Below are 230,686 nucleotides of genomic sequence, written 5' to 3'. Positions count from 1 at the left end.
ACACGTACTTTAATATCCTGTGCAATATTGGAAATTTTATCATTCGGAATATCGATCTTATGCGCAGCAGCAGGCACAATGAATGTTGAAGAGAGATTCACACCTGTGGCCGTAACAGTTAGTGTGCCGGCAATTGTACGATCAATGGTAACACCATGTATGGTTAGCGCGCCCTTTACAGAAACCGGATATACACCGGATACTTTATAATTGATTGAATCCGTTATAACACCTTTAAATTGTGCTGTTGGATATTTTTCACTTTCCATATACGTTTCATTAAAATGTTCCTGCATAAGGCCATTCTTAAATACAAACGTGGAGATCAATACTTTGAAATAAATTTCTTTTGTGCTTGTATTAACTACAACTCCAGTACTTTTAGATGTAGCTTCAATATCTTCCATTCTGGCCGTCGAATAAAAAGAAATGACGCCTTTTTGTGTTGTAAACACCTGTGCTTTTACCTGTGTGGTGTAAACAAGAAGGAAAACAAGCAGTATACTGATCTGTATTTTTTTCATGACTACATTTTAATTTTCCGGTGCTCCAATTAATATCCAATCCTGGATTACCTGAATCAAAGAATCTGAAAGTGGTGTCTGTTTATACGGCATACCCGGAGATTCAATGTATTTCAAACGGGCAACAAGTATGGTGTAAGCTGTATTTGCCGTACTGGGTTTTAATTCTTTTTTCAATTCATTAAAATCATTGAAGAATGCATAACCCGACCTATCGGGATGAGTAGATGTGTCTGTGTGGCAGGAATAACAGTGCTTAATTAATATGGGTTTTACATCTACGCTGTAGCGTACATCCCGGTTTGAAGGTACGGGCTCTTCCCCGGAATGATACGCGCAATTGTTAAAAAGCGCACCGGCAGCACACAAAATAATAACCGAATAAACGTGCATAGACGTGCGCATGTTCTTTTTGTTTAAAAGTAAACAACTTACTTCGAAAAATAAAATTGCCTGTATGTTTAAATCAATAACATTTCAGCTATGCCTATAAAACAATACAGGCATATATCCCCGGGAGATATATACCTGTATTGTTTTATGGAAAATATTTACGTTGTGGTCTATACCACCCTTTATATTGTGCCTAAAATATGGATCATTTCGAGTGTTGGTGTTGGGCTGCCGCCTGCTTTTTCCAGGGTTACAGCAAAAGCCTGTGCGCTTTGGATGGTTTTTAATTTCTGCAAACTTCCTGCATCTGCCAGGTTAAATACACCCGCATCAATAGGTATGCCCTTATCCAATGCCCATAATTGGTATTGCATGCCCGCCGGTGGTACCGGAAGACTCTTAACATCAATGAATACTTCTTTTGTTTGCTTGTTCCAGAATACAAGCGCTGTTGAGGAAGGTGAGATTGGCAAACCTTTCAATGTAACCCGTGTAGTGGCAGTATCGGTAACAAAAGCAAAATAATGTGTCTTTTCTGCAATGACCTGTTTGTTTGAATCAATCATAAAATTTGCGTTTTGAGCAAATATTTGATTTTCTTCACGCAAAGAAATAAGCTGCCCCTCGGTATTTTTCCATTGACTCCAGAAATAAAATGAAGTTGCTGTAGAAAATATGGCTACCGTTACAGAAGCTGCTACCAGCCAATTAAACGAAGAGGCGGGCTTGTTTAGCGGAATGGTTTTTGGTTGTTGCTTTTCTGGAGCAGCCATTGTTTCTGCAGCTGCTCTTTTTTCAATTTCAGCGAATAAATTTTTCTTGAAATTTTCTGATGGTTTTACAGCATGTGCCTGCGCATAGCCTTCCATCGTTTGCTGTAACTGTTCTAGCTCTGCTGCAATTTCCGGATATGCAGCAACATTATACGCTACTTCGTCTGCTTCTTTTTGGTCTAAAGCACCTAGTATGTATAATTCTAAAACTCCTGACGATATGTATTCTTGTGTATTCAATGTGATTTAGAATAATTGTCTTAATGAGATCATGGCTGCACGTACGCGCGTTTTTACTGTACCCAGCGGCATTTGTAATTCTTCAGAAATTTCCGATTGGGAATATCCCTGAAAATACATCAGGTCGATTAACTTTTTCTGTTCAGCAGGAAGTTTTTCAACCATTTCTTTAATGCCGATAAATTCAGGCTTATTTGCACTTGCATAACGTTCATCTGATATAAATACGTTCTCCGATACATCATCGGTTTTCATCTTTGCTTTATATTCTTTTGAACGAAGCTTATCTAACGCAAGATTACGGGCAATATTCAACATCCACGTAAACAACCTCCCCTTGGCTGCATCGTAATCATTGATTTTATCCCAAACCTTCAAAAAACAATCGTTTAATAACTCTTCAGCAAAATCTTCTGAACGTACTATTTTTAGAATAATACCATTTATTGCACCTGAATAGTTATCATATAAATACTCAAACGCTTTAACATCTTTAGCGCACAGGCGCTCGACAAGTTCCTGTTCCGATATGTTTTTAGTTTTTCCTATAGCTGTATGTATTTTATACAGACAAGTTAATTCAAAATAGTTATTGTTTACCTGTTTTGCTGAAAAAATATTTTTTGAGTTTTAAATCCAAAGAGTTACCTGTTTCGTAAATAACAGCCCTTTCAATGTAATTCTTTATTAAAAAATGTTTCCCTAAAGGAAGATTAAAGACGTCATTCAAAACGCAATAAATTGCGTCTCTACGATACGGTCAGCGTACAATTTCTATCCAGCCTTTTTTACTGCAAGCGTTGTTGTACCTGGCTTCGTAATAATAAACGCCATTACTTAATTCATTACCGGGGCACCAGTTGTTATGATAGTTATTTTCAGAGAAAACACAGCTGCCCCAGGAATTATAAATGCTAAGCTGTATGGTTTCATGCTTATTGTTTGAGGTGGCAATCATACAATCATTCAGGTTGTCATTATTTGCCGTAATTAAATTAGTCATTTCAAGTAGGCTGTTTTTAAGATACAAACTATCCTTACCTGTACCGCAACTGTTCTGTACAACTATGTTGTATTTACCAGTTGCAGAAATCTGATTGGAAACGGTTTCTCCATTTTCGTTGTACCAATAATAGCTGTAGGTATCAGTGGAAGGAAGTTCAACAGGCTTTGATTCGCAGGTGTACAGCGTATCGTCTGCTAAACGTACCGCTGGATAATCCTCAATGGTAAATTGCTGCGTAGCGCTGTCCGGCAAACAGTATTTGTACGAAACCAGACTGGCGGTGTATGTACCGGGACTAAGCGTTATGTCAAATGTATCTGAATTAACACGCTGCCAGTTAGTATCTGATGTTTTTTTAATAAGCCAATACATGCTGTCTGCCGGAATGTTTGTATTTCCTTTTAATGTAACGGCTTGATTAAAACACGCAGGTGATGTGATTGTATTTGAAACGGAATGTGCAACAGGAAAAGCATCCGGCTTTTTATAATCGGGGTGATAGAAATTGTAGATGTAGTTATTGCGGGCAATGTACGTGTATTGAGGTTTATAATCCGGTTGTTCTGCTGCAGGAATTGGTAATGAATCTATTAAGTTGCCCGGCAAGAAAGGCTGATCAATATGGAGGATTTCACCCAAATAGCTTACATATTTAGCTCTTCCACTTTGTATCCGTGCTTTATATTTATAAATAAGGATGTTATTGTCTTTGCCGTAATCAGTGCCAGATAAGCTATTATCAAAAGGGATATTACTATAATATAGAGGCGTAGATATGCCCGTACTAAGTTCATATTGGTATATCCATACAAACGACAATAAATGACTATCATTACAATATAAATATTTTGAATCATGCGAAAACAAATGCGCATGTACCCCGCTGCGCACATTTATTGTCTGCATCAAACTGAAATTGAACTTTCCTGTCTGGTTATCAAAGGGAGCAACAAACAAATAATATGGAATAAAAGAAGGGTCTGGATTATCCGAAATTTTATTGCCGGGAAATGCACCAAAATCTCCTTTCGTAGCATATACAAGCTGATAACCCGTATATGCTGAAGGAGAGTACGGAATATACAAAGGGTTTTCTTTGTATTCAAAATCCGGAATGGTATTTACTACAGGTGCTTTAATTTCGCAAGAATTCACGCTGTAGTTTAAAATGTTATTGCTGCGGTATCCCAATACAGAAACCCAGGTATCAATATTATTTTGATGTTTAATTCCACTGATGGAAGGGGCTACCGAGTCTTTCAGAAAAATATTCTTACTTATTACGTTACCCCTACCCCCATTCCCATGCATATCAATGATATGATATTCCAGTTTACACAAATCCCAAAATTTAAAACATTTATTTGGATAATAGCAACTTGTTATATCATTAATTGGCCTATTGGTAACATAATCCCACATTTCTTCATGTGGCAATGTTTCAAACAGATAATAGTATCTACGATTACTTTCTTCAATCGGAACAATCAGGCTTGTTGCATACAGTGAACTGAAATTATATTGGTGTAATGTCCCATTTCTCATTACCTGCCCATTTGGTTCATAAATATTGGCACCGTCATAATAAAAAAGCACATTACCTAATGTATCACAAATAGAATTTGCATATGGTGTTTGTAAATTTCCTCTATAGTTTGGATTATATGGATCATACAAATTTGAATTTTCTGTAACAATCAGTGGTGTATTATTAGTAAATTTCAATTTGTATTTAAAGCCTAATATACGCTCATCGGTTTCGTGCTGGGCGAAAAGATTAGCGCTAACGATAAAGAATGATATAATGATTGATATAATTTTCATAATGCATAAAGGCAGTATGTGTACTTATACAAGATAAGCATACATACTGCCTTATAGTTAGTTTAATACTTAATATTTAACTACTTTTTTACTTATACGCTTATCGTTATATGTGATTTTTACGATATATATACCAGCTGACCAGTCCGCACTTGTAATAGAAGCTAATTCTGATGGCAACGTAGATTTATATATGCTTTTCCCTGTTGCATCTATTATTTCAACTGATACAGATGTTGTATTGCCTTGTTCAGAATAAGAAGACAGATCAATTGCCAGTTCCGTATTAAACGGATTTGGATACATCAGTACATCTACGCTTTCGGCTGTAGCATCTGTATCCAAACCTTCACGTTGTAAAACCGGTGCACAATCATTTTCATAATACAGGTTCCATACTTCCAGTTCACGTATTGTACCTCCCGTTGCCGTGTTATGTCCGGCACCTACGTAATACAGGTGGTTTCCGCTGTATACCGGGCTGTGAATAAGCATATCCAGGCCTTCGTAATTTACTACTGTTGTTGCTTTATTAAGCACCCAGGCTGTACCGGATAAATGTGCCTGATACACATCGCCGGCTTTGTATAAACCCGATGTTTGTGTAGTAATGTTGTTTGCAACACCCAGATTCAGTATACCATAATAAATCACACCTGATACCGGATTGATATTGAATACACCCGATAGATTAGAACTAGTTGTTATCTGCTGCGCCGCGGATGGATTGGTTAGCTGCATGCGGTATAAATTGGCATTTCCTTTTTGTCCGCGGGCATAATATAGCCAGCCATTATAATAAACCACATCTGAGCTTGTATATATATCTGCTGTAGAAGTTAATTGTCCAAATGCAGTTGAATACAAATTATTATTTTGCACATATGTTATACCATACCCAGGAATAATCGTTTTTAAAATAGCTATGCCTAAATTATTATTAATTGAACCTAAATTAGATACTAATTCATTTGTTTCTTTTTTAATTGCATACACCTCATTTCCTTCAGCGATAAAGTCAGATGCATTTACACTAGGAAAAAGACCATCACTAACAACATTTGTTGCTAAATCAATTTTCCATAATTTATTTGCGGCATTTTCAGTATAGAATAAATATGAAACACCATTCAGAGCTGCAAAACCAATCTTTGTAAACGCGCCACCAACCGGCTTCAGCGCATTTGTAATTCCGGGAATTTCATTGATGATCCATTTTTGAGAAGCCGTGCTGAAGCTGTAATAATAGATTTTACCGTCTCTGCCTGAAAAGTAAATATTACCGCCGTACGCAACAATGTTACTGCCTACTGCTTTGCGGTTATCACTTAACACACCAGACTGCCAGCCTGCGGTATTTGCTGTTGGATTATAACCGGCAGTTCCTGTACGCACTGTACTCTGCAATTCAGTATAACACCCGCCAGCACCGTTCACCCCAATGGCAATGTAATACGTTCCGGGACTTGCTGAAGTAAATAAGGCTGATGTTGGCGTTTGATTTGTTATTGTTGACTGCAGACCTAAGGGTGTGGAATATCTTACCCACGTATTGATATTGCTGGTTCCTGTAGGATTATTTACCTTAATTTCCACACTGTTTGAACAGGAATAAATTTCAGGATCTACGGTTGGCCGTAATGCCGGGCGAATAATAAATGTTTTTACTACGGGCGCTCCGCACACACCTGTGATTGTTACCTTACCTACAAAGTCTGTTAAACCTTGTACCGGTAACTGGCCCTGTACGCTTTGTTTGTTAACACCGCTTACGATTGTTTTTGTATAGGTATTGGTTTGAGCATCGTAAGATGTCCCGGGCAGTTCCCAGGTATACACGGCAGAATTGCTTACATAAACGGGCATACTTACGCTGAATTTACCATCGCAATCAAGTGTTACAAGACTGCCAGGTACGTCTACATTAACATTGTTCTGAGTAACGTGACCGAAATCAGGCTGGGCGATGTTCAGCGTTACGGTTTTGGTTACACTGTAACATTCGTTACTCGCCGTCAATGTTATAGGCACGATACCATCGTTTGTAAAACGGCTGATGGAAATTCCTCCATTCCAGCTGTTTTGTATAACTCCGCCATTTGTATTCCAATTGTAATTTACACCATTTGCAGGCCCACCGGAAATGGTCACACCTTGATTGCAAAATGCATTTGTTGCCGATGCAGTCAGTACAAAATTAGTTGGGATCGAAGCCGGGAAGTTGATGTATTTAGTCGTATTTCCTACTTCATTTCCCAAAAAGCCCAGACTTCTGCCAATGCAGGTTATTTTCCTTTGTCCGGTGTATCCAGGATACCATCTTACAGTAATTTTTTTAAGTGGATTGTTAAAATCTGGGGTGCCGTTATTTGACAAATTTTGTGCATTCATTTGCTGATTGGTATAGGGATTTAAAAATGTAGCCTCTACATTACTCAATCCAGAAAATTTATACCGTGTATAGTTTAATGTATTTAACCAATAAATATTATTACTACTATATGGACTTGGGTAATATTGTGTGCCCATATAACTTTGACTCAATCCCTGGGGGGTGTTATCATTTGCAAATTTTATAATTTCCCCGCCTTCAATAATCCATTCCAGATTACCCGCATTATCATAATTGATTTCATACTCTTGTTCTGTACTATTACAGGGTTGCGAGGTTGTAAAATCCAAATCCTTGGCCATTAGTGCCGGCCCGCTCATTAAACATAAAACCACCATAAGCAGCTCTATGTTAAAATAAAATCTCATTTTTAACATAATTAAAATATTTAAAATAATAATGAAAAGGTATAAAATTATACACTATTGTATAAATTATGTGTAAACATAAATAATTTTATACAATTAATTTCATTATCTTGAAAAAAAATTACTAATTCGTCATGAAAATTCTTTTAACACTTCAGCTTTTCCTTTTACTAACTGCAACATCTTTTAGCCAGTCGGCAGACACATTAAAGAGTCCTGTAAAAAATTATAAAAACAATATCCAAACCAATATGCTTGGCACACTGGGATACTTTGGCTTGCAATATGAACGGGCGCTGAATAAAGATTGGAGTATAAGTGTAATAGGAAGGTATTCGTTTCCATTTAAACAGTTAAACCAACCTCAGCCAATATATACAAGCAGGATTTATTCTGAAACATATTCCATTCAAGCTGAACTGAGATATTATCTGGATAAAAATGAAATCAACAATAATGGCCTATATATATCAGGTGATGCCGGCTATACACACATATTAGGATATGTACCAGAAAATAAAAATGCATATCATATTGAAAAATATCCATGGTTCGGCACAACTATAGGGTATCAGCTGCTGATCAAAAGACGCCTTGTTGCAGATGCCGGAATCGGGATTCAATATGGTATAAAAGGGGAAAGGTATAGCTCTGGAAATAATATCGGGTGGGAGAAGATGCCTTACCGGAAAATTTACTGGCCAATTACATTGAATATTGGGTACGCATTTTAATTAATCGCAACATAAAACAAACAGTTCTCAAGCCTTTAAATACAGGCCTGACAACTGTACTTTTCAACTTCCGTTATGAATTTTATTTATTAAATTTCTAATTCGTCATGAAAATTATTTTAACACTTCAGCTTTTCCTTTTACTAACTGTAACATCTTTTAGCCAGTCGGCGGATTCATTAAAAATACCCGCCAGGAATTACAAGAATACGATCCAAACAAGCCTGCTTGGCTTTGGCGGTTATTTTGGGCTTCAATATGAACGTGCTTTAAATAAAGATTGGAGCATCAGCCTGATTGGAAGTTATGATTTCCCATTCAGCCAATTAAACCAAACTTCCTCACCTGGTATCTCTAAAGTGTATTATGAAAAATATATTATACAGGCAGAAGTAAGATATTATCTTGATAAAAATAAAATCAACAATAACGGGTTCTATGCAGCGGCGGACATTGGCTATTCATACATATTGCAATATGTACCCACAGATAAAAGTAATGCGCATAATATTAAAAAGTATTCATTTTTCGGTGCAACTATAGGATACCAGCTCTTGATTAAAAGGCGTCTGGTTGTAGATGCCGGGATAGGAATCCAATACGGCACAAAAGGAGAAATGTATACCTCAGGAGTCAATAATAAAGGATGGGAGAAAATGCGTTACCGTGAAATTCATTTACCAATTACACTGAATATTGGTTATGCTTTTTAGTTTTATATTAAAACACATCAGCCGCCGGACCGGAGAAACCGGTCTGACGGCTGACTTGCTACCCATCATCTTCCTTAGCTCATGCCTTACACATCCATAGGTACATCCATAATCAACACATAAGCATGATCGGCTGCCGTTAATTCAATGCTATCTGTCTCTGTAATTCCAATGGCGTCTCTACGCGAAAGAACCTCTTCTCCAACAGTAACTTCTCCTTCAATTACAAAAACATATAATCCGTTGCCTGCACGCTTTTTTGAATAGGAAACTGTTTTTCCTTTTTGAAATTTTCCCAATGAAAACCAGGCATCCTGATTGATCTGCAACGCATCAGATTTATCTCCCAAAGGTGCTACTACATTCAGCCATTCACCTTCCATTTTTGTTACATCAAAGGTGGTTTCTCCGTAACGGGGCTCTATGTTTCTGCTTTTCGGAAACAACCAGATCTGTAACAGATTTAAGGAATCCGTTTCAGATGCATTATACTCTGAATGTGTTAAACCTTTGCCTGCAGACATAACCTGCACATCCCCTGCTTTAATAACTGAGGTATGCCCCATACTATCTTTATGCCGTAATGCGCCTTCCAACGGAATGGTTATAATTTCCATGTTGTTATGCGGATGCATTCCAAAGCCATAACCCGCCCCAATAATGTCATCATTCAATACACGCAACGCACCGAACTGCTCCCGGTCTTCATCATAATAACCGGCAAAACTGAATGTGTGTCTGGCTTTTAACCACCCGTGATCTGCAGCTCCTCTGCTGTCTGCTTTATGTATTCGTGTATGTGCTTCTTTGTTCATAGTTGTAATATTTAGCTATTTGATGTTACAACATCTATTTTAGAGAAAAAGTGCCCGCCGTATGGGCGTATGGGCGTATGGCATACGCCCGGGGACGTATGCAATACGTTAAGGACCTATGCACTACGCCCGGGGACGTATGCAATACGCTCAGGACGTATGCAATACGTCCCTACAGGCCTATGAAACTGGGTTGGTCGGTACCACGCAGGTTAATACGGAAACGTGGACTTGTTGTGGTTACAATCTTGAATGTGGTAACATCTTCAGGACTGTTTGGGAACCAATACACTACACATTCGAATTCATCGAAAACAAGGTTTTCATTTTTAGTTCTGAAACCTCCGCCAAAGCCGGTGTATATTTTATTGTCAAATAAGAATTCTGTCTCGGTACCAAGCTGAGCAAATTGTGTAAGCAGTATAAAGGCAAACCGAAAACCCATAAACCTGAATCTGGGAAATAAATTGGTCATCAATGAAACGCTTGAAGACTGATAACCCGATATCAGCATTGAATTGAATTGCTGTATACCATTTGTATTATTGACGTTTAAGGCACCACTTAACTGCGGATTTATAATTTTAGCGTAATTGAGCGTTAAATAAAACCTTGCTTTCCAGCGTCCGAATTCTCCCACTTGTGAAATATAGGTACCTTCTCCTTTCATGAAAAAATCCTGCACATTGTGCACATGGTTGTAAAAAGCGGATGCACGCAAATCAAGCAGGTAAAAACATCCTCTTGGTCTGACGATGCTGTTAAAGCTGGCGATACCAAGATAATAGCGTTGCTGATCGAGCCGGGTATCCACGCCTGAATTTACCCAATACGAATACCCCGACGGAATATCTTCCGTTCGCCCGAAGCCATACAAGTAGCGGGTTTTAAAGAATTCATACCGGAAATACGTTGCCTGTCCGATCACAAAGGTTTGATTGTTATACGATGCGATGAACCTTGAAATAGGCTGATCAGGTTGCTGGAGAAATGTCCGGTTGTAATACCTGGCAGATAAAAATATACGCGACCTGTTTTGCCGGGTAATAATATCGTAATCATCTCCTGTCTGCTTGAAACCGGAAAAGGTAATGCCGCCCCAAAGGTCATTTACATTATAGCGGTAGTTATAATAACTGGTATCAATTTCCATTTTGGTATTGACCGATTTATTGTTTGAAAAAACATATCCTCCGGCCAATCGTGCGGTAGGCATATATATTCCTCTTTTGGCACCAATAGAAAAACTTGTTTCATCCTGTTTGCCCACCTTGGCACCGCCGTTTAATTCTGAATACATAATAAACGGGTTGATAAAGGTGCCCATCAGATTATCTTTCTCATAATAAATTTCACTGGAAAATGCCTGAGAGCGCGGTGTACGATACTGTCCTTTATAGGAAAGGGTTTGTCCGTATCCTAAAAAATTGCGGTCATACAATTTCCACTGATGATAGGTTACATCATTAGGCGTAAAATATCCACCGATCGACCATAAATCCTGAACAAGCACTTCAACATCCACCCAGTTTTTTTGTCCGGGAAGTTCAACTACAAAAATTCTGGCATCGTGCATATATGGCAGCGAACGCAAGAGCCTTTCATTATCTGCCAACCGGTTTTTATCCACTATGGAGTCATCGTCAATAAACAAGTTCTGTTCGATTACAAAGGTCTTTGTTTTTTCATGCAAAAACTCAGACACCTTTTCAATCAGGTATTCCCGCTTTTTTACATACACCGTGTCATAAATGTTATTGCTGAATACATTTTGCTTTTTAATATAAATATTACGGATGCGTTTACCTTCATACATCTCGTATGGATTTTTACTTTCAATGGTAAATGACGTATCGTAATCGACCAGCGGCGGATTGTCCAGATAGATTTGATCCCACACTTGCCGTACCAGACGGTTATTCATATAGTGTTCGTAATCGCGGCGTTTTTTATACTCAACGTTTGCGGGTATATAAATTATGGTATCATCCTGTGGCCGGATGATCGTATCCTGTAAAACTAAAAACTGATGTTTTTTTACTTTGACTCCTTTTTGTGTATGTCCATTGAAAAAAAAGCCGCATACAAACAATACAGGCAATAGTATTCTGATAAGACGGTGATATTTAATGCTCGTTTTCAAATTTTATTGGCAACCAGATGTATGAAGCACTTTTTATCAGATTATACAGGCCTTAAAAATAAGGCTAATGTAAGACAACATTGTTATTTCTACTTACACGAATATAAATAGTATTTACATGATTCAGCTATTTAAGCAAACAAATAAGGCCTACCTGACCACACGTAATTACAATTTTAAAATATAACCATTAAGTAACGACTTAAAGCGTATCAATACAGATTTCATTCAGTATTTTTCTTTAAGTTTGCGTTACTATGTCATTCTTCGAAAAATTAAAAGAACGCTGGGGTATTACAAGCAACTGGCGCTTATTCAAAATCCTACTTATCTTTTCCTTAACGGGGCTTTCTGCTGTTCAAATCCGGAAACTGGTATTTCCATTGCTTGGCATTGACCATTCTACAGAAACGTGGTTGTATATTCTGCTTTGGTTAATATTGATAACACCAGCCTATTATCTGTTCATGGTTTTTTATTCCATCTTATTAGGTGAAAAGGAATTCTTTTTCGGCATGATGAAAAAATCGTTTAGCCGGTTTAATAAAAAGCAATAAAAAAGTCCCGTTAATAAATTATTAACGGGACTTTTTATCTAATGAATGTTTGTTTTAGAGAATAGCTTCAGCCAGCACGATAACTTTATCGTGCAATACTTCCACTACACCGCCATCTATTTTAAATACTTTTTCTTCTTTAGCCAGACGGATAGTTACATCGCCCTTTTCTAAGGTTGAAATTATAGCTGCGTGATTTGTTAACACCTCGAAGCGGCCAGATGTGCCTGGTACTTGTACAGATGTAATATCTCCACTAAAAACTTTTTGATCGGGTGTTAGTATTTCTAAATACATGTATCAGATTGGTTAAAACCGGTTACAAAGAAAACTTTGTAACCGGAATTTTATGAGGGATACGTATTATTATTTTTTAGAATCAGCAACAAGCTTCTCGCCTTTAGCAATTGCCTGCTCAATGCTACCTACAAGGTTAAACGCTGCTTCAGGCAAGTGGTCTAATGCACCGTCCATGATCATGTTAAATCCTTTGATAGTATCTTTAATATTTACTAACTCACCTTTTAGACCTGTAAACTGTTCCGCTACGTGGAAAGGCTGAGATAAGAAACGTTGCACACGACGCGCGCGGTGAACCGCCTGCTTATCTTCTTCAGAAAGTTCATCCATACCAAGAATGGCGATGATATCCTGAAGTTCTTTGTAACGCTGTAAAATTTCTTTTACACGTTGTGCGCAATCGTAATGTTCGCTACCTAAAATTTCAGGGCTAAGGATACGTGATGTAGAATCCAATGGATCCACAGCAGGATAGATACCTAATTCAGAAATTTTACGGTTCAATACCGTTGTAGCATCCAAGTGCGCAAATGTAGTTGCCGGAGCCGGATCGGTTAAATCATCAGCTGGTACATAAACGGCTTGTACAGATGTAATAGAACCTCTTTTTGTTGAAGTAATACGTTCCTGCATCGCACCCATTTCTGTTGCCAATGTCGGTTGGTAACCTACGGCAGATGGCATACGACCTAACAAGGCAGATACTTCTGAACCTGCTTGTGTAAATCTGAATATGTTATCAATAAAGAATAAGATATCACGGCCCTGGCCCTGGCCATCTCCATCACGGAAATATTCCGCAACTGTAAGACCAGCCAACGCAACTCTTGCTCTTGCTCCAGGAGGTTCGTTCATCTGACCGAACACCAATGTTGCCTGAGACTTTAATAATTCAGTAGCATCTACTTTAGATAAATCCCACTCTCCTTTTTCCATAGAATGTTTGAATTCATCCCCGTAACGGATTACGTTTGATTCAATCATTTCACGAAGCAAATCGTTTCCTTCACGTGTACGCTCACCAACACCGGCAAATACAGAAAGACCTGCATATGCTTTTGCAATGTTGTTGATCAATTCCATGATCAACACTGTTTTACCTACACCGGCACCACCGAAAAGACCGATTTTACCACCTTTTACATATGGCTCAAGCAAATCAATTACTTTGATACCCGTAAACAATACTTCTGTATTTGTAGATAAATCTTCAAATTTAGGAGCCTGACGGTGAATTGACATACGGTTAGCAGCTACTCCCGATGGAATACCATCGATTGCATCGCCAACCACATTATATAAACGGCCACGGATATCTTCGCCTACAGGCATAGAAATCGGCATACCGTATGTTTTAACTTCCATTCCTCTTGTCAAACCATCTGTAGAGTCCATCGCGATTGTACGTACACGATCTTCTCCTAAATGCTGCTGACATTCAAGGATTACTTTTTGTCCATCCGGACGAGTTACTTCCAATGCATCTAAAATTTGCGGAAGAGCGTACTCTCCTTCAAATCCAACGTCTACAACCGGACCAATAATCTGAGTGATTTTACCAATATTTGCCATGAATTGCGTATTATAGAAACGATAGTATTTCAAAATTTGCGACTGCAAAAATAGGTTATTATTATTTCAAACCCAAGAAGCAAAAGATATTATTCTGAATTGGGGAAAAACTTTATCCCGAACTACTCTAAAATGAATATGCTTTAGAACTTTAACAAGATTGAAAGGAATTTATCCGGCATATTCCTTTTTCAAAATAACTTATTAAAACGTACGTAAAAATACGTATAGCAAAAATATAATTTCGATATCTTTTCTAAATGCATTACTTTTAAACCATCAAGTAAGATATACGTATCTTATTTCAAAACTTTTAATTTATCACTTTATTAATATTTTAAACATTATGAAAAAATCGTTACTCGCTTTTTTATTGATGACTCTTTTTGCGGTACAACTGCAGGTAAATGGTCAGCAATTAGCAGCAGAAAAAACTGTTGACATTTCAGGTAAAGCAAACCGTGGATACATTGGCCATGTTGAGCGCAACGACCAGACACGTGAAGTGGCCGTTACCTATGTTACAAAAAGTACCAATGCGAAAGTAAAATTTGAAACCTACACATTCGATTATGAGTTGAATTTAAAATCAACCGTTGCAGATGAAATCGAATTAACAAAGGCAAAATCAAAATATTCCTGGTTTAAATATAAAGGCGATGCCTATGTTGTGGAAGGACTTACAGCATCTCCTAACCTTACCGGAACATTTGTAATCAAAAAGAAACAGGTAACATATGCCTGGAACTGGTTTTTATTGAAATATAAAAAGTCAACCAAGACACTTGATAAGCTGAAATTTGAAGGTGAAAACGGTAAAAACATGTACTACATCAGCCATTATGAAAATGATTCAAACGGTGAAATTGTAGCACTTGCCGGAGAAAAAGGAAATATGTCTAAGACACCTTATCAGCATTTTCAAAAGCACCACGTCTTCAGAGTAACTCCAAGTCTTGAGATTTTATCTGATGTAACGGTAGACTTAGGAAGCCCTCATAAATTGCTTTATTCAGCAGCTGTAGCGGATGAAAAAAATCCGGATGCTGAACAGAACGACTGGGTTGTAGTGCTTGCTCCTATGGGCGGACAAGGCATGGGTAAGTATGAAGCGGCTGACCCTACGAAGTATACTGTATTGCGCATTTCACCGGATGGTAAACTCGTGAGCCAATCTACATTCACTACAAAAGCACATACCTGGACAATTACAGGATCTGTGATTGATGGTTCAAAAATTTATTTATACGGACCAGGCTTTTCAAAAGGTCTTGAGAAGAAATATTATGAAATGGCGTACATTCCAAATGAAGCTGATAAATTCACTGACTTCCAGTTGGTACGCGTAAATACTACTGGTGCTGATTTTGTAAGTGTTACTTCAATGGAAGAATTTGCTGCTAAAACACGTAAGCCGGATGATCAGAAAAAATTATCTGTTTATAACGGCAAACGCGTTGATATCCGTGATCTGACAATCGGTTCCGAAGGACAGATCTACATTATTGCGCAAGACTTTAAAGTAGATGGCCAGGGTGATATAACAGGTCTTATCTATACGGATCTGTATTTATTTCAGTTTGATCAGAAAGGTACACTGCTGAATTCATTCGGTATTGATGATAACTCACGCAAAGGCGCTATTATTGGCGGCGGCGTAGCAGATGCCCGCTTCTACCCTTCAAGCAGTACCTTATTCGAAGGCAAAGATCCGAATTATATTTACTGGATGCAGTTTGTACCACATTCTACAAAATGTGTTACTGAAACAACAACTGGTATAATGACTACCACTAAAACAACAGAATGCCGACCGTTAAAATACCCACGTGTTATTAAACTTGATGTAACAAAAGGCTCATTTGTTAAAATTGCACAATACGGAAACGGTGAATATTTCCTGAATGAAGATTTCCCGTTGGTATACATTGAAAATGGCACAAAGATCATTTTCATTGGTGAAACAAAAGGCGAAAAAGGCTTATGGGTCGGGAAGTTTGATCCGAGCACGCTGTAAGTACAGAGTATAGAGTACAAAGTACTGAGTATAAAAAAGGCTCCGATTTTTTCGGAGCCTTTTTATTTATCTCAACCTATTTCAGGACGATTCATATATTTTAATTTTTGCAGGCTTAGCACTTGTTACTATACTTTGTACTCTATACTAAGTACTCTGTACTCCTTTCAATTCAATCCTGAACGTTGTTCCTTTATCTATGCCGCTTTGGAGCACGTATACTTTCCCTCCGTGATATTCTTCTACAATACGTTTCACCAGTGTTAAACCCAGGCCCCAGCCGCGTTTCTTAGTAGTAAAACCAGGTTTAAAAATTGTTTTAATTTTATTATTCGGAATACCTTTCCCCGAATCTTTTATATCAATGCAGATGGTATTTTTAACAGTTAAAATCGAAATATGAATGGAACCGCGGCCATCCATCGCATCGATGGCGTTTTTACAGATGTTCTCAATCACCCAGCCCATCAGCGAAATGTTCATCACAGCTGTAGCCCCGTCTGTAAAATCTTCCATCGAATACGATACATACGACGATGTTCTTGATTTCAGATAATCGATATTTTCTTCAATCACATTGGCAACATTTTCCGGTGTCAGCTTTCCTTCCAGACCAATCTGAGAGAAACGTGCGGTGATCACATTCAAGCGGTCTACATCCTTTGCCAGTTCTTCTGTCATGGGATCGCTTTTGAAAGGCTCTATTTCCTTGAAATAGTCACGGATGGCGAACAGCGAAGACAGCGGAGTACCCAACTGGTGCGCGGTTTCTTTTGCAAGCCCTACCCAAACTTTACTTTGTTCGGCTTTTTTACTGTAATTGAATGCTACATAGCCCGCCAGGCTTAAAAAAACAATAGCCGTGAGCTGAATATACGGGTAGTAGCGCAGCATGGTAAGAATCTCTGAATCTTTGTAGTACACATAATTTTTCATGCCGTAAAACTCAATGCTGATGGGCTCATGTTGTGCTGCCATAAGAAGGATCTGCTGTTTCAAAAAAAGATCTTCCTTTTCTTTCGAAACATTACCCGGCAAAACAATATTTTTTGAACTCAGCGGTTCGCCGGTTTCATCCGTTAGAATAACCGGAACGGATGTATTGGCATTAATAATCTTCTCGGAGAGAAAAGCCATGTTTGCATCGGGCTCTTGTGTAGCAGCGGTCTCTAATGCTTTGGCATACAAATCAATAAGTTTCCGTTCGCGTTCTACCAGGCGTTTTGCCAGATAATCGGTATAGACCAGAGAACCAGCAATAACAATTATTCCCAATAAAACAATGATCCATTTAATCCGAAAGTTTAATTTATATATGTCCATAGGAACGAAAATAGTACTTTATTTGTAACGATTATAAATTACAGATTTTATTACAAGATTAATCAAAGAATCGGTGTTTAGACGTAAATTTACAGTCCTTTGAGGAAGCAGTCCGTATGATTTCGAATTTCAAATCCATCAGTTTAACATATAGAAAAGCACCGCTTGAAATCCGTGAGCGTGTTGCATTAAACGAAGCAGAATGTAAAAGTTTGATGTTACGAATCAAAGATTTTACAGATACTGCTGAATTACTGATCCTTTCTACGTGCAACCGCACCGAAATATACTATACTTCCAACGAAGATTACAGCAACGATATTATTAAGTTGCTTGGTGTTGAAAAAAACATCACCGGACTGATTCAGCAAAAAGAATATTTTGAAATATACAACGAACAGGCAGATGCTGTACTGCATTTGTTTGAAGTAGGCATTGGTCTTGACTCACAGGTAGTAGGTGATATGCAGATCGTAAACCAGGTGAAATATGCATACCAATGGAGTGCAGATCTGAACCTTGCCGGTCCGTTTTTGCACCGATTGATGCACACGATCTTCTTCACCAATAAACGTGTGGTTCAGGAAACAGCGTTCCGCGACGGAGCTGCATCTGTATCGTACGCTACTGTTGAGCTTTCAGAAGAATTGCTGAGTGCCACACCGAATGCAAACATTTTAATTGTTGGCCTTGGTGAAATCGGTGCCGATGTATGCCGTAACTTCAAGGCAAATACGTCTTTCAAAAATATTACCTTAACAAACCGCTCTCCGCTTAAATCAGAAGCCCTGGCTGCTGAATGCGGCATTGAACACGTTCCTTTTGAAACACTTTGGGAAGCCGTTGCCAAAGCTGATCTGGTGATCAGTTCGGTTGCAAAAGAAGAGCCTTTATTCACAAAAGAAGAGATACAGAAATTATCGATTCTTTCTCATAAATACTTTATTGACCTGTCTGTTCCGAGAAGTGTAGACGCACGCGCGGAAGAATTGCCGGGTATTATTGTGTACGACATCGATCATATCCAGAACCGTTCAAACGAAGCGCTGGAGAACCGATTGAATGCGATTCCGCATGTTCGCAAGATTATTCTTGATTCTATTGTTGAATTCAATGAGTGGTCTAAAGAGATGGAAGTTTCTCCAACAATCAACAAACTGAAAAATGCCCTGGAGCAGATCCGCAAAGAAGAATTATCGCGCTTTGTGAAACAGTTAAGTGATGAAGAAGCTAAAAAGGTAGATGAAATCACGAAGAGCATCATGCAAAAAATTATTAAGCTTCCTGTACTGCAATTAAAAGCTGCCTGCAAACGGGGCGAAGCTGAAACATTGATTGATGTATTGAATGACCTGTTTAATCTGGATAAACAACCGGAACAAATTCGTGATTAAAGGCCTGCGACCCATACTCGCTTTTTTTTTAAGTATTGTATCATTTTTTACCGTACAAGCTCAGGCCGATACAAGCAACAAGATTACCGGTGCAAAAGCTGCTGCTATTCAGAAAACAGCTACTGTATCAAAACCTCCTGTTGAATACAAACACTTTCCCAGTACATCCGCATTCAGTCTTGCCCTGAAAAATAAATCATTTTTAAGTACGTATGCTGTCGTATCTGTTGTTGATACCGTTGCAGGAATTCTCCGTAAAAAGACAGGTATTGTTTCGAACAATAAACTTATTGTTCCTTTTGAATACGATTCGGTATTATTTATAAACCAACATGAATTTATTGTACAGGCGCACATTGTTACTAAAAGAACATATGCCTGTAATTACCTGATCCTGGATGCACAGAAAAATAGCGTTATTGATTTTAAAGCTATACGTATTACATTTTTAGGAAATCATTTATATGATATCCATACGGCAACAAACCGTTTCCTATACAACAGCCTTACCAAACGTTCCAGTGCAACCTTCGATCGGTTTGCTATACTGGACAGTGCTTTTATTCTGCTCACTACGGCTTCCGAATATCAGCTGTGTGATCATTCACTGAATGATTTTATTTCTTCTCCGTTTAAAGTTTTATTGCAGGCAAACGATTCAACCTATAACGCGGTGCTGTATACGGAATGGGATATATATAAACACACGGGCGAAAAATTATTCTCTGCTGTGCGCTGTGATTCCATAAAAGCATCAGCTGAGCCCGCCACCTGGGATGTATACCGCAACGGCAATGTTTACCACCGCCGGTATATCAGCCGTGCTGAAACACCGTTGATTGTTCATACGGATTCCATCACGTATTCAAAAACGCTTAATATCAGTAAATTGAAATACGATACCATTAAAACCATGCTGCGCTTTGATACGGTTTATTACCAGAGCGATAATTTATTGATGTATAAAAAGGCCGGCAAGTATGGTTATTCAGATACCATCGGCAATGTAAAGATCTCGCATCAATACGATACTATAACGGCATGGCATGAAAATATGGCGGCTTTTATGTTCAAAAAAAAATGGGGCTACCTGACGCGCCGCGAAGAGCTTACCGTACAGCCGTATTACATGATTGCACTTCCGTTTAGTAATGGAGCAGCTCCCGTATATGACGGCAAAAAATGGATGTTCATTACCAAAAACGGAAAGAACATAAATTCTGTTATGTATGACAGTATTCAAAAAACAATCAGCGGTAAATGGTATGTATTCAGCAAAGGTCTTGCCGGTCTGTGTGATGTTACAGGCAGAGAATTGATACCTCCTGTATATGAATATTTATTGGATGCAGGTTCTGATGTATACGTATTTAAAAAAGAATATCTGTATGGTTTGATCGGCCGTGACAGAACGATTATCTGTAAACCGATGTACGATGCATTTCAATATGACAAAGGTAATAATTGTCTGCTGTTGAAACAGCTCTATCAAACGCCGCTTTTATTTGTCATTCATAAATAATTTCTGATGTTACGCTTTCTTTCGATCATTATACTTCTTCATTTTTTTTTCTCCGGACAAACGCAAACGGTTCAGTACAATGAAGGCTTAACTGTTTTTAAAGAAACAAAAAATGGAAAACAACAAGCCGGCTTCAAAGATAAATCAGGCAAGGTTATTATACCCGCACGTTTCGATAGTATTGCAGCGCCTTTCAGCAACGGACAGGCAATTGTTGTTATAAATAATTTATATGGCACTATTGATCTTAAAGGAAAACCGATCATACCTGCCATCTATAAAAAAATATTACCGCAATCGTTTGGCTTAACACCTGTACAAAACAAAGCCGGCTTATGGGGTTTTTATAATACGGCGCCTAAGCTTGTAATTCCATGCCTGTACAACAATTTTAAATTTACAAACAAAGGCAAACAGCTCTTTGCACAACAGGATGGAAAGTGGGGAATGCTCTCTCTTGCCAATGAAGTTCTGGTTCCGTTTAATTTCAAATCCATTGAATTACTTTCTCCCAAACAGGTCCGCGGCACCTTGTTTGATTCCTGGGAACGCATGTCACAAACGGGTATCGTACTGGCAACGTATGAATATGATTCGGTATTGTTTACCACATCCAGGGAATTGAGTTATTATCAGAATGGGTGGCAGGGCCTGTTAAATCCGGATGGCAGCATTGCGTTAAAAAATAATTTCGAAGCGCTCGGAGATCTTGTCGGAGATTATGTAGCGATCAAACAAAATAATAAATGGGGCGTTAAAAAAACAAACGCTGAAGGGTGGATTCTTGAGCCCGCGTATGATATTATCCACCTGGATTCATTGATGATCTACGCAGGTCTTACTGTTGGCCGGAATGCTGTTCACTGGAAATTATATGCGTATTCAGGTTCGTTGTTATATCCAAACGTATTAAGCGATTATCAGCCATTTTCAAATGGGCTGTTTGCTGCAAAATCACTTACGAACAAATGGGGTTTCCTGAATGAAAAAGGAGAAGAAGTAATTCCTTTTCAGTATTCAGGCGTAGGTGCCTTTTATTATGGGTTGTGTGATGTTAAAAAAGATGGGCAGAATTTAGTGATCAACAAATCCGGAGAAGTGGTATTGAACCAGCGGGATATTTATTTACACTCAATCGGTCTGTTAAAAGTAAATGCTTTGCAGGATAAAACGTATAACACGTCAGGCATAGAAGCAGGCATAGAGATCATTCCCTTTAACGCAAGTTTCATCAAGCTGAAAAAGGGGGATAAATACGGCTTGATTAATACCAAAGGCGAACAAATTCTTCCGATCATTTATTCAAACATTTCAACCGGCAGCAGCACTAAAACATTCAGTGTTACAAAAGACAGACAAATCAAGGTATTGCAGCCAGGCGGAAGCACGTATCCCGTAGATAAAAAAATTATTTCCTTAGATGGTTTCTACAATGAATATGCCTGCATGAAATACAACAATGGCAAATACGGGTATGTAGATCATCAGGGGAAAATACGCATTGCCCCGCAGTATGACCAGGCACGGCCGTTTGATCATGAAGTTGCAATCATTAAACTGAACGGAAAATGGGGCATCATCAATAAATATGAAAATTTTGTAGCACAGCCGTATTACGATTCAATCAGCAACTTTAAAAACAATGTTGCCATTGCACTGGAAAAAGGTATTTACTATTTGATTGATCCGTCCGGGAAAATATTAACGCCGGATGGATATACATCTATTACGTTAACGGCTGGCGGCAATTATTTATTGATTAAAAATAATTTCCGAGGAATAGCCAATGCACGCGGCAAAGAAATCATTGCAGCGCGATACCAAAGTATTACTGAACTCTCTCCTACGCTTTTTAAAGTGTCTGAAAATGATTTAAAAGGTGTGATTGATGCGGACCGGAAAATCATTCTGCACATTAAATATCTTGAAATATTTTATAACAGCCGGACCAAAGAATTTTTAGCAGCGGAAGAGGGCGCGCAGAAATATATTACGGTGAAGTAGTTTGTAACGTGTTTTTTACTCTTCACTTGAATATGTATATAAATCACCTGTGTCTAAATTGCTGCAAGGTATAAAAATGGATTCCGGAAGTCCTTGTTCGAAGGATATTTTTGTACCTTTTTTTGCTTTACAGTTATCATCATTTTTCAAATAAATCAAATTGTTATTTATTAATGTATCAGGAAGATTACCTGGCATGCCTACATGATAATTCCCGACATATTTGTTATTCATGTCATATACTACAATCCTGCTTATGCCACGGCAAGACTGTCCAAGTACAAAGAATGAATTTACTAACTTAAATTTTTTGTTCTTGATTGTAGTTACTGTACCTAAATATTTTATTCTGGAATTATTGCAGTCCGTTCTCTCTACAAAGTTGTATTGATATTCCTTTCCGATTACATTGTCTACTAATGCTTTCACTCGGGCTTGTTTCAGTTTTTCAAATGATTTTTCGTTATCATCCTGCTTTTGTTATGCCACGGCAAGACTGTCCAAGTACAAAGAATGAATTTACTAACTTAAATTTTTTGTTCTTGATTGTAGTTACTGTACCTAAATATTTTATTCTGGAATTATTGCAGTCCGTTCTCTCTACAAAGTTGTATTGATATTCCTTTCCGATTACATTGTCTACTAATGCTTTCACTCGGGCTTGTTTCAGTTTTTCAAATGATTTTTCGTCATCATCCTGCTTTTGAAATGAAAAGAACGCTATAACTAGCAGTAAGCATCCTGTTTCGATAATTCGTTTCATAAATTTGTCAACTAGTATATGCCTATCATTGCATATTTTTTAAATCAAATTCATTTTTTATTTTAAGTGTCTATAAAAACAATAAAGACTATCATACAATACTCGGTGTCTGCCACAACGGAGGTCAAAAAGAAACAACACGGCAACGTTTGATGTTAGTAAGCATGATATAATAAGTTACCAATAATGTAAAAACCGGTTACTTAGTGTTTATAATAGTTAGAAGAAATGTCTCCTTTCAGTTTTGATATTTCACCTGTTTGCTTAAGTTTTTCTAATTCGTTTTGGATTTTTTCTTGTGTCCATAATTTTTTTTTATCAGGTCTTGATTGTGCAAATTGATTTAATCTCCAAGAGTCAAATCCGTCAATCCTATCACCTAGTCCAAAATCGAAATCCACTTCACAGTTTTTGAGTCGGGCATAAAGCCCTATGCCATGAAAAGCGTAGTGTTTAAGTCCGTCAATTTTACCCGTCCTTGCTATTGTTCCATCAATCACAGCCCTAAGTAAATCCTTTCGATTATACTTTTTATAAAAACAATTGGCAGTATATTCTGCTTCTTTCAAAAAGTTATCGATGAGTTGATCAATTAGTTCTTCGTTCATTTTGCAAATTGAGACTAACTACTTTATACATCCGGAGTGCATGTATATACCATATGTTCTAATTGAATTTATTTACAACACATGTACAGATTCATTGAATATTTCCTTGTGTGGAAACTTATACCAGGAACCAACAACTATATCCGTACACCGCCATCGATCACCAGCTCTGTACCGGTAATATAAGATGCGTCATCGGTTATTAAAAATGAATAGGCATTAACAACATCAAGCGCTTTAGCAAAACGGCGTACCGGAATTTTCAAGCGGAACTGTGTCAGTTCTGCGGAATCAGCCAAAGGCAAATTATCTTCTTCTATGTAACCCGGAATAATTGTATTGACTGTAATGCCGCTTTGCCCAAGTTCTCTTGCCCAAAGTTGTGTGATGCCTTTAACGCCCTCGCGGATGCCGTCATAATGCCTGTCTGTTAAGCTATCGTGTATGCGCAAAGGTAAACAGCAATTGATGATGCTGCCTATTTTCTGTTGCTGCATAAAGGGTGCTATCACACTTATTGAATTCAGGAATACAGAGAGATTTGCATCAATGGTTTCGTGCCAGGCTTCTGTAGACAGATTCGGCACTTTTGATACCGGAGCAAGTTTGGGATTGTTTACGAGTACATCAATACGTCCGTATTTTTTAATAACATGCACGGCTGCTTTTTCAAAATTATCCTGTATGCTGAAATCAAAACTTTCCACGACACACGATCCTTTTCTCAAATTGCAGGATGCGATGATGCTTTCATCTACTTTCGTTTTATTATCTTCCCACAAAACAACACGAAAACCCTGATCACAAAATTTTTCTGCGGCTGCTTTTGCAATTGAATGCGTAGTGCGGACCAATACAACGACCTTAGATTCTATCATAATCTTTAAAAATACGAAATTCCAATACCGTAAGTTATAACAAAAAGCAAGGTACTCAAAGCCAATTGCTTTAAATATGGGTCTAATAAGCGGGGTTCTTTTGTTTTGAATACCAACACCAGATGCCATATAAATAAGGGCAATGTGGCAAGATACAGCACATTAAAGACGGATGTAAAATGATTGAATACGTATATGCTTGCACAAACCCAGGCTGCTGCTATTAAAAACAGGTGGTAAAACCGGCCTTTAACCGGTCCGATACGTACGGGAATGGATCGTTTGCCCGCCAGTGCGTCGGATTCAATGTCGCGCAGGTTGTTTACGTTAAGCACGGCAGTAGAAAGTAATCCGCAGCTGATGGCCGGCAGAAAAACATCGCTGTTGATTTCACCTGCCTGTAAGAAATATGTTCCGCAAACGGCTACCAATCCAAAAAAGATAAACACCGATATATCTCCCAAGCCAGCATATCCATATGGTTTTTTTCCTGATGTGTAGGTTACTGCTGCTGCAATAGACAGAATTCCTACCAGCAGAAATGCACTCAGCATATTTACACTGAGCAAATCTTTTACCTGATACAGCAATGAAACACCTGCGATAAAGCTGCACGCCGCAAACAGTACAATAGCAATTTTCATTTCCTTTATGCTAATAGCACCGCTTTGTACAGCACGTGCGGGACCAACGCGGTGTTCGCCGTCCGCGCCATTCATAAAATCGCCGTAATCGTTTGCAAGGTTAGATAATATTTGCAGAAACAATGTTGTAAGCACACACAATACAAATACCGGTGTGTTGAAATGTTTGTGATCGAATGCAAGAAAGCCTGCCATGCCGATACTTGAGAGCGCAAGCGGCAAAGTACGTAACCTGAATGCTTTTATCCAATGTGTAACAGCTGCCATGAGATTAAGAAACTTCTTTAATACGAACAGAAAGCAGAATGCTTATTACGGTAGCAACACATGCCACAATACCCACCCAGCCAAAATTGTGTAATTCGCCTTTCGGACCATTCACAATAATGGCGGATGCAATCAGCACTGCAACACCTGAACCCAGCTGTTGTATTGCAGAGCTTACACTTAAAAAACTTCCCCGGCGTTTGGGCTGAACACAGGAAGTCATTAGTGTCATAGCCGGAACAAATCTTGCACCAAAGCACATAAAGAATAACACGTTAAACAATAAAACATGTTTTAGTGGCATAACCGGCAATACCGTTACAATAGCGATTGGTGCAACGGATACCAATGCGGCAATGATAAATGTTTTTACTTTACCCAGCTTATCTGATAAGCGACCGATAAATATACTACTTGCAACAGTAGCTAATCCTCCGCACAAATACACGTATTTCAATTCCTTCAAATCCAGGCCAACATTATTTACCAGATAATCGCTTATAAATGGTACAACGGAAAAGCCTGCAATCATTAGTAAAAAGATAAACAACAAGGCTCTGCGTACATTTGAATTCTGCATGTATTCTTTAATAATTTCCATTGGAGGTGTTTTAGCACCTTCAAACTCCATATGGCTTTTAATGGAAGGGAATTTAAATACCAGTACAAACCCGACAAGCGCGCTTAATATAGAAAGCAGCCAGAACGGTGCGTGATAGTCTTTAAATATATCAGCCAGGATCAAGCCGCTCGGGATACCAATTACGGATGCCGCTGAAAAAGCAGCCATCACCATACCGGTTGCTTTACCTCTGCGTTCTAACGGAATAACATCTCCGATGACCGACATGATCAACACGTTTAACACACCACCGAATAAACCTGCGAACAGACGCGCCAGCATAAAGAATTTATATTGCGGTGCCAATGCACATAATATATTTGCAACTATAAATCCTGTATACACAAAGATGATTGCTGTTCTTCTGTCATACTTATCAATCTTAAAGAATGCGATAATAGCACCTACGGCAGCAGCAAATGTGTAAATGGATACCAGATACCCAAACTCCTTTGTTGTAATTGACATGGCTATTTTTAACGTAGCACTTAAGGGAGCCATAATTACAAAATCCATGATGTGTGTAAAATTGATTGCTGCCAGCATGGCTATTAACAAGCCTTCGTTGATGGCGCTTTTTTGAGTGGGTTGCATATTATTTATTACGGAATCTATTTACACTGTTTCTGGATCACTACAAATCCATGTCCTTTACATTGCGGACAATCTCCATCCTGAAAGGTTGTTCCTTTACATACACTGCATAGTGTAATACCGGTCCCTTCACATTTATAACATTTCTGATAACTATCTCCCATGCTGCTTCTGGAAATCACAACACCTGAGCCGGAACACACGCTGCAATATTCTTTTCCAACACCTTTGCATTTAGTGCATTTCACTTTCGAATTTCCGACGCCATGGCAAAGGCTGCATTCTTCCTTCACTTCCACATAACCTTTTTCCAGGCATTGCGACTTGGCAATGTAATACACTGCGCTATCAAAGCTCACGCCCTTATCGCCGCGCAGCTTAATGTATTTTTCAAAACCCTGTAACGCTTGTTTGTAATTATTGCGGTAATACTGATTCAATCCATAATAATAGGCGGCTTCATCCGGTATGGTACTTTTCAATTTGAATAAGGCTTTAAACTGAACATGTGCGGAATCGTATTTTTTTGCCTGCATGTATTTTTTAGCTGATGCAAAATATGTTTCAACCAATGAATCATATTGTACCTGATGATTATGAGCAAAGGTGCTGCAGGAAATGACAAGAAAAAGAAATAAAATCAGCTGCTTCATGAGTTATACATTCAAGTAAATATAAGAAGTTTAATGGGTAAAATGTAACGCTTCTATCACGCCGGACAGTATAAATACTGAAATTTTAAAAATAAAGTTCCTGGGCCAAACGGAAGGTATTGCAATGTGCTTCAACGATATCGATAATCTTTTCTGAATAACCACCACCCAATGAGATGGTTACTGGAATCTTATATTTTTTACATCGATCCAGTACCATCCGGTCGCGGTTTTTGCAGCCCTCCCTGCTTAACGAAAGCTTCCCCAGCTTGTCTGTTTCCAGTACATCCACACCCGATTGAAAAAAGATGTGATCGGGTTGCAGGGTATCAATCAATCTGCTGAGATTTTCTTCCAGCAGATTTAAATAGGCCTTATCGCCTGTCTTATCTGGCAATCCAATATCCAGATCGGATTGTTCTTTATGAGCAGGATAATTGGACGCACCATGCATACTAAACGTAAAAATCTGTGTATTTCCTTCAGCCATTTTAGCGGTACCATTTCCCTGATGTACATCCAGATCTACTACCAGAACCTGATGCGCTAATTTGTTTGCCAGCAGGTAATCTGCGGCAAGTATGATGTCGTTATACAAACAAAAGCCTTCGCCATGTTCTTTATAGGCGTGATGTGTGCCGCCGGCAATATTCATTCCGATACCGTGTTTCAAGGCGTGTAACGCTGAATCAATTGTGCCCTGCATAATTACCTCTTCCCGGTACACCAGCTCAGCTGTAAGTTCAAAGCCGGTCTTGCGGATTTCCGATGGCGAAAGACTTAAGGTATTCAGCTTATGTACATATGTTGCATCCTGTGAACGCAGGAGATCCTCGGATGCAATGCGTACAGGTGTAGTTAAATTGGATTCGGTTATCGTGCCTTCATATACTAATTGCTCTGCAATCAGGTCATATTTCAGCATCGGAAAACGATGCCCCTCCGGAACCGGATGATTGTAGACAGGATGGTAGGCGATTTGAAGCATTCGTAACCGAGTAGGATTCGTTTAGCGGGAGAACTCTAAGATCAAGTGTAAAGTTAAAAGTGTATAGTGTACCCCTCTCTATATTATTACATTTATTATTGGTTAGTGTTTACACTTTAAACTCTTAACTACTTATATATTTTCTTTTTATCCAATCCGTTCCGGTATTTCTTCGCATTCGCCATGTGTTCGTTGTAATTGGTGGCGAAATTGTGGCAGCCGGATTTATCTCCTTTCGCACAGAAATAATAATACTTGTGCGAATCATATTTCAAGACTTCATCAATCACAAAGGTTGGTACAATACATATAGGGCCAGGCGGCAATCCTTTTTTCAGATAGGTATTGTAATCCGATTCAATAGCTAAATGTTTGTTTGAAACCCTGCGGGAATCCATACTTGTATGCGCAAACAATACAGTCGGATCGGATTGCAGTTTCATATTATCATGCAGGCGATTGATGTATACGCCAGCGATGGTAGACATTTCGCTGCGTTGTTTTGTTTCTGAATAAACGATTGATGACAGAATTACAACTTCATCTTCTGTCAGATCCAGGCGGTTACAGGCATCCCGGCGTTCTTCATTCCAAAGCTGTGTATATTGACAGGCCAGATACTCCAGTACTTCTTTGGGGGTTGTGTTTTTATAAATGCGGTACCTGCCCGGCCTGAAAATGCAATATACCGACTCTGTAGTGAACCCGCCCAGATCATCTACTTCATCTTCATCTTTGAGCAGTTCAAGAAACTCCTTTTCATCAATGCCTGTAAGCTTACACAATTCTTTAATGGTACGTTTCCTGGATCGGTATTCTGCCAGATCAATGAGTTGGGAGGAACGCAGATCCGTATTTTCTACAACCGATAATATCTGATAATTGCCCCATCCTTTTTCAACGCGGTACATACCCGGACGCAGCGTTTCCAGGTGCATCACCGATGCCATCCATTTGAATGTAATACCGGTTTTGATTACGTTACGTTTTACAAGCGTATCAGTCAGTTCTTCAATTTCTGTACCCCGGCTGATATAAATATAATAGGCAGAAGAACGAAAAGCGGTATTGGAAGCAAAGGTTATATACCAGCTGGCAAATAATACAACAAAACCTGCTAAAAATAGCCACGACTGTGCCGAAATCGAAAACCGTGTGCTTTTTTTAGCAATCGGTTTCCGGGGAGTTTTCGGTTTGGGTATGACTCTTTTTTTTGCCATTTAGTATATAAACGAATTCAAATGATGATTGTTATCAGGCTTTGGCTAAAGGCTAAAAGCCTACTGTTTAATGCTTATGCTGGAGGCATCAGTTCTTAACTAGATGCATCTCTTTTAACCAAAAGACTCAGGATAAATACGAATAGCATATCTAACGGCTATTTTAATTCTATTGTAAACCCTACTCCTACGATCATTTTCCGTCCGGAAGTTTTAAATTCTATCTGTTACGGCTTTGGGCTTTAAGCTTTAGGCATTAGGCATTAAGCCCTTACTCTATAAACGCTACACCTAATTTCTCTGCCACTTCTTTCAGATCTTTCACTACCGGCTCTAATAATGGTACGCCTTCGTTTAAACGTGAAAACTGTATTTCTCTTTCCGGGTCTCCCGGAATCAATACTTTTTCACCTTCAACAGCAGGTGCGTTACGGAATGTTGTGATCCAGTTATCCATATGCGTTTTGAAATCATCTGCCGGTCTGAATGCATCAACACGCATTGCACCAAAAAAATGTCCGATTCCCTCACCTACCGGATCGGAAGGTACGGGGAGGAAGCTAACGAATGGCGGTACCCACGGACCATAATTGGCACCGGAAAGCACAGCGGAAAATATATCTACAATAGAACCTAAACAATATCCTTTGTGGCTGCCGTGTTCACGGTCGCCACCCAATGGAAGCAAAGCGCCGCCATCTTTTAATTCATGTGCATTCGGCGTGGTTACCCCATTTTTATCCTGTATCCAGCCCAGCGGGGCATCTAAATTTTTACGCTGTAAAATTTCCAGTTTACCATTTGCAGCTGTCGTTGTTGCAAAATCGGCCACCATCGGCGGTTCATTTTTTGCCGGAATCGCTACCGCAATCGGGTTGGTACCTAACAATCGTTTTAACGAATTTGTTGGTGCTACCAGCGGACTTGCATTGGTCATGGAAATGCCGATCATATCATGCTCGAGCGCCATCATAGCGTGGTAGCCTGCAATTCCGTAATGGTTGGAATTTTTCACACTGACCCAGCCCGAACCTACTTGTTTTGCTTTATCAATGGCTATCTGCATCGCTATCGGAGCAACCACCAGACCAAGGCCGCCGTCACCGTCAACGGTAGCTGTACTTGGTGTCTCATGTACGATCCGTACATTTGGTTTGGCATTGATCCTGCCCGCTTCCCACAAACGCACATATCCCGTTAAACGGGCAACTCCGTGCGAATCAACGCCGCGTAAATCTGCCGATAATAAAACAGTCGTTGCTACCTGAGCGTCCTCTTGCGGACAACCCATGGCTAAAAACACATTTTTGGTGAAAGCAAACAGGTCTTTATATGGATACATAAGTAATGTTAAATTTGTCTGCAAAAGTATGGCTTTCTGTGCGGAAAGCCTAAGGCTTATGGTCAAAAGCTGCATGCTAAATGCCTGAGGCTAAAAAATGATTCAATAATCTGAACCTGAAATATAAAAGCAGAACTATGAAGCTTTTAGCGTTAAGCCTTAAGCTTTCAGCATGAAGCTTCCCGCTTCAATATTTTTTGTTTACTTTCGTTACCGGGATACGAAGGCTTAGAATTGAAAAAAATAGTGCAGCCGTATCTATGTTCAAATTAAAACGTATGAAAAATTACTTATCCTATTTGGCTGTATTACTTTGCTGCAGCTTTTCCTCATTTGGTCAGGAAAACACCCTTACAGCAACGCCATCCATTAAACAGGTTACTGTGTTTTTAAACCGCGCCCAGGTTGAAACGCTTACGCCTATAGCAATTGAATCCGGCAAAACAACCATCCGTTTACAAAATCAGACAACCTTTCTTGACCCGCAGAGCATACAGGTTAGCGGCAAAGGCGACTTCACCATTCTTTCAGTAGAACATGAAACCGATTACCTGCAAAAAGAAACAAAACCGGTAAAGATCCAGAACATAGAAGATTCGATTTCTAAATATACCATGCTGATTGATTTCAATACACAGATCAATGACATCCTGGCTAAAGAAGAACAATTGATCTTAGCGAATCAGAACATTAAAGGACAAAACACCAATCTTACCGCAAAAGAACTGGAAGACATGGCTAATTTTTTCCGCGAACGGTTAGAGGAAATCAGAGAAGAAATTATCGACAACAAACTGCTGATGCGCAAGCAGCAAATAAAACTTACCAGCTTTAGCAATCAGTTAGCTGAATACAACCAGGTAGTTAATCAGCCGAGCAGTACTGTTATTGTAACGGTTTCTTCAAAAGCACCGGTGTCAGGTTCATTAACAACAACCTACATTACACGTAATGCCGGCTGGTACCCGCTGTACGATATCCGTGCAAAAGATTCAAAATCTCCGGTGCAATTAGCTTATAAAGCACAGGTATATCAAAACACCGGCTACGACTGGAAGAATATAAAAATCACGTTGTCTACTACCAACCCGGCTGTTGGCGGCAATAAACCGGAACTGAACAACTGGTATCTGGATATTTATGATCCGTCTGCAGTAAAATATAAAAAAGGTTCTGTATCCAGAAGCTATGCACCCCAAGCAGAAATGGAATCCTATGCTAAAGATTACAGAGCAGATTCAGTGGATGAACTGCAGTGGAGCCAAAAGGCTTCAACGGCGGCTGATTATACAGCAGAAGCTGAAACGACCTTATCTGTTGAGTTTGCAATTGGTTTGCCTTACAGCATTTTATCAGGCGGTAAAGGACAGCAGGTTGATATTAAAAACATCGACCTGCCGGCGCAATATGAATATGCTGTGGTTCCGAAATTAGATCTTTCTGCATTCTTATTGGCGCGCATTACAAAATGGGATACGTATAACATCCTTTCAGGAAATGCCAATATTTACTTTGAAGGAACGTTTGTTGGCAAGACCTACATTGATGCAAGCAACACATCAGACACGCTTGACATTTCATTGGGCCGCGACCCGCGCATTGTTGTTGAGCGTAATTTAATTACAGACTACACGTCTAAAAAAATGATCGGTACCAACCGTAAAGAAGAATATGGATATGAACTTGTTATCCGCAATACGAAAAAAGATCCCATCACTATTATCATAGAAGATCAATACCCGATCTCAAAAAACAGTTCGTTAGAAGTGGAGATGGTTGATGCATCGGGTGCTGCGGTAGACCCTGTAACGAAAAAACTTACGTGGAAACTTACTGTAGCTGCTGGCGAAACCAAAAAGCTGATTCTCAAATATTCCATCAAATATCCGAAGGATAAAAAAGTAAGCGGAATCTAAAACATACAAAGAGCGTTGGAAATATCTAACGCTCTTTTTTTATTCTTTATACCCATGTTCAACGCAGAAATTAAACTTGGTTCTTTATATACGTGGCTGCTGATCACGTATTTTTTATTTTCACCGATTTATTTTAAACTCTCCTATCCTATTGAAATCTCCGGTGACGGCGGACTTATTTATTTCCTTCCTCTATCCGTTTCTTTTGTTACACTATTTGTATCTCTTCCCGTACTATTCGTAACGAAATACATGGCATTTAAAAAAATACTGTTGGGTTATGTATTACTTTTTTTCTTAATCTTTTCGAATCTGCTAGGAACTTATATATCATTAAATGGCGGTAACACAACAATTCTGCAAACAATATTAATTTCCAATACCATTGGGTTGTTCATTACGTTTGGCTGCATCTGGCTTTTTAGTAAAGAGCGTTAGATATTTCTAACGCTCTTAGGGTTTAAAAATAAAAAATGCTTATGCATGCATTTTCATTAATGATGATCGGACTTCAGTTATTTTAATAGGTAAAAATGCATCAAATACCATTTTGAATTGTGTGCCGATTCCCGGAATAGATGTCAGTTCAATTGTTCCTTGCATTTTTTCTACAATATTTTTTACAATATACAAGCCCAGGCCCGATCCTTTCGAGTCTGTAGAAGCCCGGTAAAACATATCAAATATCCGGGAATGATATTCGGGGCTTATTCCCTGACCGTTATCTGAAACAATAATTTCAATTTGACCTGCAGGTATTTCTCCCACTGAAATACTAATAACCGGTCTGGCCTGATCGTAGTTGTGGTAGCTGATCGCATTTGAAATCATATTACTGAAGATCATTCCCAGCCGTGCCTTATCGGAATAAAAAGCTACGCCCTCTTCAATACAAATATTAAAATCTACTTTGCCTTTATTTTCCAGATAACTTAACGATTGAATCGATTCCTGTATGATCTGATTAAAATCGACCAGTTCTCTTTCAACTTCAAGGTGTGTATTGCATGAAAAATTAATAATGTCTTTTATCACGTGAAGCAGCTTGGCAATGTTTGTTTCGATCATGTTAAAATAAAAAATAGAAATATCTTCATTGGAATCATGTTTGGCAATAGTTGTAATTCCAAGAATAGACAATAACGGAGCTTTTAAATCATGTGAAGCACTGTATACAAAACCATCCAGTTCTGCATTTACTTTTTGAAGTTCTTTGTATTGATGATCAATTTTAAATTCACTTACTTTTCTGCTTGTAATATCTCTGTAATTAGTAATGATGGCTTCTACAGACGGATCCTGAAGCATGTTGCATGAGTGACATTCCAGCCAGCGATACCCACCGTCTTTGTGCTTCTTCCTGATTTCAACATACACATTGGTTTCCGGATACAGCATTACTTCTTTCAGGTGTTCAAGCAAGTTGCTTTTGTCTTCCGGATGAATCTCTTCAAACACATACCTGCCTTCCATTTCAGCAGAAGTATAACCGATTACTTTTACAGTAGAAGAGCTGGCGTAAATAATCTTACCTTCCTTATCCATCAGTGCAATGGCATCGTTGCTGTTTTCAATCATAGAACGAAACTTGCGTGCACTTTCCTCTATGATCATTTCATTTTTCTTTATCTCACAAATGTACACACCCACCCGGTTTACCATCCAGTTTACATTATCAAACAGATCTCTGATTTCATCGTTTGAATCTGTTTTAAGATTTTTTGTAGGAACTGAAAAATTATTCTTAACGATTAGATCTATATATTCAGACATTTCTTTTATTGGCCGGGTGAAAATATGTGAAAATAAAATACTCAGTAAAATGCTTAATATAACGGAGACACAAATGGCCGTTAACAATATTGCTTTATTATTTGTACTTAATACGGCACCGCTCCGGTCAGACTCTTCGTTAATAGACTGAATCATTTCTTCAAACTGGTTATTGTGCATTTTCATTTTTGCCGTCATGCCAATACCCTGATCAATGCCAATTTCATTATCAATTACCCGCCACTTTGTAAAGAGTACGAAATAATTGTCCAGCCAATTGACATACAATTTTTTTTCAGCTATAGTCAATTGTTTATCTTGTTTTATCTGATCCCGAAACAGCATTACATTTTTATGATGCCTGTCGATATAGGTAGTATCTTTACGCAAAAAATAATCCTTTTCATTTCGCCGTATTGTTAACAGCAACGATTCATCGCCTGCATTTTTATAGGAGTTTTCGATTTTGTGAATACACTCACGCATCTCTCCTTCAATACCCAAATCACGAAAGCCCCGCTCTTTAACCTTTGCGACAAACCGCTGGTAGTCGTTATTATAATGGATCAACTGAATCTTTAACTGCCGTAAGCGTTGAGTAATCTTATCATTTGCAATGTGTTCATTTTCCAATGTTTTTATTTTAGCATGAATATCTGCAACAATCTTTTGGTGCTTTTCAACATAACTGCTGCCGGCGCCTTCAAAGAATACATTGTTCTTTGAATCGTACGCAACAAACTGCATCTCGAGTTTATTCAGCATCAATATTTCGGAAGAGATTACATGGATGAGATCTTTGATTTCCGCATTATATTCACGTGCACGGTAAATTGTATAACAATAGAACGAGGCAGATAGTGTAATGCATGTAAATAATAAATAAACCAGGAGTAGTTTAGATTTTATCGTTTTCATTTAGGGGAGGCTATACTTCTGACGCATTATACAGAATATACTGTATCCAGGTTATTACCTGTGTTTTCTGAATGTTATGAAATACTGCAGCAACAGAAAACATAAATTTGCAAACAGGTGTATAAAAAATAAACGGCTAAATATGTTATACTTATAAAACAGTAAAAATAAAGGCTGCACGTATTTGATCATACATGCAGCCTTTATTTAATATATTCATAATATCTGAATAGGATCAACTCCCAACCTTAACACCATCCAGCATGGTATACAAGACGCCTTCTTTCAGCGAATACGTAGAAACAGTAATGGCATTGGTAGATACGAGCTTCAATACATGTTCAATCAGGCAGATGGCAACAACTACCATATCGGCACGTAATTCAATCATGCCGGCAATCGCAAGCCGTTCTCTACGGGTACTTGCGACAAGCTGTTTGCGTAACCGGTTAAAATCGGGTAAAGATAACAGGTAGCTTGTTTGTTTTTCAAGCGCAATTTTTTCCCTGTGGTGCTGAATATTCATTTCAGCAAGTGTATCAAACGTACCTGAACAACCAATCAATTGTGTGGGTCTCCAGGTGTTTATAGCCTTCTCCAGTGGCACCAATACCTCATCAAAATAGTTGTGCATCATTACACGGTCGTCTTCCCGCATGGGATCGTGTACATGAAAGCGGTCGATCAGCCGCTGTCCACCGATCTCAAAACTTTGTTTCCACAAAATTTCATTTTTATTCCCAATGATAAATTCTACACTGCCACCGCCTATATCCATGGCCAGCGATATGTGATCTTCCATAGGTACTGCCTGCTGCACACCTCTGAAAATCAATTCAGCTTCGCGCGCACCATCAATCACTTCCACATCAATATTTACTTCTTTCTTTATACGATCTATCAGCACCTGTTTGTTAGAGCCGCTTCTAACGGCACTTGTACCGGTGGCAATAACATGCACGACCGCATGCTCATCTAAAATAACACGGAATTTTTTTAGCGTATCCAATGCACGGTCCATGGCTTCTTCGGTAATAAATCCTTTTGTAATACCGCCTTTCCCCAGACCTACAGCAGACTTCTCATTCACTAACGTATGTGGCCTGTCATTTACAATATCTGTGATAAGTAAATGAAACGTATTTGTACCCATATCAATGACTCCAATGCGTTGTGACATATCTAAATTGGTTAAAGTAGTAAAAGCGTTTTGCAGAATACCGTACTAGTGTACGGAATTTTATTACCCTGTATCTAAAAAAACAATCAATTATTTTTAAGCCCTTTTAAAATTCCACATAAATAATTCAAAAACAAATAGTTATAACCACCCTTATTCCATTACTCCATTCAAATTTTTAGGTTTAAATATCATTTTTAACGCAGGGCTATGTATATTCGTTGCATCAACTAAAATCATTTATTTCAGATGGGTATTATCAACGATTCAGGCGAACAGTTTTTACACAGATATTTAAATAACGCGGCCCCAACGGGCTTTGAATCCTCCGGACAGCAGATCTGGCTGGATTATATCCGCCCGTATATTCATACGTATTTTACGGACACATACGGCACTACTGTTGGTGTGATTAATCCGGATGCACCCTACAAAGTAGTCATTGAAGCACATGCCGACGAAATTTCCTGGTTTGTGAATTACATTACAAAAGAAGGTTATGTATATGTACGCAAAAACGGCGGCTCTGATACCATGATTGCGCCCTCTAAACGTGTGAATATTCATACAGATAACGGAATTGTAAAAGGTGTTTTTGGCTGGCCGGCCATTCACGTACGCGATGAAGAAAACGACAAAGCGCCGACATTAAAAAATATTTTTATAGACCTGGGATGTTCTTCTAAAGAAGAAGTCGAAGCCAAAGGTGTACACGTAGGTTCAGTGATTACATTCGAAGACGAATTTATGATTCTGAACGAGCGTTATTACTGTGGACGTGCGTTGGACAACCGCATCGGCGGTTTCATGATTGCGGAAGTAGCACGTTTATTAAAAGAGAATAACAATCAGCTTCCGTTCGGTTTATATATTGTAAATGCAGTGCAGGAAGAAATCGGTCTGCGCGGTGCAGAAATGATTGCACACCGAATTAAACCGGATATTGCTGTTATTACAGATGTATGCCACGACACACAATCACCGATGTACAACAAGATTACCAGCGGTGATCTTGCCTGTGGTAAAGGACCGGTATTGACGTACGGACCAGCTGTACAGAATAATTTATTACGTATGATCATCGATACAGCTCAGCGTAAAGAAATACCTTTCCAGCGTGCTTCTGCAAGCCGTGCTACGGGTACCGATACAGACGCATTTGCCTATTCAAACAGTGGTGTTGCGTCTGCATTGATCTCGCTGCCTTTAAAGTATATGCATACTACGGTTGAAACCGTTAGTAAAACAGATGTAGAACAAGTGATCCAGCTGATTTATGAATTTCTGGTACAGCTACCGGCTGATCATGATTTCAGATATATGAAATAATAATTGCGAGGTTCAAGTTTTAAGTTACCAGACTAAAACAATATCATATATTACAATTATTATTTTTCACCTCTTCGGAATCAGATTCTGAAGGGGTGTTTTTATTGAAATATTCGTATTGATATATCCTCCCGAGAGGCCCAGGATTCAGGATTTCTGTTTTCCTACAGATATTTTATTTATACATAGCTACAGATTCGATCTGATGCGGTTATTTCTCAATACTGGCATTTGTTTAAAATCGCATGGAATTCAGATTTTCGATAAATTCCATAAAGATATCATGCCTGCAGCAACTGTATGGCATTACAGCATATTTATTCCTGCAAGGATGGAATATCTTCAAATTTTTTATCTCTCATTTCTTTATAAGTTTTTAGTTATCTTTAACCAGTAATACGTACAGAAATTTAATTCACTGCTGTATTGTCCAGCGACTGGTACAGCAACTAAAAACTATTTATGCGTACATTCATTTTCATTGCCTTACTTATTCTTGCTCCTGTAATGGCAAGTTTTTATGGTTTTATACACGACCAGATTACCTTTTCAATTTCAGAAGAGTTTTTCACAAAATTCCGTTTTAATCATTATGACCTGCCCGACTCCTGGCACCCAAGAGCGAAAGCCGGCATGATCGGTATTATTAATGCCTGGAAAGTGGGGATACCTTTTGGTATCATTTTAACAGCTGTTGGACGTATTCATCAGAACACACATAAACTGTTGTTCTATACTATTTATGCCTATCTGTTAACATTCTTATTCTCCTTAATTTTCTCGGTAATAGCTTCGTACATGCCTGCCAGCGCTGAGATACTGGCTGTAAAACACAACCTTCCCGAAAATATTCTGGATCCGGTTGCCTTTCAGCGCGTAGAGAAAATCAACAATTTTGGCTACGTGGGCGGTATAATCGGTATGTTATCCGGAATCGGCCTGCATATACTGCTATACAAAAGAGACATAAAAATTGAAGCTAAAGGAACTTCTGCCAAATCATAATACGTTTATAAGGAAATTAACAGACTGTGCAAAAAGAGGAAAGCGGTGTCGTAAGCGGCAATTTATTTGATATACATATTTTAAGTAGATTATTTCAATTTGTAAAACCTTACAAAAATCTATTTTACACACAGGTAGCTTTAACCCTTACAGGAGCAGTACTTGCATCGGTAAAACCGTATTTAGTTAAAGTTGCCATTGACGATAAAATTGCCAGCCATGACCTGAATGGTTTGTATGTAATGATTGGCTTAATGGTTGTGGTGTTAGTTGCGCAGGCATTCATGCAGTATTTTGATACCTATCTGGCAGGCAAACTCGGACAGACAATTATTCGCGATATCCGAATCCGTTTATTCAAACATTTATTAAAATTCCGTTTGGGCTTTTTTGACAAAACACCTATCGGCCGTTTGGTAACCCGCAACATATCAGACATTGAAACACTTTCGAATTTTACATCCGACGGATTAGCAGGCATTCTGGGCGATTTCCTTCAGTTGATTTTCATCTTTGGTTTTATGCTGTATATCGATTGGCGTTTAACGCTGATCTGTTTGTGTCCGCTGCCAATCTTATTATTCAGTACCTATGTATTTAAGGAACGCATCAAACATTCGTTCAACGAAGTGCGTATTGCCGTTTCCAATCTCAACACCTTTGTTCAGGAGCATATTACCGGAATGAGTATTGTTCAGATCTTTAACAGCGAACAACGCGAATATGCGAAATTCAAAAAGATCAATATTGAACACCGCGATTCAAATTTAAAATCGGTAAACGCATACTCTGTTTATTTTCCGATTGCTGAATTTATCGGATCGCTGGGACTGGTACTTCTAATATGGTTTGGTTCTACACTGGTATTAGGCGAAACAAGTTCTTTCGGAACGCTCGTTTCATTTATCATGTACATCTCTATGTTCTTCCGCCCCATACGCATGATCGCAGACCGCTTCAATACATTGCAATTATCTGTTGTAAGTTCAGACCGTATCTTAAAATTATTAGACGACCATACGCCCATTCAGTCAACCGGAGAAAAACCGTTGCCTGAAATTAAAGGAGATGTGCAGTTCAATAATGTTTTCTTCAGCTACATCGAAGGGCAAACGGTACTAAAAGATATTAATTTCCATGTTCCGCAGGGCGGAAGTATTGCCTTTGTAGGTTCAACCGGTGCGGGCAAATCTTCGATCATCAATTTGCTGAATCGTTTTTATGATATCGAAAAAGGGCATATCCTTATTGATGGTACCGATATCCGTGATTATAATCTGCATGAACTGCGTTTACAGATTGGTTTGGTATTACAGGATGTGTTTTTATTTTCAGGGAGTATCCGTAATAATATCACGCTCTATAACCCAGACATCACAGATGAAAAAATATGGGAAGCTATCCGTATGGTTGGCGCAGAACGTTTCATAGAGCGTTTACCCGGAGGGCTGGATTATGAAGTAATGGAGCGCGGCAGCACCCTTTCTTCCGGTCAGCGCCAGATTATTTCCTTTATCCGTGTAATGGTTTATGATCCTAAAATATTAATTCTGGATGAAGCTACTTCTTCTATTGATTCTGAAACAGAAGAACTGATTCAGGAAGCAACGGCAAAAATAATGCTGGGCAGAACGTCTATTATTATTGCACACCGCTTATCAACGATACAGCACGTGGATACAATTTTTGTATTGGAAAAAGGCGAAATAGTAGAATCCGGTTCGCATGAAGTGCTGTTAGGCCAGCAGGGGCTTTACAGCCAGCTCAGCGCGCTGCAGTACGCGGCAGCAAAAGAGTAATTGAAAAAAACCCGTAGAGCCGCAATTCATTGCGGCTGGCTTATTGTAATTTGATACATTCAAATCAGCGCAGTTCATTGCGCTGATTATTATCTGGTGTATTTCAATCAGCCGCAATAAATTGCGGCTCTACTGTTAAATTTTCACCTGCAGTGTCAGATAAAATGCTCTGCCGTCTGACGGTAAAATACCCGGACCGGGATAACCTGTTGCACGGCGTGTGAAATAATACTGATTGGTGAAGTTGTTGATGTTTGCTTCCAGTTTGAATATCCTGTATTCATACGAAAAGCCCAGATCCATAATATAATACGAAGGTATAATACCTACAACACCTGATACACCTCCGTCAACCGCATTGGTGGCATCCGAAAACTGTTCGGTTAAATAGCTGTATTGAAACGACGCTTTGAATTTTTTATAGCTTGCCCGTGCTCCGCCTTTAAAATTAAATTTCGGAACAAACTCCACTTCATTTCCCTGTACTGCTGTTATACCGCTCGCTACATACTGGGAATGAATATAGGCAGAATTGGTAAACAGGATACCCGTCCAGTTTTTAGCGACAGGTACAATAGCCTTTAACACATCATACTCCAGATAACATTCTACACCCATCATTACAGCCTGTCCGATGTTTGTGCGTTCGCGAACTACACGGTTTGAAGCATCTGCCGTTAAGTATTCACCGATACGATTATTATAATTCAGAATAAAGAAACTGCCGTCATAAATAAACCGCTTTGTACCTTCGCTTCTTAAACCAATATCTGTTGTAAAACCTTTTTCATCTTTCATATCCGGATCAATAACTGAAGACGGATTTGAGATGCGCATATCACTGAATGTGATCGAACGGTAGTTCTGAGAAATATTTCCGTAGAAATTCATTTTAGGTATTGGTTTGTAACTGACACCAATACCACCTAAAATAAACTGACGTGCGCTGGAACGGAATTCATCTGTTCTTGTCTGGTTGATAATGTTTCCGGCCAGGTCATATGCAATACTTCCATAATAACCATCTGCAGAGGTATAGATATATTCATACCGCAGTCCCGGTGTTACAGAGACTTTATTTCCCAGGTAAAAAATATTTTCTGCAAACAAAGAAACATTGTGGTTTAAGAACATATAATCGTACGTCATAAAATTGGTTGGCGTATAATCAAAATCCGCGTCACTGCCTTTCGATCCCTGGCCCTGCGTGCTTACGTTGTTGCCATAATATACCCTGCCGCCTACAAGCAATACATTGTATTGTTTTGCAATGTGGTAACGTTTCATGTATCGTGCTTCCGCGCCGATATTTTTAAATGCTCCTTTGATCAGATCACGTTCGGTAGTGCCATCATCAATAGTTGCTACACGGTTAGGCCTGAAGCCTATGCTGTAACGGTTAGCCAGCAAGCCGAACACGCGGACATTCACTTCATTTGAATCATTGAATTTGTGATTGAAGTGTATAGCAGCCATTCTCCAGTTTACCTGGAACCAGTTGCGTTCGCGGTTGCTCTGGCGCGGATCTGCTTTAAACATGGCGTCTGACAAGCCTCCCGGCTGATGTGCCAGATAACTCATCAGGGTGAGATCGAAACCAATTGAAGTACGTTTGCTAATCTGATAGTTTACATTCCCGTAATAATTGTATACATCAAAATCTGAATTGGGGCGCCAGCCATTTCCGGTTTTGTATTGGAAATAGGTATAGTAACTTAGTTTTTTTTGTGTACCGCTTAAGCTTACAAACGTATTGGAGAAAGCAGGTTTACTGCCGTAACTGCCCACCGTCTGCCGTGCAACCAATTGAATACGTTTATCGGGAACAGGCTTGCGGATTATGAAATTCAGCATCCCGCCAAATTGTGTACCGTACTGTAATGAAGCAGCACCGCGGATGACCTGGATACGCTCCAAGCCTTCGACCGGCGGTGTGTAATAACTTTCCGGATAACCCAACGCATCCGCGCTGATATCATAACCGTTTTGCCTGACATTAAAATTAGAGGTTCTGTTCGGATCTAACCCACGGCCGCCGATGCTCAGCTGTATACCGGCACCTTCATTCTCCCAGATATTTAAACCCGGTACGCGGGCATATACCTGGCGTGCATTATTTGTAGCAGCATTCACAACTAAACTATCGAGTATAATCACTTCAGATTTTTTACCTGCATAGATAGCCATGTCCTCCACATCTTCCAGATGTGAATTTGATGTTGTACTTGTAATGTCTATCACATCATCTGTATGCTCCGGTTGCAGTAAAACGTTGATGTGTTTGTTTTTGCCATTCACAACAACTGTCTGCTCGTTTGCAATAAAACCGATACCATAGGTATTAACCACATAGGTGCCGTTTTCAAGATCTTTAAAATGAAATCTTCCGGAAGAATCGGTACTGGTTATAAACGCGCCGTTATTTAATGTAACCGTACAGCCCGCAACGTGTGTACTGTCATTGGCTGCAATAACTCTTCCCGTAAGCCTGTGTTGTGCAACTAATTCACTCGTACTAAAACAAATGAACAGGATAAATAGAAATAGGAACTTATTCATTATATAATAGAATCCAGTTTTTGGACGCGAACGATTCTTCTTCTTTTGCAAGGTCCACTGTGGGGTCAATCAGCATTTTTCCTAACCGTCCGTTTAATGTAACATAGGTATCTGCATATACCTGCGGATTGTGAAAGCCATGTCTGGCATAATATTCAGCCAATATGTGTGCGTATTGAAGCATCATATCGGGCTGTGTAGCCATCATTTTTTCCTGCAGTACGGTTAAAAATTCATTGTTATTGACAACAATAAATTTTCCGGTTTCATCCCTTACAGTGAATTGTGCGTAACCTGCTTTTTCCATCAGCATTACGCGCCAGGAGAAACGATAGCCCTGTTCTGTCCAGAATAACGATCCCGGATAACAAAGAAACCGCAGCGGAAGGAGCAACTGTACCACAAAAAAAGCGAAAAATATTCCCTTTACAAAGTGCTGACCGTAGCTGCTGTACACATAATCCGCTTTGGCATATAACATCTTTTCATTTGAAAAAAAGAATAGTCTTTGTAAAGATTCAATAACTTTTTGATGGAATTCTGGAGAAAAGAAAATTAACGCAGTAACAATCATTACATAGGGGAAGATCCCGATGGGGAACAGCAGCGATGTGAGTACATGAAAGGCAATGACCAATACGTAGGCTACAGGTCTTGTTTGTTTATTCCACAATAAAAAAGCGATGCTGAGATCATACAGGCAGCCGAACCAGCTGAATGCATAAGCGACCCAGGTGTAGTTAAATAAAAATCCGATGACCGGCATATCGTTGTGCGCCGGCAGCCATATTTTTAAAGGCATGGCCTGCAGCAGCCAATCCGGATTTATTTTGGCAAGCCCGGCAAACACATATAAAAACAGTACAAATAATTTCAGTGCATCAATGCACCACAGCGGTATATGCGTTGCTTCAATTTTTCTGTTCCGGTATGCATCTATTGAAAAATATACCTGCGCGGGCAGAAAGATCATCAGAAAGCAGATCATGCTTACAAAATAATAATGATTGAGATAGGTGGTTTTATCGATCAGTTCAATGTAGGTAAAACTTAAAAATAAGGTGAGGATAGAAAGGCGGTAGTAAAAACCCAGCGCGACAAACAAGGCTGAGAGTCCGCAGATAGCGAAGAGCCCGTAGGTATATGCTCCTAACGGACGCACAAACTCAAACCCGTAATACGGAAAAAAATAATCCGGGCGAATGTATAGATCTTCGATCCAGCCATTCGCCCAGAAACGGATAATGCTCACGAAGAGCATTATTCCTAAACCAATTCTGAAAACAACCAACGGAGCAACCGGTGTTGATTTTAAGAAATAGCTCTTAACATTCATCATTTATGTATACTAAAAGAAGATCAATCCCCGTCGTTATCTGTATAGGTAATGGTTACACTCAAGGCAGATGTCATATCCACTTTAAGCATACGTACAGCCTTCTGCATTTCATTATACACAGCGACCATAGCAGCCTTGTTTGTTAAAACCTCATTGCTTAAGTTATCAGACAACACGTTTAATTTACTGTCAACAACTGTAAACTGATTATTAATAATCTCCGATAAAGGTTGCTTTGTAGTTGCATCCTTTGCATCCAGTGCATTCAGATATGTTTTTAAAGATGGCCCTTCAATACCAGTTGTTACGCCCTTACCATTAAAATAATCTACGAAAGCCTGCTGCGCCGTTTGTGCTAAGATCTTGCCGATATCTTTTTTATAATAGGCTTCAACAGACGCATTCAATGGCGTTCCGGTCATGGCTCCTGACGGAATACCGAATTTGCCGGAACGGATAAAACGTTCGTAATAAAAAACAATACCGTTTACCATTACAGACGTTGATGCATTTAATCCAGTACCGGTACTTGAAACAAATGTATTTCTGTAATCACCTTTCCAGGCAGCATTTACCGCTTCAAACTTTGCATGCATCTGATTGGTAAGTCTTAATAAATATGCTTTACGTTTATCTGCATCTTCGCCCGTTACATATAAAGCAACAATATCATCATCTGTATCCGCTGAACCGTTGATCAGATAATCAATAGCGGGAAAGCCTTGTGCTGAATAAGATTCGAATACTTCAAGATTCGCATTACCAGAAAGTATATTCGCATTTATATTTGAGACATTTGCCGGATATACATTCATATATGAATTCAGCGCAACATCTGCAGCCGGACCAAAATCAAAAATCCCGATCTTTTGCCACTCAATATAAGCTTCTGCCCAGGCAATTCTGTATTCAGATAATGTAGTTACTGTAGGATTGTTTCTGAATACATCTGATTTTGCAATCATATTATCCAGCTTTATTTCAAATTTAGCGTTTGCAGGAATTACAATATTATCAGCAACATTTTTAAGCATTGCCTCTCTATCTGAAGGGTTTCCTTCCGGAACAGTTGTGCCTTTATCTTTGTTACCACAAGACCCTAATACAAGTATTATTGAAAAAAATACTATTGAATGAACTATAGAGTACTTCATACTATTAAGTTTTATAAAACAAGAATAGAAGCAAGTGAATCACTTGCTTCTATTCAGCATTAAATTAAATATATTCAATAATCAGTTGAAACTGATTATTGAATATTGAATTTTGTAACTAGTTTGTTTCTAACAGTTGTGTATTCAGTTACTGTAATATCGTAGAATGTAGTTGGCGTATTTTCAGGGAATAGATCCTCAATCAAATCAGCAGCAAATTCATCATCAGCACCTGTTAATGTACAGAAAGACGTTGCATTGATAAATCCAAAACCTTCACCGAATGAATGTGGTGCGCCAACCGACTTACCCATATAACCATGTGCCGCGGCTCCAATAGCATATTCCAAAACTTCTCTGATAATTTTTGCCTGTGCTTTTACTTCTGTCATATCGTTGTTATGAATAGCTGCACGACCTTTTAAGAAAGCACTATGTAATTTGCCAAAGTTTTTTCTATTGTATTCCCATGCATATGCACCTAAATAATATTCAGCCTTGCTATTGTCAATTTTAGGTGCGCTTTCAGCTGTTGCTCCATCATAATAAATATCATTATTACTGAAGAAACCATATGCTTCATCCCAGTTCTGCTCTAATTGTGTATATTTTTTACCTGTTACTAATTTTGTATTGTCTGCATTCAAACCTGTATTTAATAATACATTACCGATGTAATCCAAGTGGTATGCACCAATCAATGTTTTCTGAATGATTTGTGCCCACTCAATACCTGCTTCATCCACTAAGTAATTTCCTGTAGAATGTTTACCTGCAAATCCTTTTGTAGCAGCGTTTGCTCTTTCTTTGCTGATACGAGCCATTTGTCCGAAAGCATATTCTAAATAATCATGAATATCTGCCTGATCTGCTTTTGAAGATGCGGTTACTTCTTTAATGCTGATGTCTAAATTATTTAAATCTGCATAAACACCTGTGAACGGATTATTTTTATTTGCAAACATGTTGCTCATTGTTGCAGAATCCAGATCAACATTTCCAGAGATAGATGAACCAACGTAAGCGATCAATGCTCTGAACATTCTTAAACGGTTTCTTCCAAGGTCACGGTTAACCGTAGTATCACCAGCTTCATTTTTAAATGCTGTTTTGTATGAAGTTGTAGCCGTTAACGTGCTGTAATCAATTTTTGTAGTTCTAAAGCTTGTTGCTGCAGGTGCAGGCGTTTCTTCATCCTTATCTTTTTTCTTACAAGCGGTAGTAAAGCCTAAAAGCACTACTAAAAGCAGCAGAATGCGGTTTTTTAACGTAAACGTTGACATATAATGAGATTTTGTTTGGAATTATTTTTTCAAGTGAGGCAAAAGTATGTTTATTTAGATTAATTACAAATAAAAATCTGTTAATTCTGTGGCAAATCTGATGATTGTTGAAACAATAAATTTTAATCAACTGTTTTACAATATGATATATAATAAAAAAGCCTCTGCTATTGGACAGAGGCTTAAAATAGGAAGATTATTTTCAGGAATTATACAGTTTCTTATAATATTCGTCTGCCATACGGTCTGAATTAAAGAATGGAAAGATATCATCCATGCTCTTGCGGATCATCTGAGACCACTTTTTCTGGTCGGTATAATACGTCGGAATCACTTCTTCCTCTAATTTTTTATATAAGAAATAGGCATCCTGGTTGTCCTGTTCATTTACATCAGCCGCCGTGGAATGATCCATTACAAAACTGTTTTCCATGTTTTTACCAAATTCCATTACCCAGCCGTCCATGTTAGACAGATTGAGTGTAGCACTCATCGCTGCCGTCATACCACTGGTTCCGGAGGCTTCGCGGGTATAGCGCGGATTGTTCAGCCATACATCGGCCCCTTTCTTCAGCAGTGCAGACAGTCCAAGTTCATAACCAACCAATATTACCGCACGGCTTGAGATCAGTGTTGTCTGCAGAATTTTATTAAATATACCAATGGCTTCCTGATCCAGCGGATAGGGCTTTCCTGCCCAGATTACCTGTATCGGCTGATTTACGCGGTCAATCAGATCCATAAAACGGTTGTAATCGCGCATGATCAGATCCGGGCGTTTGTATCCGGCAAAACGTCTGCTCCATACAATGGTTAATATATCCGGGTCAAGAATATCTCCGGTCTGGTCGGCAATAAGTTCAAATAATTGTTTCTTCAGTTCTTTTTTCCGGATCCGGATCCAATTGTCGTTCTGCTCGTGATACGCCTGCAGCAGCGCTTTATCAGCCCAATAATCAACATTCTGTGAATTGGTTATGTGGTCAATCGGACAAATATTTTCAAATCCCTGCCACATCTTTCGTGCTACTTCACCGTGCAGCTGCGAAACGCCGTTCGCTTTTTTAGCCATTTTCAATGCAGCCAGGGTGTAGTCGAACCTGCCGTCAACATCTGCATTCAGCTTATAAATCTCTTCTATGGGTACATTGCCAAAAAACGAAGCGCGCTGAAGAAGGTCAAATGCATGTTCTTCATTTCCGGCTTTCTCGGGTGTATGTGTTGTAAATACAAAGCGTCTTTTAACATCTTCCCAATTTTTATAATGATCATAAATATGAAATGCAATCGGCAAGGCATGTCCTTCATTTATATGGTAAACATCAATATTATGGTTCAGGGCATCCAGCACTTTTCCCCCGCCAATACCCAGGATAATGCTTTGCGCGATCCGTGTTTCTTCGTTCGGATCATATAAATGATGTGAAATGGTACGGGAGAGATAATCGTTTTCAGGAATATCGGTTGTTAAAAAATACATCGGCGCGGTACCAAAGACGGTAGGTTTCAATAAATACGCCTTAACAAACACATCTTTTCCAAACACATTCACCGGAACGGTAATACCGGTTTCTTCAAAAAACGAATAATACTTAGTGGTGTAATCGACCCGCATGGTAAGGTCCTCGTTTCTTGCCTGGTCGTAATAACCAAACTTCCACAACATGCCGATACCCACAAGGTTCTGCCCCATTGCGCCGGCGCTGCGCATGTGCGAACCGGATAAAAAACCTAATCCCCCTGAGTATACTTTTAACGGCTGGTGAATGGCAAATTCCATGGAGAAATACGCAACGGAAGTATTGTATTCCGGATTGATCGGATAAAATATATGCATAACTACTGATTCTGTTACTATTGAAAGATTCCTGCAAACAAGTTATAAATATTCTCCTATAGACACCTCCCTGTTTGATTTATTAATTATATAATACTAGTAAAATACCTTAAACCGTACAACTAAACAGGATTTCATACGGTTTGTCATACAGGTACTTCAATTGAAATAAACTGACAGGTAGCTTTTTACAAAGAACCTGAACACTAAAAGGAAGGAGTCTTACGTTTTAGAAACCGGTGCGATTTTGTTATAAAGCAAAAAAGAGCGGAGCGCCATACTCAATTTTAAACCTTTAAAAGACGTTCCGTAAGCCTTTTTTTAGTAATTTCGCACCTTATCGATTTTTATCAAAAACCGAAGTGATGACTTACAATAGAATCAACAATCTTGTCGGGTGGCTCGTATTTCTGATCGCTACCTTTGTTTACGTTTCAACTATGGAACCAACCGCCAGTTTCTGGGACTGCGGAGAATTTATTTCAACCTCTTATAAATTGATGGTGCCACACCCGCCGGGCGCACCGATATTTTTATTAGTTGGCCGTTTCTTTTCATTATTTGCCAGCGATCCACAGCATGTAGCGTATTGCGTGAATTTAGTTTCTGCTTTATCAAGTGCATTCACTGTGCTGTTCCTGTTCTGGTCTATCACAATGATTGCAAAAAAACTTGCTAAAACGGACCAGGGATTCTTCTCAACCGGACAGATCATTTCTGTTATGGGCGCAGGTGTTGTAGGCAGCTTAGCGTATACCTTCTCTGACTCAGCATGGTTCTCTGCTGTAGAAGCGGAAGTGTATGCCATGTCTTCTTTCTTTACAGCAATCGTTTTCTGGGCGATCTTAAAATGGGAAGCACATTCAGACGAAGCTGCTTCTGAGCGCTGGCTCATCTTTATCGCTTACCTGGTTGGTCTTTCCATCGGGGTTCACTTACTGAACTTAACCGCTATTCCTGCGTTGGCTTTTGTATACTATTTTAAAAAGTATGACAAAATTAATATCACAGGTTCATTGGTTACCTTATTAATAAGCGTTGTATTATTAGGTGTTGTAATGGTTGGTATCATACCAGGCCTTCCATCTATTGCATCAAGCTTTGAATTGTTTTTTGTAAACTCAATGGGCTTGGGCTTTGGTTCAGGTGTTATTACGTTTATGATCCTTTTGGTAGGTGGTCTTTCTTATGCTATTTACTACTCTCAGAAAACAGGCAAACGTTTATTAAACATTTCTCTTTTATCCTTAGGCTTTATTCTGATCGGTTATTTTTCTTACGGTATCATTGTTATCCGTTCGCATTACAATCCGCCGATTGATATGAACGACCCGGAGAATGTTATGACATTCACTTCGTATTTAAAACGTGAACAGTACGGCGACCGTCCGTTGCTGAAAGGACCAAACTTTACGGCAAAAGTTCAGGAGTACAAAAAAACGAGCCCGGTATATGTACCTGTAAAAGATGCAAAAGGAAAAGATAAATACATCATCTCGGATTATAAAGTAGAACCGGTATACAAACAAAAAGACATGGGGCTGTTCCCGCGTATGTACAGCAATCAGCCTGGTCATCCGGAACAGTACAGAAGCTGGATGCACTTCAGCAAAAACCATGTGCCTACCTTCGGTGAAAATATTTCATTTATGTTTACTTACCAGATGGGCCATATGTACTGGAGATATTTCTTATGGAACTTTGCAGGCCGTATGGGCGACGAACAGGATTCGTCCTGGTTAGGACCAAACAACTGGTTTACACTGGATGCGGATACGTCTCAATTTGCAAGCAAGGCGCGTAACAATTTCTTCCTGCTTCCTTTAATTGCAGGGATGCTGGGCTTCAGTTTCCAGATCACACGTGACTGGAAAAACGGAACCATTGTTGCCATGCTCTTCTTCTTTACAGGTTTAGCAATTATTATTTATTTGAATCAGCCGCCAACAGAACCCCGCGAACGTGATTATACATTTGCGGCATCGTTTTATGCGTTCTCCATCTGGATCGGTTTATGCGTTGTTTTCCTAACCGAAACGTTTGAAAAATATGTCCTGAAAAATAAAACTGTTGCAGCATCTGTTGCAAGCCTTGGCCTTCTCGTTGTTCCGGCACTTATGGGTTCTGAAGGCTGGGACGATCACGACAGAAGCAAACGTTATTACCAGGTTGAATCTGCCCGCAATTTATTGAACAGCTGTGCACCAAACGCTGTATTATTTACCGGCGGCGATAATGATACGTATCCGTTGTGGTATGCGCAGGAAGTTGAAGGCGTTCGAACAGATGTACGCGTTTGTAATTTAAGTTTATTAAATACAGACTGGTACATCAAACAGATGCAGAGCAAAGCGTACTTGTCTGATTCATTACCGATCGGCTTAACACCTGATCAATACAGACAAGGTACTAATGACTACATTTATTTAGATGGCGAGAGCTATGAAAAAAATAAAAATGCGATCATCAACCTTCCTATTTTCCTTGACCTTGTTAAGAAAAAAGACAGACAGGTAACACGTATTTATAACGACAACGAATTGAGTGTTTATCCGACACCTAATTTCTTATTGCCGGTTGATACAGCAGCTGTAGCGAAATCAGGAATTGTTCCTGCTAAGTTTGCGCCGTTCATTACACCACAGATAGCGTTTACCGTTGAAGGCGGTGGTATGGATAAGCGTACCTATGCGATCCTGAATTTATTGGTTAATAATAACTGGAAACGTCCGGTTTATTTCTCTACTACTTTATCACCGTCTGATTACATCGGCATGCAGCGGTACCTTCAATTAGAAGGGATGGCATATCGCCTGCTTCCGGTTGAAGTGCCGGGCGGAAGCCAGGGCTGGATCAATACAGATCTTATGCTTAAGAATATGATGAAGTATGAATTCACAAACCTGGATGACCCGAACGTATTCTACGATGAAAACTATCAGCGTTTCACTATCAATACAAAAAGCCAGTACTATACGCTTGCAGGCCAGTTGATTCAGGAAGGAAGAAATAAAGAAGCAAAAGATGCCATCTTATATTGCTTTACAAAAATTCAAAGCCCTGCTATCCCGTATGATTATCTGAATGCCTATATGGTTGGCCAGTTATTTAAGATCGGTGAAAAAGAATTAGCCTTTAAATATGCTACAGATATTAAGAAGTATACACAAGGTGTGATCTCATATATTAAAGCGGATAACATTAAAGAAACAAATAAGAAACGTACAACAGCTATTACCTTACAGGTATTAGCTCAAACACTGAAAGATAATGGTTACACAAAAGAGGCTGAAGACATAGAAGCCTTCCTGGTTGAGTCGAACTTAAATAAAGAAATCAGATAAATAAAAAATCCCCCGATAGCTCGGGGGATTTTTTACGCTCTATACAAACCGGATGTGCATACAGGATGCACATTCACAGAATATAAAAATAGCGTGCTGCCTGTGCAGCATATTGAACATGGATAGAAACTACCCAAAGAAACGGTTTTCTTCGTCATACGATGAAAACAAACCTGCTAACGACAAAGATATGATTTTCGGGATCCGCCCGGTGATTGAGGCTCTGGAAGCTGGCAAAGAAATCGACAAGATCTTAATACAGCGAAATATTGAACAGGCAGTTGTTCAGGAATTGTTTGAATTAGCGAATCGTGTTAAAGTACCTGTGATAAAAGTTCCGGTTGAAAAACTGGACCGCGTAACGCGCAAAAATCACCAGGGTGTTATTTGTTATTTATCGGCTATCAATTTTGCTTCGTTAGATAACATCGTATCTGCCTGTTTTGAAAGCGGCAAAAACCCATTGCTGGTAATGCTTGACCGTGTAACAGATGTACGTAATTTTGGTGCAGTTGCACGGAGTGCAGAGTGTTTGGGAGTGGATGCCATGATCGTTCCTTCAAGAGGTGCCGCTCAATTAAACAGCGATGCGGTTAAAACATCTGCCGGTGCGTTATACCACATTCCGGTTTGCCGTGTGGATCATTTGATCGATACGGTAAAATATCTTAAACAGTGCGGCCTGCGCATTATCGCATGTTCAGAAAAAGCAAGCATCAATGTATACGACGAAGATCTCACCGACCCATGTGTTATTCTGATGGGCAGCGAAGAAGATGGAATCAGCATGGACCTGCTGCGGTATGCAGATGCACATGTTACCATACCTATGAGCGGACATATTAACTCTTTGAATGTTTCCGTTGCAACCGGCATGATCTTATCAGAAGTAACAAGACAGCGATTGAAACAACAATCAAAATAGTACGTATCAAACAACATACATGCAATACCTGCACGTATGTTGTTTGATATAATTTTTTAAATGATGAACGCTTCAAATACTCTTTCGGGGAAATGGCTAGGCAGCTTTAATTATGACCCTGAATGCATGATTCTTTATCCTGAAAACCATCCCGACACAACTTTCTGCCTGCAGCTCTCCGATAACAGTGGATCATTGACTGGTACTTGTATTGATGATGAAGTAAAAGGTATCATGAAAGGCATTATAACTGTTAGCGGGTTTGCTGATGGTGATATTATAAGCTTTACAAAACAATATCCCTGTTTTTATTTTATGAATGAAGATGGGAAAATACAAATAGACGATTCAAAAGTACATCCGCCAGTAATTTATTCAGGTGTTTATGATGCGGAATCCGACACCTATTCAGGTGAATGGGAAATGACACTCACGACCGAAAATATACAAGGCGAATGTTTTGATGAAATCATTTTTGGTTCCTGGATCATTAGAAGAGCTGCCAGCAATACATCTATGCAATAACAACTTTGTTATTGCATAGAATTTAATCTCTACTAATAAACACCTATATGAATTCCTATTTTTTAAAAGAGGAAGAAGCTTATGAAATTCATAACAAAAAATATATAAACTGGCTGATGCCCTAAAACTAAAAAACTGATTTAAAATATATTTAACTTGCAGCATCTTTTAAAAATAATTGCACTTTTTAACCCTGTTCCGTCATGGATATTGTAGAGTATTTGTTATTTATTCCATTACTGATTTATGGTATTGCGCTCAGCGATCTCTTCGGGCAATGGAAACACTTTATGGATTCCTCGTCCTGGTATACGCCTTATCTTATTACGCTGATAATGGTTACAGAAATCGGTGTACACAACGTATTCATCTTTTTTAAATTTTCCCCACAGCTTAGCCATATAACGTATTTCGCTTACTGGCTTTATCTGTTCCCGCCTTTGGTATTTTTGCTTATGGTAAACTGCCTGACGCATGTAGATGATTATTCAGATACGGAAGCTTTTTTTACCTCCAGAATAAAACCGATTTTTCTTTTATTGGCAGCTTTCATAAGCATGCATTTCACTCCGTTTGTGAATTTTGATCATCAAATCTGGCTGCCGCGTTTAATGGCCATTATCTTATGTATTATTTATGCTTTCTGGCCTAAAAACAGTGTATTCTATTCTTTAGTTGGCGTATGGCTGTTTTCAATCAGTACAAGATATTATGCTATATATATACAAACTTCTTAATATCAACGCATAAAATGCGTTGATATTAAGAAGTTTGTTCGTTTAATTAGTGTAAATTAAAACAGAATCTGGCCATTCAGGATTCTGTTTTTTAATTTTATGCTATCGATTATCGCATTTTTTTGATATATTCAAAAAATATATCTCCAACTACAGAATTACTACAGAATGTTTATTAAATAAAAAAAATAATTATGCTTGAGTACAACCAAATATTTGAAAACAACCGTAAGTGGCTGGCTGAGAAAAACAGAACAAACAGCGAATTCTTTGATCAGTTATCTGAAGGTCAAAATCCGGATTATCTTTTCATTGGCTGCAGCGATAGCCGTGTAACTGCTGAAGCTATTATGGGTGCTAAACCAGGCGAAGTATTTGTCCACAGAAATATTGCCAATCTGGTACCCAATAACGATAACAGCTCTGCTTCTGTTATTGAATATGCTGTTAAGCATTTAGGCGTAAAACATATTGTTGTGTGCGGCCATTATTTATGCGGCGGTGTAAAAGCAGCGATGCAGAGTGTTGATTTGGGAATTCTAAATCCATGGCTAAGAAACATTCGCGATGTATACCGTTTACATAAAAACGAATTGAATGCTATTGCAGATGAAACAGCAAGATACAACCGATTAGTAGAACTGAATGTTCAGGAGCAGTGTATCAATATTATCAAAATGGCCGTATGGCAGAAAAGATACTTAAACGAAGGCTTTCCGGAAGTGCACGGCTGGGTATTTGATATACATACAGGTAAATTAATTGATCTGGAAATTGATTTTAACAATGCATTAAAATCAATCCGTGAGATTTATGACCTGGGTACTTCTACCGAAAATTTGTAATACCTTGATCTGAAAAAGTGCGTTTCTTATTGCCGTAATACATTATTCCTTGTGTCTGATGTATTACGGCTTTTGTATTTTTCCTCTATTATTTTTCGATTATTAAGCATTGCTGTGTTCTGGGCAAACATAAAAATACCCGCAAATAGTATTGATTATCAAATACAAGCAATTAATTACGAATACTTTTATCACTATTTATTGCCTTTTAAAAATCCAATCGTATCTTTACGATTAGATAAGAAAACTCATTATATGCCGGTTATTAAAGAACAGAATTTATCGTCGGAAGAAGAAAAGCTGGTGCGCATTGCAAAAGCCTTGTCGCATCCCGCACGTATTTCGATCTTAAAGCTGATGCTTGATAAAAACACCTGTTTTTGCGGTGAACTAACAGAAGAAATTGGTTTATCTCAATCTACCATTTCGCAGCACATTAAAGAATTAAAGGAAGCTGGCCTGATCTACGGAAAAGACGACGGGCCAAGAACCTGTTACTGCATAGAGGTGAGCAATTGGGAAAAAGCGAAAGCTCTTTTTTCTTCTTACTTTAACTCATTAAACTAACCTTATTAATCAATACATAATAGTAGTATGAATACTGTAGAAGTTGTAAACGAAAAACTAGCGGCAATATTCCCAAAGGAATCTGATATTCCGGCTGAATATGCCTACGGAGAGCCTGTTCACCAAAAAGAATACCTGGTTAATGGAGAAATAAAAATATGGAGTGGTCCGGTACAGGACATTTTTTCACCTGTTTGCGTTCAGACAGCAAATGGTCCGGAACAAAAATTATTGGGTTCTACTCCCCTGCTTACAGAAACAGAAGCAACAGATGCGTTGAATGCTGCAATCGGTGCATATAAAAATGGTACCGGCGAATGGCCGACTATGTCTGTTGAAGGCCGTATCCGTGCCATGGAGAAGTTTGTTAAAGCCATGAAATCAAAACGCACAGAAGTGGTAAAAACATTGATGTGGGAAATTGGTAAAAACATTAAAGACTCTGAAAAAGAATTTGACCGTACGGTAGAATATATTTTAGATACCATTGAGGCATACAAAAAGTTAGACCGTACTTCTTCAAACTTTCAGTTTGAGCAAGGCATCATCGGAAAGATCAGACGGAGCCCGCTTGGTGTTGTATTGTGCATGGGACCATACAACTATCCGTTAAATGAAACATTCACAACCTTGATTCCGGCGTTAATCATGGGAAATACCGTGATCTTCAAGCCAGCTAAAATTGGTGTATTGCTGCACCGCCCGTTACTTGAGGCATTCAGAGATTCTTTCCCTAAAGGTGTAATCAATGTAGTATTCGGCCGCGGCCGTGCTACCGTTGGACCATTGATGACAACGGGAAAAATTGATGTGTTAGCTTTCATTGGTACAAGTAAGTCTGCAAACATCATGAAGATGCAGCATCCAAGACCAAATCGCTTACGTTCGGTTCTTGCCCTGGAAGCGAAGAATCCGGCTATTGTTTTAAACCACGCAGATCTTGATCTTGCTGTAAAAGAATGTGCATTAGGTTCTTTATCCTATAATGGCCAACGTTGCACGGCATTAAAAATTATTTTCGTTCAGAAAAATGTTGTCGATACATTCATCAACAAATTCCTGAAAGAAGTTGAAGGATTGAAGTGGGGTATGCCATGGGAAAACGGCGCACAGATCACACCTTTACCAGAGCCGGAAAAACCAGGCCTGTTAAAGGAATTGATTGAAGATGCGGAAGTACATGGCGCTAAAGTAATCAATGCAGGCGGCGGTACTATTGAGCATACCTTCTATGCCCCGGCAGTGGTATATCCGGTAAACAATAAAATGAAATTGTATTACGAAGAACAATTCGGACCTGTTGTTCCGATTGTTGCTTACGATAAAATTGAAGAAGTTATTCAGTACATGGTTGAATCAAATTACGGCCAGCAGGCAAGTATCTTCGGTACAGATAATGATGAAATGGCTACGTTGATTGATAATCTCGTAAATCAGGTTTGCCGTTTGAATATTAACAGTCAATGTCAGCGTGGTCCGGATGTATATCCGTTCACAGGCAGAAAAGATTCAGGAGAAGGCACGTTATCTGTTTCAGATGCGCTGCGTACATTCAGTATCCGTTCTATGGTTGCAGCAAAAGAAATTGATGTGAACAAGGAAATGTTAACAGACATTATTAAAGAACGTTCTTCTAAATTCTTATCGACAGATTTTATTTTCTAGTCAGAGAATTTAATATACACCCAATAAAAAAACCATTCCGATCGGAATGGTTTTTTTATTTTACAGAAAGAATAAACAGTCTTACACGAACCGTTTATCCTGTGTTGCTTTTACATCTGAAACAAAATCTTTCACACGTTGCTCATTCTCCTTGCGGCAGATCATCAGTACATCGTCAAACTCCGCTACAATATAGCCTTCCAGGCCTTCAACAACTACAAGTTTATTTTTAGGTGTTTTTATAATAGTATCTTTAGCATCATACGTAAGTACATTACCGTCTATTACATTTCCATCATCATTCTTAGGCATATTTTCAAACAATGATTTCCATGTACCTAAATCAGACCAACCGAAATCGGCCAGCATTACATACACATTGTCTGATTTTTCCATGATCCCATAATCAATAGAAATATTGCCGCAACGGGAATATGCCTTATTAATGAAATCATTTTCTTTATCCGTCCAGTATAATCCGCTCCCTTCCGTAAACACCTCGTCCATTTCAGGCAAGTGTTTTTTAATGGCGTCTACAATTGTCTGTGCATTGAATATGAAGATCCCTGCATTCCAGACAAACTCACCGCTTTCAATAAATTTAATAGCCAGTTCAAGCGCCGGTTTTTCAGTAAATGTTTTTACCTTTTTAATACGGAGTTTTTTCTCATCGATATACTGAATATATCCATAACCTGTATCAGGGCGTGTTGGCTTCATTCCCAATGTTATAAGAATATCAGCCTGCTCTGTAGCCTGAAGTGCTTCAACTATTACATTTTCAAACTCTTTTTCCTGCAGAATAATGTGATCAGATGGAGCAACAACAATATTTGCATTTTTATCACGCTGCAATATTTTATAAGAAGCATATGCCAGACATGGGGCTGTGTTTCTGCCAATAGGTTCAGCAAGAATCTGGTGATCCTGTAAAAAGGGTAATTGCTCTTTTACTAAGCCAACATAATCCTTATTTGTAACAATAATGATATTTTCCGGCGGACAAATATTTTTAAATCTGTTTACCGTCTGCTGAATAAGGGTAGCACCGGTACCAAGTACATCGTGAAACTGTTTCGGATATTTTGTCCGGCTAAACGGCCAGAACCTGCTTCCTATCCCCCCTGCCATTATTACGGCATAATTATTTATATCCATGTTGTAGGTAATACTTAACCAAACGTTAAGTGTTTAATTATAAAAAGATCTGATGCGTTATTTATTTTTCGAATTCTCTTCGATGTGTTTAAACAATTCAATCACGCGGGCTTTGGTTAACTCCAGATGTTCTCTTGCTTTGGCAATCTCTTTTGTTTTTGCATCACCGATATGTTGCTCATTATAAAATTTTTCAGTCATGACAATTTCTTCATCACGGTACTTAAGCCATTTTTTTTGCGCTGCAGTTAACAATTTTTTTCCTTCATCATCGTGCAAGCCTAATAATGCTTTATAATATTTATTCATTAAAATATCATATTCTATTTCAGAATCAACAATTGCTGTAACGAGCTCTGCCTGAGACGTATCAGCAGTCAGCTTTAACTGAAGCAATTTTTCAATTTTAAATGTATCTACGATAAACGTGGTTCTAAGGACCGTTTCTTTTTTGTCAATTAATTTTGCATGCAATAAAGATGCTGCGCTGTCTGTCTTATATTTCAACCGGTTAAGATCTGCGTCCGAAAGCTGAGCAAACGTTGAATAAGATATGCATACAAGTAATGCTACTAAGGTGCTTTTCATAATAATTATATTTTATCGAGACTAATGACTAATAGTAAGTTAAACAATTCCTTCTTTTAATAAATCATGTATATGAATAAATCCAGCAAAATTTTCATTTTTCATAACAATCAACTGTGTAATATTTTTAGACTGCATAAGCAGCATGGCAGAAGCTGCAAATTCATCTGCGTCAATTGTCTTGGGTGCTTTGGTCATAATATCAGCTGCACATAACTGTTTGAATGAATCATGTGCATTTAACATTCTTCTCAAATCTCCATCTGTAATAATACCTTGCAAAATTCCTGCCGAATCTACAACAGCTGCAGCACCTAAACGTTTGGATGAAATTTCAAGAATAACATCCTTAACCGTTGCATCCGGTGCTACCATTGGTTTTTCATTTGCAGTGTAGACGTCATTTACGCGTAAATACAATTGTTTTCCTAATGCGCCGCCCGGGTGCAGCTGAGCAAAATCTTCACTGCTGAAATTTCTGCATTCCAATAAAGCAACCGCCAACGCATCACCCATTACAAGCGTAGCCGTAGTACTGGTTGTAGGAGCAAGGTTATTGGGGCAAGCCTCACGCTCTACAGTAACGTTTAACACATAATCAGATTGTACTGCCAGGTATGAATCTACATTCCCTACCATTCCAATCAAAATGGTGCCTCTGTTTTTTATCAATGGTACTAAAACTTTGATTTCTGGTGTATTTCCGCTTTTGGAAATACAAATTACCACATCACCACCCTGGATCATTCCTAAATCACCGTGTATGGCATCTGCAGCATGCATGAATAAAGCAGGTGTACCGGTTGAATTCAGGGTTGCTACTATCTTATTGCCGATGATGGCACTTTTACCGATGCCAGTAATTACAACTCTTCCCTTACATGACAGGATTGCGTCAATAATATGCTGAAAATCATCATTAATATGATTGACCAGATTTTTTATTGCTTCAGATTCATTTAATATTACATCTGTTACAATGGATACGATATTTTTTGTTAACTTCAATTTAATGAATATTTTATGAGAGTTTTTTACTCATGTTAAACTCAAATATAAGAATTTCTCTTTGTAACATAGGTATTCCGTAATCATTATGTTAGTAGAAACAGACGTGGAAGTCATAAATAAGCTAAAATCTGTCTTTGGTTATGACAGGTTTAGAGGGGAACAAGAAGAAATTATCAACAATGTTTTAAGTGGTAAAGACACTTTTGTTATCATGCCTACGGGGGCGGGGAAATCATTATGCTATCAGTTGCCGGCCATCAGTTTGCCGGGTGTGGCTATCGTTATTTCACCGTTGATTGCCTTGATGAAAAATCAGGTAGACCAATTAAATGCTTTTGGTGTAAACGCACAGTTTTTAAACTCTACATTAACGAAAGCGGAAATAAACCGTGTAAAAAAAGAGACGCTTAACGGCGAAATCAAATTACTCTATGTTGCCCCTGAATCTTTAACAAAAGAAGATAATATTCTTTTCTTAAAGAAAGCTGCTATTTCTTTTGTTGCTATTGATGAAGCCCATTGTATTTCTGAATGGGGTCATGATTTCAGACCTGAATACAGAAAAATTCACAGCATCATTGAGAGCATTAATAACAATATTCCAATCATTGCTCTCACAGCAACAGCTACGCCTAAGGTACAGCTTGATATACAGAAGAACTTACAGATGGATGATGCTGTTTTGTTTAAGTCTTCGTTCAACAGAGAAAATTTATTTTATGAAGTAAGGCCTAAAGGCGATACTAAAAAGAAATTAATAAAATTCATTAAGGCACGCAAAGGACAATCCGGCATTATTTATTGCCTGAGCCGTAAAAAGGTTGAGGAAATAGCGGAACTGCTTCGTGTAAACGATGTAAAAGCATTGCCCTACCACGCTGGGCTGGAACCTGCCGTACGTATGGGAAACCAGGATGCTTTTCTAAATGAAGATGCGGATGTAATTGTTGCTACCATTGCCTTTGGTATGGGTATTGACAAACCCGATGTGCGTTTTGTTGTGCATTACGATACACCTAAATCGTTAGAAGGATATTATCAGGAAACAGGGCGTGCCGGCCGCGATGGAAACGAAGGCCACTGCCTGATGTTCTACAGCATGAATGACATCATTAAACTGGAAAAGTTTAATAAAGATAAAACGGTAACGGAGCGCGAAAATGCACGTCAGCTGTTGAACGAAATGTCTTCGTACGCAGAATCATCTGTGTGCAGAAGAAAACAGCTGTTGTTTTATTTCGGTGAAAACCTGGCAGATGATTGCGGTTTTTGCGACAACTGCAAAAACAAAAAAGAAACATTTGAAGCACAGGCACATATTAAGCTGGCGCTGGAAGCTGTAAAGCAGACACAAGCACGTTTCAGCATTAATCACCTGGGTACGATTCTTTGCGGTATAGAAAACGAATACTCACTGAGCTACAAGCATACAAGCCTTCCTGTGTATGGTAAGGGCGATTATGAAAGTTTATCTTTCTGGAATTCCATTTTCAGACAATCCTTATTGATCGGCCTTCTTTCAAAAGATATTGATAACTACAGCATCGTTTCAATTTCAGAAAAAGGAGAAGCCTTCTTAAAAAATCCAACATTGATCTCTTTTTCAAAAGATCATAATTTTGATAAAGAAGAAGTTGCAGAAGAAGATGAAATTGCAACATCGAAAAATGCGTTTGATGAAGAGCTGTTTAATATCCTAAAGGCCTTACGCAAGCAGGTTGCTAAAGAGCGCAACGTACCGCCGTATGTTGTCTTTCAGGACCCGTCACTGCAGGAGATGGCAACGGTGTACCCGGTTGATACGGAAGAACTAAGCAATATTGTAGGTGTAGGTAAAGGTAAAGCAACTAAATTCGGGAAACCATTTATTGAGCAGATTCTGAAATATGTAAACGAACACGATATTGTTTCTGCCAAAGATGTTATTGTAAAATCATCTGTAGATAAATCAAAAATAAAGATCTACGTTATTCAGCAGGTAGACCGTAAAGTTGATCTGGAAGAAATTGCCCATGCTAAGAAAATAACCATGACAGAGCTGCTTCAGGAAATGGAGCACATCTGTTATTCCGGCACAAAATTAAATCTGGATTATTATATCGATGACTGCATTGATGAAGACAAGCAGGATGAAATATATGACTATTTTATGCATGCAGAAAATGACAATGTGCATGTTGCCTTAGAAGTGCTTGGTCCGGATTTTACGGAAGAAGAGGTTCGTTTTATGCGCCTGAAATTCTTATCTGAAATTGCCAATTAATTGATTTCAATGCTTATTATAGAACGCCAAAGATAATCTCTTTGGCGTTTTTTATTGCTTGCCGAGCCTGCTTCAGCGGTATAATTTTATCCCCTGCGCAATTATACCTATATTTGCTGCCGTTAATTTACACCTACTATTCATGAATATTTTAATCATCGGTTCGGGCGGAAGAGAACATACATTTGCCTGGAAATTAAAACAATCACCAAAGTGTTCCAATCTGTACGTTGCCCCAGGCAATGCCGGCACAGAACAAATTGCAACCAACTTAGCGATAGATGTTACAGATTTTAAAGGCATAGAAAGTGCGTGTATTAAAAACAATATCAATCTGGTAATTGTTGGTCCTGAAGCCCCTTTGGTTGCAGGGATTGTAAATTACTTTCAGGCTACCGAGAGCATTAAACACATCCCCGTTATCGGGCCGGATAAAATAGGTGCACAGTTAGAAGGCAGCAAAGATTTTTCTAAAAATTTCATGCAGAAATACGGTATACCAACCGCCGCTTCGCGCACGTTTACTGAAGCACAGCTGGAAGAAGGGTTAACGTATTTAGAAACACAAGCATTGCCAATCGTATTAAAAGCAGATGGCTTAGCTGCAGGTAAAGGCGTGATCATTGCCGAAGATCTGACAACCGCTAAACGTACGCTGAAAGAAATGCTTGCTGATAAATTATTCGGTGAAGCAAGTGCTAAAGTTGTTATCGAACAATTCTTAAAAGGAATAGAAGCTTCTGTTTTTGTATTGACAGATGGAGAGCATTATGTTATTCTTCCTGAAGCAAAAGATTATAAGCGTATCGGCGAAAAAGATACCGGACCAAACACAGGCGGTATGGGTGCTGTATCTCCTGTTCCTTTCGCAGACGCCACATTCATAAAAAAAGTTGAAGACAGAGTCATCATACCAACGATCAATGGTTTGAAAAAAGAAGGTATCCGTTACAAAGGCTTTATTTTTATTGGTCTTATGAGCGATAACGGTGAGCCGTTTGTGATTGAGTACAACGCACGTATGGGTGATCCGGAAACAGAAGTTGTGTTCCCGCGTATTCAGAATGATATTGTTGATTTGTTTGTGGCTACTGCTGAAAATAAATTAAACGAAATAAAACTATCGATTGATCCGAGAACGGCAACAACTGTTATGCTTGTGGCAGGTGGTTATCCGGGAGATTATGCAAAAGGACAGGAAATTACAAAACTGGAAGATGTGCGTGATGTAACGGTTTTCCATGCCGGAACAAAAAATGCAGACGGCAAGATCGTAACAAACGGCGGACGTGTCATTGCCGTTACAGGTTTTGGTAACAGCATTCCGGAAGCGCTCGAAAAATCAAACAAAGCAGCAGCGGCTATTCAATGGGAAGGTAAAAACTACCGCAGAGATATCGGGCTGGATTTAGTAAACATTTAAGTTTCGCCACAATAAATATGTTACGTTATGAAAAGTTCTGTTCAGACAAATTGCCTTACAGAGCTTTTCATTTTTCACTCATTGGTATTTCATGTAAAACGTTTTTCTTCGTTTAAAGAACGCTATACTATTTATACCTTTTATCTGATTCATTTTAATCTCTGCTTTCATGAAAAATTTAATTTTCGTTACATTCTTTTTCTTTAGCATTGCAGCCTTTTCACAAGACTATCTGGATAAAATTGCTATACAGACATGTGATTGCTTTTCTAGCATGTCCAGTATATCGGATAGCCTATCATCCGATCAAAGAAATTTAAAATTTGGCTTATGCATGATTGATGCGGCTGAACCCTATAAAAAACAGCTTAAAAAAGAGTATAATATTGATCTGGACCAAATGGATGGCCCAACAGGCGAACGCTTGGGTCGATTAGTAGGCGTGAAAGTTGCCGGTAAATGTCCGGATGTGATATTAAATCTTCAGCAGGAAACAGTCCAAAAAAGCAAGCCGGCAAATATGGCTGCAACAAATACGTTTACCGGAGTAATCACAAGAATAGAAACGAATGGTTTTGTTACTTTCAATATAAAAGATGAAATGGGTAAAACAACTACCTTCTATTGGCTGGAATTTATTCAATGCGAGAAAGACCTGCCAGCTATATACACTTCGTTAACCGGTAAACTTGTATCTGTATCTTATAAAACCAAGGAGTATTTCGAACCTAAACTCAATGAATACAGACAATATTTCTGCCTTACAAGTCTTCAGATTATAGGTAATTAGCCTTCATGCGGGTTTTTTCGCTTTTTTAATTTATTAAAAGGAGCCTTTAAGTTATTTTTGGACACTTTTTAGTTGTAGTATTTATCAAGTATAGTTTTTCATTATAGCAACAATATATTCCCAAATTACCTATTGTTTGTGTATCTTTAGGATGAATAGTCGTACCCCACCCGAATGGGGCGGACATTATGGTATTTTAGTTTAGAATTCGGAATAACAACATATATATGTCTTGTAGTTCAGGCAGTTGCGGCACCGGTGGTGGCTGCAGCACAAAATCAGGAGGATGCAGTTCAGGCGGATGTTCTTCTGGTGGTTGCAACAAATTAAATTCTTTTGACTGGCTGGGGAATATGGAACTCGATGCCCTTCCAGCATTTGATATTATTGAAGTACGTTTTAAAAACGGGAGAAAAGAATTTTTCAGGAATACAAAATCGTTAGAGTTATATGCCGGGGACCCTATTGTTGTAGAAGTACAATCCGGGCACCATATCGGCTATGTTTCTATGCAGGGTGAAATTGTACGCCTGCAAATGAAAAAGAAGAATGTGCTGAATAACGATGATATTAAGGCCATTTACCGTAAAGCAACGCAAAAAGATCTGGAGAAATTTGAACAGGCGAAAAACCGCGAAGCAAGTTCTTTATACCGTACGCGTGAAATAATTGTTGATCAGAAATTAGGTATGAAATTATCTGATGTGGAATTTCAGGCAGACAATACAAAAGTTACTTTTTATTATTCTGCGGAAGACCGTGTTGATTTCCGGGAGCTGATTAAAATGCTGGCCGGTGAATTCAAGGTGCGTATTGAAATGAAACAGATCAGCCTGCGCCATGAAGCAGCTCGTTTAGGCGGCATCGGTTCGTGCGGACGGGAACTTTGCTGCTCAACCTGGCTGACAGATTTTAAAAACGTGAATACATCTGCTGCGCGTTATCAGAATTTATCGTTAAACCCATCCAAGCTTTCAGGCCAGTGCGGCCGCCTGAAGTGCTGTTTAAACTATGAGCTGGATACGTATCTGAATGCATTAAAAGGAATTCCTGAAGTTGAGGTTCCGCTTAAAACCGCGATGGGGAATGCAACGCTTCAGAAAACAGACATCTTCAAACGTATTATGTGGTTCGGTTTCCAGGACGAGACTACCTGGTTCCCGTTGCAGGTTGAACGTGTTATTGAAATTATAGAAATGAATAAGGCAGGCAAAACACCTGCAACGTTAGAATCGAACGAGGAGATAATCAAAGACGATCGTATTATGATCCGTGAGAAAGAAGAACTTTCACGCTTTGATGATAAATTCAAATCGAAAAATAAAAAACGTAAAAAGAAACGTTCCGGTGACGATGCTTCAGACCGTACTGAACGCGCACAGCGTCCTGCGGTGAACATTCAGCGTGTGAGCCAGAATCAGCAGGTGCCAAGAAGTGAAAAGCCGCAACAAGCTGCTGAACCACGCAACGAAAATCAAAACAATTCAAACAGACCGCAACGTATTTCTCCGAATCAGCAGGAGGTGCGGAAAGAAGCTCCGCGTAACGAAAACAAAAACAGGGAAGGCAGTAAACAGCCCAACAATAATTCTAACCGTCCGCAGCGCGTTAACCAGCAAAACACACCGCAGTCAAATCAGCAGCAGCCGAATCCAAAAAAGCAGCAGCCGAACCAGCCTGACCGTGACCGCACGCCAAGACAAGGGAACCAACAGCAGCATACAAATCCCAAACCACAGGGCCAACAACATAAAGAACCGAAGAAGCCTCAGCAGGACAATCAATCAACGGGCGGAAATAAGCACCAATTGATTAAAAAACCTTCGGGCAACTTCCCTCCAAGACAGAATAATCAAAACCCGGGAGAAGAAAGTTCACCAAACAACTCCAATAACTAATATGAAATTGTTTGTTCAAGCAGGCTTATTATTTATAGGCGCTGTGCTGTTTTCCTGCACAGATTCAGCAATCGTTACAGAGGCAAAAATTGATACGCCTGAAACCAACTGGACGCAAACCACAAAAATGGATTTTCCGTTTGAGATAACAGATGTATCGGCCTCATATAAACTTTTCTATCAGATCCGCTACAACAACGATTACCCGTATTACAATTTATGGGTTAACCGAATTCTACTGGATGAAAACGGTAATATGATTTCAAAGAAACTGCAAGGCATGGATCTGTTTCACGCTTCTACCGGAGAGCCTTACGGTGCAGGCTTCGGTAATTTCTTCGATTACAAAATTCTTTCAGACAGCATGCAGCGCTTTCCAAAAGCAGGCAAGTATACCATCCGTCTGGAGCAAACCATGCGGAAAGATACCTTGTCAGGAATCGGTTCTGTTGGTGTAGAGATTATTAAAAATATCCAGTAATGTTCAGATCGGTTATCGGCTTTATATTGCTGCTGCTAACGCTTACTGTACAGGCACAGATAGATCCTGCACACCTGCCTGAACTGCTTGCGCAAAAGGGCGGCTATGCAACACTGACCGGACGTTTCGAAACATCCGACACAACATTAAGCATTGAAGATTTTCAATTGATCTATTATGGATACCAGACTACTGCAGTCTATTATTCAAAAGACATTGAATTTAACGAGAACCTGCTTAAGCCGCTTAGCAGATCAGGGCAGTACAAACAGGTAATTGATCTTGCAGACAGTATCCTGCGTCTAAATCCGGTAAGTATTGCTGCTCATTTTGAAAAAGCATATGCCTGCGCACAGTTAGGCTTTAACGAAGGAGAATCCTTTCACCGCAAACGCTACATTGTTTTATGCAATGTAATTAAGCTTAGCGGGAACGGCAGCATAGCACAGCCCTACGCCTGCAATTCAACAAACGATGCCGTTGAATTTATTTTATTTAAAGGGTTTACCGCTATTGACGATCGCAAGACAAGCAGCGGTGTCATTGAATTCGACTTAGCCAAAAATAAACAAAAGGTTCTGCACCTGTACATCAGCATTCCGGCCCAAGCCTATACCCCACCCGATTCAACATCCGACAGTGAGTAATACCAATACGCTTACCCCACCTTTTCCCGCAGACAACAGAATTCAAGCGATTGACATACTTCGTGGTTTTCTTATTGTTCTGATGGCCTTAGACCATGTACGGGATTTCTTCTTATTAGACGCGTTTGCCTTTTCTGCTACCGATCCTGAAAAAACAACGGTTGCATTATTTGCTACCCGCTGGATCACGCATCTTTGTGCTCCTGGGTTTGTATGGTTATCGGGCGTTTCTGCCTATATGTATTTTAAGAAAAACGGTCCGCAAAAAACTTCTGCGTATCTATTCAGCCGCGGCATTATTTTAATCCTCCTTGAGCTTACTATTGTAAAAATCGGATGGCACTTCAATACCGATTTCTCTTCCTTTGGCTTATTGGTTATCTGGGCGCTTGGGCTCAGTATGATTCTGCTTGGACTCATGCTCTGGCTTCCGCAAGCGTTCGTATTTATTACCGCGCTGGTAATTCTTGCAGGCCATAATTTGCTGGATACGATACAGACATCTGACACGGGATGGACCTCTTTGATCTGGCACATCCTGCACCAGACAGGTACCGTCACACTAAACCAGCAGGTCTATATAAATGTGCTGTACCCTGTACTGCCCATGTTTGGCTTAATCTGTCTGGGTTATACGATGGGACATTTGTTCACCGACGACACCAAAGAAGAGCGAATTACCTTATTTAAACGCTTATCGCTTGTGTTATTATTAGCGTTTATCAGCATACGCCTGGTTAATATGTATGGAGACCCCGCCCCATGGATGCCTAACCAATATGTCTACCGTACCGTATTCAGCTTTTTTAATGTAACCAAATATCCCATGTCGCTGAATTATACGCTGATTACATTATCAGCACTTTTTTATATCTTAACCAAAATTGAATTGTATACGTTTAAACCTTACGGTTACCTGGCCCTTTTCGGAAAAGTATCCATGTTCTTTTACATCATACATATTTATGTGATCCATATTCTGGCTGTTTTACTGGCAATGGCAACAAACCATCAAAATTTAACGCTTGCCATGGACAACATGAATATCTATACACTTACCAATCATTTTGGCTATTCACTCCCTGTTGTATACCTTATCTGGCTTGGTATTTTACTTATACTTTACCCTGTATGTAAAAAATATCGTGTACTAAAATCAAAACACCCTGATTCTTTTCTCAAATTTATTTAGTATACGATACATCAATATTGGGATTCATTTGTTTAACAAAAACATAATCTTCGATGAAATTTTTTTTCACCTCAAAAAACATTTTAATTGCGTTCACTGTCATTCTTTGTATCAGTGTAGCCTATTATATTTTTAACAAAGAAGGGTTGTTTGAAAAAAAGAAACAAGTTAAATATGTTGCTTATGTCGGTCGTTATACCAACCAGGCCGACACGGTTCCGTGTTCGCGCCAGCCGCTGAATAAATTTGACCTCATGCACGAGGTAACATTAAAAAAATATTTAAAGGAATTAGATCTGCCTTATACCGACCTGCAATTAAAAGTATTTGACTGCAGAAAAAATGGCACAATAAGTGATTCTATTTACCAGGTCATTGCCCAAGATCCGGACATTGTTGCTGTGATTGATAATACCTGGGGGGAGCACATCAGTAAATGTGCCGCTACGATCCGTGAAAATAATATACCTGTAATAGCCATTAACGCTGATCGCAATGAATTTGATTTTGGCACCAGTGCCATCTTCACCGGCAGTCAGGATAATGTTCCACATGACATGGTTGCCTACATCACCAAAGTGCTTCATACAACTAAAGTAAATTTTATCAGTGAAGAAGATTATGGTTTACATAACACGTATCTGAAAGCATTCAAAGAAGGTAACATTACAATCAATAAATTATTTTCCGTAAAAGGTAAACCGCATACACCTGCGGATTCGATCCGCTTATATACCGAACTTGAACAGTATTTCAAACAAAATCCATCCGAAGAAAACACCTTGCTTGTATTAAGTGTACATGCAGATATCGGCAACAAACTGATCAATTACCTGAACAAACGTTTTACAAAAATTCATTTGTTGGGGCACGCCTATATTGTTAATGCCAGCAATCTTCAAAAATTTGGCGTACATAACGACAATGACCTGATCATTATCAGTAACCCGACAGATGCGTTAACTAAATCCTTGTACAACGACATTGCTGAATTAAAAACCGCACATCCGGATTACTTTCAAAATGCCAATCATCCTTTTTTTGTTGAACGTTGTTACGATGCCGTTGAAATGCTTCGTAATAAGTTTGACCACTCCGGAGATACAACAACGCTTTCTAAAAAAGATTTCAATAATTATTTTCGCACACTGCCTAATCAGATTGTTCGTGAGCAGGATGAGATCTATCAATTCGACAGTATTCTGAATCTAGTGCCTGAATTATTTTTCACCCAATATGCCGGCGGACGGTTTCACTCATGCCCGCTGCAGCTTAATGAATACCGCGAAGTGATTCCGAATTTATTTTTTGGAATGGAAATTTCAGATATCTATAATATCAACATGGATGAAAATTCATTCACCTCTGATTTTTATTATTGGATCAAACTGGATTCCAATAACCGGGATGCAGAAAAATACATCATTTTTCAAAACATGAAACAGAATGAAAGTTCGAAAGAATTGATTTTTGAAAAAACGGACGGCAGTACCATTTATAAACTCTATAAAGTATCCGGTATTTTTTATGTGAATTATGAGCTGGAAAAATATCCGTTTGATGCACAGGAAATTTTTGTTCGTGCAGAAATTTTAAGTCCGGCTACAAAATTGAAAGTATCCTTTGATCAGAAAAGTTTTGATATGGATTCTACTAAAATTGATAAGTTTAAAATTACAGAATGGAATAAACTGAAATATTATGTAACGGTTGATAATGAAATCAACTTAGGGATGTACGGGGATCCGGACATGGAAGAAGAAAAGCTCTACGAATTTAAAAATATTTATTTCCGTTTGAATGTAGAACGCAAACAAACAACACCTTTACTTGAAATTGTATTGCCGCTGGTACTTATCGGTTTAATTTCTATAAGTTTATTATTCATTAAAGATATCAGTTTTGAAAATTTAGGGGAAGTCAGCATCGGTGTATTCATGTCAATCGTTGCGTTCTCTATTTCTTTTTCCGCGTCAACACCTTCAGCAGATAATCTAACCAAGGCCGATTATCTGTTCTGGCTCACGTTTATAGTTGTACTGCTGAACTTTATGATTGTTATTCTGGTAAATGCAATCTATGAGCCGGAAGAAGTGAAAAATATTGACATCCGCAAACTCAGTACAGGCTTGGGCATTGGCTATATCGTACTGGTATCGATCGTACTGCTGAATTAAGTCTTAGGCTTTAAAACAATAACATCTGATTACCTATTAATTAAGCAATGAATGACGCAGGCATTATCTCTGTACTCTTATTCCTTATCAATCTTTTTTTCACATACAGGGGATTAAAAGATCATTCTTTTTTTGACGCTTACAAGTTTGATGTCGATAAAATTCTTATTCAAAAGCAATATAAACGGATCATCAGCTCCGGGTTTCTGCATATAGGGTGGACACACTTTATCCTGAACATGTACACGCTGTATGCCTTCAGCAGCAGCCTGGAATTGTATGTGGGGCTCCTTCCTTTTCTTATTATTTATTTCGCAAGCTTAACCGGCGGTTCATTGTTTTCGTTATTCGTACATAGAAACCACGGCGATTATACGGCCGTTGGAGCATCCGGAGCGGTAAGCGGTGTTGTGTTTGCTGCCATCGCATTATTCCCCGGCATGCAGCTTGGTTTTCCGTTCATTCCCATACATTTTCCTGCTTGGCTCTTCGGCCTGGTGTATATGCTGTATACCATCTATGGCGTACGTTCCAGCAGAGATAACATTGGGCATGAAGCGCATCTCGGAGGCGCTGTTATAGGCATGCTTACGGCATTGTTCTTCCAGCCGGCAGCATTTACAGAAAACACCTTTACTATTTTCATTATTGCACTTCCAACAGTTATTTTCATTGCGTTTGTTTTATTGAAACCACAGGCATTGCTTATTGATAATTTGTTCTTCAAAAGTCATGACACGCATGATTCAATCGATCACAGGTACAATAAACAAAAGGCGATCAGACAAAAAGAAATTGATGCGATTCTCGACAAAATAAGTCGCAAAGGCATAAACAGCCTCAGTGAAAAAGAAAAGCAAAAGCTCGACGATCTTTCTCAACGATGATCCACCCATTCATTTGGCTTTATATTTGCTTAACGTCTTATAAATTTTAATTTTAAACGGTCAACATCATTCATTTACACTCAAACCACTTAACGTTATGAAACAAGCAGTGATTGTCTTAGGTCTGTTTTGCGCACTTTTATCGGGTATATTATTTTCTTCTTTTACCTCTAAAACAACTGTTGAATATGACTTTCAACAAATAACAACCATTGAATCCGTAATTCCTGCTGGCGCAGGCCGTTCACGGATGATTGCTACCTCCCCTACAGGAACATTGGAAGAAACAGAAATGAAAAATTTCTTTTCAATCAGCGGAATAAATTTCGGGAACGTCCGTGCAAACGATAAAGCTACTACAGACAAAATAAGCCAGATGGTAAATGCAGGCTGGACATTAGAGCAGGTAACATCCGGTGTATATTCAGGAACAGACAATAACAGCAACGGTATTTTTATTACCCGTTATTTATTTAAAAAAGTAAAACAATAAAATCCTGTAAAACAAAAGGCTAAGAAATTTCTTAGCCTTTTGTTTTTTACATATGTGCTACATACAAATCAGTGTGCAACAAACTTCAAGCCTACAATCGATGCGATTAATGTAGTTAAAAAGAAAAGTCTCCAGAATTCCGCAGGTTCCTTAAAGATCAGAATTCCTACAATAACAGTACCGACTGCTCCAATACCTGTCCATACTGCGTACGACGTACCAATCGGCAATGTTTGAATGGCGCGGTACAACAGATACATACTTATGGTAGACGTTATGGCGAAACCCAATAACCATAAATAAGAAGTAGTGCCTGTTGTTTCTTTTGCTTTGCCCAGGCAAAAAGCAAAGATCACTTCAAATAAGCCGGCTACAATCAATACAATCCAGTTCATATCTGTATAGGTTTAAACAAATTAAAAGTAGGCATTTTAAACTGTCTGTGAAATATAGTAAAATACCTATTATTCACATTCACCAAAACCATCTATAAAATCAAAATCCCGAAGGCATGGATGCGTATTTACAATACGGGTTATGTAATGTGTCCGGTCAAAAATGAATTTTACCGTATAAGATGATTCTTTATCACCTCCATGCATGTATATATATAAGTATTCCTCATTCAACGTTATATATGCTTCGGTTGTCCGTTCATGCTCACATAAAACAGCATTATAAAAGTCTGTATAAAATTGTTTTGGAAACTGAAGCATTTTATTATTTCGAAGAATTACGAATGTACTTAATTCGGTTTGAGGTTTGTTTCCATGTATGCCATATGCGTATGTATCATCAATTTTATTTATGATACGTATGCTATCTGCCTTCTTTTTTCCATGTGCAGCAACATAACTGGTATCTGTTAATTTCAATTGATGTACAGACGCTACAAATGGTTTGGTTTTAATAGCAATCTGTATCAGCTCTCCCTGCTTTGTTACTGAATGATATCGGGCTTCTGTTTTTATACAGGTACTTCCGTGTAATTCCTGCAGTGCTGCTCTATCATGAATGTAAATTGAATCGCCTGGATGCTGCAGACATGTATACAGTTCTTTTTTATGAGACCACCCGGCAGCTGGCTGTGCCATGAGTAATGTTAGTGAAAACAGATGTACTATAACTGGCAATACGATGTAAAAAATATTTTTACAGTTATCTTTTCTATTCCAACTCATAAGCATCTTTGTGATTAAGATTATTTACCAATTAAAATAAATGCAGCCCAATAATAAGGACTATTAAATGTTTCTGAATTCAATAATTTAATTTTAGAAATACGCGCTGCTTCCGCAAACGTTGTAAAATTTTCTGACAGGTAGATGCTGTAAAAATATTGCATGTAGACTTGTGTTGACAGATCGGATACTTTCCATAACGATACCATAATATTATCCGCTCCTGCATAAAACAGTGCTCTGGACAACCCGATCATGCCTTCGCCCTTTTCAATTTTACCTAAACCTGTCTGACAGGCGGACAAGGATACCAACGCTGCATTTAAATGCATATTATACATATCTCCTGCATATATACGGTCATTTTCTTCGGAAGTTCCGGAAGTATAAATACAGGACAATTCCGGCTGTTCTTCATCTACCAAACCATGTGTAGCCAAATGTATAATTGAATAGCCACTAAGCGAATCGCTTACCAGAACTGCTTTTGAAGCTGCCGTATATGTGTATACATCTGCCTGTGCTGTGTTTGTACAAAGACTTGTTAATGTATCCACTTCCGCTAATGTCCCGGGTAATGCATTCAGATCGCTGGAAGCGCTGAAGTCTACGGGAGCAAATAATAATACTTTTTTTACTTTTGCTGCTTCATGCGTATTTTCGTACAATGATGCTGTATAGGTATAACTTGTTGCATATTTTTTAATCATAAAACCCATTTGCGCGTAACTACTTGTGTCGTGTTTAGGGCGTTTCTCTATCAAAGCTTCAAATGGAATAGCGGCCATTTTTCCATCGGGAATAATGATCAGATGGCTGCAGTGCTTAGGAAGAGAAGGAATTAATTGCTTGTGTAGTGCCGTTGATGTTTTTATAAATGTGGCTTTACTGTCAAACTTAATTGCATTACGCATGCCGGAAATATACTTGCTGTAGGTATCTTTCAACGGAACCATATATACACGTACGGCTTTGTTTGTAAGAACAAACGTTGTTACCGTTTTTGATTTTTCTGAAACAAAATATTCCAGCACACAATCGCCCTCACTAAGCTTTGCCTGAATGGCTTCCATTATTACAGGCTGTACATTATATTTTAAATTATAATACGCCGGATAATTTTTTTCCAGCGATGTTATAAATGCTTCATACTTCCTCTTTGTTTCGAACAGCTGTGCAGAAACAGTTTTGAATTGATCTTTATCACTGATTCCTTTTGCAAGCTTTTGTTCGAGATAAGTAATGGTTGTTTTGTACGTATCTTCTTCTTCAATTTTAGAATCCGGTATGCCGGCAAAACTTTTCGCTTTTGCCTCTGAAATAGATTCCTGCAACACCGATGCCTTACTGCGCTCAACAAAATAGAATGCAAGCTGCTGATAGTATTTCTTTTTGAATGTATTCTGTGAAAGAAACAGACTTAATTCAACCGCTTTGTCGTAGATATCATAACTGTATGCGCCCAGCGCAACTTTATCATTCTTGCTGGTACGTGTCTGCCGAAGCTGATCCAGCAAAGTGTCACAGGACTGATAGCACGACAAGGCTTGTGTCAGATCTTGCAGGCGCAATGTTTTTTCAGACGATCTTCCTGACAGTGCAATTGCTTTGTGTGTTAACGTTGACAGCAACAATTGTCCGTCGAAATATTCTTTTACATCAGGATTTGATCCCGTTTCTGTAAACGATGCGGTGTTATACATGAGTGCTAATTGAAATGCATGTATCGCTTTGGTATACTCCCGCTGACCGGTAAAAATTGAACCGATCAATGTAAAACACGCAGCAGTATTCGGATGTCTTCCATATTCCTGTTTATATATTTCCAATGCTTTTTTCGCCTGCGTTAATGCCTGGTCATACGCACCTTTGTCTTCATACACTTGTGCCATACCCGAATACACAAAAGCTTTATTTGGGTGCATACCGGGGTAACGCTGCTCCCATATTTCCAGAGCTTTTTCATATTGTGTCAGTGCAGTATTATATGCCTCCTGTTTGCGGTAGATCTGTGCGAGGTTGCTGTACGCAACAGCAAGGGCCGGATGATTTTCCGGATAGATCGATTGATAAATTTCAAGTGCATTTTCATAATAGAATACTGCTTCATCTGAATCAATACCGGAGTAGACCAGCCCCATGTTATTATAAACGGCTGCCACCTGTGCGGTATGTTCACCAAACAATTCTTTTCGTATTTCGAGTGCCTGGTTTAAATACTCCAGCGATTTTTCATCGTTACCGCGGAGCCAATCAATCAATCCTTCTGTATTATAACATTCAGATAAGGGTGATCTCCAATAAAAAGAAGTGCCGCCTTTAAGTAATTCAATGGCAGACATAATTTCTGCATGCGCCTGATCCAGTAATCCTTTCTGGTAATAGATTTTTGCCTGTGCATTTTGAAGCAACGCTTTGGAATTAACCAGTGCCGCCGGACACTGCTTCAATGCTGCTTGCACAATTGCTTGCGCTTCGTCCAGATCACTGAGGCGAATCGCACATTCTGCGCGTTGAGTCTCACAGTATAAATAATATGCTACAGGTTCGATATCTTTATGCAGATCTGCTTCTACAGCATACATTTTCATACTTTCGGCATATTCTCCCAACTCAAATAAACTATCGGCAGACAGCTGATTTTGTGTCAGTATTTGTGCCTGTATTCTAAACTGGAATATAATGAAGACAATGAAAAACAGTTGTTTTTTCATAATTCTATTTCTTGAATGACCGTAAAATTATAAACGTATTTCAACACTGAGGCTGGATACAAACTCGCGAGAGAGGCCGTCAGGGTTAGTATCTCTATTGATGATCTTTACACCGACCATTGCTTTTAAGGCAACGGCAGTTGAAAAGCGATACCCTGCCCCGCTCAGCGCGGTGATAGCCGGTCCGGTAGTATTTGGAACCTCAACACGATTTTCAGACGTACCCTTTGAAACCTGATCCGGTGTAATTCTATATATGGTTAGCAAACCCAGATAAGCATTCCATTTTGTTGAGCGGAAATTACGTTCAATCCGGAACATCACATCCGAACCACGTTTTAAATTCCAGGATGGCGGGTATTCCAACGCTTCTGTTCTTTGTGCACTGCTGTTCCATTCCGACCATCTGAAATCATTTCCAATCTGATTGAAGGCATGCTGGTAGCCTGTTGCAAGCAGCCATTTCCGTGTAATGAACGACAAACCCACAACCAGATCGTTCGTACCTAAACTTGTCTGATAATACATCGGCAAGGGACGGCCGTCGCTGCTTAATTTATCGGCATTGTTGGTTGGCAGTTTCCCACCAAGCGTACCGAGTAATTGATACGTATCTTTTACCAATACTGCATGTGTATAAGCAAGTGAAATGTCTGCTGTTCCGCTGGTGTTGGCTAGCGAGCCGGAGACACATGTATACGGCAATTTAATTTGCGCAGAACCTCTTTTACCTATGCCGATGTTGATATCCACAAGGGAAGTAAGAATCACATCATGAAATTTTGTTACCCCAGCATATTGAAGGAATTCTACAGAACGCAATTTAACAGCAGCTTTATGACTAAACGTTTGATTGGGTCGCATGGCTCCCATCGTGCAAAACCCTGCATCACTGCAGCCTTGCCCAAAAGTTGTCTGATGAATAGCGGATAAAAAAAACAGTACTGGAAAGATTCTGGAATACATAAATCGTGGCGGCATAATAAAAACTGTTACCCGTGTAAAGTACTAAAAAATAAAGGCTTCGGCAACGGTATGAAAAGGCGCTGATAAATCGGTTTTATTCCGGCCTATCAATTAATAGAAGTGAAATTACTATATTTACCCAACGAAATCTTTATTCTTTTTATTGAATGATGTTACAGCTCTCTTTTCCGATTCTCTTTATTTCAGGCCTGGGTGGCGGTGAAATCGCACTTTTATTAATGCTTTTATACCTTGTGCCTTTAGTCTTTTTTATTTTAACACTAAAGCGTTTGCTGGAACAGCTAAACGAAAACAACCGGAAAGTGAATCCTGTTTTGTTGTGGCTCATACTGATTCCTGTTGTTGGCCTTGTTTGCCAGTTCATTGTGGTTATAAAAATGGCAGAATCTCTACGTGCAGAGTTCGATCAAAGACATTTAGCTGAAGAAGAAGCGAAGCCAGGCTTTAACACAGGTTTAACCTATTGCATTTTATTTTTGTGCGGCGGAATACCTATGGTCGGAATGGTTTTATCCTGTGTTGGCATCTATTTCTGGATCAGCTACTGGATCAAAATGAACGATTACAAAAAACTACTTCAACACATGTAAGCTTTTTTTATATGACTACAGTCTGTGTATTTGCTGTTGTTTTTTTAGCCATTTTTATGCTTTCGGTTATTCCATCTGTTTTTATATTCAAGAGATATAAAATGCACGGACTTCTAACGTCTGTTTTTTTTAGCGCTGGAGCTTTTTTAGTTACTTATCTGACACTTTTCTGGGGATTCTTTCTGCTTTTTTTTGATTGGATTGCATTACTGAATTGCAAATAGCAAAGAGTTTTCAGATCCTGTCAGGCAAGAGGCGGCTTTATACGATTAAATCTGCCGAATGTTGATTTATATTCCCTCAGATACTTGGGATTTAGCACAATTGAACCAATATTTGTAGATAAATTAATTGTATTATGAGCTTATTAGTAGTTGGTTCGGTTGCTTTCGATGCAATTGAAACGCCTTTCGGCAAAACGGATAAAATTTTAGGTGGAGCTGCTACCTACATCGGTTTATCTTCTTCTTATTTCAACCCTAAAATAAATCTTGTTGGCGTTGTCGGATCTGATTTTCCTGAATCAGACATAAAAATGCTTCAGTCTCATTCCATCAATACAGAAGGCCTTCAGATCAAAGAAAACGAAAAAACGTTTTTCTGGTCTGGGCGCTACCACAACGATATGAACACGCGTGATACGCTTGTTACAGAATTGAATGTGTTAGGAACGTTTGATCCTATTATTCCTGCATCTTACCAGGATTGTGAATTCCTGATGCTGGGCAATCTTGCACCAGCTGTTCAGCGCTCGGTGATTGAACGGTTAAAAAACCGTCCGAAGCTGATTGTTATGGATACCATGAATTTCTGGATGGACATTGCAATGGATGATCTGAAGCAGACATTAGCATTGATAGATGTATTATCTATCAATGATGAAGAAGCACGTCAGTTATCCGGTGAATATTCACTGGTGAAAGCTGCACGCAAGATCATAGCAATGGGGCCAAAAGTATTGATCATCAAAAAAGGTGAGCACGGTGCGTTGCTGTTCAATCAGGATCAGGTATTCTTTGCTCCGGCCTTACCGTTGGAAGATGTATTTGACCCGACAGGCGCAGGTGATACATTTGCCGGCGGCTTCATCGGTTACATTGCAAGTACAAAAGATACTTCTTTCGAAAATATGAAACGTGCCATTATTTATGGTTCGGCAATGGCTTCTTTCTGTGTAGAAAAATTCGGCACAGAACGCCTGGTAGGCTTACAGAAAAAAGAACTGGAAGAGCGGTTACAGGAATTTGTTGACCTTGTTCAATTCGAAATCAGTCTTTAATCAATAACATTCCATCAGCCTTCTTACGAAGGCTGATTTGTTTCAGGCAATGAAGCACGACAGCACAAACTTCTACCTGTTGCTCAATAAGCCACCGGATCAGCAGGTGCAAATGTATTTACAAATAGTATATTAATGCTTTTAAATATACCGTGAATAAGATAAAAGCGTTACTAATTAAAAATATCTGTTCATTATCGATTTGCAGTATGAATAAGTCCGTTCCATTTGTATGTGTTATCCTCGCGCTTTTATTTGCCGGGTCCTGCCGTTCTGTAAAATCAAAAGCCCCTGCCGAAGCCTATCAGAACTTTGAGTACAAAGCTCCCGTTTCACATGTTGTAGTACCTGTTGAACTTTCGTTGCGTGAAATCGAAACCGAATTAAATACGCAGCTGAATGGATTGATATATGACGATGCGGATTTTGCAGATGGCGTATTGATGAAAGTGTGGAAAGTAAGCCCGATCTTACTTTCTATGCGCGGCGAAGAAATTGTATACGAAGTACCGATCAAGATCTGGTCTAAAATTAAATGGGAATTCAACCAGTTTGGTTTTAATGTATCCGATGAATTCACTGCGGACGCATCCTTGCGCATGACCTTCAATACAAAATTAAAGATTGGGGTGTTCTGGACATTGGAACCACAAACAACGCTGCAGAAATACGACTGGATTGAAAAGCCTGTCATTACTGGTGGAAGCATCTCGTTGCCTGTAACCTTCATTGCCGACCGTGTGATCAAATCACAGCAAAAAGTAATTACCGAAGCCATTGATAGTGAAATAAAAAATCAGATTGAATTGAGAAAGTATGTGGAAGAAGGATGGAACGCTTTACATCAGCCCATACAGTTATACAATAACCCAACGGCCTGGCTTCGTGTCAGTCCAACCGGTATTGTTGTAACACCGTTAACAGGCAATAAAGATTTTGCAACCGCTACCATACGTATCGACGGTGTTGCAGAAACATTTCTCGGCGCCAAGCCTGCTGTAAAGCTTACCAACCTGCCCAACGCAACATTTGCCAACAATGCCTCCGGTGATTTTGTTATTTCACTGATCAATGAAATGAGTTACGAAGAAGCAAGCAAGCTGGCATATCAGCATTTAGCCGGACAAACCTTTACTTCTTCCAACGGAAAGAAAAAAATCCGTATTGACAGTGTACAGATATATGGCGGCGGTGAAAATTTAATTATTAAAACAAAAGTATCCGGAAACGTTAACGGACATATTTACCTCAAAGGAAAACCTTCCTATGATTCTGCTGCACAAGTTGTTTATTTAAGAAATCTGGATTATTCCATTGAAACAAAAAATGCCATGGTTAAAACCGGCAACTGGATTCTTAAAAGTACCTTAACCAAACGTATGCAGGAAGCCCTGCGTTATTCGGTTGCAGCAGATATGGCTGAAATGAAAAAGCAAGCCAATGCCTACATCAGTTCGTACAAGATCAGCAAAAATGTTGAAGTGAAAGCAAATCTTAATCAGCTTCAGCCTAAAGAATTTTTCATCACGCAAGAGTCGATTAAAGCGGTGATCTATGCAACCGGTTCCATGAAATTATCTGTTAAAGGACTGGATATTCCCTGATGGAGAAAATACTTAAGACATACCGCAAACGTCTCTACGATTTAACAACAGGAAATCGGTCCTTATTATTTTTGAGTTTATCTGCTGCTCAGGAATTAGACGTAAGTGCATTACATTTTATTGACAAACATGCCGCTTTTCACACCATTGAAGAATTATTAACTGAGAAAAAAAGTATACGCATCAGTTCCGTGCAGGAACCTCGGGTTGAACAGGTTCAGCTTGTATCTTCCTCGTTAAAAAAAATATACCGTAAGCTTGCGCAGATCTATGAAGAACGTGGTTTGTATGAATGTTATGTAGGCTGGCTATTTGCCGAAGGTAAGTGGAAAGATGGAACACCCTTCCGTGCGCCGCTTTTATTTTTCCCGGTAAAATTAGAAATGGAAGGTAATGGCTGGTTTCTTCGCAGAGAAGAGGGCCGTACCATACAACTGAATAAAAGTTTGCTGTTAGCCTTTGCGCACTACCACGATCTTGTATTGCCTGATGAAGTACTGGAAGAAAATTTTGAAGATTTTTCTTCCGATCCGCTGGAATTCCGCACACAAATTTATGAATGGTTAAAGAAAACCAAACTTGAATTTCTGTTCAGCAACGAATATTTTTTAAACAACATTCAGCCATTAAAAACATATAAACGCCAGGAGTATCAAGACCGTTATCACCTTGGTGAAATGCGCATTCACCCAAATGCCGTATTAGGAATATTCCCGCAGGCAGGCTCTGCTATTGCAGCCGATTTTGATGCATGGGCTGAAAATCTTTCGGATACCTCGCTGGAAAATTTCTTTGCAGACCGCAACCGTATTAAACTGCCGAATGACCCATACAAAGAAGACCTGATGACACCTTACAGCATGGACGCTTCGCAGGAGTTTGCCATACGTGAAGTACAAATGGGGAAATCCATTGTGATACAGGGCCCGCCCGGTTCAGGAAAATCTGAAACTATTTGTAACATGATCTGTTCTGCTGTAGCGGCAGGCAAAAAAATATTAGTTATTTCGCACAAACGTGCAGCCCTTGAAGTAGTCGCGAAACGTCTGGGGCAAAAATCACTGGATGATTTTTTTGCACTCGTGCACGATGTAAAATTTGATCAACGCAGTTTATATACAAAAATTGAAAAGCAAATTGAACATATTGAATCGTATCAAACCATTAACAATGGATTGGATGCGATTTATATGGAAAGGGAGTTTGCAGCTTCTGTAAAATTATTGACACAACTGAATACACACAGCGAAGAATTCAGGAATGCCTTATTTGATACACGCATTTGCGGTTTCAGTGCACATGAACTGTATCTGAAAGCCAGTACGGAAGAAGGAACGATCAACCTGAGCGATCTGTATACATGTTATCCGGCTAAAGAGCTCGAGCGGCTCATTCATGCAGTGCAGACGTACAGTATTTATGCAGCCATTCCTTACCCGCATGCAGAACTCTGGAAAAACAGAATAGAGCAGCCTGATATGACTTCACAAACGTTTGAATTGTGGCAATCAAAAGCCTCTGTTCTTAAACAGGCAATCGATGATTTTAAGCAACAGCTTGCTGTGTATAAAGAAACACGTATTGCAACTGCTTTTGAATACATTGCTTCATTAAAAATTACGCTTGAATCCGTTCACGCATTACTGCAAGAAGATTCAACTAAAAAATTATGGAACGCATTTTTCCGGCCGGTTGATTTTGCTAAAGCGTCTCAGCTAATAGAATCTATTGCTGTTATTCAAAAAGAAAATCAGTCGCTGTTTTCAAACTACAGTCTGAGTGAATTGCATGCACTGCAAGCATTGCTTTCGAATGCACATAAAAAATCTGAAGGTACATTTGGATGGCTTTTATATGCTGTTTTTTCTCCGGAATATAAAATTTTAAAAAAAGCAGCTGAATACACAAATACTGCCCTATCTGCACAAACACTGCAGGCATTAACAGACAAAATCAAATCAGCCCTTCTTGTTGAAGCGCTTCTAAAAGAAACGGCAGCGCTTACCGATCTTACCATTCCGTTACAAGACACCGATGCACTTCAGGCGTTGACTAACGTGATACAAACGTTCTATAAGCTGCTGCAGCCGATTGAAGAAACAAACCCGTCTCTGTACCGTCATGTCATTGCCCTGAATGCAGCGGCTGCAGAACAATTGATTAAACATATACTTCATGCACATACAACATTAACAGCAGCGGCGGCAAATACGTCTGCTTATTTCAGTACGCCACAGCAATTGTATTTTATTAAAGACGTAGACTTGCTGGATGAATGGATGCAATTTACAGGTGAACATCTCAACGACGTTCAACATCTTGATGCCTTACTGCATTCATTGAATGCAACCGACCGCATCTGCATCCAACGCTTAGCAGTGCTTTCCGATGCTTATCCCGCAAACAAATGGGCAGTACTTATTGAACAGTCTGTTTTAAAACACTGGATCCAGCACATTGAACTTGTCTATCCGATTCTTAAAAGTCTGGATACATTACGCTGGAAACAGTTTGCACAAGACTGGACCATTCATTCAGAAAAACGTAAAGCACTTTCGCTGGAAATGATCTTAGGCAAACTGCGTGAACAAACGTATCGGGAAATTGTTTTTAACAGATTACAAAATAGAATTACGTATCGGGATCTGCAGCATCAGGTAACGAAGAAAAAACGCGTATGGCCGATGCGGAAGCTGATGCATGAATATGCGCAGGAAGTTTTTTCTCTTATCCCCTGCTGGATGATGTCGCCCGAACAGGTTTCATGCGTGTTTCCGCTTGAACAATTGTTTGACCTGATCATTATTGATGAGGCTTCTCAATGTTATACCGAACATAGTTTACCTGCTATGTACCGTGCCAAGCAAATTGTGATTGCCGGAGACTCGCAGCAATTACCGCCGAGTGACCTGTATCGGGTACGCTGGGATGATGATGAAGAAAACGAACCCGACATTGAAATAGATTCATTGCTTGATCTGGGTGAGCGTTATTTGTCGAGTGTTTTATTGAAGGGGCATTACCGCAGCCGCTATCCGGAACTGATTGCGTTTTCAAACCAACAGTTCTACGGCAACAAATTAAATTATGTACCCAGATACGAAGACATCCATGCTGCTGTAAAACCCATTACATACCGCAAAGTGAATGGTGTATGGGCAAACAGCATCAATAAAAACGAAGCAGAAGAAGTTGTGCGCATAACACTGGATTACATTCAGGCAGGGAAACATTCTATTGGCATTGTTTGTTTCAATTATCAGCAGGCTTCTTACATTCAGGATCTATTAGAACAGGAGTCGGTAAAGAAACAGTTTTTGCTTCCTGAAGAACTTTTTATAAAAAATATTGAAAACGTTCAGGGAGATGAACGCGATATTATTATTTTCTCTATTGGTTATGCACCGGATAAAAACGGGAAATTCTCCATGCTCTTCGGAAGCTTAAATATGCAGGGAGGAGAAAAGCGTATGAATGTAGCTGTATCGCGTGCGCGCGAATCGGTTGTACTTGTTTGCAGTATTATGCCGCAAGAACTACGCACCGAGACATTAAAGCACGAAGGGCCGCGTATCTTAAAAGAATACTTACAATATGCATGGGATTGTCAGCAGTTTGACCGCAATGCTTTTTTTGAAAAACATGCGCATACGGTTTCACTTGCTTCTACAGCGGGCCGTATTATGCAGGTGTGCAACGCACATTCACCTATGCAGGTAAATCCTGTCTATCCATTTGCAACGCTAACCGTAACAAAACAGCAAGCTGAACTGTTGATTGACACAGACGACATTATTTACAAAAACACTGAGTATGCCAAATACTGGCACTTCAACAAACCGTATGTATTTACACAAAAAGGATGGCCGTACACACAGATCCTTTCAAAAAATATCTATACAAAATCGGAAACCGAACTTCTGGATCAGATAAACACATCCGGAAATTCAAAACTTTCTTGACAATTAGCGCGTATTCAAATATTTTAGTAATATCTATGATTATTGATCAGCTACGTATTCAAAAAAATATTCCCGACGAAGAATTCGACGCCATCTATCCATTTGAAATCCGTGAGTTGTCTGAAAGACACTGGACATCGGTCTTTGTAGCCAAAACGGCAGCTGATTTTTTATGCAATCAACGTCCGGTAAAAGTGCTGGACATTGGCAGCGGCGCCGGGAAGTTTTGTTTCGTGGGTGCAGCCTTACATCCTTCTTCTCAATTTCATGGCATAGATATCCGCGAAAATTTTATTCAGCTTTCGAACAATCTAAAAGAACAATATGCGGTAGCAAATGTTTCGTTCTTTCAACAGGATGCCTTAGAGATGGATCTTACCGGCTATGGTGGTATTTATTTTTTCAATTCCTTTCAGGAAAAAATTGACCCGACTTCTGTTATAGATCACAACAGCAAAGTATCCGTTGAACAATACATTCAATATACCAATCATATATTTAATGAATTAAACAAAGTGCCTGCCGGCACAAAACTTGTCACATACTATTCCGAAGATTTTTGTGTACCTGGTTCTTTCCGTTTGCTAGCCACACATTTTAACGGTGAACTTAAATTTTATTTAAAAGAAATGGAACCGGACGAATCAGACGAACAGCTGAATCAGCAAGACATTTCTGAACACATCGACAGACATACCTTTCTGTCTGAATAATCCTATTTTATTTACATGCTGCTTTCTTTATTTTATTCCATCGCTTTTTTCCTGCAAGCCATTCTCACTCCTGGTGCAAACAAGGTTAATGGCAAACATGTTAAAACAGTTCATGCACACATAACCCGGCTGGCATGTATGGATACCATCATTTGTGAAAGTTCAGCATTGGTAAAACCTGACCCTGAAATGGATCTGTATTATACACTAAACGACAGCGGTTCAAAACCGGAAGTTTTTGCGATTAACTCAAGCGGTGAACTGCTCGATTCAATGACGATACCCAACACTACAAATAAAGATTGGGAAGAAATGCTTTATTACAAAGACCAAATACACAATCCATTTTTAGTGATTGCAGATATTGGAAATAACCGAAGCCGCAGAAAAGATCTGTGTTTGTATGAATATGACATAACCCATTCAACGACCATTAAACATTCGTTTTCGTACGCGGACCAAACACAATTCCCACCTGTTAACGACAGCCTGGATTTTGATTGCGAAGCTTTTTTCAGAAGAGATTCTTCCTATTATTTTATTTCTAAAAACCGTGGCACACGTGCTGTTAAACTCTATCAATTATTGCAGGATACAAGTGCGCATCGTGCCATTGTAACGCAATACATTCATTTTAAAGGAATGGTTACTGCCTGTTCCGTTTTTACCAATGCTTCGGGTAAAGAAAAAATTGCGGTACTTCTGTATGGAAGGATTTTTTTATTTCACATCAGCGATGCTGTCAACGGAATCGAACTGTCTCCGTATGGTGTTGTAAAATTCCCGAGTGGCGGGCAGTCTGAAGGTATTTGCTGGCAGAATGAAAATGAACTCAGAGCAACCAATGAGCGGGGGAAATTATTTAAGATTGTATTGAAATAAGGCACATGAACTGAACAACGTGATTGCCTTTACGTTTATAAATCTTTAGCTGAGCGTAAATATTTTTATTATCCGGCAACGGATTCTTTGATTGTAAACATATAACTCTATCGGTGAGTTGATACATACAGGCAAAATATGAAGTAACCAGTTTTCATTTCGATAAAGGCGTCTATGTTGCGTATCTTTCTCAGCAAAATTATCCGCAGATCATACAAATAATTCTGCACTGAATATTTATAAGAGACGCATACATTTTATGCGTCTCTTTTATGATTTTATTATTTAAACCTGCTCTGAAACAGAAACTGTATGTTCAATTTCTTTTACTGTTTCAAATGCCTGTTCAAAATCTGCAATAATATCATCGATGTGCTCAATACCAACAGACACGCGCAACAGCCCGGCTGATACACCTGCTACTTTTTGTTCTTCATCGCTTAACTGTTGATGTGTTGTTGAAGCAGGATGTATAATAAGCGTTTTAGCATCGCCGACATTAGCAAGATGGCTTGCTAATTTCAAGCTGTTTATAAACTGTGCCGCACGTGATTTTCCGCCTTTAATTTCAAAAGATAATACGCCGCCAAAACCACGTTTTAAATATTTTTTTGCCAAGTTATGATATTTGCTGCTTTGCAAACCCGGATAATTTACGGTTGCAACATCTGCATGTTGCTCTAACCATTCTGCAAGTTTCTGTGCATTCTGTACATGGCGATCCACACGTAATGAAAGTGTTTCTAAACCTTGCAGTAACAGGAAGGAGTTGAACGGACTTTGAGACGGACCAAAATCGCGGAGCCCTTCCACGCGCGCGCGAATGATAAACGCAATGTTTCCAAACGGACCGTTTGTTCCGAACACATCCCAGAAAACTAATCCATGATATCCTTCAGATGGTTCAGAGAATTGCGGAAACTTACCATTCCCCCAATTGTAATTTCCACCGTCAACAATTACACCGCCTACAGAAGTACCATGTCCGCCGATCCATTTTGTTGCAGACTCCACTACAACATTGGCGCCATGTTCCAATGGTCTGAATAAATATCCGCCGGCACCAAACGTATTATCTACAATCAACGGCAGGTCATGTTTTTTTGCCAATGCTGCAAAAGCTTCAAAATCCGGAATATTAAACTCCGGATTGCCGATGGTTTCTACATACAGTGCTTTTGTTTTGGCATCAATAAGTTTTTCAAAACTTGCAACCTGATCACCTTCGGCAAAGCGCGCCTCAATACCCAATCGTTTAAATGAAACTTTAAACTGATTGTATGTACCGCCATATAAAAATGATGTCGTTACAAAATTATCTCCTGCCTGCAGAATATTTGTTAATGCAATGAACTGTGCCGATTGTCCGGATGATGTAGCAAGTGCTGCTACACCGCCTTCGAGCGCAGCGATGCGTTTTTCAAACACATCTGTGGTGGGATTCATGATACGCGTATAAATGTTGCCAAATTCTTTCAGCGCAAATAAATTAGCTCCGTGATTGGAATCTTTAAATACATAAGAAGTTGTTTGATAAATAGGAACTGCGCGTGACTGTGTAGTAGGGTCTACTTCTTGGCCGGCGTGTAATTGTAATGTTTCAAAGTTAAATGACATAGCGATAGTATTTAGTGATTAAAATGATACCATGAAGCGAAACATCAGTTCTTATTCTACTTGAAATGTATAATAAGTATCAATGCCGAAACCTTGCACTCTGCCTCGCAATAGAACAATATTCAGAATAATATTCTGAATATAAAAATAAAAATAACAAATTTTAGAATATTATTTTGTTTGAATCAATAAAATAAAACAATATTCTAGTTATAACTAAAATATTAAATCATTAAAAACCAATTATTTGAATCACTAAAACATATTTGCCGGCTTGTGTAGGTATAATACCGCCAATTAGAACTACCTTGATCAAACCAGAATCTCCGTATATTTTTCCGGTGTGGAATTACTTTCAAAATTTCATACCTAACTATGCTGCAGCTGGAAAATATATCTTTACAAGTAGAAAATTTTTACATTGCTTTGGATGAAGATCTGGCAGCCTTTCAGCAAAAGGCTGGTTATTCATGCATTACAGGCTGTTCAAAATGCTGCAAATCACCTGCTATTGAAACAAGTATTTTGGAAATGCTTCCGTACGCGTTCCATTTGTATAAAAACAATACAGCTGAATCCGTATATGATAGCCTGCTGTTAACTAATTCATCTGTGTGCAACTTGTATAAACCGCTCAAAACGGATATACAAAAAGGCGGATGCGCAGATTATCCGCACCGTGCTTTAATCTGCAGATTGTTTGGATTTTCATTTACCAGAGATAAAACAGGAAACGCTACGTTGTTTACCTGTAAAGATATTAAAGCTGCCTATCCGGAAGTTTACGATGCTGCAAATACAGAGGCGGCAGCAGGTTCTCCCGTTCCGTTAGCAACAAATTATTATAACCAGCTGGCGGATATAGATTATAATCTAAGTCAAAAACAATATCCGATCAATGAAGCTATGCGCCTGGCAATTGAAATGGTTTTAAATCAGTATTATTATAATGATCCATTAAACGAAGCGTTTAAAAGTGCTTCATAAAATTTATACGGTTGTTATTTTTTGATCTCAACAAAAAATGTTTCAAGATCGGTATCAAAATACGTGCAGATTGCATCCAGCGTGCTTACCGTTATATTACTCTGACCAGCTTCAATTCTTCCGATATGAATACCCGTATCGTGATACACAGCTTCCTGACTCAAACCGCTTTTTCCGCGAAGCGATTTAATTTTGCGAGCAATCTGCTCCATTAATTTTTGATTTTTTACCTGACCCACACCGAAATGTCCATAAAATGCTTATAAATATTAATTACTTACTTGTCATTAATGTTTATATTTTAGATATTGCTTCCCGATCTTTTTGATTTAATCTCTCCCCATGAGCTATGGAACATTCAAAAAAGACATTTATTTTAACACTATTGTTGAAGATTTTTTATCTGCAACAAGTGTTAACGGACTTAACATTGGTTTTGAGCCCTTACCCTATTGTTTAGCAGATAAACTTGTTATTACGTTTTTATACGCCTCAATCTGACCTTTTAAATTTATGATTTCATTTTCCAAACTGATTTCCTTTGCTGATTTTTCATACACCGGTAGCGGATCGTTTACCATAGAAACGCTTTCTGCAGCCCGGGTATATTTTTCTCCTTTACCGGTAAGCAGCCATTTTGCATTTACATTGTCAAATGTCAACACAATCTTTTCTAAAACTACATATGATGGCATACTCATTCTGCCTGAAATGATGTTATGTATAATTGTTGGGTCAACGCCTAATTTCAACGAAAAAGCCCTGCTATTCAGGTTCAGTTCTTCAATAAGAAATTTGATGCGTTCATTAACAGATTTCATATTTTAATTCATTATATTGACAAATGACAATATAAATATGTACATTTGAATATTAAAAAGAATATATATTGTCAAATGAACAAAAATATACGTACAAATGGAAATATTCCATTCAAATTATTCCGGCAGGTAATACATTAATATCTTCTTACTAACAACATACGCTATGGATGAAACAAAAATAACCAACGAATTACCGCAGCATACAGATGATCAGATGAAAAATCTGCAAGTTTTATTTTCATCAGCACCACCGGATCAACTAAGGCAATCGCTGCATGAAATATATCTAACGTATATTATTCAGAACCATGAAATGTTGCCGCTTAACTTTACACGGATTGCAACAAATATGTATCACTTGCTAGATTTTTTAGAAAAAGCAGAAAAAAAATAATGTAAATTGAATTGACTAACGCAGATGCACTGATATAATTTATTTCTGTAATTAGCTCATGTTAAGACACCTATTGAATAAATATATTTTTTTGAAAATTTAACAACATTACCAGTCAAACTTTTTTTGATAAAAACCGTAAATTGAATTTCGTTCAATCCTGATTTACGGGAAAATTATTTTATTCATTTACTGTTACTATTTAGCTATGAAAAAACATTTATTAGCAATCCTTTCTCTTCTGTTTATTTCCGCTTCACTCACGGCGCAAACAACAAACACCTATGTTGTGGCAGACAACGGGCCTTATATGATGTCATGCAGTGATACGCTTATCACCCTTGCTGACATTTATGAAAAAACCGGCATTCGTGATCTGAACGACCCGAATGATAATGTGAGCATGTATAAAATGTTCCGCCTTCAGGGATCTGTTATTACTGAAGACGAATTAACGAGTATAAAGTACAGTGACTATTCCGCAGTATTTATTAAAAAAATGAATGCGACGGCTTTTCCGAATAGCGGCGTACAGATATTTTTGTATGTAACCATACCTCCTGACAAATTGTTTACTGCTGACACATTGCGATACACCGTTGAAAAAGGAGCTACGAAAAACTATACCGAAGATTTTTTCGGCAAATTTATTTTCTTCAGCAGCAACAATGATGAAACTGCTTTATCGGAGCGTATTTTATTTACCGATGAATCTGCCGGACCGGGTACCGGAACAGAATCACCTATCTCTGCAGTACCCAACTGGTCTACCAGAGGAGCAGGAAAATATAAAATCAAAGTACAGGTTTCTGTATGTAATCCATTAGATTATTTTTACGACAGTATTTATGTAATCATAACTGAAACTCCTTGTCTTAGATTGGAAATTAAAGATATGCCTTCGGTTTGCAGAGATGAAGTACTTGATTTAACACCATATGTATACCTGGATGGCCACGCTGCAACAGCATCTGAACTTGCTCAAATGACATTCATCAATAAAAGTTTATTATCCGGCCCGGAAGAAATCTTCGATCCGACAATGCTTGATATGACACAGATGGTTAACAAAACAACCCGTTTTCCTCAGATTAAGATCAACTATCAGCCCAATGTTGACTTAGGCATCTGTACAGCTTTCACGTATGCGCCTGCATTAACAGTACCAACAAAGTTAATTACAACAGATCTCATTCTTACAAAAAATAATTACGGGAATACGGTATATTATACCGTAGATGGCGATTATTACGGCTTCAATGATATGTTTGAAAAGAATGTACTGAAAAAACTGTATCTGGATAACTTTGCTGTGCATAGTGGCACCCGACTTGATTTTTATACCGATGCCGCACTTGCAACACCGGTTATCGGAAACAATTTAACTCCCGGCACTTATTACATCGCAGCTACTGATCCTGAGTGCGCCAATGACAGTACAAAATTTACAATAAATGTAAAAAATAAAGCGTTCGACATTTTCTGGAAAAGTGCGCCGGCACTTGGTAAAGGTTATTATACATTCACAGCCCCTGTTACCGAAGGTGCAGCATATTCCTGGTTTGTCTGGGGAGGCTCTATTGTATCCGGTTTAAATACAAATGAAGTAACGGTATATTATTCAGAGGATGCAGCTCCTTCCGTATTGGTTAGCTGTACAATAACAGTAACACCTGCTAACACACGCACAAATGCAGTAGGAACTGTTACCAGCTCTGCTGTGTATATTACTTCTGATCAAAATGGCGATAAAGTAGAAATAACACCTGAGCTTACCACGCCAATCATTTCAAGTGTAGCAAAAAGCTCTCTTACTGCCTATCCAAATCCTGCAAAAGAAACGTTCTCTTTATCAGGCTCTGGTGTGTATGATGTAAAAATTTACAATACGCTTGGGCAATTGGTTTTTGCAAACGCTTCTTATGAAGCAACTACACCAATTACTCTTGAAAATAAAGGTCTGCATGTGGTTTATGTAACACAGAAAGGTATTTCACAGGTGGTAAAAGTTATTGCTGAATAACGAAACTCTTAATTATCCTTAAAAGCCTCCCGCACAAACGGGAGGCTTTTTTAATGCTTTTTTTTAACTTACGGCATACGTTTAATCTTTTTTACAATGAAGTTATCTGCTGCTGTCTATCTTTTATTTCTGATATCATGCATGAGCGGCTGCCGGTTTTCGTCTGATGAAAATAAAACAGAACACTCCGGAATTACAGTTTTAGCAGCCGATTCAGCACGTTCCTCTGCAACATCCGAAACATTTAAAACGGATTCTATCCGTATATACACGCACAACTATGACACTTCCTACCGGGATACATACGCGTTGCAGCCGGATTCTTTATATAAAATATGGTCCCGATTTAAAACAACAGATAAAAACGAAACAGTTGTATACAAACAACTGGCATACGCTCCACAAGGAAAATGTTTTCTTAAAAAGATGAAAATGATTTATTCGTATTCAAAACTAAAGAACGTGTTACAATTACCGGAAAACGCATACATTCTTGAAACAAAAAAAATCGCCGGAAAACACAATGCAGATCGGATACTGGTGTTATGGATGACCGATCCGTACATACTGATTGATGGGGAGAGCTCGTATACGTGTCCCGAATACACCATGGGTAAAGCGTATTTCGAAGGAAAGACATTTTTATCCGTTGTTTCTGCGGACAAAAATACGATGATCAATACCATTCAGATAAAAAATGACTATACGGTTACAGATACTGTTGGCAATACAATAGTACATAAAACATATGCAGGCACAATTGTACCTGTTTCAGCCCGCAAACGGCAACGCTCGCGAGGCGCCATGTCCGGAAAGTATTTCACAACACATGCTACTGACACAACCGATGGTGCTGTTGAGATACTGCACCTGGAAGATTTCAATCAGGATGGCAAAGCGCATGAGTTTGCCATGTTTGAAAACTTCGGCTGTGCCGGCACTTCCTGTACCTTATATGGCTACAGCATTATGCAGGACAAGGTGATACATTATACATTTAAAACTACCTACCAGGCAGATGTATGGCGCGATACGATAAAAGTTTTAAACAAAGATACTATGTATACAGAAACGGTTTATTGGGCCGATGCGTTATTCACCTTGACTCCCAAACCATTTCCTATAAAATTTGCCATTGATTTCAGAGGCCGCGGAGGCGAATACAATTATTATTATTTTAATTACGATAAAAAAAGAGAATTATTTACACAAACAATTGACTCAAGATCTAAAGAAGAAGATGCAGATATTCCAACAAGCTGGATACCTTCCATTCATTAGATTAAAATTGAATTATTGCGACGATTATTTCGTACGTCATATATACAGCCATGTCAGATCATGTCTTATAAAATAAAGCTTTTTACCTGTATATGTTAAACAATCTCCGAAACGTGTACACACTGAAATTTACAGCTTATTGTATTCAGTTAGCCTTCATATTTTCTCAATGTTTGTACACTCAGGTATACACTAACGCCAACCATTACTGCTCCTGCTAAAAACGGAGCTCCGGGTAATTCAATGGGAGCGTTTGCTCCTGTGAAATACGAAAACAAATTATTCATCAACAGCGGTCCTATAATTGTTGTTACACTCATCAGCGAGGTTAGTGCACCTTGCAGTTCGCCCTGCTCTGTTGCCGGCACCTGCGCAGATGTGATTCCCTGAAGCGCCGGACCTGCAATACCGCCTAATGCATATGGCGCCAGTATGGCAAACATCATCCAGCCCTGTGATGCAAATGCAAACAACAACAAACCTAACGCATTCAATGAAAGTCCCAGATAAACCGCCCACTTCTGGCCAGTCTTAGGAATAATAATGCGTATCAGCCAGCCTTGTACAACAGCTATAATCACACCTACAAAACCCAATGAATACCCAACCATTTTATTATCCCAATTAAATCTGTATTCCGTGAAAAATGACCAGTTTGATTGAACGGAATGACCTGCAATAAAAAACAAAAACATGGAAACAATCAACCCTGCCACTACGGGATATTTTTTTAAGTGCAGCAAAGAACCGATCGGATTTGCACGTGACCATTCGAATTTTCGCCTGTTTTCCTGTGCCAACGATTCGGGCACAAAGAAATATCCGTACAGTACATTTAATAAAGTAAATACAGCAGCAACCATAAACGGTGCGCGTGGGCCCCACCAATCACCGGTAATGCCGCCAACTACAGGACCAATAATAAAACCAAGACCAAAAGCGACACCAACGAGTCCGAAATTCTGCGTGCGGTTTTCAGGTGTACTGATATCTGCAATATACGCCGTGGCGGTTGTAAAACTGGCACCGCTGATACCTGCAAGGATACGGCCGACAAACAACCAACCGATGGTTGGCGCAAAGGCAGAGAAGATATAATCAAAGCCCAAGCCAAGTAAAGACAGCAACAGTATCGGACGTCTGCCATACGTATCACTTAAGGCGCCGAGAACAGGTGAAAAGAAGAATTGCATAATGGCATAGGCAAACGTTAACCAGCCGCTGTATTTAGCAGCCTCACTCAACCCTTCGCCGGTAAGGTCTTTGATCAGATCCGGAATAACCGGCAGAATAATGCCGATGCCGATTACATCTATTAATAAGGTTACAAAAACAAACCCGAGCCCGGCTTTTTTATGTGATGTCATTTATTTAATTATATTTTGAATGAATTGGTTATGTACTGCAGCACGATGTTTTTATTTCTAGCCGAATTGAAACCAAACAGTTTTTGTTCCTCTTTCTTTAGCAAAAACTAAAAAGCGTTTAAAATTTCTGAGATCTTTTCCAAAGTTATTTCTACTGTAGCCATCTCCTTTATCGGTTTTAAAATCAGCAAAATAATACGCACAATTAAGCGTATCAAAATCTGTCTGAATAAGTTTTTTATTTAATTCATCCAGCACAGACAGTTTATCAATGAGAGTATTTACCGTGTCAAATACACGATCAATATTGCCGTCCAGTTTACTTCTATCCCGTTCTACTTTAATAAGGAATGCCCGCTTCTTTTCTTCTGTATCCGCATCGTATTCAAGGTAAGAACGGATCATTTCTTCATCAGGATATGTTTCCATTTCATAAATAGATGAGATATCTATTCCGGTTATACATGCTATCTGATCTAATTCGGCTTCATGTTCAACAACATTGCGTCTGCAAATAAAATTACAGAATGCACGGCTAAGCCCATGCTGGCTTCTGTTTACAGCATAATTAGCCAGATATTCTGCACCACATAACTCCTCGTGATTATCGGTAATAACCTGAATGTCTAATCCCATAATTAATAAAAAATAATGTATTGATTTACTGAACGGATTTTCTACTCAATCATCTTCATGGGGTAAAACGGCTTACTCTGATCAAAAATATACTTATAGGTTATGTGTACTTTTCGGATCTTACCGCCGGCTGCTTCTGCAACCTTTATCATTTTAGGATTAAAATTACCAATCCAGTTCATTTCAAATTCGGTATAACGCCCCATCGGCTGTATCACTTTAGCTGCAGCCATTACAATCGCACCTTCTAGTCCCTTGCTTTGAAACTCAGGAACAACGCCGAATACCACACCAAACATTTTTTTACATGATCCGGTATATTTATGATACAGAAATTTCAGCTTGGCAACAATATCCCATTTCCCTTTCAGCTTTCCGTTTAAGTGTTTAAAGATCTGATTCAGTTCCGGGATCATGATAAAAAATGCAATCGGCTCATTGTTGTAGTAAGCAAACCAGATAATCTCTTCATCCAGAATCGGCTTCAATTGATTCATCATCGCCATTGCCTGTGCCTTGGGCATTTCGCGCACACCGGCATGTTTTGTCCAGGCTTTGTTGTAAACAGTTCTGAAATCTTCGCCGTATTGTTCAAGTTTATTTTTTTCAATATGCTTAAAGGTATACGCCGGATCGCGCGCCAGGCGGTCTGCTTTCTCCTGATAAATGGGCGGCAGGTCACCTTCTACAAAACGGTGAAACGTATATTGCTGATAGTATTCTTTGAAACCATAGTTTTCAAACAGCGGACGGTAATACGCCAGGTGATAGGGCATGCCGTATACAGGTTCATAAAAACCATCGACCAGTAAGCCCCACCAGTTTAAGCGCTCTCCAAAATTGATTGGCCCTTCCATCGCTTCCATACCTCGTGCTATAAGCCACTCCTTGGCTGTATCAAACAACAGGTTGGCAGCAGCCTGATCATCGATGCACTCAAAAAAACCACAGCCGCCTGTTTTATATTCAGATGTCTTAGCTGTTTTATTATCTATAAATGCCGCTATTCTGCCGATCACGTTATGATCATCGCTGTACAACAACCAGCGCGTTGCTTCACCATGACGGAAATATTTATTGACTTCTTTATCGAAAATGCCTTCTATATCTGAATCCAGTGGACGGATCCAGTTTTTTTCGTTTTTGTATAATGCAACCGGAAGTTCTAAAAAAGCGTTCTTCTGTGCGCTATCTTTTATTTCAACAATTTTCATAAAAGTAAAAATACGTATAAAAAAGGAGCAAGAAAAATAGGTTTCGGTAAGCAAAACACGAAAAACCGAATCATTTTACTATAGATAAACCACCAGACTCTGATACTGAAATTTAAGTATTTTTTATTTCTTAACAGTAGCAGATCTGCCTATAAACTGCACAGTACGAGTACTTAAAAAATATCAGCTTGTTATGTGCCGGAGTGCATGCTTGTAAAATTATTTTAATCTAAAGAAATAAGAATACTTTTGTAGTTGTTGCGGCCCGTAAATACAGACCTATAACATATTAGTAACTTATTAAAAACGTATATCAGAATTTGTATGATTAAATCCCTAACCTTATTCGTAGTATCGTTGCTGCTGTTAAACACTGGCAATGCATTTGCACACGCGCTTTGGATCGAAACGGCAGCGACTGGTAAAATCGGACAGAAGCAGCAGGTAGCTGTTTATTATGGTGAATATGCAGAAGGTGAAAAAGACTCTGTATCGCACTGGTATTCGGATGTAAAAGATGTAAAACTATGGCTTGTAGGGCCAGACAATAAAAAAGTACAGCTTACAACCACTGCAGAAGCAGCACGTCTTGTAGCAGATTTCACACCGGCGGCCAATGGCATCTATACACTACTTGCAGACCATCCGGTAAAAGATGTAGCACGTACTACGTTATATCAATTTGTTTCAAGCGCAACCGTAACCGTTGGTACTGCTGCAACACCTTCTGTTACAGCAAACACAAACAGCTTAAGCCTTACTGCACGAAGCGGTTATAAAGTTGATAAACCGGTAACCGTAGACGCATTGTTTAAAAACAAGCCAAACACAGACATCACCTATTCTGTTGTTACACCTGCAGGATGGTCTAAATCCTTCAAGTCTGATGCAAACGGTAATTTAACATTCACACCTGCAGCAGCTGGTGTATATTATGTTGAAGCTTTTTATACCGAAAAAATTACAGGTGAACAAAATGGTAAAGCATACGAGTCTATCTGGCGCGGAGCAACCTATCTGATCACGGTAACAAAATAAATGTCATTCAAAAAAACAATTGCACGGATACACCTCTGGCCCGGACCTGGTTCCGGGCTGGTGTGTTTCAGGTATATATCAACCCTTGCACTGCAGAAGCAGTAAAATCCTGGATGTGAAAAATATTTTTTTTGAACTCATTTTTAACGCACATTCCAATCTCTGGATTCTTCGGCTAAATAGACGCTTACATTGTATCTTACGGAGCATTGATCTTTAATCTGTTATTGATTACAGGCATCATTTATAGTAATCGAAAAAATTAAAGACAAAAAAAGCAGCGGGAGTTTATAGTAAGAAAATAAAAAACGCTCTTCAGAATCGTATTATCTACACCCCAAAGAAGTTTTATCATGGTTTTAACATCACGCGTCAAAGTGTCTAGTTTTCAAATTAAGAAGTATTTTATTTTTAATTAGTCTAAATAGTTGTAATTTTAGGGCTCTGAACCCATACATCTGATCAATAATTTCAGCACATTGTCGCCTTTAAATCTACATACCGACACAACTCCTTCTCTGTTAACCTTTTCAGATGTTAAGTCATTTGAAAAAATTTACACGATGTATTGGGCAAGGGTTTATGCAACCTGTTATAATACGATTAAGGAGCGGGAAGTTGCCAAAGAAATGGTTCAGGATATTTTTAAATCACTTTGGGAAAGAAAGGATGAGCTCGAAATAAAAACTTCTGTTGAACATTATCTGGTACGGGCCGCCAAATTTAAAGTGTTCGAATACATCCGGAATAAAACAAATCAAAAAAAGCATACAGCCTGTGCACTGGAAGATTATTGTTCGGCAACCAACTGCACAGAAGATGCTATTCTATACAGCAACCTTACAGAAAAAGTTGGCGTGTTAGTGGACCGGCTTCCTTGCCAATGCCGGAATGTATATACTTTAAGCCGTACTGAAGGCTTAACAAACAAAGAAATTGCCACCCGCTTACTGATTTCTGAACGCGCGGTAGAACAGCACATCACCAAAGCCCTGCGCTTCTTGCGGGAAAACCTGCAGGAGTATCGCTCCTAGCTATTTGCGAAACAATTATTTTTTATTTGAATTTTCTTTGCACCTCACCTACGGTATTTCCCCATTTATACTACTTTAATAAAAAAAGCTTTAAATTTACGCTTGTTTTAAAACCCTGCTATGGAAGTCACCAAAAGACTTATTGAAAAATATCATCTTGATCTTTGTTCTTCAGAAGAAAAAAAGGCTGTTGAAGAATGGTTAATGAACGATGAGCTGGATATTGAAACTGCCGACTCCGTGCATTTTCCCTCGCATGCACTGAAAGAGGAAATGTGGGCAAACATTTCGGAAATATTACCGGAAAACCCCGATAAAGTTAAACGGTTTGATTTATTTCATTACTTGTCGTCGCCCGCTTTTATGGGGATAGCCGCTACTTCCATTGCTGTTGTTATTGGTTTATTTTTATGGACAAGGAACGCTGAAAAACAAACGGCATTTGTACAGAAAACAAAAGCCGGTTCAAATGAAACCATTCAAACAAGTGCATTGCATATAACGCTCGGAGAAAAAAGTAAAGCGAATATTAACGCCTCTGCGATTTCTACCGATGGAAATATTGATTTTTGCGGCGCAATATTAATTCAATCAAAAAAAGATGTTGAACTTACAGTCAATGGTATCTGTGCAAATCCATTAAGCAGCGGTGAAAAACTATTGGTTAAAAAAGGGCAGACATACATTGCTGTAAATTATAACTTCAAACATGCAAACGAACTGATCATTGTTAACGAACGGAATATATCCAGCCTGCCTCCGGTTTTACAAAAAGAAATTATGAAACAGTTCAATATATAAGATTCTTTTTTTATTCATTCAAGTTCCCAACGATACAACGATACGCTATAATGCCAGGCAAAATTTATTCTATTCATAACATTGTTTTAGCGATCACTATTTTACTGGCTTGTATAAGTTGCGAACAGCCTGACGATAAAGCGAATCATGCATACAGTCTTTTTATCATGACTGAAGATGCAAATGAATACGTACTTCAAACAAACTTATTAAACGAAGGTATACTTGATCAGGAAAAAAACGGCATTCTGCTTAATACCCAAAACATAGGGCGCGATCTGATTGTTAAAAATGGTTTTTATTATTATCTGAATAAAAAGGATGGGGTGTTTTATAAATATACACGAAACAAAAATACCCTACAGAAAGTTGATTCTGTTGTTATCAGTGATTTTTACGAAAACAATTATTCCTGGCTGGAGAATGACACCTTGCTTTTACTTGGTTCAGATCGGGAAGATTCTATCGTTAAATATGTTAAAATTGCTACCGCTGATTTTTCACTGACGCAGGGCATCATCGCTATTGAAAAATCACTGCCCGCGTACAATGCTTTATCTATCGGGTTTTCAAACGTGAAAGACGATAAATTATTTATCGGCTATACATTTCACATTTACAATTCAGACAGCTATTCAACAAGCGATACGGCCTTTATAGCAATCCTGAATTATAAAAACATGCAAGTATTGGAAACGATCAAAGATACACGGTCTACGTTTCCGGGAAGTCATAATTTAATTGAGCCGGCAACGTTCAAAAATGAAACGGGAGATTTTTATTTCTTAACCTGCCCGGGGGTTGCGTTAGGGAATAACATAGAAAAACCAACCGCTATTTTAAGAATTCTGAATAATGCTGACAGACCAGACAGTACCTATTTTTTTAACATTTCCGCATCCCCGATAAATAACCACGCATACAGCATTTATTACATAGGAAAAAATAAAGCAATCATACGAAGTGAACGTAAAGATTTATATAAAAACTGGAATGAGCATTGGAAAGTACCTCATTACGAATTTTATGTATTGGATCTTACTACCCAAACCATTGATAAATTAAAACTTCCGCTGGATAAAGGAACACGCAGACAATGTGTGCTCGCAGAAGGTAACCTGGTATACATTTCCATTAATTCAGATACCGAAGGAAACAATATCTGGATCTACAATACGCTTGATGGCAGCCTCAAAAAAGGGCTGGCATTAACCGGGCATACAAGCTTCATCCTGAGAATGGATAAATTGAATTAGTATTTAACGTTCTCTCAAAAATATTTTTTTTCACACCTGCCTGCTTTTCTGAATACCTGGTTGTGTACGCTTAGCATGTAAAAGCACAAACAATTCAGTATCATTTATTTAAAATCACTATTTCTCCCGCTAAAAAATAAGTGGCAGAAATAGTGATTTTTTATTTTTTAAGCTTCGGTATACTCCATGGTTATGCTACTAACCCAATGAACGCTAAAATCCCGATTATGCCTGCGTCATTTACATACTTTATTTTACATAGTTAAAATGCAATTTCTTACCTGTTTTCTAGTTAGTATTTTAAGCCTGATTTACACAATCAGTATTGCACAGACTGCACCGGCAATAATTTCCGGAACCATTTCTTCCGATAGCGGAGAAGCCATGATGGGCGTCATTGTTCAGCTCAAAAACACATCAAAAGGTACGCAAACCGACCTGAATGGAAAATATGTACTTGCTGATATTACTCCCGGGTCTTATTACATTCTGTTTACGTCAATCGGTTATAAAAATGATTCGATGCATGTACACCTTCACCCCGGACAGGTATTGCAGCTAAACAGAAAGATGTCTGTTGATACACTGGATAAGGCTATTGTCATTACTGCTAAAAACGAAGTGGAAGAACTGAGAGAATCCGGATTTTCTGTAAATGTGATTGAAACAAAACAATACGCAAACACAACCGCTGATATAAATCAGGTATTAAACCGAACATCCGGCATCCGGATCAGAGAATCCGGCGGTGTTGGTTCAGATTTTAATTTTTCATTGAATGGTCTTTCCGGCAAGCAGATAAAATATTTTATCGATGGTATTCCGATGGATGTATTGGGAAGCAGCATGACGCTTAACAATGTACCTGTAAATCTTGCCGAAAGAATTGAAGTATACAAAGGTGTGGTTCCCGTATCACTGGGTTCTGATGCAATGGGTGGTGCCATAAATATTGTTACCAATCAAAAAGTAAAAAACTTTCTTGATGCAAGCTATAGTTATGGCTCATTCAACACACACCGTGCAGCTGTTACAGGACAATACACGCACACTAAAACAGGACTTGTAGTACGTACCAGTGCTTTCTATAATTTCTCAAACAACAATTATATCATGCGTAATGTTGAAGTATGGGATGCAGCTCAATACAGCTTTGTAGAAAAAAATTTCAGACGCTTCCACGATACCTATCAATCTATGATGGGCCAGATAGAGGTTGGCCTGATGAATAAAAAATGGGCAGATGTATTTTTTATCGGCGGTGCTTTTTCAGGCTATACTCAGGATGTGCAAACAGGTTTCCAGCAAACAATTGTTTATGGCCGTGTAACCAGAAAAGGTCATGCTTTTAATGGTTCTGTACGGTATAAAAAAGACAATTTTTTAATAAAGGGTTTAAGTATGAATGTTTTTGCTTCACGCTCTTACGATAGCTATGTGGTGGTTGATACAACCAAGATTAAATATGGATGGGATGGTATTGGGGTTACAGTTCCAGACCCCGGCTACGAAATGGATGGAGCTAAAACATTTAACACAATCGTACGGCCCAAATCATATTTCCGTACAAATCTTACCTATATAATAAACAAAAATAATTCACTGAATGTAAACTATACATTAGATCATTTAAAAAATGTAAACTATAACAGTCTGATTGAAAATGACGATCCCAACCCGGGTATTATGAATAAACAGATTCTTGGGATTGCTTATGAAAACAACCTCTTCAACCAACGATTGACCACAACACCTTTTGTTAAGTGGTATGGTATGGGCTTGAATCTTACGACTCCCGCAATAACAAAATCAACATCTTTCAGTAATTACGGTTATGGCATTGCATCACGGTTTAAATTTTTACGCAATGCCGGAATCAAAGCATCCGTTGAGCATGCATACCGCTTACAGGAAGTGATTGAAATATTCGGGGATGGAATGCGTACATCGGGAAATCCGGATTTAGTACCAGAAACGAGTGACAACATAAATACAGGATTGTTTTATGGAAAACGTTTCAGCAAGCATTCTTTTTTTATCGAAGCTTCGGCATTTTATAGAAATGCAAAAGACTTCATTTATGCTATTGCTGATCAGCATGCCAACAATGTACGCTACGAAAATAAATCAAATGTACGTGTTACCGGTCTTGAAGGAGAGATTCGTTATGATTATGAAAAAAACTTTATGATCAGCATAAATGCGAGCTATCAGAACGCCTTAAATTATACTAAATACTCTAAGGCTGGAAATACTATTCCGGAGGCTACTTACCTCAATAAAATACCTAACCAGCCATGGTTCTTCAGCAATCTTGAATTGAGTTATGGGAAAAATGATGTGTTTGGGAAAAAGACGCGCATTCAATTTAACTGGTATACGCAATATGTCCGATGGTTCTATTTAACCTGGGAGGCATTTGGCGGGCCAGAAGGAAAAAATAAAATACCAGATCAGTTTTCACACAATGCTTCTGTTTCTTATTCTATGCAAGAAGGCAGATATAATATTTCACTTGAGTGCAGAAATCTGATGAACAATTTAAACTATGACAATTTCATGCTGCAAAAACCGGGTCGTTCTTTCTCTGTGAAGTTTAGATATTTTATCAAATAATTTTCGTGTATACAAATAATCTATATAAACTATAATACCTATAAACAATGAAACATCTACTAATTTCAATTTTAATTGTTTCGCTCTTTGCTTCATGCAAGAAAAAAGAGGAAGAATCCGCTGAACCAATTGATAACAGCAAATACTCAACGATGCTAATGGTTGGTGCATGGCCAAACACAGCCTACTTCATGCTTAATTTACAATCCTTAACAGAAGGCACAGCAGACCTTAAAGGTAATGGTGCAGAAATGACAAAATACTTATACGCGCAGGATGTAATTCAAAAAAACGGATACTATTATCATGCAAAATCAAGTACCGGCCGTTTAGGTAAATACCACGTAAGCAACAATAAACTTTATGTTGATAAGGAAATTCTTTTTACAGAACTGGATTGGTCTTCTGTTGTTTGGGCAGACGATGAAACACTTGTTATGTTTGGTACAAATGCAGATCAAAATAAAATACGATATGCGATTTTAAATACATCTACAATGGTTGTAAAATCTTCCGGAGACCTGTCGGTAAATGCTCTTACAACAGGCATGGCAGCATACAATGTTTGTTTCGCTCAATACAGAGACAACAAAATATTCTTAGGCTATGGTATGAGATCAAACTGGGACAATTGGCCAGTCATGGAGAGTGCTGATAAAGCAATGGTTGCTGTTATTGATTATGCAACCATGACGGTTGATAAAACACTTGAAGATGCGAGATCTACTTCACCAGGCGGACCGAATGTATACTGCCCTTATTCATTTGTAGATGAAAATAACGATCTGTATTTTATTACAGATCCTGTAGATGGGTATAACTATACACAGCCTTCTTATATCTATAAAATTAAAAGCGGGGAAACGGAATTAGATGCAACGTATGATTTTAATTTTTCTTCAACCGTTAGTAATGGAATGGCTGCGGCTATCTGGTATATCGGCGAAGGAAAAGCTATTATACGTACATGCGTAGCCGGCACTTCTATTGATGCAGACCACTCTTACTCTATTGTTGATGTACACTCCGGTGCGTTTATCAAAACACTGGATTTGCCTGCGGATAAAGGCGAACGTTATGTTCAGTCTGTCGTTATTGAAGATGGGAAAGCTTATATCGCTGTAAATTCTTCTGATAGAGATTACGTATGGATATATGACCCTAAAACAGATGCCTTAACAAAAGGAATTGAATTTGTTGGCGGTTTGGATTACATTCTTCGTCTTGAAAAATTAAGATAAATTAAATTCTTACACTTATACTGGTCAGCAGATTTTCAATGCTGCTGACCAGTCCTTTTATTAACCGACCAATACTTCAAAACATGATTACAGGCAAAAAAAAATCTTCCCAACCAACAGAAACCCGCGGCTTTAAAAAAGTGATCGGCTGGCTGCACTTGTGGCTGGGTTTGATTTCAGGTACCATCATGTTTATTGTTTGTATAACAGGGTGCATCTGGGTATTTCAGGAAGAGATAACCGCATTAACAGAACCATGGAACAATATTACTCCTGAAAACAAACCTTTGCTGCTTCCATCACAAGTAAATCAAATTACCGTGCAGCAATTTCCGGGAAAAGAAATCCATGGGTTTAATTACTACGAAGGCAAAACTATCTGTGTACATATTTCACATGAAAAAGAATACAACTACAATTTATTTCTTCATCCCTATTCCGGCAAAGTCTTACATATTGCCGATTACAAAAAAGACTCCTTTGATTTTTTCAGGTTTGTTTTAAACGGCCATCGTTTTTTATGGCTGCCATGGAAAATCGGAAGACCAATTGTTAACTATGCCACACTTACATTTGTTGTATTACTCATTACGGGTATCATTTTATGGTGGCCAAAAAATAAATCAGCAGCTAAACAGCGTTTTTCATTTAAGTGGAAAGATACTACTAAATGGAAACGTAAAAACTATGACTTGCACAATATTCTTGGTTTCTATGCCATGATTTTTTTGTTACTCATCGCATTAACCGGTATGCAGTGGGGCTTAAAATGGTTTAACCATTCACTACACTGGATAGCTTCCGGAGGAGAAACAAAACACGATCGTGTTGAATTATTTTCTGATACGTTACATATACCTGCAAACGTTACCGTTACAACTAATTTAGACAAGGCATGGTTAAAAGTATGGGCAGAGATACCCGATCCGTTAAATGTGTATATGGATTACCCGCATCATGACGAAGCCGGCGGTACTATTGCATTCTTCGTTACACCCAAAAAATTCGGTGGCTTTCAGTATGAGCAATACAACTTTGATCAGTATTCCGGAGAAGAAGTTCCGTCAAAAAAATCACTGAAATACAAAGACGCGAAGGCAGCAGACATTATGGAACGCATGTATTACGGCATTCATGTTGGTGAAATATTGGGCTTGCCTGGGAAATGTATTGCATTTCTTGCAAGCTTAACCGGTGCATCGTTACCTGTAACCGGCGTATACATCTGGTTGGGCAGAAGAAAAAAAGATAAACCGGAGAAAAATACCGCTTCAAAAATCTTTCCGGAAAAAATACTGCTGCTACCGTTAAAATAAACATGCAGCACAAACCTGTTGTAAAAACAGACACAATTATTTAATGTGTTATTGCTATATTACCAGCTTTAATACACTCCTATTCATGAATACAAGTAGATTATTATTCCTCAGTACCTTATCATTCCTTCTAACGTTACAGGTTTCTTTTGGGCAGACAAAAGGAAAGGTTGAAGGGTTTATAAAAGACGCTGAAGGAATCCCAATAGAATTCGCCACCGTACGTTTACACAGCCTTCCCGACTCGTCTGCAGTTACAGGAACGCTATCGGATACAAGCGGCTATTACAGTTTTGAAAACATCTCTTACGGAAACTATTTTGTTATTGTTTCTACCATTGGCTACACCGATACGTACCTGCCGTCTTTTACATTAACGAAAGACCATAACAAACAACAGTTCGATGCAGTTGTATCAGAGCATGACGCAAGCGAAGAAATACTTATTACGGCACAGGAACCATTCATCCGCCAGGAGGCGGGCATAACTGTAGTAAATGTTGAAGCAGGAATTTTAAACGCCGGCTTAACGGCTGCAGATGTGCTACAACGTACCCCGGGAGCAACGGTAGATAAAGATGGCATTGTAAAATTAAAAGGCAAAGGCGGTGTACTTGTTTTACTGGATGGTAAACCGCTTTACATGGATGATGCGCAGGTTGGTGCCTTACTGAAATCCATTCCTGCAGATCAAATCAAAGAAATGGAAATCATTACCAGCCCTTCTGCAAAATACGATGCAGCAGGCAATGCAGGTATCATAAACATAAAATTAAAAAAAGGTGCATATGAAGGGCTTAATGGTTCGGTTAACAGCTCCATTGCCAAAGGCGTATATCCGAAAGCACTCATCGGTATAAATCTGTCTTACAAAAAAAAGAAACTTACCTTAGGCGGCGGGTACCAGTACAGCTATAAAAAAGATCTGCAGCGTTCTTCCGTTAACAGAGCTTACACAAGCTTCCAGGATTCTTCGTATTATACATCAACCGAATACGCACATCCAAAAAACACACAGAACGTTTTATTAAACGGAAGTTACGATCTTAGTGCTAAAAGTACCTTGCTATGGGATGGCACAGCACTTTATCAACATTCAACCTGGAAGGGAAATACAGAATCAAACTTATACACACCTTCCGGCAACCGTTCTTCCTATTTTTTAACAAACGATCAATCTACATCTGAATATTACAATATAAATTCAAGCATCGGTTATAAATACCTGATGGACACTGTTGGTTCTGAATTATTTTTTCAAGGAGAATACAAGAAGAATAACAGCAAGTCTGATCAGGTGTTTACAACCGATTATTATGATGCCAACGGAACTACAACGCAACCATCTACTTCCTACAAATCATACATACCTGTTAACGTAGATCAATGGGGTGCAAAAGCTGACTTTACAAAAACACTGGTTTATAAAATTAAACTGGAAGCCGGAGTAAAATACATGGGTGTAAAAACCAATGCCAATGTTACAAGTTCTTATGTAGCCGAAAATACTTTCATTTATACCGAGCATATTCAGGCAGCCTATGCTATACTTAACAAGCAGCTGAATAAATGGAAACTATCCGGCGGTGTACGTGTGGAACATACGTTGAGTAAAGGAGAACAGAAAACGCTCGACAGTACCTTTAACAGAAACTATACAAACTTTTTCCCGAGCGCAGCTGTTTCCTATCAGCCCACTGAAAAAACATCGTATACAGTATTGTATTCAAAACGTATACAACGTCCTTCCTATCATGATTTGAATCCGTTTATATATTACAGCGATCCGTACAATTCCTATTCAGGAAACCCGTATTTGCTGCCTGAATATACACACCAGGCCGAACTGACGACATCAAAATGGAATGGAGTCTTCTTAGCAACACTTAATTATTCCTATACACTACAGCCCTTAGCCGAAGGGTTTAAAATAGATCCGAATTCATTGGCAACAACTTACACATCACGAAATTTATCTAACCAGAAAAATTTAGGGGTATCCTTTTCTGTGAATTCAACAATCAAACACTGGTGGTCCATGAACAATTATGTTTATTTTTACAACAATTCACTTACCGGTGATGTAGGTTTTGGTATGCAGACTGTAAGCCGCCCTGCGTGGATGGTAAACGCAACGCATACGTTCAAATTTCCGCACAGCATTTCAGCAGAACTGTCATTCAATTATGAATCCCCGAATTATTTCGGAACAATTCTGTACAGAGAAGTATGGCAATTATCTGCCGGTGTTCAGAAAAAAATGATGCATGAAACAGTCTCCCTAAAACTTTCTGTCACAGATATATTCTGGAAGTATGTTTATGTAGGCAGTGGTACGTTCGGAGATATTAAAACATCGGATAGTTTCAAATGGGACAACCGCGTACTGATGTTCTCCTTAACGTACCGATTTGGAAAACGCATTGCTTCTGTACTGAATTCTAATAAAATGCCTATGGGAGATGGCGGTGGTAGAAAAAAATAAAAAACTGACTAAGCCCTGCTAACCGCTTAAACAGGGCTTAGTCAGCATATTCTCTTTTTTACAGATTATTTTTATTTCTATTTATTAAAATATCCTGTATTTTAGTAGTTAAACGTATTGAAGAATAACCGCTTCTTCATTTTAACTCATGTTTTCAAAATTCTTTTTTCCTTTTTTGGATACTCCAGCTCTTATAAAAAAAGTACTGATCAGCGCAGTAACAATATTACTGTCTGCATCGGCATATGCAGCTCCTGTACCGATTGTTTTAACTAATACAAGCAAAGAATATTATGTGGTTAGAAAATACGCGGAATATTATGAAGATCAGCAGCGCGGAAAAAAAATAACTGAAATTGCCGGAAAGGTACCCTTTAAAAAAATTTCTGAAAAAGATCTGGATTTTACCAATAACAACCTCACATCTGCTTACTGGCTGCATTTTTATGTGGTAAATCATACGCCTGACTTAACAGATTTTATTATTGAAATGTATGATTATGACATCAATGAAGTAGATCTGTACATTAAAGATTCAAAAGGAAGTTTTATTGAAAAAAAATCGGGGCTGGACTTCCCTTTTGACACGAGAGATTTTGCGCACAAAAATATTTGTTTTAAGCTTTCTATTCCGCTGGCTGACACAACAGAAGTATACATGCGTTTATACTCATCCTCCATAAATGTGTTTGAGCCAGTTATTAAAACACATGAACAGTTTTATGCATACAGCCTGAAGGAATATGTGCTGTTAGGTGTTTTTTATGGATTTATGCTGCTTATTATTTTATATAACTTTATTTCATTTTTAATCCTTCGGGTAACTCATTATCTCTATTATGTAATCTACGCAATCGGAATACTGATTTATCTCATGAGTAAGAATGGAACAGGATTTCAATATCTGTGGCCTGATTTTCCACAGATAAACAGCCATATTGATTCGTTAAGCCTAACGGTAAGTATTATTTTCTTATCCCTGTTTACAATGGAGTTTCTTCAGATCAAGAAACAGCAACTACATCTATACAAACTTTTCCAGTGCATTATATGCCTCCAGGTTATTGGCATTGTGCTTCACGGTATAATCTGCTCAACACCGATCTTTACCATATTTAATATTTTGTTTATACAGATATTTTTCTGGGTTGGATACAACCGATATAAAAAAGGTCTTAAAAGTGCGCTGTGGTTTGTATTCGCGTTTGTGTTTTTAAATTTATTCTTTTTAATCTTCTGGCTGGAATACATTAACTGGCTGCCATCTTCCATATTTACGGTATATGCACTCAATATTGGTGTTATTGTACAGTTCATTTTTCTATCCATCAGTATAACAGAATCGATTAAAGATTCAGAACGTGAAAAACAAAAAACAACGCTGGAGCTTATTACAACAACTGAAAAAAACACGTCCATGCGATTGATTGAATTGAAACGGCAAATGAATCCGCATTTTATTTTCAATGCATTAAATTCAATTCTTGAACGCATACTCAGTGATAAAAAAGAACAGGCTGTTGATTTTCTGATGCGGTTTTCAAAACTGATACGAAACACGTTGCATTATTCGGATCAGATATTTGTTCCGCTTTCTGAAGAAATTGTATTTATTGAAAATTATTTATTGTTGGAACAAATGCGTCTGGGCAATTCTTTTTGTTATACAATAGATGTTGCTGCAGATATCCATACAGATGATTATGAATTTCCGTCGTTTATCCTACAGCCTTTTATTGAGAATGCCATCTGGCACGGGCTTAGGCCCAAATCCGGAAACAAAACCATCCATTTAAAAATCTATCATCACAATAATATTCTGCACGTTCAGATTATGGATAATGGTGTTGGAAGAAAAGCTGCACAAAAAAAACAAACAGAAACACATGAATCAAAAGGGATCACGTTGGTTCGTGAACGGCTCTCACTTATTCAGTTTACCTATAAATTAAAAACAGAACTTATACTAACAGATCTATACAACGACTTAAATCAAGCTAGCGGAACAATGATACACATTAAAATAGAAACCGGTCATGAATAATAAAATCAAAGCAATTATTATTGATGATGAACCTGACGGGAGAACAGTTCTTCATTCTCTGATTAAAATATATTGCCCTCAGATAGATGTACTCGGACAGTCGTGTTCCGGTGAAGAAGGTTTATCTATGATACAGGACCTGAATCCGGAACTGGTTTTTCTGGATATTGACATGCCCGGAATGAATGGGTTTTCGTTATTAAAAAGGCTGAAGGAAATTACCTTTGAAGTAATTTTTGTAACGGCACATCATCATTATGCACTCAAGGCAATTAAACACAGCGCGCTGGATTACCTGTTAAAGCCCGTTGATAAAACGGAGTTAATAGAAGCCGTAGAAAAATTCATTAAGCTGGATAAAGAAAACGTAAATGAGCGCATGTCCTTTTTATTAAAAAATGAATCAAAGGATGCCTCAGAAATTACTCAGATTATATTAAATGTACGCGAGGGATATATTTTTACCGATATAGAAGACATTATACGCTGCGAAGCAGATGGTAATTATACCATGGTACATCTGAAAAATGGCACCAGACAACTTGCCAGCAAAACGCTGAAAGAATTTGAACATATTTTAGGTCAGAATAATTTCTGGCGCATTCATAAATCACACCTGATCAATCTTAAACATTTAAAAAAATATGTAAAGGGAGATGGCGGCGGCAATGTTGTTATGACAGACAATTCTGAGATCGAAGTATCCAGAAGAAATAAAGACGCGTTTTTAAAACAATTCAATCTATAAAACATTGAATTGTGAAATATACTAGCGGCATCCTTTAACTAACTAAAGGATGCCGTTTATCCTTCAAACAAAACCGTTCACTCATTAGATCTATTTTTAACGGTCGGGTTGAATATTTTTATCCTTTCAGAATACATTTCTCTATATTTTAACCTATTCAACTTTTATGAAAAAAGCGATACTACTGCTTGGCGTAGTCCTTGGATCTTTCTTCCAGTGGGCAGCTGCACAAACTTCCGTAATCAACGGATTAACCGTAATAGTAAACTATTCCGATTATTCACTTGGCATTCCAACAGATTCAATTGCTATGCTGATGAATCAGCCTGGCTTTAATTCCTGGAATTGCCATGGTTCAGTGAAAGATTTTTACTATGTTCAAAGCAACAGTAAAGTAAGCCTTAACAGTACGGTAATTGAAGTATCCTTGCCTCAGAGTTTCCATTACTATCACGATGATGATGCTACCAGTGGAAACTTTATACCACACATTGCAAGCCAGATTGCAGCTAAATATCCGAATGGGTTTCAGAATTTAAGTCTGCATCCGGAAACAGCAAGACTGCATCATTTTAATATCATCAGCCGCGGCTCAAGAGGCATCGGTGTTGCATATGGCACGGATGGTTCGTTTGTAAAAAACAACAATCAGCAGCTGCAGATCGGCGGCCTGAACGTGTATAATGTTACCGGTATAGAAAAACCAACCGTAAATACTATTTGTCATGAAGTTGGCCACAGTGTATTTGGCTGGACAGATTATTACAGAACGAATGTAAGTAACCTTGGAGACTTCTGTGTAATGGCCAGTGCCGGAACAGAAACTCCAATGCCTGTCAATCCTGCGTTGCGTTACATCAAAGGCTGGACAAACGAAAACAACGCAATTTCAGCTACAACAACGCAGACGTATACCGTTACTTCAAACAGTTACAATCAGGTTTTTAAATACACAAACCCAAACAATCCAAAAGAATATTTAATTATTGCCGCGCACATGTATGGCGGGTATTACCAGGCAGCTAAAGGCCCGGATCAGGGCTTGGGTATTTATTATGTGGATGAAGATGGCGGTATTGATGGCAACACAACTACACCAAACGGTTATCCGCCGCTTGTGCATCTGATTCAGGCTGATGGCCAGGATGAATTGCAAACAGAAGGAAGCCCGGATGTACGGGGTGATTCATATGATCTGTTCGATAATAATTCAAGTGTCTTTTCATCTTTCACACATCCATTCAGATGGAAAAACGGAAATGAAACAGGTCTTACAATTACAAACATCAGTGCTGTGGGACCAACCATGCAGTTTACTGTTCAGGCAAGAAATCCTAATACGGTCAGCGTACAGACCAATGCTGTAAACGGCGGCAGTATCTATCCAAGCGGTTTAGTTGAATACAGCATCTACCAGACAATAAATTTTGCCATTACACCAAACGTAGGTTATGTTATCGATCAGGTATATTTTGATGGTGCTCCGATTGGTACGCCGCAGCACTATGGGTTTACCGGAATGAGCGGTGCACATGCACTGCGTGCAACATTCAAACGTGATACAACTATTGATGCAATACCTGCTCCCTGGGCTAAACAGGAAATCGGAACAACAAGAAGACCAGGCGTTGCCGGATACAGAAACGGCGTATTCGGAATTGAATCCGGCAGCTATGATATCTGGAACGAAAGCGATGGTTTGAATTACGTGTATCAATCGTTACAGGGAGACGGGCAGATTGTAGCACACATTAAAGATATGAACAAAGCGGCTGGCTGGTCGAAAGCAGGTATCATGATGCGTGAGACATTGAGCGCAGATTCAAAACATCTGATGATTGTGCACACACCACAGAATGCAGTTGCAACTCAATTAAGATCCGCAACCGGTGGTTCATCTGTTAACAATCCGGATGACATAAAAAATCTGCATTTCTATAATGCATACAAATGGTTAAAAATAACACGCGAAGGAAACAGTTTCAAAAGTTACTGTTCAAATGATACTATTAACTGGGTATACGTTGGTGGTTCTACCATCAATATGGGTTCTTCTATTTATGTGGGTTTATGTGCAGGTGTCGGCAGTGATCAGTTAAATACGATTGTAACATTTGACTATGTAAAAGTTACAAAATCTGCTGTGGCAGAAAATTTATTTACACGCTTTGGAATACCACGTAACGCGCCTCTGCCCACAACAATAAAAAACTTCAAGTATGTATATTCTGTTGGCTCAGGCGGACCGAATTTAAGCAACGTATCGCTTGCTGTTATCAACTGGGATCTTCCTAACAATGGTCTGTGGCAGTTCTCCTTACAGACAAATAATGGTGCACCACGCTGGTATACAAATATCCCTTCATACGGATTTAATAGTTTTGGTGCTTCATCACCTAAGATATACATTGATGGTTCAATGGACTTCCCTGGTTTCAGCGGTTTCTTCTTTGCAAATACATATAACACGAATGATCTGGTATTGGTAAATCAATCGGGTGCTTATGCTGTGATCTTTACAAACACACCACCCGCTGCAAGAACTGCTTCGGATGATTTTACTTCTACAACATCCACATCGTCTGTAGAAATTTCTTCTGTTGTTTCTGCACCAAATCCGTTTACGGAACAAACAACTGTTTCTATTCCGGATGCATTTGGCGAAGCAACAATTACCGTATTGAACGCAAGCGGTATTGTTGTTGAAACAAAAATAGCAAGCAAATCATTTACGTTAGGCGATCAGTATGCTGCAGGTTTGTACCTGGTGAAAATTGCATCGGACTATAAAACAGAAACGATCCAAATCATTAAAGCGCACTAATTGCTTTATTAAACCTTTCAACATTTTTTTACGTTCCTTGAAAAGCAGCCCCTAAAACGGCTGCTTTTCTTTTTTTAAGGGTTTTATGCAGCGAACTAAAAAAACACAGGTTTATTTTGTACTATTCAGTACAATTTACGTTATTTGATATGTAAGCAACAGCACAGATGTCCGGCAGGCCTAAAATATTTAATGAAGAAGAAGTTATAAACAAAGCTATTGACGTGTTTTGGAAATATGGCTATGAAGCTTCTTCAACCGAAATACTGCTGGAAGCAATGGGCATTGGCAAGAGCAGTTTTTACCTGGAATTTAAAGGCGGAAAGCGCGAACTGTTTGAACGCGCAATGCAGCAACGGAGCCGACTTGCTGTAGAAAGCCTGGAAAAGGGATTTAAAGAAGCAGGGAATAAAATCGACCATTTAAAATCGCTTTTCTATAGTATAGCTGATACAAAATCAGTGCGACATAAGAATGGCTGTTTGCTGGGTAACACCATAGCAGAGCTTTCCAATCGGGAGAGCGGTCTTACAGATGTTGCAGCTTCGCTTCTACTAAAACTTGAACAGGTGTTCCTGAAAGTGATAAAGGAATGCCAGGCTAATGGTACACTTAAAACAAAAGAAAAGCCGGAGATGCTGGCAAAATATTTACTTTCCGTGTGGAACGGTTTAAATATTTCGGTGCGTGTGTATTCAAACAAAAAAGTACTGATTCCTTTGATCGAAAAACAATTGGAAATTCTTCAGTAGTTTTTTTTATCTAATTATGTACTAAATAGTACACAATAAACAGGATTCAGCAAGAACAGAATTAAAACAGTAATCAGATTTACTATTAAACAAAAATAAATATCCATATGAAAGTAGCTATTAACGGCTTCGGTAGAATCGGAAGGATTTCTTACCGGGCATTATTAAAAAAGAAAAACATAGAAGTTGTTGCGATCAATGACCTGACAGATACTAAAACGCTCGCACACCTGTTCAAATTTGATTCCTCGCACGGGGTATTTGACGGAGAGGTAAGTTATGATGCAGAGAACCTAATCATTAATGGTAAAAAAGTAAAAGTGCTATCCGTTAAAAATCCTGCTGACCTGCCATGGAAAGCCTTGGGTGTTGACGTTGTATTGGAATCAACGGGCTTCTTTACTGAAAAAGAAAAAGCTGAAGCACACATTACAGCCGGTGCAAAAAAAGTAATCATCTCTGCTCCTGCAACCGGTGATTTGAAAACAATTGTATTAGGCGTTAACGACAACATTCTGGATGGCAGTGAAACCGTTATTTCAAATGCATCTTGTACAACCAATTGTTTAGCGCCAATGGTTAAAGTATTGGAAGACAATTTTGGGATTGAAAGTGGTTTTATGAATACGATACACGCATACACATCCGACCAGCGTCTGCAGGATGCGCCGCACAAAGACCTGAGACGTGCCCGTTCAGCAGCGCTGTCTATTATACCAACCAGTACAGGAGCTGCTAAAGCCTTAGGACTTGTGATCCCATCGGTACAAGGGAAATTAAATGGCACGTCGTTACGTGTACCTGTTCCAGTTGGTTCAATCACAGACTTTACTGCAACATTAAAAAGAACGGTAACTAAAGACGAAATTAATGCAGCGTTCAAAAAAGCAGCTGAAGAAGGAAGTCTGAAAGGATACTTAGCGTATTCGGAAGATCCTTTGGTATCCGTTGATATTGTTGGCAATCCGGCATCCAGTATCTTTGACAGTGAACTAACAATGGTACAGGGAAATAATGTTAAAGTATTCGGCTGGTACGACAACGAATTCGGTTATTCAAACCGCACGGCAGATTTGATCGAACTGGTAGGAAAGCAGATCAAGGCCTAATGCTGAAAGCGTAAAGCTTAATGCCAATCAATAAAAGAGATGCTGTGATTTTATCACAGCATCTCTTTTTGTATAATACTATTTTGTTTTAGGCTTTCAGCCTTCTGCTTTTGGCCCCTTCTGTGTCAATATTAAGCGTAAAGACGTATCCTTAGTAATATAGGCCCATGCCCAGTTGATGAAAATAATCAATTTATTTTTCACACTTAAGATCAGCATCAAGTGTACAAACATCCAGGTTAGCCAGGCAAAAAAACCTTTGAATTTTATAAAAGGCAAATCTACCACGGCTTTGTTTTTTCCAATCGTGGCCATTGAGCCAAGATCTTTATATTCAAACTCCGTTAATGTTTTATTTTTCTGAATAGCTTTTAAATTACTGGCCAGATTCTTTGCCTGGTTGATGGCAACGTTTGCCAGCTGCGGATGGCCTTTCGGATACTTTGGTGTCTCCATATACGCAATATCACCTACAGCATACACATTTGCATACCCGGAAACCAAACTGGTGCGGTCTACTTTTATGCGTTTTGCCGGACCATATACTGAATCTTCCAACCCATCAAATGTATTGGTGGTAACACCTGCGGCCCAGATGAGGCTCGCTGTAGGAATACGTTCGCCGTTACTTAATTCAGCAATCTTACCATCGTAATTTTTAACAAATAATTCCGTCTGAATTTCTACACCCATTTTTTCCAGATACATTCTGGATGCCTTGTGCGCCAGTTCGCTCATGCTGTTTAAGGTATTTTTACTTCCTTCAATAAGCATGATCCGTAATTTTGTAAAGTCAATGCCCGGATAATCTTTCGGAAGAATATTTCTTTTAATCTCCGCAAATGCACCTGCAAGCTCAACACCTGTCGGCCCTCCTCCTACAATTACAATGTTAAACAACGCTTCCTGTTCCTCTTTTGGCGCAGATATAATCTTTTCAAAATTGATCAATACATGATTGCGAAGTGCAATGGAATCGCTGGTTGATTTCAATGTATAGGAATTTTCTTCGATTACTTTATTTCCGAAGAAATTTGTTTTACAACCAGCAGCAATAACTACATAATCGTAATTGAAATCACCGATGGATGTATGGACAGTGTTCGCTTGCGGATTAATGCCTGTTACTTCTGCCAGACGGATCTGAACATTTTCATTTTCCTGGAAAATTTTCCGGAAGGGAAACGAAATGCTTGAAGGCTCTAACTGAGACGTTGCAACCTGATAGAACAAGGGTTGAAACTGATGATGATTGATCTTATCTAAAAGTGTAACATTGAATAATTTCTGATCCAGCTTTTTAATGAATTGCACACCTGCAAAACCGCCGCCGATAACAACTACATTTTTTTTGTTCTCCATAATCATGTATCATTTACATGATGAATCTAAAACTATTTTCGGTATCTATCAATGAAAAGTATATAATTATAAATTATATGCTATAAATTATGGATTGACATATATTATTTCTTCGCAGTAAATCATATTAACCCATTGATATGAAAAACTTATAAGAATTCATTGATAATTTATAGCTCATAATTTATAATTTCTTTTATTTCTTTTCAATTTTTATTACACACCGTTTCTCTTCCTGCCACCAGCAGAACAATATATTGTCCGAATGCCAGTTCAGAATCAATCTTGCCAGGGATATATAACCGTTCAGCTTTCAATCATCTGATACTCCAACAACGATGTTATGCATACCCAACGCCGGATTGTTATATAAGTATGCACACGGATTAGCTGTCACTGTAGCCAGTAAATCTCCATCATATATAAAATTCGATGTTTTGTATAGATATTCTTTTGCGGTATAAATACTGAAAAGATTAAATGCTTATTTTTATATGAACGTTACCAGATTGGCTAATGAAAAAAACAGCATTACTCCTCCTGAATATTTTTTTAGTATTCAGTTATACAACTACGCAGGCGCAGGATTTTTCCAAAAGCGACATCACGTTTCTTAAATATTTGAGAAAAAGTATTTATCAGAAATTGTATGTGCCCGATTCATTGATCTCTAAAACAATTGATCCGGAAACAGCATTTCCCTGGCAAGGACAAACATTTAAAAATAGTTCTTCCATTATAGATTCCATACACGCAACAATGAAAAGTGAAAAATCTTCTGAAAATTTTTCTTTGTATGGGCTATTTCCTAAAGGTATCCCGCAACAGGATTGTAATCTTTTTACTTCAAAACTGGTCTCCTATAATCTTGTAAATGAAAAAGGTGAACAAGTGCAGCTGCGCAATGAAAAATTTTATTTCTACACAGGCCAGTACTACCGGAATAATGATGCTGTACGTTATACATTTAACATACGATTTACACCTTTTATACCAGCCAAAACATATAAAGGTATTGTTGAATATGAAATCATCGCTCCGAAAGATTTTATTGTTACAGCCATTACAAAAGCGGATATAGGAAAAACCATCACACTTAATTCACATGTTTATACAATTCTTGCTTTTACAAAAAATTACATTGCGTTAAAATGTCCGGATTCTCTTAAAGAAATTGATTTCGATTTTATAGGAACGGATCTTGCAAATAAAAAATACAAACAAAAGTTTACGCAGGAAAAAGGGTATAAAACGGCTTTAGGAAAAAGAAGCTTTTTTATTTCTGAAGAAATGTACAAATACTATATTTCACATCCCGGATTAACGGAAGAAGAGCTGGATCAATATATGAATGATTATTTTAACCGGCACGAAGGTTCTATTATTACAGGGGAAGCACAGGTACTGATCCTTCAGGATATTGCTTACATAAAAAAAATGTTTTGTTACTGGCCCAATGGTTATACAACCAAACGGTTTAAAGAAACGATTGATTTGAAATATTAAAAAAATGCCGGAAATTCATTTCCGGCATTTTTTTTACTACTATCTCATATATTCACTTCTGTCGAACACACGTGTCATAAGTCCGCCGATAGTGAACCGTGCATAGTAACCAATGTTTTCAGCCGTTCCAAATGATTCAACCTTTTCATCGGATCCTTTGTAGATCCAGTCTCTTTTACCGGGTGTTATATGTACGCCAAGATCTAAGCCTAACTGCAGCTGTTTTCCTTCGTGTGTATGGTTACATATTTTTTTGAATGAAAGTCCGGCATTAATACTGGCGCCGACAGAAGAGAAGTTGCCTCTCTCATCTGCTTTGATCACAAAATCAGGATCTGTCCAATCGGAAGCAGTTTTATTTTTTAATACCAATCCGCTGTAAACACCGCCGATACCTACAAACGGATATACCATACAACCCGGTTTATCAATAATCAAATATCCAAAATTGAAATATCCAAAGCCTTGTGAAACCGTTGACGACATGGAATCATCGTTGTTAACTTTACGTCGTAAGCCACCGAATTCTCCGCCGAACATAAATCTTTTATAAATACTATTGCAGGCAAAATTCATGGTAAAGGCACCTGCATCTAAATTGTAGTTGTTGCCATAAGTATTCTGCATCTGATTGGACAACCCATCAAACTGGGTATATTGATAGCCAAATCCGATAGAATGCATAAAACGTGCTGAATCAATCTGCGCCTGGGATGCAAGCCCGGCAAATAGCAGTGCAGTAATAAATAATACTTTTTTCATTGTAATAACTTTTTGGTTAGCTGATCATTTTTTATGTATACATAAATTAAGAAACAATTTTCATTAATACATCTTTGTGATTCTGATATTACGATCAAAATATGCATGTTATAGAAAATAAAAGAGCGTGTATGGGAAGTATGATAAAAGAAGATTCAATTATGTAATACATTAAAAACAAAAAAGGTTTGATTGAAATAAATCAACCAAACCTTCAAGTGCAAACCAACAATAAATTATTTATTTCATTTTACAACCCATCATCTTCGGGCAAGCCATACTCATCAATCCTCCGATAGTGAACTTAGCATAATATCCAACATTCGTTGCAGAACCAAATGACTCAACTGATTCTCTCGTACCGTTGTAGATAAAATCTTTTTTCGTTGGCGTTATATGAGCCCCAACATCCAGCCCCAGCTGAAGGATATGATCTGTTTTAGAACAAGTAATATTTCTGCGCAATCCCAATCCTACATTAAAGCTTAGTGCTGCATTGGAGAAATAGCCTTTCTGTCCGGATTTTATTATGTAATCTGGATCAACAAAATCTACAGCAGTTTTATTTTTCAGCGTTACACCACTGTATACGGCGCCGATTCCTGCATATGGATACAACATCAATGATGATTTATCCACGACCAAATAACCGAAATTAAAGTAACCGAAGCCCTGCATTACTTTAGCCGACATGAATTCATCTTCTGCTGGCGTACTTTTAAGCCCACCCAATTCTCCGCCAAACATCAAACGGTGGCAAATAGTAAATTCATTTGCACTCAACACAAATGCGCCGCCATCATACTTTGTTTGCATCTGAGACGACAAACCTGAAAACTCTGTATACTGATATCCAAAGCTTAAAGAACGCATAATGCGGATAGAATCTTCTGCTTGAGAAAGAAAACTTGATGCAAGCATACAAACAAGAAAAACGATTTTTTTCATTTCAGTTAGTGTTTTAAATTTGATTTATATAATCTATCGAACAATTTCCATTAATCAATCTTTGATTGTACATTTAATTTATGTTTATGATTAAAGTCATTACTCCGGAGACAAACCACCCTAAAGAAGGGGGAATTCTATCTGCACTTGTTTCAATCTATAACTGCACCATCCATATCCGGAAACCACGTTTTACCGCTGACCAATATAAAAAATATCTGCATGATCATAACCAACTTTTATCACATTTTGTTCTGCATGAACATCATTCTTTAGCAAAAGAGTTTCCGGTAATGGGCGTACACCTGAAAGAGCTGGACAGAATAAACCCTGCACAAGTGCATCCGGACATAAAAATCATCTCAACATCTATTCATTCCATCGCAGATGCGGGCAATCTGTCTCATCCGTTTGAATATATTTTTTACAGTCCATTGTTTCAAAGTATTTCAAAAGAAAACTATGGTACCAACAATTCCCTTGCAGACTTAAAAAAAACAGTTTCGGAATTAAAAGAACAAACAGGCATTCCCATCATCGGATTGGGCGGTATCTACGAAGCGAACATTGATTTGGTTAAAAAGAGCGGGTTCGACGGAGCGGCGCTGTTAGGTGCGGTGTGGGTGCAGAGCGATCCGTTAGCGGCATTTGGACGAATAGCTTCTATGATATAAAAAATTCCAAAACACAAAAAACAAATTCCAAACTGCGACAGAGTAGAAAATCCAAAAATCAAATAACAAAACCCAAACGAACGAAATAATATTTTATAAACTATCTTAGAATGATCGACGGTTTACTGTAAAGCATTTTGTAATTTGTTTTTTGTGTTTTGTTTTTTTTAATCTGATAAGAAAAATTAAAACTCTCTCAATCCACCCTTCAGATTATACACGTTCTTAAATCCTTTCTCATACAAAAAGTCGACAATCTTTCTGCTGCGGCCACCCATCTGGCAGTGCACGATTACAGGAATGTCTTCACGTATGCGATTCAGATTGTCTTTAACGGTATTCATCGGGATTAATTCTCCGCCGATATTTTTATTTTCAAATTCATGCGGTTCGCGCACATCGATCAGCTGGTAAACAACATTTTTTTCTTTCCACACATCAAAGGTCCTTTTATCAATATCCGGTGATGTCTCACATACTTCTTCGTACGTGCCTAATTCAGTAACAACACTTGCCACAGGATCTCTGAATACTTTTAATTGCTGAACCATGTTGCTCAACGCATCATACATGTATAACACACCGCTCATCACATCACCTTTCTTCAGAATAATCTTGATCACTTCATTGGCCTGCAACGTACCAATGATTCCCGGCAGCACACCGATCACGCCAATCTCAGAGCAGTTGGGCACTTCGCCTGCAGCAGGCGGTTCCGGAAACAGGCATCTGTAAGTAGGCCCACCTTTATAATTAAATACACTCACCTGTCCTTCGAATTTAAAGATCGAACCAAATACAAGCGGCTTATTTAAAATCACACAGGCATCGCTCACCAGATAGCGTGTCGCAAAATTATCCGAGCCATCAACTATTATATCATAGGAAGAAAAAATTTCAAGCGCGTTTTCTTTGGAAAGCCAAACCGGATACACATCAATATTAATCTCGGGATTCAATGCACTCAAACGTTTCGCCGCTGTTTCCGCTTTTGACTTTCCTTCATCTTCCGTTACATACAACACCTGACGTTGCAGATTTGTGATATCCACTTTGTCCGCATCAATAATTCCCAACCGTCCCACACCAGCTGCAGCCAGGTAGAGCAACACCGGGCAACCCAATCCACCAGCACCTACAACAAGCACAGATGCGTTGGTTAGTTTTTGCTGGCCTTCGATGCCAACTTCGGGAAGGATGGTTTGACGGGAATATCTGCTCATTTTTTAAAAGCTTAAAGCCTAATGCGGAAAGCTTAAGGCGTGAAATATCTAATCTGTAATTGTAATTTTAATCTTGCCATCCATTGGCTAAAGCCAACGGTCCCGCTGTGGCGGGAAGCGCGGCAGATGTTAATTATCAGATAGGCTGCGCGGTCCGCCACATTTATGTGATGGTTAAGTTAACACAAGTACCCGTGCGAAAGTTTATCTCTGCTGCTAAAAGCTTTAAGCATTTAGCTTTACGCTTTAAGCGTTTCTCCGTCGAACCTTCAATTACACATCATACGCCTGGGCCCAATCCTTCCACACCGGTTCGTAGCCCGCGCCTTTCAGCATTGTTGCTATCTGTTGTGGAGTGCGGTCGTCGGAGATCTCGAACTGTTCAAGCGATTCTTTCTCTACCACATAGCCGCCCGGATTTGTTTTTGAGCCAGCGCTTATGGACGTGATGCCTAATTTTATAATGTGATTCCGGAACGCTTCGGTTTCGCGTGTCGAAATGGATAGTTCTAATTCCTGATCGAACAAACGGTACGCGCAAATCAATTGCACCAGTTCGCGATCGTTCATAATTACTTTCGGTTCGGTGTTACCCACATACGGACGCAAGCGGGGAAACGACAGGGAATATTTCGTTTGCCAGTATTGTTTCTCTAAGTAATTCAAGTGAAGTGCTGTAAAGAAACTATCTACCCGCCAGTCTTCCAGACCGATTAATACACCCAGGCCCAACTTATCTACACCTGCGCGTGCCGCACGGTCCGGCGTATCCAGACGGTAATAGAAATTTGATTTCTTTCCTTTTGGATGATGTGTTTTATATTCTTCCTGATGATACGTTTCCTGATACACCAATACGGCGTAAGCTCCGGCATCAATCAGTGTTTTATATTCATCTTCATCCAGCGGCTGCACTTCAATCGAGATCTGTGCAAAGTATGGACGCAATAGTTCAATCGCATGTTTTAAATACGGCACGCCAACCATCTGATTCGCTTCACCCGTTACCAGCAGCACGTGATCAAAACCCATTTCTTTAATGGCTTTTGCTTCACGGATAATCTCTTCGTCCTTTAAGGTTTTACGCAGCAGTTTATTATCCATGCTGAAACCACAGTAAGTACAAATGTTCTGGCACTCGTTCGAAAGATACAAAGGCACATACATCTGCATCGTTTTACCGAAGCGCTGTAAGGTACGCTGATGACTGCGTTCGGCCATAGCAGGCAAATACGCAGCGGCAGCGGGAGAAACCAATGCTTTGAAATCTTCCAGATCCAGATTCTCTTTAGACAAGGCACGTTCTACATCCAGCGCTTTTTTAGCGTAGATAGAAGCATATACTTCATCCCAGGAATACTGATCAAAGATTTCTTTAAACTGTGACATTTTTATAAATCGTTCAGAAAGGATAACAGCGGACTGCTTGCATGTGCTGCATTGCTTACCGGAGCAAGTTTCGCCAGATGCGCCATACGTCCGGCTTCAACAGCCATACCAAAGGCTTTACCCATGGCTTTGGTGTCGCCGGCAACAGCCATTGCTGTGTTAACAAGCACCGCCGCTGCACCGAGCTCCATTGCTTCGGCAGCCTGTGAAGGCGCGCCGATTCCGGCATCCACAATAACAGGCACATTGCTTTGTTCAATAATTATTTCCAGAAAATCGCGTGTGCGCAATCCTTTGTTGCTACCGATAGGCGAACCAAGCGGCATCACTGCTGCACAGCCAACTTCTTCCAGACGTTTACACAATACCGGATCGGCATGTATATAAGGCAGCACCACAAAGCCTGCTTTCACCAGTTCTTCTGCCGCCTTCAATGTTTCAATCGGATCCGGCATTAAATATTTCGGATCGGGATGAATCTCTAATTTCAACCAGTTTGTTCCTAACGCTTCACGCGCAAGGGTTGCCGCAAACACCGCTTCCTTGGCATTACGCGCGCCGGACGTATTCGGCAATAAATTGAAATTCCCTTTTTTCAGCCATTTCAGAATATCATCTTCCTGGCCATCTATATCTATTCTGCGCAGTGCAACCGTCACCAGCTCGGAGCCGGAGGCCTGCAGCGCATGAAACATTTCTTCTCCCGTAGCAAACTTACCGGTTCCGGTAAATAAGCGGGAGGTGAATGTTTTGTCGGCTATTTTTAATTGATCACTCATAGTTTTTTTGGCTTAAGGCAGAAGGCTTAAAGTGCAAGGCTTTTGAGCACTAAATCAGCATATGATGCAAATAGAAACTACTTTTAAGTATCTATATTTTAGTATTACAAATTACGGTTACAGCCAAAAGCTTTTGGCATTAGGCTTTAGGCCTTAAGCAATCTACAACGCATTCACCGCCAGAAAAGCCTTCACCGCCGCTGCCGGATTCTGCGCTTTCCGTATCGCCGCGGATACTGCTACTCCGTGCAAACCCATATCATACAGCGCTGCAAGGTCTTCCACTGCAATGCCGCCGATTGCAATGATCGGAGTACGGATGCTGTTTGCCTGACAGCTTTGCATAATTTCGTTATATCCTTCTAAGCCCAGCACCGGACTTAAATTCTTTTTTGTTTCTGTGAAACGCAGCGGACCCAGTCCTACGTAGTCTACACCCGCTTCGTACAATCCTTCAACATCTTCGAACGTGTTTGCTGTTCCTCCAATGATAAAATCTTTACCGAGCAACGCACGCGCTTCGGCCGGCGACATATCTTCTTTACCCAGGTGTACGCCATCGGCGCCCACACGTCTGGCCAGTTTCGGATAATCGTTGATGATGGAATACGCTTTGTATTTTTCGCACAGCGCAACAAACGAATCTGCCAGGTTGTACATTTCTTTTTCGTTACGGTTTTTCACACGCAGCTGCACCCAGTTCAGGCCTGCCTTTAATAAAGGTTCCAGTCCTTGTGTGGTATCCGTAATATAATGTAGGTTTGAAATATTCATTCGTTTTTATTGATGTATTCCTAATTTTGTTTCTGTAGAACTGAAAAAGCCGCACATGTATTTGGCTGCTTCTTCACTTGCTTCAGCTAATGATTTTCCCTGTGCAAGAAATGATGCTATTGAAGAAGAAAGTACACAACCGCTGCCGTGTTTTTTTGCAATTGCATTACGCTGCTTCGGAAATTCCGTCATAACGCCTTCTACAAACAACCGATCCACCAGAATCTCTTCGTTGGAATGACCGCCCTTCAGATACACATTTGTATGCATGGATAAAACCATGGCCGCTTCCAGCGCATTCTGATTTTCTGTCAGCATCTGTATTTCCGGATAGTTCGGCGTAAGCAGATAAACTTTTGAAAGCAGTTCTTTAATATCCGCATTCAGTTTCATAAACTCTTTTCCTGAAGACGTACTTAAGATCGGATCCAGCACAAACTTCATGTCCGGATTATACTCAAGCACAAAATCAATCAGCGCTTCAGTCATTACCAGATCTTTCATGGCACCCAGTTTGGTTACTGCGATCGGATAATTTTCAAGCAGCGGTTTCAACTGCGTTGTAATCTCCTTTACAGAAAACCATTGTACATGCTCACAGGTATCTTCTGTCTGCGCCGTTAAACAGGTTGCTACAGCAAAGCCGTAACTCCCCGTTGCCGTAAATGTTTTCACATCCGCAAGAATACCCGCGCCTGCTGTCGGATCCAGGCCGGCGATGGAGAGAACGTATGGTTTTTCTAAAGGTGCGTACATCTTTTTTGCTTAACGCTAAAGGCTGAACGCCTAAAGCTTTTATCGTTTCTTAAATCTAACTATCTGACGCCAGTGTCACCATGGCCCGTGGCTCACAGGCCATCATCCTAACTAATGTGTTCTGTGTGCCACAGACCACGGTGTAGCGTTTAGCCTTAGGCTTTACGCCTTCCGCTTACACGTACAGATCTCCGCCCACTTTCTTAAACTCTTCCGACTTCGCTTTCATACCTTCTTCCAGGATCGCTCCGTCGTTTAAGCCGTTTGCTTCTGCATAGTCACGTACTTCCTGTGTGATTTTCATCGAACAGAAATGCGGTCCGCACATCGAGCAGAAGTGTGCGATCTTCGCGCCTTCAGCCGGCAGTGTTTCATCGTGGAACTCACGCGCCGTATCCGGGTCAAGCGACAGGTTGAACTGATCTGCCCAGCGGAATTCGAAACGTGCTTTGCTTAATGCGTTATCTCTGTTTTGTGCGCCCGGATGGCCTTTCGCAAGATCGGCAGCGTGTGCCGCGATCTTATACGCCATTACCCCATCCTTCACATCTTTTTTATTCGGTAGTCCTAAGTGTTCTTTCGGTGTTACGTAACACAACATCGCCGTACCGAACCAGCCGATCATGGCTGCACCGATGGCAGACGTGATGTGGTCATAACCCGGTGCGATATCGGTCGTCAATGGACCAAGTGTGTAGAACGGTGCTTCGTGGCACTCCTTCAACTGCTTGTCCATATTTTCTTTGATCATATGCATCGGCACGTGACCCGGACCTTCTACCATCACCTGTACATCGTGTTTCCAGGCGATCTCTGTCAATTCACCTAAGGTTTTTAATTCTGAGAATTGTGCTTCGTCGTTGGCATCTGCTAAGCAACCCGGACGTAATCCGTCTCCTAACGAGAAGGCAACGTCGTATGCTTTCATGATCTCACAGATCTCTTCGAAGTGTGTGTACAGGAAGTTTTCCTTGTGGTGCGACAGACACCATTTCGCCATGATCGAACCACCACGGGAAACAATACCTGTTACACGTTTTGCCGTAGACGGAATGTAACGCAACAATACACCTGCGTGGATGGTGAAGTAATCCACGCCTTGTTCTGCCTGTTCAATTAAGGTATCGCGGAAAATTTCCCACGTTAAGTCTTCTGCCTTACCGTTTACTTTTTCAAGCGCCTGATAGATCGGCACGGTACCAACCGGCACCGGACAGTTCCGGATGATCCACTCGCGTGTCTCGTGAATATTTTTACCGGTAGAAAGATCCATCAGGGTATCACCGCCCCAACGGCAGCTCCATACCGCTTTCTCAACTTCTTCTTCAATGGAAGACGTTACTGCAGAGTTACCGATGTTGGTATTGATCTTCACTAAGAAGTTACGGCCGATGATCATCGGCTCGCTTTCCGGGTGGTTGATGTTGGAAGGAATAATGGCTCTTCCGCGCGCTACTTCTTCGCGCACGAATTCCGGCGTAATTACTTTCGGAATGGCTGCACCAAAGCTGTGTCCTTCGTGCTGATCCCAAAGCGACTTAATGGAATCGCCGGATGCCTGCAATTCCTGAATGCGGTTATTCTCACGTATGGCGATGTATTCCATCTCCGGCGTGATGATGCCTTTACGCGCGTAGTGCATCTGCGAAACATTTTGTCCCGGTTTGGCACGCAGCGGTTGTTTCAGGTGATCGAAACGCAAGTGGTCCAAAGACGGATCGTTGTTGCGCTTCTGTGTATATTCTGAAAAGGATTCTTTCTGTTCTTCCACATCCCCGCGCTCAAGGATCCACTGCTCGCGTAAGCGCGGCAGGCCTTTGCGGATGTCGATGTCGATGCTCGGGTCGGTGTACGGACCGCTGGTATCGTATACCGTAACAGATGGGTTTTTCTGACGTTTTTCAGCAGCACCTTTCAGGCCTGTATGAATCACAGTGTCTTCAAGTTTGATCTCGCGCATGGCCACCTTTACCGATGGATGCATTGTGCCGGACACATAAATTTTTTGTGATCCTGTTAGTGGTTCCCGCGTGATCTGCGGCGCCATGTTTGTGTTTTCTGTTGTCATGTTTTATCCTCCTTGAGTAGCACGAATAAGTAATACCGCGTCATTGTTTTTCAACGTACAGCTTTCCCACTCCGATTTCGGAAGTACCTGCTCGTTAATAGCAATGGCAATTCCCTGCGGAGAAGTAATGTTGAGCTGAGCCAGTAAAGCGTTGATGCCGGCGGCATCGGGCAGCTCTACGGTTTTGTTGTTGACAATAACGTTCATTACACTGAATAATTAAGTTATAAAGCAACAAGCCTTAACGGGACGGGGAACGGCGATTGAGAGGAACACACTATGGACTGTAATGGATAGGTGTTCTGTACTTTTTCCTTTCGCAGGTATCAGCCTGATCAGGTTCAAAGGGTATGATCTCAGTCGCGATTAAATGGTATTCACCGTGACACCCCTAAAGCGTGTGCGTATTAAGTACAATTAACGGAAATTTTGGGAGAAATCCTAGGGGGAAGGTTCGACCATAATTTATAAGCAAGTTTATAAGTTATCAAAGTATTAAATAACTGAATAAATAAATTGATGATTGCTTACCCATACCTCTTAAAGTTAGGATTTATGCAAATTTTCACATAATTAAATAGGTAATACACATCTATTAATTGAAGTTTTTATAATTACAGAGAAATTTATCATTATTAACATTGTAAACTTATAGTTCATAATCTTATAATTGATTATTTTTTTATTATGTAAGTTAATAATATTTTATTAACATAATTTAAAAAATATCTTACCTAAAACCTAATTCCATTGGGACATAAAACACTCTTAAATGGTAAATTACCAATATTTTAAAAAAATAAATCCGTTATTTTATCTCTAAATCGATGTTTTTATAAAGTCAAGTCTAAATTCGTTTATCAATAATTATTGATAAAGATAATGTGTAATATTTTGGATTAGATAACAATTTTAGCAACTTGTCGTATAATTATTAAAACAAGAATGCTCACTAAGTTTAGAATTGCTCAAATATTAGTGATTTATATCTCATAATTTAAATAGAAGTCATTTCCATACAATGGAATTTCAAAATCATAAAATTACTGAAGCCGTTTGTGCTTTTAGATTTGATCCCGAACAGAACACTCCATGGGATTTAACTTTTTTTGCAGAGTATTATAACGCTATAAAAACAAATGGTTATGAGATAAAACAAGAAATCAAACCGTTCCAACTGAATTTCAATATTAATGTTAAAGAAGGGCTAAATAAATCAGAAGTATTGCCTGGAGAAACTCAGATGGTTTTTAAAACCAAAGATCAAAAATATGCCATATTAATGGCGCAAAATTATATTTCATTTCACTCATTAAATCATTATTTAGGTTGGGATATATTTTTACCTAAAGTTATTGAAGATTGTATCAATCCTTATTTGGAGATGGGCTTAGGTAAAGGATTAATAAGTGCGCAAATGATATTTATAAATAATTTTGACATAGAAGAAGGAGAGGCTTTGTCAGATTATTTAGTGTTTTTACCTCAAATGAAAGACTTCGGACAAGGGCAGGAAATATCACATGTATTTAATAGTAATTATCTTATTAAACCTAATAAGCAACTTTCTTTGAAAACTATTTTGAATAATAATATAGCAGATAGTTCAAAAAAAGTAATTGTCGAAAGTAATTGTTTAGCTTCTAATATTGATAGTAGTATTAAATTGACAGATTTAATTCAAGAAGCACATGATAGTGCTAGAAATGCATTTATTAAAATAGCTTCAGATTCATTCAAAGCAAAAATCAAATAACTATGGGAACATGTATAGAATATGGATCTTTGACTATTCCTAAATTAACCATTAGAGAAAATCCTACGCCAAGTTTGACGTTACATATGAATGCTATGCAAATTACATCTAGTAGCATGGTAGATAGTTCATCATATTTTATTTTATCAGATGCTGGCAAAAATTATACTGTAATTGGAAACAATGCAATTTTGATAAATTTTGATAAGGGTTATTATGCATCTAGATTTAATATAGGAGTTAATAATCCAATAATCATTTCGATTTCTAATAACATTTTCAAAGGGTCCGAACCACTTTCAGGAGAACCTTTAAGAGCATTACATATGGCATTAAAATTAAGTGGTAAAAAAACTCCAACATTAAAAAATCGCAGATAATTTTTGATGGAGAATTTTAAATTAGATGATATTCATGCACTTCTTCCTAAGGAACTAACTGAACAAGGAAAAAATAGGTTAGTTAACGCCCTTAAACAATTTACCGGTGAAAATTCAGATAAAATTTATACTGATTTTTATACAGCAAGTCCGCATGAATATTTTCTTCAAGGAGACTTAGTAAGGGAAATAAGATTTCCAGATTGGAACGACAAAACAGCTGAATTCGAAAAGGTTTATTATGATGTCATTTTGTTATCCAACACATGTGATATGGACGATAATAACACTAGAGATATTCCAAAGAAGGTAATGGTCGCTAAAGTCATAAAGCTTTCAGCATTCATAGAATGTATAGATACTGCAATTGTTAAAGAGGTTGATCAATTAATAAAAGCTGTAAAAAGCCAGCATTATACCAATCTCTTTTATTTGCCTGGTGAAGATGGTGAAGAATATATAGCCTACTTAGATGATGTAAGTACAATATATGTTGAAGAACTAGCTGAAATGAAAAATGAATTAAGTGAAAATAGAGTTTCAATTTTAGGTCAATTTGGGTATTACCTTTTTATTTTAAAATTATCCTTTCATTTGCATCGTTTACCTGAACAAACACATAGAAGTCTAACTTAATTGTCTTGCCCAGTTGGTAATATCCTCCGGTATTTCCCCATGTTAGCTTTCAGTACTTTTCACTGCTGTTGACGTTCATCACTTCTCACCTAACCACCCACTCACCTCGCTGTTGTGCCATCGGCCAACCACCCACTCTACCCATACAAATGAATCGAATTGAGCAATAGATTTCGATCTCCGCACTGACCCCGGCAGGGGTCATGACGCAATAATAAAAAGTGGTGATGGATAGAAAATCCGATCATATATATGCGTGTGTCGTATTCAACAAAAATTAATGTTATTACATGTTACCAATATAGCTGCAACATATTAATTACAACGAAACCTTCCATCTTCGTACTGACCCCGGCAGGGGTCAAATATTTATAGCAACAAATAACCAACCAACACATACGCGCGCGCTCGAAGAGCGCAATAAATATTTTTTCATATCTTTACAATCACAACACATTATTTTTTACATTTTAATTTTTCATATATGCCGGGTACTTTTTCGCAAATGTATATTCAGATTGTTTTTGCAGTTAAAGGAAGAAATAGTCTTATTCATCCCTCATGGGAAAATGAATTGCACAAATACATGACAGGATTTATTCAGAATAACGGACAAAAACTTTTGGCAATAAATGGTATGCCTGATCACATACATATTCTAATCGGGATGAAACCATCGTGTTGCCTCTCTGATTTAATCAGAGAGTTAAAAAAATCTTCTTCATCATTTATAAAGGATAAGAAATTATCCCCGTATGCATTTCAATGGCAGGAAGGTTATGGTGCTTTTTCGTACAGCCATTCTAACCTGAATCAGGTAATCGCTTACATCATGAATCAAAAGGAACACCATAAGAAAAGAACATTCAAAGAAGAATATCTGGAATTCATTCAAAAGTTTGAGCTTGAATATAATCCAAAGAATTTGTTTGAATGGATGGATTGATCCACCTGGCGCCAGTACCAGTTACATGGTACCCGGAATTAAAAACGCCATCGTTACATACAGACAATAATACCATGCCAGTCAATCATCTGCTGGCTGATGCATAATAGGTATCGCCTGCACCATCTTTAAATGAATAGTAAAATTCTGTATCTGTTAACTTCATTACTCTTATAGGTTCCGGACTGCCTGCTAAAATAGCTGTTTCGCTAACATCCTGCCAGCTCCATGTTTTTATCGAATTTATATTATTTCCGCCCTCTACTACATTATGCAGAAAATATGTTCCGTTTCTCGAAAAATAAATATCTATACTTGTCAGCCAATTGCTGCCGTCAAAATAAATTGTATCACGATCCGGTACATCTTTATATTGCCAGTTAATCGTCCACATTTTTTTACACAATAAATCCGTTTGCACAGAAGAAGGAATTGTTGGATCTTCAAACGTCGTAAAAAGTTTATTGAAATTATCTTCACCTTCCTGTTTTAAGGAAAAATTAAAAACAGCTGCATCTAATGTGTGAATAGCGAGAATACCTAAACCCGGCAATGTAATTGTATCAAGACTGCTATTGATACTATATGTCCCGAAATAAATTGTATCCTGCGTAAAAACAATAAATTTTTTTTCAGCCGAAAATTCAAAAAATGTAAATGTAGATATTTCCCTTGTATTAGGTAAGGGATCCTTGTTTACAATCCACTTCCCGCTCAGGTTCTCCTGCAGGTCTTCCGGCGTAGATTGTTTTTGACTAGAGGGCATAATCGTTTCTTTGTCTTTTATACAGGATAAAAATAGTATCAGAACATACATTCCCCACACCACAGGATTAAATATGAATGCTTTTTTCATAACGTTACAGTTGATTCAATTTTCAATATATTAAAAAACAATGCATATTTCCCACTTTGGAATGATTTTATATATCAGATAATTCACCTGGGGCCAGTCTTCGCACCATAGAAACTAAAGTTAACACGGGTGAAGAAATACGCACACCCTTTTTTATCAATATTTATTTTTGAATTTCATCCTAACACTTTTAGCTCTGCGTTCAAAATATCAGACAGGCGATGAAGGCTTTGCGTGCTTCATTACTTTTACTGTCGTTAATTTTGGCCTGGGTTGGTAACCTCAACGGTCCGCTCAGACTGGCGGCAGGAAGCTAACCAACAATCATTGGGAAGGAAATCCACCAGAAGCAGACAATATGCAATTGTGATGAAATAATGGTATATTGATATACATCCGTACCACCATTCTTATGAACGTAGAAAAGTTACCTGACAACGAAATGAAGCCGCTTAATATAGAGATAGCTGCCACCATGAAAAGAAGACGCTATGGCTTGTTTATCGCAGGCCTGATGCTTGTAAATATTATTCTGTTTGTACTCTTTTCAAAAGAGGAAGGCGATATCAGTCACACGCTTTTTATCGGATTAAAAATACTGGTAGGCGGAAGCCTTGCAGCAGGCTTCGGACTTGGCCTGCTCACTGCGCTTATCCCGGCAAGAGAAGGCACATACAGTGAAAAATATTTCAGTGCCTCTTTGCTGAATATTCTCATCCTGCAAATGCTGCTGGTTCCTGTACAGATTTTTTTCAGTGTATATGAATAAACAACTAACTGCCTTCGCCGCGGCGCACACCAACTGCCTATCCATACAACCGGCTCAACGTTACAGCAAACAATATTTTTAAAACACAGCATCATCCTGCTGAGACAGGATAAATGTCGTTTACAGCAAACAAAATCCTGCCCTCTTCTTACCGGATCTAAGCCGTTAGTACAATAGCAAACTGAAAAAATGTCTTTTCATACAGACATTTTTTCAGTTTTTTTTTAAATAATACAGTATCATGCTGAAAATTTTTCATGTTCTGAATCTTTTTTTTGCATTGGTATTTTATTTGTTTCATGCCTCATATAAAAATTAACAATAAAAAAAGGAGGTAATTATGACTATTGTAAAAAGAAACGGACACTTCCCATTTATTTTTGACGACTTCTTTAACCGTCAGTATAATCGGGGCATGGCAGACTATTCAAATACAAATACAACAATTCCTGCCGTGAATATAAAAGAATCTGCTGAAAATTTTGTGATTGAAGTGGCTGCACCTGGCATGAATAAAAAAGATTTTAATGTGCAGGTGGATGGTAATGTCTTGACTATCCGTTCAGAAAAAACAACCGAAAAAGAAGATGCGAATAATGAAAAATATACTACCCGCGAATTCAGTTACCAGTCTTTTGTAAGAACATTTAATCTTCCGAAAGATATAGCTGACACGGATAAGATCGAGGCTAAATATGAAGATGGTGTATTGCATGTACTGATTCCTAAAAAGGAAAAAGAGAAAGTGAAAGAATCAAGGCTTGTAGAAGTTGTCTGATTCAAATCCGTTATGACTTAAAAAAAATAAAACGCATCCGGCAGGAATAAATATTTCTGCCGGATGCGTTTTTGCATGCACTTTTATATTATGGTTGTGTTACGGTATTGCCATCCAGAATAATCGCTGTCTGAGCCAACGCACGTCCTTTTAAGCTTGCACCGGTATTAAACGTAATACCGGTTTTAGAAAGTATCACACCTTCAATATGAGACGTAGTACCTGCTGTTACCGTACCGGCAACCTGCCAGAAGATATTTTTAGCCTGCGCACCGCCGCTTAATGTTATTTTAGCACCTGCGCTCAATGAAAGATTGCCGGAGATCTGAAAGATCCACACATCATTTGCGCCACCTGAAATAGTTACATCAGAAGGAACACTTACACTGCTGGTCCATTTATACAGACCAGGCTGTAATGTTTTTCCGCCGATATTGCCTGTACCTAATTCTACATAATCCGGTGTCTTTCTTCCCGCAGCATCTGTATACGCAGTCTGCATATCATTAATCGCTGTTGTAAGATTTGAAGATGTCGGAGAAACCATATCTGCTGCAAAGATATGTCCGGTTACCTGAGAAGACGTTGCATACCCTGTTGCATTCGTTAATGAAAACCCGGTAATATAAGAAGTAGCAGCCGGGCTTAATCCAATAGCACCGGTAACAGCCGACGTTGGATTATTATTAATAGCAGTTTTTGCCAGCAATACATAATTTACTGCCGTGCGCAAATTAACTACAGCGAGTACTGATGCATTAGCGCCAGTGGTAAAACTCCATGTAACGTTCGAGGGAAGCGCAGCACCGGCTGCATCTTTAATACCTGTAGTAACGGTTGCTGTATACACCGTATTTGCATCCAGTACAACCGATGGATTGAACGTTGCTGTTGTACCGGTATAACTAACTGTACCCGGAATAACTGCAGTTCCCTTTTTAACCACAAAAGTAGCGGGTGTAATACTTGCTGCATCCATCTGTTCACTGAACGTTACGGTTATATCTTTGTTTGTGGGTACGCCGGTTGTCTGGTTGCTGATATTGGTAGATGAAACCGTTGGCGGCGTATTGTTTGCCGGAGCCGGGTCATTTTTTTCCTTTTTACAGGCAGACATAAAAAACACAGTGCCCATTGCCAGGCTTACTAGTAGATTTGAAAATTTCATGTGGGTTTTGTGGGTTAGTTTCCGCAAGGGCGGACCAATATGGAAGTGTTTCCATGGAGGACAAGGTCGTCAAGTATTAAGCAATACGGTTACAGATCTGAAGCTATTCGTTATACTATTACCACAAACATGGTTTAACGGGTGTGAGAGGGCTTAAAAATCTGATAAATACTATTGCACTAATATGGTTTATCTGTCAACAGTCTTCAGATTGATGGCTATTCTACAGTCTTTGACTGCATTCATACAAGAAAATCAGGCTTTCTCCGGATGTTTCATTTTACTATCATATACTATTAACATACTATCTGATATCTTTTACAATCAACCCTAGCCCTCGGAAACTTCTACGCGACCCAGGTAATACACCATTTTTATATGCATTTAATTTCATTAATTTTAAGCATGAAGAATAACATACTCCTTACTTAGCGCATTTTAGCGGAAGCCACTTCAGAGTATATTTTATACATTACGGCATCAATTCAGATAGTTAAATTTCTATCTACGATATGAAAAAACAGGCATCCTTCTTTTTATTTATATTATTTCTTTCTGCATGCACCATGCGCAATACAGATATTGTAAGTGATGATGCACTCAAAAATGACAGTCTTGTATCTGTTGTTACAACCATTCATGATACGCTGCCTCCGCCCTTCGATACTACCAGGTTTGACAAACTTGCGGTTAGTTCTTTCTATACAATCGGTATAAAAACGGGCGGAAAAATATATTTTTCTCAAACCAAAGACAGTGTTTATTCTGTAATAACGAATGTTATAAAAAATCACGCCACACAGGATGCTGATATTGTTTTCTTAATTGACAATACCGGAAGTATGACAGACGACATTGAGAATGTTAAGAAAAATTTAAACAAACTGATTGACCTGTTAAAAACGCTACAGCATGTAAGGGTTGCAGTAGCACTGTACGGCGACAAGAATAGTGATGGTAGTGCTTGGTATAAGCGAACAGAGTTAACCCCTGACCTGGAAACAACAAGAAAATTTATTCATTCAATATATGTAAACGGTGGCGGCGACACGCCTGAATCAGCCTACGATGCCTTGTATAAAACCACGAACGAATTGAAATGGAAATCCAGCAGCAAACGGATGATTTTATTAATTGGCGATGCTCCAGGCCTGGAACCTCCTTTAACCGAACATAACCGGGAAGAGGTAATTAAAAACTGTTTGAAAAACGATATTAAAGCAAACGTATTTCCTGTTCTTATTGATACAGGGCTATTACCGTTATAAAATCATCAACCCGTCTAAAGAATAAATATTCATATGAGGTGCTAGTCCGGTTGCTGCAACTCATCGCGTATGGTTCTTCCTTCGGCACTATCACCCAGGGCGGCGGCGGCAGTTAATTTATATAATAATATTGCCAATCCAGACAAATAAAATAACAAAGGTAATATATGGTTTGGAACGGATAATGGAACAAATAGCTATGATGGAACAACATGGAAAAAACACAATGCGAACCATACTCCATACAAAAATGTGTTTGCTATCACTTTTGATAACGCTGGCAATGGCTGGTTTGGAACAAATTACGGAATTTCAAAATTTGATGGCACTTCAACGTGGTCAGAATATAATGAAATGAATTTGTCACTCATCGGATATAATTACCAAACAATAAAATCAATTGCTGTTGAATCCAATGGAACAAAATGGTTTGGTGCAAATTCAGGTGCGGGAGTATACATATTTAATGATGTGGATTGGACGTATCTAAACTCAAATAATAGCGGATTAAAAACCTCAGGTTATGTAACGTCTATCGTTACTGACTCAAAAGGAATTGTATGGTTAGGTTTAAATTTTGGTGGAGTTGCTAAATATGACGGAAAAACTGTGACTACCTATACAGCACTCAATAGTAATCTTGTTTCATCCAATGTAACGTCTTTATGTTTTGACTCTGAAGAAAATTTATGGGTAGCAACACAAGGTGGTATCAGCAAATTTGATGGTACAAACTGGACTACTTATTTATCAGGACAATTAATCAATGCTGTTACGGTAGAATAATACTAACCTAAAAATCACACTAAAACTGCGGGAAGGTTATATGTATTATAACCGTCCCGCAGTTTCCATTTTCACCGTGTTTTTTTGCGTTGCTTATGTATGAATGAGTTTCCAATATGAATGATTGCAGGAAAGCCATCCGGCTGCATACATTTTTGATACAATAGGGAATTCGAAAACTCAACTATTGATTTCTTTTTTATCAATCGCTTTTTTAAGGATCGTTCCGATATCTGCATATCCTCTGATTCCATTCAGGTTTGCCAGTATTGAGCCTAAGCCCCCAATACGTCCTGCCTGAAATGTGCCTAGCACCGTGCCGCCCAGCTGACCGCCTAAACCGCCTGCTGCAGGACTTCCGGAAAGAGATCTGCTGCGAACCATTTTAGAAAGAACAAAAGGAGCTGCCAGACCAAGCAAGCCTTTCACTATACTGATAAGCGGAATATTTGCTTTTTTAAGCATTTGCGAAAAACCATTTTTTTCAAAAAAACCTTCATCCGTTGCTTCTTCAGGAATGGTAATAAGAATGTTACTTTTTTCTACCAATTCTTCCAGCACAGTTACTTGTTCATCTGTAATACCCAAGTACCGGCAGCTGTTTTTTATTTTTTCTTCTTCATCGGCTGTATATCGCCCATCTGATCGGGCAAAGCTGACAATATCCGTAATGAGTGAAAAGCGCAGATCACTGCCTTTTAATGCATTCAAATATTTTGACAATGATTCATCGGAACGATCTTTTGCTGCCGCTTCTGCAACATCAGGGTTAATACCAACTGCTTCAGATAAGGCGTTAAGATATTCCAGTTCGTCTTCCGTGGCAACGCGGTCTGCTGTTGCTATAGAAGCAATAACGCCTATGTAGGCTTCTTTTTCTTCTGTTCCATATGCATCCAGTAATCCAGTCTCATTCATAGCTGTATTATTTATGTGATATATCTAACATTCAAACGTTCTATTATAAACGTTTTTGTTTAATTAAAATTAGAATTCAATGAATCAGGATATGTTACATCTCCACCGGATTTTGTTATAAAATACCTGTTTAGGCTGTTTCAAATCTGGATAGACAATTAATGAATAAATAAGTGTCAACATTCCCTATAAAAGCACTATAAACACTTTTTTTATTATATACTGAAAAATAAGCATTTACAAATCCATAAATTGCCAATATTTTTATCAAAATCTATAGATTTGCTAATATATTTAGTAAATTTATAGTATGTCAGACAGCATCCAGGAAAAACTTCAGATACTTGCAGATGCAGCGAAATACGACGTATCCTGCTCTTCAAGTGGCAGCAAACGCAAAAATCACAACAAAGGCTTAGGCGATACGGGCAATGGTATCTGCCATACATATACCGAAGACGGACGCTGCGTATCGTTGTTAAAGATCCTGCTTACAAATGTATGTATCTACGATTGTGCTTATTGTGTTACCCGCAAAAGCAACGATATACAGCGCGCAGCTTTTACCGTGCAGGAAGTCGTTGATCTCACCATCAATTTTTACCGGCGCAATTATATTGAAGGATTATTTTTAAGTTCAGGTATTTTTAAAAATGCCGATTATACCATGGAACGCCTGGTACTGATCGCAAAGAAACTACGCACCGAACATAGGTTCAACGGATACATTCACCTTAAATCCATTCCCGGGGCCAGCGACGAAATCATGCATGAAGCAGGCCTCTACGCGGACCGCTTAAGCATTAACATTGAGATCCCTACTGAAACGGGCTTGAAATTACTGGCTCCCGACAAGAACAGAACCGATATGATTCAGCCGATGACGTATCTGAAAAATGAAATCATCCTGAAGCAAGATGAAAAAAAACTATTTAAGAAAGCGCCTGTGTTTGCTCCTGCCGGACAAAGTACGCAAATGATTATCGGTGCTGCGAAAGAATCAGATAAAGATATTATGCAGCTTTCTGCAAGCTTTTATAAAAACTTTAATCTGAAAAGGGTGTACTATTCCGGCTATGTACCGATCAGTAACGACGGACGATTACCGGGCATTGGCAGTGCCGTGCCTATGGTACGTGAAAACAGACTATACCAGACGGATTGGCTGCTGCGCTTCTATGGCTTTAAGGTAGATGAAATTGTAAACGATCAGCATCCGAATCTGGATCTGGATATTGATCCGAAATTAAGCTGGGCACTGCGCAACCTAAATGTTTTTCCTATTGATATAAACAAGGCCGACATTCAGCTAATCCTTCGTGTACCGGGCATAGGCCTTCAATCTGCACAAAAAATTACTGCAGCGCGAAAGTTTCAGAAATTAAATTGGGAACATCTGAAGAAGATCGGTATTGCGGTAAACCGTGCAAAGTATTTTATTACCTGCAGCAGCAGCGAGTTTGAGCGCAGGGATTTAACGGAGGCACGCATCAAACAGTTTATATTGTCGGGTTCAAGTTCCAAATATTTAAAAACTGCCAGCCAGCAATTAGTCCTTTTCTGAAATGGTAACACTTCTCTATGACGGCAGCTGGAATGGTTTACTTAGCGTTGTATTTGAAATCTACGAACGTAAGCTCAGCGATGTGCTGGTTGAGTCGCAGCAACTGCATCAGCCTTCTATGTTCCGCACGCCCTTAACGGTATACACGGATGAAGCAAAAGCCCTGCGTGTATGGAAAGGGCTGAAAAAATATGTCTCTGCTGAAACAACACAACAATTGTACGCTTCTTTCCTTTCTGAAATTCCGGACATTGGACAAACGATCTGCACCTATATACAATTGATTTTTACACGCAAGGCTTCGCCGGAAGGAGATTACGCAAACCCGGCTGTATTGCGCATTGCTCAGACTAATAAGATGGTGCACCGCGAGAAACACCGTATGGAAGCATTCATCCGTTTTCAACTCACACAGGATGGTTTGTTTTATGCCGGCATTGAACCGGACTTCAATGTGATCCCTTTATTGCTGAGACATTTTAAAAACCGCTATGCAGATCAGCGCTGGCTCATTTATGACATCACAAGACACTATGGTATTTATTACGACCTGCATACCGTAGAAGAAATTGAAATTAATCTTTCTCAAAACACGTTTCAAAAACATACGGAAATATTCCATGCAGATGAAACGCTGTATCAGACATTATGGAAAGATTATTTTAAACACGTAAATATTACAGAACGCAAAAACACCAAACTACACGTGCAGCATGTTCCGAAACGGTATTGGAAACATTTAACAGAAAAGCATATTTGAATTACTGATGGCTGGATGTACTGGTATTAACAGCAATACAGCCATAAAACACAAACAATTATTTTTCAATATTTATTTTTTTCAGCATCTTCAATCATGGAAAAACTGAAATTGTATTTCACTTCTGCGGGTTTTGACGATGCAGATACAGCCAGGATCATACAGGCCTTTACGTTGCGTACGTTTGAAAAAAACGAATTGTTTGTTGAATATGGAAAAACAAGTAAATATCTTGGTTTTGTTGACAGCGGCATGTTTCAGTATTATGTGCTGAAAGACGGTGAAGAAAAAACGTCTTATATATCTATTGAAAATACTTTTATTGTTTCGCTGCTGAGTTTTTTAAGTGGTGTTCCGGCGATGGAGAATATACGTGCATTAACAGCCGGAAGCATTTTTCTGATCAGCAAAGTGCATTTAGAAAAACTTGTACAGGAAATGCCTGCCTTTAAAAATTTTTACATCAAATTGCTTGAAGCCTCTATCTGCAGCATAGACGCAACCCGTCATGATCTGATTGTTCTGTCCGGCGAACAGCGTTATGAAAAAATGCTGCAGCAGGAACCGCATCTGCTGCAACAAATTCCCTTGCAATATTTAGCGTCTATGCTAGGTATAACGCCTCGTCATTTGAGCCGTATCCGCAATAAAATCCGTTAAATTCCTTTTTGGACATTTGTCCAACAGAACCTTTTTTCAATACCAGACCTTTGCATCATCATCTTAAACAAAGGTCTATATGAAACAATTAGGTATCTCTATCTTCTTATTGCTTGCTGTTTCCGGCACACAGGCACAGACATATTTTTCAACACATGAATTCAGTATCAATGGTTTCCGGAATCCTTCCGTAGGTGCAGAATACCGTTACAAGCATGTATCTGTTCATGCAGGTTATTATCCAACGGCTTTTAAATCCGGTGAAAATACAGGTTTTATTAAAACAGGATTTACAACCTGGTTTCTATCGGTTGGCAAGCGGACAAATCCCTCATCGTTTTATGCCGGAGCATCATATCTTCGCGGACTTGACCGTGACTATAAAGATAAAAATGCACTGGGTATTGAAACGGGTTTCCGCTGGATGGTCTGGAAAGGCCTCAACCTACGTATTGGCGTAATTGCGGTTGCAGCAACCGGGGAAAGCTTAAAAATAAATCCCACTCCCGGTATCAGTTATTCCTTTTTTATAAAATAATTAAACCGATGATGTGCACAGACAAAACAATCGGATACCTGCTGCTTGCAGCGAGTATCTCTTTACTTATTTCCTATACCATACTTACCATTGTGTTTGAATATCCGGATGTACTGAGGCAGGATACGGCTGTAGTATTAACAAAATTCCATGCAGGCGGCAGCTCATTGATCTGTATATGGTTTGCATTTGCCATTACCGGAACACCTCTCATACCCGCCTATATTCTGCTGGGACAAAAACTTGAACGTACTGCAACATGGATCCGGATAGCTACAAACATCGGGCTTGTTGGTTTAATTGTACAGATGATCGGCTTGCTGCGCTGGACATTTGTAGTACCCATACTTGCAGATACATTTGTGCATGCTGCAGACAATGCAACACAAGTATCTGCAGTGATGTCTTTTAAAATCATGCATCAATTTGCAGGCGTATTGCTTGGTGAACACATGGGTCAATTATTTACCATAGCATGGACGGTTCTGATCTCTGCTGCTTTTTATAAAATGCAGCAGTTTCCGAAATGGATACCTATATCAGGCTGTCTAAGTGCTGGAATTTATTTGCTGGCACAGGCAGAGTTATTTGCAACGGTGATCTCTGGCTTTCCTGTATGGGAAATGGCAGGATTCATCGGCAGTACACTTTGGCTCATATGGTTATTAATCGTAGGAATATTCTTTATACAACGAAACAAAATACAGTAGAAAAAGTGGATTGATTTTTTACAGGCACCAGTCTGATTATACCAAAAGCTGGTGTCTCCTTTTTTAAATACTATATCTGAAACGAATAATTTAAGGATATTACTTGCCGCACGTTTGCTCCACATAACTCTTTCATTCTTCTTTCATTTTTGCAATATAGCTTTAGGAATATCAGATACGCAAACATGAGTAGTCGACTGTTCTATGCAATACTTTTTCATCCTTGCTTACGTGTATTTTATTATCCTGATTGACATCACAACTGAACCAATTGCTCAGGAAATTCTGTCTTAAAATTTTTATCGAAAAGATGTATAACCTCCATATGTCCGGCGATCATAACAAGCAGCACAAACAACATGATTGAATATTTCAATACTATATTTTTTTAATCATGTATTACATATAGAATGCGCGTTCATTAACGTGACGTAATTTTCAGAAGTTACTTTTAAAAACGTTCCCGTATATAACACGAGCCGGCTCTTCATTATATATATGCATCTTGCGTTTCTCTGTTGAAACAAAAACTGTTTTAATACGTAAAAAACAAACTGTCCGATACACTGCGCTCCCCATGCTGCGGTGAAATAATTCTGAGCTTCAGCTTTTACCGATTCAATATTCTGTTTTAGCCAAATATTGATTATATTACTAGCATTGACCGTGTTATGAAAAAAATACATACCAGCTGCCGTAACCAATTCTTCTATTATATTAAGAAAAACTTAATACCAAAAATCTTTTTATCTGCTTTATTTATTTTTGTTTCAAGCATCTATACATACGCGCAGAATTCATTGGAGCTTAAAGATGCGCCCTTATCTTACCCATTAAGAAGCGGCTTGATCCACGTGTTTGAAGATACAGACAACAGCTGTACTTCTGTTGAAAGTGTTCAAACAAAAACATTCCGACCGGCAAATTCTTATTTCTTTTCAACACCAAACCCTTCTTCTACTTATTGGGGAAAATTCATTCTTACAGATAATTCATCCATTAACAATCACTGGTTTTTTATTTCTTATAATTACAGTATTGATTCCCTCGACATTTTTGCATTCAAAAAATCAACGCTGCAGTTCCATAAAAAATACCGCTTTGGTTCTCCAAACGAAACCACAAAAGAAATTCGTCATAAAAATTTCACCGTTGATTTTCCTGTCTCAAAAAATGATACGTTAACCGTATATATTAAATTAAAAAATAAAAACGCGACACAATATGACTTTGCCCTTGTAGAACATAAAGATCTTTTTTCAAAAAGCGTTTTTGAATTTTATCTTTTCGGTCTCTTTTATGGCGGACTGATCATGATGGCTTTTTACCACATCAGCGTTTATTTTAGTTTAAAAGACAAAGCCTATATTTTTTATTCTATCTATATTATATTTCAGGGGCTTTATATGAGTTACCGGGATTCTACAGCATTGGTAAACTTATTTACCGATTCGCCCTGGCTTATTGATTATACATTAAATATTTTATTCTTTCTGCTATCATTTTCTTCTTTACTATATGGACGCTTCTTCCTTGAACTGAATAGCTTCAAGTGGTATAACATACTTACAGTTGCATTTGTCGTTATCCGTTTCCCGTTTGTATGTATATATCACAATTATCCGCTTGCGCTTATGTGGTTTGATCTGGCGGCGCCGGTAATTGTTTTTTTATTTTCTATCATTTCACGTTTTGAAAAAAACAAAACTGCATCCTTATTCAGCATTGGTTTTTTTGCCATATGTATCGGATATCTGATTAATGTATTGTGGCATGCCAATATCATCGATTGTACAACGGATGTATTCTATTCGCTTTACTATACCATTATCATCCAATCGTTGCTGCTTGCCATTGCGAATGCCTACCGCCTCAATAAACTAAAGGCTGATGCACTGAATAAAAAAATGCTGGAAGAGAAAGTTATTGAAAACAGCCGCATGATTAAATATCAGGAAGAATTAATCAAGGAAAAAACAAATGACCTGGATATGCTTTTATACAGAGCTTCTCACGATATCAAAGGTCCCCTGAAATCAATTAACGGCTTATGCGATCTGGGCCAGCGCGACAATGAGAATAAAAATATTTATTTCGAACATATTGATCTTGTTTCAAAAAGACTGCAGAATATTTTGAATGCCCTTTTGCAGATTGCAGAACACAATCGTTCTGAAGTTAAAAAAGAACCTGTTTATATTCGTACGTTAATACAGGAATGCGTACAGGAAAACCTGGTTGCTTATCCGGATATCAAAAAAATCACCTTTAAGATAGATGTTCCGGAAGATGCGGTGATCAACTCCGAACGGTTCACCTTACTTTCTATCATACAAAACATTATTGAGAATGCGATTAAGTACATGGACAAGTCGAAAGCAGAAAATCATGTATCTATAAGTTTTAATCAATCTGCCACTGAACATACGTTAATTTTTGAAGACAACGGAATTGGAATTAACGAAGTGTATCTGAAAAACATTTTTCAAATGTTTTACCGTGCAAACAATGTAAATCCTGCCGGTGTGGGGCTTGGGCTTTATATAGTAAAACAGCATATTGACCGCTTAAAGGGGCACATAGATATTGCTTCTAAAGAACATGAATTTACGCGGTTTACGATCCGCTTACCCAGATAATCAGTATCTCTCCGCATGTCCGATACAGATCTTTAAACTCTTATAGCCGCTCCTGCCGGTTTAAAAGACCTCAGGCTATTTTTCAAATAGCTGAAAAAAAATAGCGTCGGCTCGTACTATTTATTTTTTCTAGTATATTCGTCTGCGAACTATATTATATAAAATGATGATACTTTACTGGTTTTATAATATGCCTGGTTTTATTGCATTTATATTTATTACAGGTTTCTTTCCTCTTTTTGGCTTGCTTGGATTATACGTATCCAGAAAAACGTTTTATAAAAACCGTACGTACAGCCAGGACCGTAACGATCAGGTTGCTTTTTTCATGTCTATTCTTGGAGTTTTTTATGGTATTACGTTAGGCCTTGTGGCTGTAGGTACCTGGGAGAATTTCGAATCGGTACAGGATAAAGTTGCTAACGAAGCTGCAACACTGGGCGCACTGTACAGAGATGTAAGTGCATTACCCGAACCCTTCAGGTCAAACATTCAGCTTTCATTAAAAAACTATACACAGGACGTGATCACTAAAGACTGGCCATTACAGCAAAAGGGGGCAACGCCATCAGTTACGCTTAATCATTTATACACCATTCAGCAGATGCTGTATACATTTCAGCCAACAACTAAATCACAGGAAATTTTATTGACTGAAGCGGTCGGTAAATTCAATGAGTTGGTTATGCTTAGAAGGCTTCGGATGATGAGCATTGGAAATGGATTACCAAATGCAATATGGCTTGTTTCAATTATCGGGGCACTTATCTGTATTTCGTTTTGCTGGTTCCTGAGCATGGAAGATTATAAAATACATATGACGTTAACGGCTTTATGTGCTTTTTTTATTGGCACCATGATCTTTCTGATTGTTATGATGGATAATCCATATGTAGGAGAAATCGCTATCTCCCCAGAAAGCTTTGAACTGGTTCAGAAAGAATTGATGCGGTAACAACAGATTATTAATTTAACTCATATAATTAAAGGTGGTCAGGCTTTATGAACAACGTTCTCAATATAAAAGGAAAATTCAGGAGATAAATTTGCAATCTCTCACAATGATCCTTTTTATTTAGTCTGTTCCGCCACGTTTATTGTAACATCAACCGGCCATATTAAAAACGTTCATCAGAATGAAAATCTGGAATGGAGCTGTCCGGCTGTTTATATAGATTTTATCAAGGCCATTTATAAGAACAATCCGTTACTTCCTGCAACACGTAAAGGCAAACCCGTTAACATAGACAATGATGTTCATGTGCGAATGAAAAACTAATGCAGATTTCCATTTAAGAAAACGGGTACATAGGCCAACAGGGTTTGTATCTGTTATAATAAATAAAAAAGCTCCTGTATCATAAAATACAGGAGCTTTTTATATGAAACGATTTCTCTGATTAGAACTTAACTACTTTTGTCGTATATACTTCTTCTGAAAAAACAACCTGAATAATATACAAGCCTTTTTGCATACCTTCAAGCGAAACGTTTGCAATGTTATCTGCCTGAATCGTTGTCTGCTGTTCTGCATGAAGTTTTCCCGTTTCATCTAATATTTTAATAGAACAGTTCCCTGTTTTAGTTAATCGGATGGAAACATTATCCGTTGCCGGATTTGGATACGCTGTTACAGATACAGATTTTACAGATGAAACCACGCCTGTTGTACTGCTCACTCTACTTGCAAAAGCATTGCCATCTTCTACCGTTTGTGGATTACCATCTACAGTAACCGGTTTGTCTTCTGTTTCTGTAGAAACATATTCAGTAGAAATAAGATAATTTCCTGTGCGTACATGATCAAATCTATACATGCCATTTTTATCTGTTACCGTATATGTAATCACATCACCTGAAACGGTTGTTAAATATACAACCGCACCGGACAACGGCACATCATTTGGCCCGGCTAAACGCGCATTTGCAGCCGGAATATTTAAAAACACCGTTCCTGCAATTACATCATTACCTGTATTCCAGTTTGGCAAAGCACTTGTATATGCTGCCAATTGAATATCAAATACATTTACAGAACCGTTTTGTACAAGCGTCTGTTCTGCCGATGCCCACTCTGTTGGTGATGCGTTTCCATAATATGTAGCCAGATACGATGCAGCGTATACAGTTGGGTTTAATGGCACTGCATAAATTGTATATGTACCATTAGATACTGCATCAAATTCATAAACGCCATTGTCTGTTTGATAAATGGTATCTATACCTGCTATTTTTTTACCTTCAACCGCATCAAAAACATATAAATAAACAATACCACGATCTAATGTATTAGTACCTGCGTTTACCGTTCCGCTGATAGAAGACGGAACAGATGTAAATAGTGTTAACGCATCGGATACAATGCCGCAGGTACCTGTGGCCTTTAATGTAAGTTCTACACTACCCACAGTAATATCCAGTGCTGAAGGAATGTAAAATGCATTTAGAGATGTGGGATTTGGAGTAAACAAGCCGCTTCCGGATGTTTCCCAAATCTGGCCTGTTGCATTTGTAACACTTGCATTCAACTGTATCATCGCTGACGATACCTGATCTGGTCCGGCATATACTGTTGTAGCTGATCCAGCCTTTATCGTTGCAATCAGTTGATCCGATCCCGCAGTACATCCGCCATTGTTGTATGATGTTAATGTAAATGTAACGCTGCCTGCAGTTTTATCTGCGCCGGAAAATTCATAAGCATTTACTAACGATGATGCAGGATAAAGAAAACGTCCGCTGCCATTTGCTGTCCAGGTTCCCCCTGTTGCGTTCGAAATGGTACCTGCTAAACGAATAGTATCTGTTCCGCAAACAGATGCATCTGCACCGGCATTCACCTGAGCAGTTCCTGTTGCTGTAAAATTTACCTTAACGGTGCTGCTGATGGTTGAACAGGCGTTTGTTCCGGTATACGTTAGTGTAACCATGCCTGAGGTTCTATCTGTAGCTGAAGGTACATAAGTAGCCGTATCATCATGAGGATATAAAAATGTTCCGCTACCTGCTGTTGTCCATGTTTTAGTTGCAGCATACAGTGCCGAAGCAGAAAGTCTTACATTGCCGCTGCATGCAACAATGTCTTCGCCTGCGTAAACAAATGGCCGGGTAAGTTTATTCACCCGTATTGTATCTTCGTTTGTACAACCTGCAAGGGATGTAGCGCGCAATCTCAACAAGGCATACCCTCTGGATGTATCTGCATCAGACAGTATATAAACAGGTGTTAGTGTTGTTGCGCCATTGAATGTTCCGCCGGATGAATAGGCACTTTCCCACTGAATAATAGTACCGGATTCCGGAGTAACCGTTCCGCTAAGCAGTACTGTGGGTGTACAAATAGTTTTATCCGCACCTGCAGAAACAACCGGTGTAGCGCTCACCGTAACTGTACGTGAACTGGTGGATGAACCGCATGTTGTACTGTTTCCTGTGATGGTCAATACAACACTTCCTGCGGCAACATCTGCCGCTGATAATGTATAAATGGAATTTAGAGCTGCCGGATTCGTAAATGTACCCGTTCCGGATGTTGTCCATACATAGGAAGTGAAGCCGCCTACTGCTATTGCATTGTTTACTACAACAGTTGAACCATTCGGAACCGAACATACTACAGCATTAACGCCGGCACTCACAGAAGGAGCTGTTGCAAAGTTTACACGAACGGTATCTTCATTTGTACATCCTCCCGGACTGCTTATGGCGCGCAAACGAAACATAATAAAACCCGTTGCCAGATCTGCAGCTGATGCTGTGTAAGTTGTGTTGGGTGCTGTGGTTGTGGAGAAAACACCACCTGTATTAAACATATTGATCCACTCATAGGTAGCAACACCTGCTGTAGTGGAAGTGAGTGCTATCTGTGAGCCGCACACGGTAAATTCATCCTGGAGAACAACCGAGGGTCTGCTGTATATAAGTATAGCAGACTGGGCTGTAACAGATCCGCAGGTACCTCCGGATGCTGTAAGCGTTAATGTTACCGACCCGCTTGCAACATCTGCCGGGGAGAATGTATATCGTGGCGTCAGTATGGTACTGCTTGAAAACGTACCGGTCCCTGTGGTTGTCCAGCTATACGTGGTAAAATTACCGGCAACAGATGCCTGCAACAGCAGCGGGTCATTTGAATACATACAGTGGTTAAAGTTGCCGCCGGCATTAACGGTGCATTGTGCGTTGGCTAAGATTGGCATACATGCTAAAAATATAAGCACATAGGCATAACGTAAAAGTTTGAGCATAAAATTTAGAATCAGGTTAAAATTTACTTTTTTAAATCATACCGCTGCGCTATAAAAAAACAACATGGCGGCATGTAAAATTGAGCTGTGAAGATAAGTTACTTTAACCTAAATCACAATATCGTTAAAGCTAAAAATCAACAAATTAGGCCGTTTTAGCATTTCTCCTAAGAAAGAGTTTCTGTATTCAGCATATATTTTATTAACTTATTCTGATTTTAATAGAACACAGCAATGAGCAATTCTCCACACATTATAAAAAGCACCATTTTATCCGATAACCGATACCTGTTGAAAGAAGTTACTGTAACATATACCGAGCCGAATGGAGAAAAACATACAACCACGCGCGAAGTATATGAACGCGGAGATGCAGCTGCTGCAGTATTATATAATCAGACTACGGGAATGGTTGTACTAGTAAATCAATTCCGTTTGCCCACATTTTTAAATGGCAATCCTAATGGCATGTTAAAAGAAATATGTGCGGGTATGCTTGACGGCGAAACGCCTGAAACGTGTGCACGCAGAGAGATTACAGAAGAAACGGGATATGTAGTAAAAGATATATATCCTGCAGGTGACATATATGTTTCGCCCGCGGGATGCACAGAACGGATATATCTGTTTACAGCACCTTACACACCGGACATGAAAACAAGCTCAGGTGGCGGTTTGAAAGAAGAACAGGAATATATTGCCATTGAAGAAGTTGCTTACGAAGAAGCATTGCATCTTATTGCACAAGGCAAAATAAAAGATGCAAAAACGATTACACTGCTGTATCATTTACGCATACACGGATTGATGTAAGCTAAGCGTCTAGATCAATTCAATAGTACGTTCCACACGTATCTGTTCCATGAAATAGATATCGTGTGAAATAACCAGCAATGAACCTTCGTATGCATTGATTGCCTGCGTTAAAATCTCTATGTTCTGAATATCTAAATTATTCGTTGGTTCATCTAATACAATAATATCCGGTGCCTGATTAAGTATGGTTAAACAACAAAGTAACAACCGCATTTTTTCTCCGCCGCTCAATGCGCTGCATGTTTTATCCCAATAGTTTTTTGTAAACAAAAACCGGTTCAGGCGTGTTTTAATTTCATGCTCCTGTAAACCTGTGTCATTAAAAGCCTGTGCCTGTTCATACACATTCATGGAATTGTTAATAAGTGAATATTCCTGATCAATATAAATCGCTTTCCCGATTATCGTTTTTACTGTTCCTGCATACGGCTGCATTTCACCTAAAAGAATTTTAACCAACGTTGTTTTGCCGGATCCGTTGCGTCCTTTAATCACTACTCTTTCTCCGCTAAGTAGTTCTACATTCGCCGCATCCTTCCAAAGCAGCTGTGCTTCAAAGCATACATTTATTCCTTTGGCCGAAATCAGCACCTTCCCTTTATGCAACCAGGACTGATCAAAACAAAATTTCATTTTATCCGCATCGGGCAATTCATTCCGCAGCTGGCTTAATTCGGTTGAAACGGATTGTATCTTTTCAGCATGTATGTCTTTTGTACGTGCGGTACTTTTTTCTGCATTGTTTTTAAAAGTTTTCATGGATATGGTTGGCAACCCTGATTTCTCTTGTTTCTTTTTTCCACGCGCATCAAGTTTCTGCTGGCGCTCCATGGTTTCTCTTTCTACTTCTTTTGCTTTCCGCAGCGTACGTTCTTTATTTTTTATATCCAGATTCAATGCAGTGTTTTCAATTCTTTTTTGTTCTGTATAAAAACCATAATTACCACCGTATACAGTTATCCCATCTTTATGCAATTCACAAATGGTATTCAATAAATTCAATAACATGCGATCATGGCTAACAATGGCTAATGCGCTGCTCGTCGACTCAATAAATGCATATAATTTCTCACGGCTTTCTATATCCAGGTGATTGCTGGGTTCATCCATCAGAATAATATCCGGCTTATGTATCATAATCCCTGCAAGAAAAACTTTTGTTTTCTCCCCGCCGCTAAGCGTTTCCATTTTCTGCGTAAAATCAAACTTTTCAAGCCCCCAGTAGCGTAATGCTTCCAGGCAACGTTCTTCGATTACCCAATCGTCTGCCAGGATATTTAGCTGCTCTTCCGTTCCTTCACCGGCAAGTATACATTTTAACGCATCTAATTTATCGTTCACCTGTAATGCTTCTGCTATGGTGCATGCATTAAACTGTCCGGTAATTTGCGGAATGTAATACGGTGTAAAATCAGACACAATGCTGCCTTCACAAGGCTCAAGTTGTCCCGCCATTAGTTGAAGCAATGTTGATTTGCCAACCCCGTTATTGCCAATCAATGCAATATGTTCGTGTTTGTTAAGTGTAAGATATATGTTGGCAAACAACACATCTTTATTGGAATGTATATATGTAATGTTCTGAAGAACGAGCATAATTTCTTTCTTTAAAAGTGAATACAGACAGCGTATATTAACATACGACGCAATGAGTTTTCTAAAAGAAATTATGTATTACATATAGGTTTGTGCAGTGATTAGAATTGCAAAGATCTGTCGGTGAATAATCAGACAATACAAAGATAGATCTCTGATCCCGCATTTACAACTGCTGAAAACAAAAGCGGATTCAGATAATTACATCCGAACCCGCTTTTTGTGTGAAAATAAACTAAAAATTTTTATCTGTTATTTATTAGTGATTTTAAATTCTACTCTTCGGTTTAATTCCCTGCCTTTCGCAGTTTTGTTAGAAGTAACCGGATTCTCTTCGCCAAAAGCTTTTACAGTGATTCTGCTTTTATCAATGGCCGATTTTGTGATCAGATACGTAGCAACTGCCTGTGCACGTCTTCCAGATAGTTTGTCATTATATGATTTCGTACCGATTGAATCGGTGTAGCCTGAAATTTCAATTTTCATGGCATTGTTGTTTTTTAACAATGTTACTAATCTATCCAGTTCCGGGTAGGATTCTGATTTCAATTCATATTTATTAAAATCAAAGAAAACATTGTTAAGAACTACTACCTGACCGGTTTCAATCGGAGTAATATATAAGTCTTTTTCGTATTCTTTATATGCTTTCATATCCGTAAGGTCTATGTTTTCATTAATCGAAACATACCCTTCTTTCTCTGCCAGATAACCGTACTTAGCACCTGCAGGCAATACTATTTTATAAGTAGCCGAATCATAATTGGAACTTGCTATACCAACCTCTTTTGCTGTTGTTAAATTTTCAAATGTAACTCTAACGCCTTTTACCGGCTGTTTTGTTTTGCTATCATATACATGTCCATGAACCAGCAAAACAGGTTCCGGGCTTAACATCGGAGGCAATTCCAGTACATACATGTCTACATCTCTTGAATCTGCTGCTACCTGAGAAGTAAAGAATACCTGTTTGCCGGATGCGCTTAAGCTGAAAAAAGATTCATCATGCGCACTATTTACAACAGGTCCTAAGTTTTCAGGTGTTGTCCAGTTTTGCCAGGTATCATCCAGACGTTTACTCATGTATATATCTGAACCACCGTAACCGCCATGGCCCTGAGAAGTAAAGTAGAGTGTTTTATCATCCGATGCTAAAAAAGGTGCATCTTCAATTACATCTGTATTAATTTTGTTTCCCAGATTCAAAGGCTTTGTCCAGGTATTGTCAGCTTTTAAAAAACTCACATACAAATCATTTTTTCCGTAACTGTCTCCCTTGCGATTATTTGAGATCATTAAGATCTTTTGGCTGTTAGACATAAAATAACTCACCATCTCACTTTTATTACGATCTTCATCTTCAATGATCAACCGTTCAGGCTTGCTCCATCCGGTGGCTGTTTTGTGAGTGATTGAAACACCGTCAGACATGGTTCCATCCTCATAATATGAGTTGCCTAGCAAAACGGTATTCCCATCCGGCGAAATTGAATTAATAAAATTGGGTTCTTCGTTATTTAGCGGACAGCCCATGTTATGAGCTTTTCCCCAGCTTTTGGTAGAAGCATCCCAGCGTGAATACCAAATGTCTTCTATATCCTTTTTGCCTCCCATATCTGCGGGGTCACCGCTGCGGCTGAAATACAATGTCTGCCCGTCCGGTGAAACCAGCGGACCAATTTCCATGTAATTGGAATTTACACTGTCACTCATTTTTGTAGCAACCATGTTTGATTTAATAAGATCATTTTCATTTTGCTTAATCACAAAATGTTTGTCTGTTGTAGTCATACCAATGGCATCTATTCCGATAACATCTCCTTTACCTGCAAGTACAACTTTAACTGCAAGAACATTAAATGTTATTTCTTTCGTTGAAATATGATATAAACCATTTGGCGAAAGGTATCCGGTTGATGTCTCTGCTAAAAGGAATTCCTTTCCTGCTGCATCGTAGGCATAAACTGCGGTGATGTGTCCGGGATTAAAGGATTCCCTGATAATAACCTGTTTGGGGATCATTGGCTTTAAAAAGCCTACTTTAATATAACTTTCTTTTTCATTTTGTTTCGGCTCCCACGCACGTACACTTTCACCTAAGGTCGGCAATGCGTTGGGTACCCCTACTGCCTGTACTGCAGCGTAATCTCTTGAGCCACGTTGACTGGAATGCTCCAGCACATTAAATGCCCATTGAACTTGTTGAGAGAAGCCACCAAAAGAGATGGATAAAAGAATAAAGATAATTGTACTTCGTTTCATGAACATGCGATTTATTGTTTCGCTATGCAAAACTCTTCTTATTCAAACAAAAAAGCATTACATAAAAATGCGTAAGAGTTGCAAAATTTCATTTCAGACAAATAACTGAAAAAATAACTGGTGAAAATTTCCCCATTCAAATAGTTATATAAATTCACAAATGGGTTAAATATAACAAATGCATAAAATCATATAATCTTTCACCAGCTGCAATGCAATATCTTTGTATATCCTATAACCGTAAAATTTAAGGCTATGAAAAAATCTGTGTACAAAGTATTTGTTCAGGAAGACGACAAGAAACTTCAGAAACAAATTGTAGAAGAGCTAAAAGATAACAACTATTTAATTAGTTTCTTTTCAAAATCAGACTCAACGTTTGATCTGTTAAATTTAAATCCGGATATCCTGATTCAGGATTATAAAAAAAACAAAATAGTGCGTTGCTTTGAATGGTCTGCGCCTTATAACAATTAAGAGTAAATACATGTATATACATATATAAATATGCTGCGTGAACAAATTACATGCAGCATATTTTTTTGATGCGTTTCTTCTTCTGCTGCTTATTTTTCGCTTCATTTATTCCACTCTTGTATTTCCACTCTTGATTTGACTTCATAAAATTTGTAAAGTTGCCGAATAACACATAATTTGAGCCTTTAATCTTTTGATTCTTATATTTTTAACAACTTTCAGAAAACAACCTGCTAAAATGAAAAATTTAAAAACAATCATACCGGTATGGATGCTTGCTGCAACTCTGGTATTATATATTAGCTGCGGTGACAGAGCCGCACAAAATGAAGCAACAAAGGATTCTTTACCTACCGCTGCTGTAGAGGATACGGTAGTTATAGAAGAGGAAATCTGGATTATTTCAGAAGACAAAATAAATGAGCTTCACTTATCAACTGAGTCGCCAAAGGCGGGAGCAAAAACACTTGGCACAAAAGAACCGGCTGAAAAAGCAGCTTCAGCACTACCGAATAAAACAGTTTCCAAAAAACAAATAGATTCATTGTTAACTGGTATTGGTTACAATACCGTTGAATCTGTTGATATCACAGCACTCGCTATACCACTTGAAGAAACCCAGACGGTTGTTGCATATAATAAAAAGGGTGTTGCAAAAGAGTCATTCGTAGTAGTAAGTAATGCTAATGGAGATGTTGAGCACATTATTTTCAGTAACAAAAAATATAAAGACATATATGACGTGCAGGCTGGCATGAGTGGCAAAGAGGTGAAAAAACTGCGTAAACAACTTAAGCATATGGTTAAAAACGGGCAGATTTTTTTATATGATGACCAATCAAATATTATGTACCTGCTGGATGCTAAAGATCAAGGAAACGAAGTTACAGAAGAACAAATTGACACAATGGAAGTAACAGCCATTGTATGGAAAGATAAAAAACACCACAAAAAGAAATAATCATTTTAATCCTGTAATAAAAAAGATCCTTTCTTATGAAGGATCTTTTTTATTACTCAGGCAACAGTACTTTAAAGGTAGTTCCCTGCCCAACGATACTCTCTACTTCAATGCGCCCTTCCAGCGCATCAATTTGTTTTTTTATTAAATGAAGCCCAAGCCCTTTTCCTTCCACATGTGAATGGAATCGCTTGTAAAAGCCAAACAGTTTATCTCTGAATTTATCCAGATCTACGCCAATTCCATCGTCTGTAAATTCAATACAAACCATACCCGAAGCATCTTTATAACTTTTAACCGAAATAACGGGGGCTTTATTCTGCTTCCTGTATTTGATAGCGTTTGACAATAAATTATATAAAATATTGTGAATATAGCTTTTGATAGAATGTATTGCCGGCAACTGAGAGAAATCAGATTTAATTACTGCATGCGCTGTTTCAATTTCATTTTTTAATAAAAACCGTACAATATCAAATTCAACATCCAGATATACCTCAGCCATTACAGATCGTCTGTCTGTAACTGTTAATACATTGTTCAGGTCTTTAATAACCGTATCTAAATGGTTTGCTGATTTTGTGATATGCGAAATAATTGCTTCTGTTTCTGCCGGATTATTTTTCTCCTGATTAAAAATCGTAATCAAGCCCAGCAATGTTACAATAGGCGCCCGCAAGTTATGGGAAATGATATACGAATATTGATTCAATTGATCATTTTGCTGAATCAATTCTTTGTTTGCTTTTTCAAGCTGATCTTCATATTCTTTTCTTTCTGTATGGTTATTTCCAATCAATGAAACGCCTACCAATTCATCCTTCTGATAAACGGGCTGTAACATAATTTCCAGAAAAAATGGTTTATCCTGATATGTATACTCGCGTGTATAAGAAACAATTTCACCTTTAAGTACACGTTCGAAATTTGCGTTGAAACCTTCACGATACTGTTCCTTCAAATACGAATCAAAACGTTCGCCTACACATAGAAACTTACCAAACAGAAAAATACTTTTATCATATGCAGCTTTGTTGTACCATACAAATCTACTATCTCTGTCAAACAATGAAATGATTTGTGAAGACCCCTCAAACAATGCAGAAAGCTTTTGTTCACTATCAATACTCTGCATGGCAGCTAATTTTTGAAGCGTAGCTTCCCTGCAAACAAAATATGCACTTGTTATTTCTCCTTGTTCATTTTTAATGGCAGAAACGTGATTAATATAATGTCTGTGTAAACCTCTTATCTCTCCATCCGATTCGTAGACAACTACCTCTCCTGTTTCAAAAACTTTCCTCAGTGCTTCACGGATTTTATGATGTACGGATGGCGGTGTCAGTGCAAAAACATCCTGTCCTCTGAATGCATCCAGCTGTTCTACAGAATAAGCAGGTAAATGCGCTATAACAACTTTATAATCTCTATTTACCTGAACAATGATATCCGGAGAATATTCCAAAAGCAATTTATAAGAATTCGCCTGAGCAGGTTTTTTCAACTGCTCTATTTCTTCTTTTAATCTTGCTATTTCCTTATGTAGATCTTCCGTATTTAAATCCATATCGAATCCGCTGGTAAACAATCAAATATATAAAATTATTCGATTTTTAAAGGTGCTGCTGTAAGTTTCATTCAAATATTAAACAGCCTGAATATCATATTAAGCTATTAAACGTTATTATCTAGGTATACGGAATTACTGCCTGATACAAATACATAAAATGAAATTATTTGAACACTTCTTTTTTTTCCAATATTGATATTTTGTAAAAAATCACGTGTAGCATAAACACCTCACTTGCCAAAGAAATTATTTGTAGTATATTCAACATGTATTATTTATTAAACAGAATAGCTATTCATGACACCGCTAACAGTATTTGAAATTTGCGCAGCCATTTCAGTTGCAACGTTTTTGCTTCCCTATCTGATTTTTGGCGACGGAATTATACTATTGATCATTATTTTTCCGGCAATGGCTGCGGAAAAAATAACAGGCGAAAGAGGCCTTGATCTGGGCAGGAAATCTTATGTCTATTTATTCTTTTTGTATTTGTTTGTACTTACCGAAGTTTTAATCCTGGCAACCATTTTATTTGGTGCCTATTGTCTGTTCTGGGGCTATCCCAGCACATCAGAAACAGCTGCTACAGCAGTTGTTTCCACACCTCAGCCCAACGAAATTTCTTCACTTATTCTTATCAATAAACTATTGCTTTTAGTTATAAGTTATTTCACCTGTATGTTTATATATAATTCAATTAAATACAGAGAAGCTTACCGGCAACTAAAACGGACAGACTTTATGCTGTTTCAATTTGTGCCATTAGTGACAATACCCTTAGGCTACATTTATTTATTGGGCTGCCTGCATTATTTAACACATTTTCCGACGAATGAAAAAATAGGTCCCCTGCCAACTATTGCAGGATATTTGTATGTAGCATACCTGCTTTATAATCTTGCAAAGCTGTTATTTTTTTATGCTAAACGTTTACGTACCGGATTTGCTGACCATAAACTATCACAAAGCTTACGTACGCTTGTTACATTGGTTTATGACATCACTTTCCTGTACTTTTTTTATCAGCTGTATTCAGTGTTAAAAATGTAGCTGATAAATTATATTGCTATATATGCAAAACGGGTGCTTTATATGATGTATTCATATAAAGCACCCGTTTTGCATATATAGCAATACTTTCTTATTCTGAAATAATCAGTGTAACCTTATTTACTTTATTAAGTTCCAGATTTTCTATTTTTTCGCCTGCCCCAAAATTATTTCTATCTCCTTTTTCTGCAGAAATATAAAAGGTTGTTTGCTTAAGATCCTGAAAGAATATATTTCCTTTGGCATCTGTTTTTCCGGCGGCAACCGGGTTCGCACTTTTTTCATAATCTTCTTTACTTGCATACAATTTGACTGAAACGCCGCTCTCTATCGTACCAAGTTCATTACGGACAGATATTTTCAAACTTGTCGGAATCATCTGTGCGGTAAAAGATGAAAGAAATAATGTAATAAGAAGAGATAGAAGTAATGTCTTTTTCATAGAGCTTATCGGTTAAGTTTATTATCAATTTAACGAAATTTTATTTAGGTAAAAATATTCTAAACGTCGAACCTTCATCAACAACACTTTGTACTTCAATTCGGCCGCCGAGCAATTCAACTTGTTTTTTTACCAGATGCAGACCCAAGCCTTTTCCTTCAACGTGTGTGTGAAAACGTTTATAAAATCCAAACAGGCGGCTGCCGAATTTGTCCAGATCTATGCCAAGGCCATTATCAGTACATTCAATGCATAGCATGCCATCATTTTCAATATAACTCTGAATGCGGATCACAGGTGTAACATGTGTCCTTCTGTATTTTATAGCATTATAAATTAAATTATACAATATGCTATGAATATAGCTTTTAATAGAAAAAAGTATCGGGTATTGGTCAAAGTCAATAATAAATTCAGCGCTGGCTTTTTCTATCTGCGACGCTAACAGAAAAATGATTCCATCGCACTCTTCTTTTAAATCGATGGTAGTTTTAAGATTTCCTTCCTGTCCGGAATTCGTAACAACCGTATTCAGATCCTTTATAATCGAATCCAGATTCACGGCAGACTTGTATACATGCCGCATAATCTCATCAAGCTGGTCCGATTCATGCCTGCACTGTTCAAATACCTGCACAAGCCCCATCAGAGTCGCTATAGGCCCTCTAAGATTGTGTGATATAATGTAGGAATACTGATTTAACTTTTCATTCTGCTGCACCAGCTCCAGATTAATGCGTTTTAAATAATCCTCATACTCTTTGTGTTTCGTTACATTGATTCCTGTCAATGCTACCCCTACAACGGTATTGTCGTTATTATAAACCGGTGCAAGCGACAACTCTAAAAAGAACGGAGCATTATTCAAGGCATATTTTCTGGTATAGGTAATCGTTTCACCGGCTACTGCTTTATTAAAATTTTCAACAAAGCCTGTCCTGTATTCTTTTGCGATATAGCTTTCTGCCACTTCTCCGACAATAAGATCCTTACCAAAAACCGCAGGACTTCTGTCTCTGGCATTTTTATTAAACCAGATGAACTTACGGTCAAGATCCAATACCGTCAGAAATTGAATGGAATTTTCGTAAACAGTTTTTAATTTCCGTTCATTATCCAGTAAAACTTTTTCGGCAATTTTTTGGGCTGTTATATCCCTGCTCCTAAAATAAACCGTCGTGATGTTTCCCTCCGCATCTTTTATCGGAGATAAATAGTTGTCGTAATACCTGTACGAACCCATTGTTTCTCCTTCAGAAAAATATTTAACAACTTCTCCGTCGCGAAAAACAGACGTTAACGCATTTTTCATTTTCACGTGAGTATATTCAGGCGTTACATCAAAAATATCCTTGCCGACAACTGTATTGACTCTTTCCTCTTCAATATTGGGAATATGAATAACAATGATTTTATAGTCTGCATTCAGCTGAATAAGAATGTCCGGAGATGCCTCAAAAATTACTTTATACGTATTTGATGCAGATGAATTTTTTAACCGTTCAATCTCCTTTTTTAAATCCGCATTTTCTCTTTTATATTTTTCTAATTCGTCTTCCATTACAATTGGGGTTTCGGCGTATGGGAAATTCATGCTGCCCTGAAGATTTGCCAACAGATTATTTTTAAAAAGTAATAATTATTGGTCAAAATAGCTATTTCCAGCACAAGTACTAAATTATAAGTTTCCGTGATAAAGGTTCTCTGGATGCGATTAATAGCCCAAGAACAGCATATAACATTCATGCCGCTTTCTTGCATCCCGCCTTAGATACTAATACGTAAGATCTGCAAGTTCGATGTTGTTTAGCGATTGTTAACTAAAAACACCTATGACCGGTATCGGGTTTGTTATTCATTAAAATTATTCAACCACTTAAAAAAGATGAAATAGTCAGATCTAACCATTTATGTAGTATATGAAAAAAAACATCTCCATGAGATCAAATATCTATAGAGAAAATATTTAATGTATACGAAAACATAAATTTAAAAATATAAAAAAAATATCTCTATAAGGCTTTCTGTTGGTGAGATACAGCAGTGTCCGCTGCCCCTTGCTTGTAAGGGGTGCTCTGAGCATCTGAGCTAATCTCAATACTCTTGAAAACCTTAAAACAAAAAAGCCTCACATCTCTGTAAGGCTTTCTGTTGGTGGGAGATACTGGGTTCGTCCGCCGCGGCGGACAGTGCCCCTGCTTGTAAGTCAGGTGTTCTGAACCAGCTGAATTACAAATTCCTCAAACAGAATATGTCAGCTTTATCCAATCTCTACCTGCTCCTGATTTTAAATATTTCTCTCTCCGTAAGGCTTCTGAACGAGTTTCATAGCACTCAAAATGAATTAATACCCATGGCCCTTTATTATTTGTATAAGATTTGTAAAAATTAGAATTGTGTTGCTCCAATCTTAATGCTAAATCTTCAGTTTGTCCAATGTATTTCCGACAAACTTTTGCAGAAAAAATAATGTATATGAAAAACATAAATTTAAAAATCTAAAAAAAACATCTCTATAAGGCTTTCTGTTGGTGAGATACAGCAGTGTCCGCTGCCCCTTGCTTGTAAGGGGTGCTCTGAGCATCTGAGCTAATCTCAATACTCTTGAAAACCTTAAAACAAAAAAGCCTCACATCTCTGTAAGGCTTTCTGTTGGTGGGAGATACTGGGTTCGAACCAGTGACCCCCTGCTTGTAAGGCAGGTGCTCTGAACCAGCTGAGCTAATCTCCCTTTTTCCTTTCTGACAATCTCTCGTCGTTTGGGAGCACAAACATACGACCTTTTTTTTTATTTGCAAAACTTTACAAAAAAATATTCGTAAAATTTCTTCGTTGTATATATGAATTTATTTTACGTGCTTCACATACAAATATTTAACCGAATAAAATTCTCTGAAAATTCTTAAAAAAATACTGATTTACAGCCTCATCAGCCTTGTAGCGCTCGTTGGACTGGCTACAGCTTTGCTTTATATTTATAAAGATGATATTATTTATTTAGCAACTATGCAAATAAATAAGCGGCTGAATACAAAAGTTGATGTATCAAAAAAAATAGATATCAGCATCTTAGAGAAATTTCCGGAATTATCCATTGGCTTTCATGATGTAAAATGTTATGAACCGGGAGCAGGAAAGCCTGTAATTTTTGCTTCAGTCAAAAATCTATTCATAACCTTTGATATCAAAGATGTCTGGAATGGCAACTACATTATTGATAAAGTTTTTCTGGAAGATGGTCACATTCATTTAAGAACGGATGAAAATGGTGTACACAACTTCATGATCCTTAAAAAAGATACAAGTACTGCAAAAAGCAATTCTGATTTTTCCATTTCATTCATACAATTAAAGAACATTGATTTTATTTACGACTTCAGACCAAGCAATCACTTATACCAATCGGATATTAAAATAACAGAGGCTTCTTTGGTACATGCCAGGAATGACTTTACCATTCATGTCACAGGCGATATGCATACGGATGGTATACGCATAAATGAAAATAACTTCCTGCAGAACAAAGACATTAAACTATCCTCCAAGATACGCTACAATACCGAATCTGAAGTATTCAGCATTACTCCATCAACCCTGCACATTAATACAGGTGCCTATGCTGTTGAGGGTTTATATGATATAAAAAAATCGTTTGTGGATCTCCGCTTTAAAACGGACAAAAACGATATTCAAAGTTTTGTTTCCATTCTGCCTAAAGCGTATGCAGCAAGCATTCAGGAATATAAAAGTACAGGCAATGTATACTTTAACGGAACCATTAAAGGTACCGCAAGTAATGCGCACAGCCCTTCTATTAATATCAACTTTGGATTTGACCACGCTACGTTCTATCACCCGGGTACCAAACAGCAAATTACAGATGCGTTCCTTACCGGTACATATACCAATGGCGACCAGCATACGCTGGCATCGTCTTCTGTAAAACTTTCAGACCTGAAAATAACCATAGACAATAAACCTGTCTCAGGCTATTTTTACATGAACAATTTTGAAGATCCGCATATTGATACGCACCTAAAAGGCAGTGTCATTCTAAGCAAAATTCTTGCCTTCGTACCTAAACACCCGTTTGAAAAAGCTTCCGGAGAAATTGATTTTGATATTGAATTTAAAGGCCGCACATCTGATCTGAAAACAAAAGCGGGTTATGCAAACATTGAAACCTCGGGCGACCTGGCATTAAAAAATATTGAAGCAAAAATAACTTCGTATCCACACACCATTCGCATTGCCGAAGCTGTTTGCCTGTTTACCAAAAATGATATTTCCATAGATAATATGGAGCTGTCCGTAGGCAAAAACGATGTGGTGTTAAATGGTATTTTCAGAAATTTAATTGGTAAAATATTTTTTCCGAACCAGTTTGTGTATGTACAGGCAGATATGACAATGGGCAATATTTTTCTGGAAGATATTTTAATGTCTGATACACGTTCGAATAAATCTTCGAATCAGGAATTTTACATGCCTGCGCTAAAAGATTTTATTCTTGATTTAAACCTGAAAGCGAATTCCATGAATTACCAGAAATTCCGCGCGTCCAAAATCACAAGCAAAATTGAATGGAACTTCCCTTATTTAAATTTCACAAACTCGAATTTAATTTTCTGTAATGGTTTTTATTCCGGAAAAACTGCATTGAGAATACTGAATGAGAAAACAGTAGAGATAAATGCCGACGCACGTATCAGAGCCATGAACATTGACAGCTTGTTTTATGTGTTTGAAAACTTCTCCCAGAATTTTATAACCAATAAAAATTTAAAAGGAGATATTTCCGCTGATGTAAGCTTGCTGATGCAGGTAGACAATCACCTAGCAATTCTACCAAGCTCTATTATTTGTGATGCAGATGTAACCGTACAAAACGGCGAGCTGAACAATTTTGAAACAATGAAACGTATTGCACGTTTCCTGGATACGGATAATTTAGATAATATTAAATTCTCTGAAATGAGAAATCATTTCTTAATTTTTAATGAGGAGATACAGATTCCGGATATGACAATCACTTCCACGGCAGGCAAAATAAGTTTCTCCGGCAAACACAGTTTTAATGGAAATATTGAATATCATGTTGCTTATCCGATCCGGAATTTAAAGAAAGAAAAAGTTGATTCAGATGCTGCATTTGGCGCTTTACGTGCAGATCCAAAAGGTGAAATGAAATTATTCCTTATTGTACAGGGCACTACTTCTGATTTTAAAATTTCTTATGACAAGAAAAAGACAGGAGAGAAAATCAAATCCGATCTGCAAAAAGAAAAACAGGAATTAAAAAATCTGTTTAAAAAGAAAGAGCAGGACCAGGAAGAGATCAAAAAAACACAAACCCAGGAACAGGAATATTTCGATTTTGACTAGGTATAAGGGCTTCAGTCAACACCGATTGAAGCCCTTATTGCTTTTACATGATCAGAAAACTAAATAAGTTTGAATCTGAATTTACTAACGTATAGTCGACATTTTTTGCGTTCATACGGTCGATGAGTAAATTAAAATCTTCTTTCATTTTAACCTCAATACCAACCATTGCCGGGCCATTTTCACGGTTTGTTTTCTTTGTATATTCAAAATAGGTAATATCATCATTTGGCCCTAAAACCTCATCCAGAAACTCTCTGAGTGCTCCTGTACGCTGCTTAAAGCGGATTATGAAATAATGTTTCAGCCCTTCATACAACAACGACCGTTCCTTGATCTCCTGCATGCGGTCGATATCGTTGTTACTGCCGCTGATCACACACACAACATTCTTCCCTTTTATTTCATCTTTATAATAATCCAGCACACTAATGCTTAATGCCCCTGCAGGTTCTGCTACAATGGCTTCTTCATTATACAGCTTTATGATCGTGCTGCATGTTTTCCCTTCCGGTACCAACTGTACATCATCTAGATATTCTGAACAGATATCAAAATTGAGATCGCCTACCCGCTTCACGGCAGCACCATCCACAAACTTATCGATTTCTTCCAGTACAACAACTTTCCCTTCTTCCAGTGAGCGTTTCATTGCCGGCGCACCTAACGGCTCCACCCCAATGATTTTTGTATGCGGGCTCAATTCTTTTATGTAGGTACAAAGTCCTGCTGCAAGCCCGCCGCCGCCAATCGGCACAAAGATATAATCAATGGTTCCAACAATATCATTTAATATTTCAAAACCTACTGTACCTTGCCCGGCTATTACTTTAGGATCATCGAACGGATGTACAAATAATAATTTATTCTCTGTGCAATAATTCATTGCCTCTTTGTACGAATCATCAAACGTATCGCCGGTCAGAACAACTTCAACAAACTCTTTACCAAAAAATTTTACCTGCGTAACTTTTTGTTTGGGTGTTGTGCTCGGCATATAGATCCGGCCTTTAATTTTCAACGCCTGGCAGGAATAGGCAACGCCCTGAGCATGGTTTCCGGCACTGGCACATACAACACCCTTTTCTATATCTTCGCGTTTTTGACTGCACATAAAATTATATGCTCCACGAAGTTTATAGGAACGAACCAATTGCAGATCTTCCCTTTTTAACCATAGGTTGCAGTTATATTCCTGAGAAAGATGCTCATTTTTGGTTAATGGCGTATGCGTCACAACATTTTTCAAACGGTTTGCCGCTTCAACAATGTCTTCAACCTTCACTTTACTATTCATAAATTATTACCCACAATGGCGTTGATGCAAAAAAGTTGCATGCTGTTTTATTTGCAAAAGTACATTCTACGGAAGCAACTAGCAAAAAAACCATTTATTATATCTAACTTGTGAATATGAAAAACATGAACTCTTTTCAAGTAATTGCTATCGTTGGCATCATCTTTACCGTGGTAGCACAAGGGCTTTTATGGGTGCTGGACAAAACGGTAGAACATTATGTGTATTTATATCCTACCTGGGTAGCCATATTCATCTTTGGCCTGGTCATTAATCCCTACCTGTCTAAATATGATGACGATCATCATCATTGATATTTATTAAATTCAGGATTTTGTATACGTATAATCATTCGGGTCGGGAAATATCCATTTATACCCGAATTGATTCATTTTTTCAGTGGAAACTTCTTTCCAGTCTGTCTTCAATATTTCAGAAAAATGTGGTTCCGGCAAATTAAACCGATCACATAAACGGGTATAAAATTCCTTTCTTGACGGATGCTGCGGTGAACAGATATTAAACACTTGCTCTCCGATGCCATTTTTCAGAAGAAACAAGATACATGCTACTACATCATCGCGATGCACAAGGTTTACCGGCTCATTTCCTCCCGCCAGCTCTTGCTTACCGGCAAAAAAACGTCCCAGCATCCGATCATAGCCAGTTAAACCTCCCAGGCGTAAAATCAGTTTTCTTTCGATCACACTTTCATGTACATGCTTTTCAGCCTGAAATAAGATCTGGTTACCAATATTGGATGGTATGGCAGTATCAGATTCAATAACAACAGAATTAATGTTTTTATAAACAGATGTTGAACTGATATAAATGAGCTGTTTAATAGCAATTGAATATTTTTTTATGTGGTCCATCAACTGCCCTATTTCAACAGCATGTGTGCTGTTTGCATTTCGTTTGGTACCCGGAGGAATGGCAATCAACAGAATGTCGCACCGTAAAAAATCATTCAGGCGTTCACCTGTCCAGGCTCCGCCATCCGCTTTCAGCACATAACCTTCAGCGCCGGCAGCCTCAATAACAGAAAGCCGTTCTTCGCGGGTAGTAGAACCTTTTACACGAAACCCCGATTGAATGAATGCTTCGGCAAGGGGCAATCCAAGCCAGCCACAGCCCAGAATAGAAATGGTTTTTTTATCTTTCATGAATCCAGCGCACCGTTTAAAAACGCGTTCAGCGCATGAATACCTTTAAAGGGTTTGGTAATTTCTTCCACTACTTTTTTATCTGAAAAGATTGCTTCATCAATCGGAAAGGTAACCGTAAAGCTTTTTAATTTTAACCACTCGGCATATGGGTGGGTCTCTTCGTAATCTTTAGGCATGCGTATCAGTTTCGACTCCTCGTCAAAATCTGAAAAATATTTTTTAACATCTTTGGAAGAAAATATTTTCTTCAACGCATCTCCATTGTAATCGATTTCCTGACGGATCAATTTTAAATGTTCGGGCATCGGCATCCAGATCCCTCCGGCTATAAAGCAATTTCCTGGCTCTATGTGTACATAGTAACAACCTTTAATTGATTTTTTTCCGCCCGGTGCAATCATAAAACCCATATTGGTTTTATAAGGAGATTTATCTTTTGAAAAACGTACATCCCGATTGATCCGGAACATACAGTCTTTGGGCTCAAGCGAAGCAATTGAAGGGTCAAATACAGCCGTCTTTTCAATGACCAGCTGCACCAATGCTTTTACTTCTTTTTTCGCTTCTTCATATGCAGAACGGTTCTTGTCGAACCATTCTTTGTTGTTGTTCTTATTTAATTTTTTTAAAAAACTAAGTGTGGAGACTAGCGTCATACTCTTTAATTTTATTTCTATATACAATCAGCGTATCATCTAAAATCATTTCCTGACTGAATGCTTTCGCACGTACAATCGGCGATTCTATACCGGCACCAAATTCATTCGGAGAACGAAATATACGAATCTCATCCCACAATCCTTTTTTCAAAAATGATTTTAATAATTGTGTGCCGCCTTCAACAAGTATGGACAGATGTTTGCGCACATACATATCCTCTGCAATCACATCAATCATATCATCCAACGGATCTACTTTTACATATTCTACCAGGTTACGTACATCCTGTTCGTGATAATTGTAGCAAATTGTTTCCTGGCTGCCGTCTAACAGATGCGCCCCAACAGGTACTTGCAGTTGCTTATCAATAAATGCCCGTACAGGGTTTCTGCCTGTCCAGTCACGTACATTCAACCTAGGGTTATCATACAGCGCCGTATTGGTGCCGATTAATACAACATCTTCTTCAGTACGCCATTTATGTACAAGTTTTCGCGACAGCTCATTGCTGATCCATTTAGAATCAAAATTTTCTTTTGCAATGAAACCATCTGCTGTTTCAGCCCATTTTAAAATGATATATGGACGCTTATTTTCAATATAGGTAAAAAAACGACGGTTCAATTCTCGCCCTTCTTCTTCCAGTACACCTTGAATTACTTCAATACCGTTTGACATCAGGTATTCAAAGCCTGCCCCCGCAACCAGTGGATTTGGGTCAATATTGGCGAAAACAACCCGTGCTATTTTATAATCAACGATCAAATGCGAGCAGGGAGGTGTTTTACCGTAATGTGAACAGGGCTCCAGATTTACATACAAGGTAGAACCTTCTAATAAAGATTTATCTGGTACAGACTGAATGGCGTGCACTTCAGCATGAGGCTGCCCAAATTTTTCATGATAACCTTCTCCGATAATATGGCCGTCTTTTACCACAACACAGCCAACCATCGGATTAGAACTTACGTGTCCGGAACCCAGCATGGCCAGTTCCAGTGCACGTCTCATATATCTTTCATCAGAATCCATAATAGTGTATATTTGATACCTGTATTAACGAATTACCAATATCTCTGGTTCATACAACTTATTCACAATTGAATCAATTAAGAAAAATACCTGCAAAAAACCTATTGGAAGCTGCTAAAAATAGTTTCCGGCAGTATGATACAGCTGAGCGGGAACGCATTCTGTATCTGCTTTTTGAAGATATTTTTCATTTTACACGGATTGATTTTCTAATAAATAAACAAGTAAACTGGTCGGAAGCCAACCAGCAGGCATTAGACGGATATCTTTCTAGATTGAACAGTTTTGAGCCCGTTCAATACATTATCGGAAAGACTTTTTTTTATGATTCTTATTTCAATGTTACCCCGGCCACATTAATTCCGAGACCGGAAACAGAAGAACTGGTAGCGTTGATTATAACTGAAAATAATTCTGCAGCTCCACAGATTATTGATATAGGAACAGGTACAGGATGCATTGCCATTAGCCTGGCAAAAAAAATAAAAGGAGCCCGCGTTACTGCAGTTGATATAAGTACAGAAGCCTTAGCCGTTGCCGAAGAAAATGCCTTAAAAAATGAAGTTTCCGTTTCGTTTTTAGAGATGAATTTTTTAACACAGCATTCATCCATACAATCCTCTTTTGATATTATTGTCAGCAATCCGCCCTATGTATTGCAATCTGAAAAAAAAGAGATGCGGGAAAATGTACTTGCACACGAGCCCCATCTGGCACTCTTTGTAGAAGATGGCAATGCATTGATTTATTATGATGCATTACTAAAATTTGCTTCTTCACATCTTCATAAGGACGGAACATTTTATGCAGAAATAAATGAACAAAAAGGAAATGAACTGATTAAATTAGCGCATACCTACGGGTTTGCTGACAGTACAATCATTAAAGATCTATATCAAAAAGACCGGATCATTAAAGCACGGCGAAAATAACTATTCGGCATTTCTTTACGTTAACGTATTTCAATACTAAATACCTTTTTTTTGAAACAAAAAATACTGCATATTATTGATTCATTCTCCACAGGCGGAGCTGAAGTTTTATTGGCAGGGGTTATACCTGAGCTAGTTGATTTTGAGCATGTGATTGTGTATTTAACCCCGACAAAAACACCAATTCTCTCTTCCGATCCAACGATTAAAATTGTCTGTCTGAACTTTCGAAGCATTACAGATGCCACAAGAATCATCAAAGATCTGAATACAATAATCGAGCAGGAAAAGCCTGGCATCATTCATACCCATTTATATTTCTCTTCACTTTTTATTCGCTTTGCCCGCACGAATAAGATCAACATCATTCAAACATATCATAACGAATATTACAGAATCCGCTATCCGCAATTCTCTGCCCGTATTAAAAAAATCGGTTTAAAATTACTGGACCGGTTTACGATGAAAAACGCGTATACGGTTATTCACGTATCAAAGGCACAGCAGCTGGTCAATGACCATGATGTACGTATTAAGTCAAGCGCTGTTCTCTATAATTATGTAGAAGATCAATTTTATCAGACCCGTAAAACGTCTTCATTTAAGGGTACAGGCAAACTTAAAATAATCTGTGTAGGAAATCTGAAAACAGAAAAAAATCACATTCTCCTTTTACACGCGCTAAGGCAATTAATGCATTTGCCCATACATGTAACTATTTGTGGTGAAGGAAATGATTATATTATGCTCCAGAAATACATCAACCGATATGATCTTCCGGTAACATTAATGGGCAGCCAAAAAAACATTCATGAACTGCTGGGTCAGCATGATCTATTTGTCTCCTGCTCTATTATCGAAGGCTTCGGGATCAGTATTGCAGAAGCAATGGCATCTGAAATACCGTTAATCATTTCAGATATTTCAACCTTTAAAGAAGTAACGCAGAACAAAGCTGTTTTTTTTGAATCCCGGAATGTAGCATCGCTGGCTGAAAAAATCGAACAATTTTATTTATCTCCGCAATCTGCTGCGGCTTCGGTACTCGCTTGCAAAGAGATTGCAGAGCAATACAAAAAAAGTTTTTACCTCGACAGGTTAAACACACTCTATAAAAAATAAGCTGCAGCGATTAATAAAAGTTTTTATTAATCGCTGCAGCAGTATCCCATTTAAAATAAATTTGTAATCCCTGTTGCAAGGCTTTTGAATGTATCAATATTGAAAGCAATTTTCAATAAGGTATTTATGCTTAAGAAGATGATAAAGCATCCTACAAAAATCATCAGTGGTTTTTTCTTCACTTTGTTAACCAGCAAGGCTGCAAAAGGCGCTGCGAATATACCGCCTATAATCAATCCGATAATGACCTGCCACAAACCAGGATCAAGCCCTGCAAAAATGATAAAGGTTAATGAGCTGGATAAGGCTACAAAAAACTCTGCTAAGTTTACCGAACCAATGGTATAATTGATTGCCCTGCCGCTGCTTATAAGCGTAGAGGTAACAATAGGTCCCCAGCCGCCGCCGCCGATACTATCCATAAAACCACCCACCAAAGCCAATGGTGTTACCTTTGTGATTTTATTTTTCACCTGTACCTTAACCAATGCCTTACGAAGCACAATAATACCAAGTATCATGGTGTAAACCATCGTAACCGGACGAATATAATTCTTTACATTGTCTTCAGAAAAAATTGTACCCTTTTGCAGTAAAGATAAAATCAAAGCCCCTAATACGGCACCAATGATTCCCGGAATCAATAAATTTTTAAATAATTTCTTATTTACATTTCCGAATTTCAAATGCGACAAGCCCGACGCTCCAGTTGTAAACACTTCTGCAATGTGTATACTGGCGCTCGCATTCATTGTATTTACACCTATGCTTACCAGAAATGATGTAGCTGTAGCACCATATGCCATCCCCAATGCACCATCTACCATTTGAGCCAGTAAACCTACGATGAGATACCCGATCAGGTCTTTATTGAAAATCGTTTCAAGAAAATCGGTTACACCTGAATAAGCTTCTTTGGGTGGGTTGGTTAAAAACCACGTAAGGCCAAAGGCTACAACTAATAGCACCGCAAAACCAATAGCTAAACGCTTGTATAACGGATTACGTTTGTTCTCTTCATTGATTTCATGAATAAGTTCATCCTGCAAATTTGGGTCTGCGATCTCATTCTCAAGATTATCTATTTTATTGTTTTCCATATCTTTATTTCGAAGGAATAGTATGTTCTTTTTTTCTAAAATCAATGTTGTGATTTAATCCTATACAATAAGCATTGTAGGCGTAAAGCTGCGTACCCGTTGCCTGTTGTCCGTAGATATATTGATAGAATACTGTTGCACCAAACCCTTTTGTAAACTGATAACCTAGTCCTATAGCCAGTCTGTTCTGATCAAATGTATTTACTACCTTTTTGCCAAAACTCACAAACAGTTCGTCTGCTAAAATCCCGTAAACAGTGTTCTCCTTTATTTTTGCATGGTTAAAGGGGCACGTAATATAGATCTGATATCCGATGCGGAACGATTGTGTATAGCCGTTTTCCAAAACTCCTTTTGAAAAATTATGGATAAACCGCTCTTCTAATCTATATCTATGCCTGATCTCAACCCTTCCCGCTTGCTGTATAACTGTTAAACGCTGATATAAGCGTTGTTCAGGCCGCATCACCTCCGGATAACCAGCCAGGAATTGATTTGTATTAAAGTAAGCATATCCGGCCTGAATGTTAACCTTTGGAGAGATGTAGTAAATTACTCCCGGACGGACAAAGTACTGAGATTCTTTATTTACATATTCCCGTGTTCGATAGCCTGCATCAAAATGCACGTACCATTTATTACTGATCTGTCCGCGCATCAGATAATGCGTCCAGACTATATCATCGGAATATACATTCTTTTGTGCTTCAGCTGTTTTTATTCCCATAAAAAACAGTAAAGCTATGAACAACTGTATTTTAAACATTTACCTGAACCCACTAAAACGCATTGCTTTGTAAAGCATCTCTACTGATTTAATAGATAAAGGTATAGGTATTTACTATTTAAACCAAATAACACATTTGCGGGCTTACTGTAAGTATTCAGCGGCGGTTGTCTGTCTGAAAATCGAAATATCAGTTAAAAACCTTATTATTAACAGCTTAATTACTCTCTTTCTATATTTCAGTTATAATTCAGGTAAGTTATTTTACATTAAATGTAAAAGGACAGGTGGATTGGGAAAACCACACTGTCCTTTATACCAACTAACCTTATTTTTATTATTACTATTTCTTAGAATGCATAGCGCAATGTTGTTCCGAATGTTCTTTGATCACCCAACACACCTGCATATAAGCCCGTGTTACCAGCAGCTGGTAATAATTGCTCATAGTAGTTTTTGTTGAATACGTTTCTGGACCAAACAAACACGGTTAACCCTTTTGTAGCACGGAAACCTAAACGCGCATTGAATAATGAATAACCATCGATATTCAGGTACTGAGAAGGTGAAGGGCTTGAAGAGAATTTAGAGCGGTTGAAGTTATCTACTGCGAAGAAGTATTTACCTTCATTTGTGAAGAATTTACCTGGCAACGCAATTTCAGCACCTATTGAACTGGCCCATTTAGAGATACCTGGTAAAGAACCGCCTGAAATATCTTTAAAAGATACGGCAGCACCTGTTTCTTCAAGTGGTAACGGAGCATTTGTAAATTTCTTGTAAATACCTTCCGTATATGAAACCGCTGCATTCAGTGTTAGATATTTACCAACTTTTGTATTTCCGTCCAATTCAAGACCCCAAACCTTAACGTGTTCAGCATTTGCTAAATAACCTCTGTTCACACCTAATTGCGGCGACTGAACGTTTGCCTGATAATCTTTCACTTCCGTGTCAAATGCTGCAAAATTTAATACAGAGTTTTTAGTAGGAGAAGTTTTGATACCAAATTCATAGTTAGTCGTGTATTCCGGTTTCACGGTAGCTAAGCTTAAGTCAGCCTCGCCTGTTGAAGTTGTAGGTAAACCTGCAATGTTAACACCTACCGGCTTGTATGCATTTGAATAGGTCGCATATACATTGATGTTGTTTCTCACTACGTATGAAACAGTCAAGTTACCGGACAAGTTGGTATTTGTTGCTTTAGTATGGAAATACTGAGCAGAATAAACAGAGTTCTTCAAGCTAATTTCTGCCGGATCTGCAGTTTGTTTACCGCCATCTACTGTTCTGTTATAATCAGCATCTTTGTAATCGTAATTATAGCGAAGACCTGGTAATACATGTAAACGGTTTTTGATTACAGCCCAATCCAACTGTCCGAATATCGCACCACTGAATGTATTAAGTGTTGATTTTGTATGTTGAGTAAGACCATCAATCAAATCTGATGTCATAAGAGTTTGTGGCGGGGTATTACTCGTTCTTGAAAAACGCCATTGGTCTGCACCAGCCTGTTCTGTACCTGTTGTTGTGATTGTTTGTCCGATTGCAAAGATACCTGCAACACCGCTCAAACGCTCAGAGAAATTACCTGCATAACGAAACTCTTGAGATACCTGCTGATGTTTTGATGGGTTTTGAGATAAACGCAACGCATCTAATCCTGTGAAATCACGATCGTTTGAAGGATCCCAGTTCCAGTAACGCCAAGCTGTTGTAGAAGTTAACGTGCCTTTACCGATTTTTGCATCAATGTTTACTGAAGCACCGCCCAGATCGTTACCAGAACGTGTATTTGTATTTTGATCAATCGTACGGTCAAATGCGTTCAATGTAGGTAAGCTGTAATTCAAATCAGCAGCAATTGCATTGAATTGTCTGTAAGCACTACGCTTAGTTGTTACAACACCAGCAGCAACCTGTGCATATCCATTCGGACGCTGACGTGTTGCATCCGCAATAAATGTAATTTTTACTTTCTTCGTTGCATTGTATAATAACGATGCTCTGAAACCTAAGTTATTAATGTCATTTGTATATTGATCTGCTGTTTGATTGTAAATCAAACCATCACGTTGTGTACCGGAGAAAGAAAGTCTGGCTGCAAGTTTTTGATTGATTGGTCCGGTCACAGACAGTTTAGTCTGGATAAAACCAAAATTACCAAAGCTTGATTCAAACACACCGCCTGTTTTAAAGCTTGGAGCTCTTGAAACAATGTTAAACGCACCGTTTGATGTATTCTTTCCAAATAATGTTCCCTGAGGTCCGCGTAGTACTTCAACACGTTCAACATCAATAAAATCCAATGTTGTCGCTGCAGGACGCGCATAATATACACCATCCACATAATATCCTACTCCCGGATCAAGACCATCATTTGTCAAACCAAACGGAGAACCTAAACCACGGATATTAAGACCTGTATTTCTTGGGTTAGAAGAATAAAGTTGTACAGATGGTACAATTTCTTTTATTCTGTTCACGTTAAATGCACCTGCGTCTTCAACTCTTGCGCCGCCAACTACAGAAATAGGAATCGGTACATCCTGTGCCGTTTCATCTCTGCGTCTGGAAGAAATGGTAATCACTTCACTGGCGTTTACATCCACATGAATGGGTATTGTCAAACGCTGCCCTACATTTTCCTCTGTTACTACAAAAGATTGGTTTGCATAACCTGTATAATTTACCACTAATGTAACTGGTAACGTTCCTGAATATTCTATTAAGAAAAATCCATCAATATTTGTTTGTGTACCAACATAACCATCTGCTCTTTTCACAATTGCACCAATAACAGGCTCATTCGTTGTACTGTCAACAATTGTTCCCTGAATGGTGTATGGGCCGTTTTGCCCGAAAGCAATGGTCTGTATGTGTAAAAATAAGATTACTCCGATGAGCTTGCTTAAGGTTGTCACAGTTCCAATCTTATTGGTAATGTGCAGAAATGGGGTGTTACTTTTAAACATTGTAATCAATTTTAAATTATCTCTATATACTTGATAGTCTATAAGAAATAATGAATTAGTTTTTTTGTTTAGTTAAAGAAATCAGCACACAATAATACTATCTCTACCGATTTGATAGACAAATTAACGAACAAAATAACTGGTGTGCAACTATTTTTACAAAATATTTTTTTGTTCCAGATCAGATAAAGAAGTCTTATCCAAAATTTCTATGGTCGCATCACGAACTTGCAAAAATAAATTTCGGATTTCACAGGTTTTCTCATCAATACATTCGTCACACCGGCGATATGCCATTTTGCTTACACAAGGTATTGGAGCCAGTGGTCCGTCAATAATCCGTACTACCTGTCCAATTCCAATTTCATTTGCAGGTTTTCCAAGAAAATAGCCGCCTTCTTTTCCGCGTTTACTTTGTAAAATGCCTTGTTTTTTTAATTCAAGTAGAATCTGTTCTAAAAATTTTTTCGGAATGCCTTCTGTTTCAGAAATTTCAGCAATGAGAACCACACCTCTATCCGTATTTTTAGATAGAAAAAGCAGGGCCTTAAGTGCATATTTAGCTTTTTTGGAAAGCATAGTCTTAATTAAGTATGTATAATTATATTCAAGTATAACTATTTAAACAGATTGAAGCAAAAAGATAGAAATAATACAATAATAATATTGAAGGCGCTTTCTAAATCCAAGGTTTTTTTGTAATTTTGTCCTGCAAATAAGTAACCGAATATAAATTATTTGCGATGCTATCTGACTCATCTAAATTTGCAGGCGAAGCGTTAACCTACGACGACGTTTTATTAATACCAGCCTATTCTGAAGTATTACCTCGTGATACTGACACTTCAACTTACCTCACTAAAACAATAAAACTGAACATTCCGTTGGTTTCCGCTGCTATGGACACGGTTACCGAATATGAAATGGCTATTGCCATGGCGCATGAAGGTGGTTTAGGATTTATCCATAAAAACATGTCCATTGAAAAGCAGGCTGAACAGGTTCGCCGAGTTAAGCGTTCTGAGAGCGGCATGATCATGGACCCGATTGTTCTTCAGGAAGATGCTCTGTTAAAGGATGCCCTTAAAATTATGAAAGATTTTAAAATCGGCGGTATTCCTGTTCTTGACAAAAATAAAAGGCTTGTTGGTATTTTAACAAACAGAGACTTACGTTTTCAGAAAAATGTAAACAAGCCTATTTCGAAAATAATGACGGTTACGAATCTTGTAACTGCTCCGGAGGGCATTGATTTAGCTAAAGCAGAAGAAATTCTTCAGAAATACAAAATTGAAAAGCTGCCCATCGTAGATAAACAAGGCAAACTGAAAGGTCTTATCACCTACCGTGATATTCTTAAAAAGAAAGACCGCCCAATGGCTTGTAAAGATGAATTTGGCCGCTTACGTGTCGGTGCTGCCGTTGGTGCAACAGCTGATGTAATGGATAGAATTGAAGCACTTGTTAAAGCAGGTGTAGATGTGGTAAGCATTGATACTGCTCACGGACATTCTAAAAATGTGATCCAGGCAGTAAGAGATATTAAAAGAAAGTTTAAAAACCTGCAGCTGATTGCCGGCAATGTTGCAACGGGCGAAGCAGCTAAGGCACTTGCTGATGCTGGCGCAGATGCGGTAAAAGTTGGTATCGGCCCGGGTTCTATCTGTACAACACGTATCATCGCCGGTGTTGGTGTTCCTCAACTATATGCGGTATATGAATGCGCAAAAGCATTACAGAAATATAAAATCCCTGTAATTGCAGACGGTGGCATCCGTTTCTCCGGAGATGTTTGTAAAGCAATTGCTGCCGGGGCCAGCACAATCATGATTGGTTCATTGGTTGCAGGTACAGAAGAAGCTCCCGGAGAAGTTATTATCTACGAAGGAAGAAAATTCAAAACATACCGCGGTATGGGTTCTCTTGAAGCAATGGAAGATGGATCTAAAGACCGTTACTTCCAGGATGCAGAAGAAGATAGCAAAAAACTGGTACCGGAAGGTATTGTAGGGAGAATTGCATACAAAGGAAAAGCATATGAAGTGGTGTATCAATTAATCGGCGGACTTAAAGCTTGTATGGGCTATTGCGGAGCAAAAGACATTGATGCCATGAAAAAAGCTAAATTTGTAAAAATTACAGCTGCCGGCGTGAAAGAAAGTCACCCGCATGATGTACAGATAACACGTGAGGCACCAAACTACAGCAGTAGATAATTATTTGACTAGCATTTTCTGTGAACTTAAAGAACTTACGAAATATATATTTTCTTTTGGCATTCGTCAGCTGGGTCTTGATCCTGGCTGACGATATTACTGTAATTAGGCTAGCTCAACCAATTATACCGTCATACTTTTCTGATATTTTAGTTAATACATTCTTAAGTACTTTTTTCTTATTTACTTTCCTGGGGTTTAAAATTGAAATCGGCCTGAAACGAAGCGGCAATTTCAATGACCTGCTGTGGCAGGTATTTATTATAGGCGCCATCACGGTTCTTATTTCTCTGATCATAAAATCAATCGGCATATTCAGCAACAACGATTTTTTTATTTATGATCCGCTGGTATCAAACATTCTATATCACATAAACATTGGTATCATTACCATCTTCCTCGCTAATGGCTATTATGTCTGGAAGAAAATGATCCTATACCAAAAGACAAAACGCACAGATGTTATCTGGCATATATTTGAGTACCTCACACTCATAAGCATTGTCAGTAATTTCTTTTTCTTTGACATTACTGATCCCTATTTTCTGATCTTCACTTCCCCGATTACTATACTGGGTTTGATCTGCGCCTTTAACCTTAAATGGGTTGCCTTCTTAACGTATAAGCAAAAATGGAGAAGCATTTTACTGCTTAGTTTAATTATTATTATCAGCCTTTCTTTCCTGGAAAGAGTCTATGCACACCACATTATCAGCAACTTATTGATCGATCTTGCCGAAAATGTATTCATACAGGCCATATTCGGTTTCATGCTCATGAATTGTATTGTCGCCTTGCTGGTATTATTATTCAACCTTCCCACTTCTTCTGTATTTGAACAGAAATTTGGCGAAGTAATGCTCTTTCAGAAATTACATCAATCCCTTCAGGTTGGGGAGAAAGAAGAAGATATGTATGAACTGCTTATCAGCAGCAGTATGACTACGGTTATGGCCGATGCGGCCTGGCTGGAAATCAGAGATAATAAAGGCGGCTTAAAAGCGTTTCAAAATAGTAACATTGACGAGTACGATGTTTTTGAAATAAAAAAGGCACTCCGTAAAAATCAGGTTAATATTTCTTCGGAACCGCAATACATTAAAGACATTTTAAGTTACCCCCATACAGAAAAAATAAAACACTTAGATTATAAATCGTTTCTGTTAATACCGCTTACATCCAACAATCAATTGATTGGTACATTGGTATTATTGAAAAATTTAAACGATGGCTTCGACAAAGAAATGGTTGATATCATTTTTACGTTTGTGAGCCAGGCCTCCATCTCGATTAAAAACTTCCGTCTTATGTCGGATGCCATACAGACAGAGCGTTACCAGGAGGAATTAAAAATTGCCAAGGATGTGCAGCAAAGTCTTCTGCCTGCTTCTTTGTACTTAAATAATGCGGTTCAATTAAGCGTTTATTCTAAAGGAGCAAAAGAAGTTGGAGGTGATTACTATGATGTGTATGAATTATCACCGACACGGTTTGCAATCGTAATCGGTGACGTTTCCGGTCATGGAACAAGTGCCGCTTTCAACATGGCGCAAATGAAAGGCGTATTCCAGAGTTTGGTTAGCCTGGACTTGCCTGTTGATGAATTTATGGTGCTGGCAAACAATGCGCTGGGAAGATGTCTGGAAAGAAAGAGTTTTATTACGCTTAGTTTATTTGTCCTCAATACCGAAACACAAAGCATTCAATATGCACGTGCGGGACACTGCCCGGCAATACTTATTGACAGTAAAAACAATGAAGCCTTATTCCTCGATGGTAAAGGATTAGGTTTAGGTTTAAGCAGAAATAATACCTACGAAAAACACATAAATAAATACGAATTGTCTTATTCAAGCAATGACGTTTTAATTTTATATACAGATGGTTTGGTTGAGGCCCACAACCTCGCCAGAGATGAATATGGCTATGAACGGCTAAAACAGATGGGGCTGGAAAGCAGTGCAGACAAGCCGAGACAGATTATTGACACCATCATTGAGAATGTTCAGCACTTTAGCGGAAGCACTCAATTTGAAGATGACTGTACATTACTTGTTATGAAATTTAGCTAATTATTAAAATTTTTATTACATTTTACCTACTGAATACAAATTTATGCGTATAACAAGTGTCAAAGAAAATGAGTTTTATATAGTCGCTATTGAAGGGGATCTGGATGCGAGTTCAAGTATTCAACTGGATCAGGCAATTGAAGAAGCAGTTGCTAACGGCGAAAATAAAATTATTGTTGATTGTTCTCAATTGGAATATATATCTTCTGCCGGTTTAGGCGTTTTTATGTCATACATTCAGGATTTTCAATCAAACAACATTTCTTTGGTATTATGCCATTTAAGCGAAAAAGTCAGAAATGTATTTCAGATTTTAGGCTTAGATGAACTATTGAAAATTGTTGATACAAAAGAAGAAGCAAAACAAGAATCGCTTACATAATTGAATAACAAAATTAAAATAGCGCGCGATCCTCAAAACCTTAAAGCGGTACGTGACTTTGTCAGTTCAACGCTTCAGGGAATGTCTGTGCCTGATCCTGAAATCAATATGATGGTTCTTGCTGTGGATGAGGTATGTGCAAACAGAATTCTTCATACTCCGGCAAACAGCACCGAAGCATATAATAACATTGAATTAGAGATTCAAAACGATAATAATAACTTCACTTTTTTAATTCGTGATACAGGAGACCCGTATGATATCAATACCCACGAATCTCCTGATCTTCGTAAACTTATCGCTGAAAAACGCAAAGGCGGGATTGGCTTGCTTTTGGTTAAAAAAATTATGGACTCTATAGAAATATCACGTTCTGAGCCTTATACAGTATTATTGCTGCGCAAATCGCTTAAGTTTGCCTGAGCGTTTTTTTACTTGATAAAAAACTCCTAATTTGTATTGAAAATCCCTGTTGGTAAATACCAAAACAACAGTCCGTACGTTTCAACTTTTACATTAATTTAGTTTAATTTATTTCTTATTGTTTTATGAAATTATCCTTTTGGATTATTGCATCTGCCCTATCCGGGTTATTTGTTTATAGTTGTGTAAGTGACAAAACCGCAACTTCCTCTTCTAAAAAATCAACCGCACCTGCAGCATCACCGGCCATACTAACCGTAGCTGATGATTCCATTTCAACAGAAGATTTTAAATACATCTACGATAAAAATAATGGAAAAAGTGCGGATGCCTATTCCAGACAAAGCATTGAGGAATACATTGATCTGTATACCAAATTCAAACTTCGCGTTAAAGAAGCTGAATCTCTCGGACTAGATACAACCGCTGCATTTAAACAGGAGTTAGCTGGTTATCAAAAACAATTAGCGCAACCTTATTTAACAGAAAAAGGCGTTACAGACATGCTTGTTAAACAAGCATATGAACGCATGAAAGAAGAGATTCGTGCAAGTCATATCTTAATATTCTGTAATCCTGAAGCTACCCCTAAAGACACGCTTATTGCGTACAACAAAATTGTTGCGCTTAGAGAGCGTGCATTAAAAGGCGAAAATTTTGACCAGTTAGCTGCTCAATATTCAGAAGATCCATCTGCGAAAACCAACAAAGGTGATCTGGGATATTTTACTGCACTATCCATGGTATATGAATTTGAAGAAGCTGCTTATAATACAAAAGTAGGCAGCGTTTCTAAACCTGTCCGTACGAAATTTGGCTACCACATTCTAAAAGTTGTAGACAGACGGCCTTCTCAGGGACAGATTCATGTTGCACACATTATGGCGCGCTACAGCCAGGGCATGAGTGCGGAAGATTCAATTCTTGCAAAAAATAAAATTGATCAGATCTATAAAGAACTTCAGGCAGGAACTTCCTGGAATGAATTGTGCGGTGAATTTTCGGACGATGTAAATTCAAGAAGTAAAAACGGTGAATTACAATGGTTCTCTACAGGTAAAATGATTCCTTCTTTTGAGAATGCAGCGTTCACACTAACAACACCGGGGCAATACACAACGCCTGTACAAACTCCGTATGGCTGGCATATCATAAAACTCCTTGAACGTAAACCATTAGGTTCGTTTGAAGAACTGGAACCAAGCATCCGTGCAAAGGTTACAAAAGATTCCCGTTCAGATTTAAATAAAAAAATGCTGATTGCACGTTTAAAGCGTGAAAACAATTTTGTTGAGTACACCAAAGGTATTGATTACGCTGTTTCTAAAGCAGATAGTAGCTTGTTAATAGGTAACTGGACATTTAAAGAAAGTGAAAAAAATAAAGCAACGTTATTTACAATCAATAAAGAAAAATATACAGCAGAAGACTTTTTCGCATTTGTATATGAAAACCAGCATGCCGTAAAAAATACTTCGCCTGAGGTATACATGAAAAATGTTCTGTATACGGACTTTGTTAACTCAAGTATTATGGGCTATGAAGAAGCTCACCTGGCTGATAAATTTGTAGATTACAAAATGCTGTTAAAAGAATATCACGATGGTATTCTTTTATTCCAGATGATGGAAGAAAAAGTTTGGAACAAAGCTTCTTCTGATACTGCCGGTCTTAGAAGATTCTATCAGGACAATGCTTCTAAATATGCCTGGGGTGATCGTGCGCACGCATACATCTTAAGCGCAGCAGACAAAACAACATTGGATAAAGTAGCGGTTGATTTTAAATCTGTATCTTACCAGGTTAAAGAACAATCGTTTGAAAATATCAGTTTTGAAAAAAATAGCGCATCTGTAAATAAGGCTGGCAAAAGCCAATTAGACCGTGCGATTATTTTATTAAGAAAGGATGCGAATTACAGCACATCAATTAAATTGAGCAGAGATCACGCTGAAAACGCTGCTGTTTCTGCACACCGTAAAGATTCAATTCTGGCTTATTTTACAAAAGCAGGTATAAAAAAAGAACGTATATCTTTTATTGATCTTAAAACACCGCCAGTAAGAAAAACAGAAGCGCAACGCCAGGCTGATCGTTTCGCTGAAATTCAATTATTTACTTCTTCTAAAAAATATCTGGAAAGTGTCTACAACGCTAAAACGCCGCTTACACTTCAGGTTTCTGAAGGAATGTATGTAAAAAATGAAAATGAACTGATTAATAAATGTTCATGGGCAGTAGGCGAATATAGATTTGAACAAAATAACCGCGCTTATTTAATCATTATAGATCGTGTAGATGCACCAAGAAATAAGACATTTGAAGAAGCGAGAGGAATGGTTATTTCAGACTATCAAGCCTATTTAGAACAACAGTGGATTGCTGAATTAAGACAGAAATATCCAACAAAAGTCAATCAGACAGAAGTTCAGAAACTTATCAAATAATAAAAAAGGGGCTAGTCCCCTTTTTTTATGGCTTGCCGGTTTTTATAATTGAATGAATGTCTGTGCTGATTGATATACAGTATTAGGACAAACCATCGTTTATAAATATATTTACATAATTGATATAGTGCCATTATACATGCTTTTAAGATACCTTTTCGTTTTCTTCGTATTTGTTACGAATTACCATTTCTGTGCTGCACAGCAGGTAATAGATAAAATCGTTGCCAAAGTCGACAATCAAATTGTTCTCAAATCCGAAGTAGAGATTTCATACCTGCAATTCATGCGTAGCCCTGAAGCTCAAATGATGCAAACAACGGATGATATTAAATGCCGTGTATTGGAATCACTGATTATTAACAAGATGTTGCTGGCAAGAGCCGTGATGGATTCTGTAACGGTTGAAAGGGAAATTATCAATCAGCAGATTGACCGCAGAATGGATTATTTCATTCAGCAGTTCGGAACAGTTGCTAAACTTGAAAGCTATTATAACAAAAGCATAGACCAGCTTAAAGAGGAATTATACCCTCAGATCAGAGACCAGATGGTAACACAAAAAATGCAGGATAATATTACTGCCGGTGTAACAATCACTCCGAATGATGTGAAAAAATTTTACAAAGCTTTACCGGCAGATTCGCTTCCGTATTTTTCTTCTGAAGTAGAAGTTGGACAGATTATCCGTTTGCCTGAAATTAATCGTCAGGATCAATTAAAGTTTAAACAAAAACTTGAAGAGATCCGCCAGCGTGTAGCTTCCGGTGAAGATTTCTGTCGTCTCGCAAAACAATTTTCTCAGGATCCTGTATCGGCAAAAAACTGCGGAGAAATCGGTTTCTTTAAAAAAGGTGAACTTGTGCCCGAATACGAAGCTGCGGCAAGCAAGCTCCAGCCTGGCCAAACATCAGGTGTTATTGAAACGCAATACGGCTACCACATTGTACAGTTGATTGAACGCAGAGGGGCTGAATACAATACACGCCATATCCTGATTAAGCCGGCGTCTTCTTCAAAAGATCTGATATACCCAACATTGTTTCTTGATTCACTTCGCTTAGAGATTTTAAAAGACAGTATCTCATTTGCGAAAGCTGCAAAAAATTATTCTTCCGACAAACAAACAGCCTTTAATGGAGGCATGCTTTCCGATCCGGAATCTGGTAGTTCGAGAATCGCGCAGGAAGATCTTCCGCCTGCCATTTTCTTTGTAATTGACACAATGAAAATCGGTGAAATATCTATGCCCGCTAAATTTACAATGGAAGATGGTACGGAAGCCGTTCGGATTGTTTATTTTAAAAATAAAATTCCTGCCCATCAAGCCAACCTGAAAGATGATTACCAGAAAATCTATTCAGCTGCCTTAGAAGAAAAGAAAAATAATGCCGTAAACGAATGGTTTGATAAAACAAAATCTCAAGTCTATATTGATATTGATGATGAGTACAAACAATGTGAAATCATGATTATTCAAAAATAATGATAGCAAATAAAACAGATGTAGAATTGGCCGATGAAATGAAAGCGGCTTACGAACAACTTTTTTCTGAAATTAAAAAAGTAATTATTGGCCAGGACGAAACAATCCGTCAGGCACTAACAGCCATTTTTTGCCAAGGTCATTGCCTGCTTGTTGGTGTGCCGGGTTTAGCAAAAACGCTTTTGATCAACACCATAGCAACCACGCTGCATTTAAGCTTTAAACGTATTCAGTTCACGCCGGATTTAATGCCGAGTGATATATTAGGTTCTGAAACATTAGATAATAACCGCAATTTTGTTTTTAACAAAGGTGCAATCTTTGCGAATATTATTTTAGCGGATGAAATAAACAGAACTCCACCCAAAACGCAATCGGCGTTACTTGAAGCGATGCAGGAATATTCTGTTACCGTGGCAGGCCACTCCTATCCCTTGGAAAAACCATTCTTTGTGTTAGCTACACAAAACCCGATTGAACAGGAAGGTACCTATCCATTACCGGAAGCGCAATTAGACCGTTTCATGTTTAATCTGATCCTGGATTATCCGGATTACGCGTCGGAAGTTGCGATTGTAAAAAATACCACATCCGGAATTACTACTACATTACGTTCTGTGCTTAATGCTGAAAAAATTCTTGAATTCCAGCAATTGGTACGCAGAGTACCGGTACCTGATAATGTGATTGAATATGCGGTTAAACTTGTCCATAAAACGCGTAAAGATGGCGCTGACGCACACGAATGGACAAAGAAGTATCTTGATTGGGGCGCAGGCCCGAGAGCCTCTCAGAACCTTATAATAGCGGCAAAATGCACGGCGCTTTTAGCCGGCAAATACTCTCCTGATATTGAAGATGTTCAGGCAATCGCATTGCCTGTACTTCGCCATAGAATTGTCCGCAATTTTAAAGCAGAAGCGGAAGGAATTACGACGGATGATATTATTAAAAAATTATTATAAAAGCCTAACATCATTGATTGGCCTTACCTGGCCTTGAAAATAAACATACAAATGGGTTAGAATCGTTCGATTCTAACCCATTTGTATTAAAAATAAAAACACATCATAACTGACAACATGTAAAAAATGGAAAAATCAGATAAATCCGAAGAAGATAAACTTCAATGTCCTTGTTGCGATTACTTTACGTTAGAGAAAAGAGGCGGATATGATATTTGTCCAATCTGTTTTTGGGAAGATGATGGAATGGATCTAAATACGATTGATAACCATTCCGGACCAAATCACATGACTTTAAGAGAAGGGCGTCTTAACTTTATAAAATTGGGAGCCTGTGATTTATCTATGATTAAAAATGTTTTGAACGCTTCTGAAAGGAAGAATTTCCGGTTTGAAAAAAGAGTTTCCTAAAGCAACCATAATTCATAATTCATAATTCATTTTATGGCTATCGAAATTGAACGCAAATTTTTAATTGACCCGATCAAATGGGAAGCTTTGAGCAAGCCGTCTCCGGATTATTTGATTCAAGGCTATCTGCACACTGAGCCCGGGAAAACCATACGCGTACGTGCAACCAACGACAAAGGGTTTATAACCATTAAAGGTAAAAGCAGCGCAGACGGATTGTCGCGCAGCGAATTTGAATATGAAATTCCTAAAGCAGAAGCGATTGAACTGCTTTCTACTTTCACAAAAAAAACAATTGAGAAAAACCGGTATAAAATTTCTTTCGGCGGTAATATATGGGAAGTGGATGTGTTTGAAGGTGCCAATGCGGGTTTGATCGTAGCAGAGGTAGAATTAGAAAGCATTGAACAACCTTTCGAGAAACCGGATTGGGTGAGAGAGGAAGTGACTTCGGATTTCAGATATTTTAATTCTGCGTTGATAGAGAATCCGTTTAAAAGCTGGTAAGTATATATTGCCGTGGTCTATTCATCTAACACGCGCACCTCTGTTCTTCTGTTTCTGTATTTATTTTGAGGACTGTCATTGGGTGCGATTGGTTTGTATTCCCCATAGCCTTTTGCCTGCACCCGTTTCGGATCTAAACCTTTTTGAATTAAATGATTCATCACTGCCTCCGCTCTGCGCTGAGATAAGACCAGGTTATCATGTGCATCTCCGTCGCTGTCGGTATGTCCAGCAATTTCTATATGCATGTTTGGATTTAGTGTTAAACTGTTATACAGATTATCTATGGCAGGTTCACACTCGGGTTTTATGTTCCATTTGTTTACATCAAAATACACATTGTCTAGTGTAAAAATCCGTGCATAATCCCTGATCAGCTTTATGCGGATTTCCTGATCAAACGAGTAACGCCCTTTTTCTACAGGCAAGACCAAGCCTCCGTTAAAGGGAAAATCTGTCCGGTATTTATGTACAACCATGGTATACGTCTTGCCTTCAGGCAAAAGCATATAACACATACCCAGTACATCACTAACCCCTTCTTTCGTTAAAGATCTGTCCGTTGCGCTAACCCGCAGCTTGGCATGCTCAATAGGCACACTATCTAAATCGGTAATAATAAAGGTTACCAGCACAGAATCTTCTGTTTCGCGTAATGTATTAACGGTTTGGCTATAAGTAAGCCTCAGACTGAATAACGTGGTAAAAAAAACCACTGCAAGCATTTTTTTAAGCATAGAAATAAAAGTTAATGCAAACGGTATAATCTAATATACGCATTAAAAAAATAAAGTAAGCACTAATAGTACTTGTTACAAATACTATTAATGCCTGTTCTGATACTATTTTTTGATCAAACGTGCCATAAAATAGCCATCTCCACCTTCAGAAGGATAAATTGTTTGTTTTTTCTCTAATTGAAACCCGGTATTGGATTTCAAAAACTGTTCAATCTGATTATCATTTTCAATCGGCAAAATACTGCAGGTTGCATATACCAGTACACCTCCGGGCTTTACCATAGAAGAATATTCCTGTAAAATCTGTTGTTGAATTTGCGTAAGCTCCTGTATACGCTCCGCAGATAATTTCCATTTATCATCCGGGTTTCTGCGAAGTACGCCAATACCACTGCACGGAACATCCAGGAGCAGATAATCGGCTTTGTTTTTCAAGCTTGTAATGACGCCTTCCCGTATGACTTTAGTTTGAATAATAGTCGTGCCGGCACGTTCGGCTCTGCGTTCCAGCTCTTTTAATTTAAAGGCTTCGATATCCATAGATACGATTTTGCCTTTATTGCCCATTAATGCAGAAAGGTGTAATGTTTTCCCGCCCGCACCCGCACAGGCATCAATAACAAATGCATTCGGACTTGGCTTTAAATAATGTGCGATCACCTGCGAGCCCGAATCCTGAATTTCATATCCGCCATTTAAATAGGAATGTAATCGCTGCAGGGGCTTACGTTCCGCCAGCTTCAACGTTTCCGGATATGGACCAAATTGTGTTGCTTCAATTCCTTCAGCATTTAACTGCTTAATAATTTCTGCAGAAGTATGTTTTAATGTGTTTACACGAATGAAAACATCTGCCTCAAGGTTTGAAAAATGCAGCTCTCTTTCCCACAGTTCTTTCCCTAATTCTTTTACTCCCAACGCATCCATCCAATCAGGGATAGAAGCCTGCACCGCTCTGTCTGCTGTGGCAGCCTTGATTCGGCTGGCAAATATCTCCTCATTTAATTCAACAGGCAAGGGTGTTAACAATCCATCACCATACGTTTCTTTCAAATAAGCAGACAAAACCTTTTCAAAACAATCCGAATCTTTTTTTGTAGTATCTGCAATAAATACATACCGTTTCCACCAGCGCACGATCGAATAGATTGAACTGGCAATAAAACGCCTGTCACGTGATCCCCATTTCGGATTGCTTTGTAATAAATTACGTACAACATCGTCCGCATATGCGCCGTCAAGAAATATTTTCTTTAATGCCTGAATGATTGATTGGATATTATTCGGGTGTAGCTTCATATTTGTTGAACAGGAATGCTTATTAACGGAGAAAGAATTAATATCCCATCCCACAGAAGCATACTTGTGGTAATGGTCGTTATATTTTTTATCCGTATGAAAAAGATAAGAAATGCAAGCTGCAGAATTGTTGTCAGTTTGAATGAAACAGGTACATCAAGAAACACCAATTGAATACATATTGCAGCAGTAAACAGGTTACACAACAGTGTAAGGTTTGTATAGCCGATTGTTTTACCCGCCGGATTAGTTGCCTTTATATTGTTTTTCTCTATATGCAGATCTCTGTATTCAAACAGTTGTGTAATAAATGCAAACAGACAAAAACGGATACCTGTAAACAGGATTGAATCTGGCTGTAACAGCAAATTGAATTGGGCTGTTGTCAACGGAAGTATACCTGTTACAACCGTCCACACCAGAGCCAGTATAATACTTTTGAGGAAGGAATAATTTTGCCTGGCTGTTTGTACTTTTTTATTTAAACGTATACTGCGGTTTTCATAGAAAAGCCAGGTACAGCCTGCAGAAATAAGCACAATCCATTGAGATAAGGAGAAATACCGGATACATATATGCAGGCTGCAGGTAAGGCCTGTGATTGCAGCAGCCAGCACAGCATAATAATGCTTAACTGCCCAGTCTGTCAGCTCTGTTGTTTTTGTTTTTGAATACAAAACAAATAATGTATGCGCATTATAGGTAAATAAGGTAGCAGTTGCTGAAAAGCAGGCAAAAGGATAATAATCTAAAGGGATAGAGAAAAAAAGCACGCATTCCATCGTTAGCAGGAACGCGATCAGCGCAAGCCATAAATGAAGGTATAGAATATATTTTACCATATGCGTATAAAAAAAGAATGGCGCTGTGTAGCGCCATTCTTTTTCTGTATGTATGTTAGAATTAGTTGTTCAATGCTTCTGCACCACCAACAATTTCCAATATTTCTTTTGTAATAGCCGCCTGACGGGAACGGTTGTATGTCAATTTCAATGCCTTCAGCATTTCTTTGGCATTTTCTGTTGCTTTGTCCATTGCTGTCATACGCGCACCGTGCTCAGAAGCATTCGACTCTAACAAGTATTTGTAGAATTGAACTTTTAGTGACTTAGGGATTAATTCCTTTACAATCTCTTCTTTACTTGGTTCAAAGATGTAATCAACTTCTGTTGCACTGTGTTTGACCGCACTTAATGCCTGCCCTTTAATTGGCAGAAATTGTTCTGTACGGATAATTTGAGTGGCGACATTTTTGAATTCGTTATAAATAACTTCAACTCGGTCATATTTTCCCGTTAAATAAGCATTCATAACATATTCAGAAGCACCACGTGCTGTATCAAAACTTAAATTCTGGAATAAGCCCTGATACTCCAGATTTGCTGATTCGCCGCGCTTTGTGATAGCCTCTGCACCTTTTTTGCCAATACAGATAAAATCTACTTTATTTGCCTGGTAAAGGTTTGAATACTTTTCTTCAATCAATGCATTGGCAGCTTTAACAATATTGGCGTTAAATGCACCGGCCAAACCTCTGTCTGAAGTAACTACAACAATCAACAAACGCTTTAACTCTCTTTCTTCTGCATAAACATTATCTGCACCATCTTCAAGAGATGCAGCAATGTTTTGAAGAATTCCATTCAGTTTTTCAGCATATGGGCGAATCTTCATAGCTCTATCCTGTGCTCTTCTTAGCTTAGCTGCTGAAACCATTTTCATGGCTTTAGTAATCTGCTGCGTGGAATTTACAGAAGCTATCCGATTGCGGACCTCTTTTAAGCTTGGCATAAATTATTTAGAATATTTTACAGCAACTTCTTTTGCTACTTTTTTCAATACTTCTGTGATAGCGTCATCAATCTTTCCGGATTTGATTTCTTTTAACGTGTCTTTGTGAGAAGTTCTCAAGACAGTTAAAAAGTCTTTTTCGAAATCACGTACTTTGTTTACTACAACTGAATCCATGAAACCGTTTGTTGAAACATAGATTGTTGCAACTTGCTCTTCAACAGAAACCGGAGAGAATGCAGGTTGTTTCAATATTTCAAGGTTTCTTCTACCACGTTCAATTGTCAGTTTAGTTGAAGCATCAAGATCAGAACCGAATTTAGCAAACGCTTCTAATTCTCTGAATTGTGCCTGATCTAATTTCAATGTACCGGCAACTTTTTTCATTGATTTGATCTGAGCGTTACCACCAACACGTGATACCGAAATACCTACGTTAATTGCCGGACGAACACCAGAGTTGAATAAGTTGATCTCTAAGAAGATCTGACCGTCTGTAATAGAAATTACGTTTGTCGGGATATAAGCAGAAACGTCACCGGCTTGTGTTTCGATAATTGGTAACGCAGTTAATGAACCGCCGCCTTTTACAATACCTTTTAATGATTCAGGTAAGTCGTTCATTGCAGCTGCAATTTCATCAGACTTGTTGATTTTTGCGGCTCTTTCTAATAAACGGCTGTGTAGGTAAAATACATCACCTGGGTATGCTTCACGCCCTGGCGGTCTTCTTAATAAAAGAGAAACTTCACGGTAAGCAACTGCCTGTTTAGACAAATCATCATAAACAACCAATGCCGGACGTCCAGTATCACGGAAGTACTCACCAACGGCAGCGCCTGTGAATGGAGCGAAATATTGCATTGGAGCCGGATCAGATGCAGTAGCAGCTACTACTACTGTATAAGCCATTGCACCATGCTTTTCAAGTGTACCAACGATACCTGCAATAGTAGATGCTTTCTGACCACATGCCACATAAATACAGAATACAGGCTCACCTCTATCGTAGAATTCTTTTTGATTGATAATTGCATCTAATGCAACCGTTGTTTTACCAGTCTGACGGTCACCGATGATTAATTCACGCTGACCACGACCGATAGGAATCATTGCATCAATCGCTTTGATACCAGTCTGTAAAGGTTCTGTAACCGGCTGGCGGTAGATAACACCCGGAGCTTTACGTTCCATTGGCATTTTATATAATTCACCCGTGATCGGGCCTTTGCCATCAATCGGATTACCAAGCGTATCAACAACACGGCCAACCATGCCTTCGCCAACATTTACGAATGCAATCTGTTTTGTTCTTTTAACTGTAGAACCTTCTTTGATTGCACTGTATTCACCCAATAAAACGGCACCTACATTATCTTCTTCAAGATTCAATACCATCCCTTTCAGGCCACCTTCAAATTCTAATAATTCACCAGCTTGAGCCTTCGTAAGGCCGTAAATACGAGCAACACCATCACCCACTTGAAGAACAGTTCCTACTTCTTCTAATTGAGCTTCGGTTAAGGAGTTTGATAACTGCTGTCTCAATACTGCAGATACCTCATCAGGTCTAACGTCTAGCATATATGATAATACTTAGTAATTTATAACTTGTTCTGTAAACTTATTTTTTATTTTATTCAGTTTTGCAATAACAGACTCATCGATTTGCTGATCGTCCATTTTCAATACAAAACCTCCTAATATTTTTTCATCTATCTTTTCGATCAATTCAACTTTCGATGCTTTAGATGCCATGATTGCTTTGAAATTTGCACGCTGATCTTCTGTGATTGGCTGGGTTGTTGTTACTTCAACAATTTTAATACCCATCTTTTCACGGTATTGTCTTTGAAATTCAGAAGAGATTTCAAAAACCACAGCTTCTCTATGCTTCTTTGTTAATAATGAAAGCAATGACATGGTAAAGTTATCTACCTTACCGCCGAATAATGCTTCCAGTATAGCGTGTTTTTTGTCGCCTTGAACAATTGGATTTTTCATTACGGCAACCAGCTGATGATTCTGTTTGAAAACAGATTCAATTCCAGCCATGTCAGCATTCACCCGATCCAAAACACCATTCTCCGCTGCAAGATCAATCAGCGATTTTGCATATCTGTATGCTACTCTCGTTTCTTTCATGATGAATGTATTAGTTCAGGTTTACTTCTTTAATATATTCGCTTACCAATTTCTTTTGTTCTTCAGCATTGTTTAATTCTTTGCGAAGAATTTTTTCAGCGATTTCAACAGCCAATGTAGCTGCATAGTTTTTAACTTCATGTAACGCTGCGTTCTTTTCTGTCTGAATCGAAACACGTGCAGCTTCCATCAAACGATTGCCTTCAGTGCTTGCTTTTACTTTAGCATCTTCCATCATGGTAGTTGCAGCTTTGTGTGCATCTGCCAGTATTTTATCACGTTCAATTCTGGCTTCAGCCAATAACGCTTCATTTGTTGCCTGTAATTTTTCAATATCCGCACGTGCTTTGTCAGCAGCAGATAATGCATCTGTAATGGAATCTTCGCGCTCCTTCATTGCGCTCATGATTGGTCCCCAGGCAAACTTTGACAACAAATACAACGTAACCAGGAAGATTACAGTTTGCCAGAAGAATAGACCGAAATCGGGTGTGATTAAACTTAATAAAGCCATATATGTTTTAAATAATGATTCCAAGTAAAGAAAGTATATTCCGAGACCTAATGTCAACGGAATATACTTCTAAGCAATTACGCCAGAGCGATCAATAGACATACTACTACACCGAAAAGAGCAACACCTTCAATAAGGGCTGCTGCAATCAACATTGCAGTTTGAATTTTTCCACTCTCAGATGGTTGACGTGCAATAGATTCTACTGCGCTGCTACCAATACGGCCGATACCTAAACCTGCCGCTAATGCTGCAACACCTGCGCCGATACCAGCACCTGCTAATGCAAGACCATCTAATAAAATTGAATTTAACATAGTTGTATTTATTTATTATTGAATGAAAACAAGTGAATATTAATGTCCGTGATCATAATCATCATGTGCATGTTCTTCAACAGCAGACCCGAAGTACATAGCCGTTAGTAACGTAAACACAAATGCCTGAATAAGCGCAACAAACAGCTCAAGGAATGTCATAAACAATCCGAATGCCACACTTAATGGGGCAACAAGGAAAAGACTCTTGAATATGAAGATTAAACCGATGAAACTTAATATGATGATGTGACCCGCTGTAATGTTTGCAAACAAACGTATCATCAATGAAAACGGTTTTGTGATCAACCCAATGATTTCAATTGGCAGTATAATAATGCGTAATGGAAGCGGTACACCCGGAGTCCACAATACGTGTTTCCAGTAATATCCGTTACCATTAATTGTTGTAATAATAAATGTAATCCCGGCCAATACCAGTGTTACTGTAATATTGCCTGTTAAGTTTGCTCCACCGGGCATTAAACCCAACAGGTTGTTAAACCAGATAAAAAAGAATACAGTCAGTAAATACGGCATGAAACGTTCGTATTTCGGCCCAATCATTTTTACAGCAATTTCATCGCGTACATAACCGACAATAGGCTCAAAGAATGATTGAACACCGGAAGGTGCTTTCCCTTTGTTTTTAACATATCCTTTTGCAACAGCAGTAAATACAGCTATTAATAAAATTGCGCTGATCATTAATGATGCAACGTTTTTAGTAATAGATAAATCATAGATTTTAACAGATGTATCTTCATTTCCGGCTGCATCTACAGCAAAAATTCTTTCATGATGAAGTTTATATCCATTATAAACGCCATGGTGCGCAAATTTTGAAGAAGAAAAAACAGATAAACCCTTCCCTGCTGAATAAACAATGATTGGAAGTGGTATTGTTCCATGAAAAGATTCTGTACTGAAAAAATGCCACTCGTGAGAGTCTGCAATATGGTGCATAATCATTTCTCCCGGCTTGAAAACAGACACCTGGTCTAAATCTTCTTCCTGTACGTTATGAGCTTCAGATGAAGCAAACCCCGCTATTGACAGAACAGATAGCAGAATTAATAGTAGTAATTTGTTGATTTTAGTAGCCATTTCTCTTTGAATCGGCGCGCAAGTTACGCAATAAGTGATAAATTTCAAATGAAGCATATACAATGTAGAGAATAAAAAAATTCGCTACGTAAGTTATCTTATTACCTGATAGATAAACCATGCTGAACAAAATGAAAAATAAGGAGAAAATAAACCTTACGGCCATAGAACCTAAGTAAAATGTGTGAAATTCTTCCCTGCTTTTTAAGCCTAAATTCGATATAACATGAGATAGCACTGAAATAACACCAAAAAAACCTTGTATCGTCCAAAAATGGTTGCTTAAGAATGCTGGCTTTACGTACGTAAGCAATAGTGCAACACCTGATGTTAGAATTAGCAATATTGTGTAACCAAACCAAAAGTTTGATAAAATTGAGCTATTCTCCTCTTTTCTGTTCATTCAATACGTCCATTATGAATTTAACAATGCTTCCTATAACACCAAAAAGCATAAAAAAAATAGTATTATACTTTCCTTTAACTTCAAAATATGAATCCAGCCACCACCCAATACCTCCAAATACGCATATTGTAGCGATCATTTGAAAACCAATAGCCGAGAATTTGAAAAAGCCATTTTGAGATGTCTTTTTAACTTCTTTGATTTCGTTTCCCATACCACAAAGGTAATATATTCTTTACCGCTTAGAAAGTTTTTTTAATACAATCATTTTTTATCAAAATCGTTCTAATGTATCTAATAAAACTTCAACGTTTTACTATCTTTGAATACATGAATACCCAAAGCAGATTATTTTCTAATTCTATTTCACTTTTTTTAAGCCTGCTCGTATCAGGAGCCTTTATGGTTTCTTGCAGTCAGGAAAGCAATTCATTTGTTGCCAGAAACTATCACAACTTACTTGCAAGAGACAATTCGTTTTTTTTAGCACGCGAACGAATGAAACTTGTTGAAGTTAAAGTCTACGATTTTAAAGAAGATAATTACAACGGCATCTTACACCCGCTTCCGCCTCTTGATACCAATAAAACCAAAGGGCTGATCTCTCAACTGGATGATATTATTAAAAAAGCGTCCATGCCTATCCGAAGACATAAGAATAGTGACTATGTAGACGACAGCTATATCTTAGTAGGGCGTTGCAGAATATATCGGGGCGAATTCAAAATGGGTATTGAAACCTATAAGTATGTTAATGCCCATGGTAAAGATGATGATGATAAAATCGAATCGCTAGTTTATCTGGTGCGTGCATACATGGCAGCCAACCAGCTGGACAACGCAAAAACTGTTTTAGATCACCTGGACAAACAAACGCTCACGAAAAAAAACAAAGCCATATATAATACGACCAAGGCAGAGTATTTGCGCATATTCGAGCGTTATGATGAAATGATTCCGTTGCTTGAAGAAGCCGCCCCTCTTCAAAGAAAAAGAGACCAGCGCTCACGCATGTATTTCATATTGGGGCAGCTCTATCAACAAAATGGAAACGATACGCTGGCGTATAAAAATTATCACAAAGTAGTTAAATCAAACCCGCCCTATGAAATGCTGTTTGTTGCACGGTTGAATTTATATCAGGTGACAAATATTGCAAATGCAAATACAACTAAGAAATTAAATAAGTATTACGCCAAGTTGTTAAAGGATCCTAAAAACGAAGAATATCGGGATAAGATTTATTATGAAATGGCAATGTTTGAATACAAACAAAAAAACCTTCCTAAGGCAATTGAATATTTAAAATTGTCTTCTTCGAAAGGCAAACCTGGCGGTTACCAAAAAGGTTTTACGTATTTAAAACTAGCCGAAATATATTACGATGATCTGGAAGATTATGAAAATGCTGCCGCCTACTACGACAGTACTGCTGCTACATTCAATAAAAAAGACAAACGTTATCCTGTAATCTCAAAACGAGAACGTATTCTGGATGAATTTGTAAAACACATAAATACAATTAAAAGACAAGACAGTCTGTTGAAGGTTTCATACATGGACTCAACAGCTCTGAATACATTAATAGATTCTCTTGTTGCAAAAGAACAGGAGGCTTACCGGTTACAACAACTGGCATTAAAAAAGAAGAAGCAGTCGGGTGATGTAGATGATGCCTTAAAACCTAATGCCGCCTTTACAAATGGCACACCTTTAGCCGCAAGCTGGTATTTTTCAAATGCAACAGCTGTACAGAACGGTATTGGTGAGTTTACTCAAAAATGGGGCAAACGAAAATTAGAGGATCATTGGAGACGATCGAAAAAAGATCCTATTATTGATTATGATTCGCCGGATTCGGATTCTTTAAAAGCAAACAAAGATTCACTTAAAACGCTGGCTGATGACGGGGCTTTAGAGAAAGAAAAAAATGACATTACGCCATTAAAGGTTGACCGGAAAAAATATTTAATTGATATTCCATTTACAGATAGCCAACGGGTGGTGGCCAACGGCAAAATTGAAGAAGCAATGTTTCAGGTAGCAAGTATTTACAACCATAAACTTGACGAACCACAACGGGCGATCCGTACATATGAGAATATTCTAAAAAGATACCCTGAAAGTAAATATGTTCCGGAAGTACTGTATAATTTATATTTGATATATAAAGAACAGGATAATAATAAGCAGGAGGTTTATAAAGCAAGATTGCTTAATGAACACCCCAATTCAATCTTTGCTAAACTGATCCGGAATCCAAACTATTACAGAGATTCAAAAATTGCAAACAAATTTGCCACTGTTGAGTATAAAGACGTATATGCATTATATAAGGCAAATAGATTTGCAGAGGCAGATTCTGCAGGTACGGTATTGAGCAACAAGTATCCCGATAGTGACATTTTGGATAAAGTTGCCTACATACAAATACTTTGCCGAATAAAAATAGAAGGCACAGGCCATGACGTACAACAGGCAATCAGTAATTTCCCTGAAAAATTTCCTGAAAGCACGTTGCTTCCTGCCGTTAAAGAACTCTCTGAAGCAGTAAAGAAAGACCGGGAAAAATATATTACTCCTCCGGCAAACGTAGATACCACAATACCTGAAGATAAAACAAAAGACACAACGCAGGATGCAGTAGAGAATGCCATTCCAACAAAGCCTTAGTTTTATTGACAATGTGTTAACAAAATTGATCTAAATGAAAGTTAAAATTATTCGTGCAGCAATTTTAGTGCTTTGGTGCAGCTTTATATCAGGTGCAGCATTTATTTGGTTGTGGTTTTATATGGTCTCAAACAATACAGGAGACCTGTTTGGACCTATGCCAAATCTGGAAGCATTAGAAAATCCCAAATCAAACATCTCTTCTGAATTGTATACATCGGACGGTGTACTTATCGGAAAATATTACAGGGAAAACAGAACGAATATTTCATACAATGAAATATCTCCGAATGTAATAAACGCCTTGGTTGCAACCGAAGATATTCGTTTTGAAAAACATTCAGGCATTGATTTGCAGGGAAGCTTTGCAATTTTTTGGTATTTATTGAAAGGTGATAAAAGAGGATCGAGTACGATATCCCAACAGCTCTCAAAAAATCTTTTTAAAACGCGTGGCGCCAAATATGAAGGCAGCCTGGCTAAAAAAAACAATAAACTGCGATTAGTAATTAATAAAACGAAGGAATGGATCTCGGCCATTCAAATCGAACGGTCCTACACCAAAAAAGAGATCATGACTATGTATCTCAACACGGTGGATTTTGGAAGTAATTCATTTGGTATTGTAACAGCATCACAAACCTTCTTCAGTATTCCCCAGGATAGCCTAAACATCAATCAGGCTGCAATGCTGGTAGGCTTACTGAAAGCCCCGTCTTTGTACAGCCCTGTATACAATCCTGAAAATGCTATCGCGCGTAGAAATACTGTTTTAGAACAACTTAATAAATATAAATACATAAGTGATGCCCAGTTTGCAACATTGTCGGCGCAGCCTATTGCACTCAAATATGAAGTTGAAAATCATAATAAAGGTTCTGCAACCTATTTCAGAAGTTATATTACCAGGTATTTAATCAGTTGGTGTAACGAACGGGGCATTGATTTGTATGAAGACGGTATTAAAATCTACACCACCATTGATTCTAAAATTCAGGCTTATGCTGAAGCTTCAGTCTCAGAACATATGAAATATCTTCAAGGTAAATTCTTTGCCTACTGGAAAGGTAAAACTCCTTGGCGCGATGAAGAATTTAAAGAAATTCCAAACTTTATTGAAAAAGCTGCCAGACATTCTGATCGATGGAGAATGTTTTCTGAAATTTATGATGGAGATACAGCGAAAGTTTGGAGTGCGATGAATAGAAAAATTTCCATGAAAGTATTTAGCTGGAATGGTGAAATTGATACATTGCTGAGCCCGATTGATTCTATCAGATATTATAAGCATTTTCTTCATGCCGGTATGTTATCGATGGATCCGCATAGTGGCCAGATTAAAGCCTGGGTGGGTGGAATTGATCACAAACATTTTAAATACGATCATGTAAAACAAGGATCGAGACAACCCGGCTCTACGTTCAAGCCTTTTGTCTATACTGCCGCTATTGATCTTGGTTACAGCCCTTGTTATGAATTGCCCGATTTGCCGGTTACATTCAAAACAGAAGATATTAATGAAACATGGACACCACAAAACAGCGATGGCGCTTATAGCGGAGAAATGTTTTCAATACGAAAAGCGATGGCCAATTCCATCAATAGCATTACAGCCAATCTGATTAAAAAAGTTGGTCCTGAAACAGTAGTTGATTATGCTACTCGTATGGGCATCACAACCCCACTGGAACCCGTGCCGGCTCTATGCTTAGGTGTGTTTGATGTAACCTTATACGATATGGTTGGCGCATATAGTACGTTTGTAAATCAAGGCGTATGGACTGAGCCGATATTTATTACACGCATCGAAGATAAAAACGGTAATATTCTCCAGAATTTTGTACCTAAAACAAAAGAAGTTCTAAGTGAAGAGACAGCCTACTTAATGGTACATATGCTTAAAGGGGCAACGGAAGAAAAAGGAGGTACTGCATTAGGCTTAAATAAATATGGCCTTTTATGGAACGGAGCAGAAATCGGAGGCAAAACCGGTACAACGCAGAATTATTCTGATGGCTGGTTTGTTGGAATAACAACGCAATTAACCACTGGCATCTGGGTTGGAGGAGACGACCGCTCTATCCACTTCAGAAGCATGAATGACGGTCAAGGTGCCAGAATGGCGATGCCGATCTGGGCAATCTTTATGAACCATCTTTATAATGATCCTAAAACCGGCATTCTGAAAGAACGTTTTCCGACACCTGCATCTCCATTATCTGTTGAAATAAATTGCAAAAAATTTAAAGAGGTAGAAAATGCTAATAGTAATACAAATCCCAACAGTTCAGTAATTAAAAATCAAAATATTCCAGATTTTTAAAATCTATGTTAGAAAAAGAGGACATAAGATCCCTTCTGAAAGAATTACCTTCTTCGCCAGGAGTATATAGATTTTATTCAATTGAAAAGGAACTTATATATGTAGGCAAAGCTAAAAGCCTGCGTAAACGTGTTGCAAACTATTTTACCAATAAAAAAAATCTCGATCAGAAAACACGCAGTATGGTGCGCAAGATTTACCATGCTGAATACACGCTGGTAAATTCTGAATACGAGGCATTACTTCTCGAAAATAATTTAATAAAAGAAAACAAACCTAAGTATAACGTACTTCTTAGGGATGATAAGACATACCCGTTTATTTGTCTGTCTTCTGCTGATTTTCCAACACTAACAACTACCCGGAAAATAGATAAAAAAAAGGGTGAATACTTTGGCCCTTATACCAGTGGCAGAGCTATGCATTCATTAGTTGAATCACTACGGAAAACTTTTTTTATTCGCACATGTGACCTGAATCTTACAAAACAGAATATTGATGCGCACAAATTTAAGGTATGCCTCGAATATCACATAGGTAACTGTAAAGGCCCGTGTGAAGGAAAACAGGAAAAGGAGGATTATGACGTGAGTATTATCCAGGTCCGTAATATTCTGAAAGGCAATTTTTCTTCCGTGAAAAAATACTATCAGGAAAAGATGCTTTCTGCCGCTGAAGATATGCAATTTGAAAAAGCACAGTTTTTTAAAGAGAGGTATAACTCTGTGCTTGGCCTTGAAAAGAGCAGTTTGATTGTAAATCCTGATATAAATAATCTTGAAGTTTATACAATTGTCAAAAGATTAAACAGAGCGTCTGTTAATTTCATGAGTATTTTGCATGGCTCTATTATTAAAGCTCGCACAATTGAGATGAAAGCAGTGCTTGATGAAACAGAGGAAGAACTTTTAATGCATGCCTTATTCGAAATACATGAAGAAGGCTGGGATTCGACCAAAGAAATAATCTGTAACATTGAATTGCCGATATTGTCTACATATTGCAAGGTTAGTATTCCGCAGCGTGGTGACAAGAAAAAACTAATTGATCTGTCTCTAAAGAATGCGTGGCATACCTTGACAAGGTATGACGATCAAAAAAAGGAAAAGCCGGAGATACGTGTTTTAAAAACATTGCAGGCAGACTTATCCTTAAAAGAACTGCCTGCTCATATTGAATGCTTCGATAACTCAAATATTCAAGGTACAAACCCTGTGGCTGCGATGGTTTGTTATAAAAATGGAAAGCCTTCTAAGAAAGATTACAGGCACTTTAATATCAAAACAGTTGAGGGCCCGAATGATTTCGCATCTATGTACGAAATTGTTTACAGGCGTTATAAGCGCATGGGAGAAGAAGGCTTGCCCTTTCCTACTCTTATTATTATTGATGGCGGTAAAGGCCAGCTATCATTTGCCTGCCAGGCCTTGAAAGATTTGAATATATATGGACAGATCCCGATTGTCAGTATTGCCAAAAACTTAGAGGAATTGTTTTTCCCGGGGGATAATGATCCATTGTATTTAGATAAAAAATCTGAGTCTTTGAAACTTATCCAACAAATCCGGGATGAAACACATAGGTTTGCCATTACGTTTCACAGGCAAAAAAGAAGTAAAGACGCGTTGTTAAAAACTGAATTTGAGAACTTAGTTGGTATAGGACCGGGGACGGTAAAAAAGTTGTTGACACATTTTAAAACTGTAAAAAGGATTAAAGAAGCCAGTATTGAACAATTGACCCCGGTAATTGGCAACTCTAAAGCAACTATCCTTTTTCAGCAGTTAAATAAATAAAGAAGGCCTTACAAATGTAAGGCCTTCTTTATTTATGAATAACAGGGTTATCGTATCTGTTATCTTAGAATTCCCAAAGGTTGTGCTCGTATTCTAACAATTCAAACGCAGCCCATTGTGAAGCCATTAAACCTTTAAGTTGATCGCCACCGTAGATATCTGTTAAATAAGAATCTTTCGGGTTAGATACTTTAATGATATAAGAGCTGAACAATCTCAAATCAAATGCATCTGCAAGATTTTTGTGTTCTCTTTCATTTTGTGGATTAAACCAGATTGCTTTAGGATTATCCTTGAATAATTTTTCACAAAGTTCTTTGTAAGAGAATGATGCAATTGCATACTGAATCCCTTTAATATTTGAAGGATGATCAGCAGGTACATAGAAAGTAATTGCGTCAATATCAAAATATTGTCTTGAACGTTGTTTATCAAATAACCACTCTTCTTTAATCTCCATTTGATAGATATCCGTAGGGAAGAAAGAATCGCCTCCTAATGAAGTTGTTCTGTAAGAATAATCTTCATTTTGGAACATCATCAATGTATCTTCCGGAGTATAGACAGGTTGATCACTTGGCATTATCAATAACGCATTAAATTCGTCAATAGATAATTTACTGCCATTTTCTAATGAATCATTAGCATAAGGAGTGATAAGACCTGCAAGAGTAGCATCGATTATTAATCTAGGAAGCTCACGATTTCTAGAAAATAAAGGTAAATTTTGCTTTTCTCTTAAATCTATAGCTCTGATGATAGTCTTCTTATACATGATATCAGAGGTATGAATAGGACGAACAGAGTATTTATTGAAGCCTGTTGCATATGGGTCTTCCCATTGTTTTGCAGGTGTCTCTTGTGCATGAGCAATAGATGCTACAGCACAAAAGATAATGGATACGATAACACTGAATTTATTCATAATACAGTTTTTTAATATTATTGTAAAGGAACTGTAAAGATTGGTGTACCAATATTTACTTTTTCTTTTTCACCTAAGAAGTTTGTACGATAAACATCTTGTACTTCAATGATCAAACGGTCACCAGCCTGAGCTTGAGAAGCAAAAGAGCTTAAGTTAGCCATTTCAGTGGTGAAGTTTTGTTGAGTAACAGGTCTTTTACCTCTAGCCAACATTACATTCCATTTAGTAACATTATAACGAGCATCTTTAGGTAAGAATTGTGCAAACGACTCGTCAGCTTTAGCTTTAACCTGTAAAGATCTTGGACCAGGAGCGGCAACACCGTTTTTCTGATCTACTTCTTTACCACCGTTAAGAACCAGGATTTCAGGTTTAGGAATACCTCTAACTTTAAAGTCTTGAGATCCGATTGCGTTACCACCACTTGCAACGTTCAATTTAACACCGGTTGCTGATGTAGGGATTACTACAACTACACCTTTGCCAAGTGGCTTAAGAGTAGCACCTGATGCTGTGAATGAAGGGTTGTATGTTGCACCTAATGCAGGTACTTGTACGCTTAATTCATTCCCGCAACGTAAGTATAATGCATTTACTGAAGCAGACTGGATTTGAATTACCGGTTTAGCAACGATGTAAGGTACATCAATTGAGAATATAGTATCTTTTCCTTTGTTGTTGATTTTAATTTGACCTTTCCAGTTTTGTTTCGAGTTACCTTCTGCATCATAATTAGTTGCAGATGCTTTAAACTTAACTTTACCGCGTCCGTTTTCAACAGCTAATGGAGCACCGTTTCTAGACATGATTGGGTTAACCGCTGAAGAAGATGCAGCTAAGAATAATTCAGCTTCATAATCTGTACCAGCAGCAACTACACCAGACTTAGCAGTAGCTACAGCGAAAACCTGATCAAACTTCAAATCTGCTGCACCAACTTGAGATGCTAGTAAATCTAATGCCTGAGTTTCAATTTTCTTAACTTCTGATTCAAATGTTGCCATTACTGCTAAAGCAGCTACTAAAGGAGTTTCAGCGAAATTTAATTTACCGAAATCTTTAGATTTTTGATCTGGCTTTTTATCATACTTTGGATCTTCTTTACCATCCATTGCAATTTTAATTGCTGGCATGTCTTTACCAACAATGCCTGGGATAACTTCCTGTCCGTATTTGTTAAGGCTGGTTTGCAATGCGTAAGCCTTACCGTTTTTGGCACCTTCTGTACCAACCATAAGACCTGCAATAGCTTCCTCTTCTTTAGCACCTTTGTAAGAGCCATCCGCTTCACGACCACCAGATTTCATGATCATCTCTTCGCGAAGATCATTCATCGTTTTAATCATTTCAGCAGTTTTTGTTCTTACCTGAATTGCTTTGTCAGAAACAGCTTTATCCTTTCCTCCACCATCAGCAACGGCTTTGTCAATCTTAGCTACTGTTTCAGCATTTCCTTTATCTGCAGCACCTACTGCATACATTAAGCTTTCATCTAAGAAGATGAATTTTTCCATGATCGCAGAACTTACTTGTAAAGCCAGCAATGCTGTCAATACAAGGTACATCATACCGATCATCTTCTGCCTTGGGGATTCTTTACCTCCAGCCATAGTATAATATTTTTAAGATGATTTTTTAATAATTAAATTATAATTACTAGGTATGAATTAACCTCTCATTGCTGTTAACATGTTGCCGTAAACGCCATTCAATGAAGTTAAGTTTTTAGACAATTTGCCTAATTCTTCTTTGAATGATTGAGTATCACGAGATGCATCAGCCATATTTTCCATAGCAGAAGATAAGTTAGCATAGAACTTATTCATTGCACGCAAGTGGTTGTTAGCATCAGATAATTCCATTTCATAAACAGCGTTCAATGCACCTAAGTTTTTAGTGATTTTTTGAACTTGCTCATGGTATCCTTGTGCATCAACTGTAGCAGAAGCCATTCCTGACATTGCTTCAGCAGTTTTAGAATATGCATCGTTCATTTTGTTTAATGAACCTGTAGCACCTTTGATTGCAGAAGTATATTCAGAAGACGCAACTGTTGCATCTGACAAATCAGACATTTTAGAAACGTTTTCACTTAAGCTATTTAAACCTTGACCTAAACGACCAATAACAGATTGGTTAATGTTCGCAGAAGCCATCATTTCGTCTAATTTTTGTACTGTACCAGTAGCAGTTGCAGGCTCATCGTCATCACCGTCAAAATCTTCTGCTAATTGTGGGTATACTCTTGACCATTCTGGATCTTTGTGAGGCTTTTGGAATGCTGAGATAGCAAAAATAACTGCTTCAGTTCCCAAACCAACAACCAACATCGGACCTGCGAATGGCCAGTGCATGATCTTAAATAACGCACCGATAATAACAACAGCAGCACCTAGACCATACACTTTTGGCATGATCACGTCTTCTAATAAATTTTCGCCTTTCTTGCTCATTTTAGTAACAAAAGTTTAAAGTTTAACAATTTGTAGTTTATGTTCAGTTTAATTAATTACTATTAAATATTCTTAGAATTCATATCCAGAAGAGCGGCCTAAATAAGTCATAACTGTTCTGAAACCAATGTAAGACTTGCTCGTATCCTGGTATTCAAAAGTTCTTGTACCAGTTTCAAGATAGTATGCAATATCTTTCCAAGATCCGCCACGGATTATTTTTCTTACTTCATCATCATTATAGTAAGTAGGGTTCAAATCCCAAACAATTGGTACTGCAGCATCATAATAAGCATCTTCACACCATTCTGAAATATTACCAGCCATATCATATAATCCAAAATCATTCGAAAAATAGGATGCTACCGGAGATGTATACATGAAACCATCATCATAATAGTTACCTCTGCCTGGTTTAAAGTTCGCTAACATACAACCTTTTGAGTTACGGATGTATGGGTTACCCCAAGGATATTTTGCCATATCACGACCACCACGAGCTGCATATTCCCATTCTGCTTCTGATGGTAATCTGAAACGTGGCATTTGCCATAAACCGTTTTCAGCTCTCCAGTTATTCATATGCTGCGTTCTCCATTCACAGAAGTATTTAGCAGCCCACCAGTCAACACCAACAACCGGATACTCATCAAATGCAGGGTGTGCATAATAGTATTCCATCATTGGATCGCCCATGTGGTGAGAGAAATCTCTAACCCAAACAGTAGTATCCGGATATAACTCCGTCATGATGTATTCTTCGCCTAATGTAGCTACTGAATCCTCAAGCATAACGTTCATAAACTGACGGTATTCATTATTTGTAATTTCAGTTTCATCCATATAGAATCCACCTATAGTTACTTGTTTGTTCAAATTGATTTGAGTTGCAGGTACATCTTCATCTGCCTGACCCATGTGAAAAGTTCCTGATGGACAAACAACCATACCATAAGGTACTGTTTGAACCCATGATTCTCGGCCAGCAACGCCTACAAGATCCCCACCACCGTCTGCAGGACCTTTACCGCAACTTTGAGCCAAAAACAGACCCGCTAAGGATGCAATGATCGCAAAGCGCTTTCCGATAACACTGACTTTATTCATAAATCCCAATTTTAATTTATTATTTCCTGTTAAAGTATATTCTATTGTCTATTCCCAATGAAACAGAATGCCTAAACTAGTATTTTTATTGTACTAACGCAAATAATAATAAGTTTACTGCAATTTCTGTAAAATCATTTAATACACTAATAGACAATTAATTATGTTTTTTGATTAATATTCCTCTTGTCTGTATCTAGGTGTACGGACAATTGGTTTTGGGTCATTCCAAGGTGATGGAATAACATAGGATAGCATAATTTCATGAGACGTTCTGGTCTTCGCCTGAGCACCACTTGTAACATAATCAAATGCGTACCCAACTCTCATAGCGTTATTTTTCATTAAATTCATTCCAATCAAGAAGATTATATCGTCATTTGCCAATGTATTTCCTCCTTGAGTAACTTCCTTATTTGCTATAGATTGTCTGGCACTTATACCTCCATAAAATTTATCATTATACGTTACCATTGCGCCAAATAAATAAGTGTAATTTTTACTATCCGTTTGAAAAAATGCATTCGGAGTAAGTTTTATAATACCTCCACTTAATGTAAACGTATAACCAGCGGTTGCATACATGTGACTGCTTAATTTTGATGCAATGGAGGTATCTATGCCATATGTATATTTTGTACCAGTAAAGTGTGAAGCACTTAAACCAATATAATACTTAGGTGTCTGCCAGTAAACGCCCGCCGCTAAATCTGCCTTCATTTGATTTGCCGGACTTGTTGTTAATGATTGATAAATAGGATCTGCCTGATCAATAACCTGATACCAGTTACTGTTTAGGTTTTCATATCTGAATCCGGATCTTAAACCTACACCCAATTTCCCTGTTTTGATTTTAAAGTGGTAAGCTAATGATAATTGTAATTCAGTTGTATTTATAGGGCCTTTAGAATCATATAAGAAATTTAAGCCTGCTCCAGTACTTTTCTTAAAGAAAGGTAATAACGTTGATGCCGTCATTACAGCACTTGTAGGTGAAGTACCGCCGGGTGCATCTGTCGTAGAAGAATAACCAAGCCATTGCTTTCTGAAAATGCCGGTAAAGCGCGTAACGCCTTCCAAACCTGCATATCCAGGATTATAATACATAGAATTGAACATATAATGGCTAAACTGCGCATCTTGCTGGGCAAATGCTGGCATCTCTAAGCAAATAAGCGCAAAAAAAATAAAAAGAATTCTACTGATTTTTTTCATATTCAAAGTATTATGAGAGATTCTTATAATTGACCCAATAAATTACTCACATGTAAACAAAGCTAATGAATTCATACTTGATTTAAGCAAAAAGGTTGCACATTTTTTACTAATCCTTAAAATAATTGTATTTATTTAATATTATTGGCCTTTTTAATGTATATCTCTAATGCTCCGGTCATAGATGGTGCATTTGGTAAAGGTGCTTCCACATCTAAAATCAGCCCTGCGTCATGCACTGCTTTTGCCGTAGTTGGACCAAATGCTGCGATTCTGGTTGCCTTTTGTTCAAAATCAGGAAAGTTTACAAATAACGAACTAATTCCTGACGGACTAAAGAATGTTATTATATCATAATTAACATCCGCTAGATGAGATAAGTCACTTGCAACTGTTTTATAAAATACTGCCTCTGAAAAAGTAAATCCATTTTGAGACAAAAACATTGGAATATCGTCCTTTCTTATATCAGAACAAGGATATAAGAATTTTTCAGTTTTATGTTTTTTAATTACTTCTTCCAGGTCTGAAGCTGTTTTTTTACCTACAAATATCTTTCTTTTTCTAATTACAATATATTTTTGCAGGTAATTCGCTGTCTGTTCTGTAATACAAAAATATTTCATTTCAGCAGGCACTTCAATTTTAGCTTCGGTACAGATCCTGAAGAAATTGTCTATTGCATTACGGCTGGTAAAAATAACCGCCGTATGCGCAAGTATTTCAATTTTTTGCTTTTTGAATTCTTTTAAATCTACCTGCTCAATTTGGATAAACGGTATAAAATCTATTTTTAGATTATACTTTTCAGCTAATACATAATAAGGTGATTTTTCATCAGTTGGTTTTGGCTGTGAAACCAAAATAGTTCCTACTTTTTTAACTCTATTATCTTTAGCGTGTTTGTCTTTTGCCTTAATTTCGCTCATGTTACTAAATGGAATTGACGCACTGAAAGCATTATCCTAATAATACCCGATAGGCTATTATTAAAGGAACAATTTCAGCGGTGCAAATGTACGAAAATAAATAAATATTTCTAAGTTCTGAACGGGAGTAAATCATATAACTCGTTAATAATGAAATTATAACGAGTATTAAAAAAAAGATATTTGATGAAATCCCAGCAATAAAAATCATATAACTGACAGGAAACAAGGCTGTTACAAATAACAGGATTGGAAATATTAATAGTCCGATCTGGAATAAATAATTTAGAAGCAAATAATTTTGCAAAGGAGAAACGCCTGAAGGAAATGTCAATTCATTTATAATTTTTATATAAACAATCTTAACTGTTTGCATAAAAACAAATGCGCTAAAAATGTACAACATGTACATGCCTGGATCTTTTTGGAATAAAAATCTAAATGGGAAATTAAAATACATAGCATACTCTGTCATCATAACATAGTAAATAATCATATACAACAATGCATTTATAATAATCAGCATTACCGACATCATTCCACTCCTGTCTAATAACAACAATTCTATATTTCTGTCAATTCCGATATTGATTAACGAGCGGCCTTTCATAAAAATAAACTTATATAAAATAAGTACTACACAGAAAATCAAAACGGTTATTATAAAAATCTCTCTATCAAAAATGCTTTTTCTTAATACCGTTTTTTCAATTATATCTATATTTTCCTTTTTTACATAATCAGCCGGCAACAGCACTTCCAAGCGCACTGAATCTACATACAATGAACTGTTTGAATTGTAAAATAAAATAAGATATGGATTATTATCTGCTACATGCTGTAAGTCTGCCAACGGCAGTCTTACTCTTTTGGAGTGAGCATTCTGAGGATGCTTATAAACCAGTTTGTTTTCTATAAAAATACTCAGCCCTTTAGATGAGTAAAAAGAAACGAAATTATTTTCCTTCGAGTTTTTATTGATATAAATTCCCCCGCTTTGAATTTTAGCACCTTTTACCAATAATGGAATATAAGATTGATAATATTTATCATATACTTGCCAATCATTACTCAGATCTTTTACTGTATAATAATTATTCCCATACAAAACATTGCATATGGACAATAAAAATATAAGAAGTGCCGATTTAGTAATGATTATAAGTTGCTTATACACGCTTTTGTTCTCTTTTTATAAATTATTTCTATAAAGGCCATTAAAATAAAAATGCCTCCAAACATACCTATTAATAATACTGTTTGATTTACCTGAGTCATGAGCATTGCTGCAGAAATACTGCATATCGTGCATAAAAACATCAGGCATACGATTGAAAGAGATGAAAAACCTAAAGCCATTAAGCGATGATGCAAGTGATTGCTATCCGGAGTAAATGGGCTGTAGCCTGCTAATACGCGAAGCACAAATACTCTTAATGTATCTGCTAAAGGTAATAATATTGGAGCAATTGCAACAGCAGGTAAGGAGATTAAATTGTATCCATTGTTTTCATACAGAGCAATAATTTTTACGGCTAAAAAGGCAACAACAAAGCCGCTGATTAATGATCCGGTATCGCCCATAAATATCTGAGCTTTGAAAATATTATATCTTAAAAATCCTAACAATGCTCCTGTTAAACAAAAACAAACCAAGGCATAAGGATGACTGGCGGCACCGCCAACAGACATAAAGATGTACCCATAAAATAAGCAGGTGAGAACTGCGATTGTGCCGGCTAATCCATCCAATCCGTCAATCAGGTTGAATGCATTTGTAATACCTAAAACGACAATTAATGTGAAGAAATAACTTATTCCATCTGGCAGTACGGTGATACCAAAAACACCCTGAAAACTTTCAATTTTTAAGTCGCCTAAAAAAACAACGATGCTTGCAGCTAATACCTGTACAAAGAATTTCTTGAACGCTGAAACCGAAACCATATCATCCTTTAACCCGATAAAAAAAATAATAATAGTTGCTGCAATTAATTTTTGAACAGCATTATTTATTTCCCCGAAAAGCATTAACGCTGAAATAAGTCCGGCAAAAATTGCCAATCCTCCCAATCTGGGTGTATCAAACAAGTGTAACCGGCGGCTATTGGGAATATCCAATAGCTGTTTGCTGTGTGCAACCTGTATGATGGAAGGAATTGCAAACAAAGCAACAAAGAATGCCCAGGAGAATATTAATATCGAGTAAAAGTAAATCATAATCTTTTGCAAGTTATACGAAAAACTAGAACCTTGTGACTAATCCAAAGTGAATTTTTGAAAGATTTAAACTTATGGGTTGGTCTTTTGCCCCACCTAAGGCATAAATAAACTGAAAAATGCCTGCTTTAGTGCTAAAACTGATGCCTGTTCCAAAGCCAATGGGCCAATCAGTATAATTATTATTCAATTTATTTTCTATATATCCTTGATTTACGAAAAGCATCACATAAGACGATTCATCTGTAAAATATCTGTATTCCAATGTATAGATGGCAAAGTCAGAAACAAAATAATTGTTTTCATTAAACCCTCTTAATGTTTTCAGACCTCCTACCCGATACAGGTCACTTAAAACTAAATTTTCACTTTGCACAGTTCCTCCCTGGAAATGATTTAATAGGGTAGCCTTCTTTCCTATTCTGAAAAATTTCTGAACATCAATATCAGCGCCATATTGAGTAGAGGTTGTTGGAATAGCATCTTCAGGATTTACAGGCATGATATAATTTATGATTTTCTTATTCCCGACAGATACACCAACATCAATATTCCAGCCTGTCATCGGATAGAAAATGTCATCCAGGCTATTAAAAGCATAGCCAATACCGTAGTTTAAATACCTGAAATCACTGTTGGCTCCTTCAATATTTGCTAATTGAGTAGTACCTATTGCAGTGTTGGATTTTAATCCAGTTGAAAATTTGATTTTTGATGCCGGCGACAAACCAAAAAATACTGCAATGTTTCTATCCAGGACTAAGTAGGAAGTATCTTGCTTAAGTAAATTAAAGTTCAGCTTTATATCGACGTTAGAATGGAATAACCGAGGGTGCAAATACGAAGTATTCAGCAATTGCGATTGTACATCATACCTTTTCCATTGTACAGATAATTCTTTTCCTGATTGTAATAAATTTTTCAGGTTCATGTTGAACTCCCCTGTTAATAAGAGTTTGCCATTTGTCTTTGAACTCGGCTGAAATCCTAAATACCCGTCTAACTGATTACACTTTCTTGTATCGACATATAATACAGGCTGTGCATTACCTTTTGAAAAAAAAACTTCCGGGGATTTTGTCACTTTTAAATATTGTACCTGCCTTAATTGCCGCTCTAAATTCTTTACTTTTTGCTGATTATATAAAGATCCGGGTACAATTCCCAAATAGCTTTCCAGATACTTACGTTTAACTCGCGCATTACCAATAATTGCAACGGTATCAAACCGGATTAAAGGACCAGAATGATAATTCAGTGTTGCTCTAAAGTATGTCTGCTCCAGGTCTATTGAATCCAGAGCTATAACAGCAAATGGATATCCATTATTTTCTGAGTATTTAATAATGGCATTTTCTAAAGCTGCCAGTTCTTTAAAGCTGAATTTAGTATTTGAATAAAATTTTTGTTTATAGCCGGAACGGAATAAATATTCATCCGGAACATTCCCGCTTTGCAAAACACTCCAGTGATGTCTTGGTCCAATATGAACAAATGCTTCAAGGGTATCCTTTTTATAGAGAATTGAATCTGTTGCAGCTTCCAGATAAGATGCTTCATGCAAACTCAGCACGTATTGATTTACGGTCCGTAATCCTGTAAGCGAATCTTTAGGTGTTTTTTCATAATCAAAACGCTTCATTCCATCCTGCACGGCCTGATTATGTATAATTAAATTCCAGTTCTGCCCTATTGAATTGAAAAATGGACAAATAACTAGTATGAATATGTAAAATAGTCTATTCAAAAGGTTTAATTTTACGAAAGATACTAAACTAACGGGTTATTTAATACAACGGATGGCAGGCTTATACATACATGTTCCTTATTGTCACAAGGCTTGTCATTATTGTAACTTTCATTTTTCTACATCTTTGAAAGATATGGATAAAATGGTCGATTCCATTTGTACTGAATTACTGTTACGGAAAGATTACTTAGATCAACGTTTGATTGAAACCGTTTATTTTGGAGGAGGCACTCCTTCTATTCTAAGCAGTGATAATCTGTCTAAAATATTCCATGCAATACATGATCATTATAGTATTGCGTCAAGTGCAGAAATAACCCTGGAAGCAAATCCGGAAGATATAACGGAAACTTCTTTGCTGTGTTGGAAATCACTTGGCGTAAATAGGTTAAGTATTGGTATTCAAAGTTTTCAAAACGAATACCTGCATTGGATGAACAGAAACCATTCATCAGAAGCATCTATCAAGTGTGTTACTCTTGCCCAAAAAAATGGTTTTGAAAATATTTCTATTGATTTGATATATGGCCTGCCTACATTAACTGCCGATCAATGGCGAGCCGAAATTCAGACCGCAATTTCCCTTAATGTTCCTCATATCTCCTCTTATTGTCTAACTGTTGAAGAAAAAACGGTATTTGGAAATCTGGCAAAAAAAGGAGCACTTCAGCCTATTCCGGATGAAATTTCGGAAGAACATCTGATCATTCTGATACATGAGCTGCTAGCTGCAGGATATGAGCAATATGAAATATCGAATTTCTGTAAACCTGCTTTTGAATCAAAACACAACAGCAGCTATTGGCAGCGAAAGCCCTATATTGGAATCGGGCCAGGCGCGCACTCATACAATCACCGGGAACGAGCTGCGAACATCAGCAATAATTCACTATACATTAAGCAGATAGAAAAAAATGAATGGACTGGTTCGATTGAGATTCTTTCAGATATTGATCAGTATAATGAATATATTTTAACCAGATTACGCACAAAATGGGGTATTACATTAATTGAAATTGAAGCGTTTTCCCTCCCGGATATTGAAAAAACAATCAAACTTTTGACACAATTTGTTAATGAAGGCTTTCTCTATATTAAGGATGACATATATCTCCTCACAACAAAAGGTAAGTTATTAGCTGATGAAATAACGTTACAACTCATGCATTAAATAAAATATGTTTGAAAACTCTGTCGTTTTTTTAACTTTGTAGCATACAGCTTACAACTTTTATGTTATCGGAAGAGAAAAAAATATTACTTCTATTACATCTTATCATATTCAATTATCATGGTCTTGATGAGAGTGAACGAAAACTTCTTATTGATTTAGCTGCAAAACATGACGCTGAAGAAGAATTAACATGGGCCTACTCAATGATGGGCAATGATTATTACAGTTCGCATGAAAATATCCATAATTGGTTTAATGAGAGAATTAAAGAGATTGGAACAGAAAAAAAACTCTCTTATTTATCAACCGTTTGGCAAGCTTCTGTTAGCAAAGGATTCATTAGTGAAATGGAAGCGACCGCAATGTTGAAAATTGCTCATAACTGGGGTATTCAAAAAGAACTGTTGACCCTAATTCGTAAGAAATAAAAAACTATGTGCAGGTTTTTACTCCTTATTTTTTGGTGCATAAGCCTGTTACCTATACAATCCGTTGCTCAAAGCACTACCTTTAATCGGTTTGACTCATTAAGAGGTGCATTAGATATTAACCGTACATGCTTTGATGTACATTATTATGATCTTTCTGTTAAAATAGATGTTGCTCAAAAACGACTGCAAGGAGTAAATAATATTTATTTTAAGACAACAACCCCTACGTCTACAATCCAGCTTGATCTCTATAACAACCTGATCATTGATTCAGTTTGTTATAATAACATAAAACTATCTTTCAAGCGCGACAGCAATAGTTTCTTTGTTTATTTTCCTTCCATACTTAGCGGAAATGCTTTTGGTAACATACATGTTTACTATGAAGGCAACCCTACGATAGCTAAAAAAGCACCGTGGGATGGCGGCTGGGTTTTCACAAAAGACAGTTTGAACAGGCCTTGGGCAGCAGTTGCGTGTGAAGGAATAGGAGCAAGCTTGTGGTGGCCGTTAAAAGATCATTTAAGTGACGAGCCGGATAGTATGCGCATGCACTTCACTGTACCACAAGGCCTGATGGCTATTGGCAATGGGGTGCTGGAATCAACGGATACAAAAGCAGGTTTAACGATATACAATTGGAAAGTCAATTACCCGATTAACAGCTATAATGTTACGTGTAATATTGCCAACTATATTCACCTTACAGATTACCATGTTCAGCTCAATAAAGACACATTAGCTATTGATTATTATGTGCTGGATTATAATCAGCCAAAAGCATGGAACCATTTCAAGCAGGTTCATCCAATGCTGAATTGCTACGAACATTATTTTGGTCCATATCCTTTTTTTAGAGATGGTTATGCACTCGTTGAAACGCCTTATTGGGGCATGGAACATCAGGGCGCTATCGCTTACGGCAACGACTATACAAATAAAATCATAGACTTTGATTATATCATCATTCACGAAAGTGGCCATGAATGGTGGGGAAACAATGTAAGTACAAAAGACCATGCAGAAATGTGGATCCATGAATCTTTTACAACATATACAGAAAATTTATTGGTAGAATATTTTTACGGTTATGATATGTCTGTCCGTTATTTAAATCTGAACAAACAGTTAATCAAAAACGAAGAGTCGATCATTGGCCCATTAGACGTGAACTACGAAGGCTGGCAAGGTTCAGACATGTATTATAAAGGAGCCTGGATATTACATACCTTCAGAAATGTTTTACATAACGACAGCCTTTGGTTTTCTATTTTGAAAAATATACAAACAGATTTTGCATTGCAGACAATTGATACAAAAACACTTCTTGCTTATATTAATGCCAAAGCAGGTAAAGATTACACATGGTTCTTTGAACAATATTTGTATCATGCTAAGCCTCCCATTCTCGATTTTTATACTGAAAAAATAAAGAAAAATATGCGGGTGTATTATAAATGGAACAATACACGCTCTGATTTTAGTATGTCTATTCCTGTTAACAATGCCAATAATACCCTGTCTTATATTACACCAACTTCAGACTATAAATTCATTGATGTAAAATTTAAAAATTACAACAAAAACTTTTTCAATCAGAACTACAATTATTACCTGCTTCAATTAGCCAAAAGGCCTTAAGAAAACATTTATTGAATTCTTAAGACCTTATGACATTAGTGATTTACTCCTCTTCTTCTACATTTCGCATTTTTGCGAGCAGATCATACGATCCATCGACAACAACATTTTTATCTTTAAAAGTATCACCTTCTGAAAGGAATTCAATGGCAGTAAAGTTTCCTTCTGAAATTCCTTTCTTTACTTCTACCGCCTTGTATGTATGAGCTTCACCATTGCTAACGCTTTCTACAAAAAGATAGCTCGCCCCGTCAAATTCAACCAATGCTTTACTTGGTACCGCCAGTGTTTCGTATTCATCTACCTGAATAAACGCCTTCAGGTACATATTAGGAATTAATGTGGGATCATCTTTATCCAGGTGAGCATGTACACGTACGGTTCTGTCTGCAGATATTTTGTGATTAATTAAATACACATGTGCGAATCGATCCGCATCATTTCCATTCACAATTTTAAAAACTACTTTCTGTCCAACTTTCACTTTGGTAATATCCTTTTCAAAAACCGTCAGTTCAGCATGCAAGTGGTCGGTATCTACAATTTCACAAATGATATCCTGCGGGTTTAAGTACGAACCGATGTTAATATTCACAACGGTTACATAACCATTTATCGGCGAATAAATATTTACAATGCTTTTGATATTGTTTTGATTAAGCCCATCCGGATTAATGCCAATCATTTTTAATTTTTCTTTTAATGCACCGTTCGTTGCCACTGCCGAATGATAGTCTGCAGTAGCTTGCTGAAATGTTTTAGCTGCTGCAACATTTTCTTTCGAAAGCTCTTCCTGTCTTTTATATTCCTGCTCTAAATAACCAAGTCTGCTTTTATTTTCTAAATAATTCTGTTGAATGGTTATAAACTCCGGATTCTGAATTTGTGCAATTACCTCACCTTTCTTTACGTGAATACCTTGAAGCATACTTGTTGTTTTAATAAAACCACCCAATAATGCAGACACCGTAATAAGATTTTGAGGAGGCACATCCAGCATTCCATTTACTTCTATTGATGCTCCTAATTTTTTCTTTTCTATTTTGGTAGTTGATAAATGTATATGCTTAAGCTGTGCAGCTGATAGTGTCACAGCTAAATCGGCAATGCTGTCTTTTTGAATTTCTTCTTCCTGTGGTTTCAAACTGCACGCACTTAATGCGGCAGCTGTCAAAAGACTTATTATATATATTGCTTTCATGATCGTTTTCAATTATTTCCGATTAAATATTCTATAGTAATAATGGATTGATTATACAAACTAAGTGTATGCAAATAATTTAACTGCATAGACAATGCCCTGTTTAAGCCTTGAGATAACTCCAGATAGCCGATATTACCGCTACGATAATTCTTCCAGGCATTGTCTGAAATAATTTTCGCAGTAGGCAGTGCGTTGGATCTGTAGAACTCTACACTCGTCTGATATTTTAAATATTCCTGATACGCTTGTGTATATTGACGCTGAAGATTTTTTTCATATAGTTCGCTGTTTGCTTTGGCGATATTTGTCATGGCTTGTGTTGCCTTAATTCTATCTGCTTGCGGCTTAGCCCAGATTGGTATGGCAATACCTGCACTGATGCCTTGAAATCTTGTTGCGCCATCCGTAATACTGCCGTCATTGTAATTCACAGTACCTCTTAACGATTGGTTAAAATATCCGACTGTAATATCAGGCATCAACTTATTTTTCTCTACTTGCATGGCGGCTGCATTCACTGCTACTTGCTGCTTCATATAGGCTAGAGCAGGGTTATTTGCAACAGCAATAGAATCATCCGATAAAAGTAACGTTACATCTTCCTGATACGCGTGCGTCGTTGTTACTTCTTCTGCCGAGTTCAACAATGTTTTTAATTTAGACTGCAAGATTAAAATGTCATTTTCATTCTGATTTTTCAGTAGCCTGACTTCATACAGCTGACTTTCTGCGGTAGCTTTTTCAAGCATATTACTTTCACCTGTTTTATACCTCAATTCAGCGGCTGTATAAAAAGCCGTGTATACACTATCCTGCTTTATATATAATGTTCGCAACGACTTGGCATATTCAATTAAATAATATACCTGCCTTACCTGATATACCAATTCGTTTTCTGATGCATGCTTATTAAGTTCTGCGCTTTTAATCGCTTCACCATAATACCGGGCTTGCTTATGCATTACCGTTGGGAATGGTATTGTTTGAGAAACCGTAATATTATTGTCATTGTAAAATGAATTATACTGCCCATACATTAATGTTGCAGAGGTCTTTCCAAACTCGGTAGCGGTACCTTTCATTTTGTTATGATATTCAAGAGTATGTTCAGCAACTTTAATGACTGCATTGTTTTGCTTTGCCAGAGTAATCGCTTCTTCTAACGAAACTTCTTTTACAACATCCTGTGCATACGCGTTGTAATGAAAACATGTAAAAATTAAGCCAAGTATCAGCAAGGTGCTCAGTTTATTTATATGTGTTTTGACCAAACCTTTTTCTGCAATTATGTATAAAATTGGCAATACCAATAGCGTGAGTAATGTTGCAGAAATCAAACCTCCTATAACAACCGTTGCTAGCGGTTTTTGAACCTCTGCTCCGGAACCGTGTGATAGTGCCATTGGTAAAAAGCCCAGGGATGCAACTAAGGCTGTCATCAATACCGGACGTAACCTTACAGAAGTGCCTTCTAATACAATCTGATATACATCTGTCATACCTTCTTTTTTTAATCGGTTAAATTCTCCTATCAAAACAATACCATTTAATACCGCAACGCCAAACAGTGCAATAAAGCCTACTCCGGCAGAAATACTGAAAGGCATGTCACGGATTGATAACGCAATGATTCCGCCTATGGCAGATAAGGGAATTGCCGTATAGATGAGTAGGCTTTGTTTGATAGATGAAAATGTAAAATACAGCAATATAAATATTAACACCAATGCCACCGGTACAGCAACAGACAATCTGGACTTTGCTTCCTGTAGATTTTTAAACTGTCCCCCATAAGTAACATGATATCCTGTTTTAAACTTTATACGCTCACTTATTTTATTTTGAATTTCATTTACAATACTTTCTACATCTCTGCCTCTGGTATTAAATGCCACAATAATTCTGCGTTTGGTATCATCACGCTGAATTTGATTCGGGCCATTTTTAAATTCGATATCTGCCACCTGACGCAAGGGGATTTGAATACCTTGATAAGATGCTACATATAAATTGCGAACATCTTCTATTTGTTTTCTACTTGTACTGTCTAAGCGTACAACTAAATCATAACGCTTTTCACCTTCATAGATCATTCCTGCTTTTTCTCCGGCAAATGCTGAACGTATAGCAGTATTAACCTGTTCCACACTTAAACTATACCGGGCCATTTGTTCCATGTTATAGGTTACAATAATTTGCGGTAATCCTGTTACTTCTTCAATATATAAATCCTTAACTCCTTCAACCGGTTCGATAAGGCCGCCTATTTCTTTCGCGTATCTTGTCAATTCGTCCAGATCTTCACCATATATTTTTAATGCTACATCCTGGCGAGCACCTGTCATCAGTTCATTGAAGCGCATTTGTATAGGCTGTTGAAATCCGAATGTTACACCAGGTATTTTAGCTTCAAGCGCTTCTTGCATTTTATTTGCAAGTTCTTCTCTGGAATTTGCAGATGTCCATTCTCCTTTTTCTTTTAGTATAATGATTAAATCACACGCTTCCATAGGCATAGGATCCGTAGGAATTTCACTCGTTCCTATTTTTCCGACAACATTTATTACTTCCGGAAATTCTTGCAACAGTACCGCACCGGCTTTCACTGAAACGTCAATTGTTTTAGACATGGAACTACCGATTAATACACGCGTCTCTACAGCAAAGTCTCCTTCATCCAATGTTGGAATAAACTCTCCTCCCATTCGAATAAATAAAAAGATACTTCCTATGAACAATACACCTGTAATAATCAATGTCAGCATTTTTCGATCTAATACCTTATGGATTACTTTTGAATATACAGACTGAAAAAAGTTCATGATTTTGTCTGAAATATTTTTCTTATGCGCCATCTGTTTGCTTAGAAAGAGTGCAGACATCATTGGTACATACGTTAAAGACAGAATAAATGCGCCGATAATTGCGAAGGAAACTGTTTGTGCCATGGGCCGGAACATTTTCCCTTCAATGCCCACCAACGCTAATATTGGCAGGTAAACAATAAGAATAATGATTTCTCCGAAAGCTGCGCTATTCCTGATTTTAGATGCTGCATTATATACTTCAGTATCCATCTCCTTTTGAGATAACCGATGCGTATATTTTTTTCCGACAATGTGGTGTAATGTAGCTTCAACAATAATAACGGCTCCATCTACAATAAGGCCGAAATCAACTGCTCCCAGAGACATTAAATTTCCGGATACGTCAAAAAGATTCATCATGGCAATTGCAAACAGCATACACAACGGAATCATCGTAGCAACAATTAATCCGGCACGTATATTGCCCAGCAGCAATACCAATACAAAAACAACAATCAACGCACCTTCTATTAAATTTTTAGATACCGTATGAATAGCTTTGTTCACCAGGGTTGTTCTATCCAGATACGCTTCCAATACAACTCCTTTCGGTAATGTTTTTTTAATCTGCTCAATTTTTTCTTTTACATTCCGGATAACGGCATTTGAATTCTCTCCTTTCAGCATCAGCACAACTCCACCTACCGCTTCGCCTTCGTCGCGGTGTGTCATTGCACCATAACGAATAGCGGATCCGAACTGCACCGTTGCAACGTCTCTGATTAAAACGGGCATTCCTGCCGCAGTATTTTTAATAACAATTTTACCAATATCTTCCAGTGAACTAGTTAATCCTTCCGTTCGGATGAACCATGCCTGAGGATTTTTATCGATATAGGCACCTCCGGTATTTTGATTGTTCGCTTCAAGTGCGTTAAATACTTCTGCAAGCGTAGTATTCATGCTCCTCAGTTTATCCGGGTTTATTGAAACTTCATATTGTTTCAAATGCCCGCCAAAACTACTTACATCTGCAACACCTTTCGTTCCTAATAACTGCCTTCTGATTACCCAGTCCTGAATGGATCGTAACTCCATGTCAGTATATTTTTCTTCATACCCTTTTGCAGGACATATAACATATTGATAGATTTCCCCAAGACCGGAAGATACCGGGCCCAGCTCCGGAACGCCCACACCTATAGGTATTTCAGCTGCAGCAACTTTTAACCGTTCGCCTACTTGCTGCCGGGCCCAATATATATCGGTATTCTCGTTAAATACAATGGTAATAACCGATAAGCCAAAACGTGAAATAGAACGAACCTCCTGAATTTCAGGGATGCTTGCAACACCCAGTTCAATAGGGAACGTTATTAAACGTTCCACCTCCTGTGCCGCTAAAGCAGGGCTTTGCGTAATGATCTGTACTTGATTATTTGTAATATCCGGCACTGCGTCAATAGGTAATTTTGTCGCAGACCATATTCCCCAGCAAATTAATGCAAAGGTCAGTACTCCAATAATCAGTTTGTTCTGAATGGAGAACTGAATAATTCTGTCTAACATAGAATTATTAGTTAAAATGTTTTTAATAAATGATTTTGTGCATGAGATTCAAATCCATGCGGGGAAAGGATTGCTTACGAAAGCTTAGGCGGCTGCCAGATATCAATTAACGGAGCGCTAAAAATCTGATCAAAATAAGTTGCATAACTTATCGAGTCATCAAAAAAACGGTTTAAAATCATTGCAGATACAACAATTTTAAATGATGGTATATAACAGGAACTGAATGTCTGTGTATTATGACTTTTGGCTGGTAATTCATGATGTTCGTGCTTGTCATGCTGAAGGTGTTGCTGATCAAAATAATGCAGCGCTAAAAATTCAAACACATTAATATCTTCATGGTGTTCTTCAATATGATGATAAAAATGTGATACTAAATTTCCCATACGCATCATTCCTGCAAATTCACTATTAGATAGTAACGATGCTATTAAAAGATGAGTGGCAATAAGTATGGTTGTCAGGCGCATGTATAAATGTAAAGATTAGAGCTTACAATTACAACTGCTTCAGGGATCAGTTAGGGGAAACTGATTGGAAATGCTGTATTATTTATTTTTTCTTATTTCTGTTTCGGGCATTTACAAAACCTAAGCTGATCTTATGATATCTGGACATTAAATACCCGGAATCTTCCTTGTTATAAGATGGTTTTAAAGATTCGCTCTTTTCAAACTGTGTAGTTGCCAATAGAAATCTATATTCTATATCAGCCTCAGAAAAAAGCATGAAGTGAGCAAGCATAGTTTTAATTTAACGGTTTAGTATATATATACTCCCAAATGGGTGTTTACGTTTCACAGACGTAATATTTTCAGCTATTTTCAATATTATGATTTAAACTTTTTATAAATTGTTGCGTAAAAAGTTCAATTTTTCAATTCCTCAGCTAAAAATTTAGCTGTATGGCTCTTTTTGTTATGTATGATTTCTTCCGGTGTTCCAAAACATAAAATATTTCCTCCCTTTTCCCCACCTTCAGGCCCTAAATCAATAACATGGTCCGAAACTTTAATTACATCCAGGTTATGTTCTATAATCAATACGGTATTTCCTTTATCAACCAGTTTGTTCAACACATACAATAAATGTTGTATATCCTGAAAATGAAGTCCTGTTGTTGGTTCGTCCAGAATGTATAAGGTGTTTCCTGTATCCCTCTTGGACAACTCTGTAGCAAGTTTAACACGTTGTGCTTCACCACCGCTTAATGTAGGCGCATGTTGCCCAAGTGTAATATACCCAAGTCCTACCTCCTGCAATGTTTCTATTTTACGAAGAATCCTTGGTTGGTTATCAAAAAATTCCACTGCCTGGTCAACGGTCATATTCAACACATCTGCAATCGATTTACCTTTGAAACGTACCTCTAATGTTTCTCTGTTGTATCGGTTTCCTTTACATGTCTCGCAAAGTACGCTAACATCCGGAAGGAAATCCATTTCAATCAGCTTCATGCCGGCACCTTCACAGGTTTCACAGCGGCCGCCTTTAACATTGAATGAAAAACGTCCGGCCTTATACCCTCTTATTTTCGCTTCAGGTAATAGGGTATACAAATTTCTGATCTCTCCAAATACTTCTGTGTACGTAGCAGGATTTGATCGCGGTGTTCTTCCGATTGGAGATTGATCAACTTCAATTACTTTATCAATATGTTCCAATCCTTCAACTGCGCTGTAAGGCAATGCATCTCTTCTTGAATTGAAGAAATATTTGTTTAAAATCGGGAATAAAGTATCGTGCACCAGCGTTGATTTGCCGCTACCTGAAACGCCCGTAATGGAAATCATCTTCCCCAAAGGCAATGTTAATGTAACATTTTTAAGGTTGTTTCCTGTTGCATTTTTCAGTGTCAATATATTGCCATTGCCTTCTCTTCTTTTTGCAGGAACGGCGATAGATGTTTTACCTGATAAATAATTGGATGTAATTCCCGGCAGTTTTAAAAACTCTTCCGGAGTTCCTTGTGCAACCACGCTTCCGCCATGCCTGCCGGCTCCAGGTCCAATATCAACAATGTAATCGGAATGCAGCATCATGTCTTTATCATGCTCGACCACCAATACCGTATTGCCTATGTCTCTAAGATTTTTCAGGGCATCAATCAATTTTACGTTATCCCGCTGATGTAAGCCAATGCTTGGCTCATCAAGAATATATAAAACACCGACCAGCTGGGTGCCGATCTGTGTAGCCAGCCTGATACGCTGTGCTTCCCCGCCGGACAACGTTCTTAGTGTACGGTCCAGTGTTAAATAATCCAATCCGACATCCAATAAAAAACCGATGCGTTTGCGGATCTCTTTCAATATTTCAGCTGCAATTTGCAATTGTCTTTTATCCAATCTTTTTTCCAGCCCCTTCATCCATTCCTGTAAAGTTGAAATATTCATGGATGACAGTTCGAAAATATTTTTATTGTCGATCTTGAAATGCAGCGATTCTTTCTTGAGGCGCGCACCATGGCATTCCGGACACACCGTGATCGTTACATAATCATTTAGCCACTTTTGTGTCTTCTCTGATCCTTCTTCCTGTTGAGATTTTAAGAAATTTAACAACCCATCAAATTTGAAAGCCGCTTCACTTGCTCCTTCTTCTGACTCAGTTCCGTATAGTACTGTTTTTAAAGCTTCAGCAGGAATAGATTTTACAGGTGTCGTTAAGCTTACTTTATATTTTTTCAGGATTACTTCAAATTGTCTGAAGATCCATATATCTCTGTATTCACCTAACGGCAATATAGCTCCTCTGCTAATGCTTAATGATTTATCCGGAATGATTGTGTCTTCTGTTATTTCTTCAATCACACCTAAGCCTTTACAGCATGGGCATGAACCGTATGGTGAGTTGAAAGAAAATATATTTGGTGCAGGTTCATCATAAGCAATGCCTGATTCCGGATCCATTAAAAACTTAGAGAAAAACTGAGCCTCTCCATCTTTGTTTTTTAAATGAGGCACAAGCATCATTATTCCCTTGCCTTGGTCTAATGAAGCTTTAACAGATTGCGCTACACGATATCTGTCTTCTGTATCTACCTGAATGCGGTCGATAACAATTTCGATGTCGTGTATTTTATATCTGTCAACCTGAAGTTTAGGTGTAATCTCTGTAATCTCCCCATCAATCCGTACTTTGGTATAGCCCATTTTCCGGATCTGCTGAAATAGCTCACGGTAATGGCCTTTACGCCCTTTTACTACAGGTGCTAATAAGGTAATTTTACCGCCTTCAAAATTTTTAAAAATGTAATCTATAATCTGATCTTCTGATTGGCGGATCATTTTTTTGCCAGTAACGTAAGAGAATGCTTCACCTGCGCGGGCATATAATAATCTCAAAAAGTCATATATCTCTGTTACTGTTCCAACGGTTGATCTTGGATTTTTGGATGTCGTTTTTTGCTCGATAGAAATAACGGGACTTAATCCATTTATTTTATCTACATCCGGTCTTTCCATATTACCAATGAAAGAACGTGCGTATGCAGAAAAACTCTCCATATATCTACGTTGCCCTTCTGCGTAAATAGTGTCAAAGGCCAATGAAGATTTTCCGCTTCCGCTGATTCCTGTAATAACAACTAATTTATTCCTGGGAATGATTAAGTCGATATTTTTTAAGTTGTGTTCCCGGGCGCCAAAAACTTCTATCGTTTCGTGTCCTGATGTATCAACGGCGGAAGATATGTTCGTATTGTTTTTCAATTGCTATGAAATTGGGTTCTGTATACAACACCTAAATTGCACAGAGGATTCATTAAAAACAATAAACTTCTAAAAAATAGCCGAGTAATTATTTTGGCAGCACGTCTGGCAAACTGTCTTTGGAAGTATTTCTGGGATAAGGAAGTTCAATAGTATAGCTGGCGTTTTCGTTTTTTATCGTAAGTGTATTAGTCAGTAGCCACGGATTGTATAATTTCAACACATACAGGTTTGTGCCTTGCTGCTTTGCAAACGCTTCCAGATTGTCTATGTTTTCTGTTACTTTGATTGTTCTTACCGGCTCAGGCCTCCATCGATACAATTTTAGCCCATATTTTGAAGGGTGTTCTACCAGATCTTTGGCTGCAAGTAGTTTGTATAAGTATTTTGATGTTTCTGCATTTAAGCTTAAATCATAAAAATCTGTTTTTTGCTGTTTTACCAATGCGCGCTGAATACCACCAATCCCCCTATTATAAGCTGCAGCCGTAATTGTCCAGCTACCAAATTGTTTATGTGCCTGTCTGAAAAATTTACAGGCTGCATAGGTTGATTTTATTGGATCTAAACGCTGATCTACTTCTTCATCTACCTGCAAACCAAATTCAGTAGCGGTTTCTTGTTTTAATTGCCAAAAACCTAATGCGTCTTTAGGAGAGATAACATTTTTGAAGTTACTCTCAACCATGGCAACATATTTGAAATCTGTAGGTATTTTTTGTTGAATCAATATTTTTTCAATGACCGGCAACCAGATCATCGCATCTTTTAGTAAAAGTGTTGTGCTTTTATTTTTTTGCGTATTGTATTTTAATTCATTGAAAAATGCCTTGTAAGCATCCTGATTTTTAAAGTGTACGATTTCATTCGCAAAAATATTGTTAATTGGAATCTTTTCGTTAAAGCTTTGATGTCTGTATTCTCTGTGTAATAAAAAATATCTATCCTTTTGTATTGCAGTGAATAATACAAATAAAAATAAAAGGGCAACAGTTGAAAAAAATATAATCCGAATTCGTTTTTTCACCTACAATTGCGTTTGGAACTATTTTATAGATACGGATGATTTACAATTGTGTTGCCCTCTTAAATGTATTTTAATTTAGTATTACAATTTTATTTGCTGTTTAAAATTACAGTAAATCGCTCAGAGCCTTTTTGATATACGGATAGGTAAAGGTAAATCCTGTAGCACTTATTTTTTCCGCAGATACTGCTATACCTTCCACTACTGAGGCTGCCTTTTCTTTTCCAAGGAGAATGTTCAGTGCAAAAGATGGAACATTTGGCATTACAAGCGGCTTGTGTAGTATTGCTGCAGCTGTTTGGGTCAATACTTTATTTGTAACCGGTTCAGGAGCAACGCCGTTATATGTACCTTTAATCGCATCATCTGTAATGGCTTTGGAAAAAATTCTGCACAAATCATCAATGTGTATCCAGGAAATTATCTGCTCGCCGGAAGCAAGAGGCGAACCGATATATGCTTTTATAGGATTGATCATAGCAGGTAATGCGCCACCATGCTCAGATAATACAATTCCTGTACGTATTATTGCAAGCCGTATAGAACTGTTTTCCAGAGGCACTGTTGCTGCCTCCCATTCTTTTGTAACCTGCGCAAGATAATCATTGCCATATAACGCAGTTTCTGTAAGCGGTACACTATTCATAGAGTTGCCGTATATGCCAATTGCACTTCCACTAATAAATGCTTCAAGTCCGTTTAACTTCAGCGCCTTTTCAACCAATAATTTAGTTGTAAGGATACGGCTGTCGAAAATTTCTTTCTTATAGCTTTTCGTCCAGCGTTTATCAAAAACACCGGCTCCTGCCAAATGTACAATGTGTGTAACACCATCAAAAGCTTCCTCTTCGATATATCCTTTCTTATAGTCCCATAAAAACGATTTTATGCCGTCTTTAACGCCTTTTGTCCGGCTTAACCATGTAACTTCTATATTTTGTGCCTGAAGCGATTTGGTAAGCTGTCTGCCTACCAATCCACTTCCTCCTGTTATTAATATTTTCATCTTACTTTAAAAATTAGTTATTTGCTTTTTATTATGTTCAATTAAACAGGTGTTTTCACAACAATTATTGAATATTTTAAGTTAAAGATATTTGAATCAATGTTTGCAAAAATTATGAAATATTTAATGTCCATTCTGGCTGGTCTTGTCCTAACGATTTCAGCTGTTGCTCAATCTCAAAAAACGGTTGAAGTGGTTTCGGGGCATGCACAGGTACTACAGGTTGATCGTCAGGGAATGCAGGTTACCCTAAGTTTAGATGAAAAGTTTGTAACGAAAAACTGGCTCCAAAAACTAAAGGAGTACGGTAAAGTTGAATCTGAGAAAGGCGGTTATGTGGTGCATGGTGCAACCATTTCAGGTATATCTCAGGCCTGCACCATATATTCAACAGTGTTTTCAGGTAAAACGGGAACGGTTGTTTTTTGGGCGATTGATATGGGTGATGGTTATGTAACCGAAGGCCATAATCATTATGCGCATGCAAAAACAAAGCTTAAGGAGTTTGCCTTAAGCGCATATATAGCAGATATTAATGTGCAGATAGCTGCTGCTGAAGCAGCATTGAATTCCAGTGTGAAAAATCAGGAGAAACTGACAAAACAAGGTGAATCGTTAAAAAATGATACACAAAAAAATGCCAAAGAAAAGTCTGATCTTGAAAAGAAACTGGTTGATAATGAAAAAGAATTAAAGGCGCTGGATGCTTCCGAAGTGCAGATTGAGAACAGGATGAAAGAAGTTAAAGCTACGGATAATCATGAAGAGCAGCAGAAATTATTGAAAGAGAGCTTGTCTAATACAAATAATATTGAGAAAAATAAGCAACAAAAAATCTCTCTTGAAAACAAATTAAAAGAAAACGAAAACGAACGTTTGAAATTAATTGAAGATACAAAAACGAATGCATCTAATGTAACGGCAGCAAAAGAAGAAGTTGCTAAGATGACAAAAGCACTTGAAGTGGTAAAGGATAAACTTAAAGCGTATCAATAGTGCGTTAATGTATCAAAAAATAAAGCAGAAACGGAACAAACGCCTAGTTAAAAAAGATTCTCAGAGTCTTTCCTCCAAATGGAATGCTATTTCATTTGGAGGAAAGCTTTTTTTGTTTTCACCTCTTCTGATGTTGCTTGTTTACCGCATACTTAGTGATACAGTTTCTGTACGTTACTTTTTGGCACTTTATGGAATCCTTGGTGTGGTTTTATATTTTATCGTAAAACGTCTTTTGACTAATAAAAGCCTTTTAACATTTGATCTGTGGGGATATCCTGGATCATTCTTTATATCTATATCCTTATTTGCTTGCCTCAATTATCTTACTCTCAATTCAACACCAAAAATAAAAATAGTCACACTCAAGAGTAAAACGATTACTTCTCATCGATCTAAATCGTATTGGATTTCTTTTTTTCATGCTGGCCGAATTCAGCGATTCACTATCAGCAAAGATTTATGGATGTCAATCTATGAAACAGATGTAATAAAAATGCATTACCAGCAAAGCAAATTTGGTTTTGATATTGTGTCAAGATTTGATAAATAGGATAACAAACGGCGTATTCTATTTATCAAACTGTTTTTATTATGCTTTAGTGATATTTACTTTCCGTAAAATTGTTTCTATTATTTGTCTTGTTGAAATACCTTCCGCTTCTGCTTCGTAATTCAAAATTATTCTATGGTTTAAGATATCGTACGCAACTTCTTTAATGTCTTCAGGCAATACGTAATCCCTGTTATTGAAAAATGCCATTGCTTTTGCTACACGATTCAGATTGATTGCCGCACGTGTAGATGCTCCATATAAGATATACGATGCTTCTGCCTCAAGTCCGTACTCAGCAGGAAACCTGGTAGCAAATACTAATTCGATTATGTATTTTTCAAGTGATTCAGAAATCGTTACTTTATTTATTTCATTGCGGATTTCAAGGACATCATTTTTAGAAACGATTTTCTGCACCTGATAATTAAAGTTCATGTTTGATACACGTCTCATTACTTCAAGTTCAGATTCTTTATCTAGATAAGTTAAATGAATCTTCATCATAAAACGATCTACCTGTGCTTCCGGTAATGGATATGTGCCTTCCTGTTCTACGGGGTTTTGTGTTGCAAGTACAAGGAAAGGGTTGTCTAACGGGTATGTTGTATCACCTATTGTAACTTGTTTTTCCTGCATACATTCTAAGAGCGCTGACTGTACTTTTGCTGGGGACCGGTTTACTTCATCCGCCAATATAAAGTTGGAAAATACGGGACCTTTCTTAACTTCAAAATTCCCTTTATGCTGATTATAGATCATAGTTCCGATCAAATCAGAAGGAAGTAGATCCGGGGTGAATTGGATTCGATGAAAGTCCAGATCCATTGTTTTGGCAAGCGTGTTTACACTTAACGTTTTTGCTAAGCCTGGTACGCCTTCCAGTAAAATATGTCCGCCTGTGCAGATTCCGATTAATAACCTGTTGATCATGTATTTTTGACCAACGACTACTTTACCGACTTCGTCAATGACTTCTTTAATTTTATTTCTGTAATAGAGAGATTTTTCTTCTGCAGATTTGAGCTCCATAATTTTTTAAAATCGTTACCATTTTTTGAACACAAAGAACACTGCCAATAGTAAGCATATCATTGCAGCAATGTAGTTCCATTGTAATCGTTCTGTTTTAAAAACGAATAGTGCAAATAGGGTAAAAACTGTAAGAGAAACAACTTCCTGAATAATTTTCAATTGAAATAAATTGAATGGTCCGCCATTTTCTTCGAACCCGATTCTGTTGGCAGGGACTTGAAATACATATTCGAAAAAAGCAATTCCCCAGCTCACTAATATTGCTCCTGCCAAACCCCACTTCGCGAGCGGGCTGTCATTGCCGGACTGTTGCAGGTGTCCATACCATGCATACGTCATAAAGCCGTTAGAGATGATTAATAATAAGATTGTCCAGATAGAGGCCATGATACTGTATATGATTTAAATAAACGTGAATGATAAAAGTTTTATGGCGAATGTTAGTCAATATTGGTCAATAAGATAGTGATTCTTGTATTATAGTATATTATATAACACAAAAAACCCTTATCGGTTAGGATAAGGGTTTTGATAATAAGTTGGCAGCGACCTACTCTCCCACATTTGACTGCAGTACCATTGGCGCAGTTGGGCTTAACTTCTCTGTTCGAAATGGGAAGAGGTGAACACCAACGCTATAGCCACCATTAAGGTGTGTGTCTGCTTTGCTTTTCTGTCTCCGCTGGAGAACCTGGCTGTTTAGCAAACTAATAGGTTTGACCTAATGATTATAGGGTATATCAAAGTACTTTTCCAAAGAAAATTATCGGGTAATTAGTACTGCTCAGCTATGCCATTTCTGACTTTACACTTGCAGCCTATCAACGTCATAGTCTCTGACGTCCCTGTATGGAAGTCTCATCTTGTGGTGAGTTTCGCGCTTAGATGCTTTCAGCGCTTATCTCGTCCCAACGTGGCTACTCTGCACTGCACCTGGCGGCACAACAGATACACCAGAGGTTAGTCCAACCCGGTCCTCTCGTACTAAGGTCAGGTCCACTCAAACTTCCTACGCCCATCACAGATAGGGACCGAACTGTCTCACGACGTTCTGAACCCAGCTCGCGTGCCACTTTAATCGGCGAACAGCCGAACCCTTGGGACCTTCTCCAGCCCCAGGATGTGACGAGCCGACATCGAGGTGCCAAACCTCCCCGTCGATGTGAGCTCTTGGGGGAGATCAGCCTGTTATCCCCGGCGTACCTTTTATCCTTTGAGCGATGGCCCTTCCATGCGGAACCACCGGATCACTATGCTCTACTTTCGTACCTGATCGACTTGTTTGTCTC

At 38.2% G+C, this 230,686-nt stretch carries 191 protein-coding genes, 1 tRNA gene, 2 rRNA genes and 1 riboswitch (2 of these 195 running past the window's edge); of the genes, 94 read left to right on the top strand and 100 right to left on the bottom strand.

Going from position 1 to position 230,686, the window contains the following annotated elements; genetic code table 11:
• From CHU_RS01770 to CHU_RS01745, 6 genes are all read right to left on the bottom strand, one after another.
• A protein-coding gene (locus CHU_RS01770) for a YceI family protein (protein ID WP_011583755.1) crosses the window boundary here: on the bottom strand, positions 1 to 524 show its 5' portion. The gene continues 34 nt to the left of window position 1, outside the view; only the first 524 of its 558 coding nucleotides appear in the window; its start codon is at positions 522 to 524; its stop codon lies off the left edge, out of view.
• 9 nt (positions 525 to 533) lie between these two features.
• On the bottom strand, positions 534 to 929 hold the full coding sequence (locus CHU_RS01765; RefSeq protein WP_011583754.1) for a hypothetical protein: 396 nt from the start codon (positions 927 to 929) through the stop codon (positions 534 to 536).
• A gap of 170 nt (positions 930 to 1,099) precedes the next feature.
• Positions 1,100 to 1,930: an anti-sigma factor gene (locus tag CHU_RS01760; protein WP_011583753.1), complete on the bottom strand. Its 831-nt coding sequence runs from the start codon at positions 1,928 to 1,930 to the stop codon at positions 1,100 to 1,102.
• A gap of 6 nt (positions 1,931 to 1,936) precedes the next feature.
• Positions 1,937 to 2,434 (bottom strand): RNA polymerase sigma factor, encoded by a 498-nt coding sequence (locus CHU_RS01755; protein WP_081428642.1) that lies wholly within the window; start codon positions 2,432 to 2,434, stop codon positions 1,937 to 1,939.
• Between the two features lie 256 nt (positions 2,435 to 2,690).
• Positions 2,691 to 4,760 (bottom strand): gliding motility-associated C-terminal domain-containing protein, encoded by a 2,070-nt coding sequence (locus tag CHU_RS01750; RefSeq protein WP_011583751.1) that lies wholly within the window; start codon positions 4,758 to 4,760, stop codon positions 2,691 to 2,693.
• Between the two features lie 69 nt (positions 4,761 to 4,829).
• Positions 4,830 to 7,490: a T9SS type A sorting domain-containing protein gene (locus CHU_RS01745; protein WP_177254133.1), complete on the bottom strand. Its 2,661-nt coding sequence runs from the start codon at positions 7,488 to 7,490 to the stop codon at positions 4,830 to 4,832.
• A 164-nt stretch (positions 7,491 to 7,654) separates the two neighbouring features.
• On the opposite strand from CHU_RS01745, the gene CHU_RS01740 reads away from it, so the two are divergent.
• Positions 7,655 to 8,254, top strand: coding sequence for a DUF3575 domain-containing protein (locus CHU_RS01740; RefSeq protein ID WP_011583749.1), 600 nt, complete (start codon positions 7,655 to 7,657; stop codon positions 8,252 to 8,254).
• A 107-nt stretch (positions 8,255 to 8,361) separates the two neighbouring features.
• Positions 8,362 to 8,967: a DUF3575 domain-containing protein gene (locus CHU_RS01735; protein WP_011583747.1), complete on the top strand. Its 606-nt coding sequence runs from the start codon at positions 8,362 to 8,364 to the stop codon at positions 8,965 to 8,967.
• Between the two features lie 86 nt (positions 8,968 to 9,053).
• Here the strand turns inward: CHU_RS01735 and CHU_RS01730 are convergent, their stop codons facing one another.
• Both CHU_RS01730 and CHU_RS01725 read right to left on the bottom strand, forming a co-directional pair.
• Positions 9,054 to 9,782, bottom strand: coding sequence for a pirin family protein (locus CHU_RS01730; RefSeq protein WP_011583746.1), 729 nt, complete (start codon positions 9,780 to 9,782; stop codon positions 9,054 to 9,056).
• A gap of 172 nt (positions 9,783 to 9,954) precedes the next feature.
• A complete protein-coding gene (locus CHU_RS01725) occupies positions 9,955 to 11,925 on the bottom strand; it encodes a hypothetical protein (protein ID WP_143143950.1) in 1,971 nt (656 codons plus the stop codon).
• Between the two features lie 257 nt (positions 11,926 to 12,182).
• On the opposite strand from CHU_RS01725, the gene CHU_RS01720 reads away from it, so the two are divergent.
• Positions 12,183 to 12,482, top strand: a complete 300-nt coding sequence (locus CHU_RS01720) for a DUF6787 family protein (protein WP_011583744.1) — start codon at positions 12,183 to 12,185, stop codon at positions 12,480 to 12,482.
• Between the two features lie 54 nt (positions 12,483 to 12,536).
• Here the strand turns inward: CHU_RS01720 and atpC are convergent, their stop codons facing one another.
• Entirely contained in the window at positions 12,537 to 12,779 is a 243-nt protein-coding gene (gene atpC, locus CHU_RS01715) for an ATP synthase F1 subunit epsilon (protein ID WP_011583743.1), read from the bottom strand.
• Between the two features lie 69 nt (positions 12,780 to 12,848).
• Positions 12,849 to 14,354 carry a F0F1 ATP synthase subunit beta gene (atpD, locus tag CHU_RS01710; protein WP_011583742.1) on the bottom strand — a complete coding sequence of 502 codons (1,506 nt, stop codon included), beginning with the start codon at positions 14,352 to 14,354 and terminating at the stop codon, positions 12,849 to 12,851.
• A gap of 346 nt (positions 14,355 to 14,700) precedes the next feature.
• Between atpD and CHU_RS01705 the strand changes: the two genes are divergently transcribed.
• Entirely contained in the window at positions 14,701 to 16,371 is a 1,671-nt protein-coding gene (locus CHU_RS01705; RefSeq protein WP_011583741.1) for a hypothetical protein, read from the top strand.
• A 147-nt stretch (positions 16,372 to 16,518) separates the two neighbouring features.
• Here the strand turns inward: CHU_RS01705 and CHU_RS01700 are convergent, their stop codons facing one another.
• Entirely contained in the window at positions 16,519 to 17,694 is a 1,176-nt protein-coding gene (locus tag CHU_RS01700; protein ID WP_011583740.1) for a sensor histidine kinase, read from the bottom strand.
• A gap of 116 nt (positions 17,695 to 17,810) precedes the next feature.
• Between CHU_RS01700 and hemA the strand changes: the two genes are divergently transcribed.
• Genes hemA through CHU_RS01685 form a run of 3 tightly spaced genes read left to right on the top strand, consistent with a single transcriptional unit; the run spans position 17,811 to position 22,614 of the window.
• Positions 17,811 to 19,088 carry a glutamyl-tRNA reductase gene (gene hemA, locus CHU_RS01695; protein ID WP_011583739.1) on the top strand — a complete coding sequence of 426 codons (1,278 nt, stop codon included), beginning with the start codon at positions 17,811 to 17,813 and terminating at the stop codon, positions 19,086 to 19,088.
• Positions 19,081 to 20,610, top strand: coding sequence for a WG repeat-containing protein (locus CHU_RS01690; RefSeq protein WP_143143949.1), 1,530 nt, complete (start codon positions 19,081 to 19,083; stop codon positions 20,608 to 20,610). The genes hemA and CHU_RS01690 overlap by 8 nt, the downstream gene beginning before the upstream one ends.
• A gap of 6 nt (positions 20,611 to 20,616) precedes the next feature.
• Positions 20,617 to 22,614 carry a WG repeat-containing protein gene (locus CHU_RS01685; protein WP_011583737.1) on the top strand — a complete coding sequence of 666 codons (1,998 nt, stop codon included), beginning with the start codon at positions 20,617 to 20,619 and terminating at the stop codon, positions 22,612 to 22,614.
• A 15-nt stretch (positions 22,615 to 22,629) separates the two neighbouring features.
• Here CHU_RS01685 and CHU_RS01680 read toward each other — a convergent pair whose 3' ends face one another.
• The 10 genes from CHU_RS01680 to CHU_RS01635 form a co-directional block, all read right to left on the bottom strand.
• The gene (locus tag CHU_RS01680) at positions 22,630 to 23,043 is read right to left on the bottom strand and encodes a hypothetical protein (RefSeq protein WP_011583736.1); all 414 of its coding nucleotides are present in this window, start codon (positions 23,041 to 23,043) and stop codon (positions 22,630 to 22,632) included.
• Positions 23,044 to 23,080: 37 nt separating this feature from the next.
• A complete protein-coding gene (locus CHU_RS01675) occupies positions 23,081 to 23,377 on the bottom strand; it encodes a hypothetical protein (protein ID WP_011583735.1) in 297 nt (98 codons plus the stop codon).
• A 203-nt stretch (positions 23,378 to 23,580) separates the two neighbouring features.
• Complete coding sequence (locus CHU_RS18720; RefSeq protein ID WP_011583734.1) at positions 23,581 to 23,985, bottom strand: DUF6896 domain-containing protein; 405 nt, start codon at positions 23,983 to 23,985, stop codon at positions 23,581 to 23,583.
• A 137-nt stretch (positions 23,986 to 24,122) separates the two neighbouring features.
• Positions 24,123 to 24,863, bottom strand: a complete 741-nt coding sequence (locus tag CHU_RS01665; protein ID WP_011583733.1) for an SDR family NAD(P)-dependent oxidoreductase — start codon at positions 24,861 to 24,863, stop codon at positions 24,123 to 24,125.
• Positions 24,864 to 24,868: 5 nt separating this feature from the next.
• A complete protein-coding gene (locus CHU_RS01660) occupies positions 24,869 to 25,774 on the bottom strand; it encodes a 1,4-dihydroxy-2-naphthoate polyprenyltransferase (RefSeq protein ID WP_011583732.1) in 906 nt (301 codons plus the stop codon).
• A 4-nt stretch (positions 25,775 to 25,778) separates the two neighbouring features.
• Entirely contained in the window at positions 25,779 to 26,990 is a 1,212-nt protein-coding gene (locus CHU_RS01655; RefSeq protein WP_011583731.1) for an MFS transporter, read from the bottom strand.
• 17 nt (positions 26,991 to 27,007) lie between these two features.
• Positions 27,008 to 27,643: a molecular chaperone DnaJ gene (locus tag CHU_RS01650; protein WP_011583730.1), complete on the bottom strand. Its 636-nt coding sequence runs from the start codon at positions 27,641 to 27,643 to the stop codon at positions 27,008 to 27,010.
• An 85-nt stretch (positions 27,644 to 27,728) separates the two neighbouring features.
• Positions 27,729 to 28,631 (bottom strand): histone deacetylase family protein, encoded by a 903-nt coding sequence (locus tag CHU_RS01645; RefSeq protein WP_011583729.1) that lies wholly within the window; start codon positions 28,629 to 28,631, stop codon positions 27,729 to 27,731.
• Positions 28,632 to 28,759: 128 nt separating this feature from the next.
• Complete coding sequence (gene mltG, locus CHU_RS01640) at positions 28,760 to 29,851, bottom strand: endolytic transglycosylase MltG (protein ID WP_011583728.1); 1,092 nt, start codon at positions 29,849 to 29,851, stop codon at positions 28,760 to 28,762.
• 271 nt (positions 29,852 to 30,122) lie between these two features.
• On the bottom strand, positions 30,123 to 31,193 hold the full coding sequence (locus CHU_RS01635; protein WP_041932526.1) for an Ldh family oxidoreductase: 1,071 nt from the start codon (positions 31,191 to 31,193) through the stop codon (positions 30,123 to 30,125).
• A 278-nt stretch (positions 31,194 to 31,471) separates the two neighbouring features.
• Here CHU_RS01635 and CHU_RS01630 point away from each other — a divergent pair, with 278 nt between their 5' ends.
• Positions 31,472 to 33,109: a DUF4139 domain-containing protein gene (locus CHU_RS01630; RefSeq protein ID WP_072355955.1), complete on the top strand. Its 1,638-nt coding sequence runs from the start codon at positions 31,472 to 31,474 to the stop codon at positions 33,107 to 33,109.
• 54 nt (positions 33,110 to 33,163) lie between these two features.
• Positions 33,164 to 33,547 (top strand): hypothetical protein, encoded by a 384-nt coding sequence (locus tag CHU_RS01625; RefSeq protein WP_011583725.1) that lies wholly within the window; start codon positions 33,164 to 33,166, stop codon positions 33,545 to 33,547.
• A gap of 39 nt (positions 33,548 to 33,586) precedes the next feature.
• Here the strand turns inward: CHU_RS01625 and CHU_RS18715 are convergent, their stop codons facing one another.
• Both CHU_RS18715 and CHU_RS01615 read right to left on the bottom strand, forming a co-directional pair.
• Positions 33,587 to 35,800 carry an ATP-binding protein gene (locus CHU_RS18715; RefSeq protein ID WP_011583724.1) on the bottom strand — a complete coding sequence of 738 codons (2,214 nt, stop codon included), beginning with the start codon at positions 35,798 to 35,800 and terminating at the stop codon, positions 33,587 to 33,589.
• A gap of 235 nt (positions 35,801 to 36,035) precedes the next feature.
• Positions 36,036 to 36,980: an exopolyphosphatase gene (locus CHU_RS01615; protein ID WP_011583723.1), complete on the bottom strand. Its 945-nt coding sequence runs from the start codon at positions 36,978 to 36,980 to the stop codon at positions 36,036 to 36,038.
• Positions 36,981 to 37,229: 249 nt separating this feature from the next.
• Here CHU_RS01615 and CHU_RS01610 point away from each other — a divergent pair, with 249 nt between their 5' ends.
• The 3 genes from CHU_RS01610 (at position 37,230) to CHU_RS01600 (ending at position 41,113) form a co-directional block, all read left to right on the top strand.
• Entirely contained in the window at positions 37,230 to 38,309 is a 1,080-nt protein-coding gene (locus tag CHU_RS01610) for a M42 family metallopeptidase (RefSeq protein ID WP_011583722.1), read from the top strand.
• 462 nt (positions 38,310 to 38,771) lie between these two features.
• The gene (locus CHU_RS01605) at positions 38,772 to 39,314 is read left to right on the top strand and encodes a hypothetical protein (RefSeq protein WP_011583721.1); all 543 of its coding nucleotides are present in this window, start codon (positions 38,772 to 38,774) and stop codon (positions 39,312 to 39,314) included.
• 26 nt (positions 39,315 to 39,340) lie between these two features.
• A complete protein-coding gene (locus tag CHU_RS01600; RefSeq protein WP_011583720.1) occupies positions 39,341 to 41,113 on the top strand; it encodes an ABC transporter ATP-binding protein in 1,773 nt (590 codons plus the stop codon).
• Positions 41,114 to 41,248: 135 nt separating this feature from the next.
• On the opposite strand, the gene CHU_RS01595 is transcribed toward CHU_RS01600, so the two are convergent.
• The 5 genes from CHU_RS01595 to glgP all read right to left on the bottom strand — a co-directional run bounded on the left by CHU_RS01595 (position 41,249) and on the right by glgP (position 49,285).
• Positions 41,249 to 43,672, bottom strand: coding sequence for a TonB-dependent receptor domain-containing protein (locus CHU_RS01595; RefSeq protein WP_011583719.1), 2,424 nt, complete (start codon positions 43,670 to 43,672; stop codon positions 41,249 to 41,251).
• On the bottom strand, positions 43,665 to 45,011 hold the full coding sequence (locus CHU_RS01590; protein ID WP_011583718.1) for an HTTM domain-containing protein: 1,347 nt from the start codon (positions 45,009 to 45,011) through the stop codon (positions 43,665 to 43,667). The genes CHU_RS01595 and CHU_RS01590 overlap by 8 nt, the downstream gene beginning before the upstream one ends.
• A gap of 20 nt (positions 45,012 to 45,031) precedes the next feature.
• Positions 45,032 to 46,165 (bottom strand): imelysin family protein, encoded by a 1,134-nt coding sequence (locus tag CHU_RS01585; protein WP_011583717.1) that lies wholly within the window; start codon positions 46,163 to 46,165, stop codon positions 45,032 to 45,034.
• 95 nt (positions 46,166 to 46,260) lie between these two features.
• The gene (locus tag CHU_RS01580; protein WP_011583716.1) at positions 46,261 to 47,448 is read right to left on the bottom strand and encodes a DUF4856 domain-containing protein; all 1,188 of its coding nucleotides are present in this window, start codon (positions 47,446 to 47,448) and stop codon (positions 46,261 to 46,263) included.
• A gap of 202 nt (positions 47,449 to 47,650) precedes the next feature.
• Entirely contained in the window at positions 47,651 to 49,285 is a 1,635-nt protein-coding gene (gene glgP / locus CHU_RS01575; RefSeq protein ID WP_011583715.1) for an alpha-glucan family phosphorylase, read from the bottom strand.
• Between the two features lie 365 nt (positions 49,286 to 49,650).
• On the opposite strand from glgP, the gene CHU_RS01570 reads away from it, so the two are divergent.
• The 7 genes from CHU_RS01570 to CHU_RS01540 all read left to right on the top strand — a co-directional run bounded on the left by CHU_RS01570 (position 49,651) and on the right by CHU_RS01540 (position 57,893).
• A complete protein-coding gene (locus tag CHU_RS01570) occupies positions 49,651 to 52,629 on the top strand; it encodes a glycosyltransferase family 117 protein (protein WP_041932125.1) in 2,979 nt (992 codons plus the stop codon).
• Between the two features lie 118 nt (positions 52,630 to 52,747).
• On the top strand, positions 52,748 to 53,554 hold the full coding sequence (rlmB, locus tag CHU_RS01565) for a 23S rRNA (guanosine(2251)-2'-O)-methyltransferase RlmB (RefSeq protein ID WP_011583713.1): 807 nt from the start codon (positions 52,748 to 52,750) through the stop codon (positions 53,552 to 53,554).
• 60 nt (positions 53,555 to 53,614) lie between these two features.
• Complete coding sequence (locus CHU_RS01560) at positions 53,615 to 54,079, top strand: hypothetical protein (protein ID WP_011583712.1); 465 nt, start codon at positions 53,615 to 53,617, stop codon at positions 54,077 to 54,079.
• Between the two features lie 203 nt (positions 54,080 to 54,282).
• Entirely contained in the window at positions 54,283 to 54,816 is a 534-nt protein-coding gene (locus CHU_RS01555) for a hypothetical protein (protein ID WP_011583711.1), read from the top strand.
• 194 nt (positions 54,817 to 55,010) lie between these two features.
• Positions 55,011 to 55,661 carry a carbonic anhydrase gene (locus CHU_RS01550; protein ID WP_011583710.1) on the top strand — a complete coding sequence of 217 codons (651 nt, stop codon included), beginning with the start codon at positions 55,011 to 55,013 and terminating at the stop codon, positions 55,659 to 55,661.
• A 255-nt stretch (positions 55,662 to 55,916) separates the two neighbouring features.
• Positions 55,917 to 56,228: an ArsR/SmtB family transcription factor gene (locus CHU_RS01545; protein ID WP_011583709.1), complete on the top strand. Its 312-nt coding sequence runs from the start codon at positions 55,917 to 55,919 to the stop codon at positions 56,226 to 56,228.
• Positions 56,229 to 56,255: 27 nt separating this feature from the next.
• Positions 56,256 to 57,893 carry an NADP-dependent glyceraldehyde-3-phosphate dehydrogenase gene (locus CHU_RS01540; RefSeq protein WP_011583708.1) on the top strand — a complete coding sequence of 546 codons (1,638 nt, stop codon included), beginning with the start codon at positions 56,256 to 56,258 and terminating at the stop codon, positions 57,891 to 57,893.
• Positions 57,894 to 57,974: 81 nt separating this feature from the next.
• Here CHU_RS01540 and CHU_RS01535 read toward each other — a convergent pair whose 3' ends face one another.
• The 3 genes from CHU_RS01535 to CHU_RS01525 are packed head-to-tail and all read right to left on the bottom strand — an operon-like array spanning position 57,975 to position 60,647.
• Positions 57,975 to 59,051 carry a mannose-1-phosphate guanylyltransferase gene (locus CHU_RS01535; RefSeq protein ID WP_011583707.1) on the bottom strand — a complete coding sequence of 359 codons (1,077 nt, stop codon included), beginning with the start codon at positions 59,049 to 59,051 and terminating at the stop codon, positions 57,975 to 57,977.
• A 57-nt stretch (positions 59,052 to 59,108) separates the two neighbouring features.
• On the bottom strand, positions 59,109 to 59,639 hold the full coding sequence (locus CHU_RS01530; RefSeq protein ID WP_011583706.1) for a lysozyme inhibitor LprI family protein: 531 nt from the start codon (positions 59,637 to 59,639) through the stop codon (positions 59,109 to 59,111).
• A gap of 39 nt (positions 59,640 to 59,678) precedes the next feature.
• A complete protein-coding gene (locus CHU_RS01525; protein ID WP_011583705.1) occupies positions 59,679 to 60,647 on the bottom strand; it encodes a KpsF/GutQ family sugar-phosphate isomerase in 969 nt (322 codons plus the stop codon).
• A gap of 88 nt (positions 60,648 to 60,735) precedes the next feature.
• On the opposite strand from CHU_RS01525, the gene recQ reads away from it, so the two are divergent.
• From recQ to CHU_RS01475, 10 genes are all read left to right on the top strand, one after another.
• Positions 60,736 to 62,913 carry a DNA helicase RecQ gene (recQ, locus tag CHU_RS01520; RefSeq protein WP_011583704.1) on the top strand — a complete coding sequence of 726 codons (2,178 nt, stop codon included), beginning with the start codon at positions 60,736 to 60,738 and terminating at the stop codon, positions 62,911 to 62,913.
• Positions 62,914 to 63,055: 142 nt separating this feature from the next.
• Positions 63,056 to 64,336, top strand: a complete 1,281-nt coding sequence (gene purD, locus CHU_RS01515; RefSeq protein WP_011583703.1) for a phosphoribosylamine--glycine ligase — start codon at positions 63,056 to 63,058, stop codon at positions 64,334 to 64,336.
• Between the two features lie 169 nt (positions 64,337 to 64,505).
• Entirely contained in the window at positions 64,506 to 65,126 is a 621-nt protein-coding gene (locus CHU_RS01510) for a hypothetical protein (RefSeq protein ID WP_011583701.1), read from the top strand.
• Positions 65,127 to 65,353: 227 nt separating this feature from the next.
• The gene (gene ricT, locus CHU_RS01505; protein ID WP_041932122.1) at positions 65,354 to 67,024 is read left to right on the top strand and encodes a PSP1 domain-containing protein; all 1,671 of its coding nucleotides are present in this window, start codon (positions 65,354 to 65,356) and stop codon (positions 67,022 to 67,024) included.
• A gap of 1 nt (position 67,025) precedes the next feature.
• Positions 67,026 to 67,505: a gliding motility lipoprotein GldH gene (gldH, locus tag CHU_RS01500; RefSeq protein WP_011583698.1), complete on the top strand. Its 480-nt coding sequence runs from the start codon at positions 67,026 to 67,028 to the stop codon at positions 67,503 to 67,505.
• On the top strand, positions 67,505 to 68,152 hold the full coding sequence (locus tag CHU_RS01495) for a DUF4919 domain-containing protein (RefSeq protein ID WP_011583697.1): 648 nt from the start codon (positions 67,505 to 67,507) through the stop codon (positions 68,150 to 68,152). Before gldH ends, CHU_RS01495 begins: the two co-directional genes overlap by 1 nt.
• On the top strand, positions 68,145 to 69,344 hold the full coding sequence (locus tag CHU_RS01490; protein ID WP_011583696.1) for a DUF1624 domain-containing protein: 1,200 nt from the start codon (positions 68,145 to 68,147) through the stop codon (positions 69,342 to 69,344). Before CHU_RS01495 ends, CHU_RS01490 begins: the two co-directional genes overlap by 8 nt.
• A gap of 53 nt (positions 69,345 to 69,397) precedes the next feature.
• Positions 69,398 to 71,521, top strand: coding sequence for a hypothetical protein (locus CHU_RS01485; protein WP_011583695.1), 2,124 nt, complete (start codon positions 69,398 to 69,400; stop codon positions 71,519 to 71,521).
• A gap of 47 nt (positions 71,522 to 71,568) precedes the next feature.
• The gene (locus CHU_RS01480; protein ID WP_011583694.1) at positions 71,569 to 72,408 is read left to right on the top strand and encodes a rhomboid family intramembrane serine protease; all 840 of its coding nucleotides are present in this window, start codon (positions 71,569 to 71,571) and stop codon (positions 72,406 to 72,408) included.
• A 97-nt stretch (positions 72,409 to 72,505) separates the two neighbouring features.
• Positions 72,506 to 72,901, top strand: a complete 396-nt coding sequence (locus CHU_RS01475; RefSeq protein ID WP_011583693.1) for a hypothetical protein — start codon at positions 72,506 to 72,508, stop codon at positions 72,899 to 72,901.
• A 68-nt stretch (positions 72,902 to 72,969) separates the two neighbouring features.
• On the opposite strand, the gene CHU_RS01470 is transcribed toward CHU_RS01475, so the two are convergent.
• The 4 genes from CHU_RS01470 to CHU_RS01455 all read right to left on the bottom strand — a co-directional run bounded on the left by CHU_RS01470 (position 72,970) and on the right by CHU_RS01455 (position 77,777).
• A complete protein-coding gene (locus CHU_RS01470) occupies positions 72,970 to 73,296 on the bottom strand; it encodes a DMT family transporter (protein ID WP_011583692.1) in 327 nt (108 codons plus the stop codon).
• 69 nt (positions 73,297 to 73,365) lie between these two features.
• The gene (locus tag CHU_RS01465; protein WP_143143947.1) at positions 73,366 to 74,082 is read right to left on the bottom strand and encodes a hypothetical protein; all 717 of its coding nucleotides are present in this window, start codon (positions 74,080 to 74,082) and stop codon (positions 73,366 to 73,368) included.
• A 20-nt stretch (positions 74,083 to 74,102) separates the two neighbouring features.
• The gene (locus CHU_RS01460) at positions 74,103 to 76,796 is read right to left on the bottom strand and encodes a CHAT domain-containing protein (RefSeq protein WP_041932121.1); all 2,694 of its coding nucleotides are present in this window, start codon (positions 76,794 to 76,796) and stop codon (positions 74,103 to 74,105) included.
• Between the two features lie 27 nt (positions 76,797 to 76,823).
• A complete protein-coding gene (locus CHU_RS01455; protein WP_011583689.1) occupies positions 76,824 to 77,777 on the bottom strand; it encodes a hypothetical protein in 954 nt (317 codons plus the stop codon).
• Positions 77,778 to 77,929: 152 nt separating this feature from the next.
• On the opposite strand from CHU_RS01455, the gene CHU_RS01450 reads away from it, so the two are divergent.
• The 6 genes from CHU_RS01450 (at position 77,930) to CHU_RS01420 (ending at position 86,813) form a co-directional block, all read left to right on the top strand.
• Positions 77,930 to 78,373, top strand: coding sequence for a hypothetical protein (locus CHU_RS01450; RefSeq protein WP_011583688.1), 444 nt, complete (start codon positions 77,930 to 77,932; stop codon positions 78,371 to 78,373).
• A 358-nt stretch (positions 78,374 to 78,731) separates the two neighbouring features.
• Positions 78,732 to 79,652, top strand: coding sequence for a carbohydrate kinase family protein (locus tag CHU_RS01440; protein ID WP_011583686.1), 921 nt, complete (start codon positions 78,732 to 78,734; stop codon positions 79,650 to 79,652).
• A 209-nt stretch (positions 79,653 to 79,861) separates the two neighbouring features.
• Entirely contained in the window at positions 79,862 to 81,256 is a 1,395-nt protein-coding gene (locus tag CHU_RS01435; protein WP_049755411.1) for a DUF4403 family protein, read from the top strand.
• Positions 81,256 to 85,218 carry an AAA domain-containing protein gene (locus CHU_RS01430; protein ID WP_081428639.1) on the top strand — a complete coding sequence of 1,321 codons (3,963 nt, stop codon included), beginning with the start codon at positions 81,256 to 81,258 and terminating at the stop codon, positions 85,216 to 85,218. Before CHU_RS01435 ends, CHU_RS01430 begins: the two co-directional genes overlap by 1 nt.
• Before the next feature lie 35 nt (positions 85,219 to 85,253).
• Positions 85,254 to 85,931 carry a methyltransferase domain-containing protein gene (locus CHU_RS01425; protein ID WP_143143946.1) on the top strand — a complete coding sequence of 226 codons (678 nt, stop codon included), beginning with the start codon at positions 85,254 to 85,256 and terminating at the stop codon, positions 85,929 to 85,931.
• A 15-nt stretch (positions 85,932 to 85,946) separates the two neighbouring features.
• Positions 85,947 to 86,813, top strand: a complete 867-nt coding sequence (locus CHU_RS01420) for a hypothetical protein (RefSeq protein ID WP_011583682.1) — start codon at positions 85,947 to 85,949, stop codon at positions 86,811 to 86,813.
• A 285-nt stretch (positions 86,814 to 87,098) separates the two neighbouring features.
• Here CHU_RS01420 and CHU_RS01415 read toward each other — a convergent pair whose 3' ends face one another.
• On the bottom strand, positions 87,099 to 88,430 hold the full coding sequence (locus CHU_RS01415; protein ID WP_011583681.1) for an O-acetylhomoserine aminocarboxypropyltransferase/cysteine synthase family protein: 1,332 nt from the start codon (positions 88,428 to 88,430) through the stop codon (positions 87,099 to 87,101).
• Between the two features lie 375 nt (positions 88,431 to 88,805).
• Here CHU_RS01415 and CHU_RS01410 point away from each other — a divergent pair, with 375 nt between their 5' ends.
• Positions 88,806 to 89,417: a YkgJ family cysteine cluster protein gene (locus CHU_RS01410; RefSeq protein WP_049755410.1), complete on the top strand. Its 612-nt coding sequence runs from the start codon at positions 88,806 to 88,808 to the stop codon at positions 89,415 to 89,417.
• Positions 89,418 to 89,431: 14 nt separating this feature from the next.
• Here CHU_RS01410 and CHU_RS01405 read toward each other — a convergent pair whose 3' ends face one another.
• Together CHU_RS01405 and CHU_RS18710 are read right to left on the bottom strand one after the other, a co-directional pair.
• Positions 89,432 to 89,629, bottom strand: a complete 198-nt coding sequence (locus tag CHU_RS01405) for a helix-turn-helix domain-containing protein (RefSeq protein ID WP_041932119.1) — start codon at positions 89,627 to 89,629, stop codon at positions 89,432 to 89,434.
• 237 nt (positions 89,630 to 89,866) lie between these two features.
• Positions 89,867 to 90,238, bottom strand: a complete 372-nt coding sequence (locus CHU_RS18710) for a helix-turn-helix domain-containing protein (RefSeq protein ID WP_011583678.1) — start codon at positions 90,236 to 90,238, stop codon at positions 89,867 to 89,869.
• Positions 90,239 to 90,404: 166 nt separating this feature from the next.
• Between CHU_RS18710 and CHU_RS01395 the strand changes: the two genes are divergently transcribed.
• The 3 genes from CHU_RS01395 (at position 90,405) to CHU_RS01385 (ending at position 93,939) form a co-directional block, all read left to right on the top strand.
• Positions 90,405 to 90,635 (top strand): hypothetical protein, encoded by a 231-nt coding sequence (locus CHU_RS01395; protein ID WP_011583677.1) that lies wholly within the window; start codon positions 90,405 to 90,407, stop codon positions 90,633 to 90,635.
• Between the two features lie 208 nt (positions 90,636 to 90,843).
• On the top strand, positions 90,844 to 92,658 hold the full coding sequence (locus CHU_RS01390; protein WP_011583676.1) for a T9SS type A sorting domain-containing protein: 1,815 nt from the start codon (positions 90,844 to 90,846) through the stop codon (positions 92,656 to 92,658).
• Between the two features lie 141 nt (positions 92,659 to 92,799).
• Positions 92,800 to 93,939, top strand: a complete 1,140-nt coding sequence (locus CHU_RS01385) for a hypothetical protein (protein WP_041932118.1) — start codon at positions 92,800 to 92,802, stop codon at positions 93,937 to 93,939.
• A 149-nt stretch (positions 93,940 to 94,088) separates the two neighbouring features.
• Here CHU_RS01385 and CHU_RS01380 read toward each other — a convergent pair whose 3' ends face one another.
• Genes CHU_RS01380 through CHU_RS01370 form a run of 3 tightly spaced genes read right to left on the bottom strand, consistent with a single transcriptional unit; the run spans position 94,089 to position 97,156 of the window.
• Positions 94,089 to 95,306: a TCR/Tet family MFS transporter gene (locus tag CHU_RS01380; protein WP_011583674.1), complete on the bottom strand. Its 1,218-nt coding sequence runs from the start codon at positions 95,304 to 95,306 to the stop codon at positions 94,089 to 94,091.
• A gap of 57 nt (positions 95,307 to 95,363) precedes the next feature.
• Entirely contained in the window at positions 95,364 to 95,942 is a 579-nt protein-coding gene (locus CHU_RS01375) for a hypothetical protein (RefSeq protein WP_011583673.1), read from the bottom strand.
• A gap of 41 nt (positions 95,943 to 95,983) precedes the next feature.
• Positions 95,984 to 97,156 (bottom strand): hypothetical protein, encoded by a 1,173-nt coding sequence (locus CHU_RS01370; protein WP_041932117.1) that lies wholly within the window; start codon positions 97,154 to 97,156, stop codon positions 95,984 to 95,986.
• Positions 97,157 to 97,480: 324 nt separating this feature from the next.
• Here CHU_RS01370 and CHU_RS01365 point away from each other — a divergent pair, with 324 nt between their 5' ends.
• The 13 genes from CHU_RS01365 to gap all read left to right on the top strand — a co-directional run bounded on the left by CHU_RS01365 (position 97,481) and on the right by gap (position 116,420).
• The gene (locus CHU_RS01365; RefSeq protein ID WP_011583671.1) at positions 97,481 to 98,194 is read left to right on the top strand and encodes a DUF4198 domain-containing protein; all 714 of its coding nucleotides are present in this window, start codon (positions 97,481 to 97,483) and stop codon (positions 98,192 to 98,194) included.
• 479 nt (positions 98,195 to 98,673) lie between these two features.
• Positions 98,674 to 99,228 carry an RNA polymerase sigma-70 factor gene (locus tag CHU_RS01360; RefSeq protein WP_011583670.1) on the top strand — a complete coding sequence of 185 codons (555 nt, stop codon included), beginning with the start codon at positions 98,674 to 98,676 and terminating at the stop codon, positions 99,226 to 99,228.
• A gap of 120 nt (positions 99,229 to 99,348) precedes the next feature.
• Entirely contained in the window at positions 99,349 to 100,029 is a 681-nt protein-coding gene (locus tag CHU_RS01355; protein WP_011583669.1) for a hypothetical protein, read from the top strand.
• A gap of 50 nt (positions 100,030 to 100,079) precedes the next feature.
• Complete coding sequence (locus CHU_RS01350) at positions 100,080 to 101,285, top strand: hypothetical protein (RefSeq protein WP_011583668.1); 1,206 nt, start codon at positions 100,080 to 100,082, stop codon at positions 101,283 to 101,285.
• A gap of 267 nt (positions 101,286 to 101,552) precedes the next feature.
• A complete protein-coding gene (locus CHU_RS01345; protein WP_011583667.1) occupies positions 101,553 to 103,901 on the top strand; it encodes a TonB-dependent receptor in 2,349 nt (782 codons plus the stop codon).
• A gap of 47 nt (positions 103,902 to 103,948) precedes the next feature.
• The gene (locus CHU_RS01340) at positions 103,949 to 105,142 is read left to right on the top strand and encodes a DUF4374 domain-containing protein (protein WP_011583666.1); all 1,194 of its coding nucleotides are present in this window, start codon (positions 103,949 to 103,951) and stop codon (positions 105,140 to 105,142) included.
• A gap of 83 nt (positions 105,143 to 105,225) precedes the next feature.
• Positions 105,226 to 106,458 (top strand): PepSY-associated TM helix domain-containing protein, encoded by a 1,233-nt coding sequence (locus tag CHU_RS01335; RefSeq protein WP_041932519.1) that lies wholly within the window; start codon positions 105,226 to 105,228, stop codon positions 106,456 to 106,458.
• An 85-nt stretch (positions 106,459 to 106,543) separates the two neighbouring features.
• Entirely contained in the window at positions 106,544 to 108,943 is a 2,400-nt protein-coding gene (locus CHU_RS01330) for a TonB-dependent receptor (RefSeq protein WP_041932116.1), read from the top strand.
• Positions 108,944 to 109,091: 148 nt separating this feature from the next.
• Complete coding sequence (locus CHU_RS01325; RefSeq protein ID WP_011583663.1) at positions 109,092 to 110,987, top strand: 7TM diverse intracellular signaling domain-containing protein; 1,896 nt, start codon at positions 109,092 to 109,094, stop codon at positions 110,985 to 110,987.
• A complete protein-coding gene (locus CHU_RS01320; RefSeq protein ID WP_011583662.1) occupies positions 110,980 to 111,735 on the top strand; it encodes a LytR/AlgR family response regulator transcription factor in 756 nt (251 codons plus the stop codon). The genes CHU_RS01325 and CHU_RS01320 overlap by 8 nt, the downstream gene beginning before the upstream one ends.
• Positions 111,736 to 111,901: 166 nt before the next feature.
• Entirely contained in the window at positions 111,902 to 114,559 is a 2,658-nt protein-coding gene (locus CHU_RS01315) for a M6 family metalloprotease domain-containing protein (protein WP_011583661.1), read from the top strand.
• A 167-nt stretch (positions 114,560 to 114,726) separates the two neighbouring features.
• On the top strand, positions 114,727 to 115,311 hold the full coding sequence (locus CHU_RS01310) for a TetR/AcrR family transcriptional regulator (RefSeq protein WP_011583660.1): 585 nt from the start codon (positions 114,727 to 114,729) through the stop codon (positions 115,309 to 115,311).
• A gap of 107 nt (positions 115,312 to 115,418) precedes the next feature.
• On the top strand, positions 115,419 to 116,420 hold the full coding sequence (gene gap, locus CHU_RS01305) for a type I glyceraldehyde-3-phosphate dehydrogenase (protein WP_011583659.1): 1,002 nt from the start codon (positions 115,419 to 115,421) through the stop codon (positions 116,418 to 116,420).
• Between the two features lie 96 nt (positions 116,421 to 116,516).
• On the opposite strand, the gene CHU_RS01300 is transcribed toward gap, so the two are convergent.
• Positions 116,517 to 117,782, bottom strand: a complete 1,266-nt coding sequence (locus CHU_RS01300) for an NAD(P)/FAD-dependent oxidoreductase (RefSeq protein WP_072355954.1) — start codon at positions 117,780 to 117,782, stop codon at positions 116,517 to 116,519.
• 516 nt (positions 117,783 to 118,298) lie between these two features.
• Between CHU_RS01300 and CHU_RS01295 the strand changes: the two genes are divergently transcribed.
• Complete coding sequence (locus CHU_RS01295; protein WP_011583657.1) at positions 118,299 to 119,288, top strand: hypothetical protein; 990 nt, start codon at positions 118,299 to 118,301, stop codon at positions 119,286 to 119,288.
• 39 nt (positions 119,289 to 119,327) lie between these two features.
• On the opposite strand, the gene CHU_RS01290 is transcribed toward CHU_RS01295, so the two are convergent.
• A complete protein-coding gene (locus tag CHU_RS01290) occupies positions 119,328 to 120,050 on the bottom strand; it encodes a hypothetical protein (protein WP_011583656.1) in 723 nt (240 codons plus the stop codon).
• A gap of 240 nt (positions 120,051 to 120,290) precedes the next feature.
• Entirely contained in the window at positions 120,291 to 120,998 is a 708-nt protein-coding gene (locus tag CHU_RS01285) for a hypothetical protein (protein WP_011583655.1), read from the bottom strand.
• Positions 120,999 to 121,084: 86 nt separating this feature from the next.
• On the opposite strand from CHU_RS01285, the gene CHU_RS01280 reads away from it, so the two are divergent.
• The gene (locus tag CHU_RS01280) at positions 121,085 to 121,672 is read left to right on the top strand and encodes a thiamine phosphate synthase (protein ID WP_238379327.1); all 588 of its coding nucleotides are present in this window, start codon (positions 121,085 to 121,087) and stop codon (positions 121,670 to 121,672) included.
• 185 nt (positions 121,673 to 121,857) lie between these two features.
• On the opposite strand, the gene moeB is transcribed toward CHU_RS01280, so the two are convergent.
• The 7 genes from moeB to thiS all read right to left on the bottom strand — a co-directional run bounded on the left by moeB (position 121,858) and on the right by thiS (position 128,868).
• The gene (gene moeB, locus CHU_RS01275) at positions 121,858 to 122,895 is read right to left on the bottom strand and encodes a molybdopterin-synthase adenylyltransferase MoeB (protein WP_011583653.1); all 1,038 of its coding nucleotides are present in this window, start codon (positions 122,893 to 122,895) and stop codon (positions 121,858 to 121,860) included.
• Between the two features lie 273 nt (positions 122,896 to 123,168).
• On the bottom strand, positions 123,169 to 124,284 hold the full coding sequence (gene thiH, locus CHU_RS01270; RefSeq protein ID WP_011583652.1) for a 2-iminoacetate synthase ThiH: 1,116 nt from the start codon (positions 124,282 to 124,284) through the stop codon (positions 123,169 to 123,171).
• A 2-nt stretch (positions 124,285 to 124,286) separates the two neighbouring features.
• Entirely contained in the window at positions 124,287 to 125,063 is a 777-nt protein-coding gene (locus CHU_RS01265) for a thiazole synthase (protein WP_011583651.1), read from the bottom strand.
• A 162-nt stretch (positions 125,064 to 125,225) separates the two neighbouring features.
• Complete coding sequence (locus CHU_RS01260) at positions 125,226 to 125,837, bottom strand: thiamine phosphate synthase (RefSeq protein WP_011583650.1); 612 nt, start codon at positions 125,835 to 125,837, stop codon at positions 125,226 to 125,228.
• Between the two features lie 6 nt (positions 125,838 to 125,843).
• Positions 125,844 to 126,593 carry a hydroxymethylpyrimidine/phosphomethylpyrimidine kinase gene (locus tag CHU_RS01255; RefSeq protein WP_011583649.1) on the bottom strand — a complete coding sequence of 250 codons (750 nt, stop codon included), beginning with the start codon at positions 126,591 to 126,593 and terminating at the stop codon, positions 125,844 to 125,846.
• A 175-nt stretch (positions 126,594 to 126,768) separates the two neighbouring features.
• A complete protein-coding gene (gene thiC, locus CHU_RS01250; protein ID WP_011583648.1) occupies positions 126,769 to 128,661 on the bottom strand; it encodes a phosphomethylpyrimidine synthase ThiC in 1,893 nt (630 codons plus the stop codon).
• 3 nt (positions 128,662 to 128,664) lie between these two features.
• Positions 128,665 to 128,868, bottom strand: coding sequence for a sulfur carrier protein ThiS (gene thiS / locus CHU_RS01245; RefSeq protein WP_011583647.1), 204 nt, complete (start codon positions 128,866 to 128,868; stop codon positions 128,665 to 128,667).
• An 87-nt stretch (positions 128,869 to 128,955) separates the two neighbouring features.
• Positions 128,956 to 129,064: riboswitch (TPP riboswitch) on the bottom strand.
• 618 nt (positions 129,065 to 129,682) lie between these two features.
• Between thiS and CHU_RS01240 the strand changes: the two genes are divergently transcribed.
• From CHU_RS01240 to tnpA, 4 genes are all read left to right on the top strand, one after another.
• The gene (locus CHU_RS01240; RefSeq protein WP_011583646.1) at positions 129,683 to 130,417 is read left to right on the top strand and encodes a TIGR04255 family protein; all 735 of its coding nucleotides are present in this window, start codon (positions 129,683 to 129,685) and stop codon (positions 130,415 to 130,417) included.
• A gap of 2 nt (positions 130,418 to 130,419) precedes the next feature.
• Positions 130,420 to 130,797 carry a hypothetical protein gene (locus CHU_RS01235; RefSeq protein WP_041932115.1) on the top strand — a complete coding sequence of 126 codons (378 nt, stop codon included), beginning with the start codon at positions 130,420 to 130,422 and terminating at the stop codon, positions 130,795 to 130,797.
• A 6-nt stretch (positions 130,798 to 130,803) separates the two neighbouring features.
• Positions 130,804 to 131,433: a hypothetical protein gene (locus CHU_RS01230; protein WP_011583645.1), complete on the top strand. Its 630-nt coding sequence runs from the start codon at positions 130,804 to 130,806 to the stop codon at positions 131,431 to 131,433.
• A gap of 484 nt (positions 131,434 to 131,917) precedes the next feature.
• On the top strand, positions 131,918 to 132,379 hold the full coding sequence (gene tnpA, locus CHU_RS01225; protein ID WP_011583644.1) for an IS200/IS605 family transposase: 462 nt from the start codon (positions 131,918 to 131,920) through the stop codon (positions 132,377 to 132,379).
• 85 nt (positions 132,380 to 132,464) lie between these two features.
• On the opposite strand, the gene CHU_RS01220 is transcribed toward tnpA, so the two are convergent.
• Entirely contained in the window at positions 132,465 to 133,235 is a 771-nt protein-coding gene (locus CHU_RS01220; protein WP_011583643.1) for a hypothetical protein, read from the bottom strand.
• Positions 133,236 to 133,647: 412 nt separating this feature from the next.
• Between CHU_RS01220 and CHU_RS01215 the strand changes: the two genes are divergently transcribed.
• Together CHU_RS01215 and CHU_RS01210 are read left to right on the top strand one after the other, a co-directional pair.
• A complete protein-coding gene (locus tag CHU_RS01215) occupies positions 133,648 to 134,004 on the top strand; it encodes a hypothetical protein (protein ID WP_041932114.1) in 357 nt (118 codons plus the stop codon).
• Between the two features lie 340 nt (positions 134,005 to 134,344).
• Positions 134,345 to 134,782: an Hsp20/alpha crystallin family protein gene (locus CHU_RS01210; RefSeq protein ID WP_011583641.1), complete on the top strand. Its 438-nt coding sequence runs from the start codon at positions 134,345 to 134,347 to the stop codon at positions 134,780 to 134,782.
• Positions 134,783 to 134,870: 88 nt separating this feature from the next.
• Here CHU_RS01210 and CHU_RS01205 read toward each other — a convergent pair whose 3' ends face one another.
• Positions 134,871 to 135,950, bottom strand: coding sequence for an ice-binding family protein (locus CHU_RS01205; RefSeq protein ID WP_041932113.1), 1,080 nt, complete (start codon positions 135,948 to 135,950; stop codon positions 134,871 to 134,873).
• 512 nt (positions 135,951 to 136,462) lie between these two features.
• Between CHU_RS01205 and CHU_RS01200 the strand changes: the two genes are divergently transcribed.
• Complete coding sequence (locus CHU_RS01200; protein WP_011583639.1) at positions 136,463 to 137,218, top strand: VWA domain-containing protein; 756 nt, start codon at positions 136,463 to 136,465, stop codon at positions 137,216 to 137,218.
• A 252-nt stretch (positions 137,219 to 137,470) separates the two neighbouring features.
• Positions 137,471 to 138,004, top strand: coding sequence for a two-component regulator propeller domain-containing protein (locus tag CHU_RS01195; RefSeq protein WP_011583638.1), 534 nt, complete (start codon positions 137,471 to 137,473; stop codon positions 138,002 to 138,004).
• Positions 138,005 to 138,184: 180 nt separating this feature from the next.
• Here the strand turns inward: CHU_RS01195 and CHU_RS01190 are convergent, their stop codons facing one another.
• Positions 138,185 to 138,922, bottom strand: coding sequence for a TerB family tellurite resistance protein (locus CHU_RS01190; protein WP_011583637.1), 738 nt, complete (start codon positions 138,920 to 138,922; stop codon positions 138,185 to 138,187).
• Positions 138,923 to 139,232: 310 nt separating this feature from the next.
• Here CHU_RS01190 and CHU_RS01185 point away from each other — a divergent pair, with 310 nt between their 5' ends.
• The 7 genes from CHU_RS01185 to CHU_RS01150 all read left to right on the top strand — a co-directional run bounded on the left by CHU_RS01185 (position 139,233) and on the right by CHU_RS01150 (position 146,748).
• Positions 139,233 to 140,486, top strand: a complete 1,254-nt coding sequence (locus tag CHU_RS01185) for a putative DNA modification/repair radical SAM protein (protein ID WP_011583636.1) — start codon at positions 139,233 to 139,235, stop codon at positions 140,484 to 140,486.
• Between the two features lies 1 nt (position 140,487).
• Positions 140,488 to 141,246, top strand: coding sequence for a TIGR03915 family putative DNA repair protein (locus CHU_RS01180; protein WP_011583635.1), 759 nt, complete (start codon positions 140,488 to 140,490; stop codon positions 141,244 to 141,246).
• A gap of 96 nt (positions 141,247 to 141,342) precedes the next feature.
• Positions 141,343 to 141,906 (top strand): Crp/Fnr family transcriptional regulator, encoded by a 564-nt coding sequence (locus CHU_RS01175; protein WP_011583634.1) that lies wholly within the window; start codon positions 141,343 to 141,345, stop codon positions 141,904 to 141,906.
• Between the two features lie 79 nt (positions 141,907 to 141,985).
• Positions 141,986 to 142,444 (top strand): hypothetical protein, encoded by a 459-nt coding sequence (locus CHU_RS01170; RefSeq protein ID WP_011583633.1) that lies wholly within the window; start codon positions 141,986 to 141,988, stop codon positions 142,442 to 142,444.
• An 8-nt stretch (positions 142,445 to 142,452) separates the two neighbouring features.
• Entirely contained in the window at positions 142,453 to 143,154 is a 702-nt protein-coding gene (locus CHU_RS01165; protein WP_011583632.1) for a DUF4386 domain-containing protein, read from the top strand.
• A 671-nt stretch (positions 143,155 to 143,825) separates the two neighbouring features.
• Positions 143,826 to 145,793, top strand: coding sequence for a sensor histidine kinase (locus CHU_RS01155; RefSeq protein ID WP_011583630.1), 1,968 nt, complete (start codon positions 143,826 to 143,828; stop codon positions 145,791 to 145,793).
• Positions 145,794 to 145,983: 190 nt separating this feature from the next.
• Positions 145,984 to 146,748 (top strand): DUF4239 domain-containing protein, encoded by a 765-nt coding sequence (locus CHU_RS01150; RefSeq protein ID WP_177254131.1) that lies wholly within the window; start codon positions 145,984 to 145,986, stop codon positions 146,746 to 146,748.
• 445 nt (positions 146,749 to 147,193) lie between these two features.
• Here the strand turns inward: CHU_RS01150 and CHU_RS01145 are convergent, their stop codons facing one another.
• Positions 147,194 to 150,040 carry a T9SS type A sorting domain-containing protein gene (locus CHU_RS01145; protein WP_011583628.1) on the bottom strand — a complete coding sequence of 949 codons (2,847 nt, stop codon included), beginning with the start codon at positions 150,038 to 150,040 and terminating at the stop codon, positions 147,194 to 147,196.
• 234 nt (positions 150,041 to 150,274) lie between these two features.
• Between CHU_RS01145 and CHU_RS01140 the strand changes: the two genes are divergently transcribed.
• A complete protein-coding gene (locus CHU_RS01140) occupies positions 150,275 to 150,853 on the top strand; it encodes an NUDIX domain-containing protein (RefSeq protein ID WP_011583627.1) in 579 nt (192 codons plus the stop codon).
• A gap of 9 nt (positions 150,854 to 150,862) precedes the next feature.
• Here CHU_RS01140 and CHU_RS01135 read toward each other — a convergent pair whose 3' ends face one another.
• Together CHU_RS01135 and CHU_RS01130 are read right to left on the bottom strand one after the other, a co-directional pair.
• Complete coding sequence (locus tag CHU_RS01135; RefSeq protein ID WP_011583626.1) at positions 150,863 to 152,452, bottom strand: ABC-F family ATP-binding cassette domain-containing protein; 1,590 nt, start codon at positions 152,450 to 152,452, stop codon at positions 150,863 to 150,865.
• Positions 152,453 to 152,704: 252 nt separating this feature from the next.
• Positions 152,705 to 154,714, bottom strand: coding sequence for an OmpA family protein (locus CHU_RS01130; RefSeq protein WP_011583625.1), 2,010 nt, complete (start codon positions 154,712 to 154,714; stop codon positions 152,705 to 152,707).
• Between the two features lie 255 nt (positions 154,715 to 154,969).
• Between CHU_RS01130 and CHU_RS01125 the strand changes: the two genes are divergently transcribed.
• Both CHU_RS01125 and CHU_RS01120 read left to right on the top strand, forming a co-directional pair.
• Positions 154,970 to 155,191, top strand: a complete 222-nt coding sequence (locus CHU_RS01125) for a hypothetical protein (protein WP_011583624.1) — start codon at positions 154,970 to 154,972, stop codon at positions 155,189 to 155,191.
• Positions 155,192 to 155,429: 238 nt separating this feature from the next.
• Entirely contained in the window at positions 155,430 to 156,152 is a 723-nt protein-coding gene (locus CHU_RS01120) for a hypothetical protein (RefSeq protein ID WP_041932110.1), read from the top strand.
• A gap of 52 nt (positions 156,153 to 156,204) precedes the next feature.
• On the opposite strand, the gene CHU_RS01115 is transcribed toward CHU_RS01120, so the two are convergent.
• Complete coding sequence (locus tag CHU_RS01115; RefSeq protein WP_041932109.1) at positions 156,205 to 157,719, bottom strand: sensor histidine kinase; 1,515 nt, start codon at positions 157,717 to 157,719, stop codon at positions 156,205 to 156,207.
• A gap of 300 nt (positions 157,720 to 158,019) precedes the next feature.
• Between CHU_RS01115 and CHU_RS01110 the strand changes: the two genes are divergently transcribed.
• Positions 158,020 to 158,772 carry a hypothetical protein gene (locus tag CHU_RS01110; protein WP_011583621.1) on the top strand — a complete coding sequence of 251 codons (753 nt, stop codon included), beginning with the start codon at positions 158,020 to 158,022 and terminating at the stop codon, positions 158,770 to 158,772.
• Positions 158,773 to 158,863: 91 nt separating this feature from the next.
• Here the strand turns inward: CHU_RS01110 and CHU_RS01105 are convergent, their stop codons facing one another.
• From CHU_RS01105 to CHU_RS01090, 4 genes are all read right to left on the bottom strand, one after another.
• The gene (locus CHU_RS01105; protein WP_011583620.1) at positions 158,864 to 159,214 is read right to left on the bottom strand and encodes a hypothetical protein; all 351 of its coding nucleotides are present in this window, start codon (positions 159,212 to 159,214) and stop codon (positions 158,864 to 158,866) included.
• 40 nt (positions 159,215 to 159,254) lie between these two features.
• Positions 159,255 to 160,775 (bottom strand): PAS domain-containing sensor histidine kinase, encoded by a 1,521-nt coding sequence (locus tag CHU_RS01100; protein ID WP_011583619.1) that lies wholly within the window; start codon positions 160,773 to 160,775, stop codon positions 159,255 to 159,257.
• A 679-nt stretch (positions 160,776 to 161,454) separates the two neighbouring features.
• Complete coding sequence (locus tag CHU_RS01095) at positions 161,455 to 161,700, bottom strand: GIY-YIG nuclease family protein (RefSeq protein ID WP_011583618.1); 246 nt, start codon at positions 161,698 to 161,700, stop codon at positions 161,455 to 161,457.
• 167 nt (positions 161,701 to 161,867) lie between these two features.
• Positions 161,868 to 161,945: transfer RNA gene (locus CHU_RS01090), tRNA-Val, on the bottom strand.
• 161 nt (positions 161,946 to 162,106) lie between these two features.
• Here CHU_RS01090 and CHU_RS01085 point away from each other — a divergent pair.
• Positions 162,107 to 164,599, top strand: coding sequence for an AsmA family protein (locus CHU_RS01085; protein ID WP_369678446.1), 2,493 nt, complete (start codon positions 162,107 to 162,109; stop codon positions 164,597 to 164,599).
• A gap of 43 nt (positions 164,600 to 164,642) precedes the next feature.
• Here CHU_RS01085 and ilvA read toward each other — a convergent pair whose 3' ends face one another.
• The gene (gene ilvA, locus CHU_RS01080; protein WP_011583615.1) at positions 164,643 to 165,896 is read right to left on the bottom strand and encodes a threonine ammonia-lyase IlvA; all 1,254 of its coding nucleotides are present in this window, start codon (positions 165,894 to 165,896) and stop codon (positions 164,643 to 164,645) included.
• A 125-nt stretch (positions 165,897 to 166,021) separates the two neighbouring features.
• Between ilvA and CHU_RS01075 the strand changes: the two genes are divergently transcribed.
• Positions 166,022 to 166,210, top strand: a complete 189-nt coding sequence (locus tag CHU_RS01075; protein ID WP_238379325.1) for a hypothetical protein — start codon at positions 166,022 to 166,024, stop codon at positions 166,208 to 166,210.
• Positions 166,211 to 166,222: 12 nt separating this feature from the next.
• Here CHU_RS01075 and CHU_RS01070 read toward each other — a convergent pair whose 3' ends face one another.
• Genes CHU_RS01070 through ribD form a run of 3 tightly spaced genes read right to left on the bottom strand, consistent with a single transcriptional unit; the run spans position 166,223 to position 168,757 of the window.
• Entirely contained in the window at positions 166,223 to 167,062 is an 840-nt protein-coding gene (locus tag CHU_RS01070; RefSeq protein WP_011583613.1) for a nucleoside-diphosphate sugar epimerase, read from the bottom strand.
• Entirely contained in the window at positions 167,059 to 167,721 is a 663-nt protein-coding gene (locus CHU_RS01065; protein ID WP_011583612.1) for a DUF2461 domain-containing protein, read from the bottom strand. The genes CHU_RS01070 and CHU_RS01065 overlap by 4 nt, the downstream gene beginning before the upstream one ends.
• Positions 167,699 to 168,757, bottom strand: coding sequence for a bifunctional diaminohydroxyphosphoribosylaminopyrimidine deaminase/5-amino-6-(5-phosphoribosylamino)uracil reductase RibD (ribD, locus tag CHU_RS01060; protein ID WP_011583611.1), 1,059 nt, complete (start codon positions 168,755 to 168,757; stop codon positions 167,699 to 167,701). The genes CHU_RS01065 and ribD overlap by 23 nt, the downstream gene beginning before the upstream one ends.
• Positions 168,758 to 168,825: 68 nt before the next feature.
• Between ribD and prmC the strand changes: the two genes are divergently transcribed.
• Entirely contained in the window at positions 168,826 to 169,689 is an 864-nt protein-coding gene (gene prmC / locus CHU_RS01055; protein ID WP_011583610.1) for a peptide chain release factor N(5)-glutamine methyltransferase, read from the top strand.
• 51 nt (positions 169,690 to 169,740) lie between these two features.
• Positions 169,741 to 170,811: a glycosyltransferase gene (locus CHU_RS01050; protein WP_011583609.1), complete on the top strand. Its 1,071-nt coding sequence runs from the start codon at positions 169,741 to 169,743 to the stop codon at positions 170,809 to 170,811.
• Positions 170,812 to 170,861: 50 nt separating this feature from the next.
• Here the strand turns inward: CHU_RS01050 and CHU_RS01045 are convergent, their stop codons facing one another.
• The 4 genes from CHU_RS01045 to CHU_RS01030 form a co-directional block, all read right to left on the bottom strand.
• Positions 170,862 to 171,911: a sulfite exporter TauE/SafE family protein gene (locus CHU_RS01045; protein WP_041932108.1), complete on the bottom strand. Its 1,050-nt coding sequence runs from the start codon at positions 171,909 to 171,911 to the stop codon at positions 170,862 to 170,864.
• 4 nt (positions 171,912 to 171,915) lie between these two features.
• A complete protein-coding gene (locus tag CHU_RS01040; RefSeq protein WP_238379324.1) occupies positions 171,916 to 172,638 on the bottom strand; it encodes a DUF2490 domain-containing protein in 723 nt (240 codons plus the stop codon).
• Between the two features lie 350 nt (positions 172,639 to 172,988).
• Positions 172,989 to 175,616, bottom strand: a complete 2,628-nt coding sequence (locus CHU_RS01035) for a TonB-dependent receptor (protein WP_081428637.1) — start codon at positions 175,614 to 175,616, stop codon at positions 172,989 to 172,991.
• A 156-nt stretch (positions 175,617 to 175,772) separates the two neighbouring features.
• A complete protein-coding gene (locus tag CHU_RS01030; RefSeq protein WP_011583605.1) occupies positions 175,773 to 176,195 on the bottom strand; it encodes an RrF2 family transcriptional regulator in 423 nt (140 codons plus the stop codon).
• A 164-nt stretch (positions 176,196 to 176,359) separates the two neighbouring features.
• Between CHU_RS01030 and guaB the strand changes: the two genes are divergently transcribed.
• The 9 genes from guaB to CHU_RS00985 all read left to right on the top strand — a co-directional run bounded on the left by guaB (position 176,360) and on the right by CHU_RS00985 (position 186,525).
• Positions 176,360 to 177,832, top strand: a complete 1,473-nt coding sequence (gene guaB / locus CHU_RS01025; protein WP_011583604.1) for an IMP dehydrogenase — start codon at positions 176,360 to 176,362, stop codon at positions 177,830 to 177,832.
• Positions 177,833 to 177,888: 56 nt separating this feature from the next.
• Positions 177,889 to 179,904, top strand: coding sequence for a GAF domain-containing SpoIIE family protein phosphatase (locus tag CHU_RS01020; protein WP_238379323.1), 2,016 nt, complete (start codon positions 177,889 to 177,891; stop codon positions 179,902 to 179,904).
• A 43-nt stretch (positions 179,905 to 179,947) separates the two neighbouring features.
• Positions 179,948 to 180,286 (top strand): STAS domain-containing protein, encoded by a 339-nt coding sequence (locus CHU_RS01015; RefSeq protein ID WP_011583602.1) that lies wholly within the window; start codon positions 179,948 to 179,950, stop codon positions 180,284 to 180,286.
• The gene (locus CHU_RS01010) at positions 180,287 to 180,709 is read left to right on the top strand and encodes an ATP-binding protein (RefSeq protein ID WP_011583601.1); all 423 of its coding nucleotides are present in this window, start codon (positions 180,287 to 180,289) and stop codon (positions 180,707 to 180,709) included. It abuts the gene before it with no gap.
• A gap of 125 nt (positions 180,710 to 180,834) precedes the next feature.
• Positions 180,835 to 183,156 (top strand): peptidylprolyl isomerase, encoded by a 2,322-nt coding sequence (locus CHU_RS01005; RefSeq protein ID WP_011583600.1) that lies wholly within the window; start codon positions 180,835 to 180,837, stop codon positions 183,154 to 183,156.
• Positions 183,157 to 183,295: 139 nt separating this feature from the next.
• Positions 183,296 to 184,642, top strand: a complete 1,347-nt coding sequence (locus CHU_RS01000) for a peptidylprolyl isomerase (protein ID WP_041932107.1) — start codon at positions 183,296 to 183,298, stop codon at positions 184,640 to 184,642.
• A complete protein-coding gene (locus CHU_RS00995) occupies positions 184,642 to 185,607 on the top strand; it encodes an AAA family ATPase (protein ID WP_011583598.1) in 966 nt (321 codons plus the stop codon). Before CHU_RS01000 ends, CHU_RS00995 begins: the two co-directional genes overlap by 1 nt.
• Before the next feature lie 126 nt (positions 185,608 to 185,733).
• Positions 185,734 to 186,018, top strand: a complete 285-nt coding sequence (locus tag CHU_RS00990; protein ID WP_011583597.1) for a CPCC family cysteine-rich protein — start codon at positions 185,734 to 185,736, stop codon at positions 186,016 to 186,018.
• Positions 186,019 to 186,051: 33 nt separating this feature from the next.
• Positions 186,052 to 186,525, top strand: a complete 474-nt coding sequence (locus CHU_RS00985) for a CYTH domain-containing protein (RefSeq protein WP_011583596.1) — start codon at positions 186,052 to 186,054, stop codon at positions 186,523 to 186,525.
• 17 nt (positions 186,526 to 186,542) lie between these two features.
• Here the strand turns inward: CHU_RS00985 and CHU_RS00980 are convergent, their stop codons facing one another.
• The 10 genes from CHU_RS00980 to CHU_RS00935 all read right to left on the bottom strand — a co-directional run bounded on the left by CHU_RS00980 (position 186,543) and on the right by CHU_RS00935 (position 195,058).
• The gene (locus CHU_RS00980; protein WP_041932517.1) at positions 186,543 to 187,250 is read right to left on the bottom strand and encodes an OmpA family protein; all 708 of its coding nucleotides are present in this window, start codon (positions 187,248 to 187,250) and stop codon (positions 186,543 to 186,545) included.
• Between the two features lie 117 nt (positions 187,251 to 187,367).
• Complete coding sequence (locus tag CHU_RS00975) at positions 187,368 to 188,564, bottom strand: RsmB/NOP family class I SAM-dependent RNA methyltransferase (RefSeq protein ID WP_041932106.1); 1,197 nt, start codon at positions 188,562 to 188,564, stop codon at positions 187,368 to 187,370.
• Positions 188,561 to 189,406 carry a hypothetical protein gene (locus CHU_RS00970; RefSeq protein WP_011583593.1) on the bottom strand — a complete coding sequence of 282 codons (846 nt, stop codon included), beginning with the start codon at positions 189,404 to 189,406 and terminating at the stop codon, positions 188,561 to 188,563. Before CHU_RS00970 ends, CHU_RS00975 begins: the two co-directional genes overlap by 4 nt.
• Before the next feature lie 61 nt (positions 189,407 to 189,467).
• Positions 189,468 to 190,355, bottom strand: a complete 888-nt coding sequence (gene atpG / locus CHU_RS00965) for an ATP synthase F1 subunit gamma (protein ID WP_011583592.1) — start codon at positions 190,353 to 190,355, stop codon at positions 189,468 to 189,470.
• 3 nt (positions 190,356 to 190,358) lie between these two features.
• Positions 190,359 to 191,939 carry a F0F1 ATP synthase subunit alpha gene (atpA, locus tag CHU_RS00960; protein ID WP_011583591.1) on the bottom strand — a complete coding sequence of 527 codons (1,581 nt, stop codon included), beginning with the start codon at positions 191,937 to 191,939 and terminating at the stop codon, positions 190,359 to 190,361.
• Positions 191,940 to 191,951: 12 nt separating this feature from the next.
• Positions 191,952 to 192,500 (bottom strand): ATP synthase F1 subunit delta, encoded by a 549-nt coding sequence (gene atpH / locus CHU_RS00955; RefSeq protein WP_011583590.1) that lies wholly within the window; start codon positions 192,498 to 192,500, stop codon positions 191,952 to 191,954.
• A gap of 10 nt (positions 192,501 to 192,510) precedes the next feature.
• Positions 192,511 to 193,014 (bottom strand): F0F1 ATP synthase subunit B, encoded by a 504-nt coding sequence (locus CHU_RS00950; RefSeq protein WP_011583589.1) that lies wholly within the window; start codon positions 193,012 to 193,014, stop codon positions 192,511 to 192,513.
• 77 nt (positions 193,015 to 193,091) lie between these two features.
• On the bottom strand, positions 193,092 to 193,331 hold the full coding sequence (atpE, locus tag CHU_RS00945; RefSeq protein WP_011583588.1) for an ATP synthase F0 subunit C: 240 nt from the start codon (positions 193,329 to 193,331) through the stop codon (positions 193,092 to 193,094).
• Positions 193,332 to 193,370: 39 nt separating this feature from the next.
• Positions 193,371 to 194,438 carry a F0F1 ATP synthase subunit A gene (gene atpB, locus CHU_RS00940; RefSeq protein WP_041932105.1) on the bottom strand — a complete coding sequence of 356 codons (1,068 nt, stop codon included), beginning with the start codon at positions 194,436 to 194,438 and terminating at the stop codon, positions 193,371 to 193,373.
• 380 nt (positions 194,439 to 194,818) lie between these two features.
• On the bottom strand, positions 194,819 to 195,058 hold the full coding sequence (locus CHU_RS00935; RefSeq protein ID WP_011583586.1) for an AtpZ/AtpI family protein: 240 nt from the start codon (positions 195,056 to 195,058) through the stop codon (positions 194,819 to 194,821).
• Between the two features lie 74 nt (positions 195,059 to 195,132).
• On the opposite strand from CHU_RS00935, the gene CHU_RS00930 reads away from it, so the two are divergent.
• From CHU_RS00930 to uvrC, 3 genes are read left to right on the top strand one after another with little or no spacing between them, the layout of a single operon-like run.
• The gene (locus CHU_RS00930) at positions 195,133 to 197,517 is read left to right on the top strand and encodes a tetratricopeptide repeat protein (RefSeq protein WP_011583585.1); all 2,385 of its coding nucleotides are present in this window, start codon (positions 195,133 to 195,135) and stop codon (positions 197,515 to 197,517) included.
• 34 nt (positions 197,518 to 197,551) lie between these two features.
• On the top strand, positions 197,552 to 199,840 hold the full coding sequence (locus CHU_RS00925; RefSeq protein WP_011583584.1) for a penicillin-binding protein 1A: 2,289 nt from the start codon (positions 197,552 to 197,554) through the stop codon (positions 199,838 to 199,840).
• Between the two features lie 5 nt (positions 199,841 to 199,845).
• A complete protein-coding gene (uvrC, locus tag CHU_RS00920; RefSeq protein ID WP_011583583.1) occupies positions 199,846 to 201,636 on the top strand; it encodes an excinuclease ABC subunit UvrC in 1,791 nt (596 codons plus the stop codon).
• A gap of 64 nt (positions 201,637 to 201,700) precedes the next feature.
• Here uvrC and gldN read toward each other — a convergent pair whose 3' ends face one another.
• The 9 genes from gldN to CHU_RS00875 all read right to left on the bottom strand — a co-directional run bounded on the left by gldN (position 201,701) and on the right by CHU_RS00875 (position 212,235).
• Entirely contained in the window at positions 201,701 to 202,561 is an 861-nt protein-coding gene (gene gldN / locus CHU_RS00915) for a gliding motility protein GldN (protein ID WP_011583582.1), read from the bottom strand.
• Between the two features lie 17 nt (positions 202,562 to 202,578).
• Positions 202,579 to 204,174, bottom strand: coding sequence for a gliding motility protein GldM (gene gldM / locus CHU_RS00910; protein ID WP_011583581.1), 1,596 nt, complete (start codon positions 204,172 to 204,174; stop codon positions 202,579 to 202,581).
• A 57-nt stretch (positions 204,175 to 204,231) separates the two neighbouring features.
• Complete coding sequence (gldL, locus tag CHU_RS00905) at positions 204,232 to 205,017, bottom strand: gliding motility protein GldL (protein ID WP_011583580.1); 786 nt, start codon at positions 205,015 to 205,017, stop codon at positions 204,232 to 204,234.
• A 72-nt stretch (positions 205,018 to 205,089) separates the two neighbouring features.
• On the bottom strand, positions 205,090 to 206,124 hold the full coding sequence (gene gldK, locus CHU_RS00900) for a gliding motility lipoprotein GldK (protein ID WP_011583579.1): 1,035 nt from the start codon (positions 206,122 to 206,124) through the stop codon (positions 205,090 to 205,092).
• A 174-nt stretch (positions 206,125 to 206,298) separates the two neighbouring features.
• Positions 206,299 to 207,345 (bottom strand): type IX secretion system membrane protein SprP, encoded by a 1,047-nt coding sequence (gene sprP, locus CHU_RS00895; RefSeq protein WP_011583578.1) that lies wholly within the window; start codon positions 207,343 to 207,345, stop codon positions 206,299 to 206,301.
• 125 nt (positions 207,346 to 207,470) lie between these two features.
• The gene (locus CHU_RS00890) at positions 207,471 to 208,268 is read right to left on the bottom strand and encodes a uroporphyrinogen-III synthase (protein WP_011583577.1); all 798 of its coding nucleotides are present in this window, start codon (positions 208,266 to 208,268) and stop codon (positions 207,471 to 207,473) included.
• A 31-nt stretch (positions 208,269 to 208,299) separates the two neighbouring features.
• Positions 208,300 to 209,445 (bottom strand): DUF4271 domain-containing protein, encoded by a 1,146-nt coding sequence (locus CHU_RS00885; RefSeq protein ID WP_011583576.1) that lies wholly within the window; start codon positions 209,443 to 209,445, stop codon positions 208,300 to 208,302.
• Positions 209,427 to 210,488, bottom strand: a complete 1,062-nt coding sequence (locus tag CHU_RS00880; protein WP_011583575.1) for an MraY family glycosyltransferase — start codon at positions 210,486 to 210,488, stop codon at positions 209,427 to 209,429. Before CHU_RS00880 ends, CHU_RS00885 begins: the two co-directional genes overlap by 19 nt.
• A 25-nt stretch (positions 210,489 to 210,513) precedes the next feature.
• Positions 210,514 to 212,235: a POTRA domain-containing protein gene (locus CHU_RS00875; protein ID WP_011583574.1), complete on the bottom strand. Its 1,722-nt coding sequence runs from the start codon at positions 212,233 to 212,235 to the stop codon at positions 210,514 to 210,516.
• 52 nt (positions 212,236 to 212,287) lie between these two features.
• Between CHU_RS00875 and hemW the strand changes: the two genes are divergently transcribed.
• The 3 genes from hemW (at position 212,288) to CHU_RS00860 (ending at position 215,484) form a co-directional block, all read left to right on the top strand.
• Complete coding sequence (hemW, locus tag CHU_RS00870) at positions 212,288 to 213,409, top strand: radical SAM family heme chaperone HemW (protein ID WP_011583573.1); 1,122 nt, start codon at positions 212,288 to 212,290, stop codon at positions 213,407 to 213,409.
• Positions 213,410 to 213,471: 62 nt separating this feature from the next.
• Positions 213,472 to 213,840: a hypothetical protein gene (locus CHU_RS00865; protein ID WP_011583572.1), complete on the top strand. Its 369-nt coding sequence runs from the start codon at positions 213,472 to 213,474 to the stop codon at positions 213,838 to 213,840.
• A gap of 6 nt (positions 213,841 to 213,846) precedes the next feature.
• On the top strand, positions 213,847 to 215,484 hold the full coding sequence (locus CHU_RS00860; protein ID WP_011583571.1) for a M1 family metallopeptidase: 1,638 nt from the start codon (positions 213,847 to 213,849) through the stop codon (positions 215,482 to 215,484).
• A 43-nt stretch (positions 215,485 to 215,527) separates the two neighbouring features.
• Here CHU_RS00860 and CHU_RS00855 read toward each other — a convergent pair whose 3' ends face one another.
• The 7 genes from CHU_RS00855 to CHU_RS00825 all read right to left on the bottom strand — a co-directional run bounded on the left by CHU_RS00855 (position 215,528) and on the right by CHU_RS00825 (position 226,813).
• Positions 215,528 to 216,685, bottom strand: a complete 1,158-nt coding sequence (locus tag CHU_RS00855) for an efflux RND transporter periplasmic adaptor subunit (RefSeq protein ID WP_041932103.1) — start codon at positions 216,683 to 216,685, stop codon at positions 215,528 to 215,530.
• Between the two features lie 8 nt (positions 216,686 to 216,693).
• The gene (locus CHU_RS00850) at positions 216,694 to 221,064 is read right to left on the bottom strand and encodes a CusA/CzcA family heavy metal efflux RND transporter (RefSeq protein WP_011583569.1); all 4,371 of its coding nucleotides are present in this window, start codon (positions 221,062 to 221,064) and stop codon (positions 216,694 to 216,696) included.
• Positions 221,065 to 221,138: 74 nt separating this feature from the next.
• The gene (locus CHU_RS00845) at positions 221,139 to 221,537 is read right to left on the bottom strand and encodes a hypothetical protein (protein ID WP_011583568.1); all 399 of its coding nucleotides are present in this window, start codon (positions 221,535 to 221,537) and stop codon (positions 221,139 to 221,141) included.
• Between the two features lie 82 nt (positions 221,538 to 221,619).
• Entirely contained in the window at positions 221,620 to 221,811 is a 192-nt protein-coding gene (locus tag CHU_RS00840; RefSeq protein WP_011583567.1) for a hypothetical protein, read from the bottom strand.
• Positions 221,812 to 221,936: 125 nt separating this feature from the next.
• Positions 221,937 to 224,780: an excinuclease ABC subunit UvrA gene (gene uvrA, locus CHU_RS00835; protein WP_011583566.1), complete on the bottom strand. Its 2,844-nt coding sequence runs from the start codon at positions 224,778 to 224,780 to the stop codon at positions 221,937 to 221,939.
• 88 nt (positions 224,781 to 224,868) lie between these two features.
• Positions 224,869 to 225,807 carry a lytic transglycosylase domain-containing protein gene (locus CHU_RS00830; RefSeq protein ID WP_011583565.1) on the bottom strand — a complete coding sequence of 313 codons (939 nt, stop codon included), beginning with the start codon at positions 225,805 to 225,807 and terminating at the stop codon, positions 224,869 to 224,871.
• A 106-nt stretch (positions 225,808 to 225,913) separates the two neighbouring features.
• Positions 225,914 to 226,813: a TIGR01777 family oxidoreductase gene (locus tag CHU_RS00825; RefSeq protein ID WP_011583564.1), complete on the bottom strand. Its 900-nt coding sequence runs from the start codon at positions 226,811 to 226,813 to the stop codon at positions 225,914 to 225,916.
• Between the two features lie 114 nt (positions 226,814 to 226,927).
• On the opposite strand from CHU_RS00825, the gene CHU_RS00820 reads away from it, so the two are divergent.
• Both CHU_RS00820 and CHU_RS00815 read left to right on the top strand, forming a co-directional pair.
• Positions 226,928 to 227,809 carry a chromosome segregation ATPase gene (locus tag CHU_RS00820; protein WP_143143943.1) on the top strand — a complete coding sequence of 294 codons (882 nt, stop codon included), beginning with the start codon at positions 226,928 to 226,930 and terminating at the stop codon, positions 227,807 to 227,809.
• Positions 227,810 to 227,816: 7 nt separating this feature from the next.
• Positions 227,817 to 228,362: a hypothetical protein gene (locus tag CHU_RS00815; protein ID WP_011583562.1), complete on the top strand. Its 546-nt coding sequence runs from the start codon at positions 227,817 to 227,819 to the stop codon at positions 228,360 to 228,362.
• A gap of 39 nt (positions 228,363 to 228,401) precedes the next feature.
• On the opposite strand, the gene CHU_RS00810 is transcribed toward CHU_RS00815, so the two are convergent.
• The 4 genes from CHU_RS00810 to CHU_RS00795 form a co-directional block, all read right to left on the bottom strand.
• Complete coding sequence (locus CHU_RS00810; RefSeq protein WP_011583561.1) at positions 228,402 to 229,394, bottom strand: AAA family ATPase; 993 nt, start codon at positions 229,392 to 229,394, stop codon at positions 228,402 to 228,404.
• Between the two features lie 15 nt (positions 229,395 to 229,409).
• The gene (locus CHU_RS00805) at positions 229,410 to 229,784 is read right to left on the bottom strand and encodes a DMT family protein (protein WP_011583560.1); all 375 of its coding nucleotides are present in this window, start codon (positions 229,782 to 229,784) and stop codon (positions 229,410 to 229,412) included.
• Between the two features lie 150 nt (positions 229,785 to 229,934).
• A 5S ribosomal RNA gene (gene rrf / locus CHU_RS00800) occupies positions 229,935 to 230,046 on the bottom strand.
• A gap of 105 nt (positions 230,047 to 230,151) precedes the next feature.
• Positions 230,152 to 230,686: ribosomal RNA gene (locus tag CHU_RS00795) — 23S ribosomal RNA — on the bottom strand; it runs 2,362 nt beyond the window's last position.

Origin of the sequence: Cytophaga hutchinsonii ATCC 33406 (assembly GCF_000014145.1) — a bacterium.
Taxonomy (GTDB): Bacteria; Bacteroidota; Bacteroidia; order Cytophagales; family Cytophagaceae; genus Cytophaga; species Cytophaga hutchinsonii.
The sequence above is the reverse complement of the archived record's forward strand: the minus strand, read 5'-3'. Positions and strand labels throughout refer to the sequence as shown.

Coding starts and splice junctions, on each gene's coding strand:
- CHU_RS01765 (WP_011583754.1), bottom strand. CDS start 929: ATGCGCACGTCTATGCACGTTTATTCGGTTATTATTTTGTGTGCTGCC.
- CHU_RS01750 (WP_011583751.1), bottom strand. CDS start 4,760: ATGAAAATTATATCAATCATTATATCATTCTTTATCGTTAGCGCTAAT.
- CHU_RS01745 (WP_177254133.1), bottom strand. CDS start 7,490: ATGGTGGTTTTATGTTTAATGAGCGGGCCGGCACTAATGGCCAAGGAT.
- CHU_RS01740 (WP_011583749.1), top strand. CDS start 7,655: ATGAAAATTCTTTTAACACTTCAGCTTTTCCTTTTACTAACTGCAACA.
- CHU_RS01735 (WP_011583747.1), top strand. CDS start 8,362: ATGAAAATTATTTTAACACTTCAGCTTTTCCTTTTACTAACTGTAACA.
- CHU_RS01730 (WP_011583746.1), bottom strand. CDS start 9,782: ATGAACAAAGAAGCACATACACGAATACATAAAGCAGACAGCAGAGGA.
- CHU_RS01720 (WP_011583744.1), top strand. CDS start 12,183: ATGTCATTCTTCGAAAAATTAAAAGAACGCTGGGGTATTACAAGCAAC.
- atpC (WP_011583743.1), bottom strand. CDS start 12,779: ATGTATTTAGAAATACTAACACCCGATCAAAAAGTTTTTAGTGGAGAT.
- atpD (WP_011583742.1), bottom strand. CDS start 14,354: ATGGCAAATATTGGTAAAATCACTCAGATTATTGGTCCGGTTGTAGAC.
- CHU_RS01705 (WP_011583741.1), top strand. CDS start 14,701: ATGAAAAAATCGTTACTCGCTTTTTTATTGATGACTCTTTTTGCGGTA.
- CHU_RS01700 (WP_011583740.1), bottom strand. CDS start 17,694: ATGGACATATATAAATTAAACTTTCGGATTAAATGGATCATTGTTTTA.
- hemA (WP_011583739.1), top strand. CDS start 17,811: ATGATTTCGAATTTCAAATCCATCAGTTTAACATATAGAAAAGCACCG.
- CHU_RS01685 (WP_011583737.1), top strand. CDS start 20,617: ATGTTACGCTTTCTTTCGATCATTATACTTCTTCATTTTTTTTTCTCC.
- CHU_RS01675 (WP_011583735.1), bottom strand. CDS start 23,377: ATGAAACGAATTATCGAAACAGGATGCTTACTGCTAGTTATAGCGTTC.
- CHU_RS18720 (WP_011583734.1), bottom strand. CDS start 23,985: ATGAACGAAGAACTAATTGATCAACTCATCGATAACTTTTTGAAAGAA.
- CHU_RS01665 (WP_011583733.1), bottom strand. CDS start 24,863: ATGATAGAATCTAAGGTCGTTGTATTGGTCCGCACTACGCATTCAATT.
- CHU_RS01660 (WP_011583732.1), bottom strand. CDS start 25,774: ATGGCAGCTGTTACACATTGGATAAAAGCATTCAGGTTACGTACTTTG.
- CHU_RS01655 (WP_011583731.1), bottom strand. CDS start 26,990: ATGCAACCCACTCAAAAAAGCGCCATCAACGAAGGCTTGTTAATAGCC.
- CHU_RS01650 (WP_011583730.1), bottom strand. CDS start 27,643: ATGAAGCAGCTGATTTTATTTCTTTTTCTTGTCATTTCCTGCAGCACC.
- CHU_RS01645 (WP_011583729.1), bottom strand. CDS start 28,631: ATGCTTCAAATCGCCTACCATCCTGTCTACAATCATCCGGTTCCGGAG.
- mltG (WP_011583728.1), bottom strand. CDS start 29,851: ATGGCAAAAAAAAGAGTCATACCCAAACCGAAAACTCCCCGGAAACCG.
- CHU_RS01635 (WP_041932526.1), bottom strand. CDS start 31,193: ATGTATCCATATAAAGACCTGTTTGCTTTCACCAAAAATGTGTTTTTA.
- CHU_RS01630 (WP_072355955.1), top strand. CDS start 31,472: ATGAAAAATTACTTATCCTATTTGGCTGTATTACTTTGCTGCAGCTTT.
- CHU_RS01625 (WP_011583725.1), top strand. CDS start 33,164: ATGTTCAACGCAGAAATTAAACTTGGTTCTTTATATACGTGGCTGCTG.
- CHU_RS18715 (WP_011583724.1), bottom strand. CDS start 35,800: ATGAAAACGATAAAATCTAAACTACTCCTGGTTTATTTATTATTTACA.
- CHU_RS01615 (WP_011583723.1), bottom strand. CDS start 36,980: ATGTCACAACGCATTGGAGTCATTGATATGGGTACAAATACGTTTCAT.
- CHU_RS01610 (WP_011583722.1), top strand. CDS start 37,230: ATGGGTATTATCAACGATTCAGGCGAACAGTTTTTACACAGATATTTA.
- CHU_RS01605 (WP_011583721.1), top strand. CDS start 38,772: ATGCGTACATTCATTTTCATTGCCTTACTTATTCTTGCTCCTGTAATG.
- CHU_RS01595 (WP_011583719.1), bottom strand. CDS start 43,672: ATGAATAAGTTCCTATTTCTATTTATCCTGTTCATTTGTTTTAGTACG.
- CHU_RS01590 (WP_011583718.1), bottom strand. CDS start 45,011: ATGATGAATGTTAAGAGCTATTTCTTAAAATCAACACCGGTTGCTCCG.
- CHU_RS01585 (WP_011583717.1), bottom strand. CDS start 46,165: ATGAAGTACTCTATAGTTCATTCAATAGTATTTTTTTCAATAATACTT.
- CHU_RS01580 (WP_011583716.1), bottom strand. CDS start 47,448: ATGTCAACGTTTACGTTAAAAAACCGCATTCTGCTGCTTTTAGTAGTG.
- glgP (WP_011583715.1), bottom strand. CDS start 49,285: ATGCATATATTTTATCCGATCAATCCGGAATACAATACTTCCGTTGCG.
- CHU_RS01570 (WP_041932125.1), top strand. CDS start 49,651: ATGACTTACAATAGAATCAACAATCTTGTCGGGTGGCTCGTATTTCTG.
- rlmB (WP_011583713.1), top strand. CDS start 52,748: ATGGATAGAAACTACCCAAAGAAACGGTTTTCTTCGTCATACGATGAA.
- CHU_RS01560 (WP_011583712.1), top strand. CDS start 53,615: ATGATGAACGCTTCAAATACTCTTTCGGGGAAATGGCTAGGCAGCTTT.
- CHU_RS01555 (WP_011583711.1), top strand. CDS start 54,283: ATGGATATTGTAGAGTATTTGTTATTTATTCCATTACTGATTTATGGT.
- CHU_RS01550 (WP_011583710.1), top strand. CDS start 55,011: ATGCTTGAGTACAACCAAATATTTGAAAACAACCGTAAGTGGCTGGCT.
- CHU_RS01545 (WP_011583709.1), top strand. CDS start 55,917: ATGCCGGTTATTAAAGAACAGAATTTATCGTCGGAAGAAGAAAAGCTG.
- CHU_RS01540 (WP_011583708.1), top strand. CDS start 56,256: ATGAATACTGTAGAAGTTGTAAACGAAAAACTAGCGGCAATATTCCCA.
- CHU_RS01535 (WP_011583707.1), bottom strand. CDS start 59,051: ATGGATATAAATAATTATGCCGTAATAATGGCAGGGGGGATAGGAAGC.
- CHU_RS01530 (WP_011583706.1), bottom strand. CDS start 59,639: ATGAAAAGCACCTTAGTAGCATTACTTGTATGCATATCTTATTCAACG.
- recQ (WP_011583704.1), top strand. CDS start 60,736: ATGTTAGTAGAAACAGACGTGGAAGTCATAAATAAGCTAAAATCTGTC.
- purD (WP_011583703.1), top strand. CDS start 63,056: ATGAATATTTTAATCATCGGTTCGGGCGGAAGAGAACATACATTTGCC.
- CHU_RS01510 (WP_011583701.1), top strand. CDS start 64,506: ATGAAAAATTTAATTTTCGTTACATTCTTTTTCTTTAGCATTGCAGCC.
- ricT (WP_041932122.1), top strand. CDS start 65,354: ATGTCTTGTAGTTCAGGCAGTTGCGGCACCGGTGGTGGCTGCAGCACA.
- gldH (WP_011583698.1), top strand. CDS start 67,026: ATGAAATTGTTTGTTCAAGCAGGCTTATTATTTATAGGCGCTGTGCTG.
- CHU_RS01495 (WP_011583697.1), top strand. CDS start 67,505: ATGTTCAGATCGGTTATCGGCTTTATATTGCTGCTGCTAACGCTTACT.
- CHU_RS01485 (WP_011583695.1), top strand. CDS start 69,398: ATGAAATTTTTTTTCACCTCAAAAAACATTTTAATTGCGTTCACTGTC.
- CHU_RS01480 (WP_011583694.1), top strand. CDS start 71,569: ATGAATGACGCAGGCATTATCTCTGTACTCTTATTCCTTATCAATCTT.
- CHU_RS01475 (WP_011583693.1), top strand. CDS start 72,506: ATGAAACAAGCAGTGATTGTCTTAGGTCTGTTTTGCGCACTTTTATCG.
- CHU_RS01470 (WP_011583692.1), bottom strand. CDS start 73,296: ATGAACTGGATTGTATTGATTGTAGCCGGCTTATTTGAAGTGATCTTT.
- CHU_RS01465 (WP_143143947.1), bottom strand. CDS start 74,082: ATGAGTTGGAATAGAAAAGATAACTGTAAAAATATTTTTTACATCGTA.
- CHU_RS01460 (WP_041932121.1), bottom strand. CDS start 76,796: ATGAAAAAACAACTGTTTTTCATTGTCTTCATTATATTCCAGTTTAGA.
- CHU_RS01455 (WP_011583689.1), bottom strand. CDS start 77,777: ATGCCGCCACGATTTATGTATTCCAGAATCTTTCCAGTACTGTTTTTT.
- CHU_RS01450 (WP_011583688.1), top strand. CDS start 77,930: ATGATGTTACAGCTCTCTTTTCCGATTCTCTTTATTTCAGGCCTGGGT.
- CHU_RS01440 (WP_011583686.1), top strand. CDS start 78,732: ATGAGCTTATTAGTAGTTGGTTCGGTTGCTTTCGATGCAATTGAAACG.
- CHU_RS01435 (WP_049755411.1), top strand. CDS start 79,862: ATGAATAAGTCCGTTCCATTTGTATGTGTTATCCTCGCGCTTTTATTT.
- CHU_RS01430 (WP_081428639.1), top strand. CDS start 81,256: ATGGAGAAAATACTTAAGACATACCGCAAACGTCTCTACGATTTAACA.
- CHU_RS01425 (WP_143143946.1), top strand. CDS start 85,254: ATGATTATTGATCAGCTACGTATTCAAAAAAATATTCCCGACGAAGAA.
- CHU_RS01420 (WP_011583682.1), top strand. CDS start 85,947: ATGCTGCTTTCTTTATTTTATTCCATCGCTTTTTTCCTGCAAGCCATT.
- CHU_RS01415 (WP_011583681.1), bottom strand. CDS start 88,430: ATGTCATTTAACTTTGAAACATTACAATTACACGCCGGCCAAGAAGTA.
- CHU_RS01410 (WP_049755410.1), top strand. CDS start 88,806: ATGCTGCAGCTGGAAAATATATCTTTACAAGTAGAAAATTTTTACATT.
- CHU_RS01405 (WP_041932119.1), bottom strand. CDS start 89,629: ATGGAGCAGATTGCTCGCAAAATTAAATCGCTTCGCGGAAAAAGCGGT.
- CHU_RS18710 (WP_011583678.1), bottom strand. CDS start 90,238: ATGAAATCTGTTAATGAACGCATCAAATTTCTTATTGAAGAACTGAAC.
- CHU_RS01395 (WP_011583677.1), top strand. CDS start 90,405: ATGGATGAAACAAAAATAACCAACGAATTACCGCAGCATACAGATGAT.
- CHU_RS01390 (WP_011583676.1), top strand. CDS start 90,844: ATGAAAAAACATTTATTAGCAATCCTTTCTCTTCTGTTTATTTCCGCT.
- CHU_RS01385 (WP_041932118.1), top strand. CDS start 92,800: ATGAGCGGCTGCCGGTTTTCGTCTGATGAAAATAAAACAGAACACTCC.
- CHU_RS01380 (WP_011583674.1), bottom strand. CDS start 95,306: ATGACATCACATAAAAAAGCCGGGCTCGGGTTTGTTTTTGTAACCTTA.
- CHU_RS01375 (WP_011583673.1), bottom strand. CDS start 95,942: ATGGGATTAGACATTCAGGTTATTACCGATAATCACGAGGAGTTATGT.
- CHU_RS01370 (WP_041932117.1), bottom strand. CDS start 97,156: ATGAAAATTGTTGAAATAAAAGATAGCGCACAGAAGAACGCTTTTTTA.
- CHU_RS01365 (WP_011583671.1), top strand. CDS start 97,481: ATGATTAAATCCCTAACCTTATTCGTAGTATCGTTGCTGCTGTTAAAC.
- CHU_RS01355 (WP_011583669.1), top strand. CDS start 99,349: ATGGAAGTCACCAAAAGACTTATTGAAAAATATCATCTTGATCTTTGT.
- CHU_RS01350 (WP_011583668.1), top strand. CDS start 100,080: ATGCCAGGCAAAATTTATTCTATTCATAACATTGTTTTAGCGATCACT.
- CHU_RS01345 (WP_011583667.1), top strand. CDS start 101,553: ATGCAATTTCTTACCTGTTTTCTAGTTAGTATTTTAAGCCTGATTTAC.
- CHU_RS01340 (WP_011583666.1), top strand. CDS start 103,949: ATGAAACATCTACTAATTTCAATTTTAATTGTTTCGCTCTTTGCTTCA.
- CHU_RS01335 (WP_041932519.1), top strand. CDS start 105,226: ATGATTACAGGCAAAAAAAAATCTTCCCAACCAACAGAAACCCGCGGC.
- CHU_RS01330 (WP_041932116.1), top strand. CDS start 106,544: ATGAATACAAGTAGATTATTATTCCTCAGTACCTTATCATTCCTTCTA.
- CHU_RS01325 (WP_011583663.1), top strand. CDS start 109,092: ATGTTTTCAAAATTCTTTTTTCCTTTTTTGGATACTCCAGCTCTTATA.
- CHU_RS01320 (WP_011583662.1), top strand. CDS start 110,980: ATGAATAATAAAATCAAAGCAATTATTATTGATGATGAACCTGACGGG.
- CHU_RS01315 (WP_011583661.1), top strand. CDS start 111,902: ATGAAAAAAGCGATACTACTGCTTGGCGTAGTCCTTGGATCTTTCTTC.
- CHU_RS01310 (WP_011583660.1), top strand. CDS start 114,727: ATGTCCGGCAGGCCTAAAATATTTAATGAAGAAGAAGTTATAAACAAA.
- gap (WP_011583659.1), top strand. CDS start 115,419: ATGAAAGTAGCTATTAACGGCTTCGGTAGAATCGGAAGGATTTCTTAC.
- CHU_RS01300 (WP_072355954.1), bottom strand. CDS start 117,782: ATGGAGAACAAAAAAAATGTAGTTGTTATCGGCGGCGGTTTTGCAGGT.
- CHU_RS01295 (WP_011583657.1), top strand. CDS start 118,299: ATGAAAAAAACAGCATTACTCCTCCTGAATATTTTTTTAGTATTCAGT.
- CHU_RS01290 (WP_011583656.1), bottom strand. CDS start 120,050: ATGAAAAAAGTATTATTTATTACTGCACTGCTATTTGCCGGGCTTGCA.
- CHU_RS01285 (WP_011583655.1), bottom strand. CDS start 120,998: ATGAAAAAAATCGTTTTTCTTGTTTGTATGCTTGCATCAAGTTTTCTT.
- CHU_RS01280 (WP_238379327.1), top strand. CDS start 121,085: ATGATTAAAGTCATTACTCCGGAGACAAACCACCCTAAAGAAGGGGGA.
- moeB (WP_011583653.1), bottom strand. CDS start 122,895: ATGAGCAGATATTCCCGTCAAACCATCCTTCCCGAAGTTGGCATCGAA.
- thiH (WP_011583652.1), bottom strand. CDS start 124,284: ATGTCACAGTTTAAAGAAATCTTTGATCAGTATTCCTGGGATGAAGTA.
- CHU_RS01265 (WP_011583651.1), bottom strand. CDS start 125,063: ATGAGTGATCAATTAAAAATAGCCGACAAAACATTCACCTCCCGCTTA.
- CHU_RS01260 (WP_011583650.1), bottom strand. CDS start 125,837: ATGAATATTTCAAACCTACATTATATTACGGATACCACACAAGGACTG.
- CHU_RS01255 (WP_011583649.1), bottom strand. CDS start 126,593: ATGTACGCACCTTTAGAAAAACCATACGTTCTCTCCATCGCCGGCCTG.
- thiC (WP_011583648.1), bottom strand. CDS start 128,661: ATGACAACAGAAAACACAAACATGGCGCCGCAGATCACGCGGGAACCA.
- thiS (WP_011583647.1), bottom strand. CDS start 128,868: ATGAACGTTATTGTCAACAACAAAACCGTAGAGCTGCCCGATGCCGCC.
- CHU_RS01240 (WP_011583646.1), top strand. CDS start 129,683: ATGGAATTTCAAAATCATAAAATTACTGAAGCCGTTTGTGCTTTTAGA.
- CHU_RS01235 (WP_041932115.1), top strand. CDS start 130,420: ATGGGAACATGTATAGAATATGGATCTTTGACTATTCCTAAATTAACC.
- CHU_RS01230 (WP_011583645.1), top strand. CDS start 130,804: ATGGAGAATTTTAAATTAGATGATATTCATGCACTTCTTCCTAAGGAA.
- tnpA (WP_011583644.1), top strand. CDS start 131,918: ATGCCGGGTACTTTTTCGCAAATGTATATTCAGATTGTTTTTGCAGTT.
- CHU_RS01220 (WP_011583643.1), bottom strand. CDS start 133,235: ATGAAAAAAGCATTCATATTTAATCCTGTGGTGTGGGGAATGTATGTT.
- CHU_RS01215 (WP_041932114.1), top strand. CDS start 133,648: ATGAACGTAGAAAAGTTACCTGACAACGAAATGAAGCCGCTTAATATA.
- CHU_RS01210 (WP_011583641.1), top strand. CDS start 134,345: ATGACTATTGTAAAAAGAAACGGACACTTCCCATTTATTTTTGACGAC.
- CHU_RS01205 (WP_041932113.1), bottom strand. CDS start 135,950: ATGAAATTTTCAAATCTACTAGTAAGCCTGGCAATGGGCACTGTGTTT.
- CHU_RS01200 (WP_011583639.1), top strand. CDS start 136,463: ATGAAAAAACAGGCATCCTTCTTTTTATTTATATTATTTCTTTCTGCA.
- CHU_RS01190 (WP_011583637.1), bottom strand. CDS start 138,922: ATGAATGAGACTGGATTACTGGATGCATATGGAACAGAAGAAAAAGAA.
- CHU_RS01185 (WP_011583636.1), top strand. CDS start 139,233: ATGTCAGACAGCATCCAGGAAAAACTTCAGATACTTGCAGATGCAGCG.
- CHU_RS01180 (WP_011583635.1), top strand. CDS start 140,488: ATGGTAACACTTCTCTATGACGGCAGCTGGAATGGTTTACTTAGCGTT.
- CHU_RS01175 (WP_011583634.1), top strand. CDS start 141,343: ATGGAAAAACTGAAATTGTATTTCACTTCTGCGGGTTTTGACGATGCA.
- CHU_RS01170 (WP_011583633.1), top strand. CDS start 141,986: ATGAAACAATTAGGTATCTCTATCTTCTTATTGCTTGCTGTTTCCGGC.
- CHU_RS01165 (WP_011583632.1), top strand. CDS start 142,453: ATGATGTGCACAGACAAAACAATCGGATACCTGCTGCTTGCAGCGAGT.
- CHU_RS01155 (WP_011583630.1), top strand. CDS start 143,826: ATGAAAAAAATACATACCAGCTGCCGTAACCAATTCTTCTATTATATT.
- CHU_RS01150 (WP_177254131.1), top strand. CDS start 145,984: ATGCCTGGTTTTATTGCATTTATATTTATTACAGGTTTCTTTCCTCTT.
- CHU_RS01145 (WP_011583628.1), bottom strand. CDS start 150,040: ATGCTCAAACTTTTACGTTATGCCTATGTGCTTATATTTTTAGCATGT.
- CHU_RS01140 (WP_011583627.1), top strand. CDS start 150,275: ATGAGCAATTCTCCACACATTATAAAAAGCACCATTTTATCCGATAAC.
- CHU_RS01135 (WP_011583626.1), bottom strand. CDS start 152,452: ATGCTCGTTCTTCAGAACATTACATATATACATTCCAATAAAGATGTG.
- CHU_RS01130 (WP_011583625.1), bottom strand. CDS start 154,714: ATGAAACGAAGTACAATTATCTTTATTCTTTTATCCATCTCTTTTGGT.
- CHU_RS01125 (WP_011583624.1), top strand. CDS start 154,970: ATGAAAAAATCTGTGTACAAAGTATTTGTTCAGGAAGACGACAAGAAA.
- CHU_RS01120 (WP_041932110.1), top strand. CDS start 155,430: ATGAAAAATTTAAAAACAATCATACCGGTATGGATGCTTGCTGCAACT.
- CHU_RS01115 (WP_041932109.1), bottom strand. CDS start 157,719: ATGGATTTAAATACGGAAGATCTACATAAGGAAATAGCAAGATTAAAA.
- CHU_RS01110 (WP_011583621.1), top strand. CDS start 158,020: ATGACACCGCTAACAGTATTTGAAATTTGCGCAGCCATTTCAGTTGCA.
- CHU_RS01105 (WP_011583620.1), bottom strand. CDS start 159,214: ATGAAAAAGACATTACTTCTATCTCTTCTTATTACATTATTTCTTTCA.
- CHU_RS01100 (WP_011583619.1), bottom strand. CDS start 160,775: ATGGAAGACGAATTAGAAAAATATAAAAGAGAAAATGCGGATTTAAAA.
- CHU_RS01095 (WP_011583618.1), bottom strand. CDS start 161,700: ATGTTTTTCATATACATTATTTTTTCTGCAAAAGTTTGTCGGAAATAC.
- ilvA (WP_011583615.1), bottom strand. CDS start 165,896: ATGAATAGTAAAGTGAAGGTTGAAGACATTGTTGAAGCGGCAAACCGT.
- CHU_RS01075 (WP_238379325.1), top strand. CDS start 166,022: ATGAACTCTTTTCAAGTAATTGCTATCGTTGGCATCATCTTTACCGTG.
- CHU_RS01070 (WP_011583613.1), bottom strand. CDS start 167,062: ATGAAAGATAAAAAAACCATTTCTATTCTGGGCTGTGGCTGGCTTGGA.
- CHU_RS01065 (WP_011583612.1), bottom strand. CDS start 167,721: ATGACGCTAGTCTCCACACTTAGTTTTTTAAAAAAATTAAATAAGAAC.
- ribD (WP_011583611.1), bottom strand. CDS start 168,757: ATGGATTCTGATGAAAGATATATGAGACGTGCACTGGAACTGGCCATG.
- CHU_RS01045 (WP_041932108.1), bottom strand. CDS start 171,911: ATGGAAAACAATAAAATAGATAATCTTGAGAATGAGATCGCAGACCCA.
- CHU_RS01040 (WP_238379324.1), bottom strand. CDS start 172,638: ATGGGAATAAAAACAGCTGAAGCACAAAAGAATGTATATTCCGATGAT.
- CHU_RS01035 (WP_081428637.1), bottom strand. CDS start 175,616: ATGTTTAAAAGTAACACCCCATTTCTGCACATTACCAATAAGATTGGA.
- CHU_RS01030 (WP_011583605.1), bottom strand. CDS start 176,195: ATGCTTTCCAAAAAAGCTAAATATGCACTTAAGGCCCTGCTTTTTCTA.
- guaB (WP_011583604.1), top strand. CDS start 176,360: ATGCTATCTGACTCATCTAAATTTGCAGGCGAAGCGTTAACCTACGAC.
- CHU_RS01015 (WP_011583602.1), top strand. CDS start 179,948: ATGCGTATAACAAGTGTCAAAGAAAATGAGTTTTATATAGTCGCTATT.
- CHU_RS01005 (WP_011583600.1), top strand. CDS start 180,835: ATGAAATTATCCTTTTGGATTATTGCATCTGCCCTATCCGGGTTATTT.
- CHU_RS01000 (WP_041932107.1), top strand. CDS start 183,296: ATGCTTTTAAGATACCTTTTCGTTTTCTTCGTATTTGTTACGAATTAC.
- CHU_RS00995 (WP_011583598.1), top strand. CDS start 184,642: ATGATAGCAAATAAAACAGATGTAGAATTGGCCGATGAAATGAAAGCG.
- CHU_RS00990 (WP_011583597.1), top strand. CDS start 185,734: ATGGAAAAATCAGATAAATCCGAAGAAGATAAACTTCAATGTCCTTGT.
- CHU_RS00985 (WP_011583596.1), top strand. CDS start 186,052: ATGGCTATCGAAATTGAACGCAAATTTTTAATTGACCCGATCAAATGG.
- CHU_RS00980 (WP_041932517.1), bottom strand. CDS start 187,250: ATGCTTGCAGTGGTTTTTTTTACCACGTTATTCAGTCTGAGGCTTACT.
- CHU_RS00975 (WP_041932106.1), bottom strand. CDS start 188,564: ATGAAGCTACACCCGAATAATATCCAATCAATCATTCAGGCATTAAAG.
- CHU_RS00970 (WP_011583593.1), bottom strand. CDS start 189,406: ATGGTAAAATATATTCTATACCTTCATTTATGGCTTGCGCTGATCGCG.
- atpG (WP_011583592.1), bottom strand. CDS start 190,355: ATGCCAAGCTTAAAAGAGGTCCGCAATCGGATAGCTTCTGTAAATTCC.
- atpA (WP_011583591.1), bottom strand. CDS start 191,939: ATGCTAGACGTTAGACCTGATGAGGTATCTGCAGTATTGAGACAGCAG.
- atpH (WP_011583590.1), bottom strand. CDS start 192,500: ATGAAAGAAACGAGAGTAGCATACAGATATGCAAAATCGCTGATTGAT.
- CHU_RS00950 (WP_011583589.1), bottom strand. CDS start 193,014: ATGGCTTTATTAAGTTTAATCACACCCGATTTCGGTCTATTCTTCTGG.
- atpE (WP_011583588.1), bottom strand. CDS start 193,331: ATGTTAAATTCAATTTTATTAGATGGTCTTGCATTAGCAGGTGCTGGT.
- atpB (WP_041932105.1), bottom strand. CDS start 194,438: ATGGCTACTAAAATCAACAAATTACTACTATTAATTCTGCTATCTGTT.
- CHU_RS00935 (WP_011583586.1), bottom strand. CDS start 195,058: ATGGGAAACGAAATCAAAGAAGTTAAAAAGACATCTCAAAATGGCTTT.
- CHU_RS00930 (WP_011583585.1), top strand. CDS start 195,133: ATGTATCTAATAAAACTTCAACGTTTTACTATCTTTGAATACATGAAT.
- CHU_RS00925 (WP_011583584.1), top strand. CDS start 197,552: ATGAAAGTTAAAATTATTCGTGCAGCAATTTTAGTGCTTTGGTGCAGC.
- uvrC (WP_011583583.1), top strand. CDS start 199,846: ATGTTAGAAAAAGAGGACATAAGATCCCTTCTGAAAGAATTACCTTCT.
- gldN (WP_011583582.1), bottom strand. CDS start 202,561: ATGAATAAATTCAGTGTTATCGTATCCATTATCTTTTGTGCTGTAGCA.
- gldM (WP_011583581.1), bottom strand. CDS start 204,174: ATGGCTGGAGGTAAAGAATCCCCAAGGCAGAAGATGATCGGTATGATG.
- gldL (WP_011583580.1), bottom strand. CDS start 205,017: ATGAGCAAGAAAGGCGAAAATTTATTAGAAGACGTGATCATGCCAAAA.
- gldK (WP_011583579.1), bottom strand. CDS start 206,124: ATGAATAAAGTCAGTGTTATCGGAAAGCGCTTTGCGATCATTGCATCC.
- CHU_RS00890 (WP_011583577.1), bottom strand. CDS start 208,268: ATGAGCGAAATTAAGGCAAAAGACAAACACGCTAAAGATAATAGAGTT.
- CHU_RS00880 (WP_011583575.1), bottom strand. CDS start 210,488: ATGATTTACTTTTACTCGATATTAATATTCTCCTGGGCATTCTTTGTT.
- hemW (WP_011583573.1), top strand. CDS start 212,288: ATGGCAGGCTTATACATACATGTTCCTTATTGTCACAAGGCTTGTCAT.
- CHU_RS00865 (WP_011583572.1), top strand. CDS start 213,472: ATGTTATCGGAAGAGAAAAAAATATTACTTCTATTACATCTTATCATA.
- CHU_RS00860 (WP_011583571.1), top strand. CDS start 213,847: ATGTGCAGGTTTTTACTCCTTATTTTTTGGTGCATAAGCCTGTTACCT.
- CHU_RS00855 (WP_041932103.1), bottom strand. CDS start 216,685: ATGAAAGCAATATATATAATAAGTCTTTTGACAGCTGCCGCATTAAGT.
- CHU_RS00850 (WP_011583569.1), bottom strand. CDS start 221,064: ATGTTAGACAGAATTATTCAGTTCTCCATTCAGAACAAACTGATTATT.
- CHU_RS00845 (WP_011583568.1), bottom strand. CDS start 221,537: ATGCGCCTGACAACCATACTTATTGCCACTCATCTTTTAATAGCATCG.
- CHU_RS00840 (WP_011583567.1), bottom strand. CDS start 221,811: ATGCTTGCTCACTTCATGCTTTTTTCTGAGGCTGATATAGAATATAGA.
- CHU_RS00825 (WP_011583564.1), bottom strand. CDS start 226,813: ATGAAAATATTAATAACAGGAGGAAGTGGATTGGTAGGCAGACAGCTT.
- CHU_RS00820 (WP_143143943.1), top strand. CDS start 226,928: ATGAAATATTTAATGTCCATTCTGGCTGGTCTTGTCCTAACGATTTCA.
- CHU_RS00815 (WP_011583562.1), top strand. CDS start 227,817: ATGTATCAAAAAATAAAGCAGAAACGGAACAAACGCCTAGTTAAAAAA.
- CHU_RS00810 (WP_011583561.1), bottom strand. CDS start 229,394: ATGGAGCTCAAATCTGCAGAAGAAAAATCTCTCTATTACAGAAATAAA.
- CHU_RS00805 (WP_011583560.1), bottom strand. CDS start 229,784: ATGGCCTCTATCTGGACAATCTTATTATTAATCATCTCTAACGGCTTT.